At 67.3% G+C, this 229,239-nt stretch carries 194 protein-coding genes and 5 pseudogenes (1 of these 199 only partly in view); 109 read left to right on the top strand and 90 right to left on the bottom strand.

What is annotated here, in order from left to right:
- On the bottom strand, positions 1-879 hold the 5' portion of the coding sequence (locus AC0KUR_RS00995; RefSeq protein ID WP_473375208.1) for an MFS transporter. It extends 429 nt beyond the left edge of the window; the window shows 879 of its 1,308 coding nt (coding positions 1-879); it begins with the start codon at positions 877-879; the stop codon falls past the left edge of the window.
- A 535-nt stretch (positions 880-1,414) separates the two neighbouring features.
- Between AC0KUR_RS00995 and AC0KUR_RS00990 the strand changes: the two genes are divergently transcribed.
- A complete protein-coding gene (locus tag AC0KUR_RS00990; RefSeq protein WP_034185882.1) occupies positions 1,415-1,861 on the top strand; it encodes a MarR family winged helix-turn-helix transcriptional regulator in 447 nt (148 codons plus the stop codon).
- A gap of 23 nt (positions 1,862-1,884) precedes the next feature.
- Here the strand turns inward: AC0KUR_RS00990 and AC0KUR_RS00985 are convergent, their stop codons facing one another.
- From AC0KUR_RS00985 to AC0KUR_RS00965, 5 genes are all read right to left on the bottom strand, one after another.
- A complete protein-coding gene (locus AC0KUR_RS00985) occupies positions 1,885-4,170 on the bottom strand; it encodes a xanthine dehydrogenase family protein molybdopterin-binding subunit (RefSeq protein ID WP_473375207.1) in 2,286 nt (761 codons plus the stop codon).
- 149 nt (positions 4,171-4,319) lie between these two features.
- Positions 4,320-4,973: an isochorismatase family protein gene (locus AC0KUR_RS00980; protein ID WP_124609782.1), complete on the bottom strand. Its 654-nt coding sequence runs from the start codon at positions 4,971-4,973 to the stop codon at positions 4,320-4,322.
- A gap of 19 nt (positions 4,974-4,992) precedes the next feature.
- The gene (locus tag AC0KUR_RS00975; RefSeq protein ID WP_226226767.1) at positions 4,993-6,033 is read right to left on the bottom strand and encodes a 2,5-dihydroxypyridine 5,6-dioxygenase NicX family protein; all 1,041 of its coding nucleotides are present in this window, start codon (positions 6,031-6,033) and stop codon (positions 4,993-4,995) included.
- A gap of 47 nt (positions 6,034-6,080) precedes the next feature.
- Positions 6,081-6,911 (bottom strand): alpha/beta fold hydrolase, encoded by an 831-nt coding sequence (locus tag AC0KUR_RS00970; protein ID WP_069705069.1) that lies wholly within the window; start codon positions 6,909-6,911, stop codon positions 6,081-6,083.
- Between the two features lie 26 nt (positions 6,912-6,937).
- Entirely contained in the window at positions 6,938-7,690 is a 753-nt protein-coding gene (locus AC0KUR_RS00965) for a maleate cis-trans isomerase family protein (protein ID WP_034185887.1), read from the bottom strand.
- A gap of 296 nt (positions 7,691-7,986) precedes the next feature.
- On the opposite strand from AC0KUR_RS00965, the gene AC0KUR_RS00960 reads away from it, so the two are divergent.
- The 4 genes from AC0KUR_RS00960 to AC0KUR_RS00945 all read left to right on the top strand — a co-directional run bounded on the left by AC0KUR_RS00960 (position 7,987) and on the right by AC0KUR_RS00945 (position 12,761).
- Entirely contained in the window at positions 7,987-9,144 is a 1,158-nt protein-coding gene (locus tag AC0KUR_RS00960; RefSeq protein ID WP_069705070.1) for an FAD-dependent monooxygenase, read from the top strand.
- Between the two features lie 173 nt (positions 9,145-9,317).
- Entirely contained in the window at positions 9,318-9,821 is a 504-nt protein-coding gene (locus AC0KUR_RS00955) for a (2Fe-2S)-binding protein (RefSeq protein ID WP_034185889.1), read from the top strand.
- Positions 9,811-12,204 (top strand): c-type cytochrome, encoded by a 2,394-nt coding sequence (locus AC0KUR_RS00950; protein WP_473375206.1) that lies wholly within the window; start codon positions 9,811-9,813, stop codon positions 12,202-12,204. Before AC0KUR_RS00955 ends, AC0KUR_RS00950 begins: the two co-directional genes overlap by 11 nt.
- A gap of 224 nt (positions 12,205-12,428) precedes the next feature.
- Positions 12,429-12,761 carry a hypothetical protein gene (locus tag AC0KUR_RS00945; RefSeq protein ID WP_034185891.1) on the top strand — a complete coding sequence of 111 codons (333 nt, stop codon included), beginning with the start codon at positions 12,429-12,431 and terminating at the stop codon, positions 12,759-12,761.
- A 133-nt stretch (positions 12,762-12,894) separates the two neighbouring features.
- On the opposite strand, the gene mmsB is transcribed toward AC0KUR_RS00945, so the two are convergent.
- The 3 genes from mmsB to AC0KUR_RS00930 form a co-directional block, all read right to left on the bottom strand.
- A complete protein-coding gene (gene mmsB, locus AC0KUR_RS00940; RefSeq protein ID WP_059558268.1) occupies positions 12,895-13,785 on the bottom strand; it encodes a 3-hydroxyisobutyrate dehydrogenase in 891 nt (296 codons plus the stop codon).
- 14 nt (positions 13,786-13,799) lie between these two features.
- The gene (locus tag AC0KUR_RS00935) at positions 13,800-15,326 is read right to left on the bottom strand and encodes a CoA-acylating methylmalonate-semialdehyde dehydrogenase (RefSeq protein WP_473375205.1); all 1,527 of its coding nucleotides are present in this window, start codon (positions 15,324-15,326) and stop codon (positions 13,800-13,802) included.
- 112 nt (positions 15,327-15,438) lie between these two features.
- Positions 15,439-16,758 (bottom strand): MFS transporter, encoded by a 1,320-nt coding sequence (locus tag AC0KUR_RS00930; protein WP_473375204.1) that lies wholly within the window; start codon positions 16,756-16,758, stop codon positions 15,439-15,441.
- A gap of 159 nt (positions 16,759-16,917) precedes the next feature.
- Here AC0KUR_RS00930 and AC0KUR_RS00925 point away from each other — a divergent pair, with 159 nt between their 5' ends.
- Both AC0KUR_RS00925 and AC0KUR_RS00920 read left to right on the top strand, forming a co-directional pair.
- On the top strand, positions 16,918-17,877 hold the full coding sequence (locus AC0KUR_RS00925) for a LysR family transcriptional regulator (RefSeq protein ID WP_069705074.1): 960 nt from the start codon (positions 16,918-16,920) through the stop codon (positions 17,875-17,877).
- A gap of 109 nt (positions 17,878-17,986) precedes the next feature.
- Positions 17,987-18,778, top strand: coding sequence for a uracil permease (locus tag AC0KUR_RS00920; RefSeq protein WP_473375203.1), 792 nt, complete (start codon positions 17,987-17,989; stop codon positions 18,776-18,778).
- A 180-nt stretch (positions 18,779-18,958) separates the two neighbouring features.
- Here the strand turns inward: AC0KUR_RS00920 and AC0KUR_RS00915 are convergent, their stop codons facing one another.
- Positions 18,959-19,681, bottom strand: coding sequence for a haloacid dehalogenase type II (locus AC0KUR_RS00915; RefSeq protein WP_049030818.1), 723 nt, complete (start codon positions 19,679-19,681; stop codon positions 18,959-18,961).
- A gap of 412 nt (positions 19,682-20,093) precedes the next feature.
- On the opposite strand from AC0KUR_RS00915, the gene AC0KUR_RS00910 reads away from it, so the two are divergent.
- Entirely contained in the window at positions 20,094-22,340 is a 2,247-nt protein-coding gene (locus AC0KUR_RS00910) for a putative bifunctional diguanylate cyclase/phosphodiesterase (protein ID WP_069705076.1), read from the top strand.
- Positions 22,341-22,353: 13 nt separating this feature from the next.
- On the opposite strand, the gene AC0KUR_RS00905 is transcribed toward AC0KUR_RS00910, so the two are convergent.
- Positions 22,354-23,418 (bottom strand): diguanylate cyclase domain-containing protein, encoded by a 1,065-nt coding sequence (locus AC0KUR_RS00905; RefSeq protein WP_473375202.1) that lies wholly within the window; start codon positions 23,416-23,418, stop codon positions 22,354-22,356.
- A 55-nt stretch (positions 23,419-23,473) separates the two neighbouring features.
- A complete protein-coding gene (gene cheB, locus AC0KUR_RS00900) occupies positions 23,474-24,478 on the bottom strand; it encodes a chemotaxis response regulator protein-glutamate methylesterase (RefSeq protein ID WP_034185900.1) in 1,005 nt (334 codons plus the stop codon).
- 346 nt (positions 24,479-24,824) lie between these two features.
- On the opposite strand from cheB, the gene AC0KUR_RS00895 reads away from it, so the two are divergent.
- Positions 24,825-25,253: a hypothetical protein gene (locus AC0KUR_RS00895; RefSeq protein WP_034185990.1), complete on the top strand. Its 429-nt coding sequence runs from the start codon at positions 24,825-24,827 to the stop codon at positions 25,251-25,253.
- Between the two features lie 58 nt (positions 25,254-25,311).
- Here AC0KUR_RS00895 and AC0KUR_RS00890 read toward each other — a convergent pair whose 3' ends face one another.
- On the bottom strand, positions 25,312-25,536 hold the full coding sequence (locus AC0KUR_RS00890; protein WP_034185901.1) for a hypothetical protein: 225 nt from the start codon (positions 25,534-25,536) through the stop codon (positions 25,312-25,314).
- Between the two features lie 269 nt (positions 25,537-25,805).
- On the opposite strand from AC0KUR_RS00890, the gene AC0KUR_RS00885 reads away from it, so the two are divergent.
- The 5 genes and pseudogenes from AC0KUR_RS00885 to AC0KUR_RS00865 form a co-directional block, all read left to right on the top strand.
- Positions 25,806-26,495, top strand: coding sequence for a DUF969 domain-containing protein (locus AC0KUR_RS00885; RefSeq protein ID WP_124668962.1), 690 nt, complete (start codon positions 25,806-25,808; stop codon positions 26,493-26,495).
- The gene (locus AC0KUR_RS00880; protein ID WP_034185903.1) at positions 26,492-27,442 is read left to right on the top strand and encodes a DUF979 domain-containing protein; all 951 of its coding nucleotides are present in this window, start codon (positions 26,492-26,494) and stop codon (positions 27,440-27,442) included. The genes AC0KUR_RS00885 and AC0KUR_RS00880 overlap by 4 nt, the downstream gene beginning before the upstream one ends.
- 19 nt (positions 27,443-27,461) lie before the next feature.
- A complete protein-coding gene (locus tag AC0KUR_RS00875) occupies positions 27,462-28,484 on the top strand; it encodes a DUF2891 domain-containing protein (protein ID WP_034185904.1) in 1,023 nt (340 codons plus the stop codon).
- A 116-nt stretch (positions 28,485-28,600) separates the two neighbouring features.
- Positions 28,601-28,924, top strand: coding sequence for a hypothetical protein (locus AC0KUR_RS00870; protein WP_124609774.1), 324 nt, complete (start codon positions 28,601-28,603; stop codon positions 28,922-28,924).
- Between the two features lie 32 nt (positions 28,925-28,956).
- A pseudogene (locus tag AC0KUR_RS00865) lies at positions 28,957-29,214 on the top strand (aldehyde dehydrogenase family protein); the annotation flags it as partial.
- A gap of 42 nt (positions 29,215-29,256) precedes the next feature.
- Here AC0KUR_RS00865 and AC0KUR_RS00860 read toward each other — a convergent pair.
- Positions 29,257-31,506 (bottom strand): TonB-dependent receptor, encoded by a 2,250-nt coding sequence (locus AC0KUR_RS00860; RefSeq protein ID WP_473375201.1) that lies wholly within the window; start codon positions 31,504-31,506, stop codon positions 29,257-29,259.
- Positions 31,507-31,829: 323 nt separating this feature from the next.
- Here AC0KUR_RS00860 and AC0KUR_RS00855 point away from each other — a divergent pair, with 323 nt between their 5' ends.
- Entirely contained in the window at positions 31,830-32,894 is a 1,065-nt protein-coding gene (locus AC0KUR_RS00855) for an asparaginase (RefSeq protein ID WP_049028893.1), read from the top strand.
- A 45-nt stretch (positions 32,895-32,939) separates the two neighbouring features.
- On the opposite strand, the gene AC0KUR_RS00850 is transcribed toward AC0KUR_RS00855, so the two are convergent.
- Positions 32,940-33,914, bottom strand: a complete 975-nt coding sequence (locus AC0KUR_RS00850; protein WP_049028894.1) for a LysR family transcriptional regulator — start codon at positions 33,912-33,914, stop codon at positions 32,940-32,942.
- Between the two features lie 141 nt (positions 33,915-34,055).
- On the opposite strand from AC0KUR_RS00850, the gene aspA reads away from it, so the two are divergent.
- Together aspA and AC0KUR_RS00840 are read left to right on the top strand one after the other, a co-directional pair.
- Entirely contained in the window at positions 34,056-35,462 is a 1,407-nt protein-coding gene (aspA, locus tag AC0KUR_RS00845; RefSeq protein WP_473375200.1) for an aspartate ammonia-lyase, read from the top strand.
- 76 nt (positions 35,463-35,538) lie between these two features.
- The gene (locus AC0KUR_RS00840; protein ID WP_473375199.1) at positions 35,539-37,044 is read left to right on the top strand and encodes an amino acid permease; all 1,506 of its coding nucleotides are present in this window, start codon (positions 35,539-35,541) and stop codon (positions 37,042-37,044) included.
- Between the two features lie 52 nt (positions 37,045-37,096).
- Here the strand turns inward: AC0KUR_RS00840 and AC0KUR_RS00835 are convergent, their stop codons facing one another.
- Positions 37,097-37,780 carry an alpha/beta hydrolase gene (locus tag AC0KUR_RS00835; protein WP_034185912.1) on the bottom strand — a complete coding sequence of 228 codons (684 nt, stop codon included), beginning with the start codon at positions 37,778-37,780 and terminating at the stop codon, positions 37,097-37,099.
- Between the two features lie 68 nt (positions 37,781-37,848).
- On the opposite strand from AC0KUR_RS00835, the gene AC0KUR_RS00830 reads away from it, so the two are divergent.
- The 7 genes from AC0KUR_RS00830 to AC0KUR_RS00800 all read left to right on the top strand — a co-directional run bounded on the left by AC0KUR_RS00830 (position 37,849) and on the right by AC0KUR_RS00800 (position 43,959).
- Complete coding sequence (locus AC0KUR_RS00830; protein WP_233623216.1) at positions 37,849-38,052, top strand: antitoxin; 204 nt, start codon at positions 37,849-37,851, stop codon at positions 38,050-38,052.
- Entirely contained in the window at positions 38,049-38,456 is a 408-nt protein-coding gene (locus AC0KUR_RS00825) for a PIN domain-containing protein (protein WP_473375198.1), read from the top strand. Before AC0KUR_RS00830 ends, AC0KUR_RS00825 begins: the two co-directional genes overlap by 4 nt.
- A gap of 400 nt (positions 38,457-38,856) precedes the next feature.
- Complete coding sequence (locus AC0KUR_RS00820) at positions 38,857-41,244, top strand: MCP four helix bundle domain-containing protein (RefSeq protein WP_049028896.1); 2,388 nt, start codon at positions 38,857-38,859, stop codon at positions 41,242-41,244.
- 22 nt (positions 41,245-41,266) lie between these two features.
- Entirely contained in the window at positions 41,267-41,995 is a 729-nt protein-coding gene (locus tag AC0KUR_RS00815; RefSeq protein WP_233623231.1) for a methyl-accepting chemotaxis protein, read from the top strand.
- Entirely contained in the window at positions 41,992-42,582 is a 591-nt protein-coding gene (locus AC0KUR_RS00810; protein WP_049028897.1) for a hypothetical protein, read from the top strand. The genes AC0KUR_RS00815 and AC0KUR_RS00810 overlap by 4 nt, the downstream gene beginning before the upstream one ends.
- Before the next feature lie 22 nt (positions 42,583-42,604).
- Positions 42,605-43,564 carry a chemotaxis protein CheX gene (locus tag AC0KUR_RS00805; RefSeq protein WP_473375197.1) on the top strand — a complete coding sequence of 320 codons (960 nt, stop codon included), beginning with the start codon at positions 42,605-42,607 and terminating at the stop codon, positions 43,562-43,564.
- Positions 43,565-43,593: 29 nt separating this feature from the next.
- The gene (locus AC0KUR_RS00800) at positions 43,594-43,959 is read left to right on the top strand and encodes a response regulator (RefSeq protein WP_006486240.1); all 366 of its coding nucleotides are present in this window, start codon (positions 43,594-43,596) and stop codon (positions 43,957-43,959) included.
- A gap of 37 nt (positions 43,960-43,996) precedes the next feature.
- Here the strand turns inward: AC0KUR_RS00800 and AC0KUR_RS00795 are convergent, their stop codons facing one another.
- Positions 43,997-44,518: a DMT family transporter gene (locus tag AC0KUR_RS00795; RefSeq protein WP_049028900.1), complete on the bottom strand. Its 522-nt coding sequence runs from the start codon at positions 44,516-44,518 to the stop codon at positions 43,997-43,999.
- A gap of 90 nt (positions 44,519-44,608) precedes the next feature.
- On the opposite strand from AC0KUR_RS00795, the gene AC0KUR_RS00790 reads away from it, so the two are divergent.
- The 4 genes from AC0KUR_RS00790 to AC0KUR_RS00775 all read left to right on the top strand — a co-directional run bounded on the left by AC0KUR_RS00790 (position 44,609) and on the right by AC0KUR_RS00775 (position 47,818).
- A complete protein-coding gene (locus AC0KUR_RS00790; RefSeq protein ID WP_059558245.1) occupies positions 44,609-45,514 on the top strand; it encodes a LysR family transcriptional regulator in 906 nt (301 codons plus the stop codon).
- A gap of 154 nt (positions 45,515-45,668) precedes the next feature.
- Entirely contained in the window at positions 45,669-46,250 is a 582-nt protein-coding gene (locus AC0KUR_RS00785) for a hypothetical protein (RefSeq protein ID WP_059558244.1), read from the top strand.
- Between the two features lie 10 nt (positions 46,251-46,260).
- On the top strand, positions 46,261-46,713 hold the full coding sequence (locus tag AC0KUR_RS00780; protein ID WP_473375196.1) for a DUF3592 domain-containing protein: 453 nt from the start codon (positions 46,261-46,263) through the stop codon (positions 46,711-46,713).
- Between the two features lie 151 nt (positions 46,714-46,864).
- Positions 46,865-47,818, top strand: a complete 954-nt coding sequence (locus AC0KUR_RS00775) for a hypothetical protein (RefSeq protein WP_473375459.1) — start codon at positions 46,865-46,867, stop codon at positions 47,816-47,818.
- A gap of 15 nt (positions 47,819-47,833) precedes the next feature.
- On the opposite strand, the gene AC0KUR_RS00770 is transcribed toward AC0KUR_RS00775, so the two are convergent.
- Positions 47,834-48,715: a LysR family transcriptional regulator gene (locus tag AC0KUR_RS00770; RefSeq protein WP_034185922.1), complete on the bottom strand. Its 882-nt coding sequence runs from the start codon at positions 48,713-48,715 to the stop codon at positions 47,834-47,836.
- Positions 48,716-48,851: 136 nt separating this feature from the next.
- Between AC0KUR_RS00770 and AC0KUR_RS00765 the strand changes: the two genes are divergently transcribed.
- Together AC0KUR_RS00765 and AC0KUR_RS00760 are read left to right on the top strand one after the other, a co-directional pair.
- Positions 48,852-50,261, top strand: coding sequence for an MFS transporter (locus tag AC0KUR_RS00765; protein WP_473375195.1), 1,410 nt, complete (start codon positions 48,852-48,854; stop codon positions 50,259-50,261).
- A 117-nt stretch (positions 50,262-50,378) separates the two neighbouring features.
- Positions 50,379-51,173 carry an enoyl-CoA hydratase gene (locus AC0KUR_RS00760; protein WP_473375194.1) on the top strand — a complete coding sequence of 265 codons (795 nt, stop codon included), beginning with the start codon at positions 50,379-50,381 and terminating at the stop codon, positions 51,171-51,173.
- A 93-nt stretch (positions 51,174-51,266) separates the two neighbouring features.
- Here AC0KUR_RS00760 and alr read toward each other — a convergent pair whose 3' ends face one another.
- A complete protein-coding gene (alr, locus tag AC0KUR_RS00755; RefSeq protein ID WP_049028905.1) occupies positions 51,267-52,388 on the bottom strand; it encodes an alanine racemase in 1,122 nt (373 codons plus the stop codon).
- Between the two features lie 299 nt (positions 52,389-52,687).
- Here alr and AC0KUR_RS00750 point away from each other — a divergent pair, with 299 nt between their 5' ends.
- Positions 52,688-53,059, top strand: coding sequence for an MAPEG family protein (locus AC0KUR_RS00750; protein ID WP_226251792.1), 372 nt, complete (start codon positions 52,688-52,690; stop codon positions 53,057-53,059).
- A 39-nt stretch (positions 53,060-53,098) separates the two neighbouring features.
- On the opposite strand, the gene AC0KUR_RS00745 is transcribed toward AC0KUR_RS00750, so the two are convergent.
- On the bottom strand, positions 53,099-54,049 hold the full coding sequence (locus AC0KUR_RS00745; RefSeq protein ID WP_034185926.1) for a LysR family transcriptional regulator: 951 nt from the start codon (positions 54,047-54,049) through the stop codon (positions 53,099-53,101).
- A gap of 118 nt (positions 54,050-54,167) precedes the next feature.
- Here AC0KUR_RS00745 and AC0KUR_RS00740 point away from each other — a divergent pair, with 118 nt between their 5' ends.
- The 7 genes from AC0KUR_RS00740 to AC0KUR_RS00710 all read left to right on the top strand — a co-directional run bounded on the left by AC0KUR_RS00740 (position 54,168) and on the right by AC0KUR_RS00710 (position 63,303).
- Entirely contained in the window at positions 54,168-57,707 is a 3,540-nt protein-coding gene (locus tag AC0KUR_RS00740) for an ABC transporter ATP-binding protein (protein ID WP_473375193.1), read from the top strand.
- A 395-nt stretch (positions 57,708-58,102) separates the two neighbouring features.
- Positions 58,103-58,855: a glutamine ABC transporter substrate-binding protein GlnH gene (gene glnH / locus AC0KUR_RS00735; protein ID WP_059558236.1), complete on the top strand. Its 753-nt coding sequence runs from the start codon at positions 58,103-58,105 to the stop codon at positions 58,853-58,855.
- Positions 58,856-58,870: 15 nt separating this feature from the next.
- A complete protein-coding gene (glnP, locus tag AC0KUR_RS00730) occupies positions 58,871-59,578 on the top strand; it encodes a glutamine ABC transporter permease GlnP (protein ID WP_175027885.1) in 708 nt (235 codons plus the stop codon).
- Entirely contained in the window at positions 59,575-60,303 is a 729-nt protein-coding gene (gene glnQ, locus AC0KUR_RS00725) for a glutamine ABC transporter ATP-binding protein GlnQ (RefSeq protein WP_034185930.1), read from the top strand. Before glnP ends, glnQ begins: the two co-directional genes overlap by 4 nt.
- 20 nt (positions 60,304-60,323) lie before the next feature.
- Positions 60,324-61,373 carry a C45 family autoproteolytic acyltransferase/hydolase gene (locus AC0KUR_RS00720; RefSeq protein WP_226252056.1) on the top strand — a complete coding sequence of 350 codons (1,050 nt, stop codon included), beginning with the start codon at positions 60,324-60,326 and terminating at the stop codon, positions 61,371-61,373.
- A 15-nt stretch (positions 61,374-61,388) separates the two neighbouring features.
- Positions 61,389-62,723 (top strand): aspartate aminotransferase family protein, encoded by a 1,335-nt coding sequence (locus AC0KUR_RS00715; protein WP_473375192.1) that lies wholly within the window; start codon positions 61,389-61,391, stop codon positions 62,721-62,723.
- Positions 62,724-62,748: 25 nt separating this feature from the next.
- On the top strand, positions 62,749-63,303 hold the full coding sequence (locus tag AC0KUR_RS00710) for a carboxymuconolactone decarboxylase family protein (protein ID WP_473375191.1): 555 nt from the start codon (positions 62,749-62,751) through the stop codon (positions 63,301-63,303).
- A gap of 68 nt (positions 63,304-63,371) precedes the next feature.
- Here AC0KUR_RS00710 and AC0KUR_RS00705 read toward each other — a convergent pair whose 3' ends face one another.
- Positions 63,372-64,391, bottom strand: a complete 1,020-nt coding sequence (locus AC0KUR_RS00705; RefSeq protein WP_473375190.1) for a fimbrial protein — start codon at positions 64,389-64,391, stop codon at positions 63,372-63,374.
- Between the two features lie 679 nt (positions 64,392-65,070).
- Between AC0KUR_RS00705 and lpxO the strand changes: the two genes are divergently transcribed.
- Positions 65,071-65,970: a lipid A hydroxylase LpxO gene (lpxO, locus tag AC0KUR_RS00700; RefSeq protein WP_473375189.1), complete on the top strand. Its 900-nt coding sequence runs from the start codon at positions 65,071-65,073 to the stop codon at positions 65,968-65,970.
- Between the two features lie 159 nt (positions 65,971-66,129).
- The gene (locus AC0KUR_RS00695; protein ID WP_049035362.1) at positions 66,130-66,888 is read left to right on the top strand and encodes a hypothetical protein; all 759 of its coding nucleotides are present in this window, start codon (positions 66,130-66,132) and stop codon (positions 66,886-66,888) included.
- Between the two features lie 86 nt (positions 66,889-66,974).
- On the opposite strand, the gene ahpF is transcribed toward AC0KUR_RS00695, so the two are convergent.
- The 4 genes and pseudogenes from ahpF to AC0KUR_RS00675 form a co-directional block, all read right to left on the bottom strand.
- On the bottom strand, positions 66,975-68,573 hold the full coding sequence (ahpF, locus tag AC0KUR_RS00690) for an alkyl hydroperoxide reductase subunit F (protein ID WP_124609756.1): 1,599 nt from the start codon (positions 68,571-68,573) through the stop codon (positions 66,975-66,977).
- A 120-nt stretch (positions 68,574-68,693) separates the two neighbouring features.
- A complete protein-coding gene (gene ahpC, locus AC0KUR_RS00685) occupies positions 68,694-69,257 on the bottom strand; it encodes an alkyl hydroperoxide reductase subunit C (protein ID WP_049035363.1) in 564 nt (187 codons plus the stop codon).
- Between the two features lie 266 nt (positions 69,258-69,523).
- A pseudogene (locus AC0KUR_RS00680) lies at positions 69,524-69,886 on the bottom strand (PIN domain-containing protein); the annotation flags it as partial.
- A gap of 35 nt (positions 69,887-69,921) precedes the next feature.
- Positions 69,922-70,818 carry a LysR substrate-binding domain-containing protein gene (locus tag AC0KUR_RS00675; RefSeq protein ID WP_034185939.1) on the bottom strand — a complete coding sequence of 299 codons (897 nt, stop codon included), beginning with the start codon at positions 70,816-70,818 and terminating at the stop codon, positions 69,922-69,924.
- Between the two features lie 178 nt (positions 70,819-70,996).
- Here AC0KUR_RS00675 and AC0KUR_RS00670 point away from each other — a divergent pair, with 178 nt between their 5' ends.
- Genes AC0KUR_RS00670 through AC0KUR_RS00660 form a run of 3 tightly spaced genes read left to right on the top strand, consistent with a single transcriptional unit; the run spans position 70,997 to position 73,956 of the window.
- Complete coding sequence (locus tag AC0KUR_RS00670; protein WP_034185940.1) at positions 70,997-72,163, top strand: branched-chain amino acid ABC transporter substrate-binding protein; 1,167 nt, start codon at positions 70,997-70,999, stop codon at positions 72,161-72,163.
- A 25-nt stretch (positions 72,164-72,188) separates the two neighbouring features.
- Positions 72,189-72,713 (top strand): L-2-amino-thiazoline-4-carboxylic acid hydrolase, encoded by a 525-nt coding sequence (locus AC0KUR_RS00665; RefSeq protein WP_226226744.1) that lies wholly within the window; start codon positions 72,189-72,191, stop codon positions 72,711-72,713.
- Positions 72,706-73,956 carry a Zn-dependent hydrolase gene (locus AC0KUR_RS00660; RefSeq protein ID WP_034185995.1) on the top strand — a complete coding sequence of 417 codons (1,251 nt, stop codon included), beginning with the start codon at positions 72,706-72,708 and terminating at the stop codon, positions 73,954-73,956. The genes AC0KUR_RS00665 and AC0KUR_RS00660 overlap by 8 nt, the downstream gene beginning before the upstream one ends.
- 82 nt (positions 73,957-74,038) lie before the next feature.
- Here the strand turns inward: AC0KUR_RS00660 and AC0KUR_RS00655 are convergent, their stop codons facing one another.
- From AC0KUR_RS00655 to AC0KUR_RS00605, 11 genes are all read right to left on the bottom strand, one after another.
- Positions 74,039-74,518 (bottom strand): GNAT family N-acetyltransferase, encoded by a 480-nt coding sequence (locus AC0KUR_RS00655; protein ID WP_049033562.1) that lies wholly within the window; start codon positions 74,516-74,518, stop codon positions 74,039-74,041.
- A 29-nt stretch (positions 74,519-74,547) separates the two neighbouring features.
- Positions 74,548-75,384 carry a c-type cytochrome gene (locus AC0KUR_RS00650; RefSeq protein ID WP_069705095.1) on the bottom strand — a complete coding sequence of 279 codons (837 nt, stop codon included), beginning with the start codon at positions 75,382-75,384 and terminating at the stop codon, positions 74,548-74,550.
- Positions 75,385-75,554: 170 nt separating this feature from the next.
- Positions 75,555-76,823, bottom strand: coding sequence for a hypothetical protein (locus AC0KUR_RS00645; protein WP_473375188.1), 1,269 nt, complete (start codon positions 76,821-76,823; stop codon positions 75,555-75,557).
- On the bottom strand, positions 76,820-78,643 hold the full coding sequence (glmS, locus tag AC0KUR_RS00640; protein ID WP_473375187.1) for a glutamine--fructose-6-phosphate transaminase (isomerizing): 1,824 nt from the start codon (positions 78,641-78,643) through the stop codon (positions 76,820-76,822). Before glmS ends, AC0KUR_RS00645 begins: the two co-directional genes overlap by 4 nt.
- A gap of 117 nt (positions 78,644-78,760) precedes the next feature.
- Positions 78,761-79,249 (bottom strand): hypothetical protein, encoded by a 489-nt coding sequence (locus AC0KUR_RS00635; protein WP_034185946.1) that lies wholly within the window; start codon positions 79,247-79,249, stop codon positions 78,761-78,763.
- Positions 79,227-80,498 carry a poly-beta-1,6-N-acetyl-D-glucosamine synthase gene (gene pgaC / locus AC0KUR_RS00630; protein WP_124668986.1) on the bottom strand — a complete coding sequence of 424 codons (1,272 nt, stop codon included), beginning with the start codon at positions 80,496-80,498 and terminating at the stop codon, positions 79,227-79,229. Before pgaC ends, AC0KUR_RS00635 begins: the two co-directional genes overlap by 23 nt.
- Positions 80,495-82,588 (bottom strand): poly-beta-1,6-N-acetyl-D-glucosamine N-deacetylase PgaB, encoded by a 2,094-nt coding sequence (gene pgaB / locus AC0KUR_RS00625; RefSeq protein WP_473375186.1) that lies wholly within the window; start codon positions 82,586-82,588, stop codon positions 80,495-80,497. Before pgaB ends, pgaC begins: the two co-directional genes overlap by 4 nt.
- A gap of 14 nt (positions 82,589-82,602) precedes the next feature.
- A complete protein-coding gene (gene pgaA, locus AC0KUR_RS00620; protein ID WP_473375185.1) occupies positions 82,603-85,305 on the bottom strand; it encodes a poly-beta-1,6 N-acetyl-D-glucosamine export porin PgaA in 2,703 nt (900 codons plus the stop codon).
- 104 nt (positions 85,306-85,409) lie between these two features.
- Positions 85,410-86,216, bottom strand: a complete 807-nt coding sequence (locus AC0KUR_RS00615) for a hypothetical protein (protein WP_473375184.1) — start codon at positions 86,214-86,216, stop codon at positions 85,410-85,412.
- 63 nt (positions 86,217-86,279) lie between these two features.
- Positions 86,280-86,690, bottom strand: coding sequence for a hypothetical protein (locus AC0KUR_RS00610; protein WP_034185951.1), 411 nt, complete (start codon positions 86,688-86,690; stop codon positions 86,280-86,282).
- A 645-nt stretch (positions 86,691-87,335) separates the two neighbouring features.
- Positions 87,336-88,331: a LysR substrate-binding domain-containing protein gene (locus AC0KUR_RS00605; RefSeq protein ID WP_473375183.1), complete on the bottom strand. Its 996-nt coding sequence runs from the start codon at positions 88,329-88,331 to the stop codon at positions 87,336-87,338.
- A 587-nt stretch (positions 88,332-88,918) separates the two neighbouring features.
- Here AC0KUR_RS00605 and AC0KUR_RS00600 point away from each other — a divergent pair.
- From AC0KUR_RS00600 to AC0KUR_RS00570, 7 genes are all read left to right on the top strand, one after another.
- Positions 88,919-90,334: a circularly permuted type 2 ATP-grasp protein gene (locus AC0KUR_RS00600; protein ID WP_069245928.1), complete on the top strand. Its 1,416-nt coding sequence runs from the start codon at positions 88,919-88,921 to the stop codon at positions 90,332-90,334.
- Positions 90,335-90,398: 64 nt separating this feature from the next.
- Positions 90,399-91,340: an alpha-E domain-containing protein gene (locus tag AC0KUR_RS00595; RefSeq protein WP_069245929.1), complete on the top strand. Its 942-nt coding sequence runs from the start codon at positions 90,399-90,401 to the stop codon at positions 91,338-91,340.
- 8 nt (positions 91,341-91,348) lie between these two features.
- Positions 91,349-92,326, top strand: a complete 978-nt coding sequence (locus AC0KUR_RS00590) for a transglutaminase family protein (RefSeq protein WP_034191645.1) — start codon at positions 91,349-91,351, stop codon at positions 92,324-92,326.
- A gap of 93 nt (positions 92,327-92,419) precedes the next feature.
- Entirely contained in the window at positions 92,420-95,833 is a 3,414-nt protein-coding gene (locus AC0KUR_RS00585) for a transglutaminase family protein (protein ID WP_034191644.1), read from the top strand.
- A 199-nt stretch (positions 95,834-96,032) separates the two neighbouring features.
- Positions 96,033-98,639, top strand: a complete 2,607-nt coding sequence (locus tag AC0KUR_RS00580; protein ID WP_034191643.1) for a circularly permuted type 2 ATP-grasp protein — start codon at positions 96,033-96,035, stop codon at positions 98,637-98,639.
- A complete protein-coding gene (locus tag AC0KUR_RS00575; RefSeq protein ID WP_049032981.1) occupies positions 98,633-99,658 on the top strand; it encodes a transglutaminase family protein in 1,026 nt (341 codons plus the stop codon). Before AC0KUR_RS00580 ends, AC0KUR_RS00575 begins: the two co-directional genes overlap by 7 nt.
- Before the next feature lie 180 nt (positions 99,659-99,838).
- Positions 99,839-100,111 carry a hypothetical protein gene (locus AC0KUR_RS00570; protein ID WP_059556695.1) on the top strand — a complete coding sequence of 91 codons (273 nt, stop codon included), beginning with the start codon at positions 99,839-99,841 and terminating at the stop codon, positions 100,109-100,111.
- A gap of 67 nt (positions 100,112-100,178) precedes the next feature.
- Here AC0KUR_RS00570 and pip read toward each other — a convergent pair whose 3' ends face one another.
- Positions 100,179-101,111: a prolyl aminopeptidase gene (gene pip, locus AC0KUR_RS00565; protein ID WP_473375182.1), complete on the bottom strand. Its 933-nt coding sequence runs from the start codon at positions 101,109-101,111 to the stop codon at positions 100,179-100,181.
- A gap of 324 nt (positions 101,112-101,435) precedes the next feature.
- Between pip and AC0KUR_RS00560 the strand changes: the two genes are divergently transcribed.
- The gene (locus AC0KUR_RS00560; RefSeq protein WP_049032984.1) at positions 101,436-102,587 is read left to right on the top strand and encodes an acyltransferase family protein; all 1,152 of its coding nucleotides are present in this window, start codon (positions 101,436-101,438) and stop codon (positions 102,585-102,587) included.
- A gap of 22 nt (positions 102,588-102,609) precedes the next feature.
- Here AC0KUR_RS00560 and AC0KUR_RS00555 read toward each other — a convergent pair whose 3' ends face one another.
- On the bottom strand, positions 102,610-103,428 hold the full coding sequence (locus tag AC0KUR_RS00555) for a PA3715 family protein (protein ID WP_473375181.1): 819 nt from the start codon (positions 103,426-103,428) through the stop codon (positions 102,610-102,612).
- Between the two features lie 143 nt (positions 103,429-103,571).
- Positions 103,572-104,384: a DNA-binding transcriptional regulator gene (locus AC0KUR_RS00550; protein WP_473375180.1), complete on the bottom strand. Its 813-nt coding sequence runs from the start codon at positions 104,382-104,384 to the stop codon at positions 103,572-103,574.
- A gap of 163 nt (positions 104,385-104,547) precedes the next feature.
- Between AC0KUR_RS00550 and AC0KUR_RS00545 the strand changes: the two genes are divergently transcribed.
- Genes AC0KUR_RS00545 through AC0KUR_RS00515 form a run of 7 tightly spaced genes read left to right on the top strand, consistent with a single transcriptional unit; the run spans position 104,548 to position 112,340 of the window.
- Positions 104,548-106,395, top strand: coding sequence for a bifunctional 3-(3-hydroxy-phenyl)propionate/3-hydroxycinnamic acid hydroxylase (locus tag AC0KUR_RS00545; RefSeq protein ID WP_473375179.1), 1,848 nt, complete (start codon positions 104,548-104,550; stop codon positions 106,393-106,395).
- 1 nt (position 106,396) lies between these two features.
- Positions 106,397-107,350 (top strand): 3-carboxyethylcatechol 2,3-dioxygenase, encoded by a 954-nt coding sequence (locus tag AC0KUR_RS00540; RefSeq protein ID WP_473375178.1) that lies wholly within the window; start codon positions 106,397-106,399, stop codon positions 107,348-107,350.
- A gap of 4 nt (positions 107,351-107,354) precedes the next feature.
- Positions 107,355-108,143, top strand: a complete 789-nt coding sequence (gene mhpD / locus AC0KUR_RS00535; RefSeq protein ID WP_034191635.1) for a 2-keto-4-pentenoate hydratase — start codon at positions 107,355-107,357, stop codon at positions 108,141-108,143.
- 17 nt (positions 108,144-108,160) lie between these two features.
- Positions 108,161-109,108, top strand: a complete 948-nt coding sequence (locus AC0KUR_RS00530; RefSeq protein ID WP_124669407.1) for an acetaldehyde dehydrogenase (acetylating) — start codon at positions 108,161-108,163, stop codon at positions 109,106-109,108.
- Between the two features lie 15 nt (positions 109,109-109,123).
- Entirely contained in the window at positions 109,124-110,146 is a 1,023-nt protein-coding gene (gene dmpG / locus AC0KUR_RS00525; RefSeq protein ID WP_311767572.1) for a 4-hydroxy-2-oxovalerate aldolase, read from the top strand.
- A 59-nt stretch (positions 110,147-110,205) separates the two neighbouring features.
- Positions 110,206-111,459: a 3-(3-hydroxy-phenyl)propionate transporter MhpT gene (gene mhpT, locus AC0KUR_RS00520; protein WP_473375177.1), complete on the top strand. Its 1,254-nt coding sequence runs from the start codon at positions 110,206-110,208 to the stop codon at positions 111,457-111,459.
- Positions 111,460-111,473: 14 nt separating this feature from the next.
- Positions 111,474-112,340, top strand: coding sequence for an alpha/beta fold hydrolase (locus AC0KUR_RS00515; protein ID WP_226227611.1), 867 nt, complete (start codon positions 111,474-111,476; stop codon positions 112,338-112,340).
- Between the two features lie 182 nt (positions 112,341-112,522).
- Here AC0KUR_RS00515 and AC0KUR_RS00510 read toward each other — a convergent pair whose 3' ends face one another.
- The 7 genes from AC0KUR_RS00510 to AC0KUR_RS00480 are packed head-to-tail and all read right to left on the bottom strand — an operon-like array spanning position 112,523 to position 119,734.
- Entirely contained in the window at positions 112,523-113,587 is a 1,065-nt protein-coding gene (locus AC0KUR_RS00510; RefSeq protein ID WP_473375176.1) for a 2-aminoethylphosphonate aminotransferase, read from the bottom strand.
- Complete coding sequence (gene aepY, locus AC0KUR_RS00505; RefSeq protein WP_473375175.1) at positions 113,587-114,768, bottom strand: phosphonopyruvate decarboxylase; 1,182 nt, start codon at positions 114,766-114,768, stop codon at positions 113,587-113,589. The genes AC0KUR_RS00510 and aepY overlap by 1 nt, the downstream gene beginning before the upstream one ends.
- Positions 114,765-116,450 carry a phosphoenolpyruvate mutase gene (gene aepX, locus AC0KUR_RS00500; RefSeq protein ID WP_473375174.1) on the bottom strand — a complete coding sequence of 562 codons (1,686 nt, stop codon included), beginning with the start codon at positions 116,448-116,450 and terminating at the stop codon, positions 114,765-114,767. Before aepX ends, aepY begins: the two co-directional genes overlap by 4 nt.
- Positions 116,447-117,214: a phosphocholine cytidylyltransferase family protein gene (locus AC0KUR_RS00495; protein ID WP_473375173.1), complete on the bottom strand. Its 768-nt coding sequence runs from the start codon at positions 117,212-117,214 to the stop codon at positions 116,447-116,449. The genes aepX and AC0KUR_RS00495 overlap by 4 nt, the downstream gene beginning before the upstream one ends.
- Before the next feature lie 35 nt (positions 117,215-117,249).
- Entirely contained in the window at positions 117,250-118,251 is a 1,002-nt protein-coding gene (locus tag AC0KUR_RS00490) for an HpnL family protein (RefSeq protein ID WP_034191626.1), read from the bottom strand.
- Positions 118,248-119,057, bottom strand: a complete 810-nt coding sequence (locus tag AC0KUR_RS00485) for a HalD/BesD family halogenase (RefSeq protein ID WP_034191625.1) — start codon at positions 119,055-119,057, stop codon at positions 118,248-118,250. The genes AC0KUR_RS00490 and AC0KUR_RS00485 overlap by 4 nt, the downstream gene beginning before the upstream one ends.
- On the bottom strand, positions 119,054-119,734 hold the full coding sequence (locus AC0KUR_RS00480) for a CDP-alcohol phosphatidyltransferase family protein (protein ID WP_034191624.1): 681 nt from the start codon (positions 119,732-119,734) through the stop codon (positions 119,054-119,056). The genes AC0KUR_RS00485 and AC0KUR_RS00480 overlap by 4 nt, the downstream gene beginning before the upstream one ends.
- A 662-nt stretch (positions 119,735-120,396) precedes the next feature.
- On the opposite strand from AC0KUR_RS00480, the gene AC0KUR_RS00475 reads away from it, so the two are divergent.
- Positions 120,397-121,911, top strand: coding sequence for an acetyl-CoA hydrolase/transferase family protein (locus tag AC0KUR_RS00475; protein ID WP_059556415.1), 1,515 nt, complete (start codon positions 120,397-120,399; stop codon positions 121,909-121,911).
- A gap of 30 nt (positions 121,912-121,941) precedes the next feature.
- Here the strand turns inward: AC0KUR_RS00475 and AC0KUR_RS00470 are convergent, their stop codons facing one another.
- Positions 121,942-123,471 carry a DHA2 family efflux MFS transporter permease subunit gene (locus AC0KUR_RS00470; RefSeq protein WP_473375172.1) on the bottom strand — a complete coding sequence of 510 codons (1,530 nt, stop codon included), beginning with the start codon at positions 123,469-123,471 and terminating at the stop codon, positions 121,942-121,944.
- Positions 123,472-123,606: 135 nt separating this feature from the next.
- Between AC0KUR_RS00470 and AC0KUR_RS00465 the strand changes: the two genes are divergently transcribed.
- The 3 genes from AC0KUR_RS00465 to AC0KUR_RS00455 all read left to right on the top strand — a co-directional run bounded on the left by AC0KUR_RS00465 (position 123,607) and on the right by AC0KUR_RS00455 (position 125,605).
- Positions 123,607-124,047, top strand: a complete 441-nt coding sequence (locus AC0KUR_RS00465) for a MarR family winged helix-turn-helix transcriptional regulator (protein ID WP_034191621.1) — start codon at positions 123,607-123,609, stop codon at positions 124,045-124,047.
- Between the two features lie 242 nt (positions 124,048-124,289).
- Entirely contained in the window at positions 124,290-124,715 is a 426-nt protein-coding gene (locus tag AC0KUR_RS00460) for a helix-turn-helix domain-containing protein (RefSeq protein ID WP_049029977.1), read from the top strand.
- Positions 124,716-124,813: 98 nt separating this feature from the next.
- The gene (locus tag AC0KUR_RS00455) at positions 124,814-125,605 is read left to right on the top strand and encodes a hypothetical protein (protein WP_200087505.1); all 792 of its coding nucleotides are present in this window, start codon (positions 124,814-124,816) and stop codon (positions 125,603-125,605) included.
- Position 125,606: 1 nt separating this feature from the next.
- On the opposite strand, the gene AC0KUR_RS00450 is transcribed toward AC0KUR_RS00455, so the two are convergent.
- Together AC0KUR_RS00450 and AC0KUR_RS00445 are read right to left on the bottom strand one after the other, a co-directional pair.
- Positions 125,607-126,488: a helix-hairpin-helix domain-containing protein gene (locus tag AC0KUR_RS00450; RefSeq protein WP_069705274.1), complete on the bottom strand. Its 882-nt coding sequence runs from the start codon at positions 126,486-126,488 to the stop codon at positions 125,607-125,609.
- A 188-nt stretch (positions 126,489-126,676) separates the two neighbouring features.
- Positions 126,677-128,212, bottom strand: a complete 1,536-nt coding sequence (locus AC0KUR_RS00445; protein WP_473375171.1) for a sigma-70 family RNA polymerase sigma factor — start codon at positions 128,210-128,212, stop codon at positions 126,677-126,679.
- A gap of 293 nt (positions 128,213-128,505) precedes the next feature.
- On the opposite strand from AC0KUR_RS00445, the gene AC0KUR_RS00440 reads away from it, so the two are divergent.
- On the top strand, positions 128,506-128,931 hold the full coding sequence (locus tag AC0KUR_RS00440) for a hypothetical protein (protein WP_034191617.1): 426 nt from the start codon (positions 128,506-128,508) through the stop codon (positions 128,929-128,931).
- Positions 128,932-128,974: 43 nt separating this feature from the next.
- The gene (locus tag AC0KUR_RS00435; RefSeq protein ID WP_200087502.1) at positions 128,975-129,778 is read left to right on the top strand and encodes an SH3 domain-containing protein; all 804 of its coding nucleotides are present in this window, start codon (positions 128,975-128,977) and stop codon (positions 129,776-129,778) included.
- A 126-nt stretch (positions 129,779-129,904) separates the two neighbouring features.
- On the opposite strand, the gene ilvD is transcribed toward AC0KUR_RS00435, so the two are convergent.
- The 5 genes from ilvD to AC0KUR_RS00410 form a co-directional block, all read right to left on the bottom strand.
- Complete coding sequence (gene ilvD / locus AC0KUR_RS00430) at positions 129,905-131,764, bottom strand: dihydroxy-acid dehydratase (protein ID WP_059556420.1); 1,860 nt, start codon at positions 131,762-131,764, stop codon at positions 129,905-129,907.
- Between the two features lie 270 nt (positions 131,765-132,034).
- Positions 132,035-133,057: an Ldh family oxidoreductase gene (locus AC0KUR_RS00425; RefSeq protein ID WP_473375170.1), complete on the bottom strand. Its 1,023-nt coding sequence runs from the start codon at positions 133,055-133,057 to the stop codon at positions 132,035-132,037.
- Positions 133,050-134,642 carry an aldehyde dehydrogenase (NADP(+)) gene (locus AC0KUR_RS00420; protein ID WP_473375169.1) on the bottom strand — a complete coding sequence of 531 codons (1,593 nt, stop codon included), beginning with the start codon at positions 134,640-134,642 and terminating at the stop codon, positions 133,050-133,052. The genes AC0KUR_RS00425 and AC0KUR_RS00420 overlap by 8 nt, the downstream gene beginning before the upstream one ends.
- A gap of 77 nt (positions 134,643-134,719) precedes the next feature.
- Positions 134,720-136,345 (bottom strand): APC family permease, encoded by a 1,626-nt coding sequence (locus tag AC0KUR_RS00415; RefSeq protein ID WP_049030336.1) that lies wholly within the window; start codon positions 136,343-136,345, stop codon positions 134,720-134,722.
- A 232-nt stretch (positions 136,346-136,577) separates the two neighbouring features.
- Positions 136,578-137,498, bottom strand: a complete 921-nt coding sequence (locus tag AC0KUR_RS00410; RefSeq protein WP_034191611.1) for a dihydrodipicolinate synthase family protein — start codon at positions 137,496-137,498, stop codon at positions 136,578-136,580.
- Between the two features lie 251 nt (positions 137,499-137,749).
- On the opposite strand from AC0KUR_RS00410, the gene AC0KUR_RS00405 reads away from it, so the two are divergent.
- From AC0KUR_RS00405 to AC0KUR_RS00375, 7 genes are all read left to right on the top strand, one after another.
- Positions 137,750-138,682, top strand: a complete 933-nt coding sequence (locus AC0KUR_RS00405) for a 4-hydroxyproline epimerase (RefSeq protein WP_367189229.1) — start codon at positions 137,750-137,752, stop codon at positions 138,680-138,682.
- Entirely contained in the window at positions 138,679-139,806 is a 1,128-nt protein-coding gene (locus tag AC0KUR_RS00400; protein WP_367188341.1) for an NAD(P)/FAD-dependent oxidoreductase, read from the top strand. Before AC0KUR_RS00405 ends, AC0KUR_RS00400 begins: the two co-directional genes overlap by 4 nt.
- Positions 139,803-140,036: a 2Fe-2S iron-sulfur cluster-binding protein gene (locus AC0KUR_RS00395; protein WP_473375168.1), complete on the top strand. Its 234-nt coding sequence runs from the start codon at positions 139,803-139,805 to the stop codon at positions 140,034-140,036. Before AC0KUR_RS00400 ends, AC0KUR_RS00395 begins: the two co-directional genes overlap by 4 nt.
- The gene (locus AC0KUR_RS00390; RefSeq protein ID WP_069705280.1) at positions 140,033-141,301 is read left to right on the top strand and encodes an NAD(P)/FAD-dependent oxidoreductase; all 1,269 of its coding nucleotides are present in this window, start codon (positions 140,033-140,035) and stop codon (positions 141,299-141,301) included. The genes AC0KUR_RS00395 and AC0KUR_RS00390 overlap by 4 nt, the downstream gene beginning before the upstream one ends.
- Positions 141,302-141,554: 253 nt before the next feature.
- Complete coding sequence (locus AC0KUR_RS00385) at positions 141,555-141,905, top strand: ArsR/SmtB family transcription factor (RefSeq protein ID WP_049030564.1); 351 nt, start codon at positions 141,555-141,557, stop codon at positions 141,903-141,905.
- Entirely contained in the window at positions 141,895-142,329 is a 435-nt protein-coding gene (locus tag AC0KUR_RS00380; protein WP_049030563.1) for a YeeE/YedE family protein, read from the top strand. The genes AC0KUR_RS00385 and AC0KUR_RS00380 overlap by 11 nt, the downstream gene beginning before the upstream one ends.
- A gap of 1 nt (position 142,330) precedes the next feature.
- Entirely contained in the window at positions 142,331-142,753 is a 423-nt protein-coding gene (locus AC0KUR_RS00375) for a DUF6691 family protein (protein WP_034191606.1), read from the top strand.
- A 129-nt stretch (positions 142,754-142,882) separates the two neighbouring features.
- Here AC0KUR_RS00375 and AC0KUR_RS00370 read toward each other — a convergent pair whose 3' ends face one another.
- On the bottom strand, positions 142,883-143,233 hold the full coding sequence (locus tag AC0KUR_RS00370) for a hypothetical protein (RefSeq protein ID WP_069705283.1): 351 nt from the start codon (positions 143,231-143,233) through the stop codon (positions 142,883-142,885).
- A 203-nt stretch (positions 143,234-143,436) separates the two neighbouring features.
- Here AC0KUR_RS00370 and AC0KUR_RS00365 point away from each other — a divergent pair, with 203 nt between their 5' ends.
- A complete protein-coding gene (locus AC0KUR_RS00365; RefSeq protein ID WP_226227602.1) occupies positions 143,437-144,921 on the top strand; it encodes an aminotransferase-like domain-containing protein in 1,485 nt (494 codons plus the stop codon).
- A gap of 81 nt (positions 144,922-145,002) precedes the next feature.
- On the opposite strand, the gene AC0KUR_RS00360 is transcribed toward AC0KUR_RS00365, so the two are convergent.
- From AC0KUR_RS00360 to AC0KUR_RS00350, 3 genes are all read right to left on the bottom strand, one after another.
- Complete coding sequence (locus AC0KUR_RS00360; protein WP_034191604.1) at positions 145,003-145,278, bottom strand: CppA family protein; 276 nt, start codon at positions 145,276-145,278, stop codon at positions 145,003-145,005.
- Positions 145,279-145,375: 97 nt separating this feature from the next.
- Positions 145,376-146,689 (bottom strand): cytochrome-c peroxidase, encoded by a 1,314-nt coding sequence (locus AC0KUR_RS00355; RefSeq protein ID WP_473375458.1) that lies wholly within the window; start codon positions 146,687-146,689, stop codon positions 145,376-145,378.
- A gap of 68 nt (positions 146,690-146,757) precedes the next feature.
- Entirely contained in the window at positions 146,758-148,221 is a 1,464-nt protein-coding gene (locus AC0KUR_RS00350) for a metallophosphoesterase family protein (protein WP_069705284.1), read from the bottom strand.
- Between the two features lie 160 nt (positions 148,222-148,381).
- Between AC0KUR_RS00350 and AC0KUR_RS00345 the strand changes: the two genes are divergently transcribed.
- Entirely contained in the window at positions 148,382-149,230 is an 849-nt protein-coding gene (locus AC0KUR_RS00345) for a class I SAM-dependent methyltransferase (protein WP_473375167.1), read from the top strand.
- A 98-nt stretch (positions 149,231-149,328) separates the two neighbouring features.
- On the opposite strand, the gene AC0KUR_RS00340 is transcribed toward AC0KUR_RS00345, so the two are convergent.
- The 5 genes from AC0KUR_RS00340 to AC0KUR_RS00320 all read right to left on the bottom strand — a co-directional run bounded on the left by AC0KUR_RS00340 (position 149,329) and on the right by AC0KUR_RS00320 (position 157,040).
- On the bottom strand, positions 149,329-149,640 hold the full coding sequence (locus AC0KUR_RS00340; protein ID WP_034191600.1) for a hypothetical protein: 312 nt from the start codon (positions 149,638-149,640) through the stop codon (positions 149,329-149,331).
- A gap of 61 nt (positions 149,641-149,701) precedes the next feature.
- Positions 149,702-151,720 (bottom strand): BCCT family transporter, encoded by a 2,019-nt coding sequence (locus AC0KUR_RS00335; protein ID WP_473375166.1) that lies wholly within the window; start codon positions 151,718-151,720, stop codon positions 149,702-149,704.
- A gap of 306 nt (positions 151,721-152,026) precedes the next feature.
- Positions 152,027-153,214 carry a porin gene (locus tag AC0KUR_RS00330; RefSeq protein ID WP_034191598.1) on the bottom strand — a complete coding sequence of 396 codons (1,188 nt, stop codon included), beginning with the start codon at positions 153,212-153,214 and terminating at the stop codon, positions 152,027-152,029.
- 106 nt (positions 153,215-153,320) lie between these two features.
- The gene (locus AC0KUR_RS00325; RefSeq protein ID WP_473375165.1) at positions 153,321-155,741 is read right to left on the bottom strand and encodes a glycoside hydrolase family 31 protein; all 2,421 of its coding nucleotides are present in this window, start codon (positions 155,739-155,741) and stop codon (positions 153,321-153,323) included.
- A gap of 27 nt (positions 155,742-155,768) precedes the next feature.
- The gene (locus AC0KUR_RS00320) at positions 155,769-157,040 is read right to left on the bottom strand and encodes an MFS transporter (RefSeq protein WP_473375164.1); all 1,272 of its coding nucleotides are present in this window, start codon (positions 157,038-157,040) and stop codon (positions 155,769-155,771) included.
- Between the two features lie 240 nt (positions 157,041-157,280).
- Here AC0KUR_RS00320 and AC0KUR_RS00315 point away from each other — a divergent pair, with 240 nt between their 5' ends.
- The 9 genes from AC0KUR_RS00315 (at position 157,281) to AC0KUR_RS00275 (ending at position 166,856) form a co-directional block, all read left to right on the top strand.
- Positions 157,281-157,475 (top strand): hypothetical protein, encoded by a 195-nt coding sequence (locus tag AC0KUR_RS00315; RefSeq protein ID WP_141727435.1) that lies wholly within the window; start codon positions 157,281-157,283, stop codon positions 157,473-157,475.
- Positions 157,476-157,509: 34 nt separating this feature from the next.
- A complete protein-coding gene (locus AC0KUR_RS00310; protein ID WP_049030772.1) occupies positions 157,510-158,454 on the top strand; it encodes a MurR/RpiR family transcriptional regulator in 945 nt (314 codons plus the stop codon).
- Entirely contained in the window at positions 158,451-159,437 is a 987-nt protein-coding gene (locus AC0KUR_RS00305; RefSeq protein ID WP_049030774.1) for an isoaspartyl peptidase/L-asparaginase family protein, read from the top strand. The genes AC0KUR_RS00310 and AC0KUR_RS00305 overlap by 4 nt, the downstream gene beginning before the upstream one ends.
- A gap of 27 nt (positions 159,438-159,464) precedes the next feature.
- The gene (locus AC0KUR_RS00300; RefSeq protein ID WP_473375163.1) at positions 159,465-161,369 is read left to right on the top strand and encodes a dipeptide ABC transporter ATP-binding protein; all 1,905 of its coding nucleotides are present in this window, start codon (positions 159,465-159,467) and stop codon (positions 161,367-161,369) included.
- 129 nt (positions 161,370-161,498) lie between these two features.
- Positions 161,499-163,061, top strand: coding sequence for a glutathione ABC transporter substrate-binding protein GsiB (gene gsiB, locus AC0KUR_RS00295; protein ID WP_473375162.1), 1,563 nt, complete (start codon positions 161,499-161,501; stop codon positions 163,059-163,061).
- A gap of 67 nt (positions 163,062-163,128) precedes the next feature.
- Positions 163,129-164,049 carry a glutathione ABC transporter permease GsiC gene (gene gsiC, locus AC0KUR_RS00290; RefSeq protein WP_034191591.1) on the top strand — a complete coding sequence of 307 codons (921 nt, stop codon included), beginning with the start codon at positions 163,129-163,131 and terminating at the stop codon, positions 164,047-164,049.
- Positions 164,050-164,056: 7 nt separating this feature from the next.
- A complete protein-coding gene (gsiD, locus tag AC0KUR_RS00285) occupies positions 164,057-164,950 on the top strand; it encodes a glutathione ABC transporter permease GsiD (protein ID WP_473375161.1) in 894 nt (297 codons plus the stop codon).
- Entirely contained in the window at positions 164,950-166,032 is a 1,083-nt protein-coding gene (locus AC0KUR_RS00280; RefSeq protein ID WP_473375160.1) for a DmpA family aminopeptidase, read from the top strand. Before gsiD ends, AC0KUR_RS00280 begins: the two co-directional genes overlap by 1 nt.
- The gene (locus AC0KUR_RS00275; RefSeq protein ID WP_473375159.1) at positions 166,029-166,856 is read left to right on the top strand and encodes a M55 family metallopeptidase; all 828 of its coding nucleotides are present in this window, start codon (positions 166,029-166,031) and stop codon (positions 166,854-166,856) included. The genes AC0KUR_RS00280 and AC0KUR_RS00275 overlap by 4 nt, the downstream gene beginning before the upstream one ends.
- 35 nt (positions 166,857-166,891) lie before the next feature.
- Here AC0KUR_RS00275 and AC0KUR_RS00270 read toward each other — a convergent pair whose 3' ends face one another.
- The gene (locus tag AC0KUR_RS00270) at positions 166,892-167,671 is read right to left on the bottom strand and encodes an alpha/beta fold hydrolase (RefSeq protein ID WP_069705292.1); all 780 of its coding nucleotides are present in this window, start codon (positions 167,669-167,671) and stop codon (positions 166,892-166,894) included.
- Between the two features lie 142 nt (positions 167,672-167,813).
- On the opposite strand from AC0KUR_RS00270, the gene AC0KUR_RS00265 reads away from it, so the two are divergent.
- Positions 167,814-168,593, top strand: a complete 780-nt coding sequence (locus AC0KUR_RS00265; RefSeq protein ID WP_034191586.1) for an AraC family transcriptional regulator — start codon at positions 167,814-167,816, stop codon at positions 168,591-168,593.
- A gap of 429 nt (positions 168,594-169,022) precedes the next feature.
- Here AC0KUR_RS00265 and pcaG read toward each other — a convergent pair whose 3' ends face one another.
- The 3 genes from pcaG to AC0KUR_RS00250 form a co-directional block, all read right to left on the bottom strand.
- Positions 169,023-169,616 (bottom strand): protocatechuate 3,4-dioxygenase subunit alpha, encoded by a 594-nt coding sequence (gene pcaG / locus AC0KUR_RS00260; RefSeq protein ID WP_034191585.1) that lies wholly within the window; start codon positions 169,614-169,616, stop codon positions 169,023-169,025.
- A 3-nt stretch (positions 169,617-169,619) separates the two neighbouring features.
- Positions 169,620-170,327 (bottom strand): protocatechuate 3,4-dioxygenase subunit beta, encoded by a 708-nt coding sequence (gene pcaH, locus AC0KUR_RS00255; RefSeq protein WP_473375158.1) that lies wholly within the window; start codon positions 170,325-170,327, stop codon positions 169,620-169,622.
- Between the two features lie 277 nt (positions 170,328-170,604).
- Positions 170,605-171,180, bottom strand: a complete 576-nt coding sequence (locus tag AC0KUR_RS00250; RefSeq protein ID WP_034191584.1) for a YiiX/YebB-like N1pC/P60 family cysteine hydrolase — start codon at positions 171,178-171,180, stop codon at positions 170,605-170,607.
- 120 nt (positions 171,181-171,300) lie between these two features.
- Here AC0KUR_RS00250 and AC0KUR_RS00245 point away from each other — a divergent pair, with 120 nt between their 5' ends.
- The 4 genes from AC0KUR_RS00245 (at position 171,301) to AC0KUR_RS00230 (ending at position 173,958) form a co-directional block, all read left to right on the top strand.
- Complete coding sequence (locus tag AC0KUR_RS00245; RefSeq protein WP_069705293.1) at positions 171,301-172,038, top strand: helix-turn-helix domain-containing protein; 738 nt, start codon at positions 171,301-171,303, stop codon at positions 172,036-172,038.
- Between the two features lie 77 nt (positions 172,039-172,115).
- Positions 172,116-173,102 (top strand): pca operon transcription factor PcaQ, encoded by a 987-nt coding sequence (pcaQ, locus tag AC0KUR_RS00240; RefSeq protein WP_034191582.1) that lies wholly within the window; start codon positions 172,116-172,118, stop codon positions 173,100-173,102.
- Between the two features lie 127 nt (positions 173,103-173,229).
- Complete coding sequence (locus AC0KUR_RS00235) at positions 173,230-173,589, top strand: type II toxin-antitoxin system RelE/ParE family toxin (RefSeq protein ID WP_049033345.1); 360 nt, start codon at positions 173,230-173,232, stop codon at positions 173,587-173,589.
- 72 nt (positions 173,590-173,661) lie between these two features.
- Positions 173,662-173,958 carry an XRE family transcriptional regulator gene (locus tag AC0KUR_RS00230; protein ID WP_034191581.1) on the top strand — a complete coding sequence of 99 codons (297 nt, stop codon included), beginning with the start codon at positions 173,662-173,664 and terminating at the stop codon, positions 173,956-173,958.
- 92 nt (positions 173,959-174,050) lie between these two features.
- Here AC0KUR_RS00230 and AC0KUR_RS00225 read toward each other — a convergent pair whose 3' ends face one another.
- From AC0KUR_RS00225 to AC0KUR_RS00215, 3 genes are all read right to left on the bottom strand, one after another.
- A complete protein-coding gene (locus AC0KUR_RS00225; protein ID WP_034191580.1) occupies positions 174,051-175,325 on the bottom strand; it encodes an APC family permease in 1,275 nt (424 codons plus the stop codon).
- A 141-nt stretch (positions 175,326-175,466) separates the two neighbouring features.
- Positions 175,467-179,933: a DEAD/DEAH box helicase gene (locus AC0KUR_RS00220; protein WP_473375157.1), complete on the bottom strand. Its 4,467-nt coding sequence runs from the start codon at positions 179,931-179,933 to the stop codon at positions 175,467-175,469.
- A 190-nt stretch (positions 179,934-180,123) separates the two neighbouring features.
- Positions 180,124-180,648: a metal-dependent hydrolase gene (locus AC0KUR_RS00215; RefSeq protein ID WP_034191578.1), complete on the bottom strand. Its 525-nt coding sequence runs from the start codon at positions 180,646-180,648 to the stop codon at positions 180,124-180,126.
- A 409-nt stretch (positions 180,649-181,057) separates the two neighbouring features.
- Here AC0KUR_RS00215 and ggt point away from each other — a divergent pair, with 409 nt between their 5' ends.
- Positions 181,058-182,779, top strand: coding sequence for a gamma-glutamyltransferase (gene ggt / locus AC0KUR_RS00210; protein WP_473375156.1), 1,722 nt, complete (start codon positions 181,058-181,060; stop codon positions 182,777-182,779).
- A gap of 56 nt (positions 182,780-182,835) precedes the next feature.
- Here the strand turns inward: ggt and AC0KUR_RS00205 are convergent, their stop codons facing one another.
- Entirely contained in the window at positions 182,836-183,759 is a 924-nt protein-coding gene (locus tag AC0KUR_RS00205; RefSeq protein ID WP_200087469.1) for an alpha/beta fold hydrolase, read from the bottom strand.
- Positions 183,760-184,111: 352 nt separating this feature from the next.
- On the opposite strand from AC0KUR_RS00205, the gene AC0KUR_RS00200 reads away from it, so the two are divergent.
- Positions 184,112-184,561 carry a winged helix-turn-helix transcriptional regulator gene (locus tag AC0KUR_RS00200; protein ID WP_473375155.1) on the top strand — a complete coding sequence of 150 codons (450 nt, stop codon included), beginning with the start codon at positions 184,112-184,114 and terminating at the stop codon, positions 184,559-184,561.
- A gap of 213 nt (positions 184,562-184,774) precedes the next feature.
- Here AC0KUR_RS00200 and AC0KUR_RS00195 read toward each other — a convergent pair whose 3' ends face one another.
- Positions 184,775-186,091, bottom strand: a complete 1,317-nt coding sequence (locus AC0KUR_RS00195) for a TolC family protein (protein WP_376699810.1) — start codon at positions 186,089-186,091, stop codon at positions 184,775-184,777.
- Positions 186,092-186,468: 377 nt separating this feature from the next.
- Between AC0KUR_RS00195 and AC0KUR_RS00190 the strand changes: the two genes are divergently transcribed.
- The 7 genes from AC0KUR_RS00190 (at position 186,469) to ppk2 (ending at position 194,055) form a co-directional block, all read left to right on the top strand.
- Positions 186,469-186,645 (top strand): hypothetical protein, encoded by a 177-nt coding sequence (locus AC0KUR_RS00190; protein ID WP_006479216.1) that lies wholly within the window; start codon positions 186,469-186,471, stop codon positions 186,643-186,645.
- A 225-nt stretch (positions 186,646-186,870) separates the two neighbouring features.
- Entirely contained in the window at positions 186,871-187,056 is a 186-nt protein-coding gene (locus AC0KUR_RS00185) for a hypothetical protein (protein WP_027791386.1), read from the top strand.
- A 131-nt stretch (positions 187,057-187,187) separates the two neighbouring features.
- Entirely contained in the window at positions 187,188-189,308 is a 2,121-nt protein-coding gene (locus AC0KUR_RS00180; protein ID WP_059556440.1) for a peptidase domain-containing ABC transporter, read from the top strand.
- Positions 189,305-190,309 (top strand): lysophospholipid acyltransferase family protein, encoded by a 1,005-nt coding sequence (locus AC0KUR_RS00175; RefSeq protein ID WP_034191696.1) that lies wholly within the window; start codon positions 189,305-189,307, stop codon positions 190,307-190,309. The genes AC0KUR_RS00180 and AC0KUR_RS00175 overlap by 4 nt, the downstream gene beginning before the upstream one ends.
- 12 nt (positions 190,310-190,321) lie before the next feature.
- Positions 190,322-191,617, top strand: coding sequence for a beta-barrel domain-containing protein (locus AC0KUR_RS00170; RefSeq protein WP_034191572.1), 1,296 nt, complete (start codon positions 190,322-190,324; stop codon positions 191,615-191,617).
- Between the two features lie 4 nt (positions 191,618-191,621).
- Positions 191,622-193,016, top strand: a complete 1,395-nt coding sequence (locus AC0KUR_RS00165; protein ID WP_473375154.1) for an OmpW/AlkL family protein — start codon at positions 191,622-191,624, stop codon at positions 193,014-193,016.
- An 88-nt stretch (positions 193,017-193,104) separates the two neighbouring features.
- Entirely contained in the window at positions 193,105-194,055 is a 951-nt protein-coding gene (ppk2, locus tag AC0KUR_RS00160; RefSeq protein WP_034191570.1) for a polyphosphate kinase 2, read from the top strand.
- A 60-nt stretch (positions 194,056-194,115) separates the two neighbouring features.
- On the opposite strand, the gene AC0KUR_RS00155 is transcribed toward ppk2, so the two are convergent.
- Entirely contained in the window at positions 194,116-194,703 is a 588-nt protein-coding gene (locus AC0KUR_RS00155) for an IMPACT family protein (RefSeq protein ID WP_473375153.1), read from the bottom strand.
- A gap of 126 nt (positions 194,704-194,829) precedes the next feature.
- Here AC0KUR_RS00155 and AC0KUR_RS00150 point away from each other — a divergent pair, with 126 nt between their 5' ends.
- Positions 194,830-196,158, top strand: a complete 1,329-nt coding sequence (locus tag AC0KUR_RS00150; protein WP_431641477.1) for a tyrosine-type recombinase/integrase — start codon at positions 194,830-194,832, stop codon at positions 196,156-196,158.
- An 892-nt stretch (positions 196,159-197,050) separates the two neighbouring features.
- On the opposite strand, the gene AC0KUR_RS00145 is transcribed toward AC0KUR_RS00150, so the two are convergent.
- Complete coding sequence (locus tag AC0KUR_RS00145) at positions 197,051-197,572, bottom strand: UvrD-helicase domain-containing protein (protein ID WP_473375152.1); 522 nt, start codon at positions 197,570-197,572, stop codon at positions 197,051-197,053.
- A gap of 211 nt (positions 197,573-197,783) precedes the next feature.
- Here AC0KUR_RS00145 and AC0KUR_RS00140 point away from each other — a divergent pair, with 211 nt between their 5' ends.
- The 4 genes from AC0KUR_RS00140 (at position 197,784) to AC0KUR_RS00125 (ending at position 205,008) form a co-directional block, all read left to right on the top strand.
- Complete coding sequence (locus AC0KUR_RS00140) at positions 197,784-198,449, top strand: GIY-YIG nuclease family protein (protein WP_473375151.1); 666 nt, start codon at positions 197,784-197,786, stop codon at positions 198,447-198,449.
- A 171-nt stretch (positions 198,450-198,620) separates the two neighbouring features.
- Positions 198,621-199,859 (top strand): DUF6361 family protein, encoded by a 1,239-nt coding sequence (locus tag AC0KUR_RS00135; protein ID WP_059544970.1) that lies wholly within the window; start codon positions 198,621-198,623, stop codon positions 199,857-199,859.
- A complete protein-coding gene (locus AC0KUR_RS00130; RefSeq protein WP_473375150.1) occupies positions 199,853-201,685 on the top strand; it encodes a phospholipase D family protein in 1,833 nt (610 codons plus the stop codon). The genes AC0KUR_RS00135 and AC0KUR_RS00130 overlap by 7 nt, the downstream gene beginning before the upstream one ends.
- Positions 201,682-205,008, top strand: coding sequence for a helicase C-terminal domain-containing protein (locus AC0KUR_RS00125; RefSeq protein WP_473375149.1), 3,327 nt, complete (start codon positions 201,682-201,684; stop codon positions 205,006-205,008). The genes AC0KUR_RS00130 and AC0KUR_RS00125 overlap by 4 nt, the downstream gene beginning before the upstream one ends.
- A gap of 415 nt (positions 205,009-205,423) precedes the next feature.
- Here AC0KUR_RS00125 and AC0KUR_RS00120 read toward each other — a convergent pair whose 3' ends face one another.
- The 4 genes from AC0KUR_RS00120 to AC0KUR_RS00105 form a co-directional block, all read right to left on the bottom strand.
- Positions 205,424-206,671, bottom strand: a complete 1,248-nt coding sequence (locus tag AC0KUR_RS00120; protein WP_212066816.1) for a citrate synthase family protein — start codon at positions 206,669-206,671, stop codon at positions 205,424-205,426.
- A gap of 60 nt (positions 206,672-206,731) precedes the next feature.
- Entirely contained in the window at positions 206,732-207,124 is a 393-nt protein-coding gene (locus tag AC0KUR_RS00115) for a VOC family protein (protein ID WP_011548570.1), read from the bottom strand.
- 47 nt (positions 207,125-207,171) lie between these two features.
- Complete coding sequence (locus AC0KUR_RS00110; RefSeq protein WP_212066826.1) at positions 207,172-208,458, bottom strand: MFS transporter; 1,287 nt, start codon at positions 208,456-208,458, stop codon at positions 207,172-207,174.
- A 94-nt stretch (positions 208,459-208,552) separates the two neighbouring features.
- Entirely contained in the window at positions 208,553-209,311 is a 759-nt protein-coding gene (locus AC0KUR_RS00105; RefSeq protein ID WP_059542991.1) for an SDR family oxidoreductase, read from the bottom strand.
- A gap of 313 nt (positions 209,312-209,624) precedes the next feature.
- Here AC0KUR_RS00105 and AC0KUR_RS00100 point away from each other — a divergent pair, with 313 nt between their 5' ends.
- Entirely contained in the window at positions 209,625-210,587 is a 963-nt protein-coding gene (locus tag AC0KUR_RS00100; RefSeq protein WP_234743347.1) for a 2-hydroxyacid dehydrogenase, read from the top strand.
- A 70-nt stretch (positions 210,588-210,657) separates the two neighbouring features.
- On the opposite strand, the pseudogene AC0KUR_RS00095 reads toward AC0KUR_RS00100, so the two are convergent.
- From AC0KUR_RS00095 to kdgD, 4 genes and pseudogenes are all read right to left on the bottom strand, one after another.
- Positions 210,658-210,762: pseudogene (locus tag AC0KUR_RS00095) on the bottom strand (carboxymuconolactone decarboxylase family protein); the annotation flags it as partial.
- A 346-nt stretch (positions 210,763-211,108) separates the two neighbouring features.
- A pseudogene (locus AC0KUR_RS00090) lies at positions 211,109-211,456 on the bottom strand (ATP-binding protein); the annotation flags it as partial.
- A gap of 10 nt (positions 211,457-211,466) precedes the next feature.
- A complete protein-coding gene (locus AC0KUR_RS00085) occupies positions 211,467-212,819 on the bottom strand; it encodes an MFS transporter (protein ID WP_059541780.1) in 1,353 nt (450 codons plus the stop codon).
- A 92-nt stretch (positions 212,820-212,911) separates the two neighbouring features.
- The gene (kdgD, locus tag AC0KUR_RS00080; RefSeq protein ID WP_027791957.1) at positions 212,912-213,829 is read right to left on the bottom strand and encodes a 5-dehydro-4-deoxyglucarate dehydratase; all 918 of its coding nucleotides are present in this window, start codon (positions 213,827-213,829) and stop codon (positions 212,912-212,914) included.
- A 207-nt stretch (positions 213,830-214,036) separates the two neighbouring features.
- Between kdgD and garD the strand changes: the two genes are divergently transcribed.
- The gene (gene garD, locus AC0KUR_RS00075) at positions 214,037-215,626 is read left to right on the top strand and encodes a galactarate dehydratase (RefSeq protein WP_256086218.1); all 1,590 of its coding nucleotides are present in this window, start codon (positions 214,037-214,039) and stop codon (positions 215,624-215,626) included.
- 128 nt (positions 215,627-215,754) lie between these two features.
- Positions 215,755-216,057 (top strand): hypothetical protein, encoded by a 303-nt coding sequence (locus AC0KUR_RS00070; RefSeq protein ID WP_136472600.1) that lies wholly within the window; start codon positions 215,755-215,757, stop codon positions 216,055-216,057.
- A 26-nt stretch (positions 216,058-216,083) separates the two neighbouring features.
- On the opposite strand, the gene AC0KUR_RS00065 is transcribed toward AC0KUR_RS00070, so the two are convergent.
- Positions 216,084-217,982: a glycoside hydrolase family 28 protein gene (locus tag AC0KUR_RS00065; RefSeq protein ID WP_234743436.1), complete on the bottom strand. Its 1,899-nt coding sequence runs from the start codon at positions 217,980-217,982 to the stop codon at positions 216,084-216,086.
- A gap of 521 nt (positions 217,983-218,503) precedes the next feature.
- On the opposite strand from AC0KUR_RS00065, the gene AC0KUR_RS00060 reads away from it, so the two are divergent.
- From AC0KUR_RS00060 to AC0KUR_RS00045, 4 genes are all read left to right on the top strand, one after another.
- Positions 218,504-220,060 carry a methyl-accepting chemotaxis protein gene (locus AC0KUR_RS00060; RefSeq protein WP_234743438.1) on the top strand — a complete coding sequence of 519 codons (1,557 nt, stop codon included), beginning with the start codon at positions 218,504-218,506 and terminating at the stop codon, positions 220,058-220,060.
- A gap of 32 nt (positions 220,061-220,092) precedes the next feature.
- Positions 220,093-221,190, top strand: coding sequence for a lactonase family protein (locus AC0KUR_RS00055; RefSeq protein WP_027791953.1), 1,098 nt, complete (start codon positions 220,093-220,095; stop codon positions 221,188-221,190).
- A gap of 323 nt (positions 221,191-221,513) precedes the next feature.
- Entirely contained in the window at positions 221,514-222,659 is a 1,146-nt protein-coding gene (locus AC0KUR_RS00050) for a mandelate racemase/muconate lactonizing enzyme family protein (RefSeq protein ID WP_234743350.1), read from the top strand.
- A gap of 118 nt (positions 222,660-222,777) precedes the next feature.
- Positions 222,778-224,064, top strand: a complete 1,287-nt coding sequence (locus AC0KUR_RS00045) for an MFS transporter (protein WP_027791969.1) — start codon at positions 222,778-222,780, stop codon at positions 224,062-224,064.
- A 143-nt stretch (positions 224,065-224,207) separates the two neighbouring features.
- Here AC0KUR_RS00045 and AC0KUR_RS00040 read toward each other — a convergent pair whose 3' ends face one another.
- The 4 genes from AC0KUR_RS00040 to AC0KUR_RS00025 form a co-directional block, all read right to left on the bottom strand.
- Positions 224,208-224,915 carry an SDR family oxidoreductase gene (locus AC0KUR_RS00040; RefSeq protein ID WP_096476361.1) on the bottom strand — a complete coding sequence of 236 codons (708 nt, stop codon included), beginning with the start codon at positions 224,913-224,915 and terminating at the stop codon, positions 224,208-224,210.
- Between the two features lie 24 nt (positions 224,916-224,939).
- Complete coding sequence (locus AC0KUR_RS00035; protein ID WP_059895810.1) at positions 224,940-225,236, bottom strand: YciI family protein; 297 nt, start codon at positions 225,234-225,236, stop codon at positions 224,940-224,942.
- A gap of 79 nt (positions 225,237-225,315) precedes the next feature.
- Positions 225,316-226,122 carry an SDR family NAD(P)-dependent oxidoreductase gene (locus AC0KUR_RS00030; RefSeq protein WP_234743351.1) on the bottom strand — a complete coding sequence of 269 codons (807 nt, stop codon included), beginning with the start codon at positions 226,120-226,122 and terminating at the stop codon, positions 225,316-225,318.
- Entirely contained in the window at positions 226,119-226,328 is a 210-nt protein-coding gene (locus AC0KUR_RS00025; RefSeq protein ID WP_234743352.1) for a hypothetical protein, read from the bottom strand. Before AC0KUR_RS00025 ends, AC0KUR_RS00030 begins: the two co-directional genes overlap by 4 nt.
- Before the next feature lie 216 nt (positions 226,329-226,544).
- On the opposite strand from AC0KUR_RS00025, the gene AC0KUR_RS00020 reads away from it, so the two are divergent.
- Positions 226,545-227,555 (top strand): AraC family transcriptional regulator, encoded by a 1,011-nt coding sequence (locus AC0KUR_RS00020; protein WP_172903040.1) that lies wholly within the window; start codon positions 226,545-226,547, stop codon positions 227,553-227,555.
- A gap of 286 nt (positions 227,556-227,841) precedes the next feature.
- Here the strand turns inward: AC0KUR_RS00020 and AC0KUR_RS00015 are convergent, their stop codons facing one another.
- The 3 genes and pseudogenes from AC0KUR_RS00015 to AC0KUR_RS00005 all read right to left on the bottom strand — a co-directional run.
- On the bottom strand, positions 227,842-228,246 hold the full coding sequence (locus tag AC0KUR_RS00015; RefSeq protein ID WP_234743353.1) for a nuclear transport factor 2 family protein: 405 nt from the start codon (positions 228,244-228,246) through the stop codon (positions 227,842-227,844).
- 33 nt (positions 228,247-228,279) lie between these two features.
- Positions 228,280-228,666: pseudogene (locus AC0KUR_RS00010) on the bottom strand (alpha/beta hydrolase fold domain-containing protein); the annotation flags it as partial.
- Positions 228,667-228,752: 86 nt separating this feature from the next.
- Positions 228,753-229,239: ATP-binding protein (locus AC0KUR_RS00005; RefSeq protein WP_473375148.1), on the bottom strand; the 487-nt coding region annotated here is incomplete at its 5' end.

Genomic DNA, 229,239 nt, shown 5'->3' with positions numbered 1-229,239 from the left:
CACCATCAGCCAGCCGATGTGATACGCGTCTTTCACGCCGGTGTCGCGCAGGATCGTCGGCAGCCAGAAACTCACCGCGTACAGGCCGAGCAGGACGCACAGGTCGATCAGGCCGAGCGCCCACACCTTCGGATCGGAGAATGCCTTGCCGAGCGCATGGCTCTTGTTGCCGGCGGGATCGGCGTCGAGATTCGCGCGCAGCGCGCGTTTCTCGTCGGCGTTCAGCCATTGCGCGGATTCGATGTTGTTGGGCAGCCAGCGCAGCACCGCGAAGCCGAGCAGGACCGACGGCAGCGCCTCGAGCAGGAACAGCCACTGCCAGCCGCCGAGCCCGTGCACGCCGTCGAACGCGCGCATGATCCAGCCGGAGATCGGGCTGCCGATCATGCTCGACAGCGGCAGGCCGACCATGAACAGCGCGACGATCCGCGCGCGGCGCGCATCGGGATACCACTGCGTCAGGTACAGCAGCACGCCCGGCAGGAAGCCGGCCTCGGCGGCGCCGAGCAGGAAGCGCACGAGGTAGAACTGCATCGGCGTATGCACGAACATCGTTGCACCCGACAGCAGGCCCCACGTGATCATGATCCGCGCGATCCACAGCTTCGCGCCGACGCGTTGCAGCACCAGGTTGCTCGGGACTTCGAACAGGATGTAGCCGCCGAAGAACAGGCCGGCGCCGAGGCCGTACACGGTGTCGCTGAACTTCAGCGCGTCGAGCATCTGGAGTTTCGCGAGGCCGATGTTGATGCGGTCGAGATAGGCCGCGAAGTAGCACAGGCAGAAGAGGGTGATGAGGCGCAGCGTGACCTTGCGATAAAGCGGGCCGTGCAGCGCGTCGTCGGCGGAAACGGCGGCGCTCGGGTGTGCGGTAGACATGGGACTGCCCCTGTTCGAGTGTGACGGATGAATGGGTGGCTCGATCGACGCGCGCGGTGTTTTCGCTGCGCCCCGGAGTCTGTATATCACGGCAATTAAATAGCGTACACACTAGAAAATACCGAATCGAACAGGCATGAATCCGGCCGCCGGGAGGAAAGCGTTTGCGAGTGAAAAACCGCGTTTATGACGCGGTTTTTGGCGATGTTGAGTGTGCGCTTAAAAGATCGATACGGGTACGGCGGCATGCACGAAATTCGTGCGTATGCGCTCAAAAAAGCAGTGTGTGCGCGAAAGCCGGCCATCACGCGCGAGTGTGCATGCGGCAGCCGCTGCGGACGCGCGCGGCGGCCGTCGAGCGGGTGCCGTGATCGGGCGATCCGCTGCTGCCGGAGGCAGCGTCGGGAGCTGGGCGTGCCCGATGCGGCGAATCCTGATGCACCGCAATGACGCAATGCTCCGCCCGCCGATTGCACCGATTTGAGGGTGTACACTGCTTGTCTTTCATTGACACGCGGCACGGGCCTGCACGTTCATGGCTTCTTCCAAGGATTCCTACGACTTTCACGACCAGGTCGGGCACCTGCTGCGCCGCGCGTATCAGCGGCACGTGTCGATCTTTCAGGAAGCGATCCCCGATTCGGACCTCACGGCCGCGCAGTTCGTGACGCTGTGCGCGGTCAAGGAGCGGCAGGCGTGCTCGCTGAACGACATCGTCAAGGCGACCGCGATCGACCAGGCGACGATCCGTGGCGTCGTCGAGCGTCTGAAGGCGCGCGCGCTGATCGAGGTGCTGCCCGACCCGAACGACGGCCGCAAGCTGCTCGTGCGCGCGACCGCGCCCGGCCTCGCGCTGATCGACCGCACGGTGCCGTTCGCGCGGCAGGTGACGGAGCGCACGTACGGCGCGCTCAATCCGGGCGAACGTGTCGCGCTGCAGTTCCTGCTGCGCAAGATGATGGAAGAAGACGGCGACGCGTGACATGCCGGCAGCGCGGGCCCGGCTTACGTCGCGCCCGCCGCGACGGATGCGCCGGCTTCGTCGGCGCGCATCAGCCGGCCGGCTTCGCGCAACGCGGCGCGCACCGTCTCGGGTGTGAACGGCGGCGCGTGGAACCGCACGCCGGTCGCATCGAACAACGCGTTGGCAACCGCGGCGGGGCCCGGCACCGACGCCGATTCGCCGGCGCCGAGTGGCGGCTCGCCCTGCCTCGGCATCAGGACGACTTCGACGTCCGGTACTTCCGCGAACGTCAGGATCGGATAGCCGGCCCATTCGCGCGACGCGACCTTGCCGTCCGCGAACCGCACGCGCTCCTTCAGCGTACGGCTCAAGACCTGGATCACATTGCCGTGGATCTGGTGGCGCACGCCATCCGGATTGATCATCGTGCCCGTGTCCTGGCCGACCCTCACGCGTTCGATGCGGATGTCGCCCGATACGCGATCGACGCTCAGGTCGACGATCCACGCCGACCACGCCGCGCCGAATCCCGGGAAGCGGCTGTGTACGTAGCGTGCGTAGGCGATGCCGCGGCCGCGCACATGCCGCGACCCGTCGTGTTCGTGAGGCGGGCGCCGCGCGCGCGGCGTCCAGTCCGCGCGGTCGGCCACGGCCTGCAGCAGCTCGGCGGCGCGCGCGTCCTGCAGATGGCGCAGCCGGAACGCGAGCGGATCGATGCCGGTCAGCGCCGCGCATTCGTCGGCGAATGCGTCGTGCGCGAACGAGTTCGGCAGCGCCGATACGCCGCGCAGCCATGACGCGCGCACGAGCGGCGCGAGATCCTCGCAGACGAAGCGGCGATGGGGGCTCGCATACGGCGACACGGCCGTGCGGTCGCCCATTTCGAACACGCGCGGCTCGGGCGCGATCGCGCCGGTCAGCAGCGCCGCGAGCAGCGGCGCGTCGTTCGACGGATAACGTGTCGTGAAGTCGTAGCCGAGCAGGCGGCCGTCGCGTGTGACGGTGCCGGTGACCTGCATCAGCTGGGCCGTGCCTTTCGGTTCCCACAGGTGCTCGTCCGCGCGGGACAACTGCACGCGCACCGGGCGGCCGACCGCGCGCGACAGCAGCAGCGCATCGCCGCACACGTCGTCCGCGCCGTTGCGGCCGTAGCAGCCGGCCGCATCCATCCGCACGACGTCGAAATCGGCTTCGTCGCGCGCGACGAGCGTCGCGAGGTCGTGGCGCAGCGACACGGGGTTCTGCGTGCCGGACCAGACGGTGATCCGCCCGTCGCCCGGTTCGCGATAGTCGGCGAGCGCGCAGGACGGGCCGATCGAGCCGTGCATCTGGAACGGCCACGCATAGGTGCGCGACAGCGTGATCGTGTCCGGTTGCGTTCGCGCGGCATCGACGTCGCCTTCGTCGAGCAGCACGCGGCGCGCGGCCGGCGCCGCGGCGATGGCGGCGGCCGGATCGTCGAGCGGCGGCAGCGCGGGATGCGGCCGCCACGTCACGCGCAGCTGGCGCGCCGCGCGGATCGCGTGTTCCTCGCGCTCGGCGACGACGCCGACGAAATCGCCGAGCGCGACGACGGCCACGAGCCCCGGCACGTCGGCCACCGATGCACGGTCGATGTCGACGAGCGACGTGCCGACGAATGCGCCGCTGTCGTGGCCCGCGTACGGCGGCCGCACGACGCGGCCGTGCAGCATGCCCGGCACGCGCATGTCGTGCACGAACGTGAGCTCGCCGGTCGCCTTCGCGGGCAGGTCGACACGCGGCGACGACCGGCCGACGATCCGGTAATGCGCGGGGTCCTTCGTGCGCGTAGTCAGGTCGAGCGTCAGCGCGATCCGGCGCGTGGCGACGAGCGCGGCGAACGTGATCGCCTGCCCGTCGGCCGAAATCGTTCCATCGTCGACGCTCAGGCGCGCCGCATCGACACCGAATCGCCCGGCGGCAAGGGCCAGCAGCGCATGGCGCGCCTGCGCGGCCGCGCAGCGCAGCGGCGTCGCGGAAATCTGGATCGTCGCGCTCGCGATGGTCGGGCCCTGGTTCGGTGTCGCGGCCGTGTCGCCGAGCACCATCGTCACGCGCGCGGCCGGCACGTCGAGTTCCTCGGCGACGATCTGCGCGAGCGACGTGCGGATGCCGGTGCCGAGATCGACGTGGCCGTTGAACGCGAGGATGCGGCCGTCGTCGAGAATCGCGACGAAGACTTCGGGCCATGCCGGCACGTAGGACGACAGGCTGCCCGGCTGGCCGGGGGCCGGCTTGACGGGCGGCGCGGGTGGCCGGATCACGGTCAGGCAGCCGTTGCGCGCGAGCAGTTCGGAGCGGTTCACGGGGGAGGTGTCCTGTCGGGGGCGGCGCGGCCCGCGGGCGGTGGCGTCGGGGAGCGTTCGGGCGGCGGCGTGCGTGAAGCGAATCTAGGCCGCCAAAAGCGCAGCGTCAATCGCGGGCGATGCCGGTGCCGCCCGCGACCGGTCGCGACTCAGCGCGTGCGGGTCGGTGCGGCATCGATCGCCGCGATCGCGTCGTCGAGCGGCAGCACGGCTGCATATTTCTGCTGCATGTCGAACAGGTTCGCGTCGTGCGGCGCGATCGCGCGATCGCCGACGCAATCGGCGAGCACCAGCGGACGGAAGCCGTGCGACATCGCGTCGACGACGCTCGCGCGCACGCAGCCGCTCGTCACGGCACCCGCGACGAGCAGCGTCTGTACCGCGCGCTGCGCGAGCCACGGCGCCAGCTGCGTGCCGAAGAACGCCGACGGCACGGTCTTGCGCACGACGAGTTCGCCCGGCGCGGGCGTGAGTTCGGGCACGATCGCGCTGTTGGGATGATGCTCGGTCAGCGTCGCCATGCCGGGCACCTTCAGCGAGAACACGTTGTCGTCGCTGCCGTCGTCGGCATACACGATGCGGCTGTGCGCGACGGGCCAGCCGCGCGCGCGGGCCAGCGCGAGCGCATGCGTCGTGCGTGCGATCGCGGGCGCGATGTTGCCGCCGCCGAACGTCGCGGGATCGGCGAAGCCGACCACGAAATCGACGATCAGCAGGCCGATGTTGCCGTGCGGCGGCAGCGGCGTGCCGAAACCCTGCTGGCGATACACGTTCGCTTCGGCGTGACGGGAAAGATCGTTCATGGTGTCGGGTGCTCGTCGGTCAGGCGGGTTGGTCGGTCACGCGGCCGTCGCGCACGACGGTTTCGCCGTCGAGTTCGACCGTGCAGCGGCGCAGCGGGATGTCGATGTGGCAGGTGGTCGTGCGCGTGCCGCCGCCTTCGTTGTTCGGGCCGAGCGAGAACAGGAAGTTGCCTTCGAACGCGCGCGCATCCATCCCGATCGTCGCCTCGCGGTCGTACAGCCCGAGCGTCGACCAGCGCGCGCGCGGCTGCAGCCCCCAGCCGATATGCGAAATCGCATAGCCTTCGGGATCGGCGAACGTTTCCATGTAGTCGCGCAGCAGGTCGGCGTCGACGCCGCCTTCGATGCGCGTCGCATAACCGCCCTCGACCGTCAGCGCGATCGGTTCGGTCACATAGTGCTTCTGCGGCAGCAGGATGTCGCCGCGATCGATCACGATCGTGCCGCGCGCGGTGCGATCGTTCGGGTAGGTCAGCGCGAAGCCGCTCGGCCAGTGGTCCCAGCGGCCCGGCGCGTCGACGAAGCCGTATTCGGCCGTCGGCGGGAATTCGCCGAGCGGGCACACGAGCGCGGTGCCGGCCGCCGACGTCACGCGCATCTCGCGGGCGGTGGCGATGGTCTTCGCGGCGGCGAGCACGCGCGTGCGGTCGGCCGGCGTCGGCACCATCCGCACGAGCACTTCGGGCGGCTCGACCGCGAGCAGGATCTTCGTGCCCGATTTCAGGATCGCGTGCTGTTCGGGCGAGAACAGCAGCGTCATCAGGTCGAGCACGAGGTCGCTCTCGCGCAGCGCGGCGATCGCGGCCTTGTTGCCGGTCAGCGGCGTCGTGCCGAGATAGGCGAGCGGGTCGCGGCTGAATGCCTTGTCGCCGTTTACCGGCGGCAGGTCGAGCCGGTTGACGATCGCGCCCATCGATTGCGTCGCGATCAGCGCGCACGACAGCGTCTGCGGATGGGTGGCCGCGCTCGTCAGGATCGTGACGGTCTGGCCCGGTTCGAGGCGCGACAGCGTGAGCACCTGCTTCCACGCGTCGATCAGTTGGGTATCGCTGACGGGCATCGTCGGCTCCGGTTATGGCGTGAAGAAAAGGGGCGGGCGTCGGGCGGTCAGGCCGCGAGCGGCGCGCCGAGGAAGTCGCCGAACGCCGCGTAGAAGCCCGCCGCGTTGTCCCATGGAATCATGTGGCCGGCGTCGGGCACGCGCACGTGCCGCATCGACGGCGTCGCGCGCTGCAGTTCGGCGACATCGTCGTCGCGCACCACGTCGCCGCGCTCGGCCGTGATCAGCAGCGACGGCACGGCCAGCTGCGCGGCATCCGCGTGGAAATCGTCGGTATGGAATCCCTCGTACGAAGCGCGCACCGCGCGTTCGTCGCAGGTATGCAGCCATTCGGCGCGCAACTGCAGTTCGGCATCGGTCCAGGTCGGACAGAACGCGCGCATCCCGTCGGCGTCGGTGCCCGCGCGGGCCAGCGCCATCGAGTCGATGTACCACGGCAGCTTGCCCGGATAGTCGCGGCGGTTCGGGCCCGAGACGGGCGGGTCGACGAGCACGACCGATTCGAGCCCGCGGATGCCGCGCCGCGTCGCGCGCGCGGCGATCCGCGCGCCCATCGAATGGCCGACGAGGCTCGTGCGCGGCAGGCCGAGCGCGGCGACCAGCGCCGCGATGTCGTCCGCCTGTGCATCGAGGCTGTAGTCGAGCGACGGCGACGCGTCCGACAGCCCGCGGCCGCGCACGTCGAGCACGTAGGTGTCGAATGCCGCGCCGAACGTTTCGCCGACGAAGCCCCACGTGATCGCGGGGCTCGTGATGCCGGGGATCAGCACGATCGCCGGGCGCGACGCGCGCGCGCCGGCCGTGCCGCCATAGCGCAGGTAGTGCTGGCGGATGCCGTTCGCGCGGATGTTCGCGCCGTAGAGGAAGGTCGAGGACATGAAGGGACTCCGTTCGAAGGGCGCGCTCAGTACGCGCCGGACAGCAGCGCGCCGGCGCCCGGCACGACGGGTTCGAGATCGAGCTCGCGCAGCATCGCGTAGGTGGTCGCGATCGCGGCCGTGACGACCGGCTTGCCCGTCATCGCCTCGACCTTCGCGACGGCCGGCAGCGACGGCATCTGCACGCACGCGGACAGCACGATCGCATCGGCATCCTGGTACGGCAGCGTCTTCACGATGTCGGGCAGGCGCGCCGGATCGTGGCGGCCGACGTCGAGATTGTCGGGAATCTCCAGCGCGCGGTAGGCGAGCACGTCGAAGCCTTCGTGGCGGATGTAGTCGACCACGAGTTCGGTCAGCGGCAGCATGTACGGCGCGACGACGACGATGCGCTTCGCGCCGATCACCTTCAGCGCGTCGACGAGCGCACCCGCGCTCGTCAGCACGGGCGCCCGCGCGCCGTTGTCGGCCGTGTGTTTCGTGAGGCGCGCCTGCGACACGCGGTGGTAGCCGTGCCCCATCGCCATGATCGCGACGAGGCAGGCATAGCCGAGCACGTCGACGCGCGCATCGCTCAGTTCCACCGCGCAGCGGTCGGATTCGGCATCCATTGCCGCGAGTTCTTCCTTGACGACCTTCTTCATCCGCATCCGGCTCGAATGGAACGTGAAGCGCTCGGGACGGATCGTTTCGCGCAGCCGCAGCATCGCCGGGATCTCGGTTTCCATCGTCGTGTTGGAACTCGGCACGATCTGGCCGATGCGGTAGGTCTTGCTCATGACGGGGGCTCCGTGTCGGTAAGGGAGGGCGGCACGCAGGTGCGGGATCGCCGGATGTCGAGCAAAGTCTAGTGTGTACATTTGAAAATGGCAATGGATCAAAATGAGGTCACGCGTGACATGCCTGTTTTTATAGATGGATATACGAGGAATTATTGGTGTTTTCCCGTATGTGACAGAGGCGCCAAACAATCCGCTTGTCCTGAATAAATTGAGTGTGTACGCTACATAAACGCCATTCAATCCGCCCGTATCCGTGCCGTGTTCGGCGCCGGGCCCACGATCAGGAGATCCGCATGAGCAAACCCCGTATCGCAATCATCGGCGCCGGTCTCGGCGGCACGGCCGCGGCTGCGCTGCTGCAGCGCGGCGGTTACGACGTCGCGCTGTACGAGCAGGCGCCCGCTTTTTCGCGCCTCGGCGCGGGCATCCATCTCGGCCCGAACGTGATGAAGATCATGCGGCGCATCGGCTGCGAGGACGCGCTGGAGACGATGGGTTCGCATCCGGATTGCTGGTACAGCCGCGACTGGCGGACGGCCGACGTGCTGTCGCAGATCCCGCTCGGCGATTACGCGCGCAAGACGTACGGGGCGAGCTACCTGACCGTGCACCGCGGCGATTTCCATGCATTGATGACGCAGGCGGTCACGCCCGGCACGATCCGCTTCGGCAAGCGGCTCGCGGCGGTCGAGGACACCGGCGATGCGGTGCGCCTGACGTTCGCCGACGGCAGCGTCGAGACGGCCGACATCGTGATCGGTGCGGACGGCGTGAATTCGCGGATCCGCGAGCATCTGCTCGGCGCGGAACCGCCGCGCTACACGGGTTATGTCGCGCACCGCGCGGTGTTCCCGGCGTCGCTGCTCGGCAACAAGCCGTACGACATGTGCGTGAAGTGGTGGTCGGAGGATCGCCACATGATGGTCTACTACGTGACCGAGAAGCGCGACGAGTACTACTACGTGACCGGCGTGCCGCAGGCCGAGTGGCCCGAGGGCGTGTCGATGGTCGACAGCAGCCGCGACGAGATGCGCGAGGCGTTCGCGGGTTTTCACGCCGACATCCAGCACCTGATCGACGTTTCGCCGTCGATCACCAAGTGGCCGCTGCTCGAGCGCGATCCGCTGCCGTTGTGGAGCCGTGGCCGTCTCGTGCTGCTCGGCGACGCATGCCATCCGATGAAGCCGCACATGGCGCAGGGCGCGGCGATGGCCATCGAGGATGCCGCGATGCTCGCGCGCTGTCTCGACGAAGTCGGCGTCGGCGACTACGCGGGCGCGTTCGCGCTGTACGAGGCGAACCGTGCGGCACGCGCGTCGAAAGTGCAGCGCGTGTCGCACAACAATACGTGGCTGCGCACGAACGAGGATCCGTCGTGGGTATTCGGTTACGACGTGTTCGACGTGCCGCTCGTCGCGCCGTCGCGCGGCAACGTGGCGGCCGCGGCTTGACGCGTCCACGGTGCCCGTGCCGGGCCGGCGCCTGGCCGTCGCGGGAATCGAGGCGCGCAGGTACGTGCGCATTTCGGCGTGTTATATGTCAGGGGCGCGCCGGCGGGTGCCAGCCGGCGGCCGTGCCCGCCGCCGGCCGTCACGGCCGGCACGCCGCATTCCGGATCCATTCAATGTCCCATCCCGCATCTCCGTCGCGGCCGCTGGCGTTTCGCGTGAACGGCACGCCGCATACCTTCGACGAGGCCGCACCCGACGCGCCGCTGCTGCTGGTCCTGCGCAACGACTGCGCGCTCAACGGCCCGAAGTACGGCTGCGGGCTCGGGCAGTGCGGGGCGTGCACGGTGCTCGTCGACGGGCAGGCCACCCGCTCGTGCGTCGTGCCGGCCGCCGCCGCGAACGGGCGCGACGTCACGACGCTCGAAGGGCTCGGCTCGCGCGACGCGCTGCATCCGATCCAGCGCGCGTTCGTCGACGAGCAGGCCGCGCAATGCGGTTATTGCCTGAACGGGATGATCATGAGCGCGAAGGTGCTGCTCGAACGCAACCGCGCGCCCGACGACGCGGCGATCCGCGACGCGTTGCGCTTCAACCTGTGTCGCTGCGGCACGCATCTGGAGATCATCCGTGCGGTGCATCGCGCCGCACGTTATCTGCGAGACGGCGATGAAGCGTGATGCGCGCCTGCCTGCGCAGCCGGAGCGCGCGGCGGCGCCCGACACGCGCGACGCAACTGCCGCCGAGGCATCGCATGCGCACCGCGCGCGCTACGAATGGCCGATCGGCGACGCGCACGCGCGTGCATCGTTCGATATCGAAACGCAGACCGCACGCGACGGGCGGATGATGGCCTGGCGCTATCGCGCGCAGGCGGCCGGCGCGGCTGGGCACGATGCTCGCGGGGCTGAAGACGCGCGAGCGGATGCGGGCCCGGCGTCGCCGTTCGTCTACCGGCACGCGCGGACGTCGATCGAGCTGGCCGATGCCGGCGCAGCGATTCCCGGCCACGCGCACGCCTTTGCCCGCGAATCCTTCGTCGACGAACTCGCCGGCGCGTTGCGGCGCGACCCGGTCGCGCTGCGGATGCAGCATCTCGATGCCGCGCGGGATGCGGGGCCGCGCGAGACCATCCGGATGGTCAGCGAGCGCGCCGCGTGGGGCGCACCGGTCGCGGCCCGCGCGACCCCGCCGTCGACGCTCAGCGGTCGCGGCTTCGCCTTCGACGGCGAGCCCGCGGCCGAATCCGGCGACACCCGTCATGACGGCGATCCGCACTGGTCCGCCTGGGTCGTCGATCTCGATGTCGACCGTGCGACGGGCGACGTCGCGGTGCGGCGCGTCGTGGCTGGACAGGGCGTCGGCGAGCCGGGCGACGCGTCGACGGTCGGCGTGCCCGCGTGGCAGATCGAAGCGGCGATTTCGCGCGTGATGGGGACGCGGCTGACCGCGCGTCCCGCGCATGACGAAACCGGGGCCGACGCGCAGCCGGACGCGATCGCGCTCGAGCTGGCTGTATCCGACGCAGCGGCGCCCCGTGCGCACGGCGAGCTGTCCGTACACGATGCGCGGCGGATCGAACAGGCGGCCGCGCCGGCCGCGGCTGCGATCGCGAACGCGCTGTACGACGCGACGGGCGTGCGTTTTCGTGCGCCGCCGTTCGATGCCGCGCGGATTCGCGCGGCGCTTGCGCAACCGGTGCCGGTCGATGCCGCCGGCGGGTTGCATGCGGGCCCGCGCCGCGCGTCGCGCTGGCGCCGCTGGCTGGCCGGCGCAGGGGCGGGCGGTGTGGTCGGCGGGCTGCTCGGGCTGGCGTGCGCGATCCTGCCCGGGCACGCGCCGATTGCACCGATTGCGCCCGGCGGCGCGGACGGCGCGATGTGGAGCGCCGCGACCCTCGAACGTGGCCGCCAGGTTGCCCTCGCCGGCGATTGCGCGGTGTGCCACACGGCGCCCGGCGGCGCGACCAACGCTGGCGGGCTTGCGCTCGATACGCCGTTCGGCACCATTTACACGACGAACCTCACGCCCGATCCGGAAACCGGCATCGGCGCCTGGTCATATCCGGCGTTCGCCCGCGCGATGCGAGAAGGCATCTCGCGCGACGGCACGCACCTGTACCCGGCGTTCCCTTATACGGCGTTCGCGAAGCTGAGCGAGCCCGACCTGCTCGCGCTCTATGCGTACCTGATGTCGCAGCCGCCGGTGAAGCACGTACCGCCGCCGACCAAGCTGCCGTTCCCGCTCGACCGGCGGCGTCTCGTTGCCGGCTGGAACTGGCTGTATCACGACGCGCGGCTGTTTGCGCCGGACCCGGCGCGCTCGGCGATGTGGAATCGCGGCAAGTATCTGGTCGACGGCGCCGGGCACTGCGGCGCATGCCATACGCCGCGCAACGCGCTCGGTGCGGAGAAGGGCGGCCTGGCCTACCTGTCGGGCGGCGAAGCCGAGGGATGGGGCGCGCCGCCGCTCGTCGCGTCGCCGGCTTCGCCCGTGCCGTGGACCGAAGGCGCGTTGTTCGACTATCTGCGCACGGGCTTCTCGGCGCAGCACGGCGTCGCGGCCGGGCCGATGGCGCCGGTCGTCGCGGGGCTCGCGGCGCTGCCCGAGCACGACGTCTGGGCGATCGCGCACTATCTGGCGTCGCTGTCGCCGCCCGTCGATGCCGCGCTCGCCGCGGACGCGGCGACCCGCCAGATGCGCGGCGCGGAAACCGTCGCGACGCTCGGCCTCGAGAACGGCCGCCGCGCGTTCGACGCGGCGTGCGCGGTCTGTCATGCGGAATCGGGCGGCGTCGGGCATTTCGGCGTGCGTCCGCTGATGGGGCTCAACACGAGCGTCAGCCAGGCGGCGCCGGACAACCTGCTGCGCGTGCTGCACCACGGGATCGCCCAGCCGGCGACCGACCATCTCGGCTACATGCCGGGCTTCGGCGAGGCCTTCGACGACCGCCAGATGGCCGAGCTGGCCGCCTACATCCGGGCGCGCTACGCGCCGGGGCAGCCGGCGTGGCGCAATCTGGCGGAAACCTCAGCGAGGATCCGCCAGGCGGGCGTGCATTGACCGTCGCACCGATGTGAGCGGCCGGACCGGCGTGCGGGCAGGGCGAAATGACCTGTCCGACGAAAACGGTCGCTGGCGATGGCTGTAAATCTTGCCTGAATCGGCCATCGTTTAACCATTCGAAACAATGTGTTCACTGAAAGGGGCATGATCTCCGGCGATCGGGCAGGCATACTGTCGCCTATGTTGCTCAATGCACGTCGGACGGCGTGCGCTTGCCCCCCATGTCCATTCCAGTCTCTTTTCGAACCCTGCGATGGTTGACCGTCGCGGCTGCCGCATGCTTGCTCGCCGCGTGTTCGACCGCTTCCGACGTGACCGCGACGTCGAACCCGAACGTGTACACCGTGACGACGCGCACGGTCGGCGTGTCGACGACGTGGGCCGACGCCCACGAGAAGGCCGTCAACGAAGCCACCAACTACTGCACGCAGCGCGGGATGCGCGCAAGCATGAAGACGGAATCGCTGACCGGCGGCCGCCGTGTCGACGCGCGCTCCGAACTCGCGTTCGAGTGCCATCCGACCTTCGAGACGGCCTCGAACCCACGCGGCTGAACGAACGGCGGTGCCGGTCGCACCGCCGGCGCCCGGCCCGGCGCCCGCATTTCCTTCCCCGGCATGCAGACCGACCCGCGAGGCCGGACCGGTCCGTCGCGGGTCGGTGCACGTGCGGCGTCGGCCGTGCGGGTCAGGCCGGCTGCGCCTCGTACAGCTTCACGCACGCGGAGAAGTCGAGCGTGCCGAGCCCCTGCTGGCTCATCGACTGGTAAAGCTGCTGCGCGAGCGCGCCCATCCACACCGGTTGATGCGCGCTCCGCGCGGCCTCGGTCGCGAGCCCGAGGTCCTTCAGCATCAGGTTCGCCGCGAAGCCGCCCGCATAGCCGCGCGCGGCCGGCGCCGTCTCGCTCACGCCCGGATACGGGTTGTACGTGTCCGAACTCCAGCAGCGGCCGGTCGACGTGTTGATGATGCCGGCCAGCACGGCCGGATCGATGCCGAGCGCCGCACCGAGCGCCATCGCTTCCGACACGCCCATCATCGAGATCCCGAGCAGCAGGTTGTTGCAGATCTTCGCGATCTGTCCGGTACCCGTGCCGCCGCAATGCACGACGTTCTTGCCCATGTCGAGCAGCACGGGGCGGATGCGCTCGAACAGCGCACCGTCCGCGCCGACCATGAAGGTCAGCGTGCCGGCCTGCGCGCCGCCGGTGCCGCCCGATACCGGTGCGTCGGCGAGCGGGAAGCCGCGTTGCGCGGCGGCGTCGGCCACCGCGCGCACGGTGCCGGGATCGATCGTGCTGCAGTCGATCAGCGTCGCGCCGGCGCGTGCGCCGGCCAGCACGCCGTCGTCGCCGAGATAGACGGTGCGCACGTGCTGCGCGGCCGGCAGCATCGTGATCACGACGGCGCCGTGCGCCGCCGCTTCGCGCGGCGAGCCGGCCGCCGTCGCGCCCGCGCGCAGCGCGGCATCGACCGCGTGCGCGTCGAGGTCGAACACCGTCAGCGCATGGCCGGCCTTGAGCAGGTTGGCGGCCATGGGGCCGCCCATGTTGCCGAGCCCGATGAATGCGATTTCCATGTGCAGGCTCCCGGTCAACGCAGCGCGATCGTCGTGTTCACGCCGCCGGCCGTCGCGTCGTCGTCGAACCAGCGCGCGGTGACCGTCTTGGTCTGCGTGTAGAACTGCACGACCTGCTTGCCGTACGGCCCGAGATCGCCGAGCTTCGAGCCGCGCGAACCGGTGAAGCTGAAGTAGGGCACCGGCACCGGGATCGGGATGTTGATGCCGACCTGGCCGATGTCGATCTCGCTCTGGAACTTGCGCGCGGCCGCGCCGCTCTGCGTGAACAGGCCCACGCCGTTGCCCATCGGGTTGCGGTTGACGAGCGCGATCGCGTCGTCGAGCGTGTCGGCTTCGAGCACGACCACCACCGGCCCGAAGATTTCCTCCGTATAGATCGACATGTCGGTCGTCACGCCCGAGAAGATCGTCGGGCCGACGAAGTTGCCCTGCTCGTAGCCGGGCACCTTCACGTCGCGGCCGTCGAGTTCGAGCGTCGCGCCGGCCTTCACGCCTGCGTCGATCAGCGCGGTGATGCGCGCGAGCGCGGCCTTCGACACGACCGGGCCGACGTCGGTGCCCGGTTCGTGGCCCGCATTGACCTTCAGCGCCTTCGCCTTCTCGACGAGCTCGGGCAGCCAGTCGCGCGCCTTGCCGACCAGCACGACGACCGACGTCGCCATGCAGCGCTGGCCGGCCGCGCCGAAGCCCGCGCCGACGAGCGCGTTGATCGACTGCTCGCGGTGCGCATCGGGCAGCACGACCGCGTGGTTCTTCGCGCCCATCATCGACTGCACGCGCTTGCCGTGCTGGCTGCCGAGGTTGTACACGTGCGTGCCGACGCGCGTCGAGCCGACGAACGAGATCGCCTTGATGTCCGGATGCGTGCACAGGCGGTCGACCACCGTCTTGCCGCCGTGCACGACGTTCAGCACGCCTTGCGGCACGCCGGCCTCGATCGCGAGTTCGACGAGCTGCATCGTCGACAGCGGGTCCTGCTCCGACGGCTTCAGCACGAACGTGTTACCGCAGACGATCGCCATCGGGAACATCCACAGCGGGATCATCCCGGGGAAGTTGAACGGCGTGATGCCCGCGCACACGCCGATCGGCTGGCGCAGCGTATACGTGTCGACGCCGCCCGCGACGTTCTCCACGAACTCGCCCTGCTGCAGCGTGCCGATCGAGCACGCATGCTCGACGACTTCGAGGCCGCGGAAGATGTCGCCCTGCGCGTCGGGCAGCGTCTTGCCTTGCTCGGCGGTCAGCGTATGCGCGATCCGTTCGAGATTGCGGCGCACGAGATCCTGGAATTTCAGCATGATGCGCAGCCGCGCACCGATCGGCGTCGTCTTCCAGGTCTGGAACGCGCGCTGCGCGGACGCGATCGCGGCATCGACCTCGTCGAGCGTCGCGTACGGCACGCGGCCGATCGTTTCCTGCGTCGCGGGGTTGACGATGTCGCCCCATTCGGCGCTTCGCGAATCGACGAACGCGCCGTCGATCAGCAGCTTGGCGGTGGGCAGGGCGAGGGTGGTCTGGGGAACTGCGGCGTTCATGGAACTCTCCGGAAAACGGTGGGGCGATGACAAAGGGCGCCTGCTTCCGCCGCGCGTGCACGCACGGCGGAGCACAGGACGAAAGGGATTCGACTGGCGGCCGGCGGCAGGCTCAGGTGCGCGCCGGACGCATCGATGCGGTACACACGAGCGCGAATACGCCGAAGCCGACGAGGTACGCGATCACGTAGTGCGGCTGGCCGCCGCCGGCCTTGAGCAGCGACGTCGCGATCATCGGCGCGAAGCCGCCGCCGATCACGCCGGCCAGCTGCACCGACAGCGAGATGCCGCTGTAGCGGATTTCCGCCGGGAACTGCTGCGCGAACAGCAGCGATTCCGGCGCATAGAGGATCGGGAACACGACGCCGAGGCCGAGCACGATCGCCCACCACGCATACGACGTCTGCTGCGTGCCGAGCATCATGAAGAACGGCGCGGCGAACGCGCACATCAGCACGAGGCCGATCGCGAACATCCGGCGCTGGCCGATGCGGTCGCTCAGGTGGCCGCACAGCGGCATCGTGACGAGCGACAGCGCGGCGCCGGCCGTGATCGCGTGCAGCATCTCCGCCTTCGGCAGATGCAGCTGCTGCGTCGCGTAAGCCAGCGCGAACGTGACGACCATGTAGAACCACGTGTTCTCGGCGGCGCGTGCGCCGACGATCGTCAGCACTTCACGCGGATGGCGGCGCAGCGCGGCCGTCACCGGCGACTTCTCGGCCTTGCCCTGGCGCTGCATCTTCTCGAAGTCGGGCGATTCGGGCACTTTCGCGCGGATGAACCAGCCGAGGCCGACGAGCGCGATGCTCGCGAGGAACGGCACGCGCCAGCCCCACGACAGCATGTCGGCTTCCGGCAGCGCGGCGACCGCGGCCATCGCGACCGACGACAGGATCAGGCCGAGCCCGACGCCCGTCTGCGGCAGGCTGCCGAACAGCCCCTTGCGGCCCTTCGGCGCGTGTTCGACGGCCATCAGCACCGCGCCGCCCCATTCGCCGCCGACCGCCATGCCCTGCAGGAAGCGCATCGCGATCAGCAGTGCGGCGGCCCAGTAGCCGATGCGGTCGTACGACGGGATCAGCCCGATGATCATGCTCGGCACGCCCATCAGCAGCAGCGTGATCATCAGCATCGACTTGCGGCCGATGCGGTCGCCGAAGTGGCCGAACACGATGCCGCCCATCGGCCGGCCGATGAAGCCGACCGCGAACGTGCCGAATGCGGCGAGCGTGCCGACGACAGGGTCCAGCGACGGGAAGAAGATGCGGTTGAACACGAGCGCGGCGGCCGTGCCGTAGAGGAAGAAGTCGTACCACTCGATCGTCGTGCCGGCCATGCTGGCCCAGCCGGCCAGCAGGTAGTGCTTCGCGGTGCGCTCGGGCGCCGGCGTCGCGATGGTCGCATGCTCATCGAGGGTGGATCGGGTCTGCATGGTGTCTCCGGTTTTATTGCCTGCAGCTCATGGTCCGCAGGTCAGGGTCGAGTATAGTTATGCGCGGATTCATCATGTACCGATAAAGAAACCGGTTAGATGTGCATTTATGCATATCGACGGCCGGCCCCGAGACGCCAGCCCCTTTTCCCCTCGCCGATGCGACATGCCACCGAGCCGGTTTCCGGCAACCTGAACTGGGACGACCTGCGGTTCTTCCTCGAAGTCGCGCGCACGCAGCGCGCGAGCGGCGCCGCGAAGCGGCTCGGCGTCGATTACACGACCGTCGCGCGGCGCGTGCGCGCGCTCGAGGCGGCGATGGGCACGCTGCTGTTCGACAAGTCGCGCTCCGGCGGCTTCACGCTGACGGCCGAGGGGCAGCGGCTCGTCGCGTATGCGGACGCGATGGAGACGACCGTGCAGTCCGCGTGCGACCAGATCGCGAACACGGGCGAGGCGCTGTCGGGCCACGTGCGGATCGGGTCGACCGAAGGGTTCGGCTGCTTCTTCCTCGCGCCGCAGCTCGCGCAGTTTCGCGCCGAACATCCGCACGTGACGGTCGACCTGCTGCCCGTACCGCATTTCGTCAACCTGCCCAAGCGCGAGGCCGATCTCGCGATCACGCTCGAGCGGCCCGAGCGCGGGCCTTACGTGGTCACGAAGCTGTGCGACTACCGGCTGCGGCTCTATGCGACCCGCGACTACCTCGCGCACCACGCGCCGATCACGTGCACGGACGATCTCGCGCGGCACACGTTCATCAGCTACGTCGACGATCTCGCGTTCAGCAGCGAGCTGCTGTACCTGGATCGCGCGGTGCCGGGCGCGACGGCCGGGCTGCGCACGACGAGCGTGATCGCGCAGTACTTCGCGGCGCTGCAAGGCGGCGGGCTCGCGATCCTGCCGTGCTTCATGGCGGCCACGCAGCCGGCGCTCGTGCCGGTGCTGCCGGACGATGTCGTCGTCACGCGGTGTTTCTGGCTGACGTGCCGCGAGGATCTGCGCAAGCTGCGGCGCGTGACCGCGCTGTGGGATTACCTGCGCGCGGCGGCGGACGCGAATCGCGCGCTGCTGTCGGGCGAAGCGGGGACGTTGAAATTCGTCGGAGAGGCCGAATAGCGACGCGCGTGCTCGCTCGTCGAGATGGCGACGGCGGCGACGTGATCGGCATGGATGGAAAAACGGCCGGCGGTAATCGGGCCGGCTCGCGGGAGAAAGGGGAGGGCAGATGGCTTTGACGCATGCGGGCAAGGTTTTCGTGGTTTGTGTGGCCGTATTCGGCGTGGCGGCGTACTGGCTCGCCGCGCGCATGGTGCGCCGCCAGACCGGCGGCAAGCGCGGGGCTGGCGGCGCGGTCGCGTTCTGGTGGCTCGTGTGTTTTTGCCTGGTGTCGCTGTTTTTCCCGTTCGCGTACTGGATCGGCGACGAACTCCGCGAACTGGCGGTGTCGCCGAAATACGAGGCGACCGTCGTGTCCTACCAGTCCGAGTGGGACACCTGCGAGCGGCGCGACAGCAGCGGGCGCACCGAGCGCTACCGGTGCATCATGTACACGTCGATCCTGGAAGCCGTGATGCCGGATGGCAAGCGGGTCGTGCTGCCGGGCAACGTCCGCTCGGGCGGCGTGCCGGAGATCGGCGAGAAGATCGATGTCGTGTTGCCGGCCGGGGCGACGCAACTGCATGAACGCAGCGCGCGCAGTATCGGCCTGCTGGCCGGTGGGGCGTTGATGGTCGCGATCATCGGGTATTTCGTCTACCTGATCGCGGCGTACGGCGCGGGAAAGAACATCGACGGTGCGGCGCGCTTTGGCATGGCGGCGGTGATGAACGGGCTCGTGCCGCTCGGCGCGCTGCTGATGGAAATCGGGTTCCTGAGCGTGCCTTACCGCTACTGGGCGCACGGGAACCCGGAGCAATGGCCGGTGTGGGTGCTGGCGCTTTGCATGGTGTTCGCGCTGGCGCTGCTGCCGTTGCTGCTGATCTATGCGCGGACTGCATGGCGCGCGGTGGTGAAGTAACGGAGGCGGGGTGACGTCGGGTGAGCACCGTGTTCAGCGCGCGAGGGGCTTCAGGCCGGTGTGGCGGATCTGCCTGTGGATCCCGCCGACGCCGGCCCGCCGGTATGCGGCGCGCAACGCGCGGCGCCGCACGATCGCGGCGTAGGGGCGTGCCGTGCAACCGGCACTCAACCCGGGCACTCAACCCGGGCACTCGAGCCGGTCCGCGAGTTCGTTCAGGTCCCTGACGTCGAAATCCCACGCGTCGTCGGCCTGCAGGTCGGTCGTCTGGCCGGGCCCGTGCTCGGTCGGCCGCAGCACGAATGCGGTCGACAGCCCCTGCCGGCGCGCGGCCGCGAGATCGCCGTTGTGCGCCGCGACCAGGCACAGCTCGGCGGGCGCGAGGCCGAGAAGGTCGACGGTGTCGCTGTACACCTGCGGCGACGGCTTGTACGCGCGAACGACTTCCGCGCCGAGGATCGCATCCCAAGGCAGCCCCGCGCGCTTCGCGACGTCGACCATCAGCCGGATGTTGCCGTTCGACAGCGGCGCGATGATGAAGCGCCGCTTCAGCCGGTGCAGCGCCGCGACCGCGTCGGGCCACGGGTCGAGGCTGTGCCATGCGAGGTTGAGCGTGTCGATGTCCGCGTCGGGCACGCCGTCGATGCCGAAACGGTCGAGCGTGCGGACCAGGTTTTCGCGATGCAGCACGTCGAGCCGCACGTAGCGGCGGCGCCCGCTGCGGATTTCTTCCATCGACGGCGAGTATTCGGCGCGCCAGGCATCGGCGAACACGAACGGGTCGAGGGTCGGCGCGTGGCGCTCCAGGAACGCGGCGGCGCCGCGTGCGACACCGCTTCTCCAGTCGACGATCGTTCCGAAGACATCGAAAACGAGCGCCTTGATTTCGGCAGGGTTCGTCATGGTGATCCAGTGAAGGTCGTTCGATGAGGGTACCTATCGCCGGGCCGCCGGAATGCGCGACGCCGGTTCCGTCGACATTGAATCACGGATACGAAAACGCGGTCTGGCCGGCCGCGATGCTGTCCGGCAGCAGCCGGCACGGCCGACGATGCCCGAAGCGTTCGCAGACGCGCGAACCTTTCGGAAGGCTGACCGCCGGCCGCGAGCGGCATCGCGACCGAGCGTAACCCCTGATGCACACGGACGCGCGGGGCGTCCCGTATTGGTGTTAAATATATTTCGGCGCACCCTGGCTCGGTGCGCGAAAACGGGGCGCACCGGGCATCGGCGTAAACCCGGAGCGAAAACGGCACGAAGGATCGATAACGAATCGGGCGCATCAGACCCGATCGGACAGACGGCAGGATTCATCTTGAATACCGAACCGCAGAGCTCTCGTTACAGCCTCGGTCTCGCGGCGGAAGTACTCGCGTCCGAGCAAAGCGTGCTGAGGCTGATCACGCGCAATACACCGCTGCCGGAACTGTTGGTCGAGGTCTGCCGGCGCGCCGAGACTTTGCTCGGCGATGGCGCGTCATGCACGATCCTGCTGCTCGATGCCGACGGCATGCACGTGCGCGTCGGCGCCGCGCCGTCGCTGCCCGCGCAGTACAGCGCCGCGATCGACGGCGCGACGATCGGCCCCGCGGCCGGCTCGTGCGGCACGGCGATGTACGAGCGCCGGATGGTCGCCGTCGAGGACATCGAAACCGATCCGCTGTGGGCCGACTACCGTGGCGTCGCGTTGCCGCTGGGCCTGCGCGCATGCTGGTCGGTGCCGTTCGTCGACGACGCGGGTGCCGTGCTCGGCGCGTTCGCCGTCTATCACCGCCGGCCGCGGCGGCCCAGCGACGAGGAAACCGAACTGTTGCGCGACATCGGCAACAGCGTCGGCCTCGCGGTACACCAGGACCGGATCGCGCGGCAGCTCGCGCGCAGCGAGGAACATCACCGGCTCGTCGTCAACAGCCTGAACGAAGGCATCCTCGTCGTATCGCGCGACGGCATCGTGATCGCGAGCAACCCGAGCGCGAGCCGGATGCTGCGCGTGAAGGGCGATCTCGTCGGCCGCCGGCTGTCGACCCTGATCCCGCGCAAGCTGCGCGAGGACGGCACGCCGATTGCGCCGCACGACTGGCCGAGCCGGCGTGCGCTCGAGACGGCCACGCCGATGCTCGACTACACGGTCGGCTTCGGCCTCGCGGACGGCGACATCATCTGGGTGCGCGGCAACGCGGTGCCGATCGTGCGGCCGGGCGAGACGCAGGCCGATTCGGTGCTCGTGTCGTTCAACGACATCGGCCCCGTGCGCGAAGCGCAGCAGCAACTGCGCTACCTGGCGACGCGCGATGCGCTGACGGGCCTCTACAACCGCCGCTGGCTCGCCGAGCGCATGCGCGAGCTGTTCGGCGGGCACGATGCGGGCCGGCCGGCACGCGTCGCCATCCTGTTCATCGATCTCGTCGGGTTCAAGAAGGTCAACGACACGGCCGGGCACGACGCGGGCGACGCGCTGCTGCGCAGCGTCGCGGCGCGGCTCGCGGCCTGCGCGGGCGGTCGCTACGCGCTGACGCGCGTGGGCGGCGACGAGTTCGTGATCCTCGTCGACGACTGCGACGATCCCGAGCGCCTCGCGGTGCTGGCGCGAGAGGTGATCGACGCGATCGCGAAGCCGTTCGCGATCGCGAACAACGAGTACTGGCTCGGCGTGTCGATCGGGATCAGCGTCGCGCCGCGCGACGGCGACGATGCGGTCACGCTGATGCGCAACGCCGATTCGGCGATGTACGACGCGAAGCAGCGGGGCCGCAATCACTTCACGTTCTTCACCGCGCAGCTCAACCTGCGGCTGCAGCGCCGCTTCGCGGTCGAGCAGTCGCTGCGGCGCGCGCTGACGTCGGACATGCTGCGGCTCGCGTACCAGCCCGTCGTCGACGCGCGCAGCGGCCGCACGGTCGGCGCCGAAGCGCTGCTGCGCTGGACCAGCCCCGAACTCGGGCCGATGTCGCCGGCGGAATTCATCCCGGTCGCGGAAGATACGGGGCTGATCGTCGCGATCGGCCAGTGGGTGCTCGAAACGGCCTGCAGGCAGATGGCCGAGTGGCGTCGTACGATCGCGCCGGACCTGATGCTGGCCGTCAACCTGTCGCCGCGGCAGTTTCACGAAGGGCTCGTCGAGTCGGTCGGCCGCTGTCTCGCGCAAACGCGGCTCGATCCGTCCGCGCTCGAGCTCGAGATTACCGAAGGACTGCTGATGAATGACACGGATACCGTGCTGCCGATGCTCGAAGCGCTCACCGACATGAACGTGCGGATCTCGGTCGACGATTTCGGCACCGGCTATTCGTCGCTCGCTTACCTGAAGCGTTTCCCGCTGCACAACCTGAAGGTCGACCGCTCGTTCGTGTCGGGCGTGCCCGATCACCACGACTCGGTCGCGATCACGCAGGCCGTCGTCGCGATGGCGCATTCGCTCGGCATGAAGGTGACGGCGGAGGGCGTCGAGACGCAGGCGCAATCGTGGTTCCTGCAGCAAATCGGCTGCGACATGCAGCAGGGCTACCTGTTCAGCCGCCCGCTGGACCCGAACGACTACGCGCGCCGGCTCGGCGCCGCATAAACGGACGGGCGGCTCAGTCGCGTGGCACGCCGAACTCGCCGGCGCCGGGCGGCGGCGGCGACGAATCGATCTCGACGCGGTTCTTGCCTTCGTGTTTCGCGCGGTACAACGCGCGGTCGGCCGCCTCGATCAGCACGGTCGTCGGCAGGCCGGGCGTGGGCACGATGCTCGCGCCGCCGATGCTGATCGTCACGGTGTTGCCGGTCGACGAATGCGCGTGCCGCAGTTGCAGCGCCTCGACCGCGAGCCGGATCTTCTCACCGAGCAGCCGCGCGGCGCCCGGCGACGTGGCCGGCATCACCACCGCGAACTCCTCGCCGCCGAAGCGCGCGGCGAGATCGCCCGATTGCCCGAGGCAGCGCTCGATGGTCGACGCGATCTGCTTGAGCACGCTGTCGCCCGACACGTGTCCGTACGTGTCGTTGTACAGCTTGAAATTGTCGACGTCGATCATCAGCAGCGACAGCTCGCTGCGCTCGCGCGTGCCGCGGCGCCATTCGGCCGCCAGGTATTCGTCGAGATAGCGCCGGTTCGACAGCCCGGTCAGGCCGTCGGAATGCGTGAGACGCCGCAGTTCGAGATTGGCCTCGAGCAGTTGCTGCTGCGATTGCCGCAGCGCGCGATAGGCCTCGTCGCGCTGCAGCAGGTTCATGTACGAGCGCGAGTGGTAGCGGATGCGCGCGACGAGCTCGATGCGGTCGGGCAGCTTCACGAGATAGTCGTTCGCGCCGGCCGCGAACGCGGCGCTCTTGATCACGGGTTCTTCCTGCATCGACAGCACGATGATCGGCACGTCGCGTGTCGCCGCGTTCGCGCGGTACGACTTCACGAGGCTCAGCCCGTCGATGCCGGGCATCACGAGGTCCTGCAGGATCACGGTCGGCCGCGTTTCGATCGCGGTGGTCAGCGCGTCGTCCGAGCGCGGGCAGTAGTGGAAGTCGATGCCTTCCTCGTCGACGAGCGCGCGCCGGACGGCTTCCGCGACGATCGTCTGGTCGTCGACCAGCAGCACCATGGCCGGCACGTCGGCGCTCGGCGTGGTTGGGCTGCCCGGCGGGCGGGTCAGGTCGCTAGTCATGTTCGATGCGGTGTGTTGCGAGGGCAGGCATGGGTGTTGCGCGGGTTCATCGGGCTCAGATCCGGGCGAGCGCCGCCAGCTCGCCCGCGATGCGGCCGAGCGGCAGGATCGCGCGCGCCGCGCCGAGCGTCGCGGCCGCCTTCGGCATGCCGTATACCGCGCTGGTCGCCTCGTCCTGCGCGATCGTATGGTAGCCCTTCATCCGCAGCGCCTTCAGGCCGATCGCGCCGTCGCGTCCCATTCCCGTGAGCAGCACGCCGATCACGCGGCCGGACCAATGCTCGGTCAGGCTGTTGAAGAACACGTCGACCGACGGACGATACGGCGTCGCCGCCGGCTCGCGCGTGTATTCGAGCGTGCCGGCGCGGGTGATGCGCAGGTGGTCGTCGGTCGCGGCGAGCAGCGCGACGCCCGGTTGCGGGCGGTCGCCTTCGCGCGCGACGCGCACGGTGAGCGGCGTCTGGCCGTCGAGCCATTGCGCCATGCCTTCCGCGAACGCGCGGTCCACGTGCTGCACGATCACGATCGGCGCGTTGAAATCCGCCGGCAGGCCGCCGAGGATCGATGCGAGCGCGCCCGGGCCGCCGGCCGACGCACCGATCGCGATCAGCGGACCGCCGCCGGCGCGCGCGGCCGTACCGGCGAGGCGCGTGCCGTCCGGCGCGTCGAGCAGCCGGCCGATCTGATCGATCTTCGCGAGCAGGAGTGCCGTCGTGTCGCCGGCCGCGCCGGCGCCGAGCCGCGGCGTATCGACCGCGTCGAGCGCGCCGGCGCCCATCGCCTCGAACACGCGCCACGCATTCGCGCCGATGCAGCTCGTCACGATCAGGATCGCGCACGGTCGTTCGGATCGCATGATCCGCCGCGTCGCTTCGATCCCGTCGAACTTCGGCATGATCAGGTCCATCAGCACGACGTCGGGCGGCTGCGCGGCGCACAGTTCGACGGCCTGCGCGCCGTCGGTCGCGACCCACAGCACGCGGTGCTCGGGTCGTCGCGCGATCGCGCGGCGCATCGCCTCGACGGCAAGCGGGAGGTCGTTGACGATGCCGATGTTCACAAGCGGAATGCTCCGGTCGGTTCGTAGTGTTGGAGATGGGCCGGGTTCATGGAAAGCATGGCCTGTCCGGCGCCGCCGAACGGCATCGGCGGGCGGACGGCACGGAATTCTTTTCGGTTGGCGACGCCCGCATGCTGTCATGCGGCGCGAGCGGCGGCAATCGAAAAATTCGCGCATGGCGCCGTTTCAGTGTTTTTCCTCTATGACGGTGCGGTGTTTTCCGGCGACCGAGGGCGGCGGCCCGGTGCCGGCCGTGCATGTCGGGGCGACGGATCGTGCCGACGCGCCGTGCGGAAGCCGGCATGTTACCGTGCCGGCGTCGACAAAAAAGAAAGAGGAGAGCCTGATGACCGTGCCCGATACCGTACTCGTCAGCCGCGACCCGTACGCACCGATCGTCATCGAGCGGGCCGGCCGGTTGCTGTACCGGATCTTCATCGAGAGCGGACATGCGTCGTTCTGCCGCGATTTTCCGGTCGAGCCGGACGCGGTGCGCGTGCTGCGCGACGACGCCGAGCGCTACTACTTCCTGTTCGCGGCACTTCACCATCCGTACCAGCTGAGCGCGACGAACCTGTCCGACGCGGAGCGCGCGCGCTATTTCAGCACCATCCTGTTTGCCGGCCGCGACGAGGTCGAAGCCTTCATGACGGAACTGGACCGCGCCAGTCACGGCGCGCTCGCCAACCTGCTGAGGATCTTCACGCAAGCCGACTACCGGCAACTGCGCGCGGGCCGGTGGTTCGGCATGGGCGCGGGCACGCCGGCCGCGTAGCGGGCCGGATCGGCCACACCGGGCTGCCGGCCGCACGAGCCGATGCGCGGCCGCGCCGTCAATGGCTGCGCGCGTAGCCCTGGATCAGCGCGCGCATCATCCCCTCGACCGTCGCGTCGCGCAGGTCGCTTTCCTGCTCGGCTTCCTCGACGAGCGCGGCATAGGCCGTCGCGAGCGTCACGCGGTCGACTTCGTGGCGTTGCTCCATCAGCGTCACCATCCCGTCCTTCGCCAGATGAGCGGAGAACGCGCGGCTGCCGATGGTCTGGAATACGTCAATCATGGCGGCTCTCCCGTCCGTTGCCGATGCTTTCCAGTTTAGTCGGCGGCCATGGGCTCCGCCACGCGCGCCGGCCGCCCGATTCCTCCGATGAAATACCGCCGACACAGGGTGCGTGCACGGTGTTCGCCGGTTTCAACGTTTACCCGAACCTGTAATTTGTCGACTTTTTATCGATAAAGTCTCGTGTTAGATTGCGCCGTCCGAGCCCGGTCGAAACCGGGCGGGCAGCGCGTTGCCTGGGTGCCGCGCATCCGACACAAGGAGGGGAAATGCTGGTGCTGATTGGGGTGCCGATCGTGGTGATCGGTTTCGCGCTGCGCTTCAACGCGCTGCTGGTGGTCACGATCGCGGGGCTCGCGACCGGGCTGGCGGGCGGCCTGAATCTGGTCGACATCGTCAGCGCATTCGGCAAGGCGTTCACCGAAAACCGCTACATGGGGCTGATCTGGCTGACGCTGCCGGTGATCGCGCTGCTCGAGCGCAACGGGCTCAAGGAGCAGGCGCGGCAGATGATCTCGCGCGTGCAGGCGGCGACCACGGGCCGCGTGCTGATGCTGTACTTCGTGCTGCGCCAGGTCACGGCCGCGCTCGGCCTCACGTCGCTCGGCGGCCATGCGCAGATGGTGCGGCCGCTGATCGCGCCGATGGCCGAAGCCGCCGCCGTCAACCGGCACGGCGAGTTGCCCGACGCGGTGCGCCAGCAGATCCGCGCGCATGCGTCGGGCGCCGACAACGTCGCCGTGTTCTTCGGCGAGGACATCTTCATCGCGATCCAGTCGATCCTGCTGATCAAGGGCTTTCTCGAGCAGAACGGCATCGCGATCGAGCCGCTGCACCTGTCGGTATGGGCGATCCCGACCGCGATCGCCGCGCTGCTGATCCATTGCACGCGCCTCGCGCTGCTCGACCGCCGGCTGACGCGCGGCTTCGGCCTGGTGAAGCAGGAGGGCGCGCGATGATCGGCCTCGAATCGCTGTACACGCTCGCGGGGCTGATGTTCGCCGCGTTCGCGTACTTCAACCTGACGGATCGCACGAACCCGCGCCGCGTCGTCAATTTCGCGTTCTGGGCGATCTACGCGGTCACGTTCCTGCTCGGCGCGCGGCTGCCGCACTTCGTGACGGGCTGCCTCGCGATCGCGCTGGCGGTGATCGCCGGCTCCGGCAAGCTCGGGCGCGGCAAGTCCGACGAAGCCGGCGACGCGGCGGCCGCGCGGCGCGAGACGCTCGCGCGGCGTTTCGGCAACCGGCTGTTCCTGCCCGCGCTGCTGATTCCGGTCGTCACGCTGATCGGCACGTTCGCGCTGAAGCTCGTGCCGTTCGTCGAACCGAAGAGCGTGACGCTGATTTCGCTCGTGCTCGGCACGATCGTCGCGTTCGTCGTCGCGCTCGCGATGCTGCGCGATTCGCCCGTGCATGCGCTGAAGGAAGCGCGTCATACGATGGACGCGGTCGGCTGGGCCGCGATCCTGCCGCAGATGCTCGCGGCGCTCGGCGCGCTGTTCGCGGTCGCGGGCGTCGGCGGCGTGGTGTCGGGGCTCGTGAAGGACTGGGTGCCGATCGATTCGCCGTTCGCGGTGGTGGCGGCCTACACGGTCGGCATGGCGCTGTTCACAATGATCATGGGCAACGGCTTCGCCGCGTTCCCGGTGATGACGGCCGGCATCGGCCTGCCGTTGATCGTCCACCAGTTCCACGGCAACCCGGCGATCGTCGGCGCGATCGGGATGCTGAGCGGTTTCTGCGGTACGCTGATGACGCCGATGGCCGCGAACTTCAACATCGTGCCGGCGGCGCTGCTCGAACTGAAGGACAAGAACGGCGTGATCAAGGCGCAGTGGCCGACCGCCGTGCTGCTGCTCGCCGTGAACACGCTGCTGATGTATGCGTTCGCATTCCGCTTCTGATTCGATGGACGAGACCCTCATGACCGACCGACTCACCCCCGAACTCGCGTCGAAATTCGCGTCGCTCGCGCTCGCGCACCTGACCCGCGAATATCCGAACAAGCTCACGCATGCGCTCGCAGGCCCGCACGACGTGCAGGCGCCGCGCGCGCTGCACCCGATTTTCTACGGCAGCTACGACTGGCATTCGTGCGTGCACGGCTACTGGCTCGTGCTGCGCGTGCTCGAACGCTATCCGGCGTTGCCGGAGGCCGAGCGCATCGTCGCGACCGTCGATGCGCATTTCACCGACGCGAACGTCGCCGGCGAGCGCGCGTATCTCGCGCTGCCGCACAACAGCGGCTTCGAGCGGCCGTACGGCTGGGCGTGGCTGCTCGCGCTGTCGGCGCAGCTCGAGCGGCTCGCGCTGAAGGGCGCGCTGCCGCAGGCCGCGCGCTGGGCGAAGACGATCGCGCCGCTCACCGACCTGTTCGTGTCGCGCTTCGAGACCTTCCTGCCGAAGGCGACCTATCCGCTGCGCGTGGGCACGCACTTCAACACCGCGTTCGCGCTGGCGCTCACGCTCGACTTCGCGCGCGACACGCAGCGCGACGGGCTCGCGGCGCTGATCGTCGATACCGCGAAACGCTGGCACCTGAACGACGTCGCGTGCCAGGCGTGGGAGCCGTCGGGCGACGAATTCCTGTCGCCCGCGCTGATGGAGGCCGAGCTGATGCGGCGCGTGCTGCCGGCCGCCGAATTCGACGGCTGGTTCGCGCGCTTCCTGCCCGATCTCGCGCGCGGCGAGCCGGCGACGCTGTTCGAGCCGGCGACGGTCAGCGACCGCAGCGACGGCAAGATCGCGCACCTCGACGGGCTGAACCTGAGCCGCGCGTGGTGCCAGCGCGCGCTGGCCGGCGCGCTGCCGGAGGGCGATGCGCGGCGCGTGAAGCTGCTCGACGCGGCCGACCGGCATCTCGCGAGCGCGCTCGCGCACGTGGCCGGCGACTACATGGGCGAGCACTGGCTCGCGACGTTCGCATTGCTCGCGCTGGACGCGTAGCGCGCGAAACCCCCGCCGGCGGCAAGGTCTTCGGCGCGCGGCTATACTCGCCGCTCGGGCCGATTTGCGCAGCATGCGTTGCGCGAATCGGCTCTCCGCCAGTTCGCCGCCTCGCCATGGACAAGCTCATTTCCTACGTCGCCGCGATCCACGGGCTCGCGGGCCCGGTGTCGATCGCGTCGCATGTCACGTCGCACGACCGCTGGACCGACGACGACGTCGAGGTCACGCGCGACGAAACCGAATACCGCTTCGACAACGGCGCGATCGTGCGCCGCTCGGTCGAGCAGGACCGCGCGCCATCCGATCTGCTGTGCGCCGAATGCTGGATCGACTACGACGTGCTCCACCATCCCGATGCGCAACCGATCAGCCCGTCGCGGCTGACGTTCGACAACGCGTGCCGCGAAACCTTCTGGCTGCGCTACCACCTCGCGTGAACGGCTGTCCGGCCGACGCCGGCGCTTCGCGCATCGACGACGCGATCCGGATGTCGAACGGCACCGGCCATGCGCTGTCGTCGTCGGTGTGCACGAACCGCTTCGACCACATCACGCGCTTCGTCACCGAGCTGGAAGTCGGCAGCATGAACGGGCGCGACGTGCCGGGCTCGCGGCTCGAACCGACACCGTTCGGCGGCGTGAAGGATTCGGGGATCGGGTACGAGGAAGGCGTGCAGGAAGCGATGAAGCGCTTCACGAGCGTGAAGACGCATTCGCTGCCGCGGTGAGCAGGGCGGGGCAGGGCGCATCGCGCCCGCCCGCCTGCGGCGTCATTGATAGAAGTTGAGCGTGACCATCGCCGAGCGGCCCGGCGCCCACGTCGCGTAGATCGGGTACGCGCTCGCGTAATACTTCTTGTCGAACAGGTTCTGCACGTTCAGCTGCACGTCCATCGTCTTGTTCACGCGCCACGTCGCGGCCGCGTCGAAGCGCGCATAGCCGGGCGTCCACTTCTTCACGGTCGGCGACACCGATGCATAGGTCTTGCTCATCACCGTCGCGCCCGCGCCGAGCGTCAGCTTCGGCATCACGTCGTAGCTCGTCCACAGCGTGAAGCTGTGCTTCGGCACCATCACCATCGGCAGGCCCGAGCCGCCCGGATTGCCGGGGCCCGCATCGACCGTCACCGCATTCAGGTACGTGTAGCCGCCGAACACGTGCCACTTGTCGGTCACGTTGCCGGCGAAACCCAGCTCGGCGCCGCGCACGCGCTGCTTGCCCGCGTTGATCGTGTGGCCGAGGCCGTCGCTGACCTGCGCGTTGGTCTTCTCGGTGTCGAACAGCGCGGACGTCAGCGACAGTTGCTGGTCGATCACGTCCCACTTCGCGCCGACCTCGATGTTGCGCGTGCGCTCGGGCGACAGGTTCTGGTTGTTCGCGGTGATCTGGTCGGTGCCGCCGCCGAGGCCGCCGTTCGAACCGGGCGGGTTCGACGACGTGCCGTACGACGCATACAGGCTCACGGTGCGCACCGGCTTGTACACGAGGCCGAACTGGTAGCTGAACAGGTTCGACGTGTTCGACAGGTCGGCGGCGCCGGCCTGTTTCGCGGTCAGGTCGTAGCGGTCGAAGCGCAGCCCCGCGTTGAACAGCCACTGCTCGGTCAGCTTCACCGTATCGAACAGGTACGCCGACGCGGTGGTCGTGCGCGTGTTGGTGGTCGCGCCGGGGAAACCCTTGTCGCCGTTCAGCACGATGTTGCCGGTCCACGGCATGTTCGGGTTCCAGCCGCCGGAAATCGGCGCGCAGAACGCGGGCGACGTGACGCAAATATCGCCGGTGCGCAGGTTCGTGCCCGATGCATCCGTGACGAGGTAGCCCTCGTAGCGGTTCTGCTCCTGGCTGAATTCCACGCCGGCGGTCATCGTATGCTGCATGCCGAACAGGTTGGCGCGGCCGGTGATCTCGGTCTGGTTCGCGATGCCGTTCGTCGCGTACTTGCCGCTCTTGGCCTGCATGCCGAGCCGGTCCGGATACCGGGTCGAGATCTGCGGATTCGTCGCCACGTAATCGAGCGTCGTGCGCCCGAACATCGTCGTGTTCTTCAGTTTCCAGTCGTCGTTGAGCTTGTGCTCGACGCGTACTTCGCCGGTGTCGGTCTGCCCGTAGCGGTAATCGCGCGTGTTCAGCCCGAAGAACTGCCCGCGATCGGTCGGCACCGGCGTGCCGCCCGACGCGCGGAACGGCACGCTGAAGTCCGGCATGTCGTACGCGTTCATGTGGTAGTAGCTGACCGTGACCGTGGTCGGCGTATTCAGCCCGAACACGATCGATGGCGCGACGCCCCAGCGCTTGCTGTACACGTCGTTGCGGCCGGCCTGGTTCGCGTCGTGACCCATCACGTTCAGCCGCACGGCCGTCGTGTCGTTGATCTTGCGGTTCGCGTCGACCGTCGCGCGCTTGTAGCCGTCGGTGCCGAAGCCGATGCTGCTGTTGACGAAATTGTCGTTCTTCGGCGTCTTCGTGACGATGTCGACGCTGCCGCCCACCGAGCCGCGGCCCGCATAGACCGAATCGGGGCCCTTGATCACGCTGATCTGCTCGACCGCGAACGTCTCGCGGTTCTGCAGCCCGGAGTCGCGCATCCCGTCGACGAAGATCGAGTTGCGCGATTCGAAGCCGCGGATCACCGGGCGGTCGGCCGACGGGTTCGCGGCCGCATCGCCGCCGAGGAACGTGATGCCGGGCACCGAGCGCAGCGCGTCCGCGAACGACGTGACGTTCTTTTCCTTGATCAGCTGCTCGGGGATCACCGTGACCGAGCGCGGCGTATCGAGCAGCGGCGCGGTGAACTTGTACGACGGCGAGCGCTTCACCTGCATGTCCGACAGCGCGGACGACTGGACCGCGATCGTCGGCAGCGTCGCCGGTGCATCGGCGGCCGGCGCGGGCCGGTCGGCGGCAGGGGCCGGAACGGTAGCGGGTGCGGTTGCGGCGGAAGCGAGCAGCGGTGTCAGGAAAACGGAGCAGGTCAGCGCCGACACGAGGGCACGAGGCCTCGTCTTGAACTGGGCGGGCATATCGGGAAGCAGCGGAAGGTTCGGTGATCGGGTGCGTTTTCTCGATGTGGGCCGCACGGGCCGAAACATCGGAAGACGTCAATGTAAATGCGTATGATTCGCGTTTGCGGTCGCAATTGTACGGATTGGCATCAAATATGTAAACGATCGAAGGGTTGTTGTACGTATCCGGTCAGGCTTTCGTGGGGGCGCGATCACCTTTGCGTCGCGTGCAACACCGCTTTCCATCGTCGGGACGGCGCGCGGCGGCAGCGACTCGCTACACTGCCGTACCGGTTGGACGGGCCCCGGCAATCAGGCCCCGAGCAAGGAGACAAGACACGATGGAGACCCCACGCGCAGCGGTTGTCACATACCGCGGCAACGCGATCGAGAACACGCACGTCGCCCATGTGGCGGTGGTCGATGCACGCGGCAGGCTGCTGGCCCGATTCGGCGATCCGTTCCGGATGACGCTGGCGCGGTCGGCCGCCAAGCCGGCGCAGGCGCTGTCGGTGATCGAGACGGGCGCGCCGGAGCGCTTCGGTTTCGACGATGCGGACATCGCGCTGATGTGCGCGTCGCACAGCAGCGAGGAGCGTCACATCGAACGGACGCGGGCGATGCTCGCGAAGGTGGCCGCGCACGAATCGGACCTGCGTTGCGGCGGCCATCCGCCGCTGTCCGAGGCGGTGTACCGATCGTGGATCAAGCGCGACTACACGCCGACCGGCGTGTGCAGCAACTGTTCGGGCAAGCATGTCGGGATGCTGGCGGGCGCGCGGGCGATCGGCGCGCCGATCGCCGACTACCATCTGCCCGACCATCCGATGCAGGTGCGCGTGAAGCATGGGGTGGCCGATGCATGCGGGTTGCGCGACGACGAGGTCGACTGGGGCATCGACGGGTGCAACCTGCCGACGCCGGCGTTCCCGCTGGATCGCCTCGCGCGTCTTTACGCGTCGCTGGCCGACGGTGCGGACGCGGTGGAAGCGGGCGGCGGCGCGCTCACCGATCGGGTCCGCGCGCTGGCGCGTATCCATCGTGCGATGACGGCCTATCCGGAACTCGTCGCGGGCGACGGGCGCTATTGCACGGTGCTGATGAACGCGTTCGACGGGCAGGTGGTCGGCAAGCTCGGCGCCGATGCGTGCTACGGGATCGGGGTGCGCGCCTCGGAACGCACGCGGCAGCTCGGCGCGGATGGCGCGCTCGGCATCTCGGTGAAGATCGAGGACGGCAATCTCGACGTGCTCTACATGGTCGTCAGCGAAATCCTCGAGCGGCTGCGGATCGGCACGGACGCGCAGCGCGCGCAACTGGCCGGCTTCCACCGGCCGCGGATGCTCAACACGCAGGGCGTCGAGTTCGGGCACGCCACGTTCCCGTTCGAATTGCAGGCGGTCTGAGCGCCGTCGCCGCACCGGCGTGAGGCCGGCGATCCGGGCCGCGCGCTACGCGCGTGCGCCGCGGATCTTCGCGAGTTCCCGCTCGGACAGCTCGCCGATCTGCGCGAGGTGTTCCGCGAGAAAGTCCTTCAGCACGCGCAGCTTCGCCGAGCTGCGCCGGTTCGCCAGATACGCGATGTAGATGTATTCGCCGGTCAGCCGGTTCTGCAGCCGGTAGCGCGGCAGCACGGCTTCGAGCCGGCCGCTCGCGAGCAGGTCGCGCACCAGCCAGATCTCGAACTCCGCGATGCCGAGCCCCGCGCAGGTCGCTTCGAGCAGCAACTCGGAATGATCGGTGACGAGATTGCCGGCCGGCAGCACGCTGTGCCGGGCGTTGCCGTTCACGAAATCCCAGCGCGGATCGCCTTCCGGATGCACGTAACGCAGGCAGTTGTGGTGCTTCAGGTCGTCCGGCGACGCCGGGCGGCCGCAGCGGTCGAGATAGCCGGGTGTCGCGCACAGGATGCTGTCGTTGCGCGACAGCCGGTGGACGACCAGGTTGTCCAGGTAATTCTCGCCTTCGTGAATGTCGAGATCGTAGCCGCCGGCCACGAGGTCGTTGTGGTTGTCGGTGAGCCGCACGTCGAGCTGGATGGTCGGATAGCGCGCGAGAAACGGCGCGACCAGCGGCGCGAGATGGCGGCGGCCGAACGCGACCGGCGCGGTGAGCTTCAGCGGGCCGCTCGGCTGCGCATTCAGTTCGGCGACGACGCGCAGCGTGTCGTCGAGATCGGCGATCAGCGTGACCGCGCGTTCCAGGTAGATATGGCCGGCCTCGGTGAGCGTCACGCTGTGCGTCGAACGATGCAGCAGCGCGACGCCGAGTGCGTCCTCGATCGCCGTCACCTTGCGCGCGACGGTCGACGTCGACACGTGCATCTCCTTCGCGACCGCCGAAAAACTCCCCGTTTCGACCACTCTCACGAACGCACGCATCGCGCCCAGGTGATCGATGCCGGTTTCTCTCGCGCCTTTTTTCATTCGCTTCTCGCTGTTGCGTCCCACGCAAAACCGCTTTCGATAATACAGAAGCGAGCTTGTTTTTGCAAAGGCATAGAATGCGAACCCGTCGCGTCGGGAAGCGGCGGACGACGGGCGGCACGAGACACTCAGGAGGGCACGATGACAGAAAGCAGCTTCCGCGTCGAAGCGGATCTTTTAGGTAAACGAAGTATCCCGGCTGACGCCTATTACGGTGTCCATACGCTGCGCGCGAAAGAGAATTTCGACATCACGGGCCGCACCATTGCTTCGCTGCCGTACCTCGTGCTGGCGCTCGCGGCCGTGAAGGAAGCGGCGGCCGACGCCAACTGCGAGCTCGGGCTGCTGCCGCGGCCGTATCGCGATGCGATCGCCGCCGCGTGCGTCGAGATTCGCGAAGGGCGCCTGCACGACCAGTTCGTCGTCGACGTCATCCAGGGCGGCGCCGGCACGTCGACCAACATGAATGCGAACGAGGTGATCTGCAACCGCGCGCTCGAAATCATGGGGCACGCGCGCGGGCAGTACGAATACCTGCACCCGAACGAGCACGTCAATCTCGCGCAGAGCACCAACGACGTCTATCCGACCGCGATCCGCGTCGCGACGTGCTTCGCGGTCGAGCACCTGCTCGAGGCGATGGCGCGGCTGCGCGATGCGTTCGCCGAGCGCGCCGACGCGTTCGCCGGGCTGCTGAAGCTCGGCCGCACGCAGTTGCAGGACGCGGTGCCGATGACGCTCGGCCAGGAATTCTCGACCTACGCGGTGATGCTGACGGAAGACATCGCGCGGCTGCAGGAAGCCGGCTGGCTGATTCGCGAGATCAATCTCGGTGCGACCGCGATCGGCACGGGGATCACCGCGCATCCGCAGTATGCGGAGAAGGCGCTGGCCGCGCTGCGGCGCATCACCGGGCTCGACCTGAGCACCGCGCCGAACCTGATCGAGGCGACGCAGGATTGCGGCGCGTTCGTGCAGGTGTCGGGCGTGCTCAAGCGGATCGCCGTCAAGCTGTCGAAGATCTGCAACGACCTGCGGCTGCTGTCGAGCGGCCCGCGCGCCGGCTTCGGCGAGATCAACCTGCCGCCGGTGCAGGCCGGCTCGTCGATCATGCCCGGCAAGGTGAATCCGGTGATCCCGGAAGTCGTCAACCAGGTCGCGTTCGAGGTGTTCGGCAACGACCTGACCGTGACCTTCGCGGCCGAGGCCGGACAGCTTCAGCTCAACGCGTTCGAGCCGGTGATCGCGAGCGCGCTGTTCCGCAGCTTCAGCCATCTGACGGCCGCATGCACGACGCTGGCGGAGCGCTGCGTGAGCGGGATCACCGCGAATCCCGAGCGGCTGCGCGAAACGATGGAGCGCTCGGTTGCGCTCGCTACCGCGCTGAACCCGTACATCGGCTACAAGCGTGCGACGGCCGTCGCCGCCGAAGCGCACGCCACCGGCAAATCGATCCGCGAGGTCGTGCTGGAACACGCGCTGATGACCCCCGCGCAACTCGACGAGGCGCTGCAACCCGAAGCCCTGATCCGGCCGCGCGTGCTTTGACGCCGGCCGGCGCACGGCCGTACCGAAAGCGCCCCTGATCGGGGCGCGACACACCAAGAAACAACGGAGACTCTCGATGAAACACACCAGCGAGCGCCCGGCCGATGCGGCCGGCGGCGCGGATTCCCGCCATGCCGATCCCGATGCGATGTTCGCGTCGCACGAAGCCGGCTATGCGAAGCAGTTGAAGCCGCGGCACGTGCAGATGATCGCAATGGGCGGCGCGATCGGCACGGGCCTTTTTCTCGGCGCGGGCGGGCGCCTGCAAAGCGCGGGGCCGGCGCTGGCGCTCGTGTATCTCGTGTGCGGCGTGTTCGCGTTCCTGATCATGCGCGCGCTCGGCGAGCTCGTGATGCACCGGCCGACCAGCGGCAGCTTCGTGTCGTATGCGCGCGAATTCATGGGCGAGCGCGCCTCGTTCGTCGCGGGCTGGATGTACTACCTGAACTGGGCGACGACCGGCATCGTCGACATCACCGCGGTCGCGATCTACATGAAGTACTGGGCCGTATTCACCGACGTGCCGCAATGGGTGTTCGCGCTCGGCGCGCTCGGGATCGTGTCGGTGATGAACATGATCGGCGTGAAGGTGTTCGGCGAGATGGAATTCTGGTTCTCGCTCGTCAAGGTCGGCACGCTCGCGGTGTTTCTCGCGGTCGGCGCCGTGTTCCTCGCGAGCGGCCATCCGGTCGCCGGCCAGGCGACCGGGCTTCACCTGGTCGCCGACCATGGCGGGATCTTTCCGCACGGCATCCTGCCGGCCGTGCTGATCGTGCAGGGCGTCGTGTTCGCGTACGCGAGCATCGAGCTCGTCGGCGTCGCGGCGGGCGAGACCGCCGATGCGCGCAAGGTGCTGCCGAAGGCCATCAACAGCGTGATGTGGCGCATTGCGCTGTTCTACGTCGGCTCGGTCGTGCTGCTGACGATGCTGCTGCCGTGGACCGCGTACAGCTCGCACGAAAGCCCGTTCGTCACGTTCTTCAGCAAGCTCGGCGTGCCGTACGTCGGCACGGTGATGAACGTGGTGGTGCTGACGGCTGCGCTGTCGAGCCTGAACTCCGGCCTCTATTCGACCGGGCGCGTGCTGCGCTCGCTCGCGATGGGCGGCTCGGCGCCGCGATTCGTGTCGCGGATGAACGCGCGCGGCGTGCCGTACGGCGGGATCCTGATCACGGTCGCGATCAATGCGATCGGCGTGCCGCTGAACTACATCGTCCCGGCGCAGGCGTTCGAGATCGTGCTGAACATGGCGTCGCTCGGGATCATCACGACGTGGGGTTTCATCGTGATGTGCCAGATCCTGTTCCGCCGCGCGGTCAATCGCGGCGAGATGAAGGCCGTGTCGTTCCGGATGCCCGGCGCGCCGTTCACGTCGTGGCTCACGCTCGCGTTCCTCGTCGCCGTGCTGGTGCTGATGGCGTTCGACTATCCGGGCGGCACGTGGACGATCGCGACGATTCCGGTCGTGGTGCTTGCGCTGGGGGTCGGCTGGAAGCTGACGAAGCGCGGTGCCTTGCGCGAGCAGGCGGTTGCCGCGCCCACAGCCGCGCACGTCGTTGCGGATCCCGCGCGGAACGTGTGACGGCATCCGCCGGGAACGCCGGTCCGTGCTCGGGCCGGCGTTCCCGGTGCGGTCAGTTCAACCCGGTGCGCTCGCCGACCCAGCGGCCGAAGTCGCCCGCCATTTCCGCCGTCAGTTCGTGGCCGGCCGCGTACAGCCGCGTATCGTGCGCGACGCCGAGCGCCGTGAGTTTCGCATCGGCCGTGTCGGCCCAGGCGACCGGCAGCTTGTCGTCGAAGCGGCCGTGGACGATCAACGCATGGAGCGGGCGAAGCGCATCGCGCGGCGCGATCAGCGGATCGATTTCCGGCAGGATGCGCCCGCACAGCACGGCGAACGCGCTGACGTCGTTCGGCGAAGTCAGCCCGACGCCGGCGCTCATGATGCCGCCCTGGCTGAAGCCGGCGATCACGGTCGGCAACGCGGCATCCGCGCCATCCCGCGCACGGAAGGCGCGCAACAGCGTGATCAGTTGCATACGGCTGGCGTCGGCGCGGGCCGCATCGATTTCGGGGCCATTCGGGCCGAAGCGCACCGGAAACCACGCGTGCTGATTGGGGCCGAACGTCAGCGGCCCGCGCAGGAACGCGATTTCGATGCGCGGATCGATCACGCTGGCCACGTTCAGCAGGTTGGTTTCGTTGCCGCCGACGCCGTGCAGCAGCAACAGGCGCGCGGCGGGGCGGCCGGCAGCCGGGCGCAGCCGGTACTGGAGGCCCGAATCGGGGTCGGTGGTCAGCGGCAGGACGTCGGTCATCGCGTGAGTCCGGAAAGGGGAACGATGCGACAGTCTAGAGCGGCCGGCGCGGTGAGGGAATCACCGGGATGGCGATTGATTGTTTCCTGTTGGGAATGAATCGGGCCGAGGTTCGGATTCGGCGCCACGGCGCGTCGGTCGTGCTCGAACCGGTGCCGCATGACTGGGCATGGCTGACGCCGCTGATCGGCCCGGTCGATGCGGACTTCGAGGCGGCCGCGGCAACGCAGCCGTTCGCGCAGGAGCGCACGAGTCTGGATGTGTTCGAATGAAATTCCTGCTGGATACCCACGCGGTGATTGCCGTTCTCAAAGGCGAGCCGGCCATGCTGGGCCGCCTGCGTTCGTACCAGCCGGCTGATTTCGGGATGCCGGCGATCGTCGCGCACGAACTCTATTGCGGCGCGTACAAGAGCCAGCGAGCGGCTGCGAATGTCGCGCGTGTCGAGGCGCTTCAGTTCGAGGTCGTGTCCTTCGATGTCGAGGATGCTCAGCATGCCGGCGAGATTCGTGCGCACCTGATGGCGGCCGGTACGCCGATCGGTCCATACGATGCCTTGATAGCCGGGCAGGCACGCGCCCGGCATCTGGTGCTCGTCACGCACAACGTTCGCGAATTCGAGCGGGTACCGCGACTGCAATTCGAAGACTGGTTTGCCGAGCCGTGCGAACATTGAACGGCCGATCATGCCGGTTCGACATTCACGAACCTGCGGCGCGAACGCGACTTCGATTGCAAGAGCTGCCAAAACAAACAGGCTCGTAAATAATACGCAAACGTTTTACCGGCATTCAATAAAATCGATTTTGCGGATCATGAATAAAACAATGAATATCCGCCACTTCAAAAATTCGGCAAATCATGCAGCCGTACCTGCATTGGCGGCGCGAAGTTAACGGCCAATCCGGAAAAAACTTTAGGCTTTTCCCGTCGCAATTATTCATTTCAATTTCCTCAATGAACGATTGATTTACGGTCATCGGACAGTCATACACCATCCCCGATAATTCGGCGCTCACATTCTTTCAATAGACCAAAGGGCGATCGAAGCCGGATCGCTGCGGGGAGCTGGCCTCATGACCATCCGTCATCGCATTACGCTGCTAGTCGTCCTGACGTTCTTCGCGCTGTCCGCGATCGGCATCTATGCCGTGTACCAGACACGCAAGAGCGCGTCCGAGGTGCGTCAGGTCACCCAGGGCATCGTGCCGAGCGCGCTCGCGTCGGCCGATCTCGTCGCCGACGTGAAGAACATCCAGATCGCGACGATGACGCTCGTCTACGCGCCCGACGCGAACACGGCCGCGCAGGCGCGCGACGAGCTGAAGGCGAAGCAGGCCGCGCTGCGCGCCGCACTCGACGTGCAGGCGAAATCGGCGGTCGGCCATGCGCAGGAGGGCCTCGTCGCGCAGGCGAAGGACAGCGCCGCGAACTATTTCGCGGCGATCGACGACACCGTGAAGATGAAGGCGGACGGCAAGGCCGAGATGGCGCAGGCCTACCTGTTCGCGAACGTCGCGCAGTATCGCGACGAACTCGAGAGCATCGTCGGCACGCTGCGCGTCGAGAAGAACCGCCAGAAGGACGACGCGATCAGCGCGCTGAACGGGATGCTCGCGACGACGGCGACCGCGATCGCGGGCGTCGCCGGCACGGTGATCGTGCTGCTGACCGCGCTCGGCTTCGTGCTGTATCGCCAGATCACGCGCCCGCTGATCGGGATGCAGACGGCGATGAGCGAGATCGCGACGAGCCAGGATTTCACGCGCCGCGTGCCGGTGGGCCGGATGGACGAGATCGGCCATTCGATCGTCGCGTTCAACGGGATGATCGAGAAGATCCAGGAGAACGCCGCGCAACTCAAGCAGAAGACGGCCGACATCCAGGCGATGCTGCAGAACATGCAGCAGGGGATCCTGACCGTCGTCGAAGGCGGCGTCGTGCATGCGGAATATTCGGCGTACCTCGAAACCATCTTCGAGACGAACGACATCGCCGGGCGCGACCTGATGGCGCTCGTGTTCGACGATTCGGCGATCGGCGCCGACGCGCGTTCGCAGGTCGATGCGGCCGTGCATGCGTGCCTCGGCGAGGACAGCATGAACTTCGAGTTCAACGAACACCTGCTCGTCAACGAAGTCGCGAAGCGCATGCCGGACGGCCGCGAGAAGTGGCTCGACCTGAGCTGGTCGGCGATCACCGACGAGACCGACACGGTCGTGCGGCTGATGCTGTGCGTGCGCGACGTGACCGAGATCCGCGAGTTGACCGCGCAGGCGGGCGAGCAGCAGCGCCGCCTCGAGATGATCGGCGAGATCCTGTCGATCAGCCAGGACAAGTTCCACGACTTCGTGCACAGCGCGAAGGGCTTCCTGAGCGAAAACGAGCGGATGATCCGCCAGCACGAGCGCGCCGATCATTCGATCGTCGCCGCGCTGTTCCGCAACATGCACACGATCAAGGGCAACGCGCGCACGTACAGCCTGCAGCACCTGACGAACATCGTTCACGAGGCCGAGCAGGCGTACGAATCGCTGCGCCGCGCGGACGGCGGCCCCGAGTGGAACCGCGACGCGCTGATGGACGACCTCGCGCGCGTGCGCGATGCCGTCGAACACTATGCGACGATCAACGCGGTCACGCTCGGCCGCAGCGGTGAGCCGGCGCAGGGCGGCGCCGAGTTCCTGATGGTCGAACGCGCGCACATCAGCGAAAGCCTGCGCGTGCTCGACGGCGCCGATCCGGCGAACGTGGCCGACTGGCACGCGGCACGCGATGCCGTGCGCCGCATGCTGAGCCAGCTCGGCACGCAGGGCATCGGCGACGCGCTCGGCGGCGTGATCGAGTCGCTGCCGTCGCTCGCGGCCGAACTCGGCAAGCCGGCGCCCGTCGTGCATGTCGACAGCCACGGCCAGCGCGTGCGCAGCGAGATCGCCGCGACGCTGAAGAACGTGTTCATGCACCTGCTGCGCAACGCGATCGATCACGGCATCGAATCGTCGGAGGAGCGGCGCGCGGCCGGCAAGCCGGCGTCCGGCACGATCGACATCGCGGTCGGCGTGGGCGGCGGCGAGCTGTGGTTCGTGCTCGGCGACGACGGCCGCGGCCTTGCGCTCGACCGGATCCGCGGCATCGCGCGCGAGCGCGGCTGGATCGAGGCCGGCAACGAAGCGGCGCTGTCCGACGAGGATGTCGCCGAGCTGATCTTCCGGCCGGGCTTCTCGACCGCGCAGACGGTGACCGAGGTGTCGGGGCGCGGCGTCGGCATGGACGCGGTGCGCAACTTCCTGAAGCGCGACGGCGGCAATATCGCGCTGCGCTTCACCGACGATCGCGCCGGCGCGCCGTACCGCGCGTTCGAGACGATCGTGTCGCTGCCGGCGCGCTTCGCGGCCGACGGCGCCGCGCACGACGCGCCGCACGAGCAGCGGGCGCGCATCGCGGATATCGGCGCGGCGGAGTGACGACGTGATCGTGCAGGCGTGGATGATTCAGGCGGCCGTCGCGCTGGCGGGCGGTGCGGTCGTCGCGGTGGCCGCGGCGATCGTGTTTCGCGTGATGCGCGGGCGACTCGTCGCGGCGATGGAACATGACGCGGACACGTTGCGCGGCGCGCTCGATGCGGCCGAAGCGCGTGCGCAAGCCGCGGTGTCCGCGCACGCGGCGGCAGCCGACGCCTGGGCGCAACGCGAGGCGCAGCTCGAGGAAGCGCTGGCGCGCGAGGCGTCGGTGGCCGGCGCGCAGCGTGATGCGCGGCAGGCGCTGTTTGCCGAGCGCGCGGCGCTCGCGCAGCATGCGATGAAGATCGCCGACGAAGCCGCGCGCCTGCGCGGGCTCGCCGGCACGTTCGAGCGCTGGCACGAGCAGATGATCTCGCTGACCACGCAGAACCACGACATGCGCGCGAAGAACCAGGAGCTGTCGGCGATCGTCGCGCACGTGTCGATCGTGTCGCTGAACGCGTCAATCGAGGCCGCGCGCGCGGGCTCGGCCGGACGCGGCTTCTCGATCGTCGCGAGCGAGGTGCGCGGGCTGGCCGCGCGTTCGCAGCAACTGTCGAACAGTTATCGCGACAGCCTGAACCGCAACGATCTCGTGACGGCCGCGACGTTCCAGGACATCCAGGCCGGCGGCAAGATGATCACGGCCGCGCTCGCGACCGTCGAGACGCTGGCGGGGCAGCTGCACGCGCGCATCGAAGGGGAGGCGGCGTGATCAGCGCGCAGGCCAGGGCCGGTTTCGAACGGATCTTTTTCGACGCGGCGCGCACGCGGCTCGCGTCCGGCGGCGCGTGCGACATCCGGCCGGCCGCCGGCCACGAGCACGACGAACACGACGGGCACGATCGCGTGCATGCGAGGTCGCGGTCGGCGCCGAAGGTGCCCGAGCATGTCGCGGTACTGACGATCTCGGCCCTGCATTTCCGCCTGCTGCTCGCGCTGCGCTTCAGCGACGACGACGCGACACGACGCCATTTCGCCGGCACGACGGCGGGCACGGGCAGCCAGCGGCCGCTGCCCGAAGCGTTCATGGAAGTCGCGAACCTGTGCTGCGGCGCGATCAACCAGGCGCTGACCGCGCCGTTCCCCGATCTCGGGATGTCGACGCCGTATTTGCTGAGCGGCGCGAGCATCGACTATCTGCCCGTGCTCGCACCCGATTACGTGGCCGCGTACGACCTCACGCTCGACGGCGACGTGCGGGTCGGCGCGACGCTGTGCGTGTGCGCGAACGCGCCGGTCGATTTCCAGGTGCCGGAAACGGCGGCGGTGGATACCGGCGGCGAGCTCGAACTGTTCTGACCGACCACGAGGAATCCGCGAGATGACCCAAGACCAACCCGTCAGCAAGGTGCTCGTGCTCGACGACAGCCGCGCGCACGCCGACGCGATCAAGCGCTTCTGCGACGAGCACAACCTGGTCGGCCTGACCGTGCGGCGCAGCCGGCTGCTGAAGGTGCTGCGCTCGAACATCGACCTTGGCGCGATCCTGCTGGCCGAGGATTACGGCGGCTCGCCGGCCGAGAGCGCGATCATCGCCACGCAGATCGATGCGCTGCGGCCCGAACTGCCGATCATCCTGCGCCGCGAATCGCTCGCGTCGCGCGACGGACTGCCCGATGCGCTCGCGCGCGTGGCCTGCGCGGCCTACGTCGCGGACGACATGACGCCGCTCGAGCGCGCGATCGACGAATACCTGTTCGGCCGCGATTATCCGAACGCGCTCGTGCGCGGCATCTCGGAGATCACCGAGGCGCGCATCGACAGCCTGTTCCCGGGCATGGCGATCGAGCACGAAACGCCGTGCATCGTCCGCGACCAGATCATCTTCGGCGAGGTGTTCAGCCTGGTCGCGCTCGAAAGCGCGTGGTGCCGCGGCTACATGCTGCTGCAGACGAGCGAGCAGCCGCTGCTCGACATGATCGGCGGCACGCGCGGCGAGGGTCGCGCGCCGGATTTCCGCGACGTGAACAGCGTGCTCGGCGAACTGACGAACCTCGTGTGGGGCGCGTTCAAGAACCGCTATCTCGGCGACGCCGAGGCACTGGCGCGCCATCCGGTGCAGGTGCCGCTCGTCGTCAACCACAAGCAGAAGTTCATCTCGTTCGGCGGCGACTGTCCGCAGCTTTGTTTCAAGTACCGGATGACCGATCCGCGATCGGGGCGCGCCGTCTGTCTCGACCAGCGCTTCGTGTTCAGCCTCAGCTGGTCGCCGGAGGATTTCCGCGAATCGGTGCAGGACGTCGGACCGATGGTCGAGTCGGGTGAACTCGAACTGTTTTGAAGTCAGCAACAACGAAGGAGGAATACGACATGGCAAAGATTCTGGTGGTCGACGATTCGGGCACGGTGCGCGACGAGGTCGCGGGTTTCCTGCGCAATCACGGGCTCGACGTCGCGACGGCCGTCGACGGCAAGGACGGGCTCGCGAAGCTCAAGGCGACGCCCGGCGTGCGCCTCGTGATCAGCGACGTGAACATGCCGAACATGGATGGCCTGACGATGGTCGAGAAGATCCGCGGCGAACTGGCGAACACGGCGGTCAACGTCGTGATGCTGACGACCGAAAGCAGCCCGGCGATGAAGGAGCGCGGCAAGGCGGCCGGCGTGAAGGGCTGGATCGTGAAGCCGTTCAAGGGCGACGCGGTGCTCGACGCGCTGAAGAAGCTCGCGGGCTGACGCACGGCCGGCCGCCGCGGGCCCGTGACCTTCGCGGTCAACGCTGCGGCTCGGGCCGCGCGGCCGCCGCGTTGCCTGCCGCAACCGGCGCGGGCGTTTGCCATTGCACGACGATCATCCCCGCGAAGATCAGCGCGACGCCCGCGATGCGGCCGGGCGTCGCCAGCCGCTGCGCGAGCCCCATCAGCCCGTAGTGGTCGATCAGCAGCGATGCGAGCATCTGCCCGGCGACGACGCAGACGATGAAGGTCGTCGCGCCGAGCCGCGGCGTCAGGATCAGCGCGAGCGTGATGTAGATCACGCCCGCGAGGCCGCCGAGCCACATCCACAGTGGGCGCTGCAGCGCGTCGCCGACGAGCGGTGCGTGCGCACGCGTCGCCAGCAGCACCGGCAGCACCGCGAGCAGGCTGACCGTCAGCGACGCGACGCTCGCCCACAGCGGGTGGCCGAGCGCACGCCCGAGCGCGGCGTTGCTGCCGCCCTGCAGCGGCACGAGCGCGCCGGCGACGAAAGCCGCGACGGCGAGCGGGAGCGTGGCGAAGGAAAGCGAAGTCGTCATCTTGGTCGGTCTTGAAAGGATGTCGAAAAGAGTGTCATCCATTAAGATGGTGAATGGAAATTCGTCTTTCGGATGGCTCGTATTCGTGCAATGAATAATCTGGCCCGTATCGACCTGAACCTGCTCGTCACGCTGCATGTGTTGCTGAGCGAACGTCACATCTCGCGCACGGCGCTCCGGCTGCACCGGAGCCAGCCGGCCGTGAGCCACGCGCTCGCGCGGCTGCGCGAGATCTTCGGCGATCCGCTGCTGGTGCGGCGCGCGGGCCGGCTCGAGCTGACCGCGCGCGCGAACGAACTGGTCGAGCCGCTGAACGACGTCCTCGGGCGGCTCGGCGCGCTGATCGAGCCGCCGGCGTTCGATCCGTCCGCGGCCACGCGCGTCTTTCGCATCGCGATGTCCGACTACGGTGCGCGGATCGTGCTGCCCGCGCTCGTGAAGACGTTGCGCGCCGACGCGCCGGGCATCGAGCTGATCGTGTCGCAGGGCACGCGCGAGGCGATGCGCATGCAGTTGATGGACGGCGAGGTCGATCTCGCGCTCGGCGTGCTGCCCGCATTGCAGCGCGACCTGCATGCCCAGCCGCTGTTCGTGGAGTCGTTCGCATGCGTGGCCGACGCGAGCCGCCTGCCGCGCCGCGGCGAACTCGCGCTCGACGCGTGGCTCGCGCGGCCGCACGCGCTCGTCGCGATGCGTGACGGGATGGACAACGAGGTCGATCGGGCGCTCGCGCGGCTGCGGCACGAGCGGCACATCGCGGTGATCCTGCCGTTCTGGAGTGTCGCGAACGACCTGATCGCGGGTACCGATCTCGTGCTGACGGTCGCACGCCGCAACCTCGACCGCGTGCGCGACGACGCACGCCTGCGCGTGTTCGACCCGCCGTTCCCGATCGATTCGTTCGAATTCGCGCAGCACTGGCATGAGCGCCGGCATGGCGACGCCGCACACATCTGGCTGCGGCAGACGATCGCGCGCGTCGCGAGCGGCGGGTAGCGGTGTGGCAGTGATGTGGCAGCGGCGATGGCGGGCGCAACGATTTACAGCGTACCGCGATGTCCGTATCCTGCCGGAGGCCGAGGGCGGCGTGCCTGCGCATCGCGCGCGGCATGCCCGGCGTCTGCAACAATCGGGAACGGAATCCCTTCCAATGAAAATCGGAGTCGATCAGGCCGCGCGCGTGCGCGGCGCATGCGTGACGCTGATGGCTGCGCTGGCCGGCGGATGCGCAGGCACCGGGCAGCAGGCGCCGCAGGCGGACGTCGGCAACGGTTCGTCCTACACGTGCCATCCCACACCGGTCGACGGGCAGGCGACGGCCGGAAGGGGCGTCAACGGCTGCTATTTCGTGCTGTACGATCCCGCGACGAAACAGGCGCTGCCGAACACGCGCTATGCATTCGCGCTTTATACGAGCGCCGCCCAGGACAGCCGGGAACTCGAAGTCGAAGGCGCGACCGACGCGCAGGGGCGCACGATCTACATGCGTTCCGCCGCGCCGATCGATGCGTCGCGCATGATGCTCGTCCGCATGATCGGCGATGGCCCGACAGGGCGGATTCCGGTGCTGGTCCGGCCGACCGACGGCAAGCGCATCCCGTTCGCGCCGTACAAGGTCACGGGGTGCAACGGGCCATACGAAGGCGTGACCGACGAAACGGGGCGCGGCGTGATGTACCGCTGCAAGACGCAGTCGCGGATCGACGTGTCGTTCCATCAGTCGCGTCCGTAGCGCGAGACGCATGATGTCCGCATCCGGCCGCGCCGCAACCCAGCACGTCGAGACGCTGATCGCGAAGGGCATCGTCTTTACCGTCCTGGGCACGTGCATGCTGATCGGCGCCACGCTGGGCGCGCAGTCGACGCGCGAATTCCTGCGCACGTCGGTCGTCGTGCCGGGGCGCGTCATCAAGCTGAACGCAGGCCCGCATCATCCCGAGATCGCGTTCACGACACACGCGGGTGAGCATGTCGAATACGCGCAGGGCGGCGACGTCAGCGTGCAGGACGGCGCGACGGTCGAGGTGCGCTATGCGCCGGACGCGCCGAGGATGACCGCACGGATGAATACGTTCGGCGCGATCTGGGGCGATGCGCTGACAATCGGCGGGATGGGCGCGGTTTTTTTCGTCGTTGGGGTCGGTCAGTTGTGGTCGGGCGTGCGCGCATGGCGCAGCGGGCGCCAGCGGAGGTGATCGCCCGCCGCGCGCCGAAACGTGTCGAACCCGGCAAGCAGAACATCATGGATTCCGTCATGAGGCCGCGGGCCGATCTGGTTGTCACGCACACGATTGCATGTACGGTATCGCAGTACGTCGCCTCGTTACTTCACAGGACTCTTCCAGCATGACAATTCGCTTGATGCCGTGGCTCGTCGCGATCGGCGCTGCATTTGCGGGCTTCGCCGCGCACGCGGCGGGTACGGCGCATTCGCTCGACCAGGTGCCCGGGACGTTCGATGCTCCCGAAACCCGCGCCGCGTATGCGCGCGACATGACCGGCGCGCCGGAAGGGGACGGTTTCGGTGTGCGCCTGCCGCCCGGCTTCACGAAGGAAGGGCTGGTGGCACAGCTTGTCCCGGGCCAGCCACTTGCGCGTGTCGTGCTGGTCGGCGCGAAACCGTGGCCGCAGCGCCCCGGTGCGTTCGTTGCGATCGTTTGTGCGGCACCGACCGACGAGCTTGCGCGCGAGGCGCTGCGATTTCGTGCACCCACCGAGTGTGAAGGGTTCGAGCGCCACGCCGATGCCGACGACCAGAAGGAACGGGTCTGGCTGGGCGTGTTCGAGTGCGGTCCGGACGGCGTGCCGCGCCTCGTCGCGCGTACCGAACAGCCGCTCGAGCAGGCGACCGACTGGAGCAACACGAATCTCGACAGTCCCGACTACCTTGAGCAGACGACGCGACCGGGTGATCTCGCGTTACGGCCCGAGCGGTGGTCGCGGTTCGATCTCGCGCCGTATACGCTGCGGGCGGGCGATGCGGCGTTCGGGGTGCGGGCGGGCTGGTCGATCGGTTACTCGGGCGGCGGCGCATCGTTCGAGGCGCTGTACCTGTTCCGGATCGACGGCAAGACGCTGCGCGTCGTGTTCGCGCAGCCGATGATGTTCTACCGGGATATCGCCGGCGATTGGCATCGCGACGGCACGCGCGATCACGACATCACGGAAGGCAGCAATACGCTGAGCATGCTGCCGACTTCGACGGACGGCTTCCGGGACCTGCAGTTACGCGAGCGCGGCGGCAAATGGCGCCGGACGTTTCGATGGTCTGCCGCGGATGGCGAGTATCGGCCGCGCTGACGCCCGGGCGGCCCGTTACGGGGCAGTCGCCGCGGCGGTCGCGAATTCGTCGACGACGGCTTCGATCACGGCCTGCACGCGCGCGGTCTTGTAGAGATCGGCATGGGCGACGAGCCATACGTCGAAGTGATTGCAGCGCCGCGTCATCAGACGCACCAGTTCCGGCTCGGCATCGGCGCGAAAGCACGGCAGCTCCGCAATGCCGAGCCCCGCCAGCGTCGCTTCCACCAGCATCATCGTCGACGACGTCTGGAACATCACGCGGCCGCGCGACGTCGGTTCGCCGCACAGCGCGTCCCACATCGTCGGCACGACCGGCTGCTGGTACATCACCAGGTCGTGCCCGTCGAACGCGCTGCCCGCGACCGGTTCGCCGCGCTCGGCCAGGTAGCGGCGCGAGGCATAGATCCCCGTTTCGAGATGCCCGAGCCGCCTGACGATCAGGTCCGGCGATTCCGGCCGCAACGTGCGGATCGCGAGGTCCGCTTCGCGGCGCGTGAGGTTGGCGATTTCCGCTGAAGTCACGCAGACGACGTCGATGCCGGCATGTTTGCGCCGCATGCGGGCGATGGCGGGCACCACGAAACGCTTGCCGAGCGAGTCGGTCGTGGCGATCCGCACGGATCCGGCCAGTTGCTCGTCGAGCCCCATCACGCGGCGTTCGATCGTGAGCGACGCCCGTTCCATCGTTTCGGCCGGTTCGAGCAGCGCTTCGCCGGCGGTCGTCAGCACATAGAGGGTCGGCGTGCGGAGAAACAGGCGAGCCGACAGTTCCTCCTCGAGCGCGGCGATCCGGCGTCCCACCGTCGCCTGATCGACATTCAGCTGCGCCGCGGCGCCGCGCAGCGTGCCGGTGCGCGCCAGCGCGAGGAAGAAGCGGGCGTTGTCCCAGTTCATGCGGAGCGATTGTGTCATCGGGCGGGCGGCGGCGGACGGGAACGGGTGATGCAGATCTGCATCAGGCAAATGCGAAATTATCACTTTTCCGCATCGTGTGCCGTTCCTAGACTCCCGGCATCTGCCTGGAGGTGTCATGTCCGATTGCAATCCCGTGTCCGTTTCCGTCCCCCTGGCCGCCGCGAGCCGCCCGACGGCGCGCGAGCAGCGCTTCACGCTGGCGCTCGTCGCGATCGGCATGTTCATGGCGGTCCTCGATTCGACGATCGTCAACGTGGCGCTGCCCGCGTTGCGCGCGAGCCTCGGCGCGACGGTCGCCGAACTCGCGTGGATCGTCGACGCGTATACGCTCAGCTTCGCCGCGCTGATCCTCGCGGGCGGCGCGCTGTCCGACCGGTTCGGCGCGAAGCGCGTGTATCTCGCGGGGCTGGCGCTGTTCGTCGCCGCATCGGCGGCGTGCGGCGTTGCGCCGTCCGTGGCGATCCTCGTGGCGGCGCGCTTCGTGCAGGGCATGGGTGCCGCGCTTTTCTTGCCCGCGTCGCTCGCGGTCGTGCGCGGCACCTTCGACGTGCCTGCCGAGCGGGCGCGGGCGATTGCGGTCTGGGCCGGCATCGCATCGGTTGCGGTGGCCGTGGGGCCGGTGCTGGGCGGCATCCTCGTCGACGATTTCGGCTGGCGCAGCGCGTTCCTGATCAATGTGCCGACCGGCGCGATCGCCTTTGCCGGGGCGGCAATGCTCGTGCGGGCGTCGGGCGCGCGGCATGCGCACCCGTTCGACTGGGCCGGCCAGGGTATCGGTGCGGCGGCGCTCGGCGCGCTGTGTTTCGCGGTGATCGAATTGCCGACGCGCGGCCCCGGCGCGGGGGAAGTGCGCTGCGCGCTGCTGGCCGCCGCGCTCGCGGCAGCGATGCTGGTCGTCGTCGAGCGGCGTGCGCGCCATCCGATGGTGCCGCTCGCGTGGTTTCGCAATCGCGTGTTCGTCGCGATGAACCTGATGGGCAGCCTCGTCTATGTCGGCTACTTCGGGCTGCTGTTCGTGTTGAGCCTGTACCTGCACGGGCGCTTCGGCATGAGTGCGCGGCAGACGGGGATGACGCTGTTGCCGTTCGCGCTGAGCCTGTCGCTCGGCAACCTGTTGTCGGGAAAACTGCATGGCCGTGTGCGCCCGGTCACGCTGATGGCAAGCGGCCTCGGGATGGCGGCGCTGGCCATTCCGGCGATCGCCGTCGCGCTCGCGCTGCGTGCGCCATGGCTGGTGGTCTGGGCGGCCATGGCCGCCTTCGGCACCGGCACCGCGTTGTCGGTCGCGCCGATGATCGCGACCGTGCTCGAACAGGTGCCCGCGGAGGCGGCGGGCGTCGCGTCAGGGTTCCTCAACGCGGCGCGGCAGGCCGGAAGCTTGTTCGGCGTGGCCATCGCGGGCGCCGCGACGATACTGTTGCCGGACTTGACCGACGCGCTGTGGGCGGTCGCGGCGCTTGGATGCATGGCGTATGCGACGGCCGCCCTTGCCGCACGGGCGGCCGGCATGACGAAAGGGGCGTGACTGGACGTCACACGGAATGTGGAGGACCATTTCATCGACCGGCCGCGCACGCGCGGTTGCGCCGGCCGCACGTCTGTGCCGAAACGCATCCTGCCGCCCTTCGTCGAGCGAAACACCATGGAACCCGATCAAGAGACCGCCGAGCCGATCCTGTTGCGCGATGCGCACGACGGCGTCGTCACGCTGCGGCTGAATCGCCCGCGGCAGTTCAACGCATTGTCCGAGGCAATGCTCGCGAGCCTGCATGATGCGTTCGAGGCGCTGGCGGCCGATTCGCACGTGCGTTGCGTCGTGCTGGCCGCCGAGGGCAACGCATTCTGCGCGGGCCACGACCTGCGGCAGATGCGCAGCCGGCCCGAGCTCGACTACTACCGCGCGCTGTTCGCGCAGTGCAGCCGCGTGATGCTCGCGATGCACGCGTTGCCGGTGCCGGTGATCGCACGCGTGCACGGCATCGCGACGGCGGCCGGCTGCCAGCTCGTCGCCGCGTGCGACCTCGCGATCGCGGCCGATACCGCGCGCTTCGCGGTATCGGGTATCAACGTCGGGTTGTTCTGTTCGACACCGGCCGTCGCGTTGAGCCGCAACGTCACCGCGAAGCGCGCCTTCGACATGCTCGTGACCGGGCGCTTCGTCGATGCGGCGACGGCCGCCGCGTGGGGGCTTGTCAACGAGGCCGTGCCGGAGGACGCGCTCGACGCGGCCGTCGCGCGCAAGGTCGCGGAGATCGTCGCGAAGAGCCCGGCCGCGGTGCGATACGGCAAGCAGATGTTCTATCGCCAGCGCGAGTTGCCGCTCGACGAAGCCTATGCGTATGCGGGCGACGTGATGGCGCGCAACATGATGGAAGAGGATGCCGGCGAGGGCATCGACGCGTTCCTCGAGAAGCGCGAGCCGGCGTGGCGCTCGTAGCGCGTTCCCGTTGACTCGCGCGGCGGCTCGCCGGAAAGCGAACGGGCCGCCCGAGGCGGCCCGCAATCCGGGCGGCGTGTACGTCGACGTCGGTCAGCGCCCGTAGCTTCCCGTCCGCAGGGCCGGCTGCACGGTCGATGCGCCGGGCGGCACGATCACGACCGGCACGCGGGGCGCGAGCGCGCACATCAGCTCGTAGCCGATCGTGCCGCTGGCTTCCGCGACATCGTCCACCTTCACCTGATCGCCCCACAGCTCGACGCTCGACCCGATACCCGCGTTCGGGCACGGCGTCAGGTCGACGGTCAGCATGTCCATCGACACGCGGCCGACAACACGCGTCATCACGCCGTCCACCGCGATCGGCGTGCCGGTCGGCGCGTGGCGCGGATAGCCGTCCGCGTAGCCGCATGCGACCACGCCGATCCGCATCGGCCGGTCGGCCGTGAAGCGGCGGCCGTAGCCGACGGTCTCGTCCGGCGCCAGCGTCTGCACGCCGATGATCCGGCTCGTCAGCGTCATCGCGGCCATCAGCGGCGTGTCGGCGATATGCCGCGACGCACCCGTCGGCGACGCGCCGTACAGGATCGTGCCGGGCCGCACCCAGTCGCGATGGGCGCGCGGATGCCACAGCACGGCCGCCGAATTCGACACCGAGCGTTCGCCGGGAATGCCGGCCGTCGTCGCATCGAACTGGTCGAGCTGCCAGTCGACCTGGCCTTCGTCGGCGTTCGCGAAGTGCATCATCAGCGTGATCCTGCCGATCGACGGTGCGCTCGCCGCGCGTTCCCACGCGGCGCGGAACGCGGCGGGCCGGTAGCCGAGCCGGTTCATGCCGGAGTTCATCTTGAGCTGGATGTCGATCGGCCGTTGCGGCTTCGCGGCGATCAGCAGGTCGAGCTGCGCGTCGCAATGCACGCTCACCGTCAGCCGGTGGCGATCGGCCAGTTCGACGTCGGCCGGCTCGAAGATCCCTTCGAGCAGCAGCACGGGCTTGTCCCAGCCGAGTTCGCGCACGCGCACGGCTTCGTCGAGATCGAGCAGCCCGATGCCGTCGGCGGCCGCGAGGCCCGGATAGATCCGCTCGATGCCGTGGCCGTATGCGTTGGCCTTGATCACGGCCCAGACGCGCGATTGCGCGGCCGTGCGGCGGATGAAATCGAGGTTGTGGCGGACGGCGTCAGGGCGGATATGGGCGACGATGGGACGGGGCATGGTGATGGCTCGGGTCGATGTCGTTCGGCGCGCGGCGGCGCGGAGTGAAACGGCAGGCTGGCGCCGCAACGCGCCAAGCCAGTGTCGAGCGCTATCTTATTGGTGTTCGACCAGTTTTAATTAACGTATTTGTCGGCGATTTGGTGGAAATTTTGGCGGTCATGCCGATCGGCCGCGGCCGCCCGCGGCCCGTGCGGCCGAGTCCCCCGTCTAGAAAACCGGTGCGCGAACCGGGCGGCGCAATGCTAAGCTCTCGGCGATCTTGTCATTGATCAATGTAATCATAACGGAGGAGACTTATGACGACGTCCCAGCTGTGCCTGTTCATCGTGGCGCTGTTGCCGTTCCCGATGACGTTCCTGGCCAAGGCCCGCAAGGGTTACGACAACCGCGCGCCACGCGATTACCTGGCCCGGCTCGAAGGCTGGCGCGCTCGCGCGCAGGCCGCGCATCAGAACGCATGGGAAGCGCTGGCGCTGTTCACGGCCGCGCTGGTGGTGGCGTGGCACAACGGCGCGAACGTGCATCGCGTCGACCAGCTCGCGATGGCGTTCGTCGCGATCCGCGTCGTCTATGCGTTGATGTACCTGCTGAACTGGGCGTCGCTGCGTTCGCTCGTGTGGTTCGGCGGGATGGCGTGCGTCGTCGCGCTGTTCTTCGCCGCGCCGTAAGCGGCCGGTGAGCACGGGCGCCGGCGGCGCATGCCGGCGCTACGGCGCGCCGCCCGCGCCCCGTGCGTGACTGTCGTTGGATGCGGGCACAACCTTCTTTGCGACGAACGGCGGCACCTGCGCTTCGCTGCGCAGGAATGCGATCAACGGATCGAGCAGCCGGTGGCGCGTGGACGGATGGCGGCGCAGCACGAAGCGCCACGACGCCTCGCGTGCGAGGCCCGGCACCAGCGGTACCAGGCGTCCGCTGCGCAGTTCGGGCTCGATCAGCGGCACGCGGCCGAGCGCGATGCCCGCACCGCCGACGGCCGCGCCGATCACCTGGCTGAAGCTGCTGTAACGGACGATCTTGGTTTCGAAGTCGCCCGGCAAGCCGAATTCCGACGCCCAGTTACGCCAGTCGATCTCGGGGCTGTTCTCGTGCATTTCCTGCAGCAGCCGCGAGCGGCACACGTACCCCGATGCGTACGGAAACAGTTCGGGGCTGCAGACCGGAAACACGGTTTCCCGCATCAGGACGTCGTCGTCGGCGCGCAGCCGGTGCGCGGGCACGTGCACGATCGCCAGATCGACGCCGCTGCGCGCGAAATCCGGCTCGTCGTCGAGCACGACGGCATGCAGCGGCGTGTCGGGATGAAGCGAAGAGAATTCCGCCAGACGGCGCGCGAGCCACATCGACGAAAACGGCGCGTTGGCGGAGACGGTCAGCCGTTGTGCGGTGCCGCGAATCTCCGCGCAGGCGTCGGTCAGGCGCGACAGCGCATCGCTGACGGCCGGCAGCAGGCGGGCGCCGGCCGGCGTGAGGCCGATGCCGCCTATGCCCGTGCTGCGTTCGAGCAGCCGTGCACCCAGCGCTTCCTCGAGCGAGCGGATCTGGTGGCTGACCGCGCTGGTCGACACGTTCAGCTCGACCGCCGCGCGCGCGAACCCGCCGAGGCGGACGGTCGCCTCGAAAGCACGCAGCGCGCTAAGGGGAGGAAGGTGCGACATGCCGGGTATTGTAGTTGACTCAACACCCGTTGAAAAATCATCTTTTGCCGCGCGCGGGAGGCGCGGGTAGCCTCGATCCGGTCAAGAAAAATGCAACGCGTCACTGACTGGAGGCAACATGTATTTCGACCGACGACTATGGGCCATGATGGCCGGACTGCGCTGGCGGGTGGCCGCGGCAGTCGCGCTCGGGCTCGTCGCGATGGGTGTCGGCATCCTGCGTTTCGTCTTTCTCGGCCGCGTGCTGGCGCTGGTTTTTTCCGGTGCGCCGGTACGCAGCATCGGCGAAGCCGTCGCTGCAACGGCGGCCTGCGTGCTGCTGCGCGCGTGGCTCGATCATCGCCGCACGGTGCTCGCGCAGCATACGGCCGGGCGCGTGCAGGCCACGCTGCGCGCGCGGCTGTTCGACCGGATCGCCGCGCTCGGCCCCGCGTGGTTCAGCGGCGAGCGCACGGGCGGCGTGATGCTCGCCGTCGTCGACGGCGTCGAGCAGCTGCAAACCTTCTTCGGCGTCTACCTGCCGCAACTCGTGATCGCCGCCTGCGCGCCGGTCATGATCTTCGCGGTACTCGCATGGTGGGACGTACCGACGGCCGCGATCCTGCTGGTCGCGGCGCTCGTCACGCTCGCGCTGCCGCAGCTCGTGCATCGCGCCGACAAGCGTGCGGCGCTCGCACGCTCGGCCGCGTTCAAGGCGTTCGGCGAGGAGTTTCTCGACGCGGTGCAGGGCCTGCCGACGCTGAAGGCGTTCGGGCAGAGCAGCGCGTTCGGCGCGAAGCTGGCCGCCAAGGCGCGCGCGCTGTCCGACAGCACGTTCTGGGTGCTCGCGCTCGGCCTGCTGACGCGGCTCCTCACCGATCTCGGCACGGGCCTGGGCGCGGCCGCGGCGATCGCGGTGGGCGCATGGCGCGTGCGGCACGGCGACATGAGCCTCGAAGCGCTGCTGATCGTGCTGATGGCCGGCAGCGAAATCTTCCGGCCGCTGCGCGACCTGCGTGCGGTGCTGCACCAGGGGATGATCGGCCAGTCGGCGGCGAATGCGATCCATGCGCTGCTCGACGCGGGCAGCCGGGCGCCGGCCGCCGATGCGCCGCGCGTCACGGCCCTGCGGCCGGAGATCGCGTTCGACGACGTCAGCTTCGCGTATCCGGGGCGCCGCGCGGATGCGCATGCGGCGTTGAGCTTCACGGTTCGCGAAGGCGAGACGGTCGCCATCGTCGGGCCGAGCGGCGCGGGCAAGTCGACCATCGTGCGCCTGTTGCTGCGTCAGCACGATGCGCAGGGCGGTGCGGTACGCATCGGCGGCCACGACGTGCGCACGCTCGATGCCGACCAGGTGCGCGAGATGATCGCCGTCGTCGCGCAGGATGCGACGCTGTTCGACGGCAGTGTGGCCGACAACCTGCGGCTCGGCCGCCCCGAGGCGAGCGACGCGGACATGATCGCGGCCGCGCGCGCCGCCAACGCGCACGATTTCATCTCGGCGTTGCCCGACGGCTACGCGACGCGCATCGGCGAACGCGGGCTCATGCTGTCGGGCGGCCAGCGCCAGCGCATCGCGATCGCCCGCGCGCTGCTGCGCGATGCGCCGATCCTGCTGCTCGACGAGGCGCTGTCGTCGGTCGATGCGGAGAATGAAGCGCTGATCCAGCAGGCGCTCGACCGGCTCACGCGCGGGCGGACGACGCTCGTGCTCGCGCATCGGCTGTCCAGCGTGATCGGCGCCGACCGCATCCTGGTGCTCGACCAGGGGCAGGTGGTCGATGAAGGCACGCATGCGGCGCTGATCGCGCGCGACGGCCCGTATCGCCGGCTGATGGGGCCGCAACTGGAGGCAGTCGCCGAATCCGTCGGCGCGTCGGCGGCGGCCGGTGCGACCGCGCGCGCGTCGTCGGGCCCGCAGGTGCGGCCGCTGAACGACGACGCGGCGACGATCGGCTGGGCGGACACGTTGCAGACGCTGCTGCGCTTCGTGCGGCCGTGGAAGGGCAAGGTCGTGCTGACCGTGCTGTTCGGGATCGGCCGCGTGCTCGCGTTCATCGGCGTCGGGGTGATCGGCGCGATGGTGGTCGGTGCGGTGTCGTCCGGCCGCGTGAGTGCGTCGCTCGTCGTCGCGCTGCTCGTGATCGCGCCGGTGGCGGCCGTGCTGCACTGGCTCGAATCGTGGCTCGCGCACGACATGGCGTACCGGCTGCTCGCGGAAATGCGCATCGCGCTGTTCGCGACGCTCGAACGCCTCGCGCCGGCCGGGCTGCTGCGCCGCCGTTCCGGCGATCTCGTCTCGCTCGCGACGCAGGACGTCGAGACCGTCGAGTATTTCTATGCGCACACGCTGGCGCCCGCGTTCGTCGCGGTCCTGGTGCCGGCCGGCGTGCTGGTGCTGCTCGCGTCGGTCGCATGGCCGCTTGCGCTCGTGCTGCTGCCGTTCCTGCTGTGGGCCGGGCTCGCGCCGGTGCTCGCGCGGCGCGATGTCGACCGGCTCGGCACCGGCGCGCGCGAAGCGCTCGGCCAGCTCGGCGCGCACCTGACCGAAACGATCCAGGGGCTCGCGGAGCTGACCGCGTTCCAGGCGATCGAGCGCCGGCGCGCAGCGTTCCTGGCCGAGGTCGATGCGTACCGCCTGCAGCGAGCGAAGCTGCTCGACGACCTGTCGACGCAAAGCGCCGCGCTGGAAGTCGCGAGCGGGCTCGGCGGGCTGGCCGTCGCGGCGCTCGGTGCGCTGCTGTGCGCACGCGGCTGGTTTCCGCACGAGTCGTTGCCGCTGCTGGTGCTGGTTGCGGTGGCCGCGTTCATGCCGGTGGCCGAAATCGGCCAGGTCGCGCGCCAGCTTGCCGACACGATCGCGTCGACGCGCCGCTTGCGCGCGCTGGAGAAGGAGCCCGTGACCGTGACGGACGGCACGCACGCGATGCCCGGCAATCCGGCCGTGCGTTTCGAGGCGGCGTCGTTCACGTATCCGGGCCGCGGCGTGCCCGCGATCGACCGCGTGAGCTTCGAGGTGCCGCCGGGCAGCACGGTCGCGCTGGTCGGCGCATCGGGCGCCGGCAAGTCGACGGTCGCGAGCCTGTTGCTGCGTTTCTGGGATCCGCAACAGGGCCGCGTGACGCTCGGCGGCGTCGACCTGCGCGACCTGCGGCTCGACGACCTGCGGCAGCACATCGCGCTGGTTGCGCAGGATACCTACCTGTTCAACGACACGCTCGAAGCGAACATCCGGCTCGCGGCGAACGACGCGTCGGACGCGGACGTGCGGCGCGCGATCGACCATGCGGCGCTCGGCGACTTCGTCGCGCGGCTGCCGGACGGGCTGGCGACGCGCGTCGGCGAGCGCGGCGTGCAGCTGTCGGGCGGCCAGCGCCAGCGCGTGGCGATCGCGCGTGCGTTCCTGAAGGATGCGCCGGTGCTGATCCTCGACGAAGCGACGTCCCATCTGGACACGATCAGCGAGCAGCAGATCCGCGCGGCACTGGAAGACCTGATGACGCAGCGCACGTCGATCATCATCGCGCACCGGCTGTCGACCGTACGCAATGCCGACCTGATCCTCGTGATGGAGCAGGGCAGCGTGATCGAGGCGGGACGCCACGCGGACTTGATGGCGCGGCAGGGCGCGTATGCGCGGCTCGTGTCGCATCAGGCGAGCGGGGTGGCGGCGTGATCGACGCGACACCGGCGCGTCGTCGTCCGGTATTGTCCCGCGCACCCCGCAACCTGCGTTGAGCCGCGCCGGCGGTTGCCGGCCTGGCGCGCACGGCCGGCCCCGCACGGCGCCGCCATTGTCTCCCGATGCGCCGCCATCCCGCGGCGGCGCGATCCGGCGGCGCGTCCTGCCCCGCCGTTCTCCCGTTTCCTCCGATCAATCCGGCCCGCGCGGCCCGGATTTGTCTCGATGAATTTATTCGTTGCGGACTTTTTTGTTGTCGTAGTATCGCCGTTGACAACACTTGTTGCGCTAAGGTCTAATTCGACATCGCATGTTGCGGTGCGGCTTGATGTCGTCGTTCCCGCCGGCCGGCTGGCCGGCCACATCGCTCAATCATGCGGAGAGAAACCATGAGTCGCCGTTCCTTCCTGAAAGCCGTCGCGGTTGTCGCCGCGCTCGGCGCAAGCATCGCGCACGCGGATACCAAGACGCTCGTCGTCGGGACCGATACGTCCTTCATGCCGTTCGAGTTCAAGCAGGGCGACAAGTACGTCGGCTTCGATCTCGACTTGTGGGCCGAGATCGCGAAGGACCAGGGCTGGAAATACACGATCCAGCCGATGGATTTCGCGGGCCTGATCCCGGCGCTGCAGACGCAGAACATCGACGTCGCGCTGTCCGGGATGACGATCAAGGAGGAGCGCAAGAAAGCGATCGACTTCTCCGCCCCTTACTACGACAGCGGCCTCGCGGCGATGGTGCAGGCGGGCAACACGTCGATCAAGTCGATCGACGACCTGAACGGCAAGGTGATCGCCGCGAAGACGGGCACCGCGACGATCGACTGGATCAAGGCGCACCTGAAGCCGAAGGAGGTCCGTCAGTTCCCCAACATCGACCAGGCCTATCTCGCGCTCGAAGCCGGCCGCGTCGACGCGGCGATGCACGACACGCCGAACGTCCTGTTCTTCGTGAACAACGAAGGCAAGGGCAAGGTAAAGGTCGCCGGTCAGCCGGTCAGCGGCGACAAATACGGGATCGGCTTCCCGAAGGGCAGCGCGCTCGTGCCGAAGGTCAACGCGTCGCTCGTGAAGATCAAGGCCGACGGCCGCTACGCGCAGATCTACAAGAAGTGGTTCGGTGCCGAGCCGCCGAAGATGTGAGCGTGACGGCGCACCATGGCGCGGCCGGATGGCCGCGCCGGTCTTGATTCGAACGGGGAGCGACAAGTGAATTTCGATTGGTCGGCGATCTGGGCGGCGTTGCCGGACCTGATGGACGGGGTCCGGTTGACGGTGTTCATCGCATTTTTCGGGCTGGTGGGCGGCTTCATCGTCGGGATGATCGCGGGGATGTTCCGCGCATACGGACCGAAGGCGATGAACGTGCTCGCCCAGATCTATATTGAACTGATCCGCGGCACGCCGATCGTCGTGCAGGTGATGTTCCTGTACTTCGCGCTGCCGCTGCTCGCGCATATCCGCATCGACGGCCTGACGGCCGCGATCATCGCGATCACGGTGAATTCCGGCGCGTATCTCGCGGAAGTGGTGCGCGGCGCGCTGCTGTCGATTCCGAAGGGGCTGACGGAAGCGGGGCTCGCGATGGGCTTGTCGATGCCGCGCGTGCTGCTCAAGGTGGTCGGGCCGCTCGCGTTCCGGCGGCTGATTCCACCGCTCGGCAACCAGTGCATCGTGAGCCTGAAGGACACGTCGCTGTTCATCGTGATCGGCGTCGGCGAGCTGACGCGCAAGGGGCAGGAAATCATCGCGGGCAATTTCCAGGCGGTCGAGATCTGGACGGCGGTGGCGATCATCTATCTGCTGCTGACCGGCGCCATGACGCTGACGCTGCGGATCGTCGAGAAAAGGATGCGCATCTTATGAGCATGATCGAATTCCAGAACGTGTCGAAGAGCTTCGGCCACGTGCCGGTGCTGAAGCATATCGACCTGAAGATCGACGCGGGCGAGGTGGTCGTCGTGATCGGCCCGTCCGGTTCGGGCAAGTCGACGATGTTGCGCTGTATCAACGCGCTCGAGAAAATCACCGGCGGCGAGCTGCTCGTCGACGGCCAGAGCGTGCGGGGCAACGCGGCGACGATCCGCAACATCCGGCTCGAGGCCGGCATGGTGTTCCAGCAGTTCAACCTGTTTCCGCAGATGACCGCGCTCGAGAACGTGATGTTCGGGCCGATCCAGGTGCGCGGTGCATCGCGTGCCGACGCGCGCGACCAGGCGATGGCGCTGCTCGACAAGGTCGGCCTCGAATCGCGCGCGAATCATTACCCGTCGGAGTTGTCGGGCGGGCAGCAGCAGCGCGTGGCGATCGCGCGTGCGCTCGCGATCCGGCCGCGGCTGATGCTGTTCGACGAGCCGACGTCGGCGCTCGATCCGGAATTGCGCCACGAAGTGCTGAAAGTGATGCAGGATCTCGCAACCGAGGGGATGACGATGATCGTCGTCACGCACGAGATCGGCTTCGCGAAGCGGGTCGGCACGCGGCTGCTGTTCATGGATCAGGGCGGCATTGCCGAGGACGGCCATCCGGTCGACCTGATCGACCGTCCGCCGACGCCGCGCCTGAAGGAATTCCTGAAACACGTGTCCTGAACGAAACCGAGATGGCCGACATGCCGCTTTCCCTTTCTCCCGTCATCGCCGGTGCGCCGTTCGACATCGGCGTGCGCCTCGGCGAGCTTGCCCGCCCCGTATTCGACACGTACATGCGGCAGAGCAGCGCATGGCAGGCCGTGCGAGGCTGGCGCGGCCATCCGTTCGTCGATGCGCTGCGGCAGGCCGCGCTGGCCGCTTACCCCGATCTCGTCGCGGAACTGGACGGGATCGCGGCGGGCATCGGCTGGCCGGCCGAGGACGTCTTCCTGTGGAACTGCCGCGGCGAACTGATCCATCACGCGCCGGACGGCTGTACGACGCTCGCCGCGCGCGATGCCGACGGCACGCGCTGGATCGCGCACAACGAGGACGGCGATCCGTTCCTGCGCGAGCGTTGCCTGCTCGTCGACGTGCAGCCGGCCGGCAAGCCGGGTTTCGTCAGTTTCTATTACCCCGGTTCGCTGCCGGGCCATACGTTTGCCGCGAACCGCGCGGGCATCGTGCAGACGATCAACAATCTGCGCATCCGCACGCCGGCAGCCGGCGTGCCGCGCATGATCCTCGCGCGCGCGGTGCTCGACGCGACATCGCTCGACGCGGCGGCCGACGTGCTGCGCGGGCATGCGCGCGCGAGCGGCTTTCATCACACGCTCGGTGCGACCGGCGACGAACGCTTGCTGAGCATCGAGGCGAGCGTCGCGCGTTGTTCGGTCGTCGACGTCGCGCGACTGTCGGGCCATGCGAACCATCTGGTGCATCCCGGTTGCGACGCGCAAGCGCAGATCGTCACGCAATCGTCGGCCGACCGCCAGCGCCGTGTCGACACGCTGATGCCCGGCATCGACGCGGTCGACGAACGCGCATTGCGGCGCGTGCTCGGCGATCGCGCGCCGCAAGGGCTGCCGATCTACCGTGACGATCCGGCCGACCCCGACGGCGAGAATACGCTGGCAACCGCCGTGTTCGCGATTGGCTCGGCATCAATCGATTTCACCGTTCATCAACACGGCACGCGGCGCTTCGCGACGCGCATCGTGCCGTCCGGACGCGCGCCCGACGCGTCCTGATCCATGAGGCCACGCATGACGACCGTTTTCCATCGCGCTCCGCGCGCCACCTTGCCCGTTGCCGTTGCAGGCGACGGCATCGAGATCATCGATTCGACCGGCAAACGCTATATCGACGCGTGCGGCGGCGCGGCCGTGTCGTGTCTGGGCCACAGCAACCAGCGCGTGATCGACGCGATCAAGCGGCAGGCGCAGCAACTGGCGTACGCGCATACGTCGTTCTTCACGACCGACGTGGCGGAAGAACTCGCCGACCGGCTCGTCGACGCCGCGCCGGCCGGCCTCGAACACGTGTATTTCGTGTCGGGCGGATCCGAGGCGATCGAGGCCGCGCTGAAGCTCGCGCGCCAGTATTTCGTCGAGAAGGGCGAGCCGCAGCGCCGGCATTTCATCGCGCGGCGGCAGAGCTACCACGGCAACACGCTCGGCGCACTCGCGATCGGCGGCAACGCATGGCGCCGCGAGCCGTTCCTGCCGCTGCTGATCGAAGCGCATCACGTGAGCCCGTGTTATGCGTACCGCGACCGGCAATCGGGCGAAACCGACGAAGCGTACGCGCAGCGTCTGGCGGACGAGCTTGAACGGAAGATCGTCGAACTCGGCGCGGAAAACGTCGCGGCGTTCGTCGCGGAGACGGTGGTGGGCGCAACGGCCGGCGCGGTGCCGCCGGTGCGCACGTACCTGAAGAAGATGCGCGCGGTGTGCGATAAATACGGCGTGCTGCTGATCCTCGACGAGATCATGGTGGGGATGGGGCGCACCGGCTACCTGTTCGCGTGCGAAGAAGACGACGTCGCGCCCGACCTGCTGACGATCGCGAAGGGGCTCGGCGCGGGCTACCAGCCGATCGGTGCGACACTGGTGAGCGACCGCATCTACCGGACGATCGTCGACGGCTCGGGTTTCTTCCAGCACGGCCACACGTACCTCGGCCACGCGACCGCGTGCGCGGCCGCGCTCGAAGTCCAGCGCGTGATCGCCGAAGAGAAACTGCTCGACAACGTGAAGGCGCGCGGCGAGCAGTTGCGTGCATCGTTGCGCGAGCATTATGGTACGCATCCGCATGTCGGCGACGTGCGCGGCCGCGGGCTGTTCGTCGGCGTCGAGCTCGTGCGCGATCGCGACACCAAGGCGACGTTCGATCCCGCGCTGAGGCTGCATGCGGCGGTCAAGCGCGAAGCGATGCAGCGCGGGTTGATGGTGTACCCGATGGGTGGCACGATCGACGGCGTGCACGGCGATCACATCCTGGTGGCGCCGCCGTTCATCAGTACCGCGCCGCAGATCGACACGATCGTCGAGCGGCTGTCCGGCGCGATCGGCGCGGCGCTCGCGTCGGCCGGCGCGTGAATCCCGACTTCATCGAATCCCGACCATGACAGACAGACTGCCTCCTTTCGATCCCGCATCGGCCACCGACGAGCAGAAGGCCGTGCTGGCCGACATCCTCAGTGGTCCGCGCGGCAACCTGAACGGGCCGTTCCTCGGCTGGATCGCGAGCCCCGAGCTGGCCCAGCACGCGCAGAAGCTCGGCGCGTTCTGCCGCTATCGCACGGGCCTGCCGCTGCGCCTGTCGGAACTCGCGATTCTCGTGACGGCCGCGCGCTGGCGCTCGCAGGCCGAGTGGCACATCCATCATCCGATCGCGCTTGACGCCGGTGTGCCGGCGGCGACGGCCGAAGCGATCCGGCTGGGCGTCGCGCCCGCATTCGAATCGGACGACGACGCACTGATATACGCGTTCGCCAGCGAGCTGTACGACACGCGCCGCGTGAGCGATGCGACGTTCGCGCGCGCACAGGCGCGCTTCGGCCACGAGACCGTGGTGAACCTCGTCGCGCTGCTCGGTTACTACGCACTCGTCGCGATGACGCTGAACACGTTCGGTATGCGCGCAGACGGACAAACCGATTTGCCGTTTCCGGAATGAGGTGCAGTTGAACCGGCGCCCCCGAATCACGCGTCCGGCTTGAGACGCGGATGTGAAGGCGCAGGCGGTTACTGATAGTCGACCAGGACGGACATGGCGCCCATGACCGTGCCCGGCGTGACGACGGCCTCCGTCTGGACATAGCCGGCAACCATCGGAAGCGTGTAGGTGCCGCCCGTCGAGGACGAGTATGCGCCAAGCCGCAACGAGGAATCGAAGGCGGCCGGCAATCCGGATGCGTCCGTGATCTTGATGGCGATACCTTTTGCGGTCGATCCGCCACGCAGCGGCAATGCACCGGGAATGGCGGACGACGCGCCACCGATCGGCGTGAGCGTGTAACCGATGCGCGTATAGCCCGGCGGGCAATTTTCGAATCGCAGATTGAAGCTCTGCGTGGATGCGTTGTTGCCGGTCGATCCGACACCTTTGAATTGAGCGGCGGCGGCACCCGGCAGCGTGATGGACTGGGTGGGCGTGCCGCAGGTGCCGTTGACCAGCTTGACCTTGGCCGCCAGCGCGATCGCAAGACCGTCGTACGACGAACCGCAATAGGATGTGGATGTTCCGCGAGGCGACGTGCAAATATAGAAGTACGAAGGATTTCCGCCGGCCTGGCCGGCAAGGCTGCCGGGCTCAAGCGGCCGCGAATCTCGCACGAGCTGGACCTCAAGAGATGACGAGACGGTAATCGGCATGCCGGCAGATCCGTAGTCGGCCCGGGTGGCGGGTTGGCCGCCGATCAGCAGCCGCGCCGAAATGCCGGGGACGTTGGTGGCGATATCGGGGCCGGGCGCGAAGGCGCCTCCGCCGTTCGGCCATAACGAGATCGCGTAGACGTCGCACTTGGCAAGCGCGCCGCAAAGCTGATTTTTCGGAATGGCATGGCGACTCAGGACCGTTCCGGCCGCAGTGGTGCTCGGTACGTTCAGCGTCGAGCCGAATGCGGTGACCTGGGTGAGTGCCAACGCGTCATGTGTGACGAAGGCGGCCATGAGCGTCAGGACGACGGGCAGTGACGCGCGGCGGAATACACGTCTTGAACAAGCCGATATCGAGGCAGGATGAAATGGATTCGTGAGGTTCATGGGGATTTCCCGGCGAAATGTCGTCGTATGGAAGGGCAGATATGTCGAACTCCGATCAGATTTGGGATTTTCATCGAACGGGGCGGGATTTTTAATGGGACGAGTACGAAATTCAGGTTTAACCAATCGGAAAAGTGCGATGCGGTCTCCCTCACACGAACTGGTTCCTGCGTGTCAGGCATGCGCGCCCGGGGCCTGACCGCCCACGATGCCGCGCTTTGTCGGATGCCGTGCCCGCGCTCGGTGAAACCCTGTTGCGAATTCCGTCGTTCGAGGATGCGACGTTCGCATGCCGTCCGCTCGGCGGTCGACCTGAACATGACTCGCGCGGCGTGCGACAAGAGCGGTGTGCTGCCGACCGTCGACGCAATCATGTCGGGGATGGGGCGCACCGGTTGCCTGTTTGCGTGCGACGCTGAACGCGTTCGGTATGCGTGCAGACCGACAAACTGATTTGCCGTTTCCGGAATAATCGCCGGCGGCGCCTGCGTCGGGAGCACGCCGCACGCGCGCCACGATGGCCCGAAAAGCCCGTATTCTCGGGCCTTTCGGCGTTTCGGTACGGTCGATCCGGCAACGCGCCGCGTCGTGACGACGCACGCGGCACGACCTGCGCGTCAGTGCAGGAATTTTTCCCCCTACCTAGAATTTCGGCAAACAGCTTACGGGGGAAATATCGATGCGCTGGGTCCTGTTGATCGTGTTCGTTGCGTGTGTCGTGTATACGCATCGGCGCGGCAAGGTTCGGCACAGGTTGTTCAGGCAACTATCCGATCACTCGACCTTCACCGCACCGCTGAACTGCTTTTCTTACGCGTTCTCGTCGGTGCCGACCACGCCGTTTCTCGATACGGATCACTTTCCGGAGCTCGCGGTGCTACGGCGCGAATGGCGCACGTTTCGCGGCGAAGCGCTCGCGTTGCGCGACGCGAGCCGGATCAAGGCGTCCGGCGAGTACAACGACATCGGCTTCAATTCGTTCTTTCGCCACGGCTGGAAGCGTTTCTACCTGAAGTGGTACGACGCGCCGCATCCGTCCGCGCAGGCGCTGTGTCCACGCTCGGTCGAGATCCTGTCGCAGATTCCGTCGATCAAGGCGGCGATGTTCGCGCAGTTGCCGCCGGGCGGGAAACTCGGGCTGCATCGCGATCCGTACGCAGGCTCGCTGCGCTACCACCTCGGGCTCGATACGCCGAACGACGACGCGTGCCGGATCGTCGTGGACGGCGAGTCGTATGCATGGCGGGACGGGGAGGCCGTGATGTTCGACGAGACGTACCTGCACTGGGCCGAAAACCGCACCGGGCACGATCGCGTGATCCTGTTCTGCGACATCGACCGCCCGATGAGATATCGCTGGGCGCAGCGCATCAACGATGCGTTCGGGCAACTGCTGATGCGCGCGGCGGCGTCGCCGAACGAAACGGGCGATCGCACGGGCGGCCTCAATCGTACGTTCAGGTACCTGTATGCGATTCGCCGCGCTGGCAAGCGATTGAAGGCATGGAATCGCACCGTGTACTACATCGTGAAGTGGCTGCTGTTCGGCGGGATCGCGGTTGCAATTTTCTGTATCTGACGGGGACGAGCAGGCATTTTTCCGTCTGACGATAGGGCGCGCGGCATCGCATCGGCGGCCCTCGGCCGCCATCAATGCAACCAAATGTATTCATGCGGGATCAATGACCGATGGCCGCGTATGATGGCTTGTTCACGTCGAAATGATCGGTGAGCAAGCATGACGAGTACCCGCAAGACCTTGATGATCGCCGGTGCGCTCCTGGTAGCCGCGGCCGGCACTGGCTACGTGATGCTCCTGCGCGCGGACCACCGTGCGATCGAAGACGCCGGCATCGGCGATTCGGCCGCGCCGGTCGCCGCGGCACCCGCGAGCAACGATCATGCGGTGCAGGGCGCCATCGCGCCGCCGGCACCGGCTGCCGCGACGGCATCGAAACAGGTCGCGGCCGCGCCGCCTCCGTCCGCACCCACGCCTGCGCCGGCTGAAACCGCGCGGATCGACGCCGCGCCTGCGGCCGTGCCCGCGGTTCCGGTCGTCAGCGACAAGCCGCAACCGGTGACGAAGCCCGCCGCACCGCCGCCGAAAGTCAACGTGGTGACGGTGGATGCGCAGGATTCGACCCCGCCGGCGCCGGCCGTCAAACCCGCTCCATCGGCCGCATCCGCGCAGGTCGCGCAACGTGCGCCGCGCAAGCGCGACGGCCTCGAACGCCATGCAGCCGCCGCGCCGGCCGCGACGAAATCCGAAACGCCGGAGACGGCCGCGCTGGTCCGGGAATCGGCGAAGCTCGACCCGTCGTTGCCGCCGCCGCCGATGTCGTCGATGTCGGCAAGCGCCGGTTCGTCCCGCCAGGGGAATTCGTCCGGCGCGAATCCGGTCGCCGCCGCGATGACCGAGCAACTGGTCCGCGCATCGAGCAACTTCAAGTCGACGACACCCGCGCCCGCGAACGGCGATCCGACCGCAACCAAGTAGCCGCGCCAACTTCCGAATAAAAAGGACCCCGCATGCCGACCAAAGCATGCGGGGCCAAGAGAGACAATCCGGTACGCCGAAGGGCGTTATGCGGCGACCGCTTCTTCCGCTTGCGGCTGCGGCGCGGCGGCCGGCGCCACGTCCTGGCGGATCAGGTGGTCGAACGCGCCGAGCGACGCCTTCGCGCCTTCGCCCACGGCGATCACGATCTGCTTGAACGGCACCGTCGTCACGTCGCCGGCCGCGAACACGCCCGGCACCGACGTCGCACCGCGCGCATCGACGACGATCTCGCCGTGCTTCGACAGTTCGACCGTCCCTTTCAGCCATTCGGTGTTCGGCACGAGGCCGATCTGCACGAACACGCCTTCGAGATCGATGCGCCGCGTGTCGCCCGAGCGCAGATCCTTGTAGACGAGCCCGTTCAGCTTGCTGCCGTCGCCGGTCAGCTCGGTCGTCTGCGCCTGCGTGACGATCGTCACGTTCGGCAGGCTGCGCAGCTTGCGCTGCAGCACTTCGTCCGCGCGCAGTTGCGCGCCGAATTCGATCAGCGTGACTTCCTTCACGATGCCGGCCAGGTCGATCGCGGCCTCGACGCCCGAGTTGCCGCCGCCGACCACCGCGACGCGCTTGCCCTTGAACAGCGGGCCGTCGCAGTGCGGGCAGTACGCGACACCGCGGTTGCGGTACTCGCGCTCGCCCGGCACGTTGATTTCGCGCCAGCGCGCGCCGGTCGCGAGCACGATCGTCCTCGCCTTCAGCACCGCGCCGTTCGCGAGGCGGATCTGGTGCACGTCGCCCGGAATCAGCGCGTCGGCGCGCTGCACGTCCATGATGTCGACGTCGTACTGCTTCACGTGCTGCTCGAGCGCGGTCGCGAACTTCGGCCCTTCGGTTTCCTGCACCGACACGAAGTTCTCGATCGCCATCGTGTCGAGCACCTGGCCGCCGAAACGCTCGGCGACGACGCCCGTCGCGATGCCCTTGCGCGCCGAGTAGATGGCGGCTGCCGCGCCTGCCGGGCCGCCGCCGACGATCAGCGTGTCGAACACCGGCTTGTTTTCGAGCGACTTCGCCGCGCGTTCGCCGGCGCCCGTGTCGAGCTTCGCGAGGATTTCCTTCACGCTGCTGCGGCCCTGGCCGAACGACGCGCCGTTCAGGAACATCGTCGGCACGGCCATGATCTGGCGCGACTCGACTTCATCCTGGAACAGTGCGCCGTCGATCGCGACGTGGCGGATGCGCGGGTTGATCAGCGACATCACGTTCAGCGCCTGCACGACTTCCGGGCAGTTCTGGCACGACAGCGAGAAATACGTCTCGAATGCGTAATCGCCGTCGAGCGCGCGGATCTGTTCGATCACGTCGTCGTCGAGCTTGATCGGGTGGCCGCCCGTCTGCAGCAACGCGAGCACGAGCGACGTGAATTCATGGCCCATCGGGATGCCGGCGAAGCGGATGCCGGCCGGCTTGCCGGGTTCGCCGATCGAGAACGACGGCTTGCGCTCGGCGTCGTCGCGGCGTTCCGCAACGGTCACGCGATCCGTCAGCGACGCAATCTCGTTCAGCAGCGCCAGCAGTTCCTGCGATTTCGCGCTGTCGTCGAGCGAAGCGACGAGTTCGATCGGGCGCGTGATTTTTTCGAGGTACGCTTTGAGTTGGTTCTTGAGATTGGCGTCGAGCATGGCGTTTCGGATTCCGTATTGATTATGCTGGTCGGGCACGTCGTGCCGGAGGAGGGTGCGGGCCGCGTGCCGCGGCGGCCCGCCATCGCGCGCCTCGTGCGATGGCGGGCGGCGCGATCGTCAGATCTTGCCGATCAGGTCGAGCGACGGGGTCAGCGTTTCCGCGCCCGGCGTCCACTTGGCCGGGCACACTTCACCCGGGTGCGCCGCGATGTATTGCGCAGCCTGCACCTTGCGCAGCAGTTCGCCTGCGTCGCGGCCGATGCCGTTGTCGTGGATTTCGCACAGCTTGATCTCGCCTTCCGGGTTGATCACGAACGTGCCGCGCAGGGCCATTCCTTCTTCCTCGATCAGCACGTCGAAGTTGCGCGACAGCGTGAGCGTCGGGTCGCCGATCATCGGGTACTTGATCTTGGCGATCGTGTCCGACGTGTCGTGCCATGCCTTGTGCGTGAAGTGCGTGTCGGTCGACACGCCGTAGATTTCGACACCCAGCTTCTGGAATTCCGCGTAACGGTCGGCGAGGTCGCCCAGCTCGGTCGGGCAGACGAACGTGAAGTCGGCCGGGTAGAACACGACGACGGACCACTTGCCCTTGAAGTTCTCTTCCGAGACGGGCACGAAATCGCCGTTGTGGTAAGCGGTTGCCTTGAACGGCTTGATTTGGGTGTTGATGATCGGCATCTGGAGAATTCCTTGTCTTCAGTGGTGAGTGGAGTGTTGCCAGTATCCGGGTTCACCCGGAGCTTGTGAAATTGCTTGTTTCAATCCGGGGCATCGGGATTTTCTATCTGCTTCCGGCCCTTGATTGTGCGGGCCTGTGGGAGCGGCTTGTCGAGTGCGGGGCGGATGGCTGTCGAATGCGGACGAGCGCGGGCGCTGGACGAACGTCTCGCGCGATCGTGTCCGGTGCGACGGGAGGGCAAGGTGTCGCGGTAGGCGACGGCTCGGAGCGCGTAGGGAACGCGGACGTCGGGTTCGGTGGCGGGGAAGTCCTTCGTGTTGCGCGACACGAGCAGGAGCCCGTTGACTTGTGCCGATGCCCAGACAATTGCGTCGGGCAGGCGGATGCGCCGCTCCTGACGGATTGTCACGACGCGATTCGCAACGGTGTGGTCGAGCGCGATGACATCAAACGACGAGAGCCATGCGCGGATGGGCGCCTCGTCCTGTGCGGGCGTACCGGCCAGCACCTCCATCCACGAGATCGTGCTGATCGCTCGATAGTCGTAGCGGCCCAGTTCCACGCGTGCCGATTCCACGCCGCCCAAATAGTCGATCAGGATGTTGGTGTCGAAGAGCGCTTTTACCATTCCGAGCGTCGTTCCGCCGGCGCGGCACGTTCCGCTCAGATCCCCGCCATCTTCCTCAGCCACTCGGCGAGCCGCCGCGCCCCGTCCGGCATGTCCGCGTCCTCGCGCGTGCACAGGTAGTAATCGCGCCCGTCGTCGAGCGCGTGATCGAACAGCTTCACGAGCTCGCCGTTCGCCAGCTCGCGCTCGACCAGCGGCGCGCGCAGCAGCGCCGCGCCGAGATCCGCACGCGCGGCGCTCAGCGTGAGCTGCCCATCCTCGAACATCGGCCCCACCGCGTGCGACACGTGCCGCACGCCGGCACCCTGCAGCCAGTTGACCCACGTGCTGCGATCCTCGTCGTGCACGAGCGGCGCCCGGGCGAGATCGGCCGGCGTGCGGAACGGCCCGTGGCGCGTCAGGAACGACGGGCTGCACATCGGCACCATCGCGCCCGGCAGCAGCCGTTCGCAGCGGTAGCCGGGCCAGTCGCCGGTGCCGAAGCGGATCGACAGGTCCGACGCGTCGCTTCGGTAGTTGCGGTGATGGGCGTACAGCACCGTGACGTCGACGTCCGTGTTGTCGGCGAGGAACGCGTGCAGCCGCGGAATGAACCAGCCGATGCCGAGCAGCGGAATCAGGCTGACGGTGATCTGCCGCAGCGACGAGCGGTCGCGCACGAAGCGCGTCGCGCTGCGCAGCACCGAGAACGCCGCGCTGATCGAGCGGTAATAATCGCGCCCTTCGTCGGTGAGCGCGAGCAGCCGGCCTTCGCGGACCGTCAGCGGCGTCTGGATGAACGCTTCCAGCAGTTGCAGCTGATGGCTGACGGCCGACGGCGTGATGTCGAGTTCGCCCGCCGCCGCGGTGACCGACCCGAGACGCGCAAACGCTTCGAACGCGCGCACCGCGCGCAGCGGCGGATCGTGCGGTAATTGTTCGATATTTTTCATGTATCGAATTTTATCGAAAAGTCAGGGTAAGCGACAACATGAAAATATGCTTTATATACAGTCGTATACGTTAATGTTCCGGAAACGGCATAAGCATCCAACAATTGGGTATTTGGGGCTTGGGTGTTGAATATTTAATATTTTTCATGTTTTGATTCGACCTGCCGATCCTCCACACATGAAAATCGCTTTCCTCTCCGCCAGCCTCGCATTCTCAGCGGCCGCCCTGGTCGCCTCCGTTCCCGCGTTCGCGCAATCCGCACCGCAGACGATCCTGATCGGTCTCGCCGCGCCGCTGACTGGCCCGTCCGCGCGGATCGGCAAGGATCTGCAGAACGGCGCGCAACTCGCGATCGACGACGCGAACGCCAAGCATCCGACCATCGGCGGCAAGCCGGTCGTCTACAAGCTCGTCGCGGCCGACGACCAGTCCGATCCGCGCACGGCCGTCGCGGTGGCGCAGCAGCTCGTCGACCAGCACGTGATCGGCGTCGTCGGTCACTGGAACACGGGCTGCAGCGTGCCGGCGTCGCGCGTGTACCGCGACGCGGGCATCCCGCAGATCGCGCCGGCGTCCACCGGCCATCAATACACGCAGCAGGGCTACGCGACGGCGTTCCGGATCATGGGCCACGACGATGCGGGCGGCAATTTCACCGGCGCGTATGCGGTGAAGACGCTGAAGGCGAAGCGCATCGCGGTGATCGACGATCGCACGTCGTTCGGCGCGGGACTGGCCGACCAGTTCATCAAGGGCGTGCAGGCGAACGGCGGCGCGATCGTCGATCGCCAGTACGTGAACGACAAGACGACCGATTTCAGCGGCGTGCTGACCGCGATCAAGGGCAAGCACGCGGATCTCGTGTTCTTCGGCGGCCTCGATGCGCAGGCCGCGCCGATCGCCCGCCGGATGCGCCAGCTCGGCGTCAATGCGCCGCTGCTCGGCGCGGGCGGCTTCGTGAGCCAGACCTTCCTGTCGCTCGCGGGCAAGGACGGCGACGGCGTGACGGCGCTCGAACCGGGCCTGCCGCTCGACCGGATGCCGGGCGGCCAGGCGTTCGACACGCAATACCAGGCACGCTTTCATGCACCGATCGAACTGCATGCGCCGTTCGCGTACGACGCGGCGGCCACGCTGATCGCCGCCGCGCAGAAGGCCGGCACGACGCAGCCGGCGAAGCTCGTCGCGGCGGTGCGCGCCATCGACCGGCCGGGCGTGACCGGGCGTATCGCGTTCGACCCGGAAGGCAACCTGAAGGACCCGGCCTTCACGATCTACCAGGTGCGCGGCGGCAAGTGGGCCGTCGTCGACGTGCTCGGCGGTTCGCGCACCGCGGCCAAGTAAACCCCACGAGACAAAGACGATCCCCATGACCGAATCCAGCCCGACATCCGCCGCCGCACCCGAGGACACGCGCCTCGGGATCCTCGCGCGGCGCCGCATCGAAGCGGAAATCATCAAGCCGATCTACGAGATCATGAAGCGCGAGTTCGGCACCGAGCGCGCGCAGGCCGTGATCGCGGAAGCCGTGCGCGGCGCGGCCGTCGACGCGGGCCGCACGTTCGCCGCGCAGGAGCCGGACGGCACGAGCGTGAAGTCGTTCATCGCGCTGCAGGTGCTGTGGGAGAAGGACGATGCGCTCGACGTCGAGGTGCGGCGCGCGGACGACACGCATTACGACTACGACGTGCATCGCTGCCGCTACGCGGAGATGTATCACGCGATGGGGCTCGGCGAGATCGGGCACCTGCTCAGCTGCGCGCGCGACAGCTATTTCATCCAGGGTTATGCGCCGGATATCGCGCTCACGCGCACGAGCACGATCATGCAGGGCGGCAAGCGTTGCGATTTCCGCTATGCGCTGCAAGGTTCTACGGAGCACGGCGATGCATGAGAACACCGTCAACGTACCGCGCGTCGACGGCGACCGCCTGTGGGCGTCGCTCGAGCGGATGGCCCAGATCGGCGCGACGCCGAAGGGCGGCGTCTGCCGCCTCGCGCTGACCGATCTCGATCGCGAGTCGCGCGACCTGTTCGTGCAATGGGCGCGAGAGGCCGGCTGCACGGTGCGCGTCGACAAAATGGGCAACGTGTTCGCGCGCCGCCCCGGCCGGAATCCCGATGCCGCGCCGGTGATGACCGGTTCGCACGCCGATTCGCAGCCGACGGGCGGCAAGTACGACGGCATCTACGGCGTGCTCGGCGGCCTCGAGGTCGTGCGTGCGCTGAACGACGCGGGCATCGAGACCGAGCGCCCGGTCGACGTCGTGATCTGGACCAACGAGGAAGGCTCGCGCTTCGCGCCGGCGATGGTGTCGGCCGGCGTGTTTTCCGGCGTCTATACGCTCGAATACGGGCTGTCGCGTACCGACGGCACGGGCCGGACGATCGGCGACGAGCTCGAGCGGATCGGCTATGCGGGCGCGGCGCCCGTCGGCGGTTATCCGGTGCACGCGGCGTACGAACTGCATATCGAGCAGGGCGCGATTCTCGAACGGGCCGGCAAGACGATCGGCGTCGTGACGGCCGGGCAGGGGCAACGCTGGTACGAAGTGACGTTGACCGGTGTCGACGCGCACGCGGGCACGACGCCGATGGCATTCCGTCGCGATGCGCTGGTCGGCGCCGCACGGATGATCTCGTTTCTCGACGAACTCGGCCGTCGTTACGCGCCGCATGCGCGCGCGACGGTCGGGATGATCGAGGCGCGGCCGAACTCGCGCAATACGGTGCCGGGCGGCTGCTTCTTCACGGTCGAATTCCGCCATCCCGACGATGCGGTACTCGACGAACTGGACGCGGCGCTGCGCGCGGAACTCGCACGCGTGGCGGACGCGTCCGGCCTCGGCGCGCGGATCGAGCAGATCTTCACGTACCCGCCGGTTCCGTTCGCGCCGCGCTGCATCGACGCAGTGCGCGACGCGGCCGAGGCGCTCGGTCTGTCGCACATGGATATCGTGTCCGGCGCGGGCCACGACGCGTGTTATGTCGCGCGCGTCGCGCCGACCGGGATGATCTTCGTGCCGTGCGTCGACGGGCTGAGCCACAACGAGGCCGAAGCGATCACGCCCGAATGGGCGGCGGCGGGCGCCGACGTGCTGTTGCGCGCGGTGCTGCGAAGCGCGCAGGAAGCCTGAGCGTGACGCGCCCGGCCCGGCGGCAGGGTTTCGCCGGGCCGGGCAGGCGTTCGTCTGGCGTGACGCCAGCGCGCGCGTTGCGTCAGACCGACCGCGAATGCCGGTCGATGTAGCGGCGCATCACGTGGAACGCCGTATCGGTGCGGCCCGGCATCGTCGTCAACGCACCATCGGCCGCAAACCCGAGCTTTTCATAGAACCGGTACGCCGCTTCGCGTGCCGTGCACCAGACGAGCGCGGCCCCGCGTTCTTCCGCGTGCCGCACGCAGACCTGCACCAGCACGCGTCCGAATCCCATGCCGCGCACGGCAGGGTGGACGGCCATTCCGCGAAGCCGCCACGCCGGCTGCGCGGGATCGTCGTCGCGCGGTTCCTCGCAGAGCGACGCGACGGCGACGATGCCCGACCGGTCGCGCACGCCGACATGCAGCGTCGTCGGCGCATGGTCGCCGGCCAGCTCGCATGCGTTCAGGTCGCCGTTGAGCAGGATCGTCGCCCTGAGCGGGTGCGTCTGCGCGGCGTCGATCGGCGCGATGGTGAACAGCGTGTCGCGTGATGTCATCAACGTCCCCTGGATGATCCGGCTGCCCGTTACTGGCCGGCCTTGCGCTTTGCCCGGTACGCGAGATACGCGACGATCTGGTCGAGTTCCCGGTCGCTCAGCTGGTCGGGCGGAAAGGCCGGCATGCGGCGGCCCGGCCAGTCGCGTACCGACGCCGGGTCGCGGATATAGCGGCGCAGCGCGGCCGGCTGGAAGTAGTCGACCGGATTCATCGGCGTGTTCAGGTCGGGGCCGGCGTGGCTGCTGCCCGCACCGTCGAGCCGGTGGCAGGCGAGGCATTGCGTGACGAACAGCCGCTGGCCCGCGCGGGCCGGATCGTCGGCGGGCAAGGCCGGATCGACGGCCAGCGACGGCCAGCGCGCGAGCGGCGACGATTCGATCGTGACGCGCACGACCTGGTACGGCCACTGCTCGCCGCGCACCGACGACGCGTCCGGCCCGAGCCACACGAGGTAGAACGGCCCGGCGCTGACCGGCTTGCCGGGCAGCTTCGGCCACGGATGGGCCGGGTCCTCGATCGCGAGCCACGGGACGGCGCGGGCCGGGGCGTGGGGGCGCACGAGATCCAGCGGCAGTTGCGCGGCGAAGCCGTCGGCCGCGCGCGTTTCGAGCACGCCGTCGGCCGGCAGCGGCGTGTCGCCGAGCAGCGCGGCGAACGGCACCGCGCGGAACGTCATCGGCCGGCCGTACGCGATGTCGCGCGGCACGTGGATGTCCGCCGCATCGGGGCGCGCGAGCAGCGTCTGCCGGGTGAGGGGGCGGGCGGTGCCGTCGGTGTCGAGTTCGAGCGTGGACTGCGCCGACGCGCGTTGTCCGAGCAGGCAAACCGTCAGCAGCACGAGCGAAAACCACTGGCGCTTCAGCATTCGTTCTCCGGGAAAGGACGTTCCGGCGGCAGCAGGAGTCGGGCGCCGCGGGCGATGGAAGGAATCGGGCGACAGTCTATCCGCTACGCGCGGCGCTGGCGAATTCCGCTGAGGAAAGGGGCGCGCGAGGCCGGCCCGCGCTGACGACATGACCGACGGCCGGACTGTCGTCAATGACTCGAGCAACGCGCTGCGTCGTTCGGCATCGGCGTGTCGCGCCCGGGTTCGAAATCGGCTTCGTGCGTGCCCGACGGCGTCAGCGACACGAAATGCATGGCCGACCCGCGGGCCGGGAATCCGGCGATGCCGGTCGAGCCCCACGGAATCGGCGAGCGCTGCACGCCGCTCGCGGTAATCGTCGAGGCCCCGAGCGCCAGTGTCAGCAGCCGCCCGTCGCGGGTCGGCACGTACGCATGCGTGCCGGCGACGCCGATGCCGGATTCGCGCACCGATGCGGGCAGGCAGTCGAGCGTCGCCGTGCGGCGGCCGTCCGGCGCGATCAGCATCGCGATGCCGCGATCGTCGGCCGTCGTCGTGACGACGATGAAGCGGTCGATCTCCGTCACGTAGGCCGACGAGTACACGTAATACCGGATCCTGTCGTTCAGCGTCCCGAGCATGTCGAGCTTCGCCGTGACGGGATCGAACATCGCGTATTCGAGCGTCGCGTCGGTGCTGCCTTCGATGAATTTCTGCCACACGAGCAGCGCGGTGCGCGGCGAGCCCGCGATCACGGGCCACCATTCGCGGCGGTGCGGCGCGACCGCGACGTGGTTCAGCACGTGTCCGGCCGCGTCGTAGGTCTTCAGGTAGACGCCGTTGCCGGAACCGAGATTGTCGACGCCGCCGCCGTCGACCCAGTCGGCGGAATAGAACACGACGAAGCGTTCGCCGACCGTCGCGACGTGCCCCGAATGGCCGCCCGACTCGACGTCGTTCGGGTAGGGCTTGACCGGCTTCAGGTCGCGGCGGTAGATGCCGTAGCGCTGGCTGACCTCCTGCGGCGCCTTCCAGCCGTCCTCGAACGTGACGAAGATGTCGCCGCGCGCGTTTTGCGCGATCGATACCGGTTCCTGCGCCTCGGGGCGGCTGATGAACGTGTGAACGTGCAGCAGGCGCGGCTCGCCGGGGCGCCATTCGCCGACGTACACGTCGTGCGGCCAGCTGCCGCCGCGCAACGCGCCACGCGGCTCGATGCCCGAGCTGCTGAAGAACACCCAGCGCTTGCCGTCGCCGGCGTCGGCCACGCCGATGCCGTGCATGAAGCGGCGCGGGTCGCCGGTGGCCTGCGGCGACGGCGAAGCCTGGACGGTGACCGTGTGAACGACCGGCGCGGCGGCGACGGCGACCGGCGGCGCCGCGCCGATGCCGCACGCACCGCAAAGCGCGGCCGCGACGCATCGCGCGGGCGCGGGCACCGGGCGCGGGCGCCGTTTCATTCGACGGTCACCGATTTCGCGAGGTTGCGCGGCTTGTCGACGTCGGCGCCGCGCGCGCAGCCGACGTGATACGCGAGCAGTTGCAGCGGGATCACGTTGACGATCGGCGACAGCAGGTCGCCCGACTCGCGCACGCGGATCAGGTGCGTGTCGCGGTCGGCGTCGATTTCGAGCTGACTGCCCGCCAGCACGTAGAGCCGTCCGCCGCGCGCGCGCACCTCGGCCATGTTGGACTTCAGCTTCTGGAACAGGCGGTCGTCCGGCGCGATCGTGACGACGGGCATCGCGCTCGTGACGAGCGCGAGCGGGCCGTGCTTCAGCTCGCCGGCCGCATACCCTTCCGCGTGGATGTACGACACTTCCTTGAGCTTCAGCGCGCCTTCCAGCGCGATCGGGAAGTGGATGCCGCGCCCGAGGAACAACGCATTCTCGGTGCGCGCGAACTTCGCGGCCCAGCCCATGACCTGCGTTTCCAGCGCAAGCGCATGGCCGATGCGGCCGGACAGCGCGTGCAGCTGCTTCAGGTGCGTCGCGACCTGCGCCGCGTCGAGCCGGCCGCGCAATTGCGCGAGGGTGAGCGTCAGTACGAACAGCGCGACGAGCTGCGTCGTGAACGCTTTCGTCGACGCGACGCCGAGCTCGATGCCGGCCCGCGTGAGGAACCGCAGCGGCGCATTGCGCGCGATCGTGCTGGTCGCGACGTTGCAGATCGCCAGCGACAGTTCCTGGCCCATCGCGCGCGCCTGCTCGATCGCGCCGATCGTGTCGGCCGTTTCGCCCGACTGCGAGATGCCGACCACGAGCGTGCGTGGATCGGCCACCGTGTCGCGGTAGCGGAATTCGCTGGCGATCTCCACCTGCGCGGGAATGCCGGCGATGCTCTCCAGCCAGTATTTCGCGGTCAGTCCCGCGTAGTAGCTGGTGCCGCAACCGAGCAGCAGCACGCTCCTGACGCTCGACAGCCGCGCGCGCGTGCCGTCGGTCGCGTCGAACAGCGCCGGCGAGATCGTGTCGATGCCGTCGAGCGTGCTGTCGATCGCCTTCGGCTGCTCGAAGATCTCCTTCTGCATGAAGTGCTGGTACGGGCCGAGCGCGGCGTCTCCCTCGCGCGCCTTCATCTGGCACAGCGGGCGCCGGGCTTCGTGCCCGCCGGAGTCGACCACGGCGATGCGTTCCGGCGTGATCAGCGCGACGTCGCCGTCCTCCAGGTAGACGAAGCGGTCGGTCAGGTCGCCCAGCGCCGCGCAGTCCGACGCGAGGTAGTTCTGCTCGGCGCCGATGCCGATCACGAGCGGCGAGCCGGCGCGCGCGGCGACGAGGCGCTGCGGCTCGTGCGCACTGAGGACCGCGATCGCATAGGCGCCGTGCAGCCGCTTGACGGCGCGCACGACCGCGTCGAACAGGTCGTCGCGATAGACGCTGTGGATCAGGTGCGCGATCACCTCGGTGTCGGTCTGGCCGCGAAACGTGTAGCCGCGCTCCCGCAGCTCCGCGCGCAGCGCGTCGTGGTTCTCGATGATCCCGTTGTGCACGACCGCGATCGTGTCGCCGGACATGATCGGATGCGCGTTCATTTCCGACGGCGCGCCGTGCGTCGCCCAGCGCGTATGCGCGATGCAGGTCTGCGCTTCCAGGCCGAGCGTCAGCACGCGCGCCTGCAGGTCCGTCACGCGCCGCAACGTGCGTTCGCTGCGCAGGCGGCCGTCGTCCTGCACGGCGATGCCGCACGAATCGTAGCCGCGATACTCGAGCCGGCTCAACGCATTGACCAGTTGCGGCACCTGATTGTTCAGGCCGCTTGCTCCGACGATTCCGCACATGATTCACCTCGTCCAGAAGAAGTTGCCGGCCTGCCGGCGATGCATGGCAGCGCGGCGTCTGGAGCGGCGCCGCGCGGCACGGGGGCGTCCGGTGCGCGGCGGCGCGTCTCCGCTGACTTACTCGCGGGGCGGCGGCCCCGCGTGGGCTACCCATTCGATGCCGGAAATCGAACCGTTCGCGTCATGCGACGCGACGAGAATGCGCGTCGTGCGCCGCGCGCCGCGCCGGCGGGCACCGGCCAGCGCGGTGGACGGCACCGAGCGCGCCTTCGCGCTGGCCGAGCGCCGCAGCATCTTCGACACGCGCAGCCGGTGGGCGAGCGGATGCACGACGCGCCCCGCGATCAGCCACGTGACGATCGTGCCCGCGATGAGCGCGATCGAGGTCGCGTAGAACACCATTTGCTCGATCGGCATCTCGGCTTCGTTGAACGGCAGCAGGTAGCGGTACGTATAGATGCAGATCGATGCCCACACGGCTCCGACCAGCGCCGGCCGCACGAGGCGGAACCAGACGACCAGCACGGAGCCGACGACGCGGCCGCGTTCGGTGATCATTTCGCGCGGCGTGCGCAGGGAAAGGTCAATAATCGGCGCGTTTTTCATGTTGAATGCCTCGGTCGGGGCTGACCCATACGGCCCGCTTGCCGCGGCCCCGCAGCACGACGGCCGGCAGGGCGACGACGGTGGTGATCATGCTGATCAGCCAGAAAGCAACGGGATACCAGATGGTGTCCAGGAAATACATCAGGAGTTTTTCGTCATACTGACGATCGATCATGCTGCCGACGATCAGCTGCAGGATGCAGGTCGCGACCAGCAGCATCCCGTGCCAGTGCGGCACGACCGATACGTGCCAGCTCGGCGGCAGCGGGTAGACGAGGTTCAGCAGCGCGAGCAGCAGGATGAACGACATCGAATAGGCCCACGCGATGCCGATCAGGTATTCGACGAACAGCGGCCACATCATCATCTGCGTCGGCCGCGCGAGCGTGCCCGCATATTTCATCAGGACCTGGATGCCGCCTTTCGACCAGCGCAGCCGCTGCCGGTAGAGCCCCTTGAGCGTCTCGGGCATCAGGATCCAGCTCAGCGCATGCGGTTCGTACACGACGCGCCAGTCGCGGCACTGCAGTTTCCAGCTGATGTCGATGTCCTCGGTCAGCATGTCCGAGCTCCAGTAGCCGACGTCGGCGAGCGCGGTCTTGCGGAACATCGTGACGACGCCCGACACCGTGAAGATGCGGCCGTACACCTGCTGCGTGCGCTTGATCAGCCCGACGATCGACGAGAATTCGCCGACCTGCATGCGGCCGAGCAGCGACGTGCGCGTGCGGATGCGCGGGTTGCCGGTCACCGCGCCGACGCCCGGGTCGGTCAGGAAGTGCTCGAGCATCCAGCCGATCGCGTCGTGCGCGAGCAGCGAATCGCCGTCGATGCACAGCAGGTATTCGGCGTTCGACACGGCCGCCGCGGTCGTCAGCCCGACCGCCTTGCCTTCGTTGCGCGCGTGGTGGATCACGAGCAGCCGCGGGATCTCGACGGCCAGCGCGTTGAGGATCTCGCCGGTACGATCCCGGCTGCCGTCGTTGACCGCGATGATGTCGTAGTTCGGATACTGCATCCCGTTCAGGTGGCCGATCACGCTGCGCGCGTTCGCGGCTTCGTTGAAGCAGGGCACGACGATCGAGATCTTCGGGATGCCGCTCGCCGCGATCGTCCGGGTCGACAGCGTGCGGCCTTCTTCCAGCAGGAAGTAGTGCACGACGCCGCCGATCATCCACAGATACGACATGAAGAACGGGTAGTAGAAAACGAAATCCTGCAGGCGCGTGATGAGGCTGTGGGTGGTCATGGCGTCTTCGTCCCCTGCGATTGCTGCATCTGCATCAGCGCGTTGATCGAGGTGGGGTCGAGGCGCGACTTCAGCGACATCACGTCGCGCATCGCGTCGAGTTCCGGCTGGCCGTTCAGGAAGTTGTCCGGGTAGTACCCGAAATTCACGGCGCCCTCGCTGCGCAGCCGCCGCATCTGCGTGAGCAGCGTGCCGGCCGGCACGTCCTTGTGCGCGCGCCAGTCGTACGACTGCAGTTCGAACACGGTACGCTGCAGCCCGCGCTGTTTCGCGCGCACGGCCCGCACGAGCTGGTCCAGCCAGCCCTCGGGGTCCTTCGCCTGCTCCATGTACGGCATCGCCATCAGCGCGACGTAGTCGTAGGCGGCGAGGAAGTCGTCGTAGTTCTGCGCATACCACGCTTCCGATTCGGGCTTGAGCACCGGCATCGCGAAGAGGTTGCGCGCGGTCAGCACGTCGCCGACGTTCTGGTGGGCCAGCACGATCTGCTCGAGCTGCCGGGTCAGGTCGATCAGGTAGCGCGACTTCTGGCGGGTCCAGCGCTTCATCAGTTCGGGGTTCTCGCGGATCTTGCCGATATCGGCGGGCAGCCCCCACTGCGCATAGATGCGCAGCGCATGCCGGCCCGCGTCCTCGTAGTCGTCGAGCACGGCGTCGTCGCTGAACAGGATGCCGCTGAACGACGCATGCTTGCTGAGATCCTCGTAGATCTGCTGGATCATCAGCCGCGCGTCCGGATCGAACGGGCTCAGCCGGAACACGCGCGTGCCGTTCTCGCGGGCCGGCGCGCCGCCGTGGGCGCTGACGGCCTCGAGCCCGCGCTGCTTGTCGGCCGGCGGCCGGAACGCGAGCACCGGCATCCACGCGTACACCTGCACGTTGGCACGCGTATTGAGCTGCCACGCGGCGCGCGAGAACAGGTCGGCGCGCATCGGCAGGTGCCGGTTCGGGAAATACACCGATTCGGCCACGCCCGTGCCCTTCGGGTCCGCATAGGCCTGCAGGTACACCGATTTCGGCTGCATCCGGTAGATGCGCTCGATCAGCTTGCCGAGATTGGCTTCCTGCCGCGCGGGATCGGGATCGTAGACCTGGTCGAGATCGACCTGCACGATGCGCTCGGGCACGTCGACGTCGCCGCGGTTGGACGCCGGCTCGCGCATCGAGCGCTCGAACCCGCCGATGTCGACGTCGTACATCATCAGGATCCGTCTCAGCCGGTCCAGCGGCACGTCCGGCGTGTTCGGGCCGGCGTCGAGGCTGAACTGGATGTCCATGCCGAGCGACGTCGAGATCTGGCGCACGGGCTGGTTTTCCGCGCCGTACGGCCATACCATCGAGCGCGCGACGACGCCCGTGTGGTCGCGGATCTGCCGTACGCAGGTCTGCAGGTCGTTGTGCACGCGTGCCGCGAATTCGGCGTCGGTTTCATAGCGTTGCTGATCCTGCAGGTACAGGTGCGACGTGGTCGCCGGCAACTCGTTGCCTTGCGGATTCGCGATCGCGCCATGATGGAGGTTGTGGGTATGGCAGCCGAGTTCGACGAGACGGGACTGGCCGACCTGCTTCACTTCGTCCCACGACATGAAGTAGTCGCGCGGTACCTGGATCTTGTCGCTGATGCGGATCGGCGCATCCGGCGGCGCGTCGATCCACGCGGTGACGATGCCCATCACGGCCGGATACTTGAAGCGCTCGAGCAGCGGCAGCACTTTCGTGTAGTGGCTGCGGTAGCCGTCGTCGAACGTGAGCAGCACCGCGCGCGGCGGCAGCGGCGTGCCGCCGTGCCGCGACTCCTCGATCTGCTTGACCGTGATGGTGTGGTAGTTGTTGGTCTGCAGCCACGAGAAGATCGCGGTCAGCGTGCCGGTATCGACCGCGAACGGATCGACCATCGCCGACGGCGACGAAAACGACGCCATCAGGTTGTCGCGCACGTCGTGCATGCAGATCACGCGGAACGTCTTGCCGTCGGCCGGATCGGACGGCGGCAGCAGGTCGATCATCTTGGCGTTCGTCACGCCCGGGAACAACGAACAGGCGGCAAACGTGCCGAGGCATCCGCACATGAAGGTCCGTCTGGTGTGCATGAACGCTCTCCTTGCTAGAACGGCAGGTTGACCGACAGGAAGCCGGTTTCGGAGCGCTCGCGCTGGCCGTCGTACGCATGGCTGCTGACTTCGACGCCGTAGGTCAGCGTGATGTCGTGCTTGAACGTCCACGCGTGCTCGAGGCGCGCGCTCCACAGCGGACTGGTGCCGAAGCCGCGCTCGTTGTACACGCCGCCCGACACCGACACGCGTTGCTGCAGCCCCATGTCGCCCTTCTTCCACAGCGTTAGCTGGTGCATGACGGTCGCCGCGGCCGCGTAGTCGCGGCCGGGGCTGAAGTAGGGCGCGTCCTGGCGCGTGTTGCTGTCCGTGCCGAGGTTCAGCGATACGTTGACGAGCTGGTTCGCGGTCGTGTACACGCGCTGCGTGCCGGTCGCGGAAATCTCCTGGTGCAGGTTCGAATCGCTGTAGCGGCTCACGCCGTAGCTCAGCCTGATCTCGCGGCGGTCGTTCTGGCGATACACGACCTCGACGTTCGCCGAGCGGCCCCAGATGTGCGCGGCATAGGCCTTCCACGGCAGCGAGTTGTCGTTGGTGTCGAGCCCGGCGCCGACCGTCCAGTAGTCGTTCAGCGCGTACGCGATCGTCCCGCGGCCGCCGGTCCGGCCGTCCGCGCCGAACGAGCGCGTGACTTCGCCCTGCACGGTGAGCGGGCCGTGCCGGTAGTCGCCGCCGACACCGGTGCGCGTGCGGCTGACGTTGCCGCCGTCGGTTTGCGCATGACCGAAGAAGGTGTGCGAGAAGACGCGCCAGTTGTCGCCGAACGGTTGCGAATACACATAACTGTCCGACGTGAAGCTGTTGTCGGCCAGCGCGCTGTTGCCGTGCTCGAAGCTCAGGTCGGTCGTGAACACGGGGCTGCGATAGGCCTTGTAGTCGCGCTTGAAGCCGCGCACGGCGCCGCTGTCCGGGAACGTGTCGCCCAGGGTCTGGTCGACGGTCTTCGCGGTCGCGTAGTCGTCCGCCGTGAGCGACGCGCGGCCGAGGCCGGCAAGCATCTCGACGCTGTCCGGGTGATCGGTCAGCGACGCGCGATACATCGAGATCGCCTGGCGCGGGTGCGACTGGCCCGACACCGCGTCGGCGTGCGCGGCACGGATCTCCGCGTTGAACGGCACCTGCTTCTCGAGCTGTTCGAGCGCGGCGATCCCTTCGTCGGCATGGCCCGTGAAGATCAGGTATTGCGCGCGCAGCCGGTAGTAGCGCAGGTAGTCGCCTTCCTCGGGGCCGACGTTGCGCACCTCCTTGACGGGCGGCAGCGACTTGCCCATCTCGTCGAGTACCTGCTTCGCTTGCGCCGCGCGCCCCTGGTCGACGTACGACCAGAACACGCCTTCGCGCAGTTCGATCTCGCGCGTGCGCACGCCGTACTGGAAGCCGCGGGTCGCGCGGTCGGTCGGCGACGCGGACGCCTGCTTCAGCGCGCGCAGGTAGACGACGTTCGCCTTGGCCGCTTCGCTCAGGTACAGGTAGGCGTCGCCGACGGCCGCCAGCGCGTCGATCGAGATTTCCGCGCTGGACGGAATCGTCTCGAACGTCGCGACGGCCGTCTTCATGTCGCCGCGTGCCGCGTAGGCGACCGTGCGGTCGCCCGCGAGCGCCGTCCTGACCGGCGTGTATTCCGGCGTGGCCGGCATCCGCTTGTCGAGGTCGTCGGCCGCGCGCAGGGCGCTGTCGAGGCCGTCGAAGCGGTCCGAACTCGTCATCGAACGCGACTTGTCGCGTCCGCCGCGCACTTGCTGGCGAATCGACAGTTCTTCCAGTTGCGCGATGTCGACGGCGGAGAACGCATCGGGCCGGGCTTTCGCTTCGTCGAGCGCCTTGATCGCGCCGCCGCTCGCCGCGAGGCCGAACACGTCGTTGCGTACCGTCGCGGCATCGGCGGTGCGGAGATTCGGCGCCTGCGCGTTCGGTGTTTCGACGTCGGGGCCCTGGGATCGCTGGATCGGTTCGCCAGGGAGCTGGGCGCCGGGCGTCGGTGCGTTCGGCGTCTGGGACGGCGGCGGTTGCGAGCCGGGCGTCTGCGGGACGGGGGTGGGGGCGTTCGGCATCGGGGTGCCGGATGCCTGGGCGGTCAGCGTCGGCGTGGTGGCCGGTGAGGCGGTTGTGGTCGGTGCGGCCCGCGGCGGGGCGCCCGACGTGGGCGCGATCGGTGCGGCCGTATTCGCCCGAGCGGTGTCGGATGCCTGCGCAAGCTGCATCGGGGCATGCGACGTTTGCGCGTGCGGTGCCGACGTATTCGGAAACGCGGTGCCGGACGCCTGCGCAAGCCGCATCGGCGCGTGCGATGTCTGCGCGACCGAGGCCTGCGTATCGGCCGATGCCGCGCCAGGCCCCCGGTCAGCCGGCTGCGGCGCGTCCGGGTCCACCACGACCGTGGTCGGCATGGCCGGGTTCGGTGCCTGCGCGATCTGCATCGACGCATCCGATTCCTGTGCGATCGGGGTCGGCGCATGAGGGGGCAGCGTGCCCGAATCCGCGGCGATCTCCATCGACGTCACGCTCGCCTGCCGATCGGGCGCAGGCGCATCCGGCGCGGATCTGGCGATTTCTCTCGCGCCGCCCGATTCCGCGTCGCCTTCGGCGGAGAAGCAGGGGCCGGACGCGACGAGCAGCAACACCAGCGGCGCATGCAGGAGGATCCGCCGGTTGGACGGGGCGACGGTGGTGCATGGTGGTTTCCGAGGGTTGTCCACGGTGTCTCCTCACTCTGAAACGATCACATCGGTTGCACGCCCGACGACGCTCGTCGCCTGCCGTCATCCCCCTGGGCGGCGAGGCCCGGCGGCCTCCGACCGGCTCACAGGCGATTGCGGATCGCTTGTCCCAGCAACGCGCGCGATTCGCTGTTCGTCGGGTCGATCGCGAGTGCGCGGCTCGCGTTTTGCGCCACGCAGTTCCACTCGTCGATCACCGCGCACGAGCGGGCCTTTGCCAGCGCACGTGCGCCTTCAAGCGCCTCGTGCGTGACGCTCGCCGTCTGCATGCGCGCCGCGTCGGTGCCATACGGCGGCGCCTTCGGCGTGAAATCCAGGCGCTTTCGCGTGCCTGCCAGCCTCTCGGCGCGCGGTGCGCGATGTTCGGCAAGCGACCGTGCGGCGGCGCGGCCATGGGCCGGCGCGCCGTGCGTATCGGCTGCCAGTGCCGCGGGCGGTGGAGGGTAGGGCTGCCGGTGTCGGGCGGCGGTGCCGGGCCGGACCCGCGACGCGGCTGGCGGTTCGACCGCGAGCGTGACCGGCGGCGCGGTCGACACCTCGCGCGGCGTCGATGCGGACGGCGCGGGAGCCGGCCCGGGCCGCGCGAGCGGTGCGGCCTGTCGCGCAATCGTCGATGCAGGCGCGGCCGCGATCGGAGGGACGGATGCGCCGCTCGCGCGGCCGGGCGCGGCCACGATGGATTGGCGGTACTGGCCGACCGCGGCGTCGATCGCGCCGGCGATGTCGTGCGTCACGCTCGCATGGCCGGCGGTCTTGTCCCGCTCGGTATACGCGAAGAGGCTGAAGATCGCGGCGAACGCGACGAAGCTGAGCGCCGCGTTCTTTCCAGGACCCCAGGAGGGTTTCGGCGGGCGGGCGGACGAGCCGTCGGGTCGTTCTGCACGAGTCATTCGAAGCTCCTCGATTCGATGCGTTGCGGTGGATGACGCGATCGGGATGGGGTCAGGCGGCGTTCACCATCGCAACTGCGTGGTGAGCGTGCCCGTTTCGACGATCGCGAACTGGGTCGCTCCCTGATAGGTCCCTTCGACCCGGTAGCTGGCGTCCGGCACGCTGAACAGGCAGCGCGATCCCGCGGCGTTGAATTCGACGAGCACGCGGCCATGTCGCCGCAGGCGGACCTGGACGTTGGCGAGCGGTTGCCCGGTGCGGCCGGAAGCAAACGACACGCCCAGGTTGTATGGCCGGCCGTCGGGAGGAAGCGGTGCCGTCCCGTCGATGCGTGCGTCGCCGCAGATATACGAAATCACGTAGCGGCCGGCATCCGGACCGGACGCCGGCGCCTCGGCCATCGCGTTCACGCAGAGCGAGGAAAGGAAGACGCTGAGGAAAGGGCGAGCAGGCAGTCGAAACGAAGAAGACATTGCAACCTCCCGTCCGGAATCAATGGCGAGCATTTATTCCGAGTCAGATTTGGCAGCGTTCTTTTTGCGACACGCTATTGATACACGATGGCTTTTGAATCAACAACCGCGTGTGGCTGGAATGGGACGAAGGGAAATATCCTATTTAAATAGGATAACGATGGATTCGTCTGATTCGTTTAATGCTGAAGAAAGTCGATATTGCCGAATATGATTATTGCTGGTCGGTAGCGATGATCGAGCACGCATTGAGTCACGTCGGAGGTATCGACGTTCGTGCCGAAAAGTAACGACTGATAAAAGGAATTCTTGCGGCTGTGTTCGACGCGAAACAATGAAGGTCAGGATACAGGTCGTGCGTCGTGAAAAGAGGGTGCGACGTTTTTGTTATTTTGGGTTGTTGCTGGTAAATGGAAACTTTTATTTTGTTCTGTAACAGGGTATTTCCGTCCGTAAAATCGGTCTTAATATTCGGACGTAATGCCGTGCCAGTAAAAAATACGATATTGAATGCAAACGTTTGCGTTTCGCCTGATATCGATTGCAGATCGGGCACAGGGATTTCACGGGCTTCGGCGGGCTTGGCGATTGCTGGCTGGAGAAAGCGCATTCGCACCGTGAACCCGCGCGGCGCGAATGCAGGAATCAGCGGCTGCCGCCGGCGAGTCGCCGTGCGGTGCGCATCGCCGGCGCGGCGGCCTGTTCGGCATCGACCGCGCCTTCGACCGCCGCGCGCGGCCGGTTCATGATGTAGGTCCACAACTGCTCGGCCGCGAGCCCGCGCTTGCGAGCCGATCGATACAGGCGGATCTCGAGTTCGGTGATCCAGTCTCCCGAGCCCGCGCATACGAGCGTGCCGTCGGCGAGCTCCTTCGCGACGCAGCTTTCCGGCAGCCAGCCGATGCCGTGCCCGGCCACGACCATGCCTTTCAACGCCTCGGACATGTGCGTCTCGAAGCATCGGTGCACCGCATACGGCTCGGTTGCGTTCAGCAGCAGCATCTCGACGATGTTGCCGAGAAACGCCCCCGACGAATACGCGAGCAGCGGGAGCGGGGCGTCCGGCGTGCCGGGCAGCTGAAACACCGGCTTGCCGCGCGCGTCGGGCGTCGACACCGGCAGGATTCGTTCGATGCCGAGGCTGACGAACGGGAAGTGGTTCGGATCGAGCACGATCGGCAGCTGCGGATGGTGATAGCCGAGCAGCAGGTCGCATTCGCCTTCGACCAGCTGCTGCACGCCTTCCGGCACGTTGACCGCGTTGACGCGGGCGGTCACGTGGCCGACTTCGCCATGGAGCTGCTTGAGCCATTCGGGGAACAGCGTGAACACGAGCGTATGCGCGACGGCGAACCGCACGACCTGGTCGCTGGCCGCGAACTGGTCATAGCCGTTCACGAGATTGCGCGCCGCATACATGCTGCGCAGGATGTCCGCGGCAAGCCCGCGAAACATCTGGCCGGCCGGCGTCAACGCAACCGGATTGATGCTCCGGTCGACCAGCTTCGCGTCCATCCACGTTTCGAGGGCGGCGATTCGTCTGCTGAATGCCGATTGCGTCAGGTGCCGATGACGTGCGGCCCGGGAAAAGCTCTTGGTATCCGCCAGGCTCAGGAAATCTTCCAGCCACTTTGCTTCCATTTCGATCTTCGCTTTTTATAGTCGGGCGCCTGAAAGGCGACAGCATCGCTGCGCCGCGCCAGTTTTCTAGCGTACCGCGCCTCGCGGGGGCGGTCCGATGTTTTTTTTCGATCGGTGTCAGTCGAAATATGCATGAGCGTTGTCGGCGGGATTACGGCTACATAGCGTTGAGGTGCCGGACCCGGCTAACCGGATAGTTCACCGCGTCGAACGCCCGGCGTGCCGCAGACGGTACTTCCCCAGGGTCGGTTGCGCCGTGTGCGTGCCGGCCCGCCTCCCTTGCCGCGATCCGGTGCCCGGTCGCGCCATTTTTTTGTGCAGTGCAGATTGCACATTCGTGACACGCGGGGGAACTATGTTTGCAGGACGCGGCGCAGCATCGGCCGTGCGCGCTCGCGGCGCATGCGGGCGCCCGCCGCGCCGGGTGATGCACCGTTATGGTGCGCGATGCCGTGCGGGCGTGCCCGGCGCGGCGCAAAAACGGGGGGATATCGGGGGGTAGCGCAAGGCACGTTCCTTGCAAAGCATTCATTACGCCGGTCCGGCATGCGCAATGCCGGGGAAAACGATCGATGGAGAAAAGATCGATGAAGCCATTCGATGAAATGCTGCAATCCGGCGACATGGTAAGGGCGCCCTACGCGCGCCTGAAGCAATGGCTCGACACGCAGAATCCCGCGAGCCTCGCCCAGAAAGCCCACGACGCGGAAGGCGTGTTCCGCAAGACGGGCATCACGTTCGCCGTCTACGGCGACGCGGAGGCCGCCGAGCGGCTGATTCCGTTCGACATCGTCCCGCGCATCATCTCGGGCGCCGAATGGAGCCGCCTCTCGCTCGGCATCGAGCAGCGCGTGATGGCGCTGAACGCCTTCCTCGACGACATCTACCACCGCCAGGAAATCGTGCGCGCGGGCATCGTGCCCAAGCACCTGATCGCGCACAACGAGGCGTTCATCCCGGAGATGATCGACTTCCGGCCGCCCGGCAACGTGTACACGCACATCATCGGCGTCGACATCGTGCGCACCGCCGAGAACCAGTTCTACGTGCTGGAGGACAACGCGCGCACGCCCTCCGGCGTGTCCTACATGCTGGAAAACCGCGAGACCATGATGCAGCTCTTCCCGGAGCTGTTCCAGCAGGTGAAGGTGCGCCCGGTCGAAACCTACCCGCAGATGCTGCGCCAGTCGCTCGCCGCGGTGTGCCCGCCCGGCGGCAACGCCGACAACCCGACCGTCGCCGTGCTCACGCCCGGCATCCACAATTCCGCGTACTACGAACACTCGTTCCTCGCCGACCAGATGGGCGTGCACCTCGTCGAGGGCAGCGACCTGCAGGTGATCGACGGCCGCGTCGCGATGCGCACGACCGAGGGCTTCCAGCCGATCGACGTGCTGTACCGCCGCGTCGACGACGCCTTCCTCGATCCGCTCACGTTCCGCCCCGATTCGGTGCTCGGCGTGGCGGGGATCATGGACGTGTACCGCGCCGGCAACATCACGATCGCGAACGCGCCGGGCACCGGCATCGCCGACGACAAGGCAATCTACTCGTACATGCCGGAGATCGTCGAGTTCTACACGGGGCGCAAGGCGCTGCTGGAGAACGTGCCGACCTGGCGCTGCGGCGAGGCCGACAGCCTGAAGTACGTGCTCGAGCATCTCGACGAACTGGTCGTGAAGGAAGTGCACGGCTCGGGCGGCTACGGGATGCTGGTCGGCCCGTGCGCGTCGAAGGCCGAGCTCGAGGCGTTTTCCGCGAAGCTGCGCGCGCGTCCGGCGAACTACATCGCGCAGCCGACGCTCGCGCTGTCCACGACGCCGATCCTCACCGACGCCGGCCTCGCGCCGCGCCACGTCGACCTGCGGCCGTTCGTGCTGGTGTCGGACCGGATCCGCATCACGCCGGGCGGGCTCACGCGCGTGGCGCTGAAGGAGGGATCGCTGGTCGTCAACTCGAGCCAGGGCGGCGGCACCAAGGACACCTGGGTGCTGGCCGACTGAGCCGGATGCGACCGCGCGCGCCGCAGCCGGCGCGCGAACCGAACGAAGACGGAGTGGACACGAGATGCTTCTGGGACGTACTGCAAGCGGGCTCTACTGGATGTACCGCTATATCGAGCGCGCGGAGAACATCGCGCGCATCGTCGATGCCGGCTTGAGGATGGCGCTCACGCGCACGTCCGACGCGCCGGCCGAATGGTCGTCGGTGCTCGTCAGCTCGGGCGCGGACGACGGCTACCGGGAGAAATACGACGCGTATGCGGCCGATACGGTGACCGACTACCTGCTGCGCGACCGCGACAACCCGTCGAGCGTGCTGTCGTGCATCGAGGCCGCGCGCTCGAACGCGCGGATGGTGCGCACGGCGCTCACGCGCGAGGCGTGGGAAAGCGTGAACGGCGCGTGGCTCGCGCTGCGCCGCGCGCTGGCGCAGCCGGTGCCGGAGAGCGAGCTGCCGGCCGTGCTCGACGAAGTGAAGCGCGAAACCGCGCTGATCCTCGGCAGCTTCTACAGCACGATGCTGCGCAACGAGATCTTCGATTTCGCGCAGATCGGCGCATTCATCGAGCGCGCGGACAACACCGCGCGGATCATCGACGTGAAGTACCACCTGCTGCTGCCGTCGGTATCGCACGTCGGCACGATCCTCGACAACTACCAGTGGGAGACGATCCTGCGCTGCGTCGCCGCGCACCGTTCGTACCGCTGGGTGTACGACGTGCAGTACAAGCCGATGAACATCGCCGACTACCTGATCCTGAACGGCCGCATGCCGCGTTCGCTGCGTTATTGCTACGGGCGCGTCGTGTCGAGCCTGAACCTGCTTGCAAAGGATTACGGCGTGACACACCCGTGTCACGACACGGCCACGAAGATCCTGCAAATGCTGTCCGATACCTCGGTCGAGCGGATCTTCAAGAGCGGGCTGCACGAGTTCCTGACCGACTTCATCGGCCGCAACAACAGCCTTGGGCTCGAAATCGCCCAGGCTTACAACTTCGACTGAGACTTGCCATGCGACTCGCCATTCGACACATTTCGCGTTATCAGTTCGACGATCAAGCCACCCATGCGCTGCAACGGCTGCGGCTGCGCCCGCAGTCGGGCCCCGGGCAGACGGTGCGCGCGTGGCAGGTCACGATCGACGGCGTCGAGCCGTCGCTGTCTTACGCCGACGGGCTCGGCAACCGGATCGACCTCGTGCGTCACGACCGCGGCGCGAAGGCCGAGATCGTCGTCGTCGCGGCCGGCGTCGTCGAGACGCAGGACCGCGCGGGCATTCTCGGGAATCCGGAGGGCTATGCGCCGCCGTGGATCTTCGAGCGCGAGACCGCGCTCACGAAGGCGGGCGATACCGTGCGCGAACTCACGGAAGCGCTGCCGATCGAGCCGCACGGCCTCGACGCATTGCACTGGCTGATGACGGAAGTGCACGACCGCATCGCGTATGCGCCGAATCTGGCCGCCGACGTGCCCGTCGACGCGGAAACCGCGCTGCAAAGCGGCGAGGGCACGAGCCGCGACCATGCGCATGCGTTCATCGCGGCCGCGCGCGTGCTGAAGATTCCCGCGCGCTACATCTCGGGCTACGTGCTCGCCGACAGCGCGATGCAGCGCATCGCCGATGCGAAGCAGAACGCGGGCGACGTCGAGGAGGAGGAAGCGCTCGCGCTGCAGAGCGGCGAGGGCATGCAGCAGATGCTCGGCGCATCGCATGCCGCGCAATCGCAAGGGCTGCCGCAACCGGCGCTCGGCGCGCAGCCGCAGGCCGCCGCGCTGATGCAGCAGCCGGCCGGCCATGCATGGGCCGAGGCGTACGTGGAAGGGCTCGGCTGGGTCGGGTTCGATCCGTTCATGAACCGCTGCCCGGACGAGCGCTACGTGCGCATCGCGGTCGGCCTCGATTATCGCGACGCGCAGCCGGTGACGGGGCTCGGCGCGACGGCCGTCGGCGTCGAGATCAGCGTCGTGCAGTCGCCCGAGCTCGTCTGACCCCGCGCACGCTTTCGCCGAATCCGCCATGCCGGGCCGCCGCGTCGAGTGCGACGCGGCGCGCGCGGCCGGCCCAACCCGAACCGAGTTCCCATGTCCATCCACGTCGCGCTGCATCACACCACCCGCTATCGCTACGACCGGCTCGTCAACCTCGGCCCGCAGGTCGTGCGGCTGCGGCCCGCGCCGCATTGCCGGACGCCGATCCTTGCGTACTCGATGACGGTCGAGCCCGCGCAGCACTTCATCAACTGGCAGCAGGACCCGTTCTCGAACTATCTCGCGCGGCTCGTGTTTCCGGAGCGCACCGAGCACTTCGAGATCACGATCGATCTCGTCGCCGAGATGTCGGTGTACAACCCATTCGACTTCTTCCTCGAAGCGAGCGCCGAGCAATACCCGTTCAGCTATGACGATGCGCTGAAGACCGAGCTCGCGCCGTATCTCGTGTGCGATCCGCAGACGAGCGCGTCGCCGTTGTTCCGCACGTATCTCGACGGCGTCGATCGCACGCCGGCCGGCACCGTGAACTTCCTCGTCGCGCTGAACCAGCAGCTTCAGCACGACATCGGCTATCTCGTGCGGATGGAGCCCGGCGTGCAGACGCCCGAGCAGACGCTCGAGCTCGCGTCCGGCTCGTGCCGCGACAGCGCGTGGCTGCTCGTGCAGCTGTGCCGTCATCTCGGCATCGCCGCGCGTTTCGTGTCGGGCTACCTGATCCAGCTCACGCCCGACGTGAAGTCGCTCGATGGCCCGAGCGGCACGTCGGTGGACTTCACCGACCTGCATGCGTGGTGCGAGGTGTACCTCCCGGGCGCCGGCTGGATCGGCTTCGACCCGACGTCGGGCCTGCTCGCGGGCGAAGGGCATATTCCGCTCGCCTGCACGCCGCAGCCGACGAGCGCCGCGCCGGTCGAAGGGCTGATCGACGAGTGCGAGGTGTCGTTCGAGCACGAGATGACCGTGACGCGCGTGTACGAATCGCCGCGCGTGACGAAACCGTATACGGAATCGCAGTGGGACGCCGTGCTGGCGCTCGGCACGCAGGTCGACGGCGCGCTGGCGGCCGGCGACGTGCGGCTCACGCAGGGCGGCGAGCCGACCTTCGTGTCGATCGACGATCGCGACGGCGCCGAGTGGAACACCGATGCGCTTGGCCCGACCAAGCGCGGCTACGCGACCGAACTCGTGCAGCGGCTGCGCGCCGAGTACGGCGACGGCGGTTTCCTGCATTTCGGGCAGGGCAAGTGGTATCCGGGCGAGCAGCTGCCGCGCTGGGCATTGTCGATCTTCTGGCGCGCGGACGGCCAGCCCGTGTGGCACGATCCGTCGCTGTTCGCCGACGAGCGCGAGCCGTCCGCGTACACGACCGACGACGCGAAGCGCTTCATCGATGCGCTCGCCGCGCGGCTGAACCTGACCGACGAATTCATCCAGCCCGGCTACGAGGATGTCTGGTACTACCTGTGGCGCGAGCGCCGGCTGCCCGTCAACGTCGATCCGTTCGACTCGCGACTCGACGACGAGCTCGAGCGCGCGCGGCTGCGCAAGGTGTTCGACCAGCAGCTCGACAGCGTGGTCGGCTACGTGCTGCCGGTCAAGCGCACGGACGATGCACCGGGTCTCGACGGGCCGCGCTGGCAGACGGGCCCGTGGTTCTTCCGCGACGAGCGGATGTATCTCGTGCCGGGCGATTCGCCGATGGGCTATCGACTGCCGCTCGATTCGCTGCCGTGGGCCTCGCGCGCCGACCATCCGTACCTGGTCGAACGCGATCCGTTCGCGCCGCGCAGCGCGCTGCCGGACGCCGCCGCGATCCGTGCGCGCTACGCGGGCCCGGCCGACGCGCCGCGCTACCTGTCCGGCGTGCATCGCGAAGCGCCTGCGCAGACGGTCATGCAGTGGCGTGACGACGGCACGGCCGCGGGCGGGCGCGCGTCAGCGCACGATCCGCAGCGCCGGCCCGAGCGCTTCGAATCGGCCGCGTGGATCACGCGCACCGCGCTGTGCGCCGAGGTGCGCAACGGCATCCTGTACCTGTTCATGCCGCCGCTCGCCGCGCTCGAGGATTATCTCGACCTGCTCGGCGCGATCGAGCTGACCGCGCACGCGCTCGGCGTGAAGCTCGTGCTCGAAGGCTATCCGCCGCCGCGCGATGCGCGGCTGAAGCTGCTGCAGGTGACGCCCGATCCCGGCGTGATCGAGGTGAACATCCATCCGGCCGCGAGCTTCGACGAACTCGTCGACCACACGGAATTCCTGTACGACGCCGCGTGGCAGTCGCGGCTGTGCAGCGAGAAATTCATGGTCGACGGCCGTCACGTCGGCACGGGCGGCGGCAACCACTTCGTGCTCGGCGGTGCGACGCCGGCCGACAGCCCGTTCCTGCGCCGCCCGGACCTGCTCGCGAGCCTGATCGCGTACTGGCACAACCATCCGTCGCTGTCGTACCTGTTCTCGGGGCTGTTCATCGGGCCGACGAGCCAGGCACCGCGCGTCGACGAGGCGCGCAACGACCAGCTGTACGAACTCGACATCGCGTTCGCCGAGATCCAGCGCAACAAGCTGCTGTTCGGGCAGGACATGCCGCCGTGGCTCGTCGACCGCGTGCTGCGCAACCTGCTGATCGACGTGACGGGCAACACGCACCGCAGCGAGTTCTGCATCGACAAGCTGTATTCGCCCGATTCGTCGACCGGCCGGCTCGGCCTGCTCGAGCTGCGCGCGTTCGAGATGCCGCCGCACGCACGGATGAGCATCGTGCAGCAACTGTTGCTGCGCGCACTGGTCGCGCGTTTCTGGGCCGCGCCGTACACGACGCCGCTCACGCGCTGGGGCACCGCGCTGCACGACCGCTTCATGCTGCCCGAGTTTCTTCAGATGGATTTCGACGATGTGCTGGCCGAACTGCGCGAGGCCGGTTTTGCGTTCGATCCGGCGTGGTTCGCACCGCACTTCGAATTCCGCTTCCCGCTGTTCGGCCAGATCGCGGTGAACGGCATGCAGCTGTCGTTGCGCGGCGCACTGGAACCGTGGCACGTGATGGGCGAGGAGGGCGCGCCCGGCGGCACGGTCCGTTACGTCGATTCGTCGGTCGAACGGCTCGAGGTGCGCGTGACGGGGCTGAACGACAACCGGCACGTCGTGACCGTCAACGGCCGCGCGCTGCCGCTGCAGCCGACCGGCACCGTCGGCGAGTACGTCGCGGGCGTGCGCTACAAGGCGTGGTCGCCGCCGTCCGCGCTGCATCCGACCATCGGCGTGCATGCGCCGCTCACGTTCGACATCGTCGATACGTGGCTGCAGCGCTCGCTCGGCGGCTGTCGTTATCACGTCGCGCATCCGGGCGGGCGCAACTACGCGACGTTCCCGGTCAATGCATACGAAGCCGAGAGCCGCCGGCTCGCACGCTTCGTCGAGATGGGGCATACGCCGGGGCGGATGGATGTCGCGGCTGCCGCGCCGAGCCGCGAATTCCCGTTCACGCTCGACTTGCGGCGGCCGTGATCCAGTAACGACGGGGCGGATGACGATGCGCGGCTCGCGATCTCCCGGCGGCCTCGCCGGAATGCTAGGATGCGGGCAGATTGCGGCCGCGCGCCGTGGCTTGCCGCCCCGATGGCGGCGCGCGTGCGCGGCCGCACCCTGACGACGGAACGACATCGTGCCGCCCATTGATACCGACCATCTCGCCGCCCTCGACGCGATGCCCACGCTTTTCGATACCGGCGCGCAGCCGGACGCCGCCGAACTGGCCGCCGCGCTCGCGGCGCCGGCGGCCGCCGGCCGCTACGACGAACTGCGCGGCAGCGCGGCCGGCCTGATCGCGCCTGCGCTCGCGCCCGCGTGGCGCAGCTTCTTTACGTCGATCGGCAGCGACGGCGTGGCCGATCTCGATCGCCGCGCCGATGCGCTGCACCGGAGCATGCGCGAGAACGGCCTGTTCTACCAGCTGCACGAGCAGCGCGCCGGCGACGGCGCGGCCGGCCCGTGGTCGCTCGACCTGCTGCCGATGATCGTCACGCCCGACGACTGGGTCGCGATCGAGCGCGGCGTGCTGCAGCGCGTGCGGCTGCTCAACGCGACGCTGGCCGACCTGTACGGGCCGCAGACCATCCTGCAGCGCGGGCTGCTGCCGCCCGCGCTCGTCACCGGCCACCCCGGCTACCTGCGCGCGATGCGCGGCGCGCGCGTGCCGGGCGATACCTGGCTGCACGTCGTCGCGTTCGATCTCGCGCGCGGCCCGGACGGGCAGTGGCGGATCGTCGCGCAGCATACGCAGGGCGCGGCCGGGCTCGGTTACCTGCTCGAAAACCGCCTGATCGTGTCGCGGCTCTTTCCGCGCGGGTTTCGCGGGCTGCGCGTGCAGCGCCTCGCGTCCGCCTATCGCGCGCTGCTGCAGAGCATGCAGTCGCTCAGCCCGGCCCGCAAGAACTCGCGGATCGTGCTGCTGACGCCGGGGCCGCACAGCGCGACGTATTTCGAACATGCGTATCTCGCACGCTATCTCGGCCTCACGCTCGTCGAGGGCGGCGACCTGACCGCGCGCGACAACCGCGTCTTCCTGAAGACGCTGCGCGGGCTCGAACCGGTGCACGGCATCCTGCGGCGCGTCGACGACGCGTGGCTCGATCCGCTCGAATTGCGGCCCGATTCGATGCTCGGCGTGCCGGGGCTGCTGCAGGCCGTGCGCGCGGGCAACGTGCTGCTCGCGAACGCACCGGGCTCGGGTTTCCTCGAATCGCCGGCGATGCTCGGCTTCATGCCGCGCCTCGCCGAAGCGCTGCTCGGCGAAACGTTGACGCTGCCGGCCGTGCATTCGTGGTGGTGCGGCGAGGCGGCTGCCTGCGACGATGCGCTGCCGCAGCTTGCGCGCGGCATCGTGAAGGCCTCCTATCCACCCGAGGTGCAGGCCGGCGGCGCGTTCGAGCCGGTGATCGGCGCACGGCTCACGCAGGCGCAGCTGGCCGCATGGCGCGCCCGGATCCTCGCGCGGCCCGAACACTACACGGTGCAGGCCGACCTGCCGCTGTCGCAGGCGCCGACCTGGCCGCGACCCGACACGCCCGAGGGCAACGGCAGCGCACGCATCGTGCCGAAGCCGCTGCTGCTGCGCGTGTTCGCGCTCGCCGACGGCGCGCAGCGCTGGCGGCTCCTGCCCGGCGGGCTGTCGCGGGTCGGCACGCGCGACACGCTGTTCAATGCGCCGATGCCGCACGGCGGCAGCACCGTCGATACCTGGGTGATGACCGAGGGCATCGTCGATTCGACGACGCTGCTGCAAACGCACCTCGGCCCCGACGACCTCGTCGAGCGACCGCGCGCGATCGCGAGCCGTGCGGCCGAGAACCTGTTCTGGCTCGGCCGTTACACCGAACGCGCGACCAACCTGATGCGCCTCGCGCGCGCCGCGCTCGAAAGGCTGCGCGGCGAAGACGACGTCGACAGCCCCGCGCATCTGGAACTGATCGATACGTTGTGCCGCGACACGGGCCTGATCGCGGCCGACGCGCCGAATGCCGTCGACGCGCCGCGCGCGTTCCAGCACGCGCTTGCGACGTCGCTGACGCGCGGCGCCGATCGCACGTCGGGCATCGCGTCGTGCCTGTTCGGGATGCGCGGCGCCGCCGCCGCGATCCGCGAACGGCTGTCCAGCGATCAGTGGCGGTTGATCGACGACGCGACGCAACTGTTCGCGGACAGCGCCGGGCAGCCGGAGGCCGAGGAGCAGATCGGTAACGAGGCGCTGCAGCTGCTGGAGCGCCTCGGCCTGCTGCTCGGCGCGATCACCGGTGCGCAGACCGACAACATGACGCGCGACGACGGCTGGCGCCTGCTGTCGATCGGCCGGCAGATCGACCGGCTGGACTTCCTGTGCAGCGTGCTGAAGTTCGCCTTCGAGGAGGGTGTCGTGCACCGGCAGGACGGTTTCGAACTCGTGCTGGAGCTGTTCGACAGCACGATCACGTTCCGCTCGCGTTTCCAGCGCGGCTTCGACGTCGCGCCGCTGCTGTCGCTCGTCGTGCTCGACACCGACAATCCGCGTTCGCTCGGCTGGGTCGTGCAGGCGCTGCGCGGCCGGCTGACGAAGGTCGAGCGCAGCGAAGGCTATGCGCTGTCCGAGCTGGCCGAGACGATTCCGGACGTGCCCGCGTGGTCGCTGCACGAACTGTGCGAAACCGTTGACGGCGGCCGGCACGACAAGCTGCTCGATGCGCTCGACACGACCGTGAAGGCGGTCTGGGAACTGTCGAACCGCATCGGCGAACGCTACTTCAGCCACGTGCGCGAGGCGGGCAGGACGCTATGGTGACGACGAAAGGCGCGGTGAAGGCGCCGTCCGGTGCAGGCAAGACACGACCGGCAGCCGCGCCGGCCGCCATGGCGCCCGGCCGGTTGCTGCGTGTCACGCACGACACCGAATACCGTTACGCGGCGCGCGTCGAATCCGCGCAGCACCAGGCACGCCTGCAACCGCTCGTGACGCCGCGCCAGCAGGTGCTGTCGTTCTCGCTCGACATCGAGCCCGTGCCGGAATCGGTCTGCACGGAGATCGACGCGTTCGGCAACGCGCGCGCGTCGTTCGCACTGAACCAGCCGCACGACGCGCTGCTCGTGCGCAGCCGCAGCACGGTGCGCGTGACGCCGCCCGTGTGGTCGCTTGGCGCCCGCGGCGAGCCGCCGCCCGCGATCGCGCATCCCGACGCAAGGCAGGCGACCGAATGGGAAGCCGTGCGCGACCGCTTGCGGTTTCGTGCGGGGCAGCCTTACGACGCGGCGAGCGAATTCCTGTTCGCGTCACCGCACGTCGCCTGCGATCCCGAGCTCGCCGCTTATGCGGCCGCGAGCTTCACGCCGCAACGGCCGCTCGTGCAGGCCGCCTGGGACCTGATGCGGCGCGTGCACGCCGATTTCGCCTATACACCGAACAGCACCGACATCACGACGTCGGCGCTCGATGCGCTGCGGTTGCGCAAGGGCGTCTGCCAGGATTTCGCGCACGTGATGATCGGCGCGCTGCGCTCGCTCGGGCTGGCCGCGCGTTACGTCAGCGGCTACCTGCTCACGCAGCCGCCGCCCGGGCAACCGCGGCTGATCGGTGCCGATGCGTCGCATGCGTGGGTCGAGGTGTACGACCCGGCATGGCCCGAGGACAACGGCTGGCTGCAGCTCGATCCGACCAACGACCGCGCGCCGGGCGACGACTACGTGATGCTGTCGGTCGGTCGCGACTATGCGGACGTCACGCCGCTGCGCGGCGTGATCCGCGGCGGCGGTGCGGATCAGGAGCTGAAGGTCGGCGTGACGGTCGAGCCGCTCGATGCGCCGTAACGCGGGCCTCCCGTGAGGGCGGATTCCGGTTTAAGTCTTCGTTAATACTGCACGCCTAGCATGGTGATGCCGGTGGACGGTCCGGATTCCGGTCCGGCGCGCCGGCGGCACGCGCGGGTGCGTCGACGTCACGGCGCCGCGCCGTCGCGCGTCGCCATTTCCTTGCAACGGCGGCAGACCATGATCAAGCACTTCGACTACACGCTCGGCGGCGAGACGATCTCGCTCTGCGCGAGCTTCGGCGCGGGCCCGGCATTCCGCCGCGTGCTCGTGAGCCGCGCGGATTCGATGGAGACGCTGGTGGTGCTCGACGCGCGCGGCCTGTCGGGCCTGCTGAAGGTGGCGACCGAAGAACCGGAAGGGCTGCTCGACGACGCGATCCGCAAGGTCGGCGACGAGCAGCTTGTCGAGCGCGCGATCAGCGGCAGGACGATCGTCGAAGCCGCGCTTTGATCGCGGCGGCGCCTAGGCGTGCCGGCAGGCATCGCAGCACGCACTGCGATGCGTTGCACCCTATGGACTACGCGGCGAACCGGTCCGTCGCCGCGATCAACGCTTCGAGGATCCCCGGCTCGTTGTAGGCGTGCCCGGCGCCGGGCACGATCTCGAACGTCGCCTCCGGCCACGCCCTCGACAGTTCCCATGCGGTGCGTGCTGGCGTCGCGGCGTCATAGCGGCCCTGCACGATCACGCCCGGAATGCCGGCGAGGCGATGCGCGTCGCGCAGCAACTGACCTTCCTCGACGAAGCCCTCGTTCACGAAGTAGTGGTTTTCGATTCGCGCGAACGCGAGCGCGTAGTGGCCGTCCGCGAAGTGCGCGGCGAGCGCCGGGTCGGGCAGCAGCGTGATCGTGCGGCCTTCCCAGATGCTCCATGCACGAGCCGCCTCGAGTTTTGCGGCTTCGTCGTCGCCGGTCAGCCGGCGATGGTAGGCGGCCATCAGGTCACCGCGCTCGGCTTCCGGAATCGGCGCAACGAAGTCCTCCCACAGATCCGGGAACAGCCACGACGCGCCTTCCTGGTAGTACCACAGCAGTTCCGCGCGCCGCATCGTGAAGATGCCGCGCACGATCAGCGCGCTCACGCGTTCGGGGTGCGTTTCCGCGTACGCGATCGCCAGCGCGCTGCCCCAGGAACCGCCGAACACGAGCCATTGCTCGGCGCCGACCATCTCGCGCAGGCGTTCGATATCGGCGACCAGATGCCACGTCGTGTTGTTCTCGAGGCTCGCATGCGGCGTCGAGCGCCCGCAGCCGCGCTGGTCGAACAGCAGGATGTCGTAGCGCTCGGGGTCAAACAGGCGGCGATGGTCGGGGCTGCAGCCGGCGCCGGGGCCGCCGTGCAGGAACACGGCGGGCTTGCCGGCCGGGTTGCCGCAGCGCTCCCAGTAGATGCGATGGCCGTCGCCGGTGTCGAGGTGGCCGTGGGCGTAGGGTTCGATCGGTGGGTACACAGGCAGGCTCCGGATGAGGGTCGACTGGAGGCGGACGAGTGCGGGCCGGTATCCGTGCGGGGGCGGTACTTCGGATGTTGCTGCGCCGCAAAAACGTTGCGTGGGCATCGGTCCGGTCGTCGCCGGGCAAGGCTTGTCATTATGCCCATTCGCCACGCCGGGCGCCGGCTCGTTCGGACGTGTGCGGCCGCAGCTGGCGGCGCGGCGATTTTTGAAGCAATTTCATTCCGATATTTTTCATACAAAATCCCGGCGGCATATCGGCATGCCAGTCGGCGCGCCGGTCATCTCCTGTTTCTAACCCGTGCCAACGGAAACCAGCCGATGAACCATCGCGTCACGCAGTTGACCGGGTTGCGCGCCGTCGCGGTCGCGATGGTGGTGGTCGGACACGCCGAACATGTGCTGCCGGGCGGCTACACGGGCTGGTATGCGCCGTTGCGGCTGATTGCCGACGGCCGGCTCGGGGTCCTGATCTTCTTCGTCCTGAGCGGTTTCCTGATCACCAACGTGCTGCGCGCCGAGTTCGCGCGCACCGGCGGCATTGCGTTGACGTCGTTCTACGTGCGTCGCGCGCTGCGGATCTGGCCGGCCTGCTACGTCTATCTCGCGGCCGTTGCGGTCGTCGCGTTCGCCGGCTGGTTCGACGTCGATCGCCGGCAGTGGCTGTATGCGGCGCTGCATCTGTGGAATTACTCGGCGTGGTTCGGGCTGACCGGCGACAACGCGCTGCATCCGGACGGCGCGTGGTATCTCGGTCATTTCTGGTCGCTCGCGCTCGAAGAGCAGTTCTACTGGTTCTGGCCGCTGCTGTTCGGGTTCGGCATGCGCCGCGCCGGCACGCGCTGGCTGGCCGCGTTGATCCTGATCGTGCCGCTGGTGCGCGCCGTCACGTATTTCGTTGCACCGGCGCTGCGCGGGCAACTCGGGATGATGCTTCACACCGGCGTCGATCCGATCCTGATCGGGTGTTATGCGTCGCTCAACCGGGAACGGCTCGAAGCGTGGATCGGCGCGTGGCGAGGCGAGGCGCGCATCGTGACGGCGATCGTCATCGTCGTGCTGCTCGGCATGCCGCTCGCCGAACACCGGCTCGGCGGCTTCTGGAACGCGACTTACGGCGTGACGCTCGAAGCCGCGTTGATCGCGATCGTGATCGTCGTGCTGAATTTCCGCGGCGAGTTCTGGTGCGCGCGCTGGCTGCGCGCGCGGCCGGTTGTGTTCATCGGCACGATCTCGTTCAGTCTGTATCTGTGGCAGCAGCCGTTCGCGAATCCCGATCTGCCGGTCGTGCATGCGTTTCCGCTCGGCATCGTGTGGGCGCTGCTGGCCGCGACGGCCAGCTACTTCCTCGTCGAGAAACCGTTCCTGCGGTTGAAGGATCGCTATACGGCACGCGAGGCGCGACGTGTGCGGGACGATGCGCTGCGGATGCCCGCGTCGGGCGACGGGATCGGGCCGAAGGTGGCGGAGTAGGCGGGCGTGGGCTGACGCGCCGTTACTTGAAGCGCTGCATCGCGGCGGGCGGATACCAGAAGTTTCGGAACATGTCGATGCCGTATGACTTGCCGTCGTAGCGGACGATCGTGCGTGCGGTGCGCTTGCCCGTCTCGGCGTATTCGTTGTCCTTGCGTTGGCTCTTCGTGATGCGTGCGGTGATCGACAGGTCTGCGAAGCCGTGGCTGGCGGTCTTTTCGACGGCGATCGTCATGTGGGCATCCTCGCTGATCGCGTCACCCATGCCGGCACCGCACGCCGCACCTTCGACGCTGACCCAGCCGTAGAGATTGGTGCCGAACACCGGGCGGATGCGGTTGCCTTCGCGCGCCCACAGCGTCAATTCTTCGCTGGCGTCCGCATCCGGACAGCTCGGCCCGCGCGCGCTGCTCGTGAACACGACGCCAAATGCGCGGACCTCGGGCGACAGGCGGTACGGCGCCGTATCGATGCGATAGCTGTTCTCGCCGATCTCGGTCGCCGCATCCTCCTGAACCACCGACTTGTCGGCCGCGACGACCTTGTCGCCCTCGACGAGCGCGACGACCTGCAGCTTGTCGCTTTCGTCCGGATTCTTGCTTTTGGGCAGCGAATCGAACGCGACGGCCGCGATCGTCGTGCCCGGCGCGTTCGGCATGACCTTGCACGCGGACGCGACGACGAGCCGGTTCGCGTCGCGCGTCGCGATGCGTGCGCTCGCGATGCCGGCCCAACGGGCGACGGCCGTGACGGCAGCGTCGCTGCAAGGTTGGCTGTCGGCGGCGTGGGCGGTGGGTACGGCGGCGAGCGCCAGCAAGGGAACGAAGTGATGGATTCTCATGGTCTCGATGAAAAAACGGGTTCTTCCAAGCTCATTCGGGTGCGCGGGGGAGAGCGTCGATTGTCAGCCATGCTCGGCCGCCCGTCGCGGTCGGCACATCGTCATTCGCGCGTCCGTTCATGCCATTCAGCCTGTCTGGGAGACTACGTTGATGCGCGGGAACGAGCCGCGGGTTCCCGCCGCAATGCTTCGGCAATATCCGCTGCTGCTTTTTGCAGCTCGGGCACATAGCGGCGAGTGGCATCCTGGAGACTGACGGCGCGTGACAGGAAGACGACATTGAGGCTGGCGATCACGCGTTCGTCCGCGCTGATCGCGACCGCCACCGCACCGATTTTCGCCTGCGCGGTCCAGTCGCCGTGATTCGATCCGAAACCGTCCTCGCGCACCCGTCGGATCAGCTTGCGCACGAGCGCATCGTTTTTCGCGAACGCCTGTTGCTCTTCACCGCCGGCACCGGAGCGCAACAGTTCCAGAATATCCTCGCGCTCCTCGTCGGGGCACATCGCGAAGTAGGCCCGGCCAGCCGCGGTCAGCAAGATAGGCAAACGCCGCCCGACCATCGAGCGATGAAACGACAGCCGGCTGAAGCGATGTGTCGTCTCGCGGATGATCATTGCGTCGCCGTCGGGTGTGGTCAGATCGGATGGCCACGCGACGCGCTGCAGGAGCTGCCCCATGATCGGCGGCGCCACGGTGGCGATGCGCTCGGTATCGGTGAAGCCCTCGCTCAAGGAACGTACGGCGAGCGTCAGGCGGAAACTGTCGTCCGACGTGCTGCGGCGCACGAATCCTTCGTCCATCAAGGTTTCGAGCAGGCGGCGCACCGTGGTGCGATGCAGGCCGGTCAGATCGGCGATCTGCTGGCTCGTTGCACGCCCGTCTTCCATCGCATTCAGCGTCCGCAGCACCTGGAGGCCGCGCGCCAGTCCGCGCACGTTCGTGTAGGTTGTCACGTAAAAATCCCATTGGAATCAATCATGTGCATTCTATGCACATTCCGGAGATTTTGTTGAGGGTGTTTTCCGCCCTCCATAAACTGCGTGCATAAGTTGAACGATCGAGCGCCAGGCGCTTCGTCGGTTCAGCACATCGGACAAGCCCAGTCAGGAGACAAGCATGCGCCCCGCCTTTGAACCGGCGGCCGGCAACGGCCGCGCTCATCCTCACGAAACGACACATCGTTCGATCGACGCCGATGTCGCCATCATCGGCGCGGGCCCGGTCGGCCTGATGATCGCGAACCTGCTCGGCCTGCAGGGCGTGCGCGTCGTCCTCGTCGAGAAGCTCGCGCAGATCATCGACTATCCGCGGGCGATCGGCCTCGACGACGAAGCGCTGCGCGTATTCCAGTCGGTCGGCCTGGTCGACGAACTGCTTCCGCACACCACGCCGAATCACTGGATGCGCTTCACGCTGAAAGGGAAGTGCTTCGCGTCGATCGAGCCGCGCACCGACGAGTTCGGCTGGCCGCGCCGCAATGCGTTCATCCAGCCGCTCGCCGATCGGATTCTGTACGGCGGTCTCGAGCGTTTCGGGAATGTATCGACGCTGCTTGGCCACAGCGTCGACAGCTTCGCGCAGGACGAGTGCGGTGTGACCATGGAGGCGACAGACGCGCACGGTGCAAAGACGACGATCCGCGCCGCATACATGGTCGGCGCGGACGGCGGCAACAGTTTCGTGCGTCGCACGCTCGACGTGCCGTTCGAAGGCCGCACGAAGCCGAATCAATGGATCGTGATCGACGTGCGCAACGACCCGATCGGCTCTCCGCATGTCTATCTGCATTGCGACGCGCGGCGTCCGTACGTGTCGGCGGCGCTGCCGCACGGGATCCGGCGCTTCGAATTCATGGTGATGCCGGGCGAGACGGAGGAGGAACTGTCGAAGCCGGAGAACATGGCGGCGTTGGTGCGCGGGGTGGTCGACGACCCCGACAAGGTCGACTACATTCGTCAGCGGGTCTATACGCACAACGCGCGGCTCGCGAGCACGTTCCGCGTCAAGCGCATCCTGCTCGCGGGAGACGCCGCGCACATCATGCCGGTGTGGCAGGGGCAGGGCTACAACAGCGGCATTCGCGACGCGAGCAATCTCGGCTGGAAGCTTGCGATGGTCGTGAAAGGCACCGCGCGCGACACGCTGCTCGATACCTACACGATGGAGCGGCGCGCCCATGCACGCTCGATGATCCACCTCTCGGAAGTCGCGGGCGATATCTTCGCGCCGACGAGCTTCGTCGGATCGAAAGTGCGTGACGCGTTCGTGCGCTGCTTCGATGTGCTGCCCGCCATGCAGCGCTATTTCGTCGAGATGCGCTTCAAGCCGATGCCGCGCTATGAAGAAGGTGTCGTGCTGCTTGCGCGCCGCGCGCGGTCCGAAGGGCTGCTCGCGCGCATGATCGCGAAGCGCGGACACGGCGCGTTCGGGCGGCTGGTCGGTCTGATGAGCGAGAAACGTGAATCGCTGATCGGGCGGATGGTGCATGGCCGCGATGCGCAGGCTGGCACCCCCGTGGGCCGCATGTTCATCCAGCCGCGCGTGCGTCGCGTGGATGGCAGCATCGTCCGGCTCGACGATGCGATCGGCAACCGCTTCGCGATCGTGGGATGGGGCTCGGACCCGACGTTCGGCCTGACGCCCGAGGCGCGCCGCATCTGGACCGCGCTCGGGGGGTGTTTCGTGATCGCCAAGCCCGACCCGCAGCTCGCGTTCCACGATGACGTGCCCGAAGACGTGATCGCCATTGGCGATGTCGATTCGCGCCTGCGCGACTGGTTCGCGCGCGTGCCGGAATCGGTCGTGCTGTTGCGGCCCGACCGCTTCGTGGCCGGCATGTGCTCGCCGCAAAGCGTATCGGGTTGCGTGTCGCAGCTTGCGCAAAGGCTGTCGCTTGCCGTGACGACGGGCGCGACGATCAACGACGCGACGTTCCCGCATGCCGCCGACCTGGTAGGGGCCTGAAATGCCGATTCATCTCGAATGCATGTCGCACACGCCGCTGCACGGCTACTTCGATCCGGCGCCGGCGGTCGTCGCGGAAGTCGAGCAGGTGCAGCGCGCGGCGCGCGAGCGGGTCGACGCGTTCGATCCGGAGTTGGTGATCGTGTTCGCGCCTGACCACTACAACGGATTTTTCTACGACGTGATGCCGCAGTTCTGCATCGGCGTGAGCGCGACGGCCATCGGCGATTTCGGCAGCGCGGCCGGCCCGTTGCCCGTCGACCGCGATGTGGCGCTCGCGCTTGCCGATGCGACGCTCGCGAGCGATATCGACGTAGCCGTGTCGTATCGCATGCAGGTCGATCACGGCTGCGCGCAGGCACTCGAGGTACTCACGGGCGGCATCGACCGCCATCCCGTGGTGCCCGTTTTCATCAACTCGGTCGCGCCGCCGATGGCGTCGTGCCGCCGCGCGCGACTGCTCGGCGATGCGATCGGCCGTACCGTCGCGCGCATGAACCGGCGCGTGTTGCTGATCGGCTCGGGCGGCATTTCGCATGAGCCGCCGGTGCCGGAAATCGCGGGCGCGGACGATATCGTCGCGGAACGGCTGATCGCTGGGCGCAACCCGTCACCGGCGTCGCGCGATGCGCGGCAATCCCGCACCGTCGCGGCGGCCAAGGCATTCGCAGCGGGCGACAGCCGCCTGCATCCGCTCAATCCCGCATGGGACCACATGTTTCTCGAATGGCTCGAACGCGGTGAACTCACCGCAGCCGATGGCCTCACGAACGAAGCGATCACGCGCGATGCAGGCAAGTCCGCGCACGAGATTCGCACGTGGGTCGCCGCATTCGGTGCACTTGCGGCGAGCGGTCCTTACGCGGCTTCGATCGATTACTACCGCGCGATTCCGGAATGGATCGCCGGCTTCGGCGCGATGCACGCGCGAGAACAGGCCCTTTCCAGGAGATAGAACCATGTCGGATGACAACAGCATGCTTTCGATGGCCGCGCGCCTGCGTGAAGCGCAGGCCTCGCGCCGGACGATCGCGCCGCTGCGCGAGACGTGTCCCGAAGGCGACGCGACACTCGCCTACGCGATCCAGCAGATCAACAACGACTTGCGCGCGGCGAACGGCGAGCGCGTCGTCGGCAGGAAGATCGGCCTGACTTCGCCCGCGGTGCAGAAGCAGCTTGGCGTCGATCAGCCCGACTTCGGCGCGTTGTTCGCGTCGATGGCGTACGGCGACAGCCAGCCGATGCCGCTCGCCTCGTTGATTCAGCCGAAGGTCGAAGCGGAGATCGCGCTCGTGCTCGAACGCGACCTGACCGCCGAAAAACACACCTACGCGGATCTGATTTCAGCGACCGCGTATGCGGTGGCCGCGATCGAGGTGGTCGACAGTCGCATCCGCGACTGGGACATCCGGTTTTTCGACACCGTCGCGGACAACGCGTCGAGCGCGCTGTTCGTGCTCGGCAGCCGCCCGGTCCTGCTGCGCGATATCGAGCTGACCGCTTGTGCAATGACGCTCACGCAGGACGGCGAAGTCCTGTCACGCGGCAATGGCGGCGCGTGCCTCGGCAATCCGCTGAATGCGGCGGCGTGGCTCGCGGACCGGATGGTTCGACTCGGCACGCCGCTGCGCGCGGGCGACATCGTGCTGACGGGCGCGCTTGGCCCGATGGTCGCGGTGAAGGCGGCCGGCACTTATACGGCGCATATCGAAGGGCTCGGCAGTGTGCGCGCCAGTTTCAGCGAATGACGGACGGAGACATTCCCATGGCAACAGAGAACACCAGGTGCAAAGCCGCGATCATCGGATCCGGCAACATCGGCACCGACCTGATGATCAAGATCATGCGCCGCAGCAGGCATCTCGAAGTCGCGGCGATGGTCGGCATCGATCCTGCCTCGGACGGCCTCGCGCGCGCCGCAAGGCTCGGGGTGGCGACGACGCATGACGGCGTGGAAGGGCTGGCGCGCCTGCCCGTGTTCGACGAGATCGACTTCGTGTTCGATGCGACGTCGGCCGGCGCGCATGTGAAGAACGACGCGTTCCTGCGCGCGCTCAAGCCCGGCATTCGCGTGATCGACCTGACGCCCGCCGCCATCGGCCCGTACTGCGTACCGGTGGTGAACCTCGACGCGCATCTCGATGCGCCGAACGTGAACATGGTCACGTGCGGCGGACAGGCGACGATTCCAATGGTCGCCGCCGTGTCGCGGGTCGCAAGGGTGCATTACGCGGAGATCGTCGCATCGATCAGCAGCAAGTCGGCAGGACCCGGCACACGCGCCAACATCGACGAGTTCACGGAGACGACGTCGAAGGCGATCGAAGCGGTCGGCCGCGCCGGCAAGGGCAAGGCGATCATCGTGCTCAACCCGGCCGAGCCTCCGCTGATGATGCGCGACACGGTCTATGTGCTGTCCGAGGCGGCAGACCGGGCGCTGATCGAAACGTCGGTTGGCGAGATGGCCGCTGCCATCCAGTCCTATGTGCCCGGCTATCGCCTGAAGCAGTCCGTGCAGTTCGACGACATCCCCTCCGACGCGCCGTTGCATATTCCCGGACTCGGCCATTTCAGCGGACTGAAGACCTCGATCTTCGTCGAAGTGGAAGGCGCGGCCCATTATCTGCCGGCCTATGCGGGCAATCTCGACATCATGACTTCCGCCGCGCTGGCAACGGCCGAACGCATGGCCGCGTCGGTTGTGAACGCCTGAAGCAGGGAGCACCCGATCATGGACAAGAAACTCTATATCTCCGACGTGACGCTGCGCGACGGCATGCACGCGATCCGTCATCAGTATTCGATTCGGAACGTGCAGGACATTGCCCGCGCGCTGGACGAGGCGAAGGTCGACAGCATCGAGGTCGCACACGGTGACGGCCTGCAGGGTTCGAGCTTCAACTACGGCTTCGGCGCGCACAGTGATCTGGAATGGATCGAGGCGGTGGCCGATGTGGTCAAGCACGCGAAAATCGCGACACTGCTGCTGCCTGGCATCGGCACGATTCACGACCTGAAGGCCGCGTACGACGCGGGCGCGCGTGTCGTCCGTGTCGCGACCCATTGCACGGAAGCGGACATTTCGAAGCAGCACATCGAGTATGCGCGCAGCCTCGGCATGGACACCGTCGGCTTTCTGATGATGAGCCACATGACCACGCCTGACCACCTCGCGATCGAGGCGAGGAAGATGGAAAGCTATGGCGCGACCTGCGTGTACGTGGTCGATTCGGGCGGCGCGATGAACATGCACGACATTCGTGCGCGCTTCAAGGCGCTCAAGGCCGTGCTTCGACCCGAGACCCACACGGGCATGCATGCCCATCACAACCTGAGCCTCGGCGTGGCCAACTCGATCGTTGCGGTCGAGGAGGGCTGCGACCGCATCGATGCGAGTCTGGCGGGCATGGGGGCGGGCGCGGGCAATGCCCCGCTCGAAGTGTTCGTCGCGGCGGCCGAGCGCCTTGGCTGGCATCACGGCACCGATCTATATCGCCTGCTCGACGCGGCCGACGATCTCGTGCGCCCGTTGCAGGACCGGCCGGTGCGCGTGGACCGCGAAACGCTCGCGCTCGGCTATGCGGGCGTGTATTCGAGCTTCCTGCGGCATGCCGAAATCGCGGCGAAGAAGTACGGCCTGAAAGCGGTCGACATTCTCGTCGAACTGGGCAAACGACGCATGGTGGGCGGTCAGGAAGACATGATCGTCGACGTTGCGCTCGATCTGAAGAAGCGCGAAGCCAGCGCCTGAACCACACACGTATGCCAGGCGCCGTGAAGAGCGCCGCATCGTTCAACCTGGAGACATCAATGAAAACGTCAACGGCTTCTCCCCCGCGCGCCGGCGGCGCCATCACCATCGGGCTGTGCCTCGCGGTTGCCCTCCTCGAGGGTCTCGACCTGCAATCCACCGGCGTCGCCGCGCCGCGCATGGCACACGAGTTCCATCTCGCCGTCGCGCAGCTCGGCTGGGCATTCGGCATCGGCGCGCTCGGCCTGTTGCCGGGTGCGGCGATTGGCGGCAGGCTCGCGGATCGCATTGGCCGCAAGCGCGTGCTGATGATGTCGGTCGCGCTGTTCGGGATATTTTCGATTGCAACGACTCAGGTGTGGGATCTGCAGAGCCTGCTCATCGCGCGTTTTCTCACGGGCCTCGGCCTGGGCGCCGCGATGCCGAACCTGATCGCGCTGTGCGCGGAAGCGGCGGCGCCCGGGCGACGCAGCACGGCGGTCGGTGCGATGTACTGCGGCATGCCGTTCGGTGCGGCGCTCGCGGCAGTGATCGGTATTGTCAGCCCGGGCGCCGAGGGCTGGCGGCACATCTTCTATGTCGGCGGGATCGGGCCGCTGCTGACCTTGCCGCTGCTGGCGATTTTCCTGAAGGAGTCGACGTACTTCGTCGCGGCAAGCCGGGGCGCGACCCGCGAGTCGAAGGACGGCATCGTGCGCGCGCTCTTCAGTGACGGGCGCGCGGCGACCACCCTCTCGCTGTGGATCAGCTATCTGGGGACGCTGATCGTGCTGTACTTCCTGATGAACTGGCTGCCATCGATGGTGCTCTCGCGCGGCCTCACGCCGGTACAGGCGAGCATCGTGCAGATGATGTTCAACATCGGCGGTGGTGTCGGCGCAATCGTGATCGCGGGGTTGATGGATCGCATTGGCAAGCGGCCGGTCGTGGTCGGCATGTACACGGGCATCGCGACTGCGTTACTGGCGCTCGCCAGCGCGACGGGCAGCGTGTCGATGGCATGGGGCGGCCTGCTGGCGGGGTTGTTTCTCGTCGGCACGCAGTCGGTGCTGTATGCGCTCGCCGGTGCAACGTATCCGACGCGCGTGCGCGGCACGGGTGTCGGCGCGGCGGTGGCCGTTGGCCGGGTGGGATCGATGGTCGGCCCGCTGATCGCCGGGCAACTGCTGGCGTTAGGCCAGAGCGGGTCGATGCTCGTGATCTCGAGCATTCCGCTCATCGTGATCGCGGCGCTCGGTGCGCTCACCGTGGTCGCGAAATCTCCGCGTGAGTCGACCAACGGCTCGCACACCCTTGGAACCGAATCGATCTGACGAAGGACATCGACATGACTGACACCGTGATTCATACCGAAGCCGCGACCAGCAAGTACATGAACGTGATGGAGGGCGGCAGGGAACTGCGTGTGCACTACAACGACACCGGCGCGGGCGGGCAAGCGCTCGTTCTGCTGCACGGCTCCGGTCCGGGCGCGAGCGGCTGGGCGAACTTCCATCGCAATGTGGACGCGTTCGCGAATGCGGGTTATCGCGTGATCCTCGTCGACTGTCCCGGCTGGGGCAAGAGCGATTCGATCGTCTGTACCGGCTCTCGCTCCGACCTCAACGCGCGCGTGCTGAAGGGCGTGCTGGATGCGCTCGGCGTCGAGCGCGCGCATCTCGTCGGCAACTCGATGGGCGGGCATAGCGCGGTGGCCTTCGCGCTGTCGTATCCCGAGCGCGTCGGCAAGCTGGTGCTGATGGGCGGCGGCACGGGCGGTCCGAGCCAGTTTGTGCCGATGCCGACCGAAGGCATCAAGCTGCTGCAAGGGTTGTATCGCGCCCCGACGCTCGAGAACCTGAAGAAGATGCTCAATGTGTTCGTCTACGACGCGAGCACGATGACCGAAGAGCTGATGCAGACGCGGCTCGATAATATGCTCGCGCGGCGCGATCATCTCGAGAATTTCGTGAAGAGTCTGGTGGCCAATCCGAAGCAGTTTCCGGACTACGGTCACCGACTGAACGAGATTCAGGCGCCGGCGCTCGTGATCTGGGGACGCGATGACCGTTTCGTGCCCATGGATGTCGGGCTGCGGCTCGTTTGGGGGATGCCGAACGCCGATCTGACCGTGTTCGGGCGCTGCGGGCACTGGGCGCAATGGGAGCACGCGGAGCGATTCAACCGGATGGTGCTGGAGTTCCTGCACCAATGACAAAGGGTTGCATCGGTGCTGGCCGTTTGGCGTCCTCGCCCTCCTTTCGACGGGAGGGGGCGGTGCTTTGGAAGCGGCCGGCGTCGTACGACCGAGATGGGTCGACGCACGACACCCGTGGAATTCCTCGAACCAGAAAAAAGGCCCTTGCGGGCCTTCGATCGACGAGAAAGGGCGGCCGTTTAACGCGTCAGCGCCGTAAACCCTTCCAGCAACCGCTCGACGTCAGCCGCCTGAATCGCGCCCATCGTCGAGATCCGGAACAGTTCCTTCGACAGCCCGCCTTGCCCCGCGTAAATCACGAAGCCGCGCACCTTCAGCCCGTCGTGCAGCGCTTCGTACGTGACGCCTTGCGGCAGCCGATACGCGCGCAGCACGACCGACGACGCGCCTTCCGGCAGCACCAGCGGCATCCCGCGCGCAGCGAGCCCGGCCTGCGCCTGATCGGCGAGCGCCTTGTAATGCGCATGGCGCGCACGCCAGCCGCCGGCTTCATCAAATTCGCGCAGCGCCTCGACGAGCGCATAGTACGCATGCACGGACGGCGTAAACGGCGTGTTCCGCTGATCCTGCAGCTTCGCGAGACGGCCGAGATCGAGATAGTAAGTACGGCTTGCAGCCTTCGCGAGCGCGCGGCGTCGCACGATCACGAACGCCGCGCCAGGCACCCCGTGCAGGCACTTGTTCGCGGTCGCGGCAACCGCATCGATGTCGCCACCGGCGAAGTCGATCGCTTCCGCGCCGAAGCTGCTGACGCCGTCGACGAGCATCTTCACGCCGCGCGCGCGGCAGACTTCCGCGATCGCGCCGAGGTCGTTCAGGCGGCCCGTCGTCGTTTCGTGATGGATCACCGCGACGTGCGTGTAGCCGCCCGCGTCGAGGCGCGCGGCAATCTGCGCGGGATTCGGGGCCTGCATCCATTCATGCTTCAGCACGTCGTGCGCGATGCCGTACTGCGTCGCGATCTGCGTGATCCGCTCGCCGTACACGCCGTTCTCGATCACGAGCAGCTTGCCGTCCTGCGGCACGAGCGCCGCGATCATGCTTTCGACGGCCGCCGTGCCCGAGCCCGTCATCAGCACGGCCGTCCATTCGGCCGGGTCGAGTTCGTACGCGGCGACGAGGCGCGCACGCGCCTCATCCTGCAGATCGAAGAATTCGCTTTCGCGGTGGCACAGATCGGGTTGCAGCAGGCTGCGGCGCACGCGCTCGGTGAGCGTGACCGGGCCGGGGTTCAGCAGCAGCATCAATGGGCTCCTTCAACGTGTGCTTCGGTCTGCGTGGCGCCGATGTGCCGCATCAGACGGGTCTTGACCTCGACCGGCGTGACGGTCGGGCGGGGCAGGCCGTCGGGCACGCCCGTGCGGATCGCGACGCGCACGAACTGGGCGCCGTCGCCCGATGCGGCCAGCGTCGCATCAAGCACGTCGAGCGTGTCGCCTTCGAGCGCCGACGCATAGCCGCATGCGGCCGCGACGCCCGCGAACGACACATGCTGCGACACGGTTGCCTGGCCGCCCGTCGATTCGTGCGCGCCGTTGTCGAGCAGCACGTGCGTGAGGTTGGCCGGGCCGTAGGTGCCGAGCGTCGCGAACACGCCCATGCGCATCAGCGCGGCGCCGTCGCCGTCGACGGCGACCACGCGCAGGTCGGGGCGCGCGAGCGCGAGGCCGAGCGCGAGCGGCGTCACGCAGCCCATCGAGCCGACCATGTACAGCTGGTTCGGGCGATCGTCGAGCGCGTAGAGTTCGCGGCCGCAGAAGCCGGTCGACGCGAGCACGACGGTCGAATCGACCGGCGTGTGCGCGATCACGCGCCGCAGCGCGTCGTGACGGGTCGGCCATGCATCGGCCGACACGGCGCGCGACGGCGATTGCGCGGCGACATGCGCGCGCGGCTTGGCGGCCGGGTTCGCCTTCAGTTCATACGGCGCGACGCTGCCTTTCTGCATCACGAGCGCGTACGGGCGGCCCGTCGCGTCCATGTGCGCGATCGCGCGGTCGAGTGCCGGGCCGACCTGTTCGGGGTCGGTCGGGAACGTCTCCCACGGAATCTCCATCGTGTCGAGCATTGCGGGCGTGATCGGGCCCATCAGCGCATGCTGCGGCTCGTCGGCGACGCCCGGCTGGCCGCGCCACGTGACGATCAGCAGCTGCGGCAGGCGGAACGTCCAGGTCAGCGACGTGAGCGGGCTCACCGCGTTGCCGAGTCCCGAGTTCTGCATCATCGCGATCCCGCGCTTGCCGCCGAGCGTCGCGCCCGCGATCAGCGCGACCGCGTCGCCTTCGTTCGCGGCCGACACGTAGTTCAGCGTCGGGTCCTGCAGCACGTAGTTGATGAACGGCGTCAGGTACGAGCAGGGCACGCCCGCGTACCAGTCGAAGCCGCGCTCGCGCGCGGCCTCGACGAACTGGGCCGCTTCGATCATTGCGCGCCCCCGTTGCCGGCGCCCGGTTCTGACAGCGGCGTCTGGCCGTGCGCGAAGTCGCCCGCGCGGCGGAAGTCCTCGAGGTCGTTGACCCCGCGCCAGTGGCCGTGCACGTACTGCACCTCGATCTTCTCGCCGGCGGCGATCAGTTCGTTGAGCAGCGACGGAATGTCGAGCGTGTCGAAATCAGGGCGCGCCTGCAGCGTCGCGAGCATCGCCTTCAGGCGCTCGACACCGGCGCCGCGCACGTTCAGCAGGCCGATCCAGCGGCCGTGCGGCGTGCCCGCGGCAACGTCGCTCGACACGCGCTGCAGGTAGGTCTTCTGGCCGAACAGGCCGCGATCGTCGGCGGCCGAGCAGAGGGCGAAGTCGCGCACGCTCTGATTGGTCTCGGTGAGCGACGAATCGACCACCACGCTGAACTCGGCCTCGCTCTCCGCGAGGTCGCGCACGATGTAGCTGCGGAACAGCAGGTCGCCGTACGAGATCACGGTGTCGCCCGTCAGGCGTTCGGCCGCGCAGGCGAGCGACGCGAGCTCGCCGGTCTGCGCGTGGCGCTCGTTGACGACGAGCTTGATGCCCGACGTATCGACCGCATCGGCGCGATAGCCGCCAACCACTGTGATGTCGTTCACGCCGTGCGTCTTGAAGCCGTCGACGAGCCAGCGCAGCAGCGGCTTGCCGGCGACCGGCAGCATGACCTTCGGCTTGTCTTCGGTCACGGCTTCGAGGCCCTTGCCGCGGCTCGCGGCGAGCACGATCGCGGCATTCGACGCGCGCGACGACGACGACAGGTAGATACGCTCGGCCGCCGAGTACTCGTCGGCGTCCTGCAGGCGGAAGATCTCGTTGACCGATGCCACGCGGTCCTCGACGTTGATCAGCGTTTCGCTTTCGTGGATCTCGCGCGCGGTCGCCTGCATCGCGGATGCCGACGCGCGGATCAGATGATTCGCCCAGATCACGGTGCTGATGCCGGCCTGGCGGAACACGTCGGTCGGCGTGCTGTAGTACTTGGTCGGCACGATCACGAGCGGCGCCTTGCCGCTCCATTCGCGCGCGAACTGCAGGATCTCGTCCGGGCGCGACAGCTTGCTGTGGATCAGGATCGCGTCGGCGCCGGCTTCCGCATACGCGTTCGCGCGGCGCAGCGCCTCGTCCATGCCCCAGCCGGCGATCAGCGCCTCGACGCGCGCGACGATCGAGAAGTCGGGATCGGTCTGCGAATCCTTGCCGGCCTTGATCTTGCCGCAGAACTCGTCGATTTCCGCGAGCGGCTGGCGCTCGCCGCCGATGAAGCTGTTCGTCTTCGGGAACTGCTTGTCCTCGATGCACACGCCCGCGATGCCGCGCTGTTCGAGCTTCTTCACGAGGCGGCGCACGTTGTTGAAGTTGCCGTAGCCGGTGTCGCCGTCGAGCAGGATCGGCAGGTCGCTCGCGTCGGCCATGAATTCGAGCACGTCGACGACCTGCGTCCAGCTCGCTTCGTTGTTGTCGCGCACGCCGAACTGCGCGGAGATCGCGAGGCCCGACGCCCAGATCCCCTTGAAGCCGGCTTCGCGGACGATGCGCGCGGACAGGCCGTTGTGCGCTTCCATCAGGAATTCGAGGTCGCTGCTGACGAGCATGCGGCGCAGGCGCGCGCTGCGCGATTCGGTGAAGTTGGGTTCGCGTGCGTTCATCGTGCGGCTCCTGCGGTCGTGCGTTGAATCAGGGGGAGGATGTCTTGGGTCGCGCGGGCGACGTCGTTCGGGAAGTCGATCTCGATCCACGGCGAGCCGGTGACGTCGGCCACGTCGAACGAATGGCCGCCTTCGAGCAGCAGGTCGCGCACGGCTTCCTCGTGCGGCAGGTTCGCGCGGCCGCTGTCGACGTAGCCCGCGACGATCGTCGCGAGGCGGCGGGCGGTGCCTTCGGTGAAGCGGAAGAAGCCGACCGATTCGCCGATCGTGTCGTAGTCGAGGTCGACCGCGAGCTGCTTGCGCAGTTCGACCGGCACGCCGTTCTTCAGGCACAGCTTGACGGGCTCGTCGCCGGCCTCGAAGTCGCGGTCGATCAGCAGGCGGTCGACCGCCTGGTCGGCATCGGCCACCAGCGCATGCAGGATGTTCTCGTCGTACAGCACGTCCGCGTCCATCAGCAGCACGTCGCCGCCGCGCGTCATCGCATCGGCGACGGTATGCACGGTCAGCACGCTGCCGAGGTCGTAGCGGTCGTTGATCACGATCTCGGCCTGGCGGCCGAGGCGCTTCAGTTCCTGCTTGACCTTCTCGTGCTGAAAGCCGAGCCCGAGCACGATCTCGTCGACGCCCGCGGCGTCGAGTACGCGCAGATGGCGCTCGAGCAGCGACACGTCGTCGAAGCGCAGCAGGCACTTCGGGAACTGCGCTTCGGGCGGTTGTTGCAGGCGCAAGCCGAGGCCTGCCGCAAGAATGATGGCTCGCATGGGTTCTCCAACCAAAAAGCCGGCGATCTGAACGATCAGTCGGCGAGCGGCTGCGGCGCACGGCGCCGCTGCCAGTTTCTTTCACTGAAATGCAGATAGAGCAGCCCGGGCAGGCCGAGCGCGAGTTCGCGCGCGCGCTTCGCGAGCGACAGCGCGAGCGCCGCGTCGGGCGGCAGTCCGACCAGCGGGGCGAGCAGCAGGTAGCCGCCTTCCTGCGCACCGAGCGAGCCGGGGATCGCGAAGGCCGCGCCGCGGATCGCCTGGCCGACGCTTTCCAGCAGCAGCGCGTCGAGCCAGCTCACCGGGTGCCCGAGGAAGTGCAGGGCGAGCCACACTTCCGCGGTGCCGACGATCCAGCCGACGAGGCTCAGCGCGAACGTCTTCGCGACCTTCGCGCGATCGCGGTACAGCGCGCCGACCGCGTCGTCGATCGCATCGGCGCGCGTGGCCAGCGACGACCAGTCGCGCGGGCCGAGCAGCTTCGACGCGAGGCGCAGGCCGCGGCCGAACAGCCCGCGCCGCTGCGCCGCGTAGAACAGCAACGCAAGCGCGCCGAGCACGCCGGTCGCGATCAGCGCGGGCGTGCGCAGGTGCGCGACCGACTCGTGCGTCGCATACAGGCTGAATGCGGCGACGCCGATCAACGCGAAGGCCATTTGGGCAAGCGCCTGCATCGTCGTGCTGACGGTCACGGCCGCCGCCGCGTCGGCCATTCGCGTGCCGCGCTGCGCGAGGTGGCGCACCATCAGCACGGGGCCGCCGATCTGCCCGGCGGGCAGCAGGCTGTTGACCGATTCGCCGACCCAGCGCGCGCGCAGCGCGTTGCCGAGATCGGCACCGGGCTGCCCGCGGCGGAACATGGCGGAGATCGCCGTCGCATCGATCACGAGCGGCACGACATGGAACGCCGCGACGAGCGCGAGACCCCAGCCGGCCGCGAGGAACGTGGACGCGACCGCGCCGATGCCCTGCCAGGCAAGGAGTGCGATGAAGAGTGCGGTCCCGAGGGACAGCAGGATGAGGCCCGCGCGCGTCATGACCCGGTCGTGCGTCGCGTCGCCAGTTGCTTGAACACCTGGCGGAAACCGAAATACGCGATCGCGTCCTTCATGTTCGAGATGAAGCGCTTCCACGGCCGCATGCCGGGGTTCGTCACGTATTCGAACGTGAGCGACACGCGCATCTCGTTCTGGCCGAGCGGCGTGATGCGGTGACGCAGCTTGTCGCCGTCGAACAGCACGATGCCGCCGTCGGCGATCTGCACCGAGCCCGGTTCGTCGGCGACGTCCGGGTTGCGCGTGTGCAGCTCGTAGTCGAGCCGGCACGACGATTCGTCGATCACGCCGATCAGCAGCGTGTAGCGACGGCCATCGTAGTACGACGTGTCGTAATGCCAGCCGATGTGGTCGCCGGGCTTCGTGTAGTAATACAGCGCGTACGCGTGCGGATCGTCGTCCGGCGACAGCATCAGCTTGTCGCCCGTGACTTTCTCGAGGAAGCCGATCAGCGCCTTCGAGCGATAGAGCTCGGCGATGTACGGCGCCTGCTCGTCGATCGTATGACGGCTCACGCTGCCGCCCTGCTTGTGGCCGGGCAGGTAATTGCGGTTCAGGCCGGCCTGCATCGCGCGGGCGGCGCTCGCGAGTTTCGCGTGCGCGTCGGCGGGCAGGAACGTGTCGAGGTACAGGAACGAGCCCTGGCGCGTGTAGTCGCCGCGCAGGCGGTCGAGGTCGAGCCGGCCGACGCGGTCGGCCACGGTGCGATCGGGGTCGGCCGCGGCCGCGCGCACGGGCGCGGGGCGTGCCGGGCTCAGCACGGAGTCGTCGCGCGTGCTAGGAGTCATTTGGAAGCCTGGATTTCGGTTGAATTCTGCGGAGCGTTGCCACGGCGGACGATGCGCCACCAGTCGATCACGACCCATGCGGCGAACAGCGGGGCGCCGATCGATGCCGCGAGCAGGAACGGCTCGACGCCGTCGACGAGCGTCACGATCGGCAGCAGGTACAGCACGTCTTCGGTTTCGAAGCCGCCTGCGAACGCCTGCTTGGTGCCGGCCTTGCCGGCGATCGATTCGATCCGCATGCGCAGGAAGAAGATCAGCGCGACGGCCGCACCGGCCACCGCGCCCAGCAGCACCGGCGACGCGGCCATCTGGCCGCCCTGGGCGACGATGCCGAGCCCCATGCTGACGAACAGCGCGACCGTGACGAGCGCATCGGCCGCGAGATCGTAAAAATGACCGATCTTGCTGGACTTGCCGCTGATGCGCGCGAGTTCGCCGTCGGTGTGGTCGACGAAGTTCGACAGCACGATCAGGAACGCGCCGGCATTGCTCCAGCCGAAGCCGCCGTGCGCAAGGCACCAGGCACCGGCGAGGCCGATCAGCAGACGAAGGGTAGTCAGGTGATTCGGGGTGACCGGCGTATCGACGAGCGGTCGGACAAGCGAGCGCGCGAGCCGCGCATCCCAGGTGCGTGGCAGGGGGGGCTCGGCGCGTGTGGCGGTTTTTCTTTGGTCCATCGGCGAAATATATACGGAATTGTAATTTGTTGCTTTTTATTCGATCAATGTCCTGACATGCGGGAGTGTTACCGCGTCTTGCACGTATCGGCCGGCCGAAGCCGGATGCGCGACAGGGCGGCCGATCGGGACGGCAGGCGGCGTCGCCGGGCCCGTCTTCCAGTGTGGTTCGCGTCACGCCGCTGTCAAGGACGGGCGGGCCTCGCGGGCCGATGCGGCGGAGATTTTCGCGCGCGGCGGCGAGCCGTGCGCAGCGCATGCGACGTTGACGTGCGTCAGGTCCGGCAAAGCATCGTCGGGCGACAATCGGCCGCGCCGCGACTTCATCGGCCATTGCCGATGTCGGGCGGCGAATTGCAATGGAAATCCGCCGATTGATGCGCGACGGTTGGCGATCGTCGTCCGGCCATTCGCTCCGATGCTTTCGCGCACCTTTCGGGTGCATCGGGAGGCGCGGATCGACTGTCACAGAACGGTCGTTCGATACCCGGCATATTCGGTAAGGATCTTTTGCATCCAGCGGACATTTCGCGGCGACGGCCTCTGCGATACTCCGGCCATGCCTGTGGTGCCGGCCGCCCCGCGCGGCCCCAAGGGCTTCATGTCGCTCAGGAGACACCCCCCGCGACGTCAACGACAGACCCCAGCGTCAGAAACCTGCCATGTCTTCATCACGCATCCTCGCTCCCGCCCTGCGTTCGCTCGTCCGCACCGCCGACGAAGCCGCCGCGCTGATCCGTCCCGGCATGACCGTCGCCATGAGCGGCTTCACCGGTTCGGGCTATCCGAAGGCCGTCCCGGCCGCGCTTGCCGCCCATATCGACGCGGCGCACGCGCGCGGCGAGGACTTCCGGATCAACGTGCTGACCGGCGCGTCGACCGCGCCCGAACTCGACGGCGCGCTCGCCCGCACCGACGGCATCTCGATGCGGCTGCCTTACCAGTCCGACCCGACGCTGCGCGACAAGATCAACGGCGGCGAAGTCGATTACCAGGACGTCCACCTGAGCCACGTCGCGCAGTACGCGTGGTTCGGGCTGTACGGCGATCTCGACGTCGCGATCGTCGAGGTCGCGGGCATCCGCGAGGACGGGCTGCTGATCCCGTCCGCGTCGATCGGCAACAACAAGACCTGGCTCGAACGCGCGAAGCACGTGATCCTCGAGGTGAATGCGCGCCAGCCGCTCGGCCTCGACGGGATGCACGACATCTATTACGGCACCGCGCTGCCGCCGCATCGCAAGCCGATTCCGCTGACGAAGAGCGACGACCGCATCGGCGAGCCGTACCTGCGCTGCCCGGCCGACAAGATCGTCGCGATCGTCGAGACCGACGCGCCCGATCGCAGCAATGCGTTCTCCGCGCCGGACGCGACGTCGAAGCAGATCGCGCTGCAACTGATCGACTTCCTGCGCCACGAAGTGAAGCGCGGCCGCCTGCCGGAAAACCTGCTGCCGCTGCAGTCGGGCGTCGGCAACATCACGAACGCGGTGCTCGCGGAGCTCAGCTCGGCCGGCTTCTCGAACCTGACGGCCTATACCGAAGTGATCCAGGACGGCATGCTCGACCTGCTCGACGACGGCACGCTGAGCTTCGCGTCGGCCACCGCGTTGTCGCTGAGCCCGGCCGCCGTGCAGCGCTTCGCCGACGAAATCGCGACGTTCCGCGAAAAGATCGTGCTGCGCCCGCAGGAGATCAGCAACCATCCGGAGCTCGTGCGCCGCCTCGGCTGCATCGCGATGAACGGGATGATCGAGGCCGACATCTACGGCAACGTGAACTCGACGCACGTGATGGGCACGAAGATCCAGAACGGTATCGGCGGCTCGGGCGACTTCGCGCGCAACGGCTATCTGTCGTGCTTCATGTCGGCGAGCACCGCGAAGGGCGGCGCGATCTCGCGGATCGTGCCGATGGCGAGCCACGTCGACCATACCGAGCACGACGTCGCGGTGGTCGTCACCGAGCAGGGCCTGGCCGACCTGCGCGGCCTGTCGCCGAAGCAGCGCGCGCGCAAGATCATCGCGACCTGCGCGCATCCCGACTACCGGCCGATGCTCGAGGACTACTTCGAGCGCGCGTCGCGCGAGAGCTTCGGCAAGCACACGCCGCACCTGCTCGCCGAGGCGCTGTCGTGGCACGAGCGCTACGTGCGGACCGGCACGATGAAGGTCTGACGCGGCGTCGGACGGGCGCATGCGCGCCCGTCAGTCCATCGCCGCGTGCGCGACGTCGACGCTCGCCGTTTTCTGCGGCGGGCGGATCAGCAGCAACAGCGGGATCATCAGCAGCGTCGCCACGAACATCAGCTTGAAGTCGTTCAGGTAAGCGATCATCGCCGCCTGCTGGTTGATCGTGCGATCGAGCAGCGCGATGTCGAGGCGGCTGCCGGCCAGCGCCTGCACGGCCGGGTCGAACGGCGTGATGTGGGTCGCGAGGTCGGCATGCGCGACCTGCGTGTTGCGCGTCATCAGCGTCTGCACGATCGAGATGCCGATACTGCTGCCGATGTTGCGCATCAGGCTGTAGGTGGCCGTGCCGTCCGCGCGCAACTCCGGCGGCAGCGTCGAGAACGACAGCGCGCTCAGCGGCACGAACACGAGCCCCAGCCCGAAGCCCTGGACCACGCCCGGCCACACGATGTCCGATTCGGACAGCACGACCGTGTACTGCATCATCTGCCACAGCGCGAGCGCGGAAATCGCGAGCCCCGCGAGCAGCAGCATCCGTGCATCCACGTATTTCAGCAGCCTGCCGACGAGCAGCATCGCGATCATCGTGCCGGCGCCGCTCGGCGCGGTGACGAGGCCCGTCGTCGCGACCGGGTAGCCCATCAGGTTCTGCAGCATCGGCGGCAGCAGGGCGCGCGTCGCGTACAACACCGCGCCGACGACGAAGATGAACAGCGTACCCGTCGCGAAGTTCGGGTCGCGCAGCAGCTCCGACTTGAAGAACGATGCCTTGCCGACGGTCGCCGTATGCACGAGGAAGAACGCGAAGCTGAGCGCCGCGACGAGCGCCTCGATGCGGATCTCGTACGAACCGAACCAGTCGAGCTGTTCGCCGCGGTCGAGCATGGCCTGGAACGCGCCGATCGCGAGCGCCAGCGTCGCGAAGCCGAACGCATCGAATTTCACGTGCGGGCGCGGCGCGCGTGCCGGCAGGAAGGTCATCACGCCGGCGAGCGCGAACGCGCCGATCGGCACGTTGATGAAGAACACCCAGCGCCAGTTGTAGCTGTCGGTGAGCCAGCCGCCGAGCGTCGGACCGAGGATCGGGCCGACCATCACGCCCATCCCCCAGATCGCCATCGCCTGGCCTTGTTTCTCGCGCGGGTTGATGTCGAGCAGGATCGACTGCGACAGCGGCACCAGCGCGGCGCCGAACACGCCCTGCAGCAGCCGCGCGCCGACGATCTGCACGAGCGTCTCGGACAGCCCGCACAGCGCCGACGCCACCGTGAAACCCGCGATCGACACGATCAGCAGCCGCTTGACGCTCAACCGGTCGGACAGCCAGCCGGTGAGCGGCGTCGCGATCGCCGCGGCGACGATGTAGGAGGTCAGCACCCACGTGATTTCGTCCTGCGACGCGGACAGCGTGCCCTGCATGTGCGGCAGCGCGACGTTCGCGATCGTGCTGTCGAGGGTCTGGATCAGCGTGGCGAGCATGATCGACAGGGTCAGCATCGGCCGGTTCAGGGCGGTCGAGGCGGGGGCGTCGGCGGCGGGGTTCAAGCGGGTGTCTCCGTCGGGCGATCGCCGTGGGCGGCGATCCGGTATGGTTCAAATTATAAGCATGCTTATTATAAAGCAACTTATCGCTTGGGCGCGAGCCGCGGCCCGCCGGCGGCTTGACCCTATAATCGGCGGATGGACAAGACTTACGAGAACCGGATCGGTTACCTGATCGCCGACGTGGCTCGCCTGAACGGACGCCTGTTCGACCGGCGCGCGAAGCGCATCGGGCTGACGCGGGCACAAAGCCGCGTGCTCGCGTACCTGACGTGGAAGGGCGAGATGAACCAGGCGCGGCTGGCCGAATGGCTCGAGATCACGCCGATCTCGCTGACGCGCCTGCTCGACCGGATGGAAAGCTACGGCTGGATCGAACGCATCGCGAACGACGACGACCGCCGCGCGTTCGTGATCCGGTTGACCGACAAGGCGCGGGAGATCTTTCCGCAGATGCTCGAAGTGGGCGATACCGTCGCCGACGACGGGCTGCGCGGCTTCACGTCCGACGAGCGCGATACGCTGGTGCGGCTGCTCGGACGCGTGCGTCACAACCTGATCGATTGCGGCGGGGAGTGACGCGGGCGCCCGTTCGGGCGCACCGGCGGCCGGCTGAGCGAGCGCTACCCGGCGCGGCTCGTGTCATGCCGGGTGTTCAACGGACCGGCGCCGCGGGCGCGAATGCCGCGACCCAGGGACCCGCCCCGTACGATGGCCGTTGCGTGGCGCGGCGGAATGCGGGGCGGTTTCATGGCGTTTCAGGCTTGCGTTCGCGTAGTCGAGTCACTATCTTGCAACTTCAAGTTCACTTGAGGTCAAGCATGAGCCGTCTGGACATTGCCGAGGTGGCGCGGCGCTCGGGATTGCCCGCGTCGACGCTGCGCTACTACGAGGAAAAAGGGTTGATCGTTCCGGTCGGCCGGCACGGGCTGCGGCGGCAATACGACGAATCGGTGCTGGAGCGTCTGGCACTGATCGCGCTTGGCCGCGAGGCCGGTTTCTCGCTCGACGACATCCTCGCGATGGTCGGCACGGACGGCCAACCCGCGATCGATCGCGCGAAGCTCGACGGCAAGGCCGACGAACTCGACCGCACGATCCGCCGTCTCGGCGCCGTGCGCGACATGCTGCGGCACGCGGCCGTGTGCCCGGCGCCGAGCCACCTCGAATGTCCGTCGTTCCGGAAGCTGCTGCGCATCGCCGCGCATCGTCATCCGGCGCGTCGCACGAAGACGGACGGTGCGTAGGCCGTGAGCGCGCGCGATGCGCGGGTGGCAGTCGCAGTCCGGCGAAAGTCGAAAACGAACACGGAAAACAACGGGGTTGCCGCGTGTCGATATTGCTCGTGCCATTGCTTGTGCTTTATGTGCTTCCGGCCGCGTATGCGGCATCGAAGGTCGGGCCGCATTACGGGTTTCTCGCGGGTTGCGCGACGATGGCGGGGGTGCTGGCGGCGCAGACCATGCTGCTGACGTGGGGCGCCGCGGCGGTGAAACGGCGGCGTGGGGCCGGCGGGCAGCCTGGGGCGACCGTGCCGGCCGAACCCGCCGATGGCCGCGAGGCCGAGCCCGAAGACGAGGCGGGCGACGCGCCCGGCGTGCAGCTTCGATACGGCGAGCATGCGCGATTCAAGCAACTGGTTCTGATTGCCGGCGCCGCGCACAGCGGCGTCGCGCGTCGTTTCTACGACAAGGCGAAGCAGGCGATCGAAGCGTTCGTGGAAGTCGAGGCGGGGCGCGACGGTTCGGGCGCGGCGATGGTGCGGGCGGCCGACCTGGCGCCGGCGGACGGCCTGTCGCCGCCGGCGGACGAAACGCTGACCGTGTTCGTGTCGGACGACGGCGCGTGGTCGGGGTTTCGCGTGGGCGACGACAGCTTCCGGTTTCGCCACGGTGCGATCACGGGGCTGCGACTCACGATGGTGATGCCGGTTCGCTGGAACGGCGACTACATGGTGACGTTCCGGTTCGACGTGCCGAAACGGGGAGCGGTCGGCGCATACGTCACGCATTCGACGTGGTTCGATCTCGGCGTGGCACATGCCGAACGCCGGTCACGCGCGCTCGTCCGTGCCTGTCGCGAGATCGCGTCCGTGCTCGACGTGGCGTTCGACGTCGACGAAACCTCGGACGACTGACTCATCCCGCGTAATACACGCGGCATTCCATCTCGCGTCCGCGCACGATGCGCTTGCCGACGAGCGAGCCGTACGTTTCGGTGAAGACGGTGCGCTGGTGCTCGCGCTGCACGGCGTCGTAGAAATAGAGCGAGACCCAGTCCGTCGGGCGGTCGGCCTCCGGCGTGCGCATCGCGGCATGCAGGCTCAGCGCGGTAAAATGCCAGCCGCCCTTGGTCATGTGCATCACCGGCGGCGGCACATAGCCGTCCGCGTTCAGGCGCCGGTGCGCGAGCGTCGGCAGCATGCCGGCGGCCGCCTTGTGGCGGTACTGACGGTCGATGTAGAGCAGCAGTTCGACGGGCGGCTCCGTGCCGGGGCCGGCATGTTGCATGTGACCCTGCCAGCGCCGGCGCCGGCTCAGCACGTCGTCGAGCGCGGTGCGGATGCCGGCCGCGCGCCGCGGGCCGACCCCCGCGATCGTTTCGAGCTGGCCGTTGCGAGCCGCGCGTTCGAGTTCCTCGAGCGTATCGATGTGCAGCAGGTCGTGGATGCGCAGCGCGAGCGCATGGCCGATGCCCGGCACGGCTTCGAACGCGGACGCGCGCTGGGCGTCGCCGCACAGCCGGTCGAGCTGGCGCCAGCGGCCCGTCACCAGCAACTCGGCGATCGCCTGCGCGACGCCCGTGCCGATTTCGGGCAGCGCGCCGAGCGCGTCGATGCCGCCGGATTCGAACACGGTGCGGATATCGCGGTCGAGCGCCTCGACCGTCTCGGCCGACGCGCGGTAGGCGGCGACCCGGTAAGGATTCGCGCCCTGGTCGGCCAGCCGCTGCGCGGCCTCGCGCAGGCAGGTCGCGATGTGGCGGTTTTCCTCGAACGTTTGGCTGGCGGTCGTCTGCATGGCGAGGGACCTGGGGAAGCGCAAACGGAATGGACGCGGCGAACGATGCGCCGGTCGGCCTTTTCCACCATTGTCGCGGCACGCGACGAAGAAAACTTGATGCACGTCAATGGCAAACGTAGCACATGCGCGAAGCGCACGGTCGTGCCGGTTGGCGTCACGACCGTGCGGCGCGGGTGCGCTTACGCTTACGCGTCGAGGAACGACTGCGCGTTCTCGGCCTCGGCTGCCGTGCGCAGCGCGGCGAGCGCCCGTTTCTCGATCTGCCGCACGCGTTCGCGCGACATGCCCGCGTCCTGCGCGATCGCGTCGTACGTATCGGGCTCGGCGCCGCCGAGGCCGAACCGCCGGCTCAGCACGTCGGCCTCGGCCGGCGTGACCGACTGGAGCAGCGACCGCACGCAGTCGCGCATGCGGGTGTCGGCCAGTCGCTCGAACGGGCTGGCCGAGGTTTGATCCTCGATCAGTTCCACGAGCCCGGTGTCCGCGTCGGGCAGCGGCGTGTCGAGCGACACCGGTTCGGCCGGCAGGGCGAGCACCGCGCGCAGTTTGTCCTCGGCCAGGCCGGTTTCGGCCGCGAGCTCGGCAGGCGTCGCCCGCCGGCCCGTGCGCTGGCGAAAGCGCAGCGCATGCCGCTGCACGCGCTGGTACTGGTCGCCGACGTGTACCGGCACGCGGATCGTGCGCGAGCGATCGGCAACGGCACGCGTGATCGCCTGACGAATCCACCAGGTCGCATAGGTCGAGAACTTGAACCCGCGCCGGTATTCGAACTTCTCGATCGCGCGCATCAGGCCGAGACAACCGTCCTGCACGAGATCGGACAGGTCGACGCCGCGGTTCATGTGCTTGCGCGCGATCGACAGCACGAGCCGCAGGTTTGCCTCGAGCATCGCGCGCGTCGCGTCGCGCACTTTCTGCTGGCCGTCGCGCAGCGCGGCCCCCAATGCCCGCCGCGCGACCGCGTCGAAGCGGGCGGCTTCGCCCGTCGCGGCGTCGTGCGGCGCGGTCGCGAGCGCGTGCACGGCGCGGCTGGCGTCGTCGATGGCCGGGGCCGCCCATGGCAGCGAACCGAGCAGGGCGGCCATGGCGTTGCGCGCGTCGCGATAGGCGTCGGAACGGAAGCCGTGCGTGTGCAACGCGTCGCGCAACGTCGAGACGGCTGCCTGCAGCACGTCGTAGCGGGCGGGTTCGGACGTGTCGCCGTCTTCGTCGTCAGCCGTGCCGGTGGCGGCGGCCGCACCCGTTGCCCGGTGACGCGCAAGCAGCGCGTCGACCGCCGCCGGATACCCCGCGATCGCGTGCAGCACCTGATGGCGCCCCGTCTCGATTTCGCGGGCGAGCACGATTTCGCCTTCGCGCGTCAGCAGCGGCACCGCCTGCATGCGCCGCATGTAGAGCGCGAGCGGATCGGTCGACGCACTCGTGCCGCGTGCGAGTTCGCCGAGCATGGCCCGGCCTTCGTCGAGCGTGTCGCGATCGACGTCGACCGGCGCCGCGGCGGCGAACGGTGCGGGCGCGGCCGGCTCGTCGAGCACGGCGATGCCGATGTCGGCAAGCGCGGCGCGCACGACGTCGAGCGCATCGGGGCTGTCGCTTTCGGGCGGCAGCGCGTCGACGAGGTCGGCGTGTGTCAGATAACCCTGTTCGCCGGCAAGCGCCAGCAACTGGATGATCGGATCGAGCGGTGTGTCCGCCCGGGAAGTGGGGCGTGGCGTAGTCATGTCGATGGCGGCGCGAGCCGCGTTCCTGTCGGGGCGGGCCGAAGCTCGCCGGTTTGCGGTGGCCGGTTGCTCGCGAACGCTCGTCCGCGCCGGTCAGCCTGACATCGTTCAAGTTGAGGGCATTTGCGCCAACTTCAACGTGGGCGCCGCGGACGAGCAGCACACCGCGTGCCCGCGCCATCCGGGCCAGGAAACAAAAAGTAACCGATCATACGCGCGGAAATCTGCAGGGGACGTAAGCTAGAGTCAGGCGCGCGCCCGGCGGCGGCGCGCGGATTCTGCCGGAGCACGAGATGAACCCGATTCCCGCCGCGAGGCCTGCCGTCATCGCGCTGGCCGCGCTGACGCTCGGCGGCTGCTACTACACGAGCCCGTACGGTTATGCGCCTTATTACGCACCGGCGCCCGCGACGGTGTCACAGCGTGAAATTCCGGTTGCGCCGGCCACGCCCGGTCCGGCCCCTTCCACGGTACCAGCCACCCCGGACTACGTCGAAGCGCCGGCGCCGGTATATGTCGCGCCGGCCTATGTGCCGGCGCCGTATCCATACTACGCCCCCGCGTATTACCCGGGCTGGTACGGGCCACCCGTCACGATCGGCTTCTGGGGCCGCTGGGGCGGCGGCGGATACTGGGGCGGGCGCGGCGGCTACTGGCATCGTCCGTGGGGCGGCGGGCATTGGGGTGGCGGCCACTGGGGCGGCGGCCATCGGCACTGATCGGCATCGGCCGGCGCGCGGCGGCACCGCGCGGGAGAGCATCATGAGAAACACGTTTGTCCGCAGCCTGTGTGTCGTCCTGGTGGGCCTGGCGGCCGCGCCGGGCATGGCCGACGCGCAGAGCAGCGCTTACACGAATTCGCCGGCCGAGCTGTTTGCCGGGCCGGCGCCCGATTATCCGGTGGTCGCGCAGATCCCGCCCGATACCGCGCTGGACGTATTCGGCTGCCTGAGCGATTACTCGTGGTGCGACGTCGCGCTGCCGGGCGTGCGCGGCTGGATCGATGCGCAGTTGCTCGAATATCCGTACCAGGGCAGCTACGTACCGTTGCTCGAATACGGCGCGATCATCGGGGTCCCGGTGACGGGATTCGCGATCGCCGCGTACTGGGATCGCTATTACCGGCACCGGCCGTGGTACCACGACCGCGATCGCTGGGCGCATCGTCCGGAGCCGCGGCTCGGCCCCGGCGGCATGCCGCCGGGACAAGGCCGTCCGCAGCCGGGCGGGCCGATGCAGGGTGCGCCGGGCGGCCCGCCGCCCGTGCACGACGCGCGGCCGTCGGCCGCACGCGGCGGCTGGAACGGCGCGATTCGCACACCGCCACCGGCAGCGCCGGCGCCTTCACCGATGCCGGGAGGCGCGGGCAACGCGCGTCCCGCCAACCCGCCGCCGGCCGTGGTGCGCCCGCAGCCCGCGCCGGGTGGCGAGGCGCGGCCGATGCCGCCGCCGGTGCGCCAGGGAGGCGGGGGCGGCGGCGGTTACGCGCGGCCTCAAGGCGGCGGAAACGGTGGCGGTAACCACGGCGGCGGAGGCGGTGGCGGCCCCGAGGAATTCCGTCATTGACGTCGCCGGCGCCGCGGATCTCCCCGTGCGCCGGACGAAAAAAAGCCGCTCCGGAGAGCGGCTTTCGATTCGGGCTTGCGGTCGGTTGCGTGGCCGGCAGCCGATCGCCGGCATGCGCCCTTTGCGTCAGTCGTCGAGCAGCGACAGGTCGCGCACGGCGCCCTTGTCGGCCGACATGACCAGTTTCGCGTACGCCTTCAGTGCGGCGGACACCTTGCGCGGACGCGGCTGCGCCGGCTTCCAGCCCTTCGCGTTCTGCTCCGCGCGGCGGCGCGCCAGTTCCTCGTCCGACACCAGCACGTTGATCGTGCGGTTCGGGATGTCGATGCGGATCTTGTCGCCGTCGCGCACGAGGCCGATCGCGCCGCCTGCTGCCGCTTCCGGCGAGCAGTGACCGATCGACAGGCCCGACGTACCGCCCGAGAAGCGGCCGTCCGTCAGCAGCGCGCAGGCCTTGCCGAGGCCCTTCGACTTGATGTAGCTGGTCGGGTAGAGCATTTCCTGCATGCCGGGGCCGCCCTTCGGGCCTTCGTAGCGCACGATCACCACGTCGCCGGCCTTGACCTTGTCGTTCAGGATGTTTTCGACTGCCTCATCCTGCGATTCGGTCACATGCGCCGTGCCTTCGAACACGAGGATGCTCTCGTCGACGCCGGCCGTCTTCACCACGCAGCCGTCGAGTGCGATGTTGCCCGTCAATACGGCGAGGCCGCCTTCCTTCGAGAACGCATGCTCGTACGAGCGGATGCAGCCTTCGGCCCGATCGAGGTCGAGGCTCGGCCAGCGCGTGTTCTGGCTGAACGCGACCTGCGTCGGGATGCCGGCCGGGCCGGCCTGGTAGAACGTGCGGACCGCTTCGTCCTGCGTGCGGACGATGTCCCACTGGTCGAGCGCGTCCTTCAGCGTCGGCGCGTGGATGGTCGGCACGTCGGTGTGCAGCTTGCCGGCGCGGTCGAGCTCGCCGAGGATCGCCATGATGCCGCCGGCGCGATGCACGTCCTCGATGTGGTACTTGTTCGTGTTCGGCGCGACCTTGCACAGCTGCGGCACGACGCGCGACAGGCGGTCGATGTCCTTCATCGTGAAGTCGATGCCGGCTTCCTGCGCGATCGCCAGCAGGTGCAGGATCGTGTTGGTCGAGCCGCCCATCGCGATGTCGAGCGTCATCGCGTTTTCGAACGCCTTGAAGCCGACCGAGCGCGGCAGCACGCGTTCGTCGTCCTGCTCGTAGTGCTGGCGCGTCAGTTCGACGATGCGGCGGCCGGCACGCTTGAACAGCTGTTCGCGATCGGCGTGCGTGGCCACCACGGTGCCGTTGCCGGGCAGCGACAGGCCGAGCGCTTCGGTCAGGCAGTTCATCGAGTTCGCGGTGAACATGCCCGAGCACGAACCGCAGGTCGGGCAGGCCGAGCGTTCGACTTCGGCGACTTCGGCGTCGGAATACGACGGATCGACCGCGATCACCATCGCGTCGACGAGGTCGAGCTTCTTCACTTCGATGGCCTTGGTGACCGGGTTCGCGAGACGCGTCTTGCCGGCTTCCATCGGGCCGCCCGACACGAAGATCACCGGAATGTTCAGGCGCATCGCGGCCATCAGCATCCCCGGGGTGATCTTGTCGCAGTTCGAGATGCACACCATTGCGTCCGCGCAGTGCGCGTTCACCATGTACTCGACCGAGTCGGCGATGATGTCGCGGCTCGGCAGCGAATACAGCATGCCGTCGTGGCCCATCGCGATGCCGTCGTCGACCGCGATCGTGTTGAATTCCTTCGCGACGCCGCCGGCGGCTTCGATCTCGCGCGCGACGAGCTGGCCGAGATCCTTCAGGTGCACGTGCCCGGGCACGAACTGCGTGAACGAGTTGACGACCGCGATGATCGGCTTCGAGAAATCGTCGTCTTTCATGCCGGTGGCGCGCCACAGCGAGCGCGCACCTGCCATGTTGCGGCCGGCGGTGGAGGTTTTGGAACGGTAAGTGGGCATTGTGGTTGCTGAAGAAAGATCGCGGGAAAAGGGTGGAGGCACGGGAATAAAGGCCTCTCGCGCGCCCGTGCGAACAACCTCTTGAGCTGCGCCCTGGGCAAACCCGTCGATTATCCCACAGCCGCCGCGGGCGTGGCGGCCATGAGCCGGCGACGGGCCGGTGCCGCGCGACGGGCGGGGCGGCGGCGTGCTGCCCGCCTGGCCGGTTCGGGAAGCGGCGCAGACGCCTGCGCGTCGACGACGAATGCGCGCCGCCCCCGTGCCCGGGCGTCAGTCGAGCAGCGTCAGGATCTCGTCGTACAGTGCCTTCGGAACCCGCACGCCGTTCGCGATGCTGCGCGCGCGGGCGTCGAAGCGCCGCTGCGACGGCAGCCGCGCACCCTGCGCGACGATCGACTCGAACATCCGTTCGCCGCGTGCGAGCCCCGCGTCGAGATCGTCGCCGAGGAACACCTTCGGGTCGAACGCGATCACGAGCTCGCCGTGGCACGGCGTCGCGCCGACGCCTTCGTCGAAATCCATCGATTCGCGGCTCGTCATGTCGCCGATCAGCGCGCCGCCGAGCAATTCGACCATCGCCGCGAGCGCCGAGCCCTTGTGGCCGCCGAAGGTGCGCATCGCGCCCTGCAGCGCGGCCTTCGGATCGGTGGTCGGCCGGCCGGCGGCGTCGATCGCCCAGTGCGACGGAATCGCCTTGCCCTGCTTGGCGTGCAGCTCGATGTCGCCGCGCGCGATCGCGCTCGTCGCGAAATCGAACACGAACGGCTCGCCGCCCGGGCGCGGCCACGCGAACGCGATCGGATTGGTGCCGAACACGGGTTCGCGGCCGCCTTCCGGTGCGACCCAGCTATGGCTCGGGTTCATCGCGATGCCGACCAGCCCTTCGGCCGCGATCGCCTCGACTTCGGGCCACAGCGCCGAGAAGTGGTAGCAGTGGTTGATCGTCATCGCGGCGATCCCGTGCTGCTTCGCCATCTCGACGAGCACCGGCAGCCCGGTTTCGAAGCTCAGCAGCGAGAAGCCGCGATGCGCGTCGACGGAGACGATCGACGACGACAGCTTGCGCAGCGTCGGCACGGCTTGCGGATCGACCTTGCCCTTTTTCAGCGAGCGCACGCAGACGAGCAGCCGGTACACGCCGTGCGAATGGCACTCGTCGCGCTGGCCTTGCGTGATCACGCTGGCGATGGCCCGCGCATGCGCGTCGGACATCCCGTGGTGCGTCAGCACGCGCAGCGCGAGCGCATGGACTTCAGCGAGCGACAGGACGACTTCGGCGGTTTGCTCAGTCATGATTCACCTCGCGCGGCGCGGGCACGCCGTCGATGCGCTGCGGCACGTGCAGCGGATTGCCGTCGCGCAGCGCGTCCGGCAGCAGCGCATCCGGCACGTCCTGGTACGACACCGGGCGCAGGAAGCGCTCGATCGCGCGTGCGCCGACGGACGTCGTGCGCGTGTCGGACGTCGCCGGGAACGGGCCGCCGTGCACCATCGCGTGGCCGACCTCGACGCCCGTGCCGAAGCCGTTGACGAGAATGCGGCCGGCCTTGCGTTCGAGCGTCGGGCGCAGCGCGGCGAACAGCGCCGCGTCGCCGTCGGCCAGGTGCGCGGCGATCGTCAATTGGCCTTCGAGCGACTTCAGCACGCGATGCAGCGTATCGGCATCCGCGCAGCGGACGATCAGCGATGCGGGACCGAACACTTCGTCGCGCAGTTCAGGGTGCGCGATGAACGCGCCGGCCGAGGTCGCGAACAGCGCCGCACGGGCCTGATGGCGGCCGCCTTCCACGCCTTCGGCCAGCAGCTCGACCGCATCGTGATGGCGTAGCGCCGCGACGCCTTGCGCATAGCTCGCATGAATGGGCGGCGTCAGCATCGTCTGTGCGGCCGCCGTGCGCACGGCATCGGCCGCCGCGGCTTCGAACGCGCGCAGCGCGGGGCCGTCGACGGCGAGCACCAGGCCGGGGTTCGTGCAGAACTGGCCGGCGCCGAGCGTGAGCGATGCGACGAATTGCGGCGCGATCGTTTCGTGGCGCGCCTCGAGCGCGGCGGGGCACAGCAGCACGGGATTGATCGAGCTCATTTCCGCATAGACCGGAATCGGCTCGGGGCGCGCGGCCGCGATATGCATCAGCGCGACGCCGCCGCGGCGCGAGCCGGTGAAGCCGACGGCCTTGATGCGCGGATCGGCGACGAGCGCCTGGCCGATCTCGCGCGATGCGTCGAACAGCAGCGAGAACACGCCGGCCGGCATCCCGCATTCGCGGGCGGCCTGCTGGATCGCGCGGCCAACGCGTTCCGACGTGCCCGGATGCGCGGAATGGGCCTTCACGATCACCGGGCAGCCGGCCGCGAGCGCCGACGCCGTATCCCCGCCGGCGACCGAGAACGCGAGCGGGAAGTTCGACGCGCCGAACACGGCGACGGGCCCCACCGCGACGTTGCGCAGCCGCAGGTCGACACGCGGCAGCGGCTTGCGCTCGGGGCGCGCCGGATCGATCCGCGCGTCGAGAAACCCGCCGTCGCGCACGAGCGACGCGAACAGCGCGAGCTGGCCGACCGTGCGGCCGCGTTCGCCTTCGACGCGCGCGCGCGGCAGCCCCGTCTCGATGACGCAACGCTCGATCAGGTCGTCGCCGAGCGCCATGATGTGGCGGCCGATCGCGTCGAGAAACGCGGCGCGGGCATCGAGCGACGTTTCGCGATAGATGTCGAACGCGTCGTCGGCGAGTGCGCAGGCCGTCTCCAGGTCGTGCAGGCTCGCGCCGCCGAAAGCCGGTTCGAGCGGTTCGCCGGTGGCGGCGGCGATCGCGTGGAGGGTGCCGTTCTGTCCGGTGACGGCGGACTGGCCGATCAGCAGTTGACCTGTGAGTTGCATGGTTTTCCTCGGAAAAAAGCAGGGGCCGGGCGTGGTGCGCCCGGCCGCGGGGGAGCATGGAAAAGGGCGCGGGCGCGTCAGTCCTCGTCGTCGTCGAGCCGCAGCTTGTCGGCACGCACGCCGGTGCGGGCGCCCCAGTAGTAGATGACGAGCGCGACGGCCGCGACGACGGCCGTGTCGTACGGATGCGCGAGGCGGCCCGTGCCGCCGAAGCCGCCGAGATACGACAGCACGATCATCGCGGCATAGAACGCGATCAGCCACGCCGACGAGCGCACTTGCTCGGCGAGGCTCAGGTGCGCGGTCGGCACCCAGCGGCGGCACGCGAGATAGATGACGAACATCGCGATCTGCAGGCCCAGCAGCCAGGACACGGTGCTCCAGCCCGACCAGTAGACGATCAGCGCGGCGATCACGAACGAAGCGGGGCCGGTGAGGCCGAATGCGCTCGCACGGAACGGCCGCGGCAGGTCGGGCGCGGTGCGGCGCAGCGCGGCGACCGAGACCGGCGCGACCGCATAGCTCAGCACGAGCGCGGCCGATACGATGTTGATCAGCGCTTCCCACGACGGAAACGGCAGCGTCCAGAAGATCGCGAGGCCGAAGGTGAGCCACAGGCCCGCACGCGGGATGCCCGACGCTTCGTCGACGCGCGTGAACACCTTGAAGAACGTGCCCGTCTTCGCCCAGCCGTAGACGACACGCGGCGTCGCGTTCATGTAGATGTTGCCGCAGCCGCTCGGCGAGATCATCGCGTCGGCGACGACCATCACCGCGAGCCAGCCGACGCCGAGCGCGAGCGCGATGTCGCGGTACGGCAGCGAGAACGCCTTGCTTACGTCGTGCCAGCCGGCGGCGAGCATCGCCGTGGGAATGCTGCCGATGAACGCGAGCTGCAGCAGCACGTAGATCAGTGTCGACAGCAGGATCGACAGGATCAGCGCGATCGGGATCGTGCGCTGCGGATTGCGCACCTCGCTCGCGACCGACACGATCGGCGTGAGCCCGAGGTACGCGAAGATGATGCCGCCGGCGGACACGGCCATCTCGATGCCCGGCATGCCGAACGGCGCGAAGCCTTGCACGGTCAGGTTCGCGGGCTTGAAGAACGTGAACAGCACGCCGATCACCGCGAGCGGCACGATGAACTTGAAGATGCTGATGATGTTGTTCGCCTTCGCGAACGTCTTCACGCTCGAATAGTTCAGGTAAAAGAAGAAGCAGAGCAGCGCGGCCTGCACGAGCCAGCCGAGCGTCGTCGGGTCGCTCGAGCCTTCGGCCGTCAGGCCCGGAAACCACGCGGCCGCGTACTGGCGCGCGGCGACGACTTCGATCGCGATCAGGCTCGAAAAGGCGATCAGCGTGATGAAGCCCATCAGGTAGCCGAGCAGCGGGCCGTGCGAGAACACCGGATAACGCACGACGCCGCCGGCGCGCGGCAGCGCGGCGCCAAGTTCGCAGTAGACGATGCCGAGCAGCAGCACCGCGAAGCCGCCGAGCAGCCACGAGAAGATGCCGGCCGGGCCTGCGATCGTCGACACGTGACTCGCGGCGAACAGCCACCCCGAACCGAAAATGGCGCCGAGACCGATGAACGTGAGATCGGTCAGCGACAGCTGTTTCTTGAATTTGCCGTGACCCGCGTCGGGGGCCGCGGAACGGGAAAGCGGGACGGACGGGTGAGCGTTGCCTTGGCCTGGCATGGGCTTGTCTCCTGGGGGGAAGGGCGGTGCCGGCGCGAGCTGCGCGCGCTCCGACGGAGCAGCGCGCACGCCGGCCGGCCGGCGTCGCCCGGTTCGAACGACCGGGGCGGGCCGCGGGCCGTTCATGTGCGGCGCGGGCGGGCGCCGGCGAAAACGGGCCCGCGGGCCAATGCCGGACCGGAGGCGGCGGCGTGCGGCCTGGGAAGCCTGCGTGCCGCCGCGGGGGCGTCGATCAGAGACCGACGTCGGGCAGTGCCGGGCGCGTGTCGAGCGCCTTCGCGACGATCGCCTTCACTTCGGCGAGCGTGTCGCCCTGCAGCGCGAGGCGCGGCGGACGCGTGATCGCGCTGCCGCGGCCGACCAGTTCTTCGCACAGCTTGATGCACTGCACGAGGTCGGGGCGGGCATCGAGGTGCAGCAGCGGCATGAACCAGCGGTACAGCGCGAGCGCTTCGTCGAAACGCTTTTGCTTCGCGAGGCGGAACAGCGTCTCGCCTTCCTTCGGGAACGCGTTCGACATGCCCGACACCCAGCCTTCGGCGCCGACCGCGATGCTCTCGACCACGACGTCGTCGAGGCCCGCGAACAGCACGAAGCGATCGCCGACCGCGTTGCGCAGGTCGATGAAGCGGCGCGTATCGCCCGACGAATCCTTGAAGCAGACGATGTTCTCGCAATCCTGCAGCGCGATCAGCACGTCGGGCGTCACGTCGTTCTTGTAGATCGGCGGGTTGTTGTAGACCATCACCGGCAGGTCGGTGCTCGTCGCGACCGCGCGGAAGTGCGCGGCGGTTTCGTGCGGCTTCGCCGAGTACACGAGCGCGGGCATCACCATCACGCCGTCGACGCCGACGCGCTGCGCTTCGCGCACCGTGTTGCGCGCGAATTCGGTGGTGAATTCGGCGATGCCGGCGATCACCGGGATCTTGCCGCCGGCCGCGTCGCGCGCGGCCTCGATCACCTGGAGCTTCTCGCTCGTCGACAGCGACGTGTTTTCGCCGACCGTGCCGCAGACCACGAGGCCCGACACGCCGTCGTTCACCAGGTTCTTGACCACGCGGTGCGTGGCGTCGATGTCGAGGGAAAAGTCCGGCTTGAACTGGGTGCTGACGGCCGGGAAAACCCCGGTCCACTGAATGGCTTTGCGGCTCACTGAAATCTCCTACGTTCGTATCGGTCGGCCGACAGGGGTGTCGGTGTGGCAACCAGTATCGCCGCGCAAACGCCCATCACGCTTGAGTCGTATCGCGGAGCAAAATGACGAAATCGGCACAGCGGCCGGCAGGGGCGCGAGGGGCGCGCCGCACTATGCCGATTTCGTCGTCGTCCTCATCGAAAAGCCACAAGCGGACGGACGCGCGACGGAGGAAGCTATGCTCCTTTCCCCACTTCGGACGGCTCATGATGAAGCGCATCCAGATCATCGATTCGCACACGGGCGGCGAACCCACTCGGCTCGTCGTGTCCGGTTTCCCGTCGCTCGGCAGCGGCACGATGGCCGAGCGCCGCGACGTGCTCGCGCGCGAGCACGACCGTTACCGCACCGCGTGCATCCTCGAGCCGCGCGGCAGCGACGTGCTGGTCGGCGCGCTGCTGTGCGAACCCGTGTCGCCGGATGCGGCGGCCGGCGTGATCTTCTTCAACAATAGCGGCTATCTCGGGATGTGCGGGCACGGCACGATCGGCGTCGTGCGCACGCTGCATCACCTGGGCCGCATCGCACCCGGCGTGCACCGGATCGAGACGCCCGTCGGCACCGTCGAGGCGACGCTGCACGACGACCTGTCGGTCAGCGTGCGCAACGTGCCCGCGTATCGCCATGCGCAGGGCGTCGCGCTCGACGTGCCGGGATATGGCCCCGTGAAGGGCGACATCGCGTGGGGCGGCAACTGGTTCTTCCTGATCAGCGACCACGGGCAGCGCGTTGCCGGCGACAACGTCGCGGCGCTCACCGCGTACGCGTCGGCCGTGCGCGAAGGGCTCGAACGCGCGGGCATCACCGGCGCGAACGGCGGCGAGATCGACCACATCGAGCTGTTCGCCGACGATCCCGAGCACGACAGCCGCAGCTTCGTGCTGTGCCCGGGCCTCGCGTACGACCGTTCGCCGTGTGGCACCGGCACCAGCGCGAAGCTCGCGTGCCTCGCGGCCGACGGCAAGCTCGCGCCGGGCGTCGTGTGGCGGCAGGCGAGCGTGATCGGCAGCGTGTTCCACGCCAGCTACGAGCAGGCCGACGGCGGCATCGTGCCGACGATTCGCGGCAGCGCGCACCTGAGCGCCGAAGCGACGCTGCTGATCGAGGAAGACGATCCGTTCGGCTGGGGCATCGGGTCGTGAGCGACACGAAGACCGACGTCGTCGTGATCGGCGCCGGCATCGTCGGCGCGGCGTGCGTGCACGAACTCGCGCAGCGCGGGCTGCGCGTGCTGGTCGTCGACGATGCGAGCGGCGGCGCGACCGGCGCGGGCATGGGCCACCTCGTCGCGATGGACGACAACGCGGCCGAGCTTGCGCTGAGCCATTACTCGATCGAACTGTGGCGGGCGTTGAGCGGCGAGATGCCCGAAGGCTGCGCGTACCGTGATTGCGGCACGCTGTGGCTCGCGGCCGATGCGCACGAGATGGATCTGGCACGCGCGAAGCAGGCGACGCTTGCCGCGCACGGCGTGGCCGGCGAGCTGATCGACGCGGCGACGCTCGCGCGACTGGAGCCGATGCTGCGCACGGGGCTCGGCGGTGCGCTGAAGGTTCCGGGCGACGCGATTCTCTACGCGCCGGTGACCGCGACCTGGCTGTTGCAGCGCGCACCGCGCATCACGTTGCGCCGCGACCGGGCCGTCGCCGTCGACGGGCCGAGCGTGACGCTCGCGAGCGGCGACACGCTGCGCGCGGAGCGTGTAGTGGTCGCGAACGGCGTTGCGGCGCGCACGCTGCTGCCCGAGTTGCCGCTGCGCCCGAAAAAGGGCCATCTGCTGATTACCGATCGCTATCCGGGCCACGTGTCGCACCAGCTCGTCGAGCTCGGTTATGCGGCAAGCGCGCATGCGAGCGACGGCACGTCGGTCGCGTTCAACGTGCAGCCGCGGCCGACCGGCCAGTTGCTGATCGGCTCGTCGCGCCAGTTCGACACCGAGGATGCGCGTGTCGAGCCGCCCGTGCTGGCGCGGATGCTGCGCCGCGCGGTGGGTTACCTGCCCGGTCTGGCCGACCTGAACGGCATCCGATCGTGGACGGGCTTCCGTTCCGCGAGCCCCGACGGCCTGCCGTTGCTCGGCGAGCACCCGGCGCGCCCGGGCGTGTGGCTCGCGGTCGGGCACGAAGGGCTCGGCGTGACGACCGCGCCGGGCAGCGCGCGGCTCGTCGCCGCGCTGATGGCCGGCGAGCGGCCGCCGATCGATGTCGAACCGTATTTGCCGGGACGTTTCCTGACGACGTCCCCCGTAGCCGGAGCGCTTTCATGATCATTCACCTGGACGGCCGCGCGCTGACGGTGGCCGACGGCGCGACCGTCGTGGCCGCCGTCGCGGCGAGCGGCGACGACACGACCCGCGTGTCGTGCACGGGCGCGGCGCGTGCGCCGTTTTGCGGGATGGGCATCTGCCAGGAATGCCGGATGACGATCGACGGCCGGCGCCGGCTGGCTTGCCAGACGCTGTGCCGCGACGGGATGCAGGTGGAGCGTACGCGATGAAACAGGAACGACTGAGCGTCGACGTCGCGATCGTCGGCGCGGGCCCGGCCGGGTTGTCGGCCGCACGGGCCGCCGCGCAAGGCGGCGCGACGGTCGCGATCGTCGACGACAATCCGCGCGCGGGCGGGCAGATCTGGCGGCAAGGGGCGGCGGCCGCGCCGGTGCCGGCCGCCGCCGAACGGCTCGCCGTGCTGCGGCAACCGAACGTCACGCATCTCGCGGCGACGCGCATCGTCGCCGAAACGCAGCCGGGCACGCTGCTGCTCGAGGACGACGAACGCGGGCTGCTGCTCGATTTCCGGACGCTGATTCTTTGCTGCGGCGCGCGTGAGCTGCTGCTGCCGTTTCCGGGCTGGACGCTGCCGGGCGTCACCGGTGCGGGCGGTTTGCAGGCGCTGATCAAGTACGGCCTCGACGTGCGCGGGCAGCGCACGGTCGTCGCAGGCAGCGGGCCGCTGCTGCTGGCGAGCGCGGCGACGGCCCGCCAGGCCGGCGCGCGCGTGTCGCACGTGCTCGAACAGGCCGCATGGGGCGACGTGGCCGGTTTCGGCGCGGGATTGTGGCGCTGGCCGTCGAAGCTCGCGCAGGCCGCGAAGCTCGTCACGGCCGTGTACCGGCCCGATGCGCACGTCGTCGAGGCGTTCGGCGACACGCGGCTCGAACGTGTACGGATCCGTCAGGGCGATCGCGCGTTCGACGTCGACTGCGACCGGCTCGCGTGCGGTTTCGGCCTCGTGCCGAATACGGTGCTGCCGAGCCATCTCGGCTGCCGGATCGAGAACGGCGCGGTGGCGGTCGATGCGCACCAGCGGACGAGCCGCGACGGCTGCTTCGCGGCCGGCGAGTGCACGGGCGTCGGCGGCAGCGAACTCGCGATGGTCGAAGGCGAGATCGCCGGGCTGGCGGCGACCGGGCAGACGGCGCAACTGGCCGCGCGCATCGCACGGCGCGCGCACTGGCAGGCTTTTGCGGATGCCGTGCGCGAGCGCTTTGCGATCCGCGAGCCGGTTCGCCGGCTCGCGCGGCCCGAGACGCTGCTGTGCCGTTGCGAGGATGTGCGTTTCGGCGCCGTCGCGCAGGCGCCCGGCTGGACGGCTGCGAAGCTGCAGTCGCGTTGCGGGATGGGGGCGTGCCAGGGCCGCGTATGCGGCGCGGCCGCGCAAGCGCTGTTCGGCTGGACGCCGCCGGTGCCGCGCACGCCGCTCGTGCCCGCGCGGGTCGGCACGCTGATGCTCGACGGCACGGCGTCCTGCGACGGCGCGTGACGCTGCGCGTCGGGGTGGCCCGGTTCGCGCCGGGCCGCCCCGATTACTCGACCTTCACTTTCTCCCATCCGCCGACTTGCGGCGCCGCACGGGCGCGCAGGCACTCGATCGTCGTTCCGTGCTTTCTGATCGTTGCGATCGACGGGTTCGATACCGGTAAAGGTGTACGGCGAGGGTGTTAGCAGGCACGCGGTAGGTGTCAATAATATATAGATTAATATAATATTGATTCTTTAATTGATGTCCTGCCTCGATGAACGACGCGCTTCCCGCCGGGCTGCCCGAGCCCGATCAGATGCGCGCCGCCGCGGAATCGGCGTGCGCGCTCCTCAAGGTGCTGTCGAATCCCGACCGGCTGCTGCTGCTGTGCGAACTGTCGCAGGGCGAGCGCTGCGTCGGCGATCTCGAAACGCGGCTGGACATCCGCCAGCCGACGCTGTCCCAGCAACTCGGCGTGTTGCGGGACAACGCGCTGGTCCGGACGCGCCGCGACGGCAAGAACATTCACTATTCGCTCGACAGCCCGGCCGCGATCGCGGTGATGGGCGTGCTGTACGAGCAGTTCTGCGGTGCGGCCGCGAAGGAGAAGCGCGATGCAGCTTGATGCGCTTCATTTCACGCCATGGCTGTCGCTGGCCGGCGGCGCGCTGATCGGGCTCGCGGCCGCGTGGCTCGTCGCGTTCAACGGCCGGATCGCCGGCATCAGCGGCATCGTCGGCGGCCTGTTGACGGCGGGTTCGGGGGAGCGCGGCTGGCGTATCGCGTTCGTCGGCGGATTGATCGTCGCGCCAGTCGTGATGCACGTCGTCGGCGCCGGGCTGACGCCGCAGGTCGACGCCGGCTGGCCCGAACTGCTGGCGGCCGGCCTGCTGGTCGGAATCGGCACGCGGTACGCGGGCGGCTGCACGAGCGGCCACGGTGTGTGCGGGATGTCGCGCGGCGCACTGCGGTCGGTGGTCGCGACGGCGACCTTCATGGCCGCGGGTTTCGCGACCGTCTTCGTGCGGCTGCACGTGCTGGGAGGCTGACATGCAGGCAGCATTCGCGTTTCTGGCCGGCCTGCTGTTCGGCGTCGGCCTCATCGTGTCGGGCATGGCCAATCCGCAGAAGGTGCTCGGTTTTCTCGACCTGGCGGGCCGCTGGGATCCGTCGCTCGCGTTCGTGATGGCCGGCGCGACGGGCGTGGCCGTGTTCGCGTTCGCGTGGGCGAAGCGCCGGACACGGTCGTGGCTCGGCCTGCCGATCCGGTTGCCGGCGCTGCGCGCGATCACCGTGCGCCTGGTCGCAGGCAGTGCGGTGTTCGGTATCGGCTGGGGGATGGCGGGGTTCTGTCCGGGGCCCGCGATCGTGTCGATCGGCTTCGGGTCGGTCAAGGGGATCGCGTTCGTCGTCGCGATGCTGGCCGGGATGGCGATGTTCGAATGGGTCGAGCGCCGCCGGAACGGCCATTGATGTGGCCGCCGCCGCATGCCGGGCAGGTTGCGGCGGTCGCAAGGCGGCATGGAGCCGAACGCGTCCTTCGGTCGGCTGCGATGATGGGGGATCTGCCAACCGCGTATCGAGGCGGGGCAGGTTCCGATATCAGGAATGCTCGCGCACGTGACGGCCACCACGCACTCGCCCGGACAGCCGGCGCAGGAGCCCGCGCCACGCCGCGCGCAAACCTCGCGGGCTCGAGGGCGCCACGACCGTCGTACTGACCGAGCCGGCCCCGCCGGCCGACAACGCCACGTGGCCGGCCGTGTCGAACGTCAGACACTCGCCTTCGTCGAGCACGCGACGGATGTATTGCGGCGCGTCGGGCAGCCACTCGAGCCCGTCGTGACGCAACGTGACCGCGAGCGCGCCGTCCAGCACGATCACCTGGCTGCCCTTGTCGAACCACGCAAAGTGGCTTTGTCCTGCGTCGAGTCGGATGTGTTGCGTCCGCATGGCGATTCCTTTTTCCCGGTTGCGCGGCCTCGCGATGGCGAAGCGATTGCGTGCAGTCAGGTTAGGGAAACGGGCGCAGGCGCGACAGATTCAGGGGACGGGAATCTGTTGCGGTGCAAGCGTCGATTTCGTACGGCTGTATCGGCGGTTTTTTCGCGGATCTGTATCTGGCGCGCGCTGGGCCGCGCGGGCACGATCGTTTGATGACGCCTTTCACCGACACCTCCCGTACGCCATTACCGCTGGGCGGCGAGCCGCTTTACGAACGGCTCGCCGAGCATTACCGGCGCATCATCGCGGCCGGCACGCTGTCGCCCGGCGACCGGATGCCGTCGGTGCGTGCGTTCATGGCGCAGCACGGCGTGAGCCTGTCGACCGCCACGCAGACGTATCGGCGGCTCGAGGATACGGGCTGGTGCGAGGCGAGGCCGCGGTCGGGCTACTTTGTGCGGCGCCGCGCGGCGGCCACGCTCGCCATGCTGCCGGAAAGCGACGGGCCGCCGTTGCGCGTCGAGCCGCCGTTCGCGGGCCTGCACGAACGCGTGTCGCGCGTGATCGATCGCGCGAACACGGTGCCCGACGCGTTGAATTTCGGCGGCGCATCTGCGCTCGCCACGTTGTATCCGGCCGAGCGCCTGCAGGCTCTGGCCATCCGGCTGCTGCGGCGCAAACCCACGTTGCTCACCGACGCGGGGCCTGTCGGCGGTTCGCCCGAATTCCGGCAGACGATGGCCAAACGCGCGCTGTCGTATGGCGTGACGGTGACGCCGGACGACGTGATGTCGACGAGCGGTGGCGTCGATGCCGTGAATCTCGCGTTGCGCGCGGTGGCGCGCCCCGGCGACACGATCGCGATCGAATCGCCGGCCTTTTTCGGTCTGATCCAGCTGCTCGAAAGCCTTGGCCTGCGTGCGCTGGAAATCCCGGCGAGCCCGACGACCGGGTTATCGATCGAGGCGCTCGAAGTGGCGCTGACCGTGTATCCGGATATTCGGGCCGTGGTCGTCGTGCCGAACCTGCAGAACCCGCTCGGTTGCGTGATGCCCGACGACCGCAAGGCCGCGCTCGTCGCGCTGTGCTCGCGCCAAGGCGTGGCCGTGATCGAGGACGAGCCGTATCGCGAGCTCGTCGAAGCGCCCTGGCCGGTCAAGCCGGTCAAGGCATGGGACCGCGACGGCACGGTGATCTACTGCCCGTCGTTCAACAAGGTGCTGGCTCCCGGGATGCGGCTCGGCTGGATGAGTGCGGGACGCTGGCATGCGCGCGTGAGGATGCTGAAGTTCGCGCATAGTCGGCACAACGCCGCGCTGTTGCAGGCCGTGGCGGCCGAATTCGTCGGCTCGGGTGCGTTCGACCGCCATCTGCATCGCTTTCGTGAGCAACTGCGTGTGCAGCGCGACGTGACGATCGACGCGATCGCACGACATTTCCCGGCCGGCACACGGATGAACCAGCCGCTGGGCGGGATGCTGCTGTGGATCGCCTTGCCGGACGGCGTGCGCTCCGAGGCGCTGTTCGATGCCGCGCTGGCGCGCGGGATCAGGATCGCGCCCGGGTCGATCTTCTCGAATTCCGACCGCTTCGACGGCTATATCCGGCTGGCCTGCACGCGCGTGTTCGATGCGGCGCACGAAGCGGCGTTCGAAACGCTCGGCCGCCTCGTCCGGGAAGCCACGGCGGCAGCATAGGCGCGGCGGCAACCGGCCGGACTGGCGAATACGCGAGCCCTCCGGCTTGCCGAGACGCCGCAGTGGCAAGCCGCCGCCATTTCATCGGCTGGCCGAATGTGTGGCGAGGTGCTGGCGGATCAGCGACAGGTAGCGATCGCCGACCGAGAAATCGCGTGCGGCGCGCGGCCGGTCGGCCTGACGCAGCGTGGCCGGCGCGCTCATGCCCAGATACCGGCACACGGCGGACGGAAAGGGCTTGCGCGTATGCCCGAGCTGGCGAGCCGCGCGCTCGACGCGGGCATCGCCGACCTGGGCGCGAAGCCATGCCAGCACTTGGCGATCGGCTTCGTTGACGATACGGACCAGATGTTCCATCTCGCACCTCACTGTTCATAAATACAGTACTGTAAATATAACCAGTGTTTGCGGTGACCGCAAGCGGGTGCGCGTGCGATTGGCCGTCCGGCTAGGGTCAACGCGCTGGCGCGGCGGTACGCGTCATCCGGGCAGCGGGCGCCTGGGCGGCCGCGACCGCCGTGTAGCGCGCGTCGGTCAGCGCGCCGAGGAACGCGACGATGTCGTCGATTTCCGCATCGGTCAGCGCGGGCGGCGTGCCGGGCCGGCGGTTCATCGGCGTCGAGTTGACGTTGATGTTGCCGCGATAGGCGGCCGGCACGTCGTCGAACGTGTTGGCGCCGTGATACCAGAGGCCGGGATCGGTCGAGCGCGTGTTGTAGAACGCGACCGCGTCGCGCAGTGTCGTGAACACGCCGTTGTGCATGAACGTCTGCTTGACCGCGACGTTGCGCAGCCCCGGCGTGCGCAGGTAGCCGCACCACTGCGTCGGCTCGGGCCAGCGCAGCCGACGGGCGGTGTCGCACAGCCCGTTGTCGAAATGGCGCGGGTCGCGGTTCGCCGGCAGCGCGCGGTTACGCGGCACCGCGATTGCGTCGTAGCCGAAATCGGTGAACAGCGAGCGTTCCGGGCGGCTCGACGTATCCGACAGCGTATGGCAGGTCATGCAGTTGCCCTTGTCCGGATTCCGGAACAGCGCGAGGCCGCGCATCTCGGCTGGCGCCAGCGGCGTGCGCGTGCGCAGGAACGCGTCGAAGCGCGACGTGAACGGCGCCATCTCGTCGCTCTGCAGATAGGCCTCGACGGCCGAACCCAGCGCGCGCACCAGTTGCCCGGGATCGCGCCGCACCGGCGCGCCGAAGCGCGCGGCGAGATCGGCCGCGAGTTCCGTCGCGTTGACCTTGCGCAGCAGCGCGGCCGGCGACCGGTTGTTCATCTCGTTCGGATCGAACAGCGGCCCGCGAATCTGCTCGGCGAGCGTATCCGCGCGGCCGTCACCGAACAGGCCGCCGAACGGCGACGGCGCGGGCGCGTCGTCGTCCTGGTAGAAGTGGCGGCGCGGCACGTAGCGCACGTAGAGCAGGGACGGCGCGTTGCGCTGGCTGAAGCGCCCGGGCCGGCTGCCTTCCGGCACGCCGGGCCCGGCGAGCGACGCGGCCGACAGCGTCGGCGCGAATGCGCGGCCCGGATCGTGGCAGCCCGCGCACGACAGGCCGCGCGGCTCGGACAGCCGCGGGTCGAAGAAGATCCGCCGGCCGAGCGCGACGAGCGTCGGGTCGGGCGCGAAGCGCGCGGCGGCCGCATCGATCTTGCCGGTCACCTGCGGCGTGCCGGTGCCGATCGTGTCGACGACGCGCGACGGCGGCGCACCCGGGAGCAGTACCGTTTCGGCCGGCGCGGCATGGGCCGCGAGCGTCAGGCCGGCGAGCACGGCGACGGAAAGCGTGCGCAGCGCCTGCCGGCCGCGCACCACGCGGCCGTTACGTCGGACGGCTTCACTCACGGCGCAATGAACCCCGTCTTGTCGCAGGCGAGCGTCGTGCCGGACTGGTCGCACGACGCGAGCAGCTTGCCCGCCGCCGAATACGCATGGAACACCCAGCCCGTCGCGGGCACCGCGCGGCGCTCCATGATCAGGAAGCCGAAGCTGTTGTTGTGCGACAGCCGCTCGATCACGGCGCCCGGTGCGGGCGTCAGGCCGGCCGGGAACGGATCGGGCAGCGCGACGTCGAGGTTGTCGCCGCCGTTGCCGGACACGATCGTCGCCGGGTGTCCGGACGAGAAGTTGATCGCCTGGAAGTCGTGCACGTGGCCGTGCAGCGCGACATGCACGCCCGGCGGATAGTACGCCTGCGCGTTGAGGCTCGACATGACCGACTGCAGGGCGAGGTTGCCCGGCGCGGGCGTGCTGCCGGCGATCGGCGCGAACGCGAGGATCGGATGATGGTTCGTGAAGATCGTCGTCGTCATGCCGGCCTTCGACGCGAGCGATGCGACCGTCTGGAACTGCTTCTGGTAAATGCCGAATTGCGCGTCGGTCGTCTTGAGCGGCGTGCGGCCGACCTTCGCGGTATCGAACACGATCACCTGCGAGCCGCCGCCGAGCGATACCGCGTAGGGTTCCGAATAGTTCGCGTTGTTGTCGTTGGCCGGATCGTCGCACGAGCGGGCCGCCGCATACGGACGCGGATCGAGGAAGCGGAACCAGCCCTGGCCCGCGCGCGCGCATTCCTCGTGGTTGCCCCGCACGACGACCCACGGCGCCTTCGCGAGCAGCGGCGCGGCCGGGCGGAACAGGTCGGCCTGCCACGTATCCCAGCCGTAGCCCCACGGGCTGTCCTTGCAGCCGGCGATGTCCGGCGGGCACGCGTTCTCGCGATAGTGGTAGTCGCCGATGTGCAGGACGAGATCGGGCGACAGCTTCGCGACGCTGGCCGCGATCGTGTTCAGCGGCCAGACCGTCGCGTCGTTGCACGCCTGCCATGCGTTGTCGGCCTTTTTCATCCGGCAGCCGGTGTCCGCGATGATCGCGATGCGCTGCGGCTGCGCTTTCGGCAGCGGCAGCGTGCGGCCTGCGACGCTCGCCGCCTGCGCGCCGGCCGGCAGCGTCGTTTCGCAGACGGAGACCGGGAAGCTCGACGGCTTCGAATCGGCCGGATCGCTGGCGGTCGGCCGCTGGGCCGGCGTTGCGGCGCCTGCGCGCAGCGCCATGCGCGACAGCTTGCCGTCGACGGTCAGTTGCGGGCACAGCGGCTCGCTGGCCGACGCGGGCGTGTAGTTCGTGATGACGCGCGCGATCGCCTGGTTCGCCTCGCCGATCTCGACCCAGGCGGCCTGGACGTTGGCCGATGCGCTGGCCGGATCGTCCGGCGTATCGATGTGATTCGAGCACGCGGCAAGCGCGGCGAGGGCAACAACGGGAGCGCAGCGCACGAGCAGGGTGCGCGTGAGGAATCGTCGCATGGGAGGCACCGTAGGAAAGCCGTCAACGATACGCAGCGCGAATGTAAGAAATGTGAAAAGCAGGATGCGGCGGCGCGCGCATACCGGCGGGCCTTGACTTCAAGCCGGCTTGAAGCAGCATAGTCCGGTTCATCATTCACGAACCAGAAGGGAGTCGACGATGGAAACCAGCCGGCCCAACGAAGCGCAGTCCGCCCTGTGGAACGGCCCGTCGGGGCGCGCGTGGGTCGACGTGCAGGAAACGATCGACCGGATGTTCGCGCCGCTCGAGACGTTGCTTGCGGATGCGGAGGCCGTGTCATCCGGCAGCAATGTGCTCGACGTCGGCTGCGGCACCGGCGCCGTCACGCTCGCGATCGCGCGGCGGCTCGGCGCGAATGCGCACTGCACGGGCATCGATATCTCGGCGTGGATGATCGACGCCGCGCGGGCGCGTGCCGAACGCAGCGGCGTGCATGCGCGATTCGTGCGCGCGGACGTGCAGACGCATGCATTCGAGCCCGCGAGCGTCGACCTGATCGTGTCGCGCCTCGGCGTGATGTTCTTCGACGACCCGGTCCGGGCGTTCGCGAACCTGCGGCAGGCGGCGCGGCCGGACGCGCGGATGCGGGTCGTCGCGTGGCGCGGTGCGGCCGACAACCCGTTCATGACGACGGCCGAGCGGGCCGCCGCGCCGCTGCTGCCGAACTTGCCCGCACGGCAGCCCGGCGCGCCGGGCCAGTTCGCGTTCGGCGACCGGCAGCGGATCGTGTCGGTGCTGGCGGACAGCGGCTGGGCCGACGTGGAGATCGAGCCGGTCGACAGAGTATGCGTGCTGCCCGCGGCCGCGCTGGACGAGTACATCGCCCGGCTGGGTCCGGTCGGCCTTGCCCTGCTGGAGGCGGACGAAGCTACCCGGCGCCGCGTGGTCGACACGGTGCGTGCCGCGTTCGAGCATTACGTGCGCGGCGCCGAGGTGCGCTTCGATGCGGCGTGCTGGCTCGTGACGGCGCGCGCGCCGTCCGCGTAGCGTGATGGCGATAAAACGGAGCAACGCGCATCGGTGCCGGCATGGCCCGCTTGCGCGGCGCCGTTCACGCCTGAGGAAACCGCGCTGCGCGGTGCGTGTCAGGGTTTCCTCGCGCGCAGCATCAGCCACGCGCAACCGCCGGCCACCAGCGCGAGGCCGAGCAGGACCGCCTCGACGCCAAGCGCGAAACCGGGCGGCATTTCACCGGTGTCGGGCACGGGCGACAGGTTGCCGCCCATTGCGACGGCGCCGCCCGTCAGCAGTGCCATGCAGACGATCCAGTAGATCTTGCCGCGTGCTGCGGCCGCGCGGATTCGCCACAGCGCGATGCAGGCGCCGCCGAGATACAGCAGCGCGAGCGTGCCGAGCGCGACGAGGTCGGCGGAGCGGCTTTGCAGGAGCGCATTCATCGCGACGCTCCGTCGGGCGTGGCCGACCGGTACGGCGAAACGATGCGAGCCGCGTGCGTGCTCATTCGGCCTCCGTCGCATGTCCCGGCGCGCGGCTCAGCAGATGCGTGCGCTTGTCGGCGGCGAGCGACACGTAGCGTTCGTACTGGCGCAGCACGTCGGCGATCACCTCGTCGCCGCGCAGGTATTCGACGTCGTAGCCGAGCCGGCCGTCCTCGAAGAACGTGACGATCCCGTACACGTGCTCGCGTGCCGCATCGGGCTCGGCCGCCTCGCGCACGAGAAACGCCGCCGCGGATTTCGCCGTCACGCGCACGCCGTACACGAAGTCGCGATGCTCGGCGGTCGGCACGGTAAGCCGCACCGCATCGTCGCTGTCGCGCTGCACGTGCGCATCGACGCCGCTCGCGCGCAATTCGGCGGCCACCTTGCGCAACGCCGGCTCGACCGTTTCCGCGACGAACTGGCGCGCTTCGGCCTCGGTCGTCTGCCGCAGGATGTGCGTCAACCGATGGCGCCAGTGCTGGCCGGTCCAGAAGCTCGTTGCCGGCGCCACGTCCTGCGAATAGTGCGCACGATCGGCCGCGAGCCCGCGCCACAGCCCGTAGCACAGCGCGAGCATGATGATCGCGACCGGCAGCGCGGCGATCAGCGTCATCGCCTGCAGCGCGCCGAGCCCGCCCGCGACGAGCAGCACCGCCGCCGTCACGCCGAGCAGCACGGCCCAGAACAGCCGCTGCCACACGGGCGAGTGTGCGTTGCCGCGGGTCGCGATCTGGTCGATCACGAAGGCGCCCGAATCGGCGGACGTGACGAAGAACACGGCGATCAGCACGATCGCGGCGATCGACAGCAGTTGCGTCAACGGCAGGAAATCGAAGAAGCGGAACAGCAGCGCGTCGACGTTGGTGGCCGTTTGCGCAAGCGCGCCGGCCGCGCCGTGCGTATCGAGCCAGATCGCGCTGTTGCCGAACACGGTCATCCACACGAGGTTGAACGCGGTCGGCACGAGCAGCACGCCGATCACGAACTGGCGGATCGTGCGGCCGCGCGAAATGCGCGCGATGAACATCCCGACGAACGGCGACCACGACACCCACCACGCCCAGTAGAGGATCGTCCAGCCGCCGAACCAGCCTTCGCGCGGCGACGCATACGCGTAAGTGCGGAACGACAGGTCGACGAGGCTCGACAGGTACTGGCCGACGTTGTCGACGAGCGCGCGGAACAGGAACAGCGTCGGGCCGGCGACGGCCACGAAGGCGAGCAGCAGGAACGCGAGCAGCAGGTTCAGTTCGGACAGCCGCCGCACACCCTTGTCGAGACCGGTCGCGGCCGACACGCCCGCGAGGATCACGACGACCGCGACGAGCCCGATGCGGAATACGTTGCTGCCGGTGTCCCAGCCGCCGACCGTATGCAGGCCCGCGCTCAGCTGCATCACGCCGTAGCCGAGCGTCGTCGCGATGCCGGCGACCGTGCCGACCAGCGCGAATGCGTCGACGGTGTGACCGATCCAGCCGTCGATGCGCTCGCGCAGCACCGGATACAGCCCCGAGCGCAGCGTCAGCGGCAAGTTGTAGCGAAAGCCGAAGTACGCGAGCACGAGCCCCATCAGCCCGTAGATCGCCCACGCGTGGAAGCCCCAGTGGAAGAACGTCATCAGCATCGCTTCGCGCGCGGCGGCGGGCGTGCCGGGATCGACGGTCGGCGGTTTCAGGAAATGCTGCATCGGCTCGCCGACGCCGAAATACATGAGGCCGATGCCCATGCCGGCCGCGAACAGCATGGCCGTCCACGATACGAAGCTGAATTCGGGTTCGGCATCGTCGGGACCGAGGCGGATGTTGCCGAAGCCGCTGGCGGCGATCAGCACGAGAAACACGAGGAAGCCGGTGACGGCGAGCACGTAGAACCAGTCGAAGCGTGCGATGACCCACTGCTGGCCGGCGGAGAACAACGCGCCGGCTTCGCTCGGGTGCAGCGCGCACACGACGAGCAGCGCGCCGATCACGGCGAGCGCGGGCAGGACGACTTGCGGCTTGAACGTCGTGCGGGGCGAGGGACGGGAATCCGGCATGGCGGGCATCCAGTTGTGGGCGCAACGAGGCGCAACGCCGCCCGGCGCGCGTGTCGCGCGTCGGACCCTGATACGGCGTGCGTCGAGTGTACCGCGGTGTCAGGACTGCAAGAAGGGGCATGCAGAAGGGATTAATCTGACGAATTGTAAGGTATCGGCGCGATCCGGCAAACCTGCGCCGTGGCGCGGCAGGCGGACGGGACGGGGAACACGGCGCGGCGGCCGGACATCGGGCGCCCGGACGGCGCATGCGGAATGCGCATCGTCCGGGGCGTCGGCAGCGCGCTGGAGGCGCTGCCGGCAGGTTCAGAACGTGACGGCGATGCCGGCCATGCCGACGAACTGGCCGTGCGTGGTCGACGGCGTGAGCTGCTGCGAATCGCCCACGATCGGCGCCGCGTCGACGATGTGGCCGGCGCCTTGCGCGCCGAGCGTCTGTCCGCTCGAATGCGTGTACGCCTGCAGCGCATAGAGCGTCGTGCGTTTCGACAGGCTGTACGACTCCTTCAGCGAGTACTGCTGGTAGCGGGCCGCGCTCGCGACGCCGTTCGCTTTCGACGCGAGCGTGTAAGCGAACGCGCCGGCCACCGAGAACGCCGGCGTGAAGCGGTACGCGGCAAGCGCGCCGTAGGTATTGAACACGGCCGTGTCGGTGAATGCCGAGCCGTTGCCGGGCAGGTATTTCACGTTCGAATAGTTGAGGCCCATCGTCAGGTCGCCGAGCGTGTAGTTGCCGGCCGCCGCGACCTGTTCGACGGCCTTCGCGGTCAGGTAGCCCTGGTTCAGCACGGACACCGCGAAGCTGCCCGACGCCGCGGTGGCCGGGTTCAGGAAGCCGGCCGACGAGCCCGAGCTGTTGATCCGGAGGTAGCCGGCCGCGATCCCGACCGGCCCGTTCGCGTAGCGCAGCGCGGCGCTGAACGTGTTGCCCTTGCCGGTCGCGCCGGCGATGCCGCCGAATGCGTACATCGCGCTCGCGGACAGCCCCGAGAAAGTCGGCGACGTATAGGTGACCGAGTTGTTCACGCGGATCGTCGTGTCGAGGCCGTCGATGTCGCCCGGATGCGCGCCCGTCGCGCCGGTCAGCCAGCTGCTCGATGCGTACGGGCCGACGAACAGGAAGTAGGGCGTGTACTGGCGGCCGGCCGTCAGCGTGCCATAGTGATCGTTGCGCAGGCCGACGAACGCCTGGCGGTTGAACAGCGTGCCGGCGGCGGCCTGCGCGCCCGTGTTCAGGTTGAAGCCGGACTGCAGGTCGAAGATCGCGTGCGTGCCGCCGCCGAGATCCTCGTCGCCGCGCAGGCCGAACTTCGACGCATACAGGTTGCCGTCGCGCATGTAGATGTTCGAATGGCCCTGCTGGTTGTTCACGTACGCGATCGAATCGTCGACGACGCCGTACAGCGTCACGCTGCTCTGCGCGTGGGCGGCGGTCGTGCCGAGCGAGGCGGCCGATAAAATCAGGATTGCATAACGGTTGACGGGTGCTTTCATTGTCGATCTCCAGGTCTCTTCATCTTTCCAACGGGGCGGGAGGCTGGGGTGCCTCCTCTGTGGCGGACGGCGGGCCGCGCGAACGGCCCGCCTGATCGGGCTTGCGTCAGTCGTCGAACGCGACGACGATGCGGCGCCATGCGCCGTCCTGCGCATCCTGCTCGACGCGCGCGCCGCGCACGGCGACGGGGCCTTGCAGCGACGCCGGCAGCAGGATCTCGACGCGCTCGGCCGGGCGGGCCGGGCGGCCGTCCCAGCGCACCGACACGCCGAGCGCGCCGGATGCCTCGCGGCCGGTTTCGATCCGCCACAGTCCGTATTCGCCGTCGCGCCAGGCTTCCGTTTCGCCGTCGTCCTCGACGCATTCGCCGGACGCGACGCCGTCCTCGATGCGTGGCGCGACGAGGAAGCCGCGCGTGTCGCCGCGCGCGCCGAAGTGCTGGGCCGCGACGTTCAGCGGCAGCACGCGGCCTTCGCGCAGCAGCATCACGGGCGTGTCGAGCGGGGCGGGCAGCGTCACGCTTGCGCCGCCGTCGAACGCCTGCGCGCTCGCGCAGCACATCCAGCGCGCGCCGGACGGCAGGTAAACCGTGCGCGCCGTCTGGCCGGGATCGACGACCGGCGCGACGAGCAGCGCGTCGCCGAGCATCATGTCGTCGCAGGCGTCGTAGCAGCGCGCATCGCCGGGGAAATCGGCGAGGGTCGGTCGCAGCACGGGCTCGTAGCGCGTCGTCGACAGCCACAGCAGGTGGTAGAGGTAGGGCAGCAGCCGGTAGCGCTGTTTGATCAGCGACGCGATCTGCGCGGTGATCTCCGGATACATCCACGGCTCGTTGACGGTGCCGTCGTCGTTCCACGAATGGACGCTGAAGCGCGGCATGAAGATGCCGAACTGCACCCAGCGCAGCAGCAGCTCGGGCGACGGCGCGGGGCCTGAGAAGCCGCCGATGTCGTGGCCGATGTTCGACACGCCCGACAGCGCGAGCCCGAGACCCATCTTCAGGTTGTAGCGCAGCGTTTCCCACGACGTGTAGTTGTCGCCGGACCAGGTCTGCACGTAGCGCTGCATGCCTGCGCCGCCGGCGCGCGACACGAGGAACGGCCGCCGCGCCGGCGCATGCGCGCGCTGCGCGTCGCGCGACGCGCGCATCATCAGCATCGTCTGCAGCACCTTCGCCTCGCGCGCCGGGAACGGCTGGCCGAAGCCGTGCGCGATCGCGTCGGGCGACCAGATCTCGTATTCGTTGTTGTCGTTCCAGGTCGATTCGATTCCATAGTCGAGCAGCGCCGAGGTGACCTGCTCGCTCCACCAGCGGTACGCATCCGGCCGCGTGAAGTCGATATAGGCGCCGACCTCGTCCCAGAACTGCACCCATGCGGGCTCGCCGGACGCCGAGCGGATCAGCAGCCCGCGCTTCGCGGCATCGTCGAACGCGGGATGGTCGCGCAGCAGGCACGGCTTGATGTTCGCGCACAGGCGGATGCCGTGGTCGCGGTAATGCTGCACGAAACCCTTCGCGTCGGGAAACTTGTCGCGATTCCAGTTGAACACGTAGCGCTTCGCGCCGATCGACGTGTAGCCCGACGACAGGTGGAACGAATCGCACAGGATGTCGTGCGTGTCGCACTGCTCGACGAACTGGTTCATCTGCTGCTGCGCGTCCGGCGCGTCGGTGTAGCTCATCGTCGAGCCCGAATAGCCGAGCCCCCATTTCGGCGTGCGCGCGGGGCGCCCGGTGAGCCACGTGAAGCGCCGCGCGGCCGCGAGCGGCGTGTCGGGCGAGGCGATGAAGTAGTAGTCGAGATCGCCGTGCTCGGCGACGAAATAGCGGTACGGGCCGTGATAGTTGTCGAGTTCGCGGCCCATGTCGAACGTGCAGTCCGACAGCGTGTCGTAGAGCAGCCCGAAGCCCTGGCACGCGTCGGGCGACCACGTGATGTAGAACGGGATGTGCTTGTACAGCGGGTCCGTATGCTTCGCGCTGTAGCCCATCGCGTCGATGTTGCGCATCTCGAAGCGCGCGCCCGTGCGGTCGAGTTCGCCCGCGCGTTCGCCGAGGCCGAAGACCTTGTCGCCGCGTTCGCGCGCGACGTAGTGATACGCGCGATCGTCCCACCAGCCGAAGTTGTACGCCTGCGTCGCACGGTCGGCGAGCGCGACGCGCCAGGCGCCGTCCGCCCCGCGCATCGACCACGTGCAATGGCCGCCTTGCCGGCGTACCGCGAGCCGGATCTGCGCGGTTTCGACCAACAGGACGTCGTCGTCCTCGGCGAGGGAAAAGGCGGGCAGCGTGAAGCCGTCGAGGTCGAGGCGGTCGCGCCCGTCGAGCGGCACGTCGTCGAGGCCCGGCGCGATCGTCCACGTGCGCGGGTTGCGCGCGGTCGCGTCGGGCAGCACGCGCACCCGCACGATGTCGTCCTCGAGCACGAAGATCTCGACGGTGGCGCCCGTTTCGGACGCGAGCAGCACGCGGTTCGCGTGCGTGGCGGCGACGCGGAACACGGGCGGATGAAGAAGCGAAGTCATGGATGCGATTCCTGGTGAGAGCGAATGTCAGGCGTGCTGCGCGAGCAGGCGTTCCTGCTTCGACTGCCCGCGGATCAGCACCGCGAGCAGCGTCACGCCGATGATGTCGAACAGGCCGAGGCACGCGAACAGCGGCGCGTAGCCGATCTTGTCGGCGAGCGCGCCGACCAGCAGCGAGAAACCGAGCCCGCCGATCCACGCGGCCATTCCCGCGAAGCCGCTCGCGGTGCCGACTTCCTCGGAATCGAACACGTCGGCCGACAGCGTGTTGACGAGCGCGGAGATCATCTGGTGCGCGAAACCGCCGACGCAGAACAGCGCGATGGCCGTGTACGGCGACGACACGAGGCCGATCATCGCGGGCCCGAGCATCAGCACCGCGCCGAGCGCGACGCCGGCGACGCGCGACCACACGAGCGGCAGCTTGAAGCGCGTCGCGAGATACGGCGACAGGTAGCCGCCCGCGATGCCGCCGGCGTCGGCCGCGAGGAACGGCATCCACGCGAAGATCGCGATCTGCGTGAGCGGCATGTGGCGCTCGGTCGCGAGGTACAGCGGAATCCAGAAGCTGAAGGTCTGCCAGGCGGGTTCGGCGAAGAAGCGCGGCAGCGCGATGGCCCAGAAGCGCCGCGCGGTGACGACGTCGCGGATACGGCGCTTCGACACGGGCGGCATCGTCGCCTGGCCGTCGCGGATCAGCGTGCGTTCCTGCGGCGAGATGCGCGGATGCTCGGCGGGCGACCGGTACTGCGTGTACCAGAGCGCGGCCCATACGAACCCGAGCGCGCCGGTGGCCATGAACGCGGCCTGCCAGCCGAACCGCATCGACAGGAACACGACGAGCGGCGGGGCGATCGCGGCGCCGAGCGACGTGCCCGCATTGAAGTAGCCGACCGCGACGGACTTCTCGCGATCGGGAAACCATTCGGCGACAGCCTTCATCCCCGACGGAATCGCGGCGGCTTCGAACAGCCCCAGGAAACCGCGCAGGATGCCGAGCGACAACCAGCCCGACGCGAAACCATGCGCGACGCCGACCACCGACCACAGCATCGCGAACAGCGCGAAGCCGAGCCGCAGCCCGATCAGGTCGACGATGAATCCGCATACCGGCTGCATGATCGTGTAGCCGATCTGGAAGGCCCCGACGATGTACGAATACTGTTGCGTCGAGATCGCAAACACCTGCTTCAGCTCGGGCGCGAGCACCGCGAGGGAATTCCGTGCGAGGTAGTTGAGGATCGTGCCGAGACACACGAGCACGATGATCCACCAGCGCAATGCCTTGACTGTTTTCACTGCTGTCTCCTGTTGGGCAGGGCGGGCATGCGACACCTGCCTTGAACCATGCGAGCCGTCCGATCAGGACGGCTCTTTCACCTTATTTGTACGATGTCCGATCATATTGGACACCGGTTTCCATCGGTTTATATCGAAATCAAGCGGTTCGAGCGAACATTTCGTGACCGTCTGACGTCTTTGTTATCTGACGACTGATCATTTTCGAGCATCCTATGTTCGAATTCGAATCCGGTCAACGTGAATTTGCATTCGAACGAACATGATCGGGGTTTTCCCGATAAGCGGACGGCAGCGGCGCACGAAGACGGCCGCGGCCGCGTGCCGAATGCCCGCGTGGCGGGGCTGTGCGACGGCTGGACGCGCGGCGCCCGTCGGATGGGGCGTGACAACCCTGATGAAAATTTATTTCTTTCCGGAATCTGGATTGTGTAAATTGATTTTCATCATCCTTGCAACGACCCTTCGCATGACGCCTCTCGTTCCGCCCGATGCCATTCACGACGAACCCGCGATCGCCGAGCGGATCGCGTCGGCGATGCCGTTGATGACGCCGATTCACCGGCGCATGGGCGAGTTCGTGCTCGCGAACCCGTTTCGCGCGGCGACGATGCGGATCGACGAGCTCGCGCAGGCCGTGAATGCGTCGATCGCGACCGCGAACCGCTTCGCGAAGGCGCTCGGTTTCGACGGCTATCCGGCGATGCGCGCGGCGCTCGTGCGCGGCTTCGAGGCGACGCTCGGGCCGGTCGAGCGGCTGCGTTCCGCGCAGGAGCAGGAGCCCGGCGTACGCGGCGCGGTATGGATCGACGCGGTATTCGACCAGGCCGTCGCGAACATCGGGAGCACGCGCGCGCAACTCGATGCGGCCGACGTCGAGGCCGCGGTCGAGGCGATCGTCGGCGCGCGGCGCGTGCTGATCCTCGGCGCCGGGTCGAGCGCGTTCCTGGCCGGGCTGATGGAGCACGGGCTGTCCGTGTGCCATGACAGCGTGCAGTCGCTCGCGCTGCTCGGCGGGCCTTCGCACGCGGCACGGCGCCTGTACACGGCCGATTCGCGCGACCTCGTGATCGCGCTCGCGTTTCCGCGCTACGTGAAGGACACGGTCGAGCTGGCCCGTCGTGCGGCGGCGCGCGGCGCGCGCGTGCTCGGCATCTCGGACGGTCCGCAATCGCCGCTGGCGCCGATCGCGTCGTTGAACCTGTACGTCAAGGCCGAACGGCGTTTCGCCGCCACGTCGGAAGCCGCCGTGCTCACGATGATCGAGGCGTTGATCGACGCGGTCGCGCTGCGTACGCACCGGTCCGCGAAATCCGCCGCCGAAATGACCGAATTCCTGCTGCCTTGGCTCGTGCAGCCGCAGGCGGCGTTGCCGGCCGTCAACCCTTCTTCCCCCGGTCCGAAAAAATCATGACTTCACCCGCGATCGTCGCGATTCACGGCGGCGCAGGCACGATCCTGCGCGAAGCGATGGATACCGACACCGAACGCCGATACCGTGGCGAACTGACCGCGATCCTGCAGGCCGCGCAGCAGGTGCTGGCCGACGGCGGCAGCGCGCTCGACGCCGTCACCGTCGCCGTGCGCATGCTCGAGGACTGCCCGCTGTTCAACGCCGGGCGCGGCGCCGTCTACACGGCCGAAGGCAAGCACGAACTCGACGCGGCGGTCATGGACGGCGCGACGCTCGGCGCCGGCGCGATCTGCTGCGCGACGCGCGTGCGCAATCCGGTGCTGGCCGCACGACGCGTGATGGAGGCGAGCGAGCACGTGCTGTTCGCCGGCGCGGGCGCCGATGCGTTCGCGGCCGCGCAGGGGCTCGAGCTTGCGGAACCCGGCTACTTCGACACCGAAGCGCGGCATGCGCAGTGGCTCAAGGCGCGTGCGACGGCCGGTGCAATGCTCGACCACGATGCGGCGACGTTCGCGTTCGGCAAGTCGCAGCCGGCCGAGCCGCTCGATCCGGACCGCAAGCACGGCACGGTCGGCGCGGTCGCGTGCGACCTGCACGGCCACATCGCGGCGGCGACGTCGACGGGCGGCATCACGAACAAGCAGCCGGGGCGGGTGGGCGATTCGCCGATCATCGGCGCGGGCTGTTATGCCGACGACGCGACTTGCGCGGTATCGTCGACGGGTACCGGCGAAATGTTCATCCGGCTCGCGACCGCGCACGACGTCGCCGCGCAGATGGCGTATCGCGGCGCGTCGCTCGCCGACGCGGCACACGACGTCGTGATGAACAAGCTGCCGCGCCTGGCTGGCCGCGGCGGGATCATCGCGGTCGATGCTCAGGGCAACGTCGCGATGCCGTTCAACACCGAAGGGATGTACCGCGGTTACGCGCGCGTCGGGGAGGCGCCGGTCGTCGGCATCTACCGCGACGATGCGGCCTGATTCCGGATCGCACGAGGAGAACCCCGCATGACTTCGAGCCGAACCCCATCCGGCCTCGTGCTGCCCGAACAGCGCGTGGTGGCCGTCGACGACCTGTCGGTCACGTTCCGCCGCGACGGCGCGACGTTCGACGCGGTGCGCAACGTGTCGTTTCACGTCGACCGCGGCGAGACGCTCGCGATCGTCGGCGAATCGGGCTCCGGCAAATCGGTCACGTCGCTCGCGCTGATGCGGCTCGTCGAGCACGGCGGCGGCGCGATCACGGGCGGCCGGATCGCGTTCCGGCGCCGCGGCGGCGCGCTCGTCGATCTGGCGCAGGCGAGCGCCGCGACGATGCGCGGCATTCGCGGCGCGGACATCGCGATGATCTTCCAGGAGCCGATGACGTCGCTGAACCCGGTGTTCACGGTCGGCGACCAGATCAGCGAGGCGATCGCGCTGCACCAGTCGAAGAGCGCGGCCGAAGCGCGCGCGGAAGCGCTGCGGCTGCTCGATCTCGTGCGCATTCCGGAAGCGCGCCGCGTGTTCGCGCGTTATCCCCACCAGCTGTCGGGCGGGATGCGGCAGCGCGTGATGATTGCGATGGCGCTGTCGTGCCGGCCCGCGCTGCTGATCGCCGACGAACCGACGACCGCGCTCGACGTGACGATCCAGGCGCAGATCCTGCAACTGGTGCGCGGGCTGCAGGACGAAATGAACATGGGCGTGATCTTCATCACGCACGACATGGGCGTGGTCGCCGAAGTGGCCGATCGCGTGCTCGTGATGTATCGCGGCGAGAAGGTCGAGGAGGGCGAGTCGGACCGCATCTTCGCGGCGCCCGCGCATCGCTACACGCGGGCGCTGCTCGCGGCCGTGCCGCGGCTCGGCTCGATGCAGGGCACCGACGCGCCCGAGAAATTCCCGTTGCTGAAGGTGGACGCGAGCACGACGGCACCGGCGCCGGCCACGGCGCCCGCCGCGAACGACGATGCGCAGCCGCCCGTCGATCGCGCCGCACCGCCGATCCTGCGCGTGCGCGATCTCGTCACGCGCTTTCCGGTGAGAAGCGGCGTGTTCGGCCGCGTGTCGCAGTACGTGCATGCGGTCGAGCGCGTGAGTTTCGAGCTGCGCGCGGGCGAGACGCTTGCGCTCGTCGGCGAATCGGGCTGCGGCAAGTCGACCACCGGCCGTTCGCTGCTGCGCCTCGTCGAATCGCAGAGCGGTTCGATCGAATTCGACGGCCGCGACATCAGCGCGATGAAGGGCGCGGACCTGCAGGCGCTGCGCCGGAACATCCAGTTCATCTTCCAGGATCCGTTCGCGTCGCTGAACCCGCGCCTGACGGTCGGCTTCTCGATCATGGAGCCGCTGCTCGTGCACGGCGTCGCGAGCGGCAGCGAGGCGCAGGCGCGCGTCGACTGGCTGCTCGACAAGGTCGGCCTGCCGCCCGAGGCCGCGCGCCGCTATCCGCACGAATTCTCGGGCGGCCAGCGCCAGCGGATCGCGATCGCGCGTGCGCTCGCGCTGAACCCGAAGGTCGTGATCGCCGACGAGTCGGTGTCGGCGCTCGACGTGTCGGTGCAGGCGCAGATCGTCAACCTGATGCTCGACCTGCAGCGCGAGCTCGGCGTCGCGTACCTGTTCATCTCGCACGACATGGCGGTGGTCGAGCGCATCAGCCATCGCGTCGCGGTGATGTATCTCGGCCAGATCGTCGAGATCGGCCCGCGCCGCGCGGTGTTCGAGGCGCCACAGCATCCGTACACGAAGAAGCTGATGAGCGCGGTGCCGGTGGCCGACCCCGCGCGCCGGCATGCGCCGCGCCAGCTCGCGGCGGACGAAATCCCGAGCCCGATCCGCGCGATCGGCGACGACCCGGTCGTCGCGCCGCTCGTCGCGGTCGGCCCCGATCATTACGTCGCGACGCATCGCGTCGGCGGCGCGTATTGAGCGCGCGGCAGGTTGCATATGGACCGCAGCTGCGCACGAGCGAGACAACGGCGTCTTTATCCCGAGCGGGTGCAGTCACGCCGCGATTTCCACCACGCGTTACCGAATCATCCACAGGAGCCCAGCAAGATGAACAAGCCGTATTCGTTCCCGATGTTCCGTCCGCGCGCGCTGTTCGCGGCGGGGGCCGGCGCGCTCGCGCTGTCGGTCGCGGTGCCCGCGTTCGCGCAGCAGAATGTCGTGGTCGCCGTGTACTCGACGTTCACGACGATGGACCCGTACGACGCGAACGATACCGTGTCGCAGGCCGTCGTCAAGTCGTTCTACGAGGGGCTGTTCGGTTTCGACCGAAACATGAAGCTCGTCAACGTCCTGGCGACCAGCTACACGGCGTCGCCGGACGCGAAGGTGTACACGGTCAAGCTGCGCGAGGGCGTGAAATTCCACGACGGCACCGACTTCAACGCGGCCGCGGTGAAGGCGAACTTCGATCGCGTGACCGACCCGGCGAACAAGCTGAAGCGTTACGGCCTGTTCCGCGTGATCGAAATGACCGAAGTGGTCGATCCGACCACGGTGCGGTTCACGTTGCGCGAGCCGTTCTCGGCGTTCATCAATACGCTCGCGCACCCGTCGGCGGTGATGATCTCGCCGGCCGCGCTGAAGAAGTGGGGGCGCGACGTGTCGCTGCATCCGGTCGGCACCGGGCCGTTCGAATTCGTCGAATGGAAGCAGACCGACGACATGAAGGTGAAGAAATTCGCCGGCTACTGGAAGAAGGGTTATCCGAAGGTCGACACCATCGACTGGAAACCGGTGGTCGACAACAACACGCGCGCCGCACTGATCAAGACGGGCGAGGCGGATTTCGCGTTCACGATTCCGTTCGAGCAGGCGAGCGACCTCAAGAGCAACCCGAAGATCGAGCTGATCGAGTCGCCGTCGATTATCCAGCGCTACATCTCGCTGAACACGCAGCAGAAGCCGTTCGACAACCCGAAGGTGCGTGAAGCGCTGAACTACGCGGTCAACAAGGAAGCGCTCGCGAAGGTCGTGTTCGCCGGCTACGCGACGCCTCAGACCGGCGTGGTGCCGATGGGCGTCGAATATGGGACGAAGCTCGGGCCCTGGCCGTACGACCCGGCGAAGGCGCGTGCGTTGCTGAAGGAAGCCGGTTATCCGGACGGATTCGAATCGACGCTCTGGTCCGCGTACAACCATTCGACGGCGCAGAAGCTGATCCAGTTCGTCCAGCAGCAGCTTGCGCAGGTCGGCGTGAAGGTGCGCGTGCAGGCACTCGAGGCCGGCGAGCGGGTCGCGAAGGTCGAGAGCGCGCAGGATCCGGCAGCCGCGCCGGTGCGGATGTACTACAGCGGCTGGTCGGCATCGACGGGCGAAGCGAACTGGGCACTGACGCCGCTGCTCGCGTCGGCATCGGCGCCGCCGAAGCTCTACAACACCGCGTACTACAAGAGCAGCGCCGTCGACGACGATCTCGCGAAGGCGCTGGAGACGACCGACCGCGCGAAGAAGGCCGCGCTTTACGCCGACGCGCAGAAGCAGGTGTGGACCGACGCGCCGTGGATTTTCCTGGTGCAGGAGAAGATCGTCTATGCGCGCAACAAGCGATTGCACGGCATGTACGTGATGCCGGACGGTTCGTTCAACTTCGACGAAATCTCGGTGAAATGACGGCGGCTTGCCCGCCACGCGGTGCCGGCGGCGCAAGCCGCCGGTGCGCTGATTCGATCGGTGCCCCATGCTGAATTTCCTCGTCAAACGCCTGTTCGGCCTGCTGCCCACGCTCGCGATCGTCGCGGTGCTGGTGTTCCTGTTCGTGCACCTGCTGCCGGGCGACCCGGCGCGGCTCGCGGCCGGCCCCGAAGCAGACGACGCGACGGTCGCGCTCGTGCGTGCCGATCTCGGGCTCGACCGGCCGCTGCCCGCGCAATTCGTGAATTTCTTCGCGAAGATCGCGCACGGCGATTTCGGCACGTCGACGCGCAGCAAGCGGCCGGTCTCGACCGAGATCGGCGAACGTTTCATGCCGACGCTGATGCTGACGCTCGTCAGCATGGTGTGGTCGACGCTGTTCGGCATGGCGATCGGGATTGCGTCGGCGGTCTGGCGCAATCGCTGGCCCGACCGTCTCGGCATGACGATCGCGGTGTCGGGTATCTCGTTTCCGGCGTTCGCGCTCGGCATGCTGCTGATGGAAGTCTTCTCGGTGAAGCTCGGCTGGCTGCCGGTCGTGCCGGACGGCTCGTGGAAGAGCTACGTGCTGCCGTCGCTGACGCTCGGCGCGGCGGTCGCGGCCGTGATGGCGCGCTTCACGCGCGCGTCGTTCGTCGAGGTGCTGAACGAGGACTTCGTGCGCACCGCGCGAGCGAAGGGTGTGCACGAGCCGATGGTCGTGCTCAAGCACTGCCTGCGCAACGCGATGATCCCGGTCGTCACGATGATGGGGCTGCAGTTCGGCTTCCTGCTCGGCGGCTCGATCGTCGTCGAGGTCGTGTTCAACTGGCCGGGCCTCGGCCGCCTGCTCGTCGATGCGGTGACGATGCGCGACTACCCGGTGATCCAGGCGATCGTGCTGCTGTTCTCGCTCGAATTCATCCTGATCAACCTGACCGTCGACGTGCTGTACGCGGTCATCAACCCGACCATCCGGTTCAAGTGAGGCGCGCATGAACGCGACTGTCCAGACCGCGGCGCCGGCCGCATCGAGCGTGATCCGCACGCCGTGGCGCGAATTCTGGCGCAAGTTCCGCAAGCAGACCGTCGCGCTCGTCGCGGGCGGCTTCGTGCTCGCGCTCGTCGTGCTGGCGTTCGTCGGCCCGCACATCGTGCCGTTCGACCCGGAGAACTATTTCGACTACGACGCGCTGAACGCGGGGCCGTCGGCCGTGCACTGGTTCGGCGTCGATTCGCTCGGCCGCGACATCTTCAGCCGGATCGTCACGGGTACCCGCATCTCGCTCGCGGCCGGCTTCTTCTCCGTTGCGCTCGGCGCGGTGATCGGCACGTTCTTCGGGCTGCTCGCCGGCTACTACGAAGGCTGGTGGGACCGCATCACGATGCGTATCGCCGACGTGCTGTTCGCGTTCCCGGGCATCCTGCTCGCGATCGGCGTGGTGGCGATCCTCGGCAACGGGATGGTCAACGTGATCTGCGCGGTCGCGATCTTCAGCATCCCGGCGTTCGCGCGGCTCGTGCGCGGCAACACGCTGATGCTCAAGCACATGACCTACGTCGAGGCCGCGCGCAGCATCGGCGCGTCGGACTGGACGATCATCGTGCGGCACATCCTGCCGGGCACCGTGTCGTCGGTCGTCGTCTACTTCACGATGCGGATCGGCACGTCGATCATCACGGCCGCGAGCCTGTCGTTCCTCGGGCTCGGCGCGCAGCCGCCGACGCCGGAGTGGGGCGCGATGCTCAACGAGGCGCGCGCGGACATGGTGACGGCGCCGCACATCGCCATTTTTCCGAGTCTCGCGATCTTCCTGACCGTCCTTGCGTTCAACCTGCTCGGCGACGGGCTGCGCGACGCGCTCGATCCGAAGCTGGAGCGCCGCTGATGCGGGTGGCGCCGATGTGGAGTGCCACGTTGCCGGCCGGGCCGCGCGGCACGATCGCCGACGTGCCGGGCGTGACGGTCGGCCATTGCACGCTCGATGCCGGGGACGTGCAGACGGGCGTGACCGTCGTGAAGCCGCATCCGGGCGACGTGTACCGCAGCAAGGTGCCGGCGGGGGCCGCCGTGATCAACGGCTTCGGCAAGAGCGTCGGGCTCGTGCAGGTCGACGAACTCGGCACGCTCGAGACGCCGATCGCGCTGACCAATACGTTCGGCGTCGGCGCGGTGGCCCAGGCGCAGATCCGTGCGGCGATCGCCGCGAATCCGCGGATCGGCCGCGACTGGTCGACCGTCAATCCGCTCGTGTTCGAGTGCAACGACGGTTACCTGAACGATATCCAGGCATTCGCGGTCACGGCCGCGCATTACGACGACGCGTGCCGCACGGCCTCCCGCGACGTCGCACGCGGTGCGGTGGGGGCCGGGCGCGGGATGTCGTGTTTCGACCTGAAGGGCGGGATCGGCTCCGCATCACGCGTGGCGTTCGCGGCTGGCCGGCCCTACACGGTCGGTGCGCTCGTGCTCGCGAATTTCGGCCGACTGCCGATGCTGACGCTCGGCGGCTTGCCGCTCGGGCACGTCGTCGCGCAACGGCGTGCGGCCGAAGCCGCGCATGCGGCGCCGCCCGAGCAGGGTTCGATCATCCTGTTGCTGGCCACCGATGCGCCGCTCGACGCGCGGCAGTTGTCGCGCCTCGCGCGCCGCGCAGGCGCGGGGCTGGCGCGTACCGGTTCCGTCTACGGGCACGGCAGCGGCGATATCGCGCTTGCATTCTCGACGGCCTGCACGATCGCGCACGACGCAACGACGATCGCGTTGCCGGCCCTCGTGGCCGATGCGGCGCTCGATCCGCTGTTCATGGCCGCGGCCGAAAGCGTCGAGCACGCGATCGCCGACGCGTTGCTGCAGGCCGTGACGGTCGCCGGGCGCGACGGGCACGTGCGGCAATCGCTGCGTGACGCAGTGCCCGATCTCGACCGCTTGTTCAACGAAAATAACGAAGGGCATCCGACCCAGTCATGAAAATTCTGATCTCGACCGACATCGAGGGCGTCGCCGGCGTATTCGCCATCGAGCAGACGCGCGCGGGTAATCCGGAGTACGAACGCGCGCGCCGCTGGATGACCGCCGAGGCGAACGCGGCGATCGAAGGCGCGTTCGCGGGCGGCGCGCAGGCCGTGTGGGTCAACGATTCGCACGGCGGCTATCGCAACCTGCTGCCCGACGGGCTCGATGCGCGCGCCCGCGTCGTGCTTGGCAAGCCGCGCATGCTCGGGATGATGGCGGGCCTGGAACAGCAGCCCGACCTCGTGTTCATGATCGGCTATCACGCGAAATCGCAGACGCGCGGCGTGCTTGCGCACACGATCAACAGCTTCGCGTTCACGCAGGTGTGGCTGAACGGCGTCGAGCTCGGCGAAGCCGGGCTGTACGGCGCGCTGGCGCACGAATATGGCGCGCGCGTCGCGCTCGCCACGGGCGACGACGTGTTCGCCGGGGAAACGCAGCCGCTGTTTCCGGATGCGCGTTTCGAGACGGTCAAGACGGCCGGCGGCGCATCGAGCGGCGATACGCTCACGCCCTCCGCGTCGTGTGCGCGGATCGCGGCCGCCGCGCGCGAGACGGTCGCGCACGCGCTGTCGGCCGGGTGGCGCGCGGGTGCGCATCGGCCCGCGCCGGCTGCTTGCACGCTGCGCGTGCAGACGGCCGCGCAGGCCGACCTGTTCGGCGTGCTGCCGTCGCTCGAGCGCGTCGATGCGGTGACGCTGCGCTTCGACGGGCCGTCGGTCGAGCACGTGGTGCGCACGCTGAACAGCCTGTCGGCCATGTCGTTCATGCTGCGGTGATGCGCGCCGCCACGATGCCGCGTGCGTGCGGCCGGTCAGTCGACGACGGCGGGGCGGGCCGTCGCGGCGAGCAGGAACGCTTCCATCGCCGCGACCAGCGCGAGCGGCGTCTCGTTCATCGGATAGTGGCCCGCGTTGCGCAGCACGTCGACGGTCGCGAGCGGATAGCGCCGCAGGTAGGTGCGGGCCATCAGCGCCGCGTCGAACGCCGGATCGTGTTCGCCGATCAGCACTTTGACCGGATGCGTACCGGCGATCTCGCTGCTGAAATCCGTATCGGCCCACGCGCGGAAGTACGCGCCGAAAGCCTGCGCCGACGAACAGGCTGCCGAATACGCGGCTTTCCACTCGACCCAGGCGGCGGGCAGGCGGCCGCCGGTGCTGCGGTCGATGATGGTTCGGCGATCGGCGACGTGGTCGGCGGCGCGCTCGAATAACGCGCGTCGTGCGGTGTCGAACGGCAGGCCGCCGCACGGCACGGGCGCGATCGGCACCAGCGCGCGCACCCGGTCGGGCGCGATGGCGGCGATCTTCTCGATCGCCATGCCGCCCATCGAATGGCCGACGAGGCTGAAGGTCGGGAAACCGAGCGCGTCGGCGAGCGCGAGCGTGTCGGCGGCGATTTCGTCGATCGTATAGTCGCCGCGTGCGTCGCGCATGCGGCCGTAGCCTCGGTAGTCCATGAAGACATAACTGAAATGCTCGCGCGACAGCCACGCTTCGACGGGGTCGAATGCGCGGGCGTCGCCGAACCAGCCGTGCAGCACGAGAACAGGGTGGGGGCCGTCCCCCACGCGATGAAACGTATTCGGCATGTCCGCTCCGATGAGGTTGCAATCCGGCCGATCAGGCCGACGGGTCTTGCGGCCGGGAGGCCGCGCAACGGTGGAGCGGATCGTAGATCGATCGAAGGCGACCCGCCTTCGATATCGGGTCATTGATGATGGAATTCGGGCCGTGAGAAATACGCTGCTAGATCCCTACGAACACCTTCCGCGGAGCGTGGTCGTGACCGCCAACGACTATGCGGCCGGCACGACGTTTCCGGAGCACGCGCATGGGCGCGGGCAATTCGCGTTCGCGTCGCGCGGCACGATCAGCGTGTCGACGCCGCACGGGCGCTGGCTGGTACCGCCGCAGCGCGCGTGCTGGGTGCCGGCCGGCGTGCGGCACGAAATGACGATGACCGGGCCGGTCACGATGCTCAACACGTTCGTGTCCGCCGATGCCGCGCAGGCGGCCGGTTTGCCCGGGCAGTGCGGCGTCTATGGCGTGTCGCCGCTGCTGCGGCAACTGATCGACGACGCGATCGACCTGCCGGCCCTGTACGACGTCGACGGGCGTGCCGGCAAGCTGATGGACCTGCTGGTCGCGGAAATCGCGACGATGCCGCGCCTGTCGCTGCATGCGCCGCTGCCGTCCGATGCAAGGCTCGCGAAAGTGTGCCGGCACCTGTTCGCGTCGCCGTCGATCGCGGCCGATCTCGACCAGGTCGCGGCCGACGCGGGCGTGAGCCGGCGGACGTTCACGCGGCAGTTCCGCGCGCAGACGGGCGTGAGTTTTGCCGCGTGGCGCCAGCAGGTGTGCATGCTCGCGGCGATTGCCCGCCTGACCGACGGGCAGCCGGTGACGCGCGTCGCGCTCGATCTCGGGTATGCGAGCGCAAGCGCGTTCACGTCGGCGTTCCGCCGCATCCTCGGCGATACGCCGAGCCGGTATCTGGAGATTCGGCGCTAGCCGGCCGCAACCGCAAAAAAATACGCGCCCGCCAAATTCGGTCGGACGCGTTTAAAGGCACTCGGTCAGAAAAAAATGCGCGAACAACCCGTTGGGCCGTTTCGCGCATTACCTGTGTAATTGTTGCCTCTTCAGATTTAATCCTTGTTGCTCGTTGCAGATAACGAAGGATACGCCGCATAACGCGCAAACGATATCCCGTTGGTTCGACGATCCATGTGCGGTCGCAGCATGCGTTTCGATCACGCGTTTGAAGTCGGGGCAAGACGCCACGGCCAACAGGCATTCGCGGCCGCCACGCGCCACGATGCGACGCATCATCGAATGATGGCGACGGCGCATGAAAAACGCCGCGTGATGCGATGCCTGTCGGTATCGCGCCACGCGGCGGGCGGTTGCGTGCGACGCCGGCCTGTGCCGGCGCAAGCGTCAAACGTCGAAGAACACCGTTTCGTCAGGCCCCTGCATGCGGATGTCGAAGCGGTAGACGACCGGACGGCCCGGTTGCGCGTCGCGTTTCGCGACGAGCGTCGCGCGGCGCTCGGCCGGCACCGCGTTCAGCACGGGGTCGGTGGCGTTCGCCGCGGCTTCGTCGTCGAAGTACACGCGCGTGAACGCATGGGTGAGGATCCCGCGCATCATCACGGTCACGTTGATGTGCGGTGCCTCGTCGGCGGCGATGCGGCCCGGCTTCACCGTCTCGACGACGAAGCGTTGTTGCGCGTCGGTGCCCGTGCCGACCCGCGCGAAACCCGTGAAGCCGGAGGCCGCGATGTCGGCGCGCGAGGCCGGGTAGCGGCCCGCGCTGTCCACCTGCGTGAATTCGAGCACCGCGTCGCCGACGACGTTGCCGTCGCCGTCGAACACCTGGCCGACCAGCAGCACGTGCTCGCCTTCGGCGTGCGCCGCGGCGATCGTCGGCGTGAACAGGCTCTTCAGGTCATAGTCGTATTGCTGCGGGCACAGGCCGTACGCGAAGTACGGGCCGACCGTCTGCGAAGGGGTTTGCTTCAGCGTCGTCATGGTTCAGCGCTCCATCGGGGTGGCGTCGCGGCCGCGCAGCACGATGTCGAATTCGTAGCCGAGCGCATAGCCTTCTTCGGTGATGTCCATCGAGAAGCGCGAGATCAGGCGATCGCGCGCGGCCTCGGGCGTGCCCTGGAAGATCGGGTCGTACGCGAGCAGCGGATCGCCGGGGAAGTACATCTGCGTGACGAGACGCGAGCCGAAGTAATCGCCGAACAGCGAGAAGTGGATGTGATTCGGGCGCCACGCGTTCGGATGGTTGCCCCACGGATACGCGCCGGGCTTGATCGTCAGGAAGCGGTAGCGGCCTTCGTCGTCGGTCAGGCAGCGGCCGGCGCCGAGGAAGTTCGGGTCGAGCGGCGCGTCGTGCTGGTCGACCTTGTGCACGTAGCGGCCGGCCGCGTTCGCCTGCCACACCTCGACGAGCGTGTTGCGCACGGGCTTGCCGCCTTCATCGAGCACGCGGCCCGTGACGACCATGCGCTCACCGAGCGGCTCGCCGTTCTTCACGGCGTTCTTCGTCAGGTCGTGGTCGAGCGCGCCGAGATCCTCGGCGCCGTAGATGGGCGCGTACTGGTCGCGCAGCTTCTCTTTCAGCGGGATCAGCGGGCGGGTCGGGCCGCGCTTCACCGACGAGCGGTACTCGGGGTGGACATAGGCCGGATGCGACGGCCAGTCGCGCGGCGTGAGGATCGTGGGGGAATCCATCGGGCGTCTCCTGTTAGGTTTTTCGCAAAGTGGATGGCAAGACTTTAGCCAATCCGGAAAGTTATGCAAAATGACCTTTTTTCGTCGGACGCATAACCATTCGTTATGTTCGACACGCCCATGAAAAATCCGCCGGACAGGATGCCTGTCCGGCGGATGAAAGCGATCGGGCTTCGCGTCGTCGATGACGACCCCGTGCACGGCCCTCCAGCCAGCCCGTCGCTATTTTTTGTCGTTTGTTCTTGTCGTTATGCGGTCTCCCTGAGCGCGCCCGTTGTCAGCGGCGGGCGGGATCGAACACGATCCCGTCGAATTCGAGCGACAGCGCGTCGCTGCGCAACAGCGCGGCCGGCGTCGCGGTCCGCTCGGCACCCAGCACGTCGAATACGTATTGCGCGCAGAATCCGCGCCGCACCCGCGGGTTGAAGCGATGGCCGAGCAGTGCGTCGATGCGCTGTTCGGCCATCGCGTGCGTCTGGCGCTGAGCGTCGGCCGACGGCGCCGCGATACGGCGTGCCAGCGCGATGCGCCCGCCTTCGGTATGGGCGACGAAGCGCGACAGCGGCGTGAGCTTCGTCCACGCCAATGCAGCCGATTCGGCGATCACCGGTTCGTCGCCCGACGTATCGACGACGATGCCGAAGCGGTTGGTCCACGCACCCGCCGAAGCCGTCGTGCCTGCCGCGTCGCTCGGCGCCCTTGCCGGCACGCGGATGAATACGAGATCGCCGACATGCGCGCCGGCGGCCAGCGTGCGGACGGTCGCAAGCGGCAACGTGCGATCGGTGTCGCGTGCCTCGCGCGGGGCTGTGTCATGCGGTGGGTACGCGGCGGTTTCGGTTCGGGTGGTCATTTCGGCTTCGTCGTCGAGTGACAGGACGGAGCGGATTATGCGGACAAGTAACGATAAATGTTAATTTGCCTGTGCGAGTAGCCTAATATTCGACCTGGAGCATCATTTTTCGATACCAAAATGACCGAAACCGCCCAACTCATCGACACGCTGAAGCGCCAGTTGAAGGCGCAGGGCATGACCTACCGCGACGTCGCGCGGGTGCTCGACGTCTCCGAGACGAGCGTGAAACGGCTGTTCGCCAGCGGCCGGTTCACGCTGGAGCGTCTGGCGGAGATCGCGCAACTGCTCGGCTATACGCTGGCCGAGCTCGTGCAGGAGGCGTCGGTATCGGCGCCGCGGCTGCACGTGCTGACCGAACAGCAGGAGGCGCTGCTCGTGTCGGACGAGAAACTGCTGCTCGTGGCCGTCTGCGCGATCAACTACTGGACCGTGCAGGACATCGTGTCGGCCTATCAGGTGACGAAGGCCGAGTGCGTGAAATACCTGCTGATGCTCGACCGGATGAACGTCGTCGCGCTGCTGCCGGGCGACCGGATTCGCGTGCGCGTCGCGCGCGACTTCGACTGGCTGCCGGGCGGGCCGATCCGCCGGTACTTCCATGCGCATGCGCTCGGCGATTTTCTCGACAGCCGCTTCGACGGCGCCGGCGAGACGATGACGTTCTCGCAAGGGATGCTGACCGAGGCCGCCGCCGCGGAGCTCGAACTGGAGTTGCGCCGGCTGCGCAACAAGGCGGCCGCGCTGCATGCGGAATCGTCGTCCGCGCCGCTCGGGCAGAAGCATGGCACGGGCCTGCTGATCGCGAAGCGGATCTGGGAGCCAGCGGGGTTCCACGCGCTGCGACGCGGCACGTGATATCGCGCCGAGTGCTTGGGGCTATCCGGAAAGTTATGCAAAATGGCATTTCATCGTCATCTGCATAACCGCCCGTTATGAATAATCGTATCGCCGACGGCCGCGTCAAGTTCCGGCACCTGCAGTGTTTTCTCGCGGTCGCGCAGTTGGGCGGCGTGCAGAAGGCCGCCGAAAGCCTGTCGATCACGCAGCCGGCCGTGTCGAAGACGATCGCCGAACTGGAGGCGATCCTCGGCGTGAAGCTGTTCGAACGCGGCCGGCAGGGTGCACAGCCGACCCGCGAAGCGCGGTTGTTCATGCCGCACGCGAACGCCTGCGTGCTGGCATTGCGGCAAGGCGTCGGGCTGCTCGCGCGCGAGGGCGGGGCCGCCGCGGCGACGCTCGAAATCGGCATGCTGCCGACCGTCGCGGCCTCGCTCGCGCCCGCGCTGATGAAGGCGCTGGCCGCACGCTGGCCGCGCGTCGTCGTGCGGATCGCGACGGCCGCGAACGCCGATCTGCTCGAGCGCCTGAAATCCGGCGCGATCGAGTGCGCGATCGGGCGCCTGTCGGAGCCGGAGCGGATGATCGGGCTCGCGTTCGAGCAGTTGTACAACGAGCCGCTCGTCGCGGTGGTGCGGGCCGGGCATCCGCTGCTCGCGAGCGCGGCGCCCGCTGCCGAACTCGCACGCTATCCGGTCGTGCTGCCGCCGTTCGGCACGCTGATCCGGCAGTCGGCCGAGCAACTGCTCGGCGCATGCGGCGCACCGCCGCTGGATTCGTTCATCGAGGTGCTGTCGGTATCGGTCGCCCGCGCGCTGGCGCTCGAGAACGACGCAGTCTGGTTCGTGCCGCTCTATGCAGCCGAATACGACCTGTCGGCCGGTGCGCTGGCGCGCCTGCCGCTGCCGTCCGCGGGCACCGACGAGCCGGTCGGGCTCGTGCTGCGTACCGATGCGCAGCCGTCGCCGGTTGCGCGAACGCTGATCGACGCGGTGCGCGACATTGCGCGGTCGCGGTTCGGCGAGGCGGGCGCGCACCGCGCGCCACGTCCCGCGCGCAAGCCAGCCCGCAACGGCGATTGATCCGTCGGGCTGCACGGGCCGTGCGATGCGATCCGTTTTCCCGCGGCCGGATCGGCCATTCGGCCAGTAGCGATCCACATGGTGCTTGGCATATCGTACCGTTTTTGGTACGATCGGTGACAAGACGATGGCGAGACAGCAGATCCAGGTCACGCTCGGCGTGCGGTTCTTCCGCACGGCCCGTGGCAACGAGCCGGTGCGCGAATGGCTCAACGCGCTCGGGCAAGCGGAGCGAAGGGCGATCGGCGAGGAGATCAAGACCGTGCAGCTCGGCTGGCCGCTCGGCATGCCGCTGGTCCGGAAGATGGCGAAGGATCTGTGGGAGATCCGGGTGATGCTGCCGGGGCGGAGTGTCCGCGTGCTGTTCACGGTCTCCGGCGGCACGATGGTCCTGTTGCACGGCTTCTTCAAGCAGTCGCGGGCCACGCCGCCGGACGATCTTGCCGTCACCGTCGCGCGCCTGAAAGCGCTGGCGCACGCCACCTGAATTCCCCGGTTGCGCCGGAATGCCTCGCCCCGACGGTCGGGCAGCCGGCAACGCCCTGCACTGGAGTACGACATGACGACCACGAACAACCCGTATATCGGCAGCGATTTCGACGCCTTCCTTGAGGCGGAAGGCAATCTCGAGGCGGCCACCGCGACCGCGATCAAGCGCGTGATCGCGTGGCAGATCGGCGAGGAAATGAAGGCGCAGCACATCACGAAAACCGCGATGGCGGCGCGGATGAAAACCAGTCGCGCCGCGCTCAACCGGCTGCTCGACGAATCCGACACGAGCCTCACGCTGGCGACGCTCGCGAGCGCGGCCGCCGCACTCGGCAAGCGGCTCAGTTTCGCGCTGGTGCCGGCCTGACCGGCGTGAAGTCGTCGCGCCCGGCGTTCGGGACGGCGCCCTTCACAGGCGGCTGGCCACAAGCGGGCACGCGTCGGCCCGCTTGCCCCGGGTCATTTGCGTGACGCGGTCACCTGCAGATAAAGCAGCGCAGCGCCCGCGAGCAGCAGCGGGCACAGGAAATACCATCCGGTCGTGAGGAACAACCCGGCGACCGCGACCAGCGAAACCCACGCGCAGCGGTACGCGATCCCGCCGCGCGGCAACAACTTCAACGCGGCCGCGGCGCCAAGCCCGTACACCATCACGAAACATCCGGACGTGACGAGCACGAGCGGCTTGGGGCCGACGTCCGAGAGCGTCGTCGCGGCCAGCGCGACGGCTGCAAGCAAGGCGATCACGCCGAGGCTGCGGCGCGGCACGCCGCCGACCTGGCTGCCCTGCGCGAGCCAAGCGGGCAATGCGCCGTCGCGTCCGAGCGCCGCGCCGAGCTTGGCCGCGCCCGCGAAATACGCGTTCATCGTGCCGAGCGTGAGCAGCAGCGCGGCGGCCGCCGCCAGCACCTGCGCATGGCCGCCGATACCGCCCGCGATCAGCTCGGCGAGCGGCGCCCCTGATGCGCCGGCCGACGGCCCGAGCACCATCACGCTCGCGGCGGCGACCGACAGGTACAGGAACCCGACGACCACGACCGCGATACCGGCCGAGCGCGGCATGTCGTGCGCGGGCCGGCGGAATTCGGCCGCGAGATGCGTGATCGCTTCCCAGCCGGCGAAGCTCCATACCAGCAGCGCGGCGGCCTGGCCGACCGCGAGCCAGCCGTGCGGGGCGAACGGCTGCAGGTTCGCGGAGCGCGCATGCGGTGCGGACGCCAGCACCGCGGCGAGCAGCAGCGTGACGAGCAGCGCCGACAGCACGAGTTGCATGCGGCCCGATACGGTGACGCCGAAGGCGTTCGCGGCCGACACGGTCGCGATCAGCGCCGCGGCCGTGACGATGATCGTCGTGTGCCCGCCGCCCGTGACGGCCGCGACGTAGGCGCCGCCGAACATCGCGGCGGCCGGTGCGCCGGCCGGCACCGCGAAATAGAAGCACCAGCCGACGATGGCCGCGGCTTTCGGGCCGAATGCGCGCCGTGCGTAGGTCGAGACACCGCCGGAATCGGGATAACGTGCGCCGAGCGCGGCGAAGGTGGCCGCAAGCGGCCCCGACAGCACGACGAGCGCGGCCCATGCAAGCAGCGAGGCCGGGCCCGCGACCTCCGCGGCAAGCGCGGGCAGCGCGATCACGCCCGTGCCGAGCACGGCGCCGATATACAGCGCGGCGCCCTGGAAAATGGTCAATGAGCCCGCGTGACGAGCGGCGGGCGAATCGGCATGCGACGACATGAGCGGCAGTCTCCGGAAGGCTTGTTGTGTGCGGGTGATCGCGCGCAAAGCCCGCGCGGTCAGTCGCTCGATGCTACCGGAACGATCGCGGCAATGCGGCGTGGCGATCAGTAGTCCGTGTGACGTGCGTGTCAGCCGATGTCAGCAGTGGCGCGCGAGCCGCAGGCGCGCGTCCTCGCGCGCGGCGGGCGACAGGTCGGGCGCATAGTGGAACGTGCCCGACACGAGCGACGCGATGGGCACGCCGTCGCGGAACAGCACGCGATTGCCGGCCAGCGCCGGCACCTTGTCGCCGGGCAGCAGCGTGCCGGCGAGGTTCAGCGGGTCGGCGCCCGTCACGCACACGTATTGCCCGTCGCCCGGTTGCCGCCTGAGTTCGCGCAGGATCGGGATGGCCTCGGGCAGCGCGAACTGCTCGCCGGCGAGTCCGGCCACGAAACGTCCGCCGCGAATCTCGCCGCGCGCTTCGAGCCGTTGCAGCACGCGCACGAGTTCGCGCCAGCTCGGCAGCCAGTCGGCCTCGCGTTCGAGCAGCCGCCAGAACACGACGCCGTAACGGCGCAGCAGCGTCCAGACGATGTGTTCGAGTGCGTCGGGATCGGTCGTGGCCGGCCCGCGTTTCGGCGTGGGGCTGTCGACCGGCGGCGCGTGACGCTGCACGAGTGCCCAGCGGCCCGCGTCGTCCATCCCGCCGATCAGCGCGCCGCCGCGTCGCGTGCGCGGTGCATAGGTCGCGCCGCGCTTCACGGCCGGTTTCAGCAACGCGCGCAGGCCGGCGTAGCTGTCCGCGTTCACGAGGCCGGCCGACACGAGTTCGCCGAGCGCCTGCTCGAGCTCGACGGGCAGCATGTGCAGGTCGTCGAGCAAGGCATCGAAGAACATCGCGCCGTGCGCGGCGAGTGCCTCGCGTACTTGCGTGGCGCGTGCCGACAGCGCCGGTTGCGCATCGGGATCGCGCAGCGCTTGCCAGGCGGAAAGATGGCGGCGCGGCAGCAGCACGATCGGCGTCGTTTTCACGGGCGTGCCGGCCGCCCGTGCGGGTGCGCCGATGCGTGTCCAGACCAGCTTGCCCGAGCGGCACAGCTCGTCGAGGCCGCCGGCCATGTAGTCGGTCAGCCGCGCGGGCAGCAGCGCGTCTTCCCACGCGCTCGCCGCGGCCTCGTAGCCTTCGAGCTGTTCGACCACGGCCGCGAGTGCGTCGCGGCCCGTGCCGCGCGTGTCGGGTGTCACGTGCTGCCAGTGGAACAGGAAGCGCATGAAATCGGCGCGTTCGACCGGTTCGATCTCGCGGCGCAGCCGCTTTACCGTATAGCGATGAATGCGCGCAAGCAGATGACGTTCGCACCATTCGTCGGTCGTCGCGCCGGGCGTGAAGCGGCCGCGCATCACGTAGCCTTCGCGCTCCAGCGCAGCGAGTGCCGTCGCGATCGCCGAAGCCGGCAGGCCGAGCGGTGCGGCGATCGCGTCGAGCGCGAGCGGCCCGAAGCCCGTGAGCCGTGCACGGATCACGTCGACGAGGGCCGCATCCGCGTCCCATGGCTGTGCGCAGGCGGCCGGTACCTTGAGCACCGGCGTCGGGCGCGCATCGGGATGCAGCGCGCGCACGCACACGAGCCGCTCGACCGGTACCCACAGCACGGCGCCGCCCGGCGTAACGAGCTTCGTCGCGCGGCGGCGGTCGGCGAGCGCCGCGAGCAGGTCGGGCCAGCCTGCGTGTGCGTGCGCTTCGCCGTCGGTGATGCACGCGAGCGTGAGCAGCGCATCGTGCATTTCATCGGCGTCGCGCACGAGCGGCCAGGCTTCGTCGCGCACCGCGTCGATCGCGTCGGCGTCGAGCGCGCCGAGATCGTCGGCCGATTCGGGGTCGCTCCAGCGGCGCGACTGCACGGCCTGCGTGCGGCGCTCCTCGAGCGGCGCGTCGTCGAGGAACGCGTAGGGCTTCGCGTTCAGGATTTCGGCCGCGAGCGGCGACGGCGCGGGCAGGTCGCGCGCGACGAGCTCGATCGCGCCGCTTTCGATCCGGCGCAGCAGCGCGAGCCAGCCGTCGGTGTCCATTGCATCGTGCAGGCAGTCGTCGAGTGTCTGGTCGACGAGCGGGTGGTGCGGAATCTCGCGTTCGCCGACGATGTTCTCGAGGCACGCGACCTGATCGGGGAACACGGTCGCGAGCAAGTCCTCGCTCTTCATCCGCTGCAGTTGCGGCGCGGTGCGCCGGCCGCCGGTGAAGCGCGGGAGCGCAAGCGCGGTCGTCGCATTCCAGCGCCAGCGCACGCCGAACATCGGCGCGTCGAGCAGCGCCTGGACCAGCACGTGCTCGGCGCTGGCCGAACGCAGGTAGCGCCACACGTCGTCGAGCGCGAAGCTGTGCGCGAGCGACAGCGACAGGATGATCGCGTCGTCGGTCGCGGCGGCCTGCAGCTCGAAGTTGAAGCTTCGGCAGAAGCGCTTGCGCAGCGCGAGCCCCCAGGCGCGATTGATGCGGCTGCCGAACGGCGAGTGGATCACGAGCTGCGTGCCGCCCGATTCGTCGAAGAAACGCTCCATCACGAGCGTGTCCTGCGTGGGCAGCGCACCGAGCGCGGCGCGGGCACGGGCGAGGTAGTCGACGATCTGGCGCGCGGCGTCCGGCGACAGGCCGAGCGCGTCGACGAGCCAGCGCAAGGCGGGCGCGAGGCGGCTTTCGGCGGAGGAGAGCGCGGTGCCCGCTTCGGCTGTCGCATCGGGTTTCGCGTCGCTCGCGGCCTGGCCGGCCGCACGTTTGCGCCCACCGGCGCGGGCGCCTTCGCCGGCCAGCCGGTCGCCGTCGGCGAACAGCCCGTCGAGCCGCGCGCGCAGCCGGCCGACCGCCGCCGACAGTTCGTCGCTGCGCCCCGGCGCCTCGCCGAGCCAGAACGGAATGTTCGGCGACTGGCCTTGGGCGTCCTCGACGCGCACGCGGCCCGTTTCCACGCGAATGATCCGGTACGACTGGTTGCCGAGCTGGAACACGTCGCCGGCCAGGCTCTCGATCGCGAAATCCTCGTTGACGGTGCCGACCTGGATGCCCTGCGGTTCGAGCAGGACCGCGTAGTCGGCCATGTCGGGGATCGTGCCGCCCGACGTGGTCGCGGTCATCATCGCATTGCGGCGCCCGCGCACGGTGCCGCCGACCACGTCGCGATGCAGGTACGCGCCGCGCACGCCGCGACGGCTCGTGAAGCCTTCGGCGAGCATCTTCATCACTTCGTCGAAGCGCTCGCGTGTCAGCCTTGCGTACGGCGCGGCACGCGTGAAGCTCGCGTACAGCGCGTCTTCCTGCCACTCCGCACACGCGACTTCGGCCACGATCTGCTGCGCGAGCACGTCGAGCGGCGCTTCGGGAATCCGCAACGCGTCGAGTTCGCCGCGTTGCACGCAGTCGAGCAGTGCCGCGCATTCGACGAGCTCGTCGCGCGACAGCGGGAAGAGGCGCCCCTTCGGCACGCCGCCGACGTGGTGCCCCGAACGGCCGACGCGCTGCAGGAACGGCGCGATGCCGCGCGGCGAGCCGACCTGGCAGACGAGATCGACGTCGCCGATGTCGATGCCGAGTTCGAGCGACGCGGTCGCGACGAGCAGCTTCAGTTCGCCGCGCTTCAGGCGTTGCTCGGCATCGAAGCGGTGTTCCTTGGCCAGGCTGCCGTGATGCGCGGCGATCGCATCCTTGCCGAGCCGGTCGGCGAGATGGCGCGCCATGCGCTCGGCGGTGCGCCGTGTGTTGACGAACACGAGCGTCGTGCGATGCGCGGCGGCGAGCCCGGCGATGCGGTCGTACACCTGTTCCCACACGTCGGTGGCCATCACCGGTTCGAGCGGCACGTTCGGCAGTTCGAGCGCGAGGTCGCGCTCGCGCGTGTGGCCGGTGTCGACGATCGTACAGTCGCGCGGCGCGTCGGCCGGGCCGCCGACCAGGAAGCGCGCGACCGCGTCGATCGGCTTTTGCGTCGCCGACAGCCCGATGCGCGGCAGCGCGCGGCCGGCCAGCGCGTCGAGGCGTTCGAGCGACAGCGCGAGATGGCTGCCGCGCTTGGACGACGCGAGCGCATGGATCTCGTCGACGATCACCGAGCGCACGTTCGACAGCATTTGCCGCCCGGAGGTGGACGACAGCAGCACGTACAGCGATTCGGGCGTGGTGACGAGGATGTGCGGCGCGCGCTTGCGCAGTGCGGCACGCTCGGCCTGCGTGGTGTCGCCGGTACGCACCGCGGTGCGGATCGCCGGCACCGGCAGGCCGAGTTGCGCGAGCGATTCGGCGATGCCGGCGAGCGGCGCGTCGAGGTTCACGTGGATGTCGTTCGACAGCGCCTTCAGCGGCGACACGTAGACGACTAGCGTTGCATCGGGCAGCGTGCCGTCGTGCGCCAGCGCATCGCGCACCAGATCGTCGAGCGCGCACAGGAACGCGGTGAGCGTCTTGCCGGAGCCGGTCGGCGCGGCGACGAGCGTCGACCGGCCGGCCTTGATGTGGGGCCACGCGAGCGCCTGCGCGCCGGTCGGCGCGGCAAACGTGCGGCGGAACCACGCGGCCACGGCCGGGTGGAACACGTCGAGCGCACGGGCGGCAGGGCGGGTAGCGGTGACGTCCATCGGAGCGTTGAAATGGGGTGCGAGTGCGCGGGCGAACCGCGCATGAATCGAATCGTCAGTGTGCCAGACGTCGCGGGTGCGTGCCGGGCAGGCCTATCGACGATTCATCTTCAGATGGGGGCTCGCGGCGCGCTTTCAACGAACCGAAAGTTGCGTGCCATTCTTCGCGTCGAATGGCGACGGATTGCAACTAAACGCGATGCAGCCAGCCGAGCCAGTGTTCGAGCAGCGGCGCGCGCGACCACAGCGATTGCGCGAGCCACAGCGTGCCGCCCCAGGCGGCGGCCACGACGATCAGGTCGCAATGCCCGCTGTTCCACAGGTTGAGCGAGTGACGCCGCCAGATCCACGGCACGCCGAGCGGGTTCGGCCAGTCGGCGAGCAGGTGCATCACGCCGCCGCAGGCGAAGCCGAACAGCGGTGCGGCCCACAGCGGATGCGGATGATGAGTCAGCCCGTGCCATCCGAGCGCAAGCAGCGCGACCCAGCCGATGCCCCAGTGCGTGACGGTGCGATGCGTGATCCACAGGCGGCGCTTGCGGGTCCACCAGGCGACTTCGAGCCAGTCGGGTGCGGTGCCGCCGGCGACGCCCGCGACGAACGCGGCGAGCATGCCGGTGTGCCAGGGGCCGGTGGCGCCGGTTTGCGCGACGAGGACGGCGGCGGCGACGCCGGCCGCGAAGCCGGACGCATGATGTGCGTTGTGTGATGCCATAGGGAGCGAGACAAGCAAACGTGAAGCGGCACGTGAACGAAACAGCGATGTCGTGCGAAAGCGGGGCGCTATCTTCTCAGATCGACCCGCGCTGCGGGAGGGGCGTTTGCAGATTTTTTTGAGTGTGCCGCGTGGCAGGCGGCGAGGTTCGCAACTTTCGGTTTTGCGCGCTGCGTGACGGCGTGCATCGGGCGCGCAACGCATGCCGTTTCGACCGATTCGTTTGGCCGTCGCGGCGCCGCAATGTGACCGCGCGCACACGATCGGCATGCCGTCGTTGCATGCCGCGTGTTCGACCCTTATTGTCCCCCTATACTACGAAGCCGGCCGATCGCCGCCGGCGCGCCGGCGGTCATCGACGGATCAGGTGCCTTTCCTGCCTGAAGGAGATCCACATGGGGGACATGCAATGACTACGCTGAATCGCTTCAAATCATCCGCTGCCGTGCTTGCGACGATGGCCGGCATCGGGTTTATGCCGAACGCGCCCGCTTATGCGAAAGGGCCGCAGCCGGCGGTCCTGACGAGTTCGGCCGTTGCGGTGGCCGACAAGTACAGCGCGGATGCCGCGGAGCGGATCTTCAAGGAAGGCGGCAACGCGATCGATGCGGCGGTTGCGATCGCCTTCACGCTCGCCGTCACGTATCCGGAAGCCGGCAACATCGGCGGCGGCGGCTTCATGACGATCTACAAGGACGGCAAGCCGTACTTCATCGACTACCGCGAGCGCGCGCCGCTCGCCGCGACGAAGGACATGTACCTCGACAAGGACGGCAACGTCGTCAAGGGCATGAGCCTGTACGGTCCGCGCGCGGTCGGCGTGCCGGGCACGGTTGCCGGCATGTGGGAAGCGCAGAAGCGCTTCGGCAAGCTGAAGTGGAAGCAGGTGCTCGCGCCGGCGATCCACTATGCGCGCGACGGTTTCGTCGTCGACGAGCAACTCGCGCAGCGCGGCGTCGATGCATCGAAGGAATTCGGTGGCAAGACCAACTTCGACAAATACTTCTCCGGGCTGAAGGCCGGCGCGAACTTCAAGCAACCCGACCTCGCCGACGTGCTCACGCGCATCGCGAACGACGGCGCGGAAGGTTTCTACAAGGGCAAGACGGCCGAACTGATCGCCGCGTCGATGAAGACCGGCGACGGCAACGGGCTGATCACCACCGAGGATCTCGCGCAGTATCGTGCGGTGTGGCGCCAGCCGGTGCAGGCGAAGTGGAACGGCTACGACGTGATCACCGCGCCGCCGCCGAGCTCGGGCGGCATCGGCCTTGTGCAGTTGCTGAAGATGAAGGCCGACCTCAAGCAGGACTTCGAGGGCGTGAAGCTCAATTCGCCGCAGTACATCCACCTCGTCGCGGAAATCGAGAAACGCGTGTTCGCGGACCGTGCGCAGTATCTCGGCGATCCCGACTTCTACAAGGTGCCGATCGCGCAGCTGACCGACGACGCCTACATCGCGAAGCGGGCGGCCGAGGTCAACCCGAAGGAGCCGTCGGACACGAAGAGCGTGCAGCCGGGCCTCGGCACGACGATGCCGGAGAAGGCCGAAACGACGCACTTCTCGGTCGTCGACAAGTGGGGCAACTCGGTGTCGAACACGTACACGATCAACGGATACTTCGGCTCGGGCGTGATCGCCGACGGCACGGGCATCGTGCTGAACGACGAGATGGACGACTTCTCCGCGAAGCCGGGTGTCGCGAACATGTTCGGCGTGGTCGGCAGCGACGCGAACGCGATCGAACCGAAGAAGCGCCCGCTGTCGTCGATGTCGCCGACGATCATGACGAAGGACGGCAAGGTGTCGCTCGTGATCGGCACGCCGGGCGGCTCTCGCATCTTCACGTCGATCTTCCAGGTGATCAACAACATCTATGACTTCAAGATGCCGTTGAAGGAAGCGGTCGGCGCGATGCGCTTCCATCACCAGCTGCTGCCGCCGAACACGATCTTCTGGGAGCCGTACCACCCGATCGAAGGCGAGCTCGCGAAGCAGATCGAGGCGCGTGGCTACACGCTGAAGGGGCAGGATTTCAGCGGCGACATCCAGGTCATCAAGATCGACGGCAAGACGCCGGAAGCGATGGCCGATCCGCGCGGGCGCGGTGTGACGCGGGTTATTCGCTGACATGAAGCGATGCGTGCGTTCCGCGGCCGGTGCAGGTTGGCGGCCGCGGAACACGTTCAAGCGGTGGCCCGGATGAAGCCGGCGATCCGCTTGGCGATGGCGTCGGGCGCATCCTCGAAGCAGTAGTGCCCGACGCCCGCCAGCCGCTCGACGGGCGCGGACGGAAACAACGCGGTGAAAAGCGGCAGGAAGTGTTCCGCGCCGAGCGTCCGGTCGGCATCTCCCCAGAGCGCGAGCGCGGGTTTGCCGCGTATCGCGCGCAGTGCCGCCGCATCGGGCTCCTCGAACCGGTGCGCGCCGGCGGCAAAGCCGCGGGCCCAGCCGATCGCGCCGAGACAGTCGGCCGGTTGCGCGAACGGCGCTCCGTACGCGGCGATCCACGTGTCGGTGATGACCGCGTGGTTCTCGAACCCGTTCAGCTTCAGCGTGCTCAGGATGTTGAAGCCGAGCTGACCGAGCACCGTTTCGAGCGTATCGTCGGCCGCCGCGCGCATGATCCACTGGAACCACGGCGCCTCGCGAGCATTCGCATTCAGGCGCTCGACGAGATCGGGCTGGCCGAACGGCGTTGGTCCGTTCGCCGACACGATGCGCCGGATCCGGTCCGGATGACGTGCGGCGAGCCCCATGCCGACCGGGCCGCCGAAATCGTGCATCACGAGCGTGATGCGCTCGAGGCCGCGCGCGAGCACGAAGCGCTCGAGGTTGTCGATGTGGTCCTGCAGCCAGTAGCTGCGGTCCCGCGGCGTCGCGCTTTTGCCGAATCCCATGTGATCGGGCACGACGACGCGGTACGTCGGACGCAGCGTTGTCACCAGATGGCGGAACAGGTAACCCCACGTAGGTTCGCCATGCAGGCACAGGACGGTTTCGCCGTCGCGCGGTCCTTCGTCCACGTAGTGCATCCGGAAGCCGGATGCATCGTCGAAATGCGGGGCGAAGGGAAAGGTGCCGTCGAACGCGGCATCGGACCGGATCATCGAACGCTCCTTCGGTAGTCGAGTAGTTTGGTTTCAATATGAAACCGAATGGAAGCGTAGGACATGAGGTTTCAAGTTGCAACCAGAAGCGCGATCCGGTCGACTGCCGCCGGGTGTCGTCGTTGATGCGTGACGAAGCGTCGGAAAGCGATGATGGCGTGATTGACGAGTCAATCGGCTTGAATCTCAGGCCGATCGGAGTCGAAACCTCCGCGCCGTTCGCCGATCGCGAACAGTCGGGTTCGCCCCATTGATCTTTGGGTAGACGGGTTTTATATTGCAACCATTCATTTCAATGGAAAACGACTGCCGCTCAGCCTGCCCACAGGGAACGGCGTAACCGCACGCACCGATGAACCGACGAACCACGCACGAAGATTCCCTTTGCGGCGTTGCCCGCCCGCTCGATGCGATCGGCGACGGGTGGTCGCTGCTGATCGTGCGTGACGCGTTCGACGGGCTGAGCCGTTTCGGCGAATTCCAGAAAAACCTCGGCCTCGCGAAGAACATCCTGGCGGCTCGCCTGCGCAACCTGGTCGCGCAGGGGATCATGGACATCGTGCCGGCCGCCGACGGCGGCGCGCATCACGAGTACGTGCTGACCGAGAAGGGGCGCGGGCTGTTTCCGCTGCTGGTCGCATTGCGGCAGTGGGGTGAGGATTTCTGCTTCGAACCGGACGAGGCGCACGTGCTGCTCGTCGACCGGAAAACCGGACTGCCGGTCAGGAAGCTGGAGCTTCGTTCGCAGGACGGGTGCGTGCTCGGGCCGGAAGACACGGTCGTGCTGCCGCCGCCCGGCTGACATGCGGGATCGCCTTCCGGCTGCATGCTGGCCGCTTGAAGCGGCTTTTCGCAGGCCTCGGCGAAGCGCTTCGTCGCTCTGCGGTAGCGGCCGCGCCGCGCCGGTTTTTCCAGTCGGGGGCCGCCGCGGCATTCGCAGCGGACCCGCCGGCGAGGCACGCGCGACACCAGCGGGTTTCGAACCGCGGCAGACCGCGCATGCATCGAACCGCCGTCAGCTCCGGTCGTTCGCCGCGTTGCTTTCGAGAAAGCTGTCCACCGCGATCAGCGACTGCTCGTCGAGCGTGCCGAGCACGCTTTTCAGCTTCAGTTGCAGCTTCAGCGCATCGAGGTAACTGTCGAACAGCTTCTGCCGGATACCCGAGATGTCCCGCCGCAAGTTCAGCGTTTCGTACGTCGTGCTGTAACCGACCTGATGCGCTTTCATCGACGAATCGTACGCGAGCCGCGCGGCCTGCAGCGACTGCTGCAGCGCGCGGATGCGCTTGCCGACCGATTCGAGCGCGGACAGCGCCTCGCGATGATCGGTGCCCAGTTGCTCCTCGACCTCGCGCAGCCGGTTGCGGTATTGCTCGGTCACGTGCTCGGCTTCCACCTGCCGGTAGTACACGCTGCCGCCGGAGAAGATCGGAATCGTCACCTGCACGCCGAACGCGCTCTGATGGAAGTCGGACCGATCGGTGAGCCCGCGCAGGTTCGGGTTGAGCCCGCGCGAATACGACGCGAACAGGTCGACGGTCGGCAAGTGCTCGGCGCCGACGCGCTTGGCGGCGAGCCGCGCGACCTGTACGTCGCGATACGCCTGACGGTACGCGGGGTTGTCCTGCGGCGCGTAGTCGCCGGACGGAATGCGCGGCGACGACCCGCGCATCGCGAGCCGGGGCCAGCGCGTGAAGTCGATCGTCGAGCCGAGCAGTGTCTCGTAGCGTGCGCGCCGCGCGTCGACGTCGGTCTGCGCGAGCGCTTCGTCGGATTGGGCGAGGCTGCGGCGCGCCTCGATCTCGGCGGTGTCGCCGATCGTCTTCATCCCGAGTTGCGCCATGCGCCGCGTGTCGCTTTCGAGCCGTGCCAGCGCGCTGACCTCGTCGTCGGCCGACTGCAGTTTCTCGCGCGCGCTCAGCAGGTCGAAGCACGCGTTCGCGACGCGCAGGATCAGGTCCTGCTTCGCGACCTCGAGTTTCTGCTTCGCCGATTCCTCGTACTCGGTCGCGCGCCGCATGTCGTACAGGTAGGGCACGTTGAACAGGGCCTGCGTGATCTGGGCGGAACCGTATGCGGCATTGCTCGAGCCGCTGACGTCGATGCCGAACAGGTTTGCATGCGTACCGTAGCGCCCCCATTCGAGTTGCGCGGCGGCTTGCGGCAGCATCTGCGCGCGCGCTTCGGGGAATTTCTGGCGGGCCGCGTCGTATTCGCTGCGCGCCTGCAGATAGCGCGGATCGTGCACCGATGCGTACTGGTAGGCGGTGTCGAGGCAGAACGCGTGCGCGTTCGTGGTCGCACCGATAACCGTTACAGCGATCAGTGTCATGGTTGCAAGTCGGGGATTCCACCTAGTTGGAAATCTTGATAAGGAAATACCCGCATTCCGCGTTGCCGATCCGCCATTCGCGCGCCTCGTTTCAAACATGGTCGTCTCCGTCTCCTGCCCGTGCCGCAACGCATTGCGGCGGGATTTAAACGTTTTGAAATTGAAATTCAAAAAACATGAATGTCGCTTAGCCGTCATACATCGGAAATTGCGACTGTAAGAGTGTGTCCTCCATTGAATTCCGATGCGACCGCATGATAGCCTGATTTCGGCTGGTAATCGCGGTGATTATTAGATTAACAAGTCGCTAGGGATTAAAAGCCGTTTGTCTTTCAATGAAGGTTCTTTGCATCATCTTTATTTTTTACGAGGAGAGAATGATGAAGGTCATGACGACGGAACAGGTCAGGAATGTGCATGGCGGCGGGGCGATCAGCTCGCTGGGCAGCCTCGCCGTTGACGCCGCGCCGGTGGTGACCGCGCTCGGCCAGTTCCTGCCGAGCCTCGGCAATTACCTGCAGAACCCGAAGACGTTCAACAACACCGGCAAGTAACCGCCGTGCGCGGGGAGGCGCCCCCCGCGCGAGATGCCGCGAAACAGAAGGAAAAGAATCGATCGCCGCAGTGGCAATTAAGCGGCTCCGGAATGCATTATTTCGGAATCGGGCGATTATCAGGAGGCAGGAGTGCCGGATTATCTCCGTAATAAAGTAAACGGCCATTGAGTTTTCGATTGGCTGACGGCTGCAGGCATTCCGACAATATAAAGGCCACAACAAATGCGAGACATCACGGAAGAACAGGCCCGCCAGATTCGTGGCGGCGCGTCGCTTTACTCCAATTCGGCTGCCTATACGGTCGATCTCGTCAACCAGTCGATCGGGACCACGCTGCAGGGCCTGATGACCCAGTACCAGACCCGCGCCGTCGAACAGTTCCGGATGTCGCTCGGCTCGTCGCGCTGAGCGGCCGGTAACACCGGTCTTCCGCCGCGGCCGGCAGTGCGCCGGCTGCGCCCATGCGTATCGCGCACGACCCGCCACGGGCCCGCACGGCAAGCCCGGGCGGCGTGTCGTCGCGCCCCGGGTGCCCGACCATGCTCTTCAATACGCGCAAAGTCCGTCCGGTCCTGCAGGACGAGGTGACGGAGTGCGGCCTGGCCTGCCTCGCGATGATCGCGTCGTGGCACGGGCGCGAAACGACGTTGCGCACGCTGCGCAACCGCTATCCGGTGCGGATCGATTCCGGGCTGTCGTTCTTCGACCTGATGGAGATCTCGAACGATCTCGGGCTGCGCGCGCGCGGGTTGCAGTTCGACGCGGGAGAACTCGACGCGCTCAAGACGCCGTGCATCCTGCATTGGGGGATGAACCACTATGTCGTGCTGACGAAGGTCGGCTACGGCAGCGTGCACATCGTCGACCCCGCGCTCGGCGAGACGAAGCTGCCGCTCGCGCAGGCGCTCACGCACATCACCGGTTATGCGCTCGAACTGAATCCGGACATCGGCTTCACGCGGGCGGGTCCGACCGACCGGATCCGGTTGCGCGACTACCTCGCAGGGCTGACGGGCATCCGCAAGAGCCTCGCGATCGGCATCGCGGGCGGCGTCGCCGCGCAGCTCCTGCTGCTGCTCGGCCCGTCGTACGTGCAGCTGACGATCGACGAGGCGCTGAAGAAGACCGACGTCGACATCCTGTACCTGCTGACGATCCTGTTCGCGATCGTGTTCCTGTTCGACACGCTGTACGCGAACCTCGTCGGCAACATCAAGAGCTACCTGCGCAACATCGTGTCGCAGCAGCTGTCGGCGAACATGGTCGGCCATCTCGCGCGGCTGCCGATCGGCTATTTCCTGTTCCACAACACCGGCGATTCGATTTCGCGCGTGTCGTCGGTGTCGGAGGTCGGGCGCTTTCTCGTCGACGGGCTGGTCGGCGGGCTACTGAATATCGTCACCTGCACCCTGACGCTCGTGCTGATGTTGTACTACAGCCCGGTGCTGGCCGGCATCAGCCTCGCGGGGATGGTGCTGTTCGCGCTGAGCCGGCTCGCGATCCAGCCGCGGCTGCAGGACGCGATGTCGCAGATCCTCACGCGCGGCGCGCAAGCCGATGCGCTGCTGATCGAGAACATCCGTTCCGCGCATTCGATCAAGCTGCTGTCGGCCGAGACCGCGCGCAGCAGCCTGTGGGTCAACGCGTTCACGCAGAAGCTGCAGGCGATGCGCCAGCAGGAGCGGCTGCAACTGCTGTTCGATGCGATCTCGAAGGGGATCGTGCACGTCGAGCAACTCGTGATCGTCACGTACGGCGCGTGGCTCGTGATGCACGGACAGAGCACGATCGGCGTGATCTACGCGTTCATTCAGTACAAGAACCTGTTCGCCGACAAGTTCATCGATTCGATCCAGCTCCATGTGCGCCGCAAGGTGCTGCAGGTGCACATGGACCGCGTCGCCGACGTGCTGCAGACCGAGACCGAGGAGCCCGCGCCGGATGCGGTCGTACGACCGATCGACGGATTCGACGGTGCGCTGTCGATCCGCGCGCTGTCGTACACGCCGAAGGGCGGCAACCGTCCGATCCTGCGCGACATCGCGCTCGACGTGCCGGCCGGCGCCAAGATCGCGATCGTCGGCCGCACCGGCAGCGGCAAGACGACGCTGTTGAACCTGATCTGCGGGCTCGTGCGCCCGGACCCGGGCACGCTGTTCGTCGGCGGCGTCGATCTCGCGGAAGTGAACCTGCGGCAGTACCGCAAGCATCTCGCGGCCGTCACGCAGTCCGACCAGCTGTTTCGCGGGACGATCCGCGACAACATCACGAACTTCGCGCCGGCGCCGCGGATCGGCGCGATGTTCGACGCGGCGAAGCTCGCCTGCATCCACGACGAGATCGAGCGGCTCGACCACCGCTACGACACGCCGCTCGGCGATACGCAGAAGTTCCTGTCGGCCGGCCAGATGCAACGGCTGCTGATCGCTCGGGCGCTGTATTGCGAGCCGCGCCTGCTGATCCTCGACGAGTTTTCGTCGAACCTCGACCAGGCGACGACGCACGAGATCTGCCGCAACGTGTTGACGCTGCCGTGCACGATCGTGCTCGTCACGCACGACGCGTCGATCCTGTCGATGGTCGACCGCATCTACCAGATGCACGACGGCGTATTGACCGACGCGACCGGCGCGTGGCACGCGGCCGAGGAGGCACGGTGATGCTCGGGCGGCTCTTCCTGCTCAATCCGTTCTCGTATGCGTTCCTGCTGCGCCGCGCGGTGCGTGCGGTCGCGCTGCGTACGTCGCCCGCGTTCGGGCTGCGGCTGATGCGCTGGTGCTCGGGCGCATGCCTGCGCTGCTTTCCGCCCATTCGCGAATCGATCGAACGCGCGGTCGCCTACATGCTGAGCGCGCACCTGAACGACGATCCGCGGCGCGTGCGGGAAGTATCGGCCGCGATCGTGCGCGAGCTGTTCGAGGCCGAGTTCGCCGGACTCAAGCTGCGCACGCACAGCCTCGCGTCGATGAAGTCGATGATCGACGGGATGGCGTGCGAAGGCGACGATCAATTGCGCGCGGCGCTCGCACGCGGCGGCCCGCTGATGCTCGCGGGGCTGCACTTCGGCAACCTGATGCTGTTCGTCACGAAACTGCGCTTCATGATTCCCGACGACCGCAAGCTGATGGTGATCCTGCATCGCGACGCGCCCGGCGCGTTCTTCGACGATGCGCTGCGGCTCGTCGCCGAATACGGCGCGGGCGACGTCGAGTTCATCGACATCGAGGAGCGCGTGCATCTGCGGCGGCTGATCACGAGCCTGCGGCGCGAAGCGCCCGTGTTCCTGCTGTTTTCCGACCTGCACGGCAAGTTCGGCAAGACCAACCGCTGCCGGCTCGGCGGGCGCTGGGTGCGGATGGCCGGTGGCGGCGTGAAGCTCGCGGTCGAACAGGGGATTCCGCTGCTCGTCGCGTATGCGACGGGCGTGCCGTTCCGCGATCGCTGCGCGGTGCATTTCACCGGGCTCGCGGCCAGCCCGCTCGCGCCGATGCTCGGGGCGGACGACGACGCATCGCCGGTGCGCGCGACGCACCAGCGCATCGTCGACCGCCTCGAACAGGCGCTCGTGCGCCAGCCCGAGCAATGGCATTTCTGGGAACACTTCACGCCTTACCTGATGCCGACGCCGCTGCTCGATGCGGCCGCGCGGCGTCGCGCCTGACGAGCCTGCCCCATGCCGATCTGGAATTCCGCCCTCCAAGAACAGAAGCCGTCGCGCAAGCTCGCGCGCGGCACCACTTTCGGCACCGTGATCCACGGCGTCGTCGACGTGCCGGTGTCGATGCGGTTTTTCTGCTACCTGTCGCTGGCGATGTTCGCGATGTTCGTGACGGCGCTCGTCGAACTGAGCTACGCGAATACCGAGAGCGTGTCGGGGATGCTGACGCCGCGCTCGGGGCTGATCGGCGTCGGCGCGCCGCCGGGCTGGGCGGTGCGCGACATCTACGTCGGCAAGGACCAGCAGGTGAAGGCCGGCCAGCGGCTGATGGCGGTGACGCGCGACACGAGCTTCGTCAGCCAGGCGAACAACGTGCAGGGCATGCGTGCGGCGCTCGACCGGCAACGCGTGGAGGTGACGCAGCAGATCGACGCGGCACGGCTCGAATACCGGTCGTCGGTGCAGCAGATCAACCAGCAGATCGCCGCGCAAGGCGAGAGCCGTGGGCTGATCGACCGGCAGATCCAGGACCAGAAGCGCATCGTCGACGAGTACGGCGAACGGCGCGCACGCGTGAAGCAGCTGCTCGACGAGCAGGTCGTGACGCTCGAACAGTACAACCAGGTCAACACGCAGTACCTGCAGGCCGGGCAGGCGTACCAGGACCTGCTGCTGCGCCGCGCCGAGCTTGCGAAGAACGCGATGAAGCTGCGCGGCGACCTCGACACGATGCAGAGCAAGTACGACGGCGCGAACGCGGAACTGAAGATCAAGCAGGAGGAGCTGAACGCGAAGGAATACAACATCGACGAGAACGTGAACCAGGTGCTGTACGCGCCGGCCGACGGGCAGATCGTGCGGCTCGACGTCGTGCAGGGCGGTGTGATCGACCCGCCGGGCACGCGCGTCGTCGAGATCCTGCCCGCGCAGGCCGACGGGCTGATCGCCGAGGTCTACATTCCGTCGTCGAAGGCCGGCTTCGTGAAGAAGGGGCAGGAAGTGAAGGTTGCGTACGCAAGCTATCCGGTCGAGAAGTTCGGCACCTATCGCGGCAAGGTGCTGTCGATCTCGCCGGTCGCGTTTTCGGCGAAGGAGCTGAACCTGCCGGGCGATGCGGCCGCGCCGCAGACCTACTTCAAGACCTGGGTCGAACTCGCCGATCGAACGCCGTCCTTCGAGGGGCGGCCGCTGTCGCTGCGGGCCGGGATGATGCTGAAGGCCGACGTCGTGCTGGAGCGGCGCAGCCTGCTCGAATGGCTGTTCGAGCCGCTGTACCGGATCCGCCAGCGCCTGTTCGGCGTGCCGGCCTGAGCCGATGGCGAATCGCGACATTACCCGCCGCCGCGCGCGGCCGGGCGCCGTGCGTCCGTTGTCGCGCTGGCTCGGCGCGACGCTGTTCGCGTGCGCGGCTGCCGCGCACGGCGCGCCGCAGCCGGACGGCGATGCCGCGCCGCGCTGGCAGGCCGGTGCCGACGGGATCGGCTTCTGGCCGGGCGGCGATGCGGACGGGTTCGACGCGAGCGCGTGGGCGACCGATGCAGGGCTGGCGCACGGCGGGCGCGATGGCGCTGCGGCCGGCGTGCCGCCGCTCGACGCCGTCCCGTTGAGCGCACGCAAGATCACGCTCGGGCAGCGCACCGGTGAAGCGGGGCGCGCGTGCGCGGGAGCGCGCGACGATGGCGTCGACGGTATCGGCTTCGACGACAACGGCGCGGACGACGGCTGCGCGCCGGCCGCGCCGCGCGAGGCAACGGCGGATGACGCATCGGCTGGCGGCGTGGTCCACGCCGGCCGGATGCCGTACGAACTGCATCCGGTCGATCCGTCGCGGCTGCCCGATCTGCCGGCCGCGCAGGCGCCGCCGTTGCTCGAGCAGCTGATGGGCGACGACCGCAACATGGTCGGCCTTGGCTGGCACTTCGTCGGGACGACCGGCCGGTCGACGCCCGTGACGACGCATACCGACGCGCTCGGGCTGAACAGCTTCCAGAACGCCGGGTCGAGCCTGTCGCTCAGCAATACGAACACGCTGGCGTTCACGTTCACCCACTTTTTATCGGAGCACTGGGCGGCCGAACTCGGCGCGGGCATTCCGCCGGTGCTGACGCTGCGCGGGCACGGCAGCATCGCGCTGCCGCTCGAGCGCATCTTTGCCGGCGTCCAGGGGCGTCTTCCGCTGATCGACCTTGCGAACACGCAAAGCAATCCGCTCGCGACCACGCGCGCGTGGCTCGGGTCCGTCGTGTTCAAGTACTACCTCGGCGAGCGCGACGATCGCTTCCGGCCGTTCGCGGGCATCGGCGTCAGCTACACGCGCTTCACGAACACGAACCTGAACCCCGTGTTCCAGCGCAAGCTCGCGTCGCTCGGCGGGCTGCTCGCGGCAGGCGCGGACATCGGCAGCCTGCAGTCGCTGTTGCTCGACCCGGCGATGTTCCAGCGGATCTGGGATGCCGGCGGCGACCTGCTGCTGTCGGGGCGGACCAATGTATCGGCGAAGGTGAAGAGCGTGTGGGAGCCGGTGTTCACCGTCGGCGCGAGCTACCAGATCACGCGCCGGCTCTGGATCACGGGGATGGTCACCTATATCCCGCTGCGGACGAAGATCACGCTCGACATCAGCCAGCCGAACCGGACGCTTGCATCGAACACCTTCGATATTTCGGCCAATCCGGTGCTGGCCAGCGTGCTGCTGAACTTCCGCTTCTGACGGTCCCGGCGGCCGGTTTTCATCAATTTGACGCGCGACGCTGGGATAATGGCGAAGTTTGGCCGCGTCAATGATGGAAGGAGGCCCCATGGGCGACAAAGATACCCGCACCGAGACCGACAACCTTGCCGATTCGAGCTCGATGGAAGCGCGTCAGCGCCGCTTCGAGGAAGATCTCGTCGACGCATACGACGAAGAACTCGAAATGGAGCTCGACGACCGTCGCTTCGACGACGGCGACGACTTGCTGTTTTCGCAGGCGCGTCGCGAGGCACGCAAGCAGTATTTCCGCGAGCTGTTCCGGCTGCAGGGCGAACTCGTGAAACTGCAGGACTGGGTCGTGAGCACCGGGCACCGGCTCGTCGTCATTTTCGAAGGGCGCGACGCGGCCGGCAAAGGTGGCGTGATCAAGCGGATCACGCAGCGCCTGAATCCGCGCGTGTGCCGTGTCGCCGCGCTGCCCGCGCCGAACAACCGCGAGCGCACGCAATGGTACTTCCAGCGCTACGTCGCGCATCTGCCGGCCGGCGGCGAGATCGTGCTGTTCGACCGCAGCTGGTACAACCGCGCGGGCGTCGAGCGCGTGATGAATTTCTGTACCGACGACGAGTACGAGGAGTTCTTCCGGTCGGTGCCCGAGTTCGAGAAGATGCTCGTGCGCAGCGGCATCCAGATCGTCAAGTACTGGTTCTCGATCACCGATCACGAGCAGGAAGTGCGCTTCCAGGCGCGGATCCAGGATCCGCTGAAGCAGTGGAAGCTGAGCCCGATGGACCTCGAAAGCCGGCGCCGCTGGGAGGCTTATACGGCCGCGAAGGAGGAGATGCTGCAGCGCACGCATATTCCCGAGGCGCCGTGGTGGGTCGTGCAGGCCGTCGACAAGAAGCGCGCGCGGCTGAACTGCATCCACCATCTGCTGGGCCAGGTGCCGTATCACGAGGTGCCGCACCCGTCGATCGACCTGCCGCCGCGCGAGCATCACGAGGACTACATCCGCCGGCCGACGCCGGACGACATGATCGTGCCGGATACTTACTGACGCAGGAATGCGCCTGGCAGCGTCAGGCAAAGCGGGGAAGGCAGGTGCCTTGCCCGCGCGTCACAGGTCCGGAAACCCCGAGCGCCCCTGGGTCAGGTCGAACAATTCGGCCCTCGCATCGGCCTCGGCGGTTTCCGGCAGCTTGATCACCAGTTTCACCGTCATGCCGTACGTGCTGTCCACCAGTTCGTATCCGGCCTGTTCGATCCAGCGGCGCACGCGCGCCTCCTCTGGGTAGCCGATCTCGATCGCGAGCCGCGTCTGGCGAATGCGCTCGATGCGCTCGGCATCGAGCAGCGCCGAGGCGATCGCATCCGTATAGGCGCGCACCAGTCCGCCCGCGCCGAGCTTCACCCCGCCGTAGTAACGCACGACCGCGCCGAGCACGCCGTCGAGATCGTGATGGCGCAGCACTTCGAGAATGGGCCGGCCGGCCGTGCCCGACGGCTCGCCGTCGTCCGACATGCCCGACTGGCCGCCGGCCAGCAGCGCCCAGCACACATGGGTGGCCGTCGGATGCGCGTCGCGCAGGCGTTGCAGCGCCTGCATCGCGGCATCGCGGTCGTCGACCGGGATCGCGAGCCCGATGAAGCGGCTCTTGCGGATCTCGAGTTCCCGGATGTGTGTGGTCGCGAGCGTGTATATCATGGTCCGGGTGAGTAAAACTTTAAGTAAATCAATGGTTTTTGCAGTCGCCTGCTTGAATCCGTGTTGATTGATGTTGACCTAAATGGGCATAATTTGCCTACATGGTGCCTACATGGACGGGGCTAAATGAAGCGAGAGAATTTTACCGTGGCGCGCGTCGATGCATTTCGTTGCGACCAAAACAAGAAGCAGACGATCTACTGGGACGCGAAAGCGCCTGGGCTGGGATTGAGAGTGACGTCAACTGGTGCACGGGCATATGTGTTCGAATCCCGGCTTTTTGGGAAAACGGTTCGTTTGACGATTGGCGATCCGCGAACATGGGATCTCGCGGCTGCGCGTTCGGAAGCTGCGAGGATGAAGACGCTTGTCAATGAGGGTAAGGATCCGCGCGTGTTGAGGGCGGAGCAGCGAGTTGCCTACGAGGCACAGGAGCGCAAGAAGCGGCAGCAAGTTGTCACGATGGGCGAGGTTTGGGATCAATACGTCGGCGCCAGAAAGGCGCAATGGAGCGAGCGGACTTACCGGGACCACGTTCGCCATTCGGCAGTCGGGGGCAGGGTCAAGTTGCGCGGCAAAGGTGACACGAAGCCAGGGGTATTGGCATCTTTGCGGGCCGTGCCCATGGTCGAGCTGACGGCGCGACGCGTTTCTGTGTGGCTCGAAGCTGAGACCCAAGTTCGTCCGACAGTAGCAAGTCTCGGCTATCGAATGCTGCGCGCTTTTATTCGGTGGGCTGCGGATGAGCCCGAGTACGCTGGTCTTGTATCTTCGGATGCGTATAGGGGGCGTACAGTGCGGAAACTTGTTCCCAAGTCAAATGCTAAGCATGGCGATGTTTTACAGCGTGAGCAACTGTCGGGATGGTTTGCGGCAGTGCAGTCAATTCCGAACCGTGTTCTATCAGTCTATTTTCAGGGACTGTTAATCACTGGCGCTCGTCGGGAGGAGCTGGCCGCCCTTCGTTGGGAGGACGTCGACTTTCAGTGGAGAAGTCTGAAGATCGCGGACAAGGTGGAGAAGGTTGATGGGCGAACCATACCACTTACATCTTATCTGGCAGAGCTTCTGGGGGAGCTGAGAGAATTGGCAAACGAGAGCGATGCCAAATGCTTGAGCAGTGAAGCGGGTTCGTCGCCATGGGTATTCCGCAGCCAGAGATCCGCAACCGGTTATGTATCTGATCCAGGGTTAGCGCACCGGCTAGCGTTACGTGATGCAGGGTTGCCACATGTAACTTTGCATGGACTTCGTCGATCATTTGGTACGTTATCCGAATGGATCGATGTCCCAGTTGGTGTGGTCGCTCAAATCCAGGGGCATAAGCCGTCTGCCATCGCTGAGAAGCACTATCGCCGACGTCCGCTGGATCTTCTTCGTATGTGGCACGACAAGATCGAAGCTTGGATGTTAGAGCAAGCGGGGATCGCGTTCGAGTCGCCGGAGAAGGGCTAAGCCACGACTGCCGGTGGGGTGCCTGATGCTCTGTATCGGGTTGCGCGGTTGATCGGCATCTGCTGCGCGATTTATGGCACTTTCTATATCGCTAACTGTTCGGACCGAACCGAGTAGGGGCGCCGTTGGCGTGCGGCGATTCTGACGATCGTGGCACGTTTGCGCATGATATAGCCTGGTGTTCTTGGCGGCGAGCATTGATCAACGATGCTCGAAGCCCCATGCCCCAATAAATCGATGTAGAATCCTGTCTGCCGCTCTGTCACAGGTTGCGGCTTAAGTATCAAGACACCCAAGCGCTTCACCAATACACCCATTTGGGTTGCGGCTGCTTGCAGCCTATACACCCTACCCGCTTAGCTGTAGTGAAGCTGGCCGCTGATGGTCAGCATTGTCCGAATGCGCGTGAAATTTTTTGCGCCTCGGATGCCTCTTGTCGGGCGGACGCTCGATCGAGAGTGCCACTGCACGCCCCTATATCCCATTGTTGTCGACTAGTTGTTGCCGTTGGCCCGCTTCTTTGCCCGTTGCGGTCACTGGGGCTTTGCGTCTTCAACAGGCATCTGCGTGACATTGTCCGACACGCAGGCTGCAGGGATTTTTCGGACCTTACTCAACGTAGATTGCTGCTGTGACCAGTGATCGTTTTGAGGGGTCACAAATGACTTCGATTCATAAGCGGTGCAAGGGTGTAAGTAAAAACTTGACGTGTATCGAGCAAGGGGATTTTGATGTTCGGGCTCAGAGCACGCTGAACCACGCGCTGGTTGCAAGCGATTTTGCATCTCCACATTTTGAGCCGCGCCTGACGACAGAGCAGGTCGCTCGCGTCTTTGGAATTGAGCCGCAGACGGTGCGAAAGCGCTGGTCGCAAACGGGCTCATATTTCGGTTTAAAGCCTATCAAGCTTCCAAACCGGCGGCTCATATGGAGTGCTGACGCCGTGGCAAAATTTCTGCGCGGGGAGGCTCTGTGATGAACGGATACCAACCCACAACGCGGCCGCAGCAGCAGGTCGTGTACGCGCGAGCCTCTCGACCATCTCGGCAGCCGCGCGATTGGAGAATGTCAACAACAGGATACGGCGGGGGTCCACGCCTTCGTCTAGCAGGCTCTCCACCCGCGCGACGAGCGTACGTGTCTTGCCAGTACCGGGGCCGGCCTGGAGCAGGTAGGCTGCTCCTCGATGCATCGCAGCTTGTCGCTGCGCGTCGTTCATCGGGATATCCGGCGTTTGACGGGGAGGCGTGAGGGTCAGGCTAGGCAGCAGTAATGCGTCAAGCATCTGCTGCGCCACCACATCAAACGGTGCGCCAAGCCGGGTGGCAATGGCGCTACACGTCATTCCCTGTCCCAAATGCAGTTCCCTGACTACCGGGCGCGGCAGCAAGAACTCGCGCGCAAAGACGAGCACGAGCGAGCCGAGGATGGAGACGCCGGTCGAGTGGTCTTCGAGGCTACGCCGGCGTCGCGTCGCTCTGGCAACTGGTGGTCTTCCGTCGTTGCCTGGTTCTCGGGTAGTAAGTCGGACAAGTAGTCGGCATGCGGCATCATGGTGTCTTTTACAACGGGGTTCCGGCGCGCTTGTCAGCGTGCTGGAGCATTTAGGGTGAGGAGGGCAGCCCATGGTCCCAGGGTATGTCTATGTTTTGGTCAACCCGAGTATGCCGGGCTTGATCAAGATCGGGCGAACACTACGCGACGCCCGTACGCGTGTGCGCGAACTTTCGTCCACGGGTGTGCCAACGCCGTTCCAAGTGGCCTTCGAATTGTTTGCTGAACAACATGAGGCGCTGGAAGCGAAAGTACATCTTGCGCTGACCGATTTTCGTGTCGATGCGGCGCGCGAGTTCTTTCGGTATCCGCTCGACAAAGCCATTGCATTGCTACTCGATTTGGCCGAGCCTTCCCAGAGTCCGGCAGCACAGTACGTGGCAGAAGACGTGACACAACGGCTTCGGGAAAAATATCCCGCGTACCTGCGCTCCGATATCGCCGCGGTCAGAATCGTTCAAATGCCCGGACGTGTCTGGCTGGAGATCACAACGGAGGAAGAGCGCGCCGGTTATCTTGTCGATCAGATCGTCCGGCGCACGGATCTAGCCTTCATTGCTGACACGGACGAGCCATTTTTTCGGCCGGAAGATGAAGTCCGTTTGAACTCGGAAAAGCTGGTGAGCGACTACGATACGTACTCAATCGTCATGACCACGGACCTGTTTCACGACGAGGCGTGCCGGCACATCGAGCGAGAGCATCATGCGGAGAGACGTCACCTCGCTTGCCGTTGAATGTCTGATGGCGGTGAGTCGCTTGGCCTGGTGTTGCTTTCGCGCTTCAGCTGGACGCGACTGGACAAGACTTGTCCTGAGTTTCCGATATCTTTCTGCAGGCTTGACCGAAGTAACGCGCAACTCACTTGTCCGGAGGTTCGGACGGCATGAATATTAACGGGTGACTGGATGAGTCGTATCGGATGGATCGATTTTTCTTCGACGGATCGCAAGCGCGTGCACGAAGTGCTCGCGCTGATGAAAGAACCGGGCACACTAGATGAGCTGGGCTTCGGACAACTCCGAGATGCATACGCGGACACGCTCTTTCCCGGCTTCACTACGGTTCAGACGCGCGCACGGTATTTCCTCGCCGTGCCGAAGATCATGCTGGACTGGGCGGAGTTGCCAGACGCGAAGCGCCGCCGCCGACCGCTCGACGAATATCTGAAGATCGCGGAGAACGAATTCGCCAGGACGCTCAAGACCAACTACGATGCGGCGGATCTGGAACCTGAAGGCGTGATCGGTCACACCGTGGTGGAGCAGGGCGGTGTTGCGCGACGTCCGTCCTCGACTTACTGGAACGGCCTGCGCGTGTTTGAAATCGTACGCACGAAAAGTTCGCTCGCGGAATTCTGCCGCTACTGGCGTCGCGACGGGGATGCTCAGGAAACCGTAAGCTCCGAGGAAGGCAGCGATGACGCCGGGCAACGCTTCGAGTCCGTCGTGCGTCGGCCGCCCGGATCGCGAGGCGACTGGCCGGCCGGTCTCACCTTGAAATTGGACGAGGACGAAGCGCGTTTCCTGCGCGAGCGCTTCACTACGGCGCGTGACCTTGATGACACGGTTTGCGCCCAGTTGCTTTCCAACGACCTGACGATCAGTGCGCTGAGCGACGACCACGCCAGCTTTGCCGCGTTCAGCGCATGGGCAGCCGGACAACTTTCGCTCAGCCAGACATGCCGCAACAACATCGCGGCAGCGCAGCGCTTCAGCCTCGCAGTCGAGGGCGCGCATATCGTTTTCAACCGGCTGATTGCGGAAGGCATCGACGATGACCGACTGCACGCGGTCTGCGATGAGCTCTACGCCGATTGGCGCGTAACAGTCAAACTCGCCGGTATCTTCCATTCGGGTGCGGATCTCGAGTGGCTGAGCGTCGCCGAAGCGGGCGGCACGCGTGTGAAGCGGCGGACCATCGAATTCCTCGAACGATGGAACGTGCTGAATCAGGCTGACGCGCCGAAGCAGGCCGATCTCGATGCCCTTGTCCGTACTCAGGCTGTCGACAACAAGCCCGCGCGCTCGTTGTTGATCAAACTGCCGCGCGAGCGTGCCGACTGGTACGGCATGAGTGCGCTCGACTACCGATGGCAGACCGTGCGGCGCATGTTGAACGATATCGTCGAGGTGTTGCCTTGCTGACGCTCGAAAACGATCGTCTCGACTACGGCGGTCAATTGCGCGCGCCGCCGGGCTATGCGTTGCACTCAGCTATCGCAACCACCTTCTCGCTCGATCTCGAAACGCTCGCCGCCGCTTCGCTCGCGCTCACGCTGGATCAGACGCTGGAAGAAGAGGAGGAAGGCGAACTGTCGGCTGAGCGTGTGGCGTTGCTCGAATCCATCGATCAGCTTCAGAAGCGCCTGATGGTGTTTTATCAGCGCGGCAACATCAAGGTGCCGGGCAAATTCAATCGCCTCTTTACGTTGCTCGAGCCGCTGCTCGTGCCGGTCGTGGCGCTCGAAGGCGCAAACGGTGCGTTCGCGTCGTTCCATCCTAAGGTGTGGCTGCTGCGCTTCAGCGCGCTGGATGAGGATGGTGCGGATCGCTGGCGCTTGCTGGTGTTGTCGCGCAACCTCACGTTCGATCGTAGCTGGGATCTCGCCGTGTCGATCGACGGCGAAACGGCACGAAACGGCAACGGCGATCCGCGTCTCCTCGCGTTTCTGCGCTCGCTGGCGCAGGACGCTCGCCACATTCCGGAGATCAAAGTCTGGTGCGATGCCCTCGGACACGTCGCCTGGACGGCGCCCGATCAGTTCGACCCGGCGTTCGAGGTGCTGCCGGGCTTTCACGGCGACGAGAAGACCGCTGGCGTGCCGCTGGATCTGCCGGACAAGTTCGACGATCTGCTGGTCGTGTCACCTTTCCTCGATGCCGATGGACAAAGCATGCTCGCCGAACTGGCCAGCCGCACGCGCGATGACGCGAGACGCACGCTCATCAGCCGGGGTGACACGCTCGACAAGATTGGCAGAGACGCGCTGGAAAACTGGGATTGCCTGTCGCTGTCGGAGCGCGTGGTCGACGGCGAGGAACGGCTCGAAAGCCGCGCGCCAGAGCAACAGAATCTTCACGCCAAGCTCATCGTCGCGAAGCACGGCGCGCAGGCCATCTGGCATGTTGGTTCGGCCAATATGACGAACGCCGCGTTCGGGCAGCCGGGCAAACTGGCGCCGCCCCGCAATCGCGAACTGATGCTGCGACTGACGGGCAGGAACCGCAAGATCGGTCCCGACGCCTTGCTAGAAGCATGGAAGACGTCTAACGTGTTCCATAAGCACGAGTTTCGCGAGGCTGGGCCGGCCAGCCGCGAGGAAGACAGCGCGATGCGCCGCGCCGTGCATGCACTCAGCTCCGCCGGGTGGCTGCTCCACGTGAAGGAAGATCGGAGCGAGCCGGGCCGGTTCGATCTGCGGCTCGACATGCAGCCGGACGGCGCGGCCGTACGATTGCCGGCGGGCTATGAGGCCACCGTGCGCCTGCTGTGCCGCGACGATCCGCGCGCGCTCGGCGCTCCGATGACGTGGACCGGCGTCAGCCTGACGGACATTAGCGCATTCCTGCCGGTCGAGATCGTGTCGCCGAAGGGCGTGCGCAAGCGATTCGTCGTGCAGGCGGCGTTGTCCGTCGACTTGCTCGAGCGGCGCAAGGGTGCGCTGTTCCGGGATATCGTCGGCGATGGCCGAAAGCTCCTGCGTTACCTCGAATTGATTCTGCACCTGGATCCGTCGCGCACCGACTGGTCGCGCGCCGACGGCAACGGGCAGGGCGCAGACGTGTTCGGGCTCGACGGCAAGGGCGCGCTCTACGAGCAACTCCTGCGGGCGGCCTCGCGCGCGCCGCGCCGGATGGGCCGTGCCATCGATATTTACCGGCGCATTCGCGCCGAGGTCGAGACTTTGCCGGAAGGGCTGGACGCGCTCTTCGACAGTTTTGTCGCCTACCATCGGGAACGAAACGCATGATGCATGAAGCGCAACAGCGCATCCAGGACGCGCTCGGTGACTTGAGGGACTTTCAGCGCGCAACAGTCACGCAGGCGTGCATGCGTCTCGATGGCCCGAACGGACTGCACGGCCGGCTGCTGGTCGGCGATGAAGTTGGACTTGGCAAGACGCTGGTGGCGCGCGGGGTCGTGGCTTCGCTTTTGAGCCGCCGCCTGGAAGACAATCGTGCGGCGCCACCGCTCAGAGTGGTCTATATCTGCTCGAATCAGGCGCTCGCGCACGAGAACGCGGGCAAGCTCGCAGTGTTCAGCGGCAGTGAACAGGAGCAGTGGGTCAGTTCGCTGAAATTCGGCCGTCTCGCGGAACTCGGTCTCAAGCAGGACGACCCGGAACCCGGCACGCTGATGGAATCGTGCTCGCTCACGCCAGCGACTTCGTTTTCGCTGAGCCGGGGAGGCGGGAATGCGCTGGAGCGCTACATTCTCTGGCTCGCCGTGAAGAGCGCACGCCAGATTAATGACACTGAGCAACTGGAAGAATTCTTTCGCAACGGCGTGAAGGGCGCATGGGAGTACGCCGCGTGTTATTGCGATAACCGGGAGCTTGAGCCTCAGGCGCTCGCGGAGTTCATCGGGCGCCTCAAGGAGCGGCCGAAGCTCGATGCGTCCGCGCGAACTGCGGCGAAAGCGTTGCAACTGAATCTGCATTCGTGGGCCACGCTGATCCAGGGCCTATCCGAAGCGGCGGCGGAAGATGTCAGGGCGATCAAACACGGCACGCATCTGACGACCTGCGTGCGCGGCGGCATCCGGCAGATGTTCGTCGAAGCCTGCGCGCGCAATCTGAAGGCGGATATCTTCATCCTGGATGAATTCCAGCGGTTTTCGGCACTGCTGCACGCCGGCTCCGTTACGGCGGATGCGGCTGCCGGCGAGGACGCCGTTTCGGAGGAGCAGATCATCGCGCGGCGGGTGCTCCATGAAGGCACCGGCTATGCAACGCTTCTGTTGTCGGCGACGCCGTTCAAGGCGCTGACGCATCTGGACGAAGATCAGGAAGACCAGGCGCACGAGAAGCAGCTCAACGAGTTGCTCGGCTACCTGTGCCGGGACAATAAGGACGTGCTCGGTCGTTACGCAAAGGCGCGCGATGCCCTGCTGCGGCAATTGCTGACGCTGCCGTCAGCACCGCTCGTGCCGGGCACGCTCAGCACGGCCGAGCGCGACCGCGTCGAGGATGCGCTACGTCCTTATATCTGCCGTTCTGAGCGGGGCGCAATCGAGCCGGACATCGAGAAGATCTTCGTGACAGTACGGGCGCACGAACTGGATGCACGCCCGCAAACGGCGGAGATCGATGGATTCGTCGCGCTCGACCGGCTCGCCCAGGCGCTCAAGTCGGTTAGCCGTGGTCACGCCGTGAGCGATGTCATGCAGTTCCACAAGGCCGCGCCCTGGAGCCTGTCTTTCCTGAGCGGCTATCAGCTTCGTGAGACGCTGCGCCTGCATGCCAGAGAGACGCCCGTCAAGGAGGCGCTGAAGGAAGCCGGCGCGGGCTGGATTCCGTACCAGCGCTTCCGGAACTACAGTCTGGATCTGACGCGCGAGGCGCCGAGCGGACGCTTCGCGCAAGTGTTGCGTGCGGCCGCGCCAGAGGGCGCCGAACGCTTGCTCTGGGTGCCGCCGAGCCTGTCCAACTATGCAGGCTGCGGCCCCTTCAAGGACAAGGAAGGCTTCAGCAAGACATTGCTGTTTTCCTCGCTTGTACTGGCTCCGCGTGCGCTGAGCAGCTACGTTTCGTACGAGTGCGAACGGCGTTTGCTGGCCAGGGGGCGCAGGCGTCACGATTATCTCGACAACCGCGACGCGTACAAAGGCACCTTGCTGTTCGACGGATCGAAGATCGGCCCGGCGTGGGGGCTGATTTATCCGTCCGCGCGTCTGGCGGCCGTGCCGGTATGTCATCCCGGCGCCTCGCTCGATGAAGTCAGGCAGCGCGTGTGCGACGAACTGACGGCGGATTTCCGCCTGCTGTGCGAGCGCTACGGGCACGGCGCGCAGCGTTACAGCGCGCGCTGGTACGCCCTCGCGCCGTTCCTGCTCGACATGCTTCACGATGGGGACAACGACACGCAGGCAAGCGTGACGCGCTGGGCGCGCGCATTCGAGCGATTTTCGGCGGCCAGTCAGGCGCGTAAGGCTCACGTGCCGCGCGTTCTGGAACTCCTTGCCCGCGCCGGTGGCGGACTCGGTGAGCCGCCTGACGACCTGCTCGGCTGGCTCGTGGATCTTGCCATCGCCGGGCCGGCGGTGTGTATGCGGCGCACGCTCTGGACGGTCTGGGAGACCGGCGCGGCCGACGAGTCCGACGACAAACTGCTAGCGCACGCGACGGACTGCGCATCGTCGTTCATCGACAAGATGAACCGCATGGAATCGCAGCGTGTGCTACGGGCCGTGCTGCCGGGCGCCAAGCCCTGGGTAGCCGTCTCATCGTACGCTGCGATGGGCAATTTGCAGGCCGTGTTCGACGAGTTCCTGCATCTGCTCAAATCGGTTTATCGCGGCATGGACGAGTCGGTCGGGGCGTTTCACGTGGCCATTGCGCCGGGTGCGGTGTCGCTCACGGCGCAGACCGCACTGCCGCCGCTGAAAGGCCAGGTGAAACGGCACGACGTGACGTTCCACTGCCACTATGCCGTGCCGTTCGGTAATCAAAGCAGCACAGAGGAAGAGGGCATCAAGCGGATCACCAACGTGCGTGCATCGTTCAATTCGCCGTTCTGGCCGTTCATGCTCAATTCGACGTCCATCGGTCAGGAAGGACTTGATTTTCACTGGTATTGCCGGCGCGTCGTGCATTGGAGCCTGCCTGCCAATCCGATCGATCTCGAGCAGCGTGAAGGGCGCATCAACCGCTACAAATCGCTGGTAGTGCGCCAACGTGTCGCGCAGGCTTATGGCAACGCGTTGACTTTCCCTGCGGCGTCGCAGTCACTCGACGTATGGACGCGTCTTTTCGATTTGGCAAGCAAGGATGAGCGCCGCACGGATCTCGTGCCGTACTGGTACGTCCCGCGTGGCTACGCGTGCCTAGAACGGATCGTACCGGTGGCACCGTTCAGCAGCGAAATTGACCGGCTTGATGAGATTCTGCGGATTCTCTCTCTTTATCGATTGTCGTTCGGCCAGCCGAGACAGCAGGAACTCATCGAGAACCTGCTTAGGCGGAATTACGAGGACGCCGATCTGCGAGAGATCCGCAGAGCGCTTCTAGTCGATCTAGCGCCGATCAACCATGTTCTCAAAGCGGCATGCAAAGACTGCGCAGACGCGGCTTGAGGAAACGCCCCGGGAGTTGCCATCCGGCCGTTGCAACGCCGCTCCGCCTATTCTTCTGTCACCACTCGCCTTCAAAGGTCATCCGCCCGCCGCTCCTAGAAACCGGAGTCGTCGTGGGGAGCGATTTCCACCACTGTCTGAACGCCACTTCGGGTCGTTCAGAGACGTTCGCGTCGTGCAAGAACCGCCATTCGCGGTCGCGTGCCGATCCTGACGTCGGGATGAACGCGACAGCGAGATAGGGAACCTTATCGCTACGGTACGATTGTCGGTTCAAGTTCAGGTTTGGCACACCGCGTGACCGCCACTGACGGCGCCGCGGAGGAGTTGACACCGGTCTTCGCAGCCGCGGCCAGTGACAACTTTTATTCGCAAACGGAGATAATCTAAATCTGGTTTACGGTTGTCCGGCAGGTTACTCCACCACCTTGAACAGGCGGTTCTTGTTGATCACGCCGACTTTCGTCTGTTTGCCGTCGTCGTCAGCGGCGGGCCGCAGATGCCGATCGTCGAGCGTCGGCCCCGTATAGCGGCTGCGCGGCCGGATCACCTTGCCGACGCGCAGCTGCTCGATGCAGTGTGCGAGCAGTCCGACGCTGCGCGCGATCGAGAACAGCCCGAACGCCGCATCGCGCGGCAACTGAAGCTGCACCGACAGCGTCGCCAGCGCGACATCGATGGTCGGCCGCTGGCCGGTGAGCGTCGTGACCTTGTCGACGAAGTGCGCGAGTTCCGTCGGCGGATCGAGCCGCGCAAGCAGCGCGGCCGCGCGCGGATCGCCGTCGGGGTAAAGATGATGGCCGAAACCGGGAATCGGGATCGCGGACTTCAGGTGATGATCGACGACGCGCTCGGCACCCAATCGTTGCACGTCGTCGAACACCGCACGTACGCGTCCCGACGCGTCGCCGTGCAGCGGCCCCGACAACGTCGCGAGCCCCGTCAGCAGGCAGCCCGCGAGCGACGCGCCGGTCGATGCGGTGATGCGCGCGGCGAATGCCGAACTCGTGATCTCATGATCGGCGACCAGCACCATCGCGCGGCGCAGCAGGTCTGCGCCATGGCTGTCGAGGCCCCAGCCGGCCGCGAGCCGCTGATGGGTGTGAAGCGGGCTTGCGCCGGCGTCGTCGTGCGCGCCGAACGCGCGCGACACGATCGCGACGAGCTGCCCGGCCTCGATATGCAGTGCGCTGTCGAGACGGCCGAGCGTCGAGTGCCCGTGCGCGGCCAGCGTCGCGAGCATGGTGAACGCGCATTGCCGGTCTCGCTCGCCGGGCGGTAGTGCCAACGCGGGCGGATCGAACGACACGGGCGTGGTGGCCTGCCAGAGCAGCGCGGCCGTCTCCTCGAGCGTGGCGGTGTCTGCGAGCTGAACGCTGTCGCGCCCGCGATACCACGCGCGTCCTTTCGAGAACGTGGTGATGCCGCTGTAGATGCACGGCTCGGCGCCAAAGATCGTGCTGGCCGCGAGCGCCGCTCGCTTGCGGCCGACCTGTTTCTTGCGGCACAGCGCGACCACATCCTCGGCCCGATACAGGCTCTTGCGCGGATCGTCGGGATCCTGCATCACGGCAATGCTGCCGCGGCTCGCGTACGCGTAGACGGTCTGCGCCCGCACGCCGAGCCGCCGCGCCGCTTCCGTCAGGGTGATCCAGTTCTGCATGGGGAGTCGTGATGAGGATGCGGCCGGTGCGCGGCCGCTTGCGCCGACTATAGACCGGGTTCAGTTGAATGTCATCTCGGCCGGGCGCCGCTCGAGCACCTCGACGAGGATGTCGCCGGGCGCGCGCACGAAACAGCCGCGCACGCCGGCGCGGATCCGCGTGACGGGCTGGACGATCTCCGCGCCGTTGTCGACCAGATGCGCGTAAGCCGCATCCAGATCCTCGACAAGCACGCCCAAGTGGTCGATCCCTTGCATGCGCGCGCCGTCCGGCACGATCGCCGGACATGCGTCCGGCAGCGCCGTGATGAAGAGGTTGATCGCCCCGATCCGCAGGTCGACGCGGCCGGGGCGCCGCACAATTTCGGCGTTCAGGCAGCGCGCGAACCACGCGGCGGTGGCCTCGGCATCAGCCGAGCAGAGTTGCAGGTGATCCCATTTGAATTCGATCATGGTCGTGTGCGGTACGTGCAGTGGAGCGTAAAAGGGGGCGAACCGGGTCAGAGCTCGATACGCGACAGCTTGCCGAGCAGCACCGAGTACGACAGCGTGCCGAGGAGGCAGATCGCACCCATCAGGTTCAGCGCCCAGAAAAAGTTGCCGGTGTGCTGCGTCACGTAGCCGATCATCAGCGGCGTGGTGACGGCTGCGATATTCGCGGCGAGGCTCGTGATGCTGCTGGTGAGCCCGACATAGCGTTTCGGCGCGATCTCGGACACCGCCGCCCACGACATCGAGCCGATTCCCTGTGCGAAGAACGCGACGGTCAGGATCGCGATCACCAGCGCGTTCGAGTGCACGAAGTTGACGAGCATGATCGATGCGCCGAGGAAGGTGCCGATCACGAGCGGCGCCTTGCGCGACGACGACATCGATACACCGCGCCGGATGCAGAGATCGGACAAATAACCCGCGATAAGGATCCCGAGCGTCGCGCCGATGAACGGCATCGCCTGGAAGAAACCGACCTTGATCATCGACATGTGCCGTTCCTCGACAAGGTAGGTCATGAACCAGGTCGTGAAGAACACCAGCAGCGTGTTGTTGCAGAACTTGCCGAGACAGATCGCGAGGATCTGCCGATAGCCCAGCAGGCGCAGCGCCATGCGCCAGTCGAACCGGTCGCGCGCCGTCACTACCGGCTGCCCTTCGGTGATGTACTGCAGCTCGGCCGCGTTGACGCGTGGATGGCGCGACGGATCGCGATAGAGCCGGTACCAGAAGACGCTGAACAGAATGCCGAACGCGCCGGTCGCGAAGAACACGGCGCGCCAGCCGAATGCCGACGAGATCCACAGCAATAGCCCGGTGAAGAGCGGCGTGCCGATGTACTGACCCATCACGTACACGCTCGTCGCGAAGCCGCGCTCCTGGACCGGGAACCACATCGTCACCGCGCGCGCGTTCGACGGAAACGCGGGCGCTTCGAGCGCGCCCATCGCTAGCCGAGAGCCGAGCAGCATGTGGTAGCCATGCGCGAGCCCTTGCGTCAGCGTGGCCAGCGACCAACCGACGAGCGATAGCGCATACGCGACGCGCGAGCCGAGCAGGTCGGCGAGAGCGCCAGCCGGCAGCAGCGCGATCGAGTAGGCGAGGCCGAACACGGCGAACAGCTCGCCCATCTGCACGCGGGTAAGCGCGAGATCCTTCGACAACGCCGGCGCGACGATACCGAGCGCCGAGCGATCGACGTAGTTGAGGACGGTGGCCACCAGCAGCATCGACAGCACGCCGTAGCGCACCCGCGATCGCCTGGCGGCGCCTGCGTGCGCGTCGAACTCGCGCATGACCGAAACCTGTTCTTCAGCGGTTTTCAATGTCGTCTCCTGTTTTGTGATGGTTGTGCTGGTGAACCTGTCGTGTGCGCCGGCGCGCGTCCGGTCAGCCGCGTCCGACGAAGGGCATCGCGCTTGCCATGATCGTCATGTTCAGAATGTTCGCTTCGAGCGGCAGGCTCGCCATCTGCACGATCGCGCTCGCGACATGCACGACGTCGACGCGCGGCTCGGGCGCGATGCGGCCGTCGGCCTGCAGCACGCCGCTGTCCATGCGCTCCGTGAGCGAGGTCGCGGCGTTGCCGATATCGATCTGGCCGCAGGCGATGTTGAACGGTCGACCGTCGAGGGCAAGCGAACGCGTGATGCCGAGGACCGCGTGCTTCGTGGCCGTGTACGCGATCGTGTTCGGGCGCGGCGTGTGCGCGGAGATCGAACCGTTGTTGATGATGCGGCCGCCTTGCGGCGTCTGGCGCTTCATCTGGCGCCACGCGGCGCGGGCGCACAGGAACACGCCGGTCAGGTTGGTGGCGACCACGTCGTTCCAGAACTCAAGCGAATAATCGTCGAGCGGCACGGCGCCTGCGTTGCGGCCCGCGTTGTTGAACAGCACGTCGAGGCGGCCGAAGTCATGCGCAATCCGCGTGAAGCTCGCATCGACCGATGCCTCGTCGGAAACGTCGGTCGGAATGACCGCGGCCACGCCGCCTGCCCGCTCGACGATCTCCTGCGTCGCGAGTAGTGGATCAATGCGCCGGCCGAGCAGCGCGACGCTGAAACCGGCTTGCGCGAGCGCTACCGCCGCTGCCTGTCCGATTCCGGTGCCGGCGCCCGTCACTGCCGCGATTCTTTTCTCTGCCTGCATTTTCACGCCCTCGTCTTCAGTCCGTTGAACATGCAAAAAGCATTGCGCGGCGACGATTTCGCAGCAATCTTGATTCTTTCAATCAACATCAACCGCCCCGTCCCGACGGGCTGGCGTCAGGGTTTTCCAGAGCTCGCGACTGCGCCGTTCGCGCGCCGGCACGGCATCGCGTATAGCAGAGGACATGATCGGAATCGGTCGATTATCCGGTCGCTCAATGCCGCGCGGACATGTTGATCGAACCAATCAATATTGACCTGCGCCGACTGCGCTTCGTAGGCTGTGTTCCGTTTTCCGACCCAAGGACGAGACCATGCCTGACAACAATCGCACCCGCCTGTTGGTTGCGCGACGCGTTCCCGCCGCAGTCGCCGCACGCGCAGAATCCGAATTCAACGCGTATGTAACGGACGCCGACATGGACGCGTCGTCCGTCGTCGAGTTCTGCAATCGCTACGAGACGCCGGCGGTGCTGATCGGCAAGAAATCCGGGCTGCAGGCCGAGCACATCGCAGCATTGCCACCGAGCGTGAAGATCATCGCGAACGCGAGCGCCGGGTACGACCACATGGACGTCGCCGCCGCACGCGCACGCGGAATCGCGGTCAGCAACGCCCCCGATGCGCTGACCGACTGCACGGCCGATTTCACGATGCTGCTGGTGCTGGCCGCGTGCCGGCGTGCATCGGAGTACGAGCGTATCGTGCGCGCGGGGTGGGGAAAGTCGTTCGGCATGACCGACATGCTCGGCACGCGCGTGAACGGCAAGACGCTCGGAATCGTCGGTTTCGGGCGGATCGGCCGTGCGGTCGCGCAGCGCGCGCGCGGCTTCGGGATGAAGACCGTCTATACCGACCGACGTCCCGCACCGCCCGAGATCGAGGCCGGCGCGCGCTATTGCGCGGATCTCGACACGCTGCTCCCGCAGTGCGACATCCTCACGCTGCACGTGCCCGGCGGCGGCACGCCGTTGATGACCCGCCGCGAATTCGGCTTACTGCGCGACGGTGCCGTGTTCGTGAATGCGGCACGCGGCAGTCTCGTCGACGAGGATGCGCTGTACGACGCGTTGACCTCGCATCGGCTGTTCGCCGCGGGGCTCGACGTTTACCGGAACGAACCCAACATCGATCCGCGCTTTGCCGCGCTCGACAATGTGTTTCTGTCGCCGCACATGGCGAGCGCGACCGTCGAGACGCGCGACCAGATGGGGTTTACCGCGCTCGACAACGTCGCGGCGGTGCTTGACGGGAAGGGGGCGCCGAACGCGCTGTGATGCCGGCGGGCGCGAGCGCTCGCCCATGCCGGGGTGTCCGATGACGGAACCCCCGGCTTCAACCGCGTCGTTACTTCAACACCCCCTCCGCCACCAGCACCTCATGCGCGGCCTTGAACGCGCTGAGACGATGCGGAATACCCGAATAGGCGGTCGCATGCAGCAGGGTCGTTTTTGTTACGTCCAGGGGGGTGACGACGGACGCCCTAACGTCGAGTTGCGATAGGGCTTCCGCCTTGGTCTCGCGCTGATGCGCCAAACCATGCCGCCGCTCGGGCCTGTCAGGAATTTTGTGTTTAAGGCATAACATGCTCCCAAGGAGAGTTTATGCCTCGCAAACTGAAAGCCCAGCCGGCGGCTCTGCCGGCGATTCCGGCCGAGTTGCTCGAGCAGTTCGGCAACGGTCCGATGACGGCCGAAGCCATCAACGCCGCGACGCTGGCGTGTTGATTTCCACTGAACTTTGACCCACCCCGAGACAGCGTAGTACATCTATTCCGGTGTGGATAACTCCTCACTGCCTGCTGCTTTGCTGCTCTCTTTCTGGTTGCCTTCGCCTTGGCAGGACTGGACTTGAAGCGCCAGGATTCATTGCCTGTTTCGACGATGTGGCAGTGATGGGTGACGCGGTCCCGCAGCGCCGTCGTCATCTTTGCGTCCCCGAACACGGTCACCCACTCACCGAAGCTGAGGTTGGTGGTGATCGCGACACTCGTGTGTTCATACAGCTTCGAGAGCAAGTGGAACAGCAATGCGCCACCGGTTTGGCTGAACGGCAGGTAGCCCAGTTCGTCGAGGATCACCAGGTCGACGTACATTAGCTTATGGGCGATCTCGCCTTGTTTGCCGATGGACTTCTCCTGCTCCAGTAACTTTGGACTAGTCGTGACTAAGCTCTACGCGCTTGATCTCTTTAACGATGACGAGATAACAGAACACTGTAATCAGCGCATTGGCACCTACAAAAGCCAGGGCGCCGTTAAACGAGCCACCAGACTGTGCGACGAGATACCCGATCACAATGGGGGTGACGATACCGGCAACGTTGCCAAACATGTTGAAGATCGATCCAGACAGGCCAATCGCTTCCTTGGGTGAGGTGTCTGCGACCACAGCCCATCCAAGTGCACCCAGACCCTTCCCGAAGAAGGCAAGCGACATAAGGGCAACGACGACCCAATCGGTATTGACGTAGTTGCATCCGACGATGCAGCACGACAGCAGCATGCCGCCAACGATCGGCGTCTTTCGTGCGACGGTGAGCGAGCGACCATGTCGTATAAGTGTGTCCGACAACACGCCACCGAGAACGCCGCCACCGAACCCGCAGATGGCCGGCAGGGAAGCGATGAGCCCTGCCTGGAGGATAGTCATGTGCCGGGCCTGAACGAGGTAGATCGGAAACCACGTCAGGAAGAAATAGGTAAGCACGTTAATGCAGAATTGTGCGAGATACACGCCGAGCAGCATGCGATTGCCCAGCAGTTGCCGCACAACGCCCCAGCCACCGCGATGACTGCGCGAACCGGCGTCGGCTAGTTTTCGGCCGTGAATGAGGCCACCGCCCTGGTCAATATACTCGAGCTCCGGTTTATTGACGCCCGGATGGTTCACCGGGTTTTTCATGACCTTGAGCCACGTTATTGCCAGCAGCAGTCCGGCAAAGCCCATGACGACGTAGACGTAATGCCAGCCGAAGGCGTGGGTAATCCACGCCATCAGCGGAGTAAACACGACAGCTGCGAAATATTGCGCCGAATTGAAGATAGCGGAGGCAGTACCGCGTTCCTTTGTAGGAAACCAGCTCGCTACGACCTTGGCATTTGCAGGGAACGCCGGCGCCTCAGCGGCCCCCATGACAAAGCGCAACATGAATAGCGTGGTTACCGCTGCTGCGGCGCTCCCTGCCAGGCCGATCGAGCTTTGAAGCAATGTAAAGAGAGACCAGAGGAAGATGCTCGCGGCATACACTCGGCGTGCTCCGAAGCGATCGAGCAGCCAGCCGGCTGGAATCTGACAGAGAACATAGGCCCAGCTAAATGCGGAAAAGATGTATCCCATCTTGACCGCATCGAAGCCGAACTCTCCCCGCATTGCAGATCCGGTGACCGACAAGGTCGCGCGATCTGCGTAGTTCAATGTCGTGATGACAAAAATAAGGGCCAGAATGACGTAGCGGACCTTCGTACGCTTGAGTGCGTCCGCGGGATTTGCCGTGCGGCTCATTTCCATGACGATCTTCCTCTGTTTAACGCGAGCGGGGTGCCTGTGTCGCTGTTGGGCATAACTGCGCGGCTAGCCCCGCCTGTCTCCTCGTGGCGTGCTTACTGCGCGCCGAGCTTTTTGATCAAAGCGTCGAGCTGGCTCAGTTCTTCGTCGTTGAGGTCCGTGAGCGGAGCGCGGACCGGGCCGGCATCGTGGCCAACGAGCTTTGCGCCCGCCTTGACGATGCTGACTGCGTAACCCGCACGGCGATTACGGATTGCGAGGTAAGGAAGGAAGAAGTCGTCAATCAGCTTTCCAATCGTTGCGTGATCGTCCGATGCGATTGCACGATAGAAGTCCATGGCGGTCTTCGGAATAAAGTTGAAGACGGCGGACGAGTAGACCGGAACGCCGAGGGCCTTATACGCGGCTGCATAAACTTCAGCCGTCGGCAGGCCGCCGAGATAGGAAAACCGCTCACCCAGGCGGCGACGGATCGTCACCATGTTTTCGATGTCGCCGACACCGTCCTTAAACCCGATCAGATTCGGACAGCGATCGGCGAGGCGCTCGAGCATGTCAGCGTTCAGCTTCGAATTGGCCCGGTTATAGATGATCACGCCCAGATTGGGCACTGCCTTGCACACTTCCTCGGCATGCGCTGCGATCCCGTCGAGCGAGGCCTCCGTCAGGTAATGCGGCATCAGGAGGATGCCCTGCGCGCCATTGCGCTCCGCTTCTTTCGCGTACTCGATGGCAACGCGCGTCGGACCACCCGCCCCTGCGAGGATTGGCACCTTGCCCTTGCAGACTTCGGTCGCCGTACGGACGACGGCTGTGTAGTCATCACGCGTAAGTGAGAAGAATTCGCCCGTGCCGCCCGCTACGAACAGTGCCGTTGCGCCGTAAGGCGCGAGCCAGTCGAGGCGGCTTGCGTACGTATCGGCGCGGAAATTGCCCTGTTGGTCAAAGTCCGTTACCGGGAAGGAGAGGAGGCCGTCGGAGACGATTTGCTTGAGTTCTTGCGGAGTGGTCATGATGGGGCGTTCCAAGAAATTCGGTTCGATTTCGGTTGCTGCTTATGTGTCATCGTACAACTGGGCTTTCGGCTGAGCAACTGGAAATGGCGGTTTTCAGAGATTTCCCAGGGTAAATAGGTATCCAAAAAGAGGTTGTGCGTTGTATGATGACGTAAAACTAAGCAGGGTCATTGGGCGAACCCCGCCGCTCAGAGGAAGATGCAAATGGAACAGACACCGCTTTATATTCGCGTGCACCCCAATGACAACGTCGCGATCGTTGTCAATGACGGGGGACTGGGGGAGGGAGCGACTTTCCCAGATGGTCTGGCACTTCGCGAACGGGTGCCGCAAGGCCACAAGGTCGCGCTGAAGGATTTCGCTGAGGGCGATGAGGTCGTCCGGTACAACGTTGTGATCGGGTATGCGAGCCAGGCGCTGCCCAAGGGAAGCTGGGTGAACGAGCACGTCATCCGGATTCCAACCCCTCCCGGCCTCGACGATCTTCCGATCGCGACCATCAAGGCGCCGGTTATGCCGCCTCTGGAGGGTTACACGTTCGAGGGCTACCGCAATAGCGACGGTTCGGTCGGTACACGCAACATTCTTGCGATTACTACGACTGTTCAGTGTGTTGCAGACGTCGTTCAGCACGCCGTGACCCGGATCAAGAGCGAGCTGTTGCCGAAATATCCGAACGTCGATGACGTGGTCAGCCTCGGGCACACGTATGGATGCGGGGTTGCGATTGACGCTCCCGATGCAATGGTGCCGATCCGTACAGTACGCAACATCGCGCTCAATCCGAACTTCGGCGGCGAAGTCATGATGGTGAGCCTTGGTTGCGAGAAACTGCAGCCCGAGCGTCTGATGCCTCCCGGGACGATTCCTATTGCGACTGTTACGGAAGCGGATGACGTCGCGGACGTCGGTGACCTGCCTTCGGACGTGAATGGTGACGTCGTGGTGCTGCAGGACAACGCCCATGTCGGTTTTGAATCAATGATCGAATCGATCATTCGGATGGCTGAAGGTCACCTGATCCGGCTGAATAGCCGGCGCCGGGAAACCTGTCCGGCTTCAGACCTGGTATTGGGCGTTCAGTGCGGTGGCAGCGATGCCTTTTCTGGCCTGACCGCAAACCCGGCAGTTGGTTTCGCCACCGATCTTCTCGTGCGCGCGGGTGCCACGGTCATGTTCTCGGAGGTGACCGAGGTGCGCGATGGTGTCGGTCAGCTCACAGGGCGCGCCGCTAATCCCGAAGTTGCCGCTGCGATCATTCGGGAGATGGACTGGTACGACAACTATCTGAAGCGCGGCGGAGCGGATCGTAGCGCCAACACGACGCCGGGGAACAAGAAGGGCGGGCTGTCGAACATTGTCGAAAAGGCGATGGGCTCGATCATCAAGTCCGGCAATTCGCAGATATCTGGCGTACTCGCGCCGGGCGAAAAGGTCAGGCAAAAAGGGCTGATCTACGCTGCGACACCCGCGAGCGATTTTATTTGCGGCACGTTGCAGGTGGCAGCCGGGATCAATCTGCACGTTTTCACAACAGGCCGGGGTACGCCGTATAGCCTCGCCGAGGTTCCCGTCGTCAAGGTCGCAACCCGTTCGGACCTGGCACGTCGCTGGCACGACCTGATGGACGTGAACGCAGGCACGATCGCGACCGGTACTGCAACGATCGAAGATGTGGGCTGGGAGTTGTTCAAGCTGCTGCTCGACGTCGCGAGCGGACGCAAACAGACGTGCGCTGAAAAACTGAAGCTCCATAACGCTCTGGTTCTCTTCAATCCTGCGCCGGTGACCTGATCGCCGCTCGCTGCGCTGTTGTTGGACATCGCCGGCAACGCACCGGCCGTTAAAAACCAATGAGATATGGACAGGCGACTCGCGCCTGGACCGGCTAGCCTTTCGTAGACATCTTCGAGCCATAATTTATGGCAACCGAGGAGGTCGATATGAGCGGCAAGTGGTACACGGATGAGTTCAAGATCGAAGCAGTCGAGCAAGTCACCCTGCCCCTGCCTCGTTGCCACGTACAGCATGTCATGCAGCAGCGCGTAGGGTTGCGTCAGCGTCTGGCCTCAGGGCTCGTCGTCCAACTTTTGGTCGCGTTCAGTCATTGCAGGCATGGCCGATTGACTGGTGGCGCGCGGCAACAGGCGACCGGAGAATCGTTGGAAGGCTGCCTGCTGAACGTCGTCCGGGGGCCGGCCCGGCCCCCGGGTACTTCCGCGTGAGATCCACGTGCGCGGTTCCGTGAGGATCAGCGAAGGTCGGTGATCGTGGTGTTGTAGAGTTGCCCCGCGATCAACACGTTCTGCAGGCTAATGCCGTTCACGTTCCACGCATAGATCGGACCCGGCGTGGTGGTGCTGGCCGGCCCCGTTGCGGTGGGCGAGCCGAAGTCGCAGTTCGAGATGGTTACACCGGTGATGGCGGGAATCGTCGGGGTCGGCGCCGGACCGTTGTAGTCGAACGCCACCGGGCCTTGCGCGACGATCGCCTGGAAACACGAGCCGGTCGCGCTGCCGAGCGTGACGTTGGTGGCATTCACGTTAGTGATGTTGACGTTCTGCACGAGCGCCGGGCGCGTCCGGATCGCATCGCCGGCGGGTTGGTAATCGCAATCGAATGTGATCAGGCCGCCCTGCGATGCCGACGGATTGCCCGACGCCAACGTTGCCACGCCGAGCGGCACGGTGCTGTTGATCGGGCTGCCGGCCAGCATCTTGCTGCCGTAGCCGCCGCCCGTCAGGCTCACGCCGTTCGGCAGTGTCACGCCGTTCACATAGAAGTTGCGCACGAAACCGCCGCGATTCATGTTGGTCTTGATGCGGATAGCAATGTTCAGCGAATTGGTCGCCCAGTGCTGGTTCAGCATCGTCAGGTTGCGCGCGTAAACGTTCTCGATGCCGCCGCCCATCTCGCTGCCGAGTGTGATGCCGCCGTGACCGCTGTTCATGGTGCAGTTCTGCACCACGTGGTTCCGTGCCGCGCCGTATTGCGAATCGAGATCCTTGCCCGACTTGATCGCGATGCAATCGTCACCTGTGTTGAAGATCATACCGTCGCACAGCACGTTAGTGCAGGCATCGGGATCGAAGCCGTCGTTGTTCGGGCCGATGCTGTCGGCCATCACGCCGCGAATCACCACGTTTGTGCAGTCGGTCGGATGGTGCTGCCAGAATGGCGTGTTTTGGGTGTGATAGTTCTCCATTAGGACGTCGGTGCACCCGATGAATTCAACCATGCAGGGCCGCAGGTAATGGCCCAGCCCGAAGATGCGCTGCGCTACCGGCACACCGGCCTCGGACAGCGCGGGCAGGTAGTTCTGATCCTGCTGCCACGGCGTGGCCGGATTGGTCAGCAGCGAATACAAAGCGTCCGGAATACCGGGCGCGGCCGTTTTCAGGTCGACGTTGTTCGGGTTCGTATAGGCCTGCGACGGCGTGGAGGAGCCAGCGCAACCGTAGACACCCGTGTTGCCTTTGTAGGTCCACCAGCAGGTGGCCGTGTTGCCCGAGCCGGCGAACGGCGTCATCGCCTGCCCGTTTAGGATCGAGGTGGTGCCTTCGCCGGTAAGCGCGATATGGCTGGCGTTGCGTGCGTACACTAGCGCGCCGAAGTTCAAGCAGTCGTTGGCCTGCCAGCGGCTATAGAACAGCTTGCCGTTGGCGCCGCAGTCGACGGGGCCGTCCTTGGCGTAGTCGGCCGGGTTTGGGCTGAAGAAGATCGTGCAGTTCGCACTCAGGTGAAAGTTGACGTTGCTCTGCAGCACGATCGGCCCTGCGCAGTACCAAGCGCCGGCCGGCACCACCACGCGTCCGCCGCCCGCTGCCGAGCAGGCTGCGATCGCAGCCAGGAAGGCTGGACGCGAATCCACCGCTCCAGCACCTGGGGTGGCGCCGGCGCCGGGGCTCAGCGGCGATTTGGTAGCATCTGTATACGGGCTGCTTTGCGCAACGACCGAACACGGCTGGGCGCCGTAGGCCTCAACCTGGAAATCGAGGGCAGGGAACGACGACTGCGCGATGCCATTCAGCGAGGCGATGATGTTGGTCGCCAGGCCACTCGGCCCCCAGATCGGATCCGCCGCAGGCACGCTGGCGGGGGGCGGAGTGTTGTCGGTACCACCGCAAGCGCCGAGCAGGGCGCCGCCCATCAGGGCACTGCTGTAGCCGAGGAAATGGCGTCGAGTGATCCTGGGTATGGAGGGATGCCGAACGGTGCCGTCGGGTTGTGGATCGAAGTCGTTGTCGGTCACTGCTGTCTCCGTCTTTTTCTTGTGATCTTGTCGATGAGGCGATACCGTCGCCAGGGCCGTTGTCATACGATGACACGATGATATTATCGCTGAATGCACCAACGCCCCCGTCCGTGTCTACCCTAAGAACAAGCCGTCAGATTGCGCGTTATTATTGCCTTCCATGCGGCATATGAGGTTCACCGGGGTTTAGGCGGATTTCGGTCAACCTCAAAAGGGGGAGAGGTTTCCTGTGGCACAGCTCGAAAATCGTGTATAAGAAGTACGATGTCACATATCAAAATTCGCGACCCATACGCGGGTCACCACGTAACGCACCCCGCAATCCACCCAACAATGCCAGAACGTGCGTGGCTGATGCCCGGGACGGCCCACGTGCCGTCACCGCGGCTGATGACCAAGCAGAGACAGGAACCAAGATGCGCAACATGACGGTGCGAGCCAGCCTGCTCGCGGCACTGACGATGTTTGGGGTGGTGATCGTGATTGGCGGCATCGCCGGCATCGTGTCGCTGCAAATGGCCGATGCGAACGCGCAGCGCCTGCATGAGATTTCGCGCCAAACCATCCTCGTCAACGACGCATACAAGGACAGCACCCGCACGCGTTCGGCGCTGGTGCGCGCCTATAGCGCGCTGAAAGAGCGCAACGACACGGCGGCGCGCGATTCGGCCTTGCAGAGCGCGAATCGCACTTTCGAACGCTCCGCGAGCGAAACCAGCGCATATCGCGACGCAAGTGCGTTCGACGGCATGGATTCGGAGCTCAAACGACAGCTCGTGGCGTCGTCGGACCGGCTTGCGGCCCTTATCGCGCGCGCGGCCGACGCGCTGCGCAATAACGACACTGCCGGCTACGTGACCATCAACGACCGCGATGTCACCCGCGCGGGCATGGTGTACTCGGAAAACGTCGAGAAGCTGCAGACACTCGCGAACACCCTGACCGAACAGGCGCTCAACGACGGCAACGCGCGCTACCGGTGGATCCTGGGCTTCGTGGTGGTGGGCGTCGGGCTGGCGCTTGCGCTGATGGTCGTCACGCACGTCGCGCTCACGCGCATCGTGACGCGCCCGCTCGGCGAAGCGGTGGCGGTGCTCGACCGCATCGCGTCGAACGATCTGACTGTGCGCGTGCCCGAGGCGGGCCGCAACGAAATCGGCCTGCTTTTTGCGGCCATGCGGCGGATGCGCGACGGACTCTCGCGCACCGTGAGCGGCGTGCGAGACAGCTGCGACGCGATCCACACGGCTGCATGCGAGATCGCCGCCGGCAATCTCGACCTGTCGAGCCGCACGGAGCAGCAGTCGGCGTCGCTCGAGGAAACCGCCGCGAGCATGGAGGAACTGACCTCGACGGTCAGGCAGAACGCGGCGAACGCCACCGAGGCGAGCACGCTCGCGAGCGGCACGGCGGACCTCGCGCGCCGGGGCGGTGACGTGGTCGGCCGCGTGGTCCGGACAATGCAGGATATCAGTGCAAGCGCGCTCAAGATCGCCGAGATAACGAACATGATCGACAGCATTGCGTTCCAGACCAACATTCTCGCGCTGAATGCGGCCGTCGAATCGGCGCGCGCGGGCGAACAGGGGCGTGGCTTCGCGGTCGTCGCGGGCGAGGTGCGAACGCTCGCGCAGCGCAGCGCCAGCGCGGCGCGCGAGATCAAGGAACTGATCGGCGCCTCGATGAACGAGGTGCGAAACGGCAACGCGCTCGCGGCCGAAGCGGGCGCGGCGATGGAGGAGATCGTGGGCGCCGTGCGCAACGTGGCGACCATCTTGGTGGAAATGTCGTCGGCGACGAGCGAGCAGAGCGCCGGCATACAGCAGGTGGGCGTCGCCGTGAGCCAGATGGATCAAGTCACGCAGCAGAATGCGGCGCTCGTCGAGCAGGCCGCCGCCGCCGCGGATGCGCTGGAGCATCAGGCGCAATCGATGAAGGACGCCGTGGCGGTATTCCGTCTCGGCGAAGCTTGACGGCTTTCACCAACAATAGAAAAAAGGACGAAATGAAAACGACGATGAAGTTGCGCCGCGTGGCGCTGGCGCTCTCGGGCCTGGCCGCATCTTTCGCCGTGCACGCGGCGACGTACGCCTACGTTTCGAACGCCGACAGCCAGGACATCTCGGTGTTCCGCCTCGACGCACGGGCCGGCACGCTCGCCGCGGTCGAAACCGTGCCCGTGAACGGTACCGTTATGCCGATGGCGCTCTCGCCCGACCATCGTCGTCTGTATGCGGGGCTGCGCTCCAAGCCCTACAGCGTCGTGAGTTTCGCCATCAATCCGCTCGACGGCGACCTCGTCGAACTGGGCCGTGCGCCACTCGCCGAAAGCATGGCATACCTGTCGACCGACATGACCGGCCGCTACCTGATTTCGGCGTCGTACGGCGGCAATCTGCTGGCGGTGAACCGCATCGGCGCGAACGGGGTGGCGGCCAATGTGCAGCAGACCGTCAAGACCGGGCCGATGGCGCATGCCATCCGCGTGTCGGCGGACAACCGCTATGCGTTCGCATCGGTGCTGGGCGCCGACGCGTGGTTGCGTCTCAAGTTCGACGCCAGCACCGGCACGCTCACCGAGGACGCGCAGCCCGCGTATTCCCTGCCGAAGGATTCGGGGCCGCGCCATTTCGTGTTTTCCGCTGATCATCGCTTCGTCTACCTGATCGACGAGCTCGACGGCAAGCTGCACGTGCTTGCCTTCAATCGGGCCAACGACACCATCAGGCCGGTCCAGACGATTTCGATCTTGCCGCCCGACTTCAAGGGTGACAAGCCGTGGGGAGCCGATCTGCATCTCACACCGGACAGCCGCTTCCTGTTCATCTCCGAACGAACCTCGAGCACGCTGGGCGCCTATCGCGTGAATACGGCCACGGGCAAGCTGGTGCGGATCGGCACGTACGCGACCGAAAAGCAGCCTCGCGGCTTCAACATCGATCCGTCGGGACGGTATCTGCTCGCGGTGGGGCAGCTGTCGCCGACGTTGAGCCTCTATCGCATCGACGCGAAAACGGGCGGGCTTGCCACGCTCGGCCAATATCCGGTCGGCAAGGGCGCGAACTGGGTCGAACTGGTGAACTTCGACGGATCGAATCGCTGACCGATCCAGGCTGGCTTGGCCATCGACGCAGGCGATGCCGACCCGGGTCCCGTTCACCATCGGCCCGGCGCCCGCGGTTCCATTTTTCCGCCTGTAATAGTCATAAGATGTCGTATGATGTACCTATGTATAAATCATCCCGTCTTTGAGGGGAAGAGGTCAGGATATATAGGTTGCCGCCGGATAGTGCCAGTTGTACGATGACAGACTATTGTGGGAGCCGACGTGACGCAATCGAACGACCTCGCAAAGCTGCCATTGCATCGCACTTTCTGCCGTCGGCCGCTTCCATGCCACCGACCCGCCGCACCGGGAATCTGTTCGTGAAAATCGTCACCATCGAAGTCATTCGCATCTCGCTCGCATTCGATGCGGGCCGCCGTCCCGTCGCCGCTGTTGAACCGACCGTCGCCGACACGTATAACGCCGCAGACCGCTCGCAGCGTCGCATGGAGTCGCTGCTGGTCAGGCTCACCGATGACGCAGGGCGCGTTAGCTGGGGCGAAGCATTCGGTCATCTGATCAATCCCGTCACGTTCGCCGCGCTCGAAGGCCCGGTTGGCCGTTGGTTCAAGGGCGCCGAATTCGAGCCGACGCGGCACGGGATCGCCGCATTGCGTGACGCGGCCGATCGCGCGCTGCATTCGTTCGGCCGCACCGGACCGGTGCTGTACGCATTGTCCGCGATCGACACGGCGCTGCACGACCTCGCCGCGCAGGCGGCCGGTGTGCCGCTATATCGTTGGCTCGGCGGCAATCGCGGGGAGATCGACGTGTATGCGAGCCTGGTCAGCTACGACAACGACCCCGACGAAGTCGCGCGCCACGTGCGGCGGGCGTCGGACGAAGGGTTTCGGCGCATCAAGCTGCACGAGACGCAACGTGCGGCCATCGCGGCCGCGCGTGCGGCACTGCCGGCCGGCAGCGAACTGATGGTCGACGTGAACTGCCCGTGGACGGCGAGCGACGCGCTGCGGCATGTGAGCGAGCTGGCCGACCTGCGGCTCGGCTGGATCGAGGAACCGGTGTGGCCTTGCGACGACGCGGCCGGCATCGCGCGTGTGCGCGGCGCCGGCGTGCCGATCGCGGCGGGCGAGAACGCGTCGGGCGTCGCGGGCTTTCGCGACCTGTTCGAACGCGGCGCGCTCGACGTCGCGCAGCCAAGCATCGCGAAGATCGGTGGACCGACCGGCATCGCGGAAGTGATCGCGCTTGCGGCGGAGCACGGCGTGCGGGTTGTGCCGCACTGTTTCTATTACGGAGCGGGGCTGCTGGCGACCGCGCACGTGGTCGCGACGCTACCGGACGATGTAGCGCTCGAAATTCCCTATCTCGACTGGCCCGAGCGGCTGCATGACGGGCAGCGGCCCGGGGCGCGGCTGCGCTTGCCCGATGTGCCCGGGCTTGGCTTCTTGCCGGACGAAGCAGTGCTGGCACGCAACACGATCGCGCACGCGACGATCGGTTGAACGCAGGAACGGTGCGCTCGGCGCACACACGCGAAGCCGTTGCCGGTGTGGCGGCGCAATCGGAAATCAGGAAGCCGGGCGGATGCGCAGGCACGTGCCCGGCTCGACAGGAGACAACATGAAAACGCGTTACCGCTGGTGGATCGGCGCGCTGCTGTTCGGCGCCGGCATGCTGAACTATCTCGATCGCGCGGCGCTGTCCGTCGTCGCGCCGATCATCAAGCGCGAACTCGGCATCGACGACGCGCAGATGGGCATCCTGTTCAGCAGCTTCTTCATCGGCTACTGCGTGTTTTGCTTCGTCGGCGGCTGGGCCGCGGACCGGTTCGGGCCGCGTCGCGTGTTCGCGTGCGCGGCGGGCGTGTGGTCTCTGTTCTGCGGCGCGACAGCGCTCGCCGGGTCGTTCGCGCACCTACTGATCGTGCGCGTCGCGTTCGGGATCGGCGAAGGGCCGATGGGGACGACCACCAACAAGGCGATCTCGAACTGGTTCCCGCGCCGCGAAGCGGGGCGCGCGGTCGGCTGGACCAACGCCGGGCAGCCGCTCGGTGCGGCGATCGCGGCGCCGATCGTCGGCCTGGTTGCGCTGCAGTTTGGCTGGCGCGTTTCGTTCGTCGTGATCGCCACGCTCGGCTTCGTGTGGCTGGCCGCGTGGTGGGCGTTGTTCAGCGACGATCCGGCGAGCCACTCGCGCGTGTCGCCAGAAGAGGTGCGCGAGATCGCATCCGACCGGACGGTCGGCGTCTCACTGGATGCGCATGCGGACGAGCGCGCCGCGCGTCCGCTGCTGCGCGATCTGCTGTCGCGGCCGGTGCTCGGCGTCGCGCTCGCGTTCTTCAGCTTCAACTACGTGCTCTATTTCTTCCTGTCATGGTTGCCCAGCTATCTCACCGACTACCAGCATCTAAACATCAAGCAGATGAGCGTCGTCGGGATTCTGCCCTGGCTCGGCGCGACCGTCGGTTTCGTGGCCGGCGGCACCGTGTCGGACCGCATCTACCGGCGCACCGGCGACGTGCTGTTCGCGCGCAAGATCGTGATCGTCGTCGGGCTGGCGGTGGCGGCGGCGTGCGTGCTGCTGGCGTCACGGGTGAGTTCGCTCGGCGCGGCCGTCACGTTGATCGCGATCGCAAGCCTTTTCGCGTTCATGGCACCGCAGGCTTGCTGGTCGTTGCTGCAGGAAATCGTGCCTCGCGAACGCGTCGGCTCGGCCGGCGGGTTCGTTCATCTGCTCGCGAATCTCGCAGGCATCCTGTCGCCAAGCTTGACCGGCTGGCTCGTCCAGTATGGTGGTGGGTATGCAAGTGCGTTCGTGCTTGCGGGCGCGTCGGCGCTCGCCGGTGCGGTTATCCTGACGTTCGCGGTGCGCGCGCGGGCCGTTTCGCAGATGCGCCGGGCCGCCTGATGAAGTAATCCGTTGAATTGGCTACGCTGGAGTAAGTGTGACCGTACTTGCCTCCTCCACCGGACACAACGAACATCGTCCCAAGAGAGAGGATAGCCGGTGCAGCGCATTCCCGTGGCTCGGGGCGCGCCGCGGACCGGGCGTCATCCAAGCATTCCTAGATACATCGGTGGCACTGCCGTCAGGCCAGCATGTACGCTGCGGGTAACCTCATCCGCCAAGAGTTCTGAGTGACCGGCCTCTAATGCGGCGAGAGCCATACGCGCAACCTCGTCTGGGGAAGCCTTGGGGCCGGGTACGCCCCGCGCCATGTCGGTATCCATGAAGGCGACATGCAGCGAAAGAACTTCTGTGCCTTGGACACTTAATTCCTGCCGCATCGCGTTACTCAAGGCCCAAGCGGCGGCCTTCGATGCGCTGTAACTGCCGGTAATGCCTGGCAGAGTCGCCCAACTGAGCGCGGAAATGACATTGATCATGGCACTACTGCCGGACGCCGCCAGGATCGGCGCGAACGCTTGCGCCATTCGTAACGGCCCTACGGCATTTGTCTCGAACTGCTGTCGCAGCATATCGATCGATGATGGAGAAAGCACTGCGCCGGAGCCGCCGATACCGGCGTTGTTCACCAGCAAGCTGACGTCGCCCAATTCGCGGGCGAGCGCTTCGACCTGATCGGCGCGAGTCACGTCGAGGCGTACGGGCATCACGCCAGATGCGGTGACGGTAGACGGTTCACGCGCTGCTGCATAGACCTTGGCCGCGCCAGCGGCAAGCAAGGCGCGGGTGAATGCTGCACCCAGTCCGCGATTGGCACCCGTAACGAGCGCGACAGAACCTTGGATTTTCATGAAGACTTCCTTACAGAGAGTGGGTCAGTAGTGCGATGTCAGACGCAGCATGACGTAGTGCTCGTAGTGACCGACGCCGTTTTGCACGATGGGATCTTGTGAGGTGAAAGCGGCAATGTCGTCCTCGTCCGGAATTTGGTAGAGGGAGACACCATAGCCACCAGTGTCATCAATCACAGGACCGTGTGCCACGATTACGCCTTGCGCGAACAACTCATCGAGAAAGGCGCCATGTCGCTTCATCAACTTCAACTCGTCGTCCGACATTGTCGCGAGAAAGTCGGGTCGCGGAGGAATGAACTTGCACAGGTAATATTTCATCAATATTCCTTATTGAATGTTCTGAACCATAACCGTTCTAGCTTGACGGCGCGGTTCGTTCTGCTCGCCTCCGGCGTGCTTATCCGGCGGTCCTGACGCTCTTGAGAATCGAGCTTTCGAACATCTTGGGCGCATAGCTTTGCAGGAAAAGAATCATTCCCGTCATCTTGCCAACGGGATTGCTGAACTTCGGTTCTTTCGTGCCGATGATTTTCGTGATGGTGTGCACAACCGCATCAGGCGCCTCGGCCTCATCGATACCTTTTTGTGTGGCGGCACGAACCTGTTTGCGGTAAGCGTCGTAGTCGGGGATATTGCCGCCTGTAGACGAAACCGAATTTTGTCCAAGGTTGGTTTTGAACCACACCGGCTCGACCACGCTGACTTTGATGTTGAACTGGTTCAGCTCGAAACGCAGGGCTTTGAAATAACCTTCGACCGCATGCTTCGAAGCCGAGTAATAGGACAGGTTCGGCGGGCCGATCAAGCCAACGATGGAACTGACGGTGATGATCTGGCCGCTCTTTTGCTTGCGAAAGTAGGGGAGCAAGGCGTTCGTGACCTTGACCGTTCCCCAGAAGTTCGTTTCGAACTGCTGCCGCCCGACTTCAAGCGGTGTCTCTTCAGCGATACCCGTCACCATGTAGCCCGCATTGTTGACGAGAACGTCAAGTTGCTTCGTATAGGTGAAAAGCTCATGCGTGAACGACTCGATAGAAGTGTCGTCGTCGATATCAAGGCGCAGCAACTTGAAGGGCACGTTCCGCGCGTATTTTTCCGGCTGACGACTGGTGCCGATCACGTTGAAACCGTCCTTGTGGAGTTTGTTCGCCAGCATCAAACCAAAGCCCGACGATGCCCCAGTAATCAAAATTGTCTTCTTCATCTCTCCAGCTCCCGGTATTCGAAATCGCCTATGAAGGCTTGCGAAAAATTGTTGATGTAGATGGATCCGAGTTCGTCATTGCCGGCCTCCTTCAAGAACGACTCGGCGAGGCTGGCTAGAGTGGATGGCCATGATGGCTCGGCAACGGCATGACGCGCGATTCGAGGTGCAAACCAATTCTGACGATCCTCGACGGTTGCTGCCATTCTGCCTGCCGATCGCGCCATAGACACTAGCCGATCACGCCAACAGACTCGCCGAACACGCCAATATTTACGCGGTCCCCTGTGGCGCATTTTGCTATTGTGATGACGTGATCCGCGGGATAGACTCATGCGATGAATACGAAAAGTATGTATCCTCCGAGCGGTCGGCACGGCCATCCGACGGACTATGCCATTTGGCCCGGATGGCGCTTGTTGATGCAGGATGCAGGCATTGCAGCTTCGCCGGTTTTGCGCCGTGCGCAGCTACCGGGGGATCTGTTTTCGCGTCAGAACGTTCGCCTCGATCCGACCAGTTTCTTCATGCTGTGGAAGGCCATTGAGGCCGAGGCAGCGACAATCAACGCGGACGTACCGGCAGCGCTGCAAATCGCAAAGGTGATGTCGTCGGACTGGTTCGATCCCGAGCTTTTCGCCGCGCTATGTAGTTCAAATATGGGCGGAGCACTCGACCGAATCGCGAAGTACGTCAGACTGATAGCGCCCATGATCATTCGGATCGATCGAGCGATCGAGCACACCACGGTTTCCATTGACTTCTTGGATCACACCCTGCCGCCACCCGATGTATTTCTCACTTTCAAGCTGGTCTTTTTCGTGCAACTAGCACGCTTGGCGACACGAAGTCCGGTACGCCCATTACGAGTGAGTTGGCCGTTGGCGACGGGCGAATCGAATGACAGCGCGGCCGCCTACCAAGCATATTTCGGCGTGCCAGTGACAGATGCGCCCTTAGCCACCGTTGTCTTCGCTGCTGAGGATATCGAGCGGCCATTCCTGACCGAAAACCACAAAATGTGGCAGTTCTTCGAGCCATCGCTACGTCAGAGACTAGCGGATTTGGATAGGACGGCCAGTATGGCGGACAGAGTGCGTAGCACCCTGCTGGAGACGCTCCCGGCAGGGGAGGTGTCCATGCAAGTGATCAGTCGAAAACTCGCGGTCAGCGTCCGCACGTTGCAGCGCAGGCTTCAAGATGAGGGAACCTCGTTCCAGCAAACGCTGGATACTTTGCGTGAATCGTTGGCCTATCACTATCTTCGCAACACTACGATGTCCAGCGCCGAGATCTCCTTTCTACTGGGATTCGACGATTCCAATTCCTTTGCTCGGGCGTTCCACTCATGGACTGGCAAAACGCCGCACAAGGTACGAACGGAGATTGGTGTTAGCAATAGCGAGTCGAATGCGGATACAGCCGGGGTGTAGTAGCTAAGCGCCAACTGACTCATCGGGGTTTCGATCTCTGGCGAAATTTGTGCGCGCGACGATGCGCCGGGATACATCGGCTTGCCTCGCCGAAGAAGGCGTTCGAAGCATCCGCCCGTTCATCGATGCGCACGTTGAATGACAGCTCTCTGGACCGGCGACTGTCGCTTCAGGGTCGGCTACAGCCGACCGTGTTGGGCTGCGGAAACCGGCCAGAAGCGACCAGTCGGGATGAAACAGCGGCAGGCCGCTTCGATTGATCAAACGGCCTTTCATCGTCATCTCTTCAATTGGGCTGCGCCGTCGAGAATGCGTGTGCCGCAGCCATCGTATCCAGTGCTTCGCGCAACAGGAGGATTTTGCCGTCGCGTGCCACCAGCCGCCCTGCGTACAACTGGTGATAGATTTTCCCCGTCGATGGAACGAGCGCTTCGACTTCATATTCGGCGAATACCTGCTCAGGCGTTTCGATCAGCAGCCGCACGTTTCGGAACGCAAAATCCGGCACTTTCGAGAGCAGCGAGGCGATGAAGCCTTCGATCGCTTTTGGCCCCTGTGCTCGCCCGTCAATGCCAAGCGACTTCAGATAAGGGAGTTCCAGCACGCCATCGTCGGCAAACAGTGCGCCAGCTGCGCGTGGGTCGCGAATCGATTCGAGGTAAGCGAAAAGCAGTTGTTTGGCGTTGTTCATGATCGGCTCGATAAAAGCGTGAAAGGATGCGATTCATTGCAGACGCGTCTTCAACGCAGTCGCCATCTGCTGCACGGCAGCGCGCGTCGGTGCGTCGGCAGCAAGCACGTTGAGCAGGCCGAAGTCGTGGATCGTGCCTTTGTACCGGGTCGTCGTCACGTCGTTGCCCGCCTGGTCGAGCCGATACCCATATGCCTCGCCTTCGTCGCGCAGCACGTCGAACTGCGCCGTCTGGATGAGCGCGGGCGGCAAGCCCTTCAATTCGTCGAGCGAGGCGCGCAGCGGCGACGCATAGCGTTCGTTGCGCTCGGCTTCGTCGATCGTGTAGGCATTCCAGAACCACTTCATCAAGTCGCGGCTCAGGAAGTAGCCATTGGCGAAGGCGTCATACGAGGCATTGTCGAACGCGTGGTCGGCCACCTGTCACGGGTCGGCGTAATGGAGCCGGGGATGGTCGGCGTAATGGCGCCAGTGGAACGGACGGTGAAGCGCGGGTTCGAACGGTTTCAAGATTGCGGTTTTTTGCCGTTTTTGGCAACTGTATTTTGGGGCGGATCAGGCATGGGTTTCGGGGTGCGCCGGCTGTCTCCTTCGAGCACGAGCCGGTAGGCGCCGTGGCGTAACCGATCTAGAGTTGCCGTGCCGAGGATGCGGTTGTCGGGGAACGCGGCACCCCATTCGTCGAAGTGCAGATTCGACGTGAGGATCGTCGCCGCGCGCTCGTACCGCGCGTCCACGAGATCGTGGAAGTCCTCGTCTTGTGGGGTATGCAAGGGCTTGAGCGCGAAGTCGTCAACGATCAGTAGCGGCACCTTGGCAAACTGTTGGAACCGACGTTCGTAGGTGCCGGTCGCGCGCGCGGCGTTCAGCCGCTTGAACAACTCGGTCTGCGAGATGAACAGCACGTCCCGGCCTTGACGGGCGGCGCAGTGGCCCAGCGCCTGTGCCAGATGACTCTTGCCCGTGCCCGTTTGCCCGGCGATCAGGATCGCG

The organism is Burkholderia sp. YHN3-13, assembly GCF_055810675.1.
The sequence above is the reverse complement of the archived record's forward strand: the minus strand, read 5'-3'. Positions and strand labels throughout refer to the sequence as shown.

Excerpts from the sequence above, each read along its gene's own strand:
- AC0KUR_RS00990 (WP_034185882.1), top strand. The coding sequence starts at position 1,415 with ATGGCTTCTTCCAAGGATTCCTACGACTTTCACGACCAGGTCGGGCAC.
- AC0KUR_RS00980 (WP_124609782.1), bottom strand. The coding sequence starts at position 4,973 with ATGAACGATCTTTCCCGTCACGCCGAAGCGAACGTGTATCGCCAGCAG.
- AC0KUR_RS00975 (WP_226226767.1), bottom strand. The coding sequence starts at position 6,033 with ATGCCCGTCAGCGATACCCAACTGATCGACGCGTGGAAGCAGGTGCTC.
- AC0KUR_RS00970 (WP_069705069.1), bottom strand. The coding sequence starts at position 6,911 with ATGTCCTCGACCTTCCTCTACGGCGCGAACATCCGCGCGAACGGCATC.
- AC0KUR_RS00965 (WP_034185887.1), bottom strand. The coding sequence starts at position 7,690 with ATGAGCAAGACCTACCGCATCGGCCAGATCGTGCCGAGTTCCAACACG.
- AC0KUR_RS00960 (WP_069705070.1), top strand. The coding sequence starts at position 7,987 with ATGAGCAAACCCCGTATCGCAATCATCGGCGCCGGTCTCGGCGGCACG.
- AC0KUR_RS00955 (WP_034185889.1), top strand. The coding sequence starts at position 9,318 with ATGTCCCATCCCGCATCTCCGTCGCGGCCGCTGGCGTTTCGCGTGAAC.
- AC0KUR_RS00950 (WP_473375206.1), top strand. The coding sequence starts at position 9,811 with ATGAAGCGTGATGCGCGCCTGCCTGCGCAGCCGGAGCGCGCGGCGGCG.
- AC0KUR_RS00945 (WP_034185891.1), top strand. The coding sequence starts at position 12,429 with ATGTCCATTCCAGTCTCTTTTCGAACCCTGCGATGGTTGACCGTCGCG.
- mmsB (WP_059558268.1), bottom strand. The coding sequence starts at position 13,785 with ATGGAAATCGCATTCATCGGGCTCGGCAACATGGGCGGCCCCATGGCC.
- AC0KUR_RS00935 (WP_473375205.1), bottom strand. The coding sequence starts at position 15,326 with ATGAACGCCGCAGTTCCCCAGACCACCCTCGCCCTGCCCACCGCCAAG.
- AC0KUR_RS00930 (WP_473375204.1), bottom strand. The coding sequence starts at position 16,758 with ATGCAGACCCGATCCACCCTCGATGAGCATGCGACCATCGCGACGCCG.
- AC0KUR_RS00925 (WP_069705074.1), top strand. The coding sequence starts at position 16,918 with ATGCGACATGCCACCGAGCCGGTTTCCGGCAACCTGAACTGGGACGAC.
- AC0KUR_RS00920 (WP_473375203.1), top strand. The coding sequence starts at position 17,987 with ATGGCTTTGACGCATGCGGGCAAGGTTTTCGTGGTTTGTGTGGCCGTA.
- AC0KUR_RS00915 (WP_049030818.1), bottom strand. The coding sequence starts at position 19,681 with ATGACGAACCCTGCCGAAATCAAGGCGCTCGTTTTCGATGTCTTCGGA.
- AC0KUR_RS00905 (WP_473375202.1), bottom strand. The coding sequence starts at position 23,418 with ATGACTAGCGACCTGACCCGCCCGCCGGGCAGCCCAACCACGCCGAGC.
- AC0KUR_RS00895 (WP_034185990.1), top strand. The coding sequence starts at position 24,825 with ATGACCGTGCCCGATACCGTACTCGTCAGCCGCGACCCGTACGCACCG.
- AC0KUR_RS00890 (WP_034185901.1), bottom strand. The coding sequence starts at position 25,536 with ATGATTGACGTATTCCAGACCATCGGCAGCCGCGCGTTCTCCGCTCAT.
- AC0KUR_RS00885 (WP_124668962.1), top strand. The coding sequence starts at position 25,806 with ATGCTGGTGCTGATTGGGGTGCCGATCGTGGTGATCGGTTTCGCGCTG.
- AC0KUR_RS00880 (WP_034185903.1), top strand. The coding sequence starts at position 26,492 with ATGATCGGCCTCGAATCGCTGTACACGCTCGCGGGGCTGATGTTCGCC.
- AC0KUR_RS00875 (WP_034185904.1), top strand. The coding sequence starts at position 27,462 with ATGACCGACCGACTCACCCCCGAACTCGCGTCGAAATTCGCGTCGCTC.
- AC0KUR_RS00870 (WP_124609774.1), top strand. The coding sequence starts at position 28,601 with ATGGACAAGCTCATTTCCTACGTCGCCGCGATCCACGGGCTCGCGGGC.
- AC0KUR_RS00860 (WP_473375201.1), bottom strand. The coding sequence starts at position 31,506 with ATGCCCGCCCAGTTCAAGACGAGGCCTCGTGCCCTCGTGTCGGCGCTG.
- AC0KUR_RS00855 (WP_049028893.1), top strand. The coding sequence starts at position 31,830 with ATGGAGACCCCACGCGCAGCGGTTGTCACATACCGCGGCAACGCGATC.
- AC0KUR_RS00850 (WP_049028894.1), bottom strand. The coding sequence starts at position 33,914 with ATGAAAAAAGGCGCGAGAGAAACCGGCATCGATCACCTGGGCGCGATG.
- aspA (WP_473375200.1), top strand. The coding sequence starts at position 34,056 with ATGACAGAAAGCAGCTTCCGCGTCGAAGCGGATCTTTTAGGTAAACGA.
- AC0KUR_RS00840 (WP_473375199.1), top strand. The coding sequence starts at position 35,539 with ATGAAACACACCAGCGAGCGCCCGGCCGATGCGGCCGGCGGCGCGGAT.
- AC0KUR_RS00835 (WP_034185912.1), bottom strand. The coding sequence starts at position 37,780 with ATGACCGACGTCCTGCCGCTGACCACCGACCCCGATTCGGGCCTCCAG.
- AC0KUR_RS00830 (WP_233623216.1), top strand. The coding sequence starts at position 37,849 with ATGGCGATTGATTGTTTCCTGTTGGGAATGAATCGGGCCGAGGTTCGG.
- AC0KUR_RS00825 (WP_473375198.1), top strand. The coding sequence starts at position 38,049 with ATGAAATTCCTGCTGGATACCCACGCGGTGATTGCCGTTCTCAAAGGC.
- AC0KUR_RS00820 (WP_049028896.1), top strand. The coding sequence starts at position 38,857 with ATGACCATCCGTCATCGCATTACGCTGCTAGTCGTCCTGACGTTCTTC.
- AC0KUR_RS00815 (WP_233623231.1), top strand. The coding sequence starts at position 41,267 with ATGATTCAGGCGGCCGTCGCGCTGGCGGGCGGTGCGGTCGTCGCGGTG.
- AC0KUR_RS00805 (WP_473375197.1), top strand. The coding sequence starts at position 42,605 with ATGACCCAAGACCAACCCGTCAGCAAGGTGCTCGTGCTCGACGACAGC.
- AC0KUR_RS00800 (WP_006486240.1), top strand. The coding sequence starts at position 43,594 with ATGGCAAAGATTCTGGTGGTCGACGATTCGGGCACGGTGCGCGACGAG.
- AC0KUR_RS00795 (WP_049028900.1), bottom strand. The coding sequence starts at position 44,518 with ATGACGACTTCGCTTTCCTTCGCCACGCTCCCGCTCGCCGTCGCGGCT.
- AC0KUR_RS00790 (WP_059558245.1), top strand. The coding sequence starts at position 44,609 with ATGAATAATCTGGCCCGTATCGACCTGAACCTGCTCGTCACGCTGCAT.
- AC0KUR_RS00785 (WP_059558244.1), top strand. The coding sequence starts at position 45,669 with ATGAAAATCGGAGTCGATCAGGCCGCGCGCGTGCGCGGCGCATGCGTG.
- AC0KUR_RS00780 (WP_473375196.1), top strand. The coding sequence starts at position 46,261 with ATGATGTCCGCATCCGGCCGCGCCGCAACCCAGCACGTCGAGACGCTG.
- AC0KUR_RS00775 (WP_473375459.1), top strand. The coding sequence starts at position 46,865 with ATGACAATTCGCTTGATGCCGTGGCTCGTCGCGATCGGCGCTGCATTT.
- AC0KUR_RS00770 (WP_034185922.1), bottom strand. The coding sequence starts at position 48,715 with ATGAACTGGGACAACGCCCGCTTCTTCCTCGCGCTGGCGCGCACCGGC.
- AC0KUR_RS00765 (WP_473375195.1), top strand. The coding sequence starts at position 48,852 with ATGTCCGATTGCAATCCCGTGTCCGTTTCCGTCCCCCTGGCCGCCGCG.
- AC0KUR_RS00760 (WP_473375194.1), top strand. The coding sequence starts at position 50,379 with ATGGAACCCGATCAAGAGACCGCCGAGCCGATCCTGTTGCGCGATGCG.
- alr (WP_049028905.1), bottom strand. The coding sequence starts at position 52,388 with ATGCCCCGTCCCATCGTCGCCCATATCCGCCCTGACGCCGTCCGCCAC.
- AC0KUR_RS00750 (WP_226251792.1), top strand. The coding sequence starts at position 52,688 with ATGACGACGTCCCAGCTGTGCCTGTTCATCGTGGCGCTGTTGCCGTTC.
- AC0KUR_RS00745 (WP_034185926.1), bottom strand. The coding sequence starts at position 54,049 with ATGTCGCACCTTCCTCCCCTTAGCGCGCTGCGTGCTTTCGAGGCGACC.
- AC0KUR_RS00740 (WP_473375193.1), top strand. The coding sequence starts at position 54,168 with ATGTATTTCGACCGACGACTATGGGCCATGATGGCCGGACTGCGCTGG.
- glnH (WP_059558236.1), top strand. The coding sequence starts at position 58,103 with ATGAGTCGCCGTTCCTTCCTGAAAGCCGTCGCGGTTGTCGCCGCGCTC.
- glnP (WP_175027885.1), top strand. The coding sequence starts at position 58,871 with ATGGCGCGGCCGGATGGCCGCGCCGGTCTTGATTCGAACGGGGAGCGA.
- glnQ (WP_034185930.1), top strand. The coding sequence starts at position 59,575 with ATGAGCATGATCGAATTCCAGAACGTGTCGAAGAGCTTCGGCCACGTG.
- AC0KUR_RS00720 (WP_226252056.1), top strand. The coding sequence starts at position 60,324 with ATGCCGCTTTCCCTTTCTCCCGTCATCGCCGGTGCGCCGTTCGACATC.
- AC0KUR_RS00715 (WP_473375192.1), top strand. The coding sequence starts at position 61,389 with ATGACGACCGTTTTCCATCGCGCTCCGCGCGCCACCTTGCCCGTTGCC.
- AC0KUR_RS00710 (WP_473375191.1), top strand. The coding sequence starts at position 62,749 with ATGACAGACAGACTGCCTCCTTTCGATCCCGCATCGGCCACCGACGAG.
- AC0KUR_RS00705 (WP_473375190.1), bottom strand. The coding sequence starts at position 64,391 with ATGAACCTCACGAATCCATTTCATCCTGCCTCGATATCGGCTTGTTCA.
- lpxO (WP_473375189.1), top strand. The coding sequence starts at position 65,071 with ATGCGCTGGGTCCTGTTGATCGTGTTCGTTGCGTGTGTCGTGTATACG.
- AC0KUR_RS00695 (WP_049035362.1), top strand. The coding sequence starts at position 66,130 with ATGACGAGTACCCGCAAGACCTTGATGATCGCCGGTGCGCTCCTGGTA.
- ahpF (WP_124609756.1), bottom strand. The coding sequence starts at position 68,573 with ATGCTCGACGCCAATCTCAAGAACCAACTCAAAGCGTACCTCGAAAAA.
- ahpC (WP_049035363.1), bottom strand. The coding sequence starts at position 69,257 with ATGCCGATCATCAACACCCAAATCAAGCCGTTCAAGGCAACCGCTTAC.
- AC0KUR_RS00675 (WP_034185939.1), bottom strand. The coding sequence starts at position 70,818 with ATGAAAAATATCGAACAATTACCGCACGATCCGCCGCTGCGCGCGGTG.
- AC0KUR_RS00670 (WP_034185940.1), top strand. The coding sequence starts at position 70,997 with ATGAAAATCGCTTTCCTCTCCGCCAGCCTCGCATTCTCAGCGGCCGCC.
- AC0KUR_RS00665 (WP_226226744.1), top strand. The coding sequence starts at position 72,189 with ATGACCGAATCCAGCCCGACATCCGCCGCCGCACCCGAGGACACGCGC.
- AC0KUR_RS00660 (WP_034185995.1), top strand. The coding sequence starts at position 72,706 with ATGCATGAGAACACCGTCAACGTACCGCGCGTCGACGGCGACCGCCTG.
- AC0KUR_RS00655 (WP_049033562.1), bottom strand. The coding sequence starts at position 74,518 with ATGACATCACGCGACACGCTGTTCACCATCGCGCCGATCGACGCCGCG.
- AC0KUR_RS00650 (WP_069705095.1), bottom strand. The coding sequence starts at position 75,384 with ATGCTGAAGCGCCAGTGGTTTTCGCTCGTGCTGCTGACGGTTTGCCTG.
- AC0KUR_RS00645 (WP_473375188.1), bottom strand. The coding sequence starts at position 76,823 with ATGAAACGGCGCCCGCGCCCGGTGCCCGCGCCCGCGCGATGCGTCGCG.
- glmS (WP_473375187.1), bottom strand. The coding sequence starts at position 78,643 with ATGTGCGGAATCGTCGGAGCAAGCGGCCTGAACAATCAGGTGCCGCAA.
- AC0KUR_RS00635 (WP_034185946.1), bottom strand. The coding sequence starts at position 79,249 with ATGAAAAACGCGCCGATTATTGACCTTTCCCTGCGCACGCCGCGCGAA.
- pgaC (WP_124668986.1), bottom strand. The coding sequence starts at position 80,498 with ATGACCACCCACAGCCTCATCACGCGCCTGCAGGATTTCGTTTTCTAC.
- pgaB (WP_473375186.1), bottom strand. The coding sequence starts at position 82,588 with ATGCACACCAGACGGACCTTCATGTGCGGATGCCTCGGCACGTTTGCC.
- AC0KUR_RS00615 (WP_473375184.1), bottom strand. The coding sequence starts at position 86,216 with ATGACTCGTGCAGAACGACCCGACGGCTCGTCCGCCCGCCCGCCGAAA.
- AC0KUR_RS00610 (WP_034185951.1), bottom strand. The coding sequence starts at position 86,690 with ATGTCTTCTTCGTTTCGACTGCCTGCTCGCCCTTTCCTCAGCGTCTTC.
- AC0KUR_RS00605 (WP_473375183.1), bottom strand. The coding sequence starts at position 88,331 with ATGGAAGCAAAGTGGCTGGAAGATTTCCTGAGCCTGGCGGATACCAAG.
- AC0KUR_RS00600 (WP_069245928.1), top strand. The coding sequence starts at position 88,919 with ATGAAGCCATTCGATGAAATGCTGCAATCCGGCGACATGGTAAGGGCG.
- AC0KUR_RS00595 (WP_069245929.1), top strand. The coding sequence starts at position 90,399 with ATGCTTCTGGGACGTACTGCAAGCGGGCTCTACTGGATGTACCGCTAT.
- AC0KUR_RS00590 (WP_034191645.1), top strand. The coding sequence starts at position 91,349 with ATGCGACTCGCCATTCGACACATTTCGCGTTATCAGTTCGACGATCAA.
- AC0KUR_RS00585 (WP_034191644.1), top strand. The coding sequence starts at position 92,420 with ATGTCCATCCACGTCGCGCTGCATCACACCACCCGCTATCGCTACGAC.
- AC0KUR_RS00580 (WP_034191643.1), top strand. The coding sequence starts at position 96,033 with ATGCCCACGCTTTTCGATACCGGCGCGCAGCCGGACGCCGCCGAACTG.
- AC0KUR_RS00575 (WP_049032981.1), top strand. The coding sequence starts at position 98,633 with ATGGTGACGACGAAAGGCGCGGTGAAGGCGCCGTCCGGTGCAGGCAAG.
- AC0KUR_RS00570 (WP_059556695.1), top strand. The coding sequence starts at position 99,839 with ATGATCAAGCACTTCGACTACACGCTCGGCGGCGAGACGATCTCGCTC.
- AC0KUR_RS00560 (WP_049032984.1), top strand. The coding sequence starts at position 101,436 with ATGAACCATCGCGTCACGCAGTTGACCGGGTTGCGCGCCGTCGCGGTC.
- AC0KUR_RS00555 (WP_473375181.1), bottom strand. The coding sequence starts at position 103,428 with ATGAGAATCCATCACTTCGTTCCCTTGCTGGCGCTCGCCGCCGTACCC.
- AC0KUR_RS00545 (WP_473375179.1), top strand. The coding sequence starts at position 104,548 with ATGCGCCCCGCCTTTGAACCGGCGGCCGGCAACGGCCGCGCTCATCCT.
- AC0KUR_RS00540 (WP_473375178.1), top strand. The coding sequence starts at position 106,397 with ATGCCGATTCATCTCGAATGCATGTCGCACACGCCGCTGCACGGCTAC.
- mhpD (WP_034191635.1), top strand. The coding sequence starts at position 107,355 with ATGTCGGATGACAACAGCATGCTTTCGATGGCCGCGCGCCTGCGTGAA.
- AC0KUR_RS00530 (WP_124669407.1), top strand. The coding sequence starts at position 108,161 with ATGGCAACAGAGAACACCAGGTGCAAAGCCGCGATCATCGGATCCGGC.
- mhpT (WP_473375177.1), top strand. The coding sequence starts at position 110,206 with ATGAAAACGTCAACGGCTTCTCCCCCGCGCGCCGGCGGCGCCATCACC.
- AC0KUR_RS00515 (WP_226227611.1), top strand. The coding sequence starts at position 111,474 with ATGACTGACACCGTGATTCATACCGAAGCCGCGACCAGCAAGTACATG.
- AC0KUR_RS00510 (WP_473375176.1), bottom strand. The coding sequence starts at position 113,587 with ATGCTGCTGCTGAACCCCGGCCCGGTCACGCTCACCGAGCGCGTGCGC.
- aepY (WP_473375175.1), bottom strand. The coding sequence starts at position 114,768 with ATGATCGAAGCGGCCCAGTTCGTCGAGGCCGCGCGCGAGCGCGGCTTC.
- aepX (WP_473375174.1), bottom strand. The coding sequence starts at position 116,450 with ATGAACGCACGCGAACCCAACTTCACCGAATCGCGCAGCGCGCGCCTG.
- AC0KUR_RS00495 (WP_473375173.1), bottom strand. The coding sequence starts at position 117,214 with ATGCGAGCCATCATTCTTGCGGCAGGCCTCGGCTTGCGCCTGCAACAA.
- AC0KUR_RS00490 (WP_034191626.1), bottom strand. The coding sequence starts at position 118,251 with ATGACGCGCGCGGGCCTCATCCTGCTGTCCCTCGGGACCGCACTCTTC.
- AC0KUR_RS00485 (WP_034191625.1), bottom strand. The coding sequence starts at position 119,057 with ATGACTCCTAGCACGCGCGACGACTCCGTGCTGAGCCCGGCACGCCCC.
- AC0KUR_RS00480 (WP_034191624.1), bottom strand. The coding sequence starts at position 119,734 with ATGGACCAAAGAAAAACCGCCACACGCGCCGAGCCCCCCCTGCCACGC.
- AC0KUR_RS00475 (WP_059556415.1), top strand. The coding sequence starts at position 120,397 with ATGTCTTCATCACGCATCCTCGCTCCCGCCCTGCGTTCGCTCGTCCGC.
- AC0KUR_RS00465 (WP_034191621.1), top strand. The coding sequence starts at position 123,607 with ATGGACAAGACTTACGAGAACCGGATCGGTTACCTGATCGCCGACGTG.
- AC0KUR_RS00460 (WP_049029977.1), top strand. The coding sequence starts at position 124,290 with ATGAGCCGTCTGGACATTGCCGAGGTGGCGCGGCGCTCGGGATTGCCC.
- AC0KUR_RS00450 (WP_069705274.1), bottom strand. The coding sequence starts at position 126,488 with ATGCAGACGACCGCCAGCCAAACGTTCGAGGAAAACCGCCACATCGCG.
- AC0KUR_RS00445 (WP_473375171.1), bottom strand. The coding sequence starts at position 128,212 with ATGACTACGCCACGCCCCACTTCCCGGGCGGACACACCGCTCGATCCG.
- AC0KUR_RS00440 (WP_034191617.1), top strand. The coding sequence starts at position 128,506 with ATGAACCCGATTCCCGCCGCGAGGCCTGCCGTCATCGCGCTGGCCGCG.
- AC0KUR_RS00435 (WP_200087502.1), top strand. The coding sequence starts at position 128,975 with ATGAGAAACACGTTTGTCCGCAGCCTGTGTGTCGTCCTGGTGGGCCTG.
- ilvD (WP_059556420.1), bottom strand. The coding sequence starts at position 131,764 with ATGCCCACTTACCGTTCCAAAACCTCCACCGCCGGCCGCAACATGGCA.
- AC0KUR_RS00425 (WP_473375170.1), bottom strand. The coding sequence starts at position 133,057 with ATGACTGAGCAAACCGCCGAAGTCGTCCTGTCGCTCGCTGAAGTCCAT.
- AC0KUR_RS00420 (WP_473375169.1), bottom strand. The coding sequence starts at position 134,642 with ATGCAACTCACAGGTCAACTGCTGATCGGCCAGTCCGCCGTCACCGGA.
- AC0KUR_RS00415 (WP_049030336.1), bottom strand. The coding sequence starts at position 136,345 with ATGCCAGGCCAAGGCAACGCTCACCCGTCCGTCCCGCTTTCCCGTTCC.
- AC0KUR_RS00405 (WP_367189229.1), top strand. The coding sequence starts at position 137,750 with ATGAAGCGCATCCAGATCATCGATTCGCACACGGGCGGCGAACCCACT.
- AC0KUR_RS00395 (WP_473375168.1), top strand. The coding sequence starts at position 139,803 with ATGATCATTCACCTGGACGGCCGCGCGCTGACGGTGGCCGACGGCGCG.
- AC0KUR_RS00390 (WP_069705280.1), top strand. The coding sequence starts at position 140,033 with ATGAAACAGGAACGACTGAGCGTCGACGTCGCGATCGTCGGCGCGGGC.
- AC0KUR_RS00385 (WP_049030564.1), top strand. The coding sequence starts at position 141,555 with ATGAACGACGCGCTTCCCGCCGGGCTGCCCGAGCCCGATCAGATGCGC.
- AC0KUR_RS00380 (WP_049030563.1), top strand. The coding sequence starts at position 141,895 with ATGCAGCTTGATGCGCTTCATTTCACGCCATGGCTGTCGCTGGCCGGC.
- AC0KUR_RS00375 (WP_034191606.1), top strand. The coding sequence starts at position 142,331 with ATGCAGGCAGCATTCGCGTTTCTGGCCGGCCTGCTGTTCGGCGTCGGC.
- AC0KUR_RS00370 (WP_069705283.1), bottom strand. The coding sequence starts at position 143,233 with ATGCGGACGCAACACATCCGACTCGACGCAGGACAAAGCCACTTTGCG.
- AC0KUR_RS00365 (WP_226227602.1), top strand. The coding sequence starts at position 143,437 with ATGACGCCTTTCACCGACACCTCCCGTACGCCATTACCGCTGGGCGGC.
- AC0KUR_RS00360 (WP_034191604.1), bottom strand. The coding sequence starts at position 145,278 with ATGGAACATCTGGTCCGTATCGTCAACGAAGCCGATCGCCAAGTGCTG.
- AC0KUR_RS00350 (WP_069705284.1), bottom strand. The coding sequence starts at position 148,221 with ATGCGACGATTCCTCACGCGCACCCTGCTCGTGCGCTGCGCTCCCGTT.
- AC0KUR_RS00345 (WP_473375167.1), top strand. The coding sequence starts at position 148,382 with ATGGAAACCAGCCGGCCCAACGAAGCGCAGTCCGCCCTGTGGAACGGC.
- AC0KUR_RS00340 (WP_034191600.1), bottom strand. The coding sequence starts at position 149,640 with ATGAATGCGCTCCTGCAAAGCCGCTCCGCCGACCTCGTCGCGCTCGGC.
- AC0KUR_RS00335 (WP_473375166.1), bottom strand. The coding sequence starts at position 151,720 with ATGCCGGATTCCCGTCCCTCGCCCCGCACGACGTTCAAGCCGCAAGTC.
- AC0KUR_RS00330 (WP_034191598.1), bottom strand. The coding sequence starts at position 153,214 with ATGAAAGCACCCGTCAACCGTTATGCAATCCTGATTTTATCGGCCGCC.
- AC0KUR_RS00325 (WP_473375165.1), bottom strand. The coding sequence starts at position 155,741 with ATGACTTCGCTTCTTCATCCGCCCGTGTTCCGCGTCGCCGCCACGCAC.
- AC0KUR_RS00310 (WP_049030772.1), top strand. The coding sequence starts at position 157,510 with ATGACGCCTCTCGTTCCGCCCGATGCCATTCACGACGAACCCGCGATC.
- AC0KUR_RS00305 (WP_049030774.1), top strand. The coding sequence starts at position 158,451 with ATGACTTCACCCGCGATCGTCGCGATTCACGGCGGCGCAGGCACGATC.
- AC0KUR_RS00300 (WP_473375163.1), top strand. The coding sequence starts at position 159,465 with ATGACTTCGAGCCGAACCCCATCCGGCCTCGTGCTGCCCGAACAGCGC.
- gsiB (WP_473375162.1), top strand. The coding sequence starts at position 161,499 with ATGAACAAGCCGTATTCGTTCCCGATGTTCCGTCCGCGCGCGCTGTTC.
- gsiC (WP_034191591.1), top strand. The coding sequence starts at position 163,129 with ATGCTGAATTTCCTCGTCAAACGCCTGTTCGGCCTGCTGCCCACGCTC.
- gsiD (WP_473375161.1), top strand. The coding sequence starts at position 164,057 with ATGAACGCGACTGTCCAGACCGCGGCGCCGGCCGCATCGAGCGTGATC.
- AC0KUR_RS00280 (WP_473375160.1), top strand. The coding sequence starts at position 164,950 with ATGCGGGTGGCGCCGATGTGGAGTGCCACGTTGCCGGCCGGGCCGCGC.
- AC0KUR_RS00275 (WP_473375159.1), top strand. The coding sequence starts at position 166,029 with ATGAAAATTCTGATCTCGACCGACATCGAGGGCGTCGCCGGCGTATTC.
- AC0KUR_RS00270 (WP_069705292.1), bottom strand. The coding sequence starts at position 167,671 with ATGCCGAATACGTTTCATCGCGTGGGGGACGGCCCCCACCCTGTTCTC.
- pcaG (WP_034191585.1), bottom strand. The coding sequence starts at position 169,616 with ATGACGACGCTGAAGCAAACCCCTTCGCAGACGGTCGGCCCGTACTTC.
- pcaH (WP_473375158.1), bottom strand. The coding sequence starts at position 170,327 with ATGGATTCCCCCACGATCCTCACGCCGCGCGACTGGCCGTCGCATCCG.
- AC0KUR_RS00250 (WP_034191584.1), bottom strand. The coding sequence starts at position 171,180 with ATGACCACCCGAACCGAAACCGCCGCGTACCCACCGCATGACACAGCC.
- AC0KUR_RS00245 (WP_069705293.1), top strand. The coding sequence starts at position 171,301 with ATGACCGAAACCGCCCAACTCATCGACACGCTGAAGCGCCAGTTGAAG.
- pcaQ (WP_034191582.1), top strand. The coding sequence starts at position 172,116 with ATGAATAATCGTATCGCCGACGGCCGCGTCAAGTTCCGGCACCTGCAG.
- AC0KUR_RS00235 (WP_049033345.1), top strand. The coding sequence starts at position 173,230 with ATGGCGAGACAGCAGATCCAGGTCACGCTCGGCGTGCGGTTCTTCCGC.
- AC0KUR_RS00230 (WP_034191581.1), top strand. The coding sequence starts at position 173,662 with ATGACGACCACGAACAACCCGTATATCGGCAGCGATTTCGACGCCTTC.
- AC0KUR_RS00225 (WP_034191580.1), bottom strand. The coding sequence starts at position 175,325 with ATGTCGTCGCATGCCGATTCGCCCGCCGCTCGTCACGCGGGCTCATTG.
- AC0KUR_RS00220 (WP_473375157.1), bottom strand. The coding sequence starts at position 179,933 with ATGGACGTCACCGCTACCCGCCCTGCCGCCCGTGCGCTCGACGTGTTC.
- AC0KUR_RS00215 (WP_034191578.1), bottom strand. The coding sequence starts at position 180,648 with ATGGCATCACACAACGCACATCATGCGTCCGGCTTCGCGGCCGGCGTC.
- ggt (WP_473375156.1), top strand. The coding sequence starts at position 181,058 with ATGACTACGCTGAATCGCTTCAAATCATCCGCTGCCGTGCTTGCGACG.
- AC0KUR_RS00205 (WP_200087469.1), bottom strand. The coding sequence starts at position 183,759 with ATGATCCGGTCCGATGCCGCGTTCGACGGCACCTTTCCCTTCGCCCCG.
- AC0KUR_RS00200 (WP_473375155.1), top strand. The coding sequence starts at position 184,112 with ATGAACCGACGAACCACGCACGAAGATTCCCTTTGCGGCGTTGCCCGC.
- AC0KUR_RS00195 (WP_376699810.1), bottom strand. The coding sequence starts at position 186,091 with ATGACACTGATCGCTGTAACGGTTATCGGTGCGACCACGAACGCGCAC.
- AC0KUR_RS00190 (WP_006479216.1), top strand. The coding sequence starts at position 186,469 with ATGATGAAGGTCATGACGACGGAACAGGTCAGGAATGTGCATGGCGGC.
- AC0KUR_RS00185 (WP_027791386.1), top strand. The coding sequence starts at position 186,871 with ATGCGAGACATCACGGAAGAACAGGCCCGCCAGATTCGTGGCGGCGCG.
- AC0KUR_RS00180 (WP_059556440.1), top strand. The coding sequence starts at position 187,188 with ATGCTCTTCAATACGCGCAAAGTCCGTCCGGTCCTGCAGGACGAGGTG.
- AC0KUR_RS00170 (WP_034191572.1), top strand. The coding sequence starts at position 190,322 with ATGCCGATCTGGAATTCCGCCCTCCAAGAACAGAAGCCGTCGCGCAAG.
- AC0KUR_RS00165 (WP_473375154.1), top strand. The coding sequence starts at position 191,622 with ATGGCGAATCGCGACATTACCCGCCGCCGCGCGCGGCCGGGCGCCGTG.
- ppk2 (WP_034191570.1), top strand. The coding sequence starts at position 193,105 with ATGGGCGACAAAGATACCCGCACCGAGACCGACAACCTTGCCGATTCG.
- AC0KUR_RS00155 (WP_473375153.1), bottom strand. The coding sequence starts at position 194,703 with ATGATATACACGCTCGCGACCACACACATCCGGGAACTCGAGATCCGC.
- AC0KUR_RS00150 (WP_431641477.1), top strand. The coding sequence starts at position 194,830 with ATGAAGCGAGAGAATTTTACCGTGGCGCGCGTCGATGCATTTCGTTGC.
- AC0KUR_RS00140 (WP_473375151.1), top strand. The coding sequence starts at position 197,784 with ATGGTCCCAGGGTATGTCTATGTTTTGGTCAACCCGAGTATGCCGGGC.
- AC0KUR_RS00135 (WP_059544970.1), top strand. The coding sequence starts at position 198,621 with ATGAGTCGTATCGGATGGATCGATTTTTCTTCGACGGATCGCAAGCGC.
- AC0KUR_RS00125 (WP_473375149.1), top strand. The coding sequence starts at position 201,682 with ATGATGCATGAAGCGCAACAGCGCATCCAGGACGCGCTCGGTGACTTG.
- AC0KUR_RS00120 (WP_212066816.1), bottom strand. The coding sequence starts at position 206,671 with ATGCAGAACTGGATCACCCTGACGGAAGCGGCGCGGCGGCTCGGCGTG.
- AC0KUR_RS00115 (WP_011548570.1), bottom strand. The coding sequence starts at position 207,124 with ATGATCGAATTCAAATGGGATCACCTGCAACTCTGCTCGGCTGATGCC.
- AC0KUR_RS00110 (WP_212066826.1), bottom strand. The coding sequence starts at position 208,458 with ATGCGCGAGTTCGACGCGCACGCAGGCGCCGCCAGGCGATCGCGGGTG.
- AC0KUR_RS00105 (WP_059542991.1), bottom strand. The coding sequence starts at position 209,311 with ATGCAGGCAGAGAAAAGAATCGCGGCAGTGACGGGCGCCGGCACCGGA.
- AC0KUR_RS00100 (WP_234743347.1), top strand. The coding sequence starts at position 209,625 with ATGCCTGACAACAATCGCACCCGCCTGTTGGTTGCGCGACGCGTTCCC.
- AC0KUR_RS00085 (WP_059541780.1), bottom strand. The coding sequence starts at position 212,819 with ATGGAAATGAGCCGCACGGCAAATCCCGCGGACGCACTCAAGCGTACG.
- kdgD (WP_027791957.1), bottom strand. The coding sequence starts at position 213,829 with ATGACCACTCCGCAAGAACTCAAGCAAATCGTCTCCGACGGCCTCCTC.
- garD (WP_256086218.1), top strand. The coding sequence starts at position 214,037 with ATGGAACAGACACCGCTTTATATTCGCGTGCACCCCAATGACAACGTC.
- AC0KUR_RS00070 (WP_136472600.1), top strand. The coding sequence starts at position 215,755 with ATGGCAACCGAGGAGGTCGATATGAGCGGCAAGTGGTACACGGATGAG.
- AC0KUR_RS00065 (WP_234743436.1), bottom strand. The coding sequence starts at position 217,982 with ATGGGCGGCGCCCTGCTCGGCGCTTGCGGTGGTACCGACAACACTCCG.
- AC0KUR_RS00060 (WP_234743438.1), top strand. The coding sequence starts at position 218,504 with ATGCGCAACATGACGGTGCGAGCCAGCCTGCTCGCGGCACTGACGATG.
- AC0KUR_RS00055 (WP_027791953.1), top strand. The coding sequence starts at position 220,093 with ATGAAAACGACGATGAAGTTGCGCCGCGTGGCGCTGGCGCTCTCGGGC.
- AC0KUR_RS00045 (WP_027791969.1), top strand. The coding sequence starts at position 222,778 with ATGAAAACGCGTTACCGCTGGTGGATCGGCGCGCTGCTGTTCGGCGCC.
- AC0KUR_RS00040 (WP_096476361.1), bottom strand. The coding sequence starts at position 224,915 with ATGAAAATCCAAGGTTCTGTCGCGCTCGTTACGGGTGCCAATCGCGGA.
- AC0KUR_RS00035 (WP_059895810.1), bottom strand. The coding sequence starts at position 225,236 with ATGAAATATTACCTGTGCAAGTTCATTCCTCCGCGACCCGACTTTCTC.
- AC0KUR_RS00030 (WP_234743351.1), bottom strand. The coding sequence starts at position 226,122 with ATGAAGAAGACAATTTTGATTACTGGGGCATCGTCGGGCTTTGGTTTG.
- AC0KUR_RS00025 (WP_234743352.1), bottom strand. The coding sequence starts at position 226,328 with ATGGCAGCAACCGTCGAGGATCGTCAGAATTGGTTTGCACCTCGAATC.
- AC0KUR_RS00020 (WP_172903040.1), top strand. The coding sequence starts at position 226,545 with ATGCAGGATGCAGGCATTGCAGCTTCGCCGGTTTTGCGCCGTGCGCAG.
- AC0KUR_RS00015 (WP_234743353.1), bottom strand. The coding sequence starts at position 228,246 with ATGAACAACGCCAAACAACTGCTTTTCGCTTACCTCGAATCGATTCGC.